Raw genomic sequence first — 172,507 nt, forward strand, 5'->3', positions numbered from 1 at the left:
TGGCTCCCACAGGGGCCTCACAAGCCATGAAGGCTGTGATGATCCTGTGGCTCCCACAGGGGCCTCACAAGCCATGAAGGCTGTGATGATCCTGTGGGAGCGGGTTTACCCGCGAAGAGGCCTTCCCTGGTCTGCCAGATGGCAGCAGCTTGTCGCCTGCGGCCCCCAGCTTGGTTATACTTCCCGGCTTTCCCGAATAAATGCACAGGGTCCCGCCGCGCATGGATAAGACCTACCAGCCGCACGCCATCGAAACTTCCTGGTACAACACCTGGGAGTCCGAGAACTATTTCGCCCCACAAGGTGCAGGCGAGTCCTACACCATCATGATCCCGCCACCGAACGTGACGGGCAGCCTGCACATGGGCCACGGCTTCAACAACGCGATCATGGACGCCCTGATCCGTTTCCGCCGCATGCAAGGCCGCGACACCCTGTGGCAGCCAGGCACCGACCACGCCGGTATCGCCACGCAGATGCTGGTCGAGCGCCAGCTCGAGGCCAAGGGTCAGAACCGTCACGACCTGGGCCGTGACAAGTTCCTGGAGAAGGTCTGGGAGTGGAAGGATCAATCGGGTGGCAACATCAGCCGCCAGATCCGTCGCCTGGGCTCGTCGGTGGACTGGAGCCGCGAACGCTTCACCATGGACGACGGCCTGTCCGAAGCGGTCAAGGAAGCCTTCGTGCGCCTGCACGAGGACGGCCTGATCTACCGCGGCAAGCGCCTGGTCAACTGGGACACCAAGCTGCACACGGCCATCTCCGACCTCGAAGTGGAAAACCACGACGAGAAGGGCCACCTGTGGAACCTGCGCTACCCGCTGGCCGACGGCGCCAAGACCGCCGAAGGCAAGGACCACCTGGTGGTTGCCACCACCCGTCCGGAAACCCTGCTGGGTGACGCCGCCGTCGCCGTCAACCCGACCGACGAGCGCTACCAGGCACTGATCGGCAAGTTCGTCGAGCTGCCGCTGGTCGGCCGCCGCATCCCGATCATCGCCGATGACTATTGCGACCCCGAGTTCGGCACCGGCTGCGTGAAGATCACCCCGGCCCACGACTTCAACGACTACGAAGTCGGCAAGCGCCACAACCTGCCGCTGCTCAACATCTTCGACAAGAACGCCCTGGTGCTGCCTGCCGCCCAGGCCTTCAACCTCGACGGCAGCGTCAACGAACAGTTCGACACCACCCTGCCCGCCCAGTACGCCGGCCTCGACCGCTTCGTCGCGCGCAAGCAGATCGTCGCCGACCTGGACGCCCAGGGCCTGCTGGTGAGCATCGACGACCACGCCCTGAAAGTGCCGAAAGGCGACCGTTCGGGCACCGTCATCGAGCCGTGGCTGACCGACCAGTGGTATGTCTCCACCAAGCCGCTGGCAGAGCCTGCCATCGAAGCCGTGGAAGATGGCCGCATCCAGTTCGTGCCCAAGCAGTACGAGAACATGTACTTCTCCTGGATGCGTGACATCCAGGACTGGTGCATCAGCCGCCAGCTGTGGTGGGGCCACCGCATCCCGGCCTGGTACGACGAGGCCGGCCAGGTCTATGTCGGCCGCAACGAGGCGGAAGTACGCGCCAAGCACGGCCTGGGCAGCGACGTGACGCTGCGCCAGGACGACGACGTGCTCGACACCTGGTTCAGTTCGGGCCTGTGGACCTTCTCCACCCTGGGCTGGCCGGAACAGACCGAGTTCCTCAAGAAGTTCCACTCCACCGACGTGCTGGTGACCGGCTTCGACATCATCTTCTTCTGGGTTGCGCGCATGATCATGCTGACCATGCACCTGATCAAGAACGAGGATGGCACCCCGCAGGTGCCGTTCAAGACCGTGTATGTGCACGGCCTGGTCCGCGACGGCCAGGGCCAGAAGATGTCCAAGTCCAAGGGCAACGTGCTCGACCCGCTGGACATCGTCGACGGCATCACCCTCGACGCCCTGCTGGAAAAACGCACCAGCGGCATGATGCAGCCCAAGCTCGCCGAGAAGATCGCCAAGCAGACCAAGGCCGAGTTCCCGGAAGGCATCGCCAGCTACGGCACCGACGCCCTGCGCTTCACCTTCTGCTCGCTGGCCTCCACCGGCCGCGACATCAAGTTCGACATGGGCCGCGTCGAAGGCTACCGCAACTTCTGCAACAAGATCTGGAACGCCGCCCGCTACGTGCTGGACAAGGGCGAGGATTGCGGCCAGAACGGCGAAGCCTACGAGCTGTCGCTGGCCGACCGCTGGATCATCTCGCAGCTGCAGCGCACCGAAGCCGAAGTGACCCGCCAGCTCGAGCAGTTCCGCTTCGACCTGGCCAGCCAGGCGCTGTACGAGTTCATCTGGAACCAGTACTGCGACTGGTACCTGGAGCTGTCCAAGCCGGTGCTGTGGGACGAGAACGCCCCGGTCGAGCGCGCCCGCGGCACCCGTCGCACCCTGGTGCGTGTGCTCGAAGTGGCCCTGCGCCTGGCGCACCCGTTCATGCCGTTCATCACCGAAGAGATCTGGCAGCGCATCGCGCCGCTGGCCGGCATCGAAGGCAAGACCATCATGCTGCAGCCATGGCCGGTGGCCAATGACAGCCGCATCGATGCCGCCGCCGAAGGTGATATCGAGTGGCTGAAAGAGCTGATGGTCGGCCTGCGCAACATCCGCGCCGAGATGAACATCGGCCCGGGCAAGCCACTGCCGCTGTTCCTCAAGAACGCCAATGCCGACGACCAGCGTCGCCTGCAGGAAAACGAAGCGCTGCTGAAGAAGCTGGCCAAGGTCGAGTCGTTCACCGTGCTCGGTGACGCCGACGAGGCACCGCTGTCCGCCACCGCCCTGGTCGGTGACCTGCAGGTGCTGGTGCCGATGGCCGGCCTGATCGACAAGGACGCCGAGCTGGCGCGCCTGAGCAAGGAAATCCAGCGCCTGCAAGGTGAAGTCCAGCGTGTGGGCGGCAAGCTGTCCAATGCGGCCTTCGTCGACAAGGCACCGCCTGCGGTGATCGAGAAGGAACGCGCCAAGCTGGCCGAGTCCGAACAGGCTTTGGCCAACTTCACCGAGCAGCATGCGCGGATTGCAGCGCTGTAACCTTTGAGGCCGATGGGGCCGCTGCGCGGCCCTTTCGCGACACAAGGCCGCTCCTACAGGGATACGCATTCCCCTGCAGGAGCGGCCTTGTGTCGCGAAAGGGCTGCAAAGTAGCCCCAAGCCCTGCAACACCGGACCCCACCATGACCGACAGACCCACCCTGCACCCGCGCAACCGCCACCAGGGCCGCTACGACTTCCCCAGCCTGATCAAGGCCCACCCTGACCTGGCTCGCTTCACCATCACCAACCCCCACGGCAAACCCAGCATCGACTTCGCCAACCCCGAAGCCGTGCGGGTGTTCAACCGTGCCCTGCTCAAGGCCCAGTACGGCATCCAGCACTGGGACATCCCCGCCGACTACCTCTGCCCGCCAATCCCTGGCCGCGCCGACTATATCCACGTGGCCGCCGACCTGCTGGCCGAGGACAACGCCGGCGACATCCCCAAGGGCGCTCAAGTGCGCGCGCTGGATATCGGCGTTGGTGCCAACTGCATCTACCCGCTGCTGGGCCACAGCGACTACCGCTGGCACTTCGTCGGCTCGGACATCGACCCCGTGGCGCTGGCCTCGGCCAAAGCCATCGTCCAGGCCAACGGTTTGAGCAAGGGCATCAGCCTGCGCCAGCAAGCCAATCGCAAGCACATCCTCGCTGGCCTGCTGCAAGAGGGCGAACGCTTCGACCTGACCCTGTGCAACCCGCCCTTCCACGCCTCGCGCGAAGAGGCCACCCGCGGTAGCCAGCGCAAGTGGAAGAACCTCGGCAAGCAGGACCCCAAGCGCAAGCTGCCGGTGCTCAACTTCGGCGGGCAGAACAACGAGCTGTGGTGCGAGGGCGGCGAGATCCGCTTCGTCGGTCAGCTGGTCGAGGAAAGCGCGCAATACGCCCAGCAGGTGCTGTGGTTCACCAGCCTGGTATCCAAGGCCAGCAACCTGCCCGCCCTCGAGGCGGCGCTGAAGAAGGCCGGCGCCAAGGCCGTGCGGGTCATCGAGATGGGCCAGGGGCAGAAGCAGAGCCGCATGCTCGCCTGGAGCTTCCAGGCCGACGTCGAGCGCCAGGCCTGGCACGCCCGACGCAAATCGCAGGCATGAAAAAACCGCGCCCGGGCAAGCCGGGCGCGGTTCTGGTCAAACCATCGACAATTACTTGTTGATGGAATCGTTCAGCGATTTGGCAGGAACGAACTTGACGACTTTCTTGGCAGCGATTTCGATGGCGGCGCCAGTCGAAGGGTTGCGGCCGGTACGGGCAGGACGCTCGGAGACTTTCAGCTTGCCGATGCCTGGCAGGGTGATTTCAGCGCCGTTTTCCAGCTGGTCGGCAACGATTGCGCCCAGTTGCTCCAGAGCAGCGCGAGCGGTGGTCTTTGGCGCGTCGATCGATTCGGCGATGTCGGCAATCAGTTGGTCTTTGGTCAATGCCATGGTGGTGTTCCTTCCCTATCAAATTCAGTGGTTATGCAGCGTGCTAGGACGTCATCGGGCCAGCCCCTGAATGCTGGAGGGCCGCGCCAATCGCGTATGTAGATACACAAATCGGCGTTTGGTTCGACACGGCCAGAGCACGCTGCCAGCAATGCGCCACACAGGGTGCGCAAGACCGCGCAAAGCTACCACAGGAATGGATAAATATCCGCTCCCCGCATCGATTTAGTGCAGGTTTTTCGGGGCTTCTGGCCAAATTCCTACAGAATTGAACAAAAAATCAACAACCCGCATTTCCGCCAACATCCGGCCACTGCATCACCTGCGGTCTGGGGTAAACTGGACGACTTTTGCAGCGCGGCGCCACGGCACCGCCCCAGACGCACCGAGAATTCCATGCCAATCCGTCATTGCATCGTTCACCTGATCGACAAGAAGCCCGATGGCAGCCCCGCCGTGCTCCATGCGCGAGACTCCGAACTGGGCGCATCGGACGCCATCGAAAACCTCCTGGCCGACCTCAACGACAGCTACAACGCCAAGCAAGGCAAGGCCTGGGGCTTCTTCCACGGCGAATCCGGGGCCTACCCGCTCAGTGGCTGGCTGAAGCAGTACCAGGACGGCGAGCGCGATTTCACTGCCTTCAGCCGCGAAGCCGTGGAGCACCTGCAGAAGCTGATGGAGGAGTCCAACCTCTCCACCGGCGGCCACATCCTGTTCGCCCACTACCAGCAAGGCATGACCGAGTACCTGGCCATCGCCCTGCTGCATCACAGCGAAGGCGTGGCGGTGAACGCCGAGCTGGACGTGACCCCGTCGCGCCACCTCGACCTCGGCCAGCTGCACCTGGCAGCGCGCATCAACCTGTCGGAGTGGAAGAACAACCAGAACTCCAAGCAGTACATCTCGTTCATCAAGGGCAAGAACGGCAAGAAGGTCTCGGACTACTTCCGCGACTTCATCGGCTGCCAGGAAGGCGTCGACGGCCCGGGCGAGACCCGCACCCTGCTCAAGGCCTTCAGCGACTTCGTCGAAAGCGAGGACCTGTCCGAAGAGTCGGCCCGCGAGAAGACCCAGACCCTGGTCGAGTACGCCACCACCCAGACCAAGCTGGGCGAGCCGGTGACCCTGGACGAACTGTCCAGCCTGATCGACGAAGACCGCCCCAAGGCGTTCTTCGACCACATCCGCAACAAGGACTACGGCCTGTCGCCGGAAATCCCGGCGGACAAGCGCACCCTCAACCAGTTCCGCCGCTTCACCGGGCGTGCCGAAGGCCTGTCGATCAGCTTCGAAGCGCACTTGCTGGGCGACAAGGTGGAGTATGACGAGGCCGCGGGCACCCTGATCATCAAGGGCCTGCCGACCACGCTGGTGGATCAGCTCAAGCGCCGCAAGGACTGATCAACCGGCCGCGTAGGAGGCCACCAGCGCCTCCTTGGCCGCCTTGCGCAGCTTCTTCACCAGACGCTCCTGGCGCAGCGCCTGGCCCTTGTCGGGCCATTGCTCGACATACACCAGCGCCTGCGCCGGGCTGGTCTTGAAGTAGCGGGCGCCCTGCCCCTTCTGATGGGCCACGAACCGTCGCTGCGGGTCGTCGCTGATGCCGCAGTACAGCGAGCCGTTGGCGGCGCGCACCAGGTAGACATACCAGGGTTTGCCCAGCGGGATTTCGGTGAATTCGTTGGCGATGGTCATGGGCGACAGCTTAATCGCTCAGCGCGCTTGCTGGAACGTCCGCAACCCTTTGAACGCCTGCTGGCGCACCTTGTTCTGCAGCAGCGGCGACCAGCCCAGCAACAACCCCGGCGCCCCCAGTGCCTGACGTGACCAGCGCCACAGGTCGAAGGTGTCGTCATGCTGGCAGATCAGCCCGTCGTGGATGACGAAGCGCGCCTGGATATCGTTGACCACGGTACGCCCGGTCTGGCTGAACAGGTAGGTGGCGACCCAGTGGGCGGCACCACCGCGCTCATCGGCGCGAACGCTGTCGAAGGTCAGGGAGAAGTCCTTGGCGCGACTGGTGAGCATGCGCCACATGTCGCCGGCCTCCCTGCCGCGCAAGGTGCCGAACACCGGGTCGCTGAAAACGATAGCGTCGCTGTAGCAGGCCACCATGGCCTCGGCGTCCAGACGCTGGAAGGCCTGGTAGAAGCGGGTGATCAGCTCGCGGTTGGCGTCGGTCATGAAAGCGGGTCCGTGCTGGTAGTTGAAGGCTGCACGATAATCTGCCCCGCTTGCATAAGCCAGTGCCGGCCTCTTCGCGGGTAAACCCGCTCCCACAGGGATCACATAACCCTGTAGGAGCGGGTTTACCCGCGAAGAGGCCAGAAAGGCCACCGGAGTAGTCAGACCTTTTCGCTTGTCACCTGCACATGCAAGGCCCGCCCGGCGCCAAGCCCGAAGATGATGGCGCCGACGCCCAGCACGGCAAAGATCCACCCCAGCGCCGCCCAGCCCCCGGTCAGGTCATGCACCAGCCCCACCGCGAACGGCCCCATGGACGCCAACGTGTAGCCCACGCCCTGGGCCATGCTCGACAGGTTCGCCGCCACGTGGGCGTCCTTCGAACGCAACACGATCAGCGTCAACGCCAGGGCAAAGGTCCCGCCCTGCCCCAGCCCCAGCACTACCGCCCAGCCCCACAGGCCCGCGAGCGGCGCGTACAGGCAGCCAAACAACCCCGCCAGGGTCACCAGCATCACCACCACGATGGCCAGCCGCTGGTCCCTGCCCCGCGTCGCCAGCCACGGCGCAGCCAGCGAACTGGCCAACTGCACGATCACCGAACCGGACAGCACCAGGCCGGCCTCGGTCGGGCTCAGGCCGCGGCCGATGAGGATCGACGGCAACCAGCCGAAGACGATGTACGCCAGCGACGACTGCAAGCCCATGTACAAGGTCACCTGCCAGGCCAGCGGGTCACGCCACAGGCCACGTACCCTGTAGGCCACCTTGTGCAGGCCGTGCCCCTGGCGCGCCTGGGGCAACCAGACGAGCATCGCCAGCAGTGCCGGGATCGCCCAGAATCCCAGGCCCAATGCCCAACTGCCCGCGAAGTGCTGGGTCAGCGGCACGGTGGCTCCCGCCGCCATGGCCGCGCCCAGGCACAGGGCCATGGTATAGACGCCGGTCAAGGTGCCCGCGTGTTGCGGGAAATCGCGCTTGACGATACCCGGCAGCAGCACACCGATGATGCCGATGCACGCGCCGGCCATGATGCTGCCGACGAACACCCCGGCCTCGCCCAGCGCGCTGCGTACCACGATGCCCAGCGCCAGGGTCAGGAGGATGCCGAGGATCACCCGCTCGCTGCCCAGACGCCGCGCCAGGATCGGCGCCAAGGGCGCGAACAGCCCCAGGCAGAGCACCGGCAAGGTGGTCAGCAGGCCGGCTTGCGAGGCGTTCAGGCCCAGGCCTTCGGACACCAGGCCCAGCACCGGGGCCATGCTCGACAGCGCTGGGCGCAGGTTCAGCGCCACCAGCACCAGGCCCAGCAACAATAGCCAGGGCCGCTGCAAGGGTGCAGGTTGCTGCTGCACCTGGACGTCATCGCTTTCAGCGTCGATCAGCAGTGGGTCGAGCTCCCGCTCGCGGGTCATTGGCTTTGCCATGGGGTTCTCGTGTTCAGGATTCGATGAGGGTACGGCTCAGGCGCTTGGCCTGCTCCGGGTCACGCTGGGCAATGGCCTCGAGGATCTGCCCGTGCAGGTCGAAGACCGCCTGGCAACGGGGCACGCTGGCCATGTTGTGCTGCAGCGCGGCGGCGACCACCCCGGAGAAATAGCGGTACAACTCGCTCAGTGCCGGGTTGTGCGCGGCATCGATCAGGCGCTGGTGAAACACCAGGTCGCAGGCCACGTAGGCGTCGACATCACCGTGAAAATGTTCGCCGCTGCCCTTGAGTGCCTCGCGCAGGCCCAGCAAATCCGCTTCGGTACGCCGCAATGCCGCCAGGCCGATGGCTTCGGTTTCGAGGATACGGCGGGTTTCCCGGGCCTGTTCCAGGGTGCAGCGCGACATGGCCTGCATCGCCTGCAACGGGTCCTGGCAGGTGCGCAGGTAGCTGCCGTCGCCCTGGCGGATTTCCACCAGGCCGCTGAAGGCCAGCACGCGCATGGCTTCGCGCACGGTATTGCGGCTGATGCCCAGTTGCAGCGCCAGCTCCGGCTCGGTGGGCAGACGCTGCCCAACCTGCCAGTCGCCTTGAAGAATGCGCTCGCGCATGCGCTCCACGGCAAGTTCCACCAGGGACCGTCGGGGCAGTTCGCTGTTCATGTCTACTCGACCAATCATCCGATGAATTGACCGGAGCTTAATGCAACTGCAGGCAGACATCAATTCAATCCCGCACCCGCAGAGGCTCCCTTAGCCGCTTGAGTGCTCACCAGATATGCCAGTTTAAAACCACTGGTAATTCTGAGAGTTACCGGCTTGCTGCCCAGGTGCCACCTTGGCGACTGCATTACAGCATCCTCAGCATGCAACGTGTGGTTAACCAATCATCAATATCCCTCTCAAAACTGGAGAGAACCATGACCCCAAAAGTACTGTTGGTAGGCATCGACGGCGTGGATTTCGATCGTTTCCAAGGCCATTTCGTCAACGCCCCTGGCTGGCATTATCACAAAGCCTACACCGGCGGCATCATTGGCACGCCGTCGCAGGCAGCAACATACAGTGGACCGGGTTGGGCGACCGTGCTCACGGGCACCTGGGCAACTAAACATGGCATTCTCATGAATGATGAGAAACAGCGAGCCAACCCGAAATATCCCTGGATCCTCCAGCGATTGAAACACCATGCACCGTCATTGAAGTTATGCAGCATTGTCACCTGGCTGCCGATCCATAAATACTTTGCCGAGCAAATGACCGGCATCGAAAGACATGAGTATCATGAAAATGACAAAGCGGCAGTGGACAAGGCCAAGGCGGTCATCGCCGGCACGGCCCCCGCGGTCACCTTTCTGCACTTGAGCGATCCGGATCTGATAGCCCATACATACGGCTTTGATGCGCGTTACGAGAAAGCCCTGAAAGATTCATACGGATACCTGCAAGCACTCAGCGATGTCGTGCGACAACGCCAGGCCCAGCACCCCTCGGAAGACTGGCTCATCCTGGTCACCACCGACCACGGTCGCAGCGCCGACGGCAAGTCCCATGGTGGGCACAGCCTGAGCGAGAAGACCGTCTTCATCGCCAGCAACAAGCGCCCGAACGCCGAACTCAGCAGATCCGCGCCCATACCCGGGCTTGACCCACTGCATGGCCATGCCGCACACGCCGGGATAGCCCCGACCATCATGCGTCACATGGGCGTAGGCCGAGACAACGATGCCTGGGGAATGGATTCGCCCCCCCTGATCGGTGCGCAAGGTGTCAGAAAGCCGCGCTTCGTGGTGCCCGACACCTTGGCATGGGTGAGTTCAGGCAGCGGCTCCATCGAAATCCTGAAAAACGGCAAGCCTGTCGCAACCCTGCCACCGACAGCCACCCAATGGAGCGACCCCGATCGCCCAGCCCCGGCAGACTGCTATGCATGGGTGAACAATGACACCGCCGCGACCCTGCGCGTTGACCAGGCGCCAAGACAGATCACCTCGGCATTCGGCTGGAACGACGAGAAGATATTCTTCTTTTTCCACAATGGACGGTACAGCCGCTTCAACCTGGCCAGGGACGAAACCGACGCCGGGTACCCTTATGAGGTGAGTCAACGAAACTGGCCCGAGCTCTGGCGATATCAAGACAAGATCATTGCCGCCTTCGACTGGACAGACAAACATGCAATGTTCTTCCTCGACGATGGAACTTACATCCGCTACGACAAAGCCAAAGAGTCGATGGATGGCTACCCGCTTTCCATCAATGACAGTACCTGGCCGGGCCTGCGCCCTTATGCCCGCGACATAAAAGCAGCGGTGCGCTGGAACAATGGCAAGCTCTTTATATTTCTGAAAAACAATACCTATCTTCGCTATGACATCGCGAGCGACAGGCTCGACCCCGACTACCCAAGGAATATGAACGACTATTTCTGGCCAGGAGTAGCCAAATACAGTGACAAAATTGTCTGCGTCGTCAGGGAGGGGGCTCGAAACAATGCTTACTTCTTCCTGAATGATGCCACGTACTTGAAATTCGACATGGATAAGGAAAGTGTTTCGCCCTTCTACCCTGCCCCGGTCATAGGCAATTGGAAGGGACTGCTTTGAAATAAGCCTGGCAACCTGCAACACCCAGCCCCTGACGTATCTTGCAATGTTTGCGACGGCACTCGGGGGTTCCGCTCCACGGTCAGTTCAAGAACCGTTGGCGGGCGGCAAATCAACTGACATTTCTACCAGTTGTCGGCCTGCCGCATTATTGCAACGCTTGAGGTGAGTCCACCCAGGCATCTTTCCATGTCGAACTCCAGAACATTGCTGCTGACCGGCCTGTCACTGTCCGCCCTGCTACTGCTGACGGGCCTGCTGCTCAAAGGCTGTGACCCCAGGGAGCCACCCCGGCAGCCGAAGACGTTGATCATCGGCATGGACGGCGTGCAGCTGGACCATTACGAAGCGTTGCCGCACAGCAACCTGCAGCGCCTGTACTACGGCAAGGCCTACGCCGGCGGCATCACCGGTCGCGCCAGCGAGCAAGGCACCATCAGCGGCCCTGGCTGGGTGACGTTGCTCACGGGCGTGTGGGCCAACAAGCATGGGGTGGTTTCCAACAACGAGTCGCTGCGGGTCGACCCTGCCTTCCCAAGCCTGTTCAAACGGCTGCGCCAGGCCATGCCCAACGCCTACATCGCCAGCGTGGTCAACTGGCCGCCCATCAATACGGCGTACCTGCTGGAGGATGCCCAACGCAACGACGTGCGCGACAGTGGCCTGACGGATCAACAGGTCACCGAACGGGCCTTGGACATCCTCGACAAGACCTCCGCCGACCTGACGTTCGTTCAACTCGACGAGCCCGACCAGGCCGGCCACGCCAGCGGTTTCGGCTCAGCCTACGACCTGGCCCTGCGCGAGGCCGATGGCAGGCTCGGGCGCCTGCTGGACAAGGTCGAGGAACGCAGCCAAGCACACCCCGACGAAGACTGGCTGGTGATCCTCAGCACCGATCATGGACGAGATCAGGACGGCCAGGGGCACGGTGGCACCTCGGAGCAGGAAAAGACCATTTTCATTGCCAGCAACAAGCGCCTGAACGCGGAACTGACCCAGCCCAGCATTCCCGATGACAATCCTGGGCCCAACAACCTGTACAGCTACGCAGCGCAGACCGCCGTCGCCCCGACGGTGTTACGGCACATGAACCTCGACCTGCTGCCGGAGTGGAAGCTCGATGGCACGCCGCTGCTGGGCGACACCGGGGTCCGCAAGGCGCGCGCCGACGAGGCCAGTGACCGGTTGCTGTGGAACAGTTCATCCCAGGGAAACGTGATCATTCACAAGAATGACCAGGTGATGGTGGAGCTGAGCGCAAGCCAACAGCAGTGGCGTGACCCGCAGGGAATGCGCCAGGGCGCGGATTATGTGCTGGAACTGGACGGGACGCCGGCAGCGGTACGGACGCATCCGATGAGCAGGCCGTTCGTGATAGAGGAAAGCAGCTACTGACAACGGACGGGTGATCGAGGAAAGCCGCCATTGCAGGGGGCTGCCATGCGGACCCGATCCATCTCGATACAGCTCACAAGAAACGTTGTGGCCCGGTATCGCCAAGCACACGGCCGAGGTGGTTTGCGCCTTCAAGTATGGAAACCGCGATTTCGCTTGTTTCTTCCTGAATGACGCGACGAACCTGAGGTTCAACATGCAGGACGAAAGTGTCTCGTCCACTGCACCGACCCCGATCAAAGGCACCGGCAACTGGCCAGGGCTGCTTTGACCAACGCCGCAGGCGTGAGCCCCCCCTGGGCCCTCTTGCAGTGTTTGCAAGAGAGCCCAGGGGCGCTAGGCGGGGCCGAACCTCAGTTCAAGGCGTCGATCAACGCCTGGTTCATCTCCGGCGTGCCGATGGTGATGCGCAGGAACTGGGCAATCCGCTCCTGCTTGAAGTGCCGCACGATCACCCCCTGCTCGCGCAGGCGCGCCGCCAGTTGCGCCGCGTCCTGCTGCGGGTGACGGGCGAAGATGAAGTTGGCTGCCGACGGCAGCACCTCGAAGCCCTTGGCAACCAGTTGCTCGACCAGCGCTTCACGGCTGTCGATTACCTTGCGGCAGGTTTCCTCGAAGTACGCCTGGTCTTCGAAGGCCACCGCCGCGCCGACGATCGCCATACGGTCCAGCGGGTAGGAGTTGAAGCTGTTCTTGATCCGCTCCAGCGCCTCGATCAGGTCCGGATGGCCGACCGCCAGGCCGACCCGCAGCCCCGCCAGCGAGCGCGACTTGGACAAGGTCTGGGTCACCAGCAGGTTGTCGTAGCGATCCACCAGGCTGATGGCGGTTTCGCCGCCGAAGTCGATATAGGCTTCGTCCACCACCACCACCGAGTCGCGGTTGGCCTGCAGCAGCTGCTCGACGGCTTCGAGCGGCAGCAGGCAACCAGTGGGCGCGTTGGGGTTGGGGAAGATGATCCCGGCGTTGGCCTTGCTGTAGTCGGCCACACGGATCTGGAACTGCTCGTCCAGCGCCACCTGCTCGAATGGGATGCCGTACAGCCCGCAGTACACCGGGTAGAAGCTGTAGCTGACATCCGGGAACAGCAGCGGGCCGCGGTCGTGCTGGAACAGGCCGTGGAAGATGTGCGCCAGTACCTCGTCCGAGCCGTTGCCGACGAACACCTGGGCCGGGGCCACGCCGTAGTACTCGGCCACCGCCTGCTTGAGCCGGTCACCGTTCGGGTCCGGGTACAGGCGCAGGTTGTCGTTGAGCTCGCCACGCATGGCTTCCAGCGCCTTGGGCGACGGGCCATAAGGGTTCTCGTTGGTATTCAGCTTGACCAGGCGGGCCAGCTTGGGCTGCTCGCCCGGGACGTAAGGCACCAGGTCCTTGACGAAGGGGCTCCAGAATCGACTCATGCTCAGTTCCCCTTGTCTTGGGTCAGGATGCGGTATTCGGCGCTGCGGGCGTGGGCGGTCAGCGACTCGCCACGGGCCAGGATCGAAGCGGTATGGCCCAGCTCCGACGCGCCCTGCTCGGAGCAGAAGATGATCGACGAACGCTTCTGGAAGTCATACACCCCCAGCGGCGACGAGAAGCGCGCGGTGCCGGAGGTCGGCAGTACGTGGTTGGGGCCTGCGCAGTAGTCGCCCAGGGCTTCGCTGGTGTGGCGGCCCATGAAGATCGCACCGGCGTGGCGGATCTGCGGCAGCCAGGCCTGCGGGTCGGCGACCGACAGCTCCAGGTGCTCTGGGGCGATGCGGTTGGCCACCTCGATGGCCTGCTGCATGTCACGCACCTGGATCAGCGCGCCACGGCCGTTGATCGACTTCTCGATGATGTCGGCACGCTCCATGGTCGGCAGCAGCTTGTCGATGCTCGCGGCCACGCGGTCGAGAAACGCGGCATCCGGGCTGACCAGGATGGCCTGGGCGTCTTCGTCGTGTTCGGCCTGGGAGAACAGGTCCATGGCGATCCAGTCCGGGTCGGTCTGGCCGTCGCAGACCACGAGGATTTCCGACGGGCCGGCGATCATGTCGATGCCGACCTGGCCGAACACGTGGCGCTTGGCGGTGGCCACGTAGATATTGCCCGGGCCGACAATCTTGTCCACCTGCGGCACGCTTTCGGTGCCATAGGCCAGCGCAGCCACGGCCTGGGCCCCACCGACGGTGAACACCCGGTCGACCCCGGCGATGCAGGCAGCGGCCAGCACCAGCTCGTTGACCTCACCGCGCGGGGTCGGCACCACCATCACCACTTCGCCGACGCCGGCGACCTTGGCCGGGATAGCATTCATCAGCACCGACGAAGGGTACGACGCCTTGCCGCCCGGCACGTACAGGCCGGCACGGTCCAGCGGCGTGACCTTCTGGCCAAGCACGGTGCCGTCGGCTTCGGTGTACTGCCAGGAATCCTGCTTCTGCCGCTCGTGGTAGATGCGCACACGGGTGGCGGCCTTTTCCAGGGCTTCGCGCTGGGCCGGGGTGATGCGGGTCAGGGCCAGCTCCAGGCGCTGGCGATCGAGGATCAGCTGATCGATCGACTGGGCCTCGACGCCATCGAAACGCTGGGTGAACTCCACCAGCGCCGCGTCACCGCGCTCGCGCACGGCCTTGATGATGTCGAGCACGCGTTGGTTGACCGCGTCATCGGACACACTTTCCCAGCTCAGCAGATGATCCAGATGTCGGGCGAAATCCGGATCAGCGGCGTTGAGACGGGCAATTGCAGTGGACACGGTCATGGCGAGGGCCTCGATTATTAGCGAATGCTCAGGCGCCCTAGGCTACCAGTCGATCCGCGCGGGCACCCGAGAAAAATGGCAATGACGCGGATAGACGGGCGCGACAGCGAAGGTCGCGCTCAGGAGTCAACCGCGGTGTCGCGATTCGACCGCTTTGCGCAGCGTGTCGATCAGGCTCTGGATGCGGGCGTGCTGCATCTTCATGGAGGCTTTGTTGACCACCAGGCGCGAGCTGATCGTGGCGATCAGGTCCTGGGGTTCCAGGCCGTTGGCGCGCAGGGTGTTGCCGGTGTCGACCACGTCGATGATCTTGTCGGCGAGGTTGATCAGCGGCGCCAGCTCCATCGAGCCGTACAGCTTGATGATGTCGACCTGACGGCCCTGTTCGGCGTAGTAACGCTTGGCCACGTTGACGAACTTGGTGGCGACGCGCAGGCGGCCCTTGGGCTCGGGGGCACCGGTGACACCCGCGGTCATCAGCTTGCACTGGGCAATCTGCAGGTCCAGCGGCTCGTACAGGCCCTGGCCGCCGTACTCCATCAGCACGTCCTTGCCGGCCACACCGAGGTCGGCGGCGCCATGCTCGACATAGGTCGGCACGTCGGTGGCACGCACGATCAGCAGGCGCACGTCGTCCTGCGTGGTAGGGATGATCAGCTTGCGGCTCTTGTCCGGGTTCTCGGTCGGCACGATACCGGCCTCGGCCAGCAACGGCAGGGTATCGTCGAGAATACGGCCTTTGGAAAGCGCGATGGTCAACATTGGAACGTCGGTCCTTAAGCGGCTACTGCCGGCCGGGCGTGTATCGCCCGACCGCATTCAATTCGAATGGCACATCCTTGTGCCAGGGGCGATCAGCCCGGTACGCGGCGGATTTTCGCGCCGAGCATCTGCAGTTTTTCTTCGATGCACTCGTAACCACGGTCGATGTGGTAGATGCGATCGATCAGCGTGTCACCTTCGGCGACCAGCGCCGACAGCACCAGGCTGGCGGACGCACGCAGGTCGGTGGCCATCACCGGAGCACCCTTGAGCGTCGGCACGCCGGTGACGATGGCGGTGTTGCCCTCGACCTGGATCTGCGCGCCCATGCGGTGCATTTCGTACACGTGCATGAAACGGTTTTCGAAGATGGTCTCGATCACCGCGCCGGTGCCTTCGGCAATGGCGTTGAGCGAGATGAACTGCGCCTGCATGTCGGTCGGGAACGCCGGGTACGGGGCGGTACGCAAGTTGACGGCTTTGGGCCGCTTGCCGTGCATGTCCAGCTCGATCCAGTCTTCGCCGGTGGTGATGTCGGCGCCCGCTTCCTTGAGCTTTTCCAGCACCGCCTCGAGGATGGTCGGGTCGGTGTCCTTGACCTTGACGCGGCCGCCGGTCACGGCAGCGGCAACCAGGTAGGTACCGGTCTCGATGCGGTCGGGCATGACGCGGTAGTGGGCGCTGTCCAGGCGCTCGACGCCATCGATGGTGATGGTGTCGGTGCCGGCACCCTGGACCTTGCCGCCCATGGCGTTGATGAAGTTGGCCAGGTCGACCACTTCAGGCTCGCGCGCGGCGTTCTGCAGCACGCTGCGGCCCTTGGCCAGGGCAGCGGCCATCATGATGTTCTCGGTACCGGTGACGCTCACGGTGTCGAAGAAGAAATGCGCGCCGCGCAGGCCGCCTTCCGGCGCTTCAGCCTTGATGTAGCCGCCTTCGACTTCGATCTTCGCACCCATCGCCTCGAGGCCGCGGATGTGCAGGTCGACCGGGCGCGAACCGATGGCGCAGCCGCCTGGCAGGGCCACTTCGGCCTTGCCGAAGCGGGCGACCATGGGGCCGAGCACCAGGATCGAGGCGCGCATGGTCTTGACCAGTTCGTACGGCGCGACCAGGGTCTTGATGGTACGCGGGTCGATCTCCACCGCCAGCTTCTCGTCGATCACAGGCTCGATGCCCATGCGCCCGAACAGCTCGATCATGGTGGTGATGTCGTGCAGGTGTGGCAGGTTGCCCACGGTGACCGGGCCATCGGCCAGCAGGGTCGCCGCCAGGATCGGCAGGGCCGCGTTCTTAGCGCCCGAAATGCGGATCTCGCCATCGAGACGAGCGCCGCCAGTAATAATCAGTTTGTCCATTGGTGTCTCGCCGCCAAGTTGGCTCAGGTGCGCTCAGCCCAGGCTGCGCTGCTGAAAAATTTCATGGTTACCGCATGGATGCTGCCATTGGCGATCCACGGATTCAGGTGAGCATAGATCGCCTGCTGACGCTTGACCGGGCTCAGGCCAGCCAACTCGTCGCTGATCACGTTCAACTGGAAGTTGCAGCCTTCGCCTTCAACTTCGACCCGGGATCCCGGCAATTTCTCTTCAAGGAAGCTCTTAACTTCTACGGCCTGCATGCTCAACCTCAATCGGCGCCCGATGCGCACGGGTCGGCCATCATACAAAAAAGCCCCTCGCCTGCGAAGCCCAACGAAGGGGCGCGCGACCGAGGGGCCTGTCATCACTGCCAAGCCATCAGCTTGCCAGCACCTCATCGAGGTCATAGACCCCGGCGATTTCCCGCATGTCATCGGGCATGCCACGCACTTCGAAGGCCTTGCCTGCAGCCTGGGCGTCGCGGATGAACGCCAGCAGCAGCGACAAGCCGACGCTGGTGGAATGCGCCACCGCCGAGCAATCCAGTACCAGTTGCGTTTCACGGCAGGCACCGATCAGCGCCTTGCCCTGCTTGCGCAGGCCCGGGCCACTGCGGTAGTCCAGCACGCCGGCCAGGCGCAGCACGCCCGGCTCGGCCATGCTCACGGCAGCCTCGGTCATTTTACGGTCTTCTCTGGCGAGCTGTCGGCGGCCTGCTTGGCCTTGGCCACTTCGCCGGCCCAACCGTCGATGGTCTTGTCCAGGTCGTTGCCATTGCGCTGCATGGCGTCGGCGAACTGGTCGCGGAACAGCTTGCCGATGTTGATGCCGTTGACGATGACGTTACGCACTTTCCACTCGCCACCCAGGTTTTCCAGGGTGTACTGGACCGGGTACACGGCGCCGTTGTTGCCGGTGACCTTCATGCCGACGCTGGCGCGCTTGCCGTCATCGGCCTTGGCCGGGTCGACACTGATGCCCTGGTTGTTGTACTCCAGCAGCGCGTTGCCATAGAACTGCATCAGGCTGCGCTTGAAGTTTTCCTGGAAGCGCTGCATCTGCGCAGGCGTGGCCTTGCGCGAATACTTGACGGTCATGATGCTCTTGGAGATGCCATCGGCGTCGACCACCGGGCCAAGGATGCGGTTGAGTGCATCGTAGAAGGCGTTCGGATTGGTCTTGTACTGCTCCTTGTTGGCCTTCAGGTCGTTCAGCAGTTCGGTGGTGGTGCCTTGAACCACGTCGTGCGGCGACTGCGCGGCCAGCGCCATCAGGGGAAAGGCCGCCAGCAGGACCAGCAGGCCACGTCGCAGGATCGAAATCATGGAAACTCCTTAATTAGCCGGTTGCGCTTCTTTCGGTTCCTTGCCAACGGAGTTGAGCAGGAACTTGCCGATCAGATCTTCCAGCACCAGGGCAGACTGGGTGTCGTGGATGGTCGCGCCATCCTTGAGCACCGCTTCCTCACCGCCCACGCTGATACCGATGTACTTCTCGCCAAGCAGCCCCGCCGTCAGGATCGAGGCGGTGGAATCGGTCGGCAGGTTGTTCACCGACTTGTCCAGCTGCATCGTCACCCGGCCGGTGAAGGAATCACGGTCCAGGTCGATGGCGGTGACCTTGCCGATCGTCACACCGGCCATGGTCACTTTAGCTCTGACCGTCAAACCGGCGATATTGTCGAAATATGCATCAACTTTATAGGTATCGCTGCTCGGGCTGGCCGACAGCCCGCTGACACGCAGGGCCAGCAGCAGCAGCGCCAGGATCCCGGCCAGGAGGAACAGGCCGACACCGATTTCCAGGGTGCGGTTTTGCATCAGAAATCTCCAAACATCAAGGCGGTCAGAATAAAGTCCAGACCCAGGACTGCCAGCGAGGCATAGACCACGGTCTTGGTGGTGGCACGGCTGATCCCTTCTGAGGTGGGTTCGCAGTCGTAGCCCTGGAATACGGCGATCCAGGTGGTGACGAAGGCGAACACCAGGCTCTTGATCAGCCCGTTGAGCACGTCACCGGTAAAGGAAACACTGTTCTGCATGTTGGCCCAGAACGAGCCTTCGTAGACGCCCAGCCAGTCGACCGCGACCCACGAGCCGCCCCAGATGCCGACCACGCTGAAGATCAGCGCCAGCAGAGGCAGCGAGATGAAGCCGGCCCACAGGCGCGGGGCAACGATGTACTTGAGCGGGTCGACGCCGATCATTTCCAGGCTCGACAGCTGCTCGGTGGATTTCATGTTGCCGATCTCGGCGGTCAGCGCGGAACCGGCGCGGCCGGCGAACAGCAGCGCGGTGACCACCGGGCCGAGCTCACGCAGCAGGGTCAGGGCGACCATCTGCCCGACCGCCTGCTCGGAGCCGTACTTGGTCAGGATGCTGTAGCCCTGCAGGGCCAGCACCATGCCGATGAACACGCCGGACACGACGATGATCGCCAGCGACAGCACGCCCACCGAATACAGCTGCCTGGTCAGCAGCTGGAAGCCGCCGCCGATGCCGCCGCGGCCGACCAGGGCATGGAACAGGAACAGGCAGGAACGCCCGAGCACCGCCAGCACGTCGATCGCCGAGCGACCGAACAGGCGGATACGTTCGAGAATGGATTTTCTGCGCATCAACGCGCCCCCAGCAGATCGGCGCGGTAGTCAGGCGCAGGAAAATGGAATGGCACCGGACCGTCCGGGTCGCCTTTCATGAACTGGCGGATACGCGGATTGTCCGAGCCCATCAGCTCGTCGGGCGTGCCCTGGCCCAGCACCTGGCCATCGCCCACCACGTAGATGTAGTCGGCGATGCTGGCGGTTTCGGCCAGGTCATGGGAAACCACGATGCTGGTAATGCCCAGGGCATCGTTGAGCAGGCGGATCAGCCGCACCAGCACACCCATGGCGATCGGGTCCTGGCCGACGAACGGTTCGTCGTACATCAGGATCTGCGGGTCCAGGGCAATCGCACGGGCCAGCGCCACGCGGCGCTTCATGCCGCCGGACAGCTCGTCCGGCATCAGGTCGATGGCGCCGCGCAGGCCCACGGCCTGGAGCTTCATCAGCACGATGTCGCGGATCATTTCGTCCGACAGCTGGGTGTGCACGCGCAACGGAAACGCGACGTTCTCGAACACATCGAGGTCGGTGAACAACGCACCGCTCTGGAACAGCACGCCCATCTGCTTGCGCGCGTCGAACAGGTCGCTGCGCGACAGGCTCGGCAGGTTCTGCCCGGCTACCCATACTTCACCGCTGGAGGGGCGCAACTGCGCGCCCATCAGGCGTAGCAACGTGGTCTTGCCGCAACCCGATGGCCCCATGATACCGGTGACCTTGCCGCGCGGGATGCGGATGTCGACATTGCTGAAAATGCTGCGCGAACCGCGCTTGAAGGTGACTCCCTTCAACTCGACCGCGTAGGCGCTATCCACACTCATCTAGACTCCTTGCTAGTGCAGCCTCGCACTCATGGACGCCGGCCCTCTTCTTCAAGGCACACAGCGACCCCGGCAGGCCGAATAGCGGCGAACTATAGCACCGCTGACAGCCCCGCCCCAAGGCCATGGCGAGAGTCGTTCAGGGCGCAGACAGACTTGCATGACAATTGATGGAGCAATCGAAAGCGTGAGGCTTTCTTCCATTGCAGCTATAATCGCCGCCTTTTAATCAGGCATTGCTTTTCGACATGAGCCAATCCAGCGAGCTGATCCTCTCCGCCCAGCGCACCCTGCGCCTGGAACTGGAGGCCGTAGAGGGCCTGGCGGCCCGCTTCGACGCCAATTTCGTCAAGGCCTGCGAACTGATCCTGGCCAGCAAGGGCCGCGTGGTGGTGGTCGGCATGGGCAAGTCCGGGCACATCGGCAACAAGATCGCCGCGACCCTGGCCAGCACCGGCACCCCGGCGTTCTTCGTGCACCCGGCCGAAGCCAGCCATGGCGACATGGGCATGATCACCCGCGACGATGTCATTCTTGCCCTGTCCAACTCCGGCAGCACGGCCGAGATCGTCACGCTGCTGCCGCTGATCAAGCGCCTGGGCATCCAGATGATCAGCCTTACCGGCAACCCCGACTCGCCCCTGGCCCAGGCCGCGGAGGTCAACCTCGACGCCAGCGTCAGCCAGGAAGCCTGCCCGCTGAACCTGGCACCGACCTCCTCGACCACCGCCGCCCTGGTACTGGGCGATGCACTGGCCATCGCCCTGCTCGAAGCGCGCGGCTTCACCGCCGAGGACTTCGCCTTCTCGCACCCCGGCGGCGCACTGGGCCGCCGCCTGCTGCTGAAGGTCGAGAACGTGATGCACGCCGGCGACGAACTGCCACAGGTACGCCGCGGCACCCTGCTCAAGGATGCCTTGCTTGAAATGTCTCGCAAAGGTTTGGGCATGACCGTGGTCGTCGAGGCCGATGGCAAACTGGCCGGGATCTTCACCGACGGCGACCTGCGCCGCAGCCTGGACCGCAACATCGACGTGCACACCACCCTGATCGACCAGGTCATGACCGTGCACGGCAAGACCGCCCGCGCCGAGATGCTCGCCGCCGAGGCCTTGAAGATCATGGAAGACCACAAGATCAGCGCCCTGGTGGTCGTCGACAAGCACGACTGCCCGACCGGCGCACTGAACATGCATGACCTGCTGCGCGCTGGCGTGATGTAAGGGAGAGACACAGATGACCCAGGACCTGATGCAACGCGGCAAGGCCATCAAGCTCGCCGTCTTCGACGTCGACGGCGTGCTCACCGACGGACGCCTGTATTTCCTCGAGGATGGCAGCGAATTCAAGACGTTCAACACCCTCGACGGCCAGGGCATCAAGATGCTCATGAATTCGGGAGTGACCACGGCAATCATCAGCGGGCGCAAGACCCCGGTGGTCGAGCGTCGGGCGAAAAACCTCGGCATCCCGCACCTTTACCAGGGTCGCGAGGACAAATTGGTCGTTCTCGACGGCCTGCTCGCCGAACTGGGCCTAAGCTATGAGCAAGTCGCCTACCTGGGCGACGACCTGCCCGACCTGCCGGTGATTCGCCGGGTGGGCCTGGGCATCGCGGTGGCCAATGCGGCGCCGTTCGTCCGCCAGCACGCCCACGGCGTGACCCAGGCGCGCGGCGGCGAAGGCGCGGCCCGCGAGTTCTGCGAACTGATCATGCAGGCCCAGGGCACCCTGGACGCTGCCAACGCCAACTACCTGTAAGGCCGCCCATGTTCAGCAAGAAAGCCCGCAACATTGCGCTGCTCGCGGTGATCGCCGCCCTGCTGGCGGCGATAGGCTACTGGAACGTCAGCCCGGAGAGCTTCCTCGACCAGCCCGTGGCGCAGGTCGACGAAAGCGCCATCGACTACTACGCGATCAACGCGCACAGCGTGCAGTTCCTGCCTGACGGCAAGCTGCAGTACGAGATGACCGCCGACAAGGTCGAGCACATGAAGGCCACCGAGGTTACCCTGGTGACCACCCCGGACCTGCACCTGTACCGCGGCACCGCCTACCCTTGGCATGTGCAGAGCGTGCGCGCCGAGGTCAATCCGGACGGCACCGAAGTCGAATTGATCGACAACGTGCGCGTGGCGCGCACCGACGAAAAGAACCGCGACACCATCATCACCAGTTCGCGCATGACCGTGTTCCCGCAGAAGCAATATGCGCAGACCGAGCAAGCCGTTAGAATCGACGGCGCCGGTGGCACAACTACGGGCAAAGGAATGAAAGCGTATTTGAAAGAAAGCAAGATCGACTTGCTCTCTAACGTAAGAGGACAGTATGAGGCTCGTTAAAACCCTCCCCCTTTTGCTCAGCCTGAGCGCGGCAGCACTGGGAAGCGCGAGCGCCTTCGCCCTGCCGAACGACCGTGACCAGCCGATTCGCATCCAGGCCGACAACGCGCACCTGGACGACAAGCAAGGCGTGGCCACCTACACCGGCGACGTGATCATCACCCAGGGCTCGATGATGATCAAAGGCAACACCGTGACCATGACCCGTGCCGCCAACGGCGACATCGACGTGGTGACCTCGGTGGGCAACCTGGCGTACTTCGAGCAACAGCAGAGCGCGGCCAAGCCCGACAAGATGAAAGGCTGGGCGGTGACCATCCAGTACCAGGCGCAGAAGGACATCGTCATTCTCACCGACCGCGCCAAGGTCGAGAACGAAGGCAACACCACCGAAGGCGAGAAGATCGTCTACAACACCAAGACCCAGGTGGCGACCGCCGGTCGTGGTGGCAACGTGACTCAGCCACGTCAGCGCATCGACATGGTGATCCAGCCGAAGAAGAAGGCCGAGTAAATGGCAACCCTCAAAGCCCAGCACCTGGCCAAGAGCTACAAGGGCCGCCAGGTCGTGCGTGACGTCAGCCTGTCGATCGACAGCGGCCAGATCGTCGGCCTGCTCGGCCCCAACGGCGCCGGCAAGACCACCTGCTTCTACATGATCGTCGGCCTGGTCCAGGCCGATCAGGGCCGCGTGCTGATCGACAACCTCGATGTCAGCCACCAGCCCATGCACGGTCGCGCCCGCGCCGGTATCGGCTACCTGCCGCAGGAAGCCTCGATCTTCCGCAAGCTGTCGGTGGCCGACAACATCATGGCCATCCTCGAGACCCGCAAGGACATCGACCGCGAAGGCCGGCGCAAGGAGCTGGAAAGCCTGCTGCAGGAGTTCCACATCAGCCACATCCGCGACAACCTCGGCATGAGCCTGTCCGGCGGCGAAAGACGCCGCGTGGAGATCGCCCGCGCCCTGGCGACCGCGCCCAAGTTCATCCTGCTGGACGAACCCTTTGCCGGTGTCGACCCGATTTCCGTGGGCGACATCAAGCAGATCATCCACCACCTCAAGGCCAAGGGCATCGGCGTGCTGATCACCGACCACAACGTCCGCGAGACCCTGGATATCTGCGAAACCGCCTACATCGTCAACGATGGCCAGCTGATCGCCGAAGGCGATTCCGAAACCATCCTGGCCAACGAACTGGTAAAAGAGGTTTACCTGGGCCACGAGTTCCGACTCTGACCCCGGGCCGCCTGGAGCACTGGCAAACGCTTCCCTTCGGGGCTTTAGTTGCTACAGTGCTCTAGGCAAACGCTACAATTTAAGGCATAAAACTTGCTTGAATTTGGCGCCCCGGCGCCCTCGTGTAGTGGATGGCGCATGCGCGCCGGCGAACAAGGTATTAAGCCCCAGCCATGAAACCATCGCTCGTCCTAAAAATGGGCCAGCAACTGACGATGACCCCGCAGTTGCAACAGGCCATCCGCCTACTTCAGCTCTCCACCCTGGACCTTCAACAGGAAATCCAGGAAGCGCTGGAGTCCAATCCGATGCTCGAACGTCAGGAAGACGGCGACGACTTCGACAACAGCGACCCGATGGCGGACAACGCCGAGAACAAGCCGGTCGCCGAAGTCCAGGACACCAGCTTCCAGGAAAGCACCGCCAGTGCCGAGAACCTGGAAGACGGTGAGTGGAACGAGCGAATCCCCAACGAGCTGCCGGTCGACACCGCCTGGGAAGACATCTACCAGACCAGCGCCAGCAGCCTGCCAAGCAACGATGACGACGAGTGGGACTTCACCACCCGTACCTCGGCCGGCGAAAGCCTGCAGAGCCACCTGCTCTGGCAGCTCAACCTGGCGCCGATGTCCGACACCGATCGCCTGATCGCCGTTACCCTGATCGACAGCATCAACGGCCAGGGCTACCTGGAAGACAGCCTCGAGGAAATCTGCGCCGGCTTCGATCCGGAGCTGGACATCGAGCTCGACGAGGTCGAGGCCGTGCTGCACCGCATCCAGCAGTTCGAGCCGGCCGGCGTCGGCGCTCGTACCCTGGGCGAATGCCTGCTGCTGCAGTTGCGCCAACTGCCTGCCGACATCCCGTGGATGAGCGAGGCGCAGCGCCTGGTCACCGACTTCATCGACCTGCTCGGCAGCCGCGACTACAGCCAGCTGATGCGCCGCATGAAGCTCAAGGAAGACGAGCTGCGCCAGGTCATCGAACTGGTGCAGAGCCTCAACCCGCGCCCAGGTTCGCAGATCGAGTCGAGCGAACCGGAATACGTGGTGCCGGACGTGATCGTGCGCAAGGACAGCGAGCGCTGGCTGGTCGAACTCAACCAGGAAGCGATCCCGCGCCTGCGGGTCAACCCGCAGTACGCCGGCTTCGTCCGCCGCGCCGACACCAGTGCCGACAACACCTTCATGCGCAACCAGCTGCAGGAAGCGCGCTGGTTCATCAAGAGCCTGCAAAGCCGCAACGAGACGCTGATGAAGGTCGCCACGCAGATCGTCGAACACCAGCGCGGCTTCCTCGACCACGGCGACGAGGCGATGAAGCCCCTGGTGCTGCACGACATCGCCGAAGCGGTGGGCATGCACGAGTCGACCATTTCGCGGGTCACCACGCAGAAATACATGCACACCCCGCGTGGCATCTACGAACTGAAATACTTTTTCTCCAGCCACGTCAGCACCGCCGAAGGCGGAGAGTGCTCGTCCACGGCGATCCGCGCGATCATCAAGAAACTGGTTGCGGCGGAAAATCAGAAAAAGCCATTGAGTGACAGCAAGATCGCTGGTTTACTGGAGGCACAAGGCATCCAGGTAGCCCGTCGCACCGTCGCCAAGTACCGCGAGTCCCTCGGCATCGCACCGTCGAGCGAGCGCAAGCGACTGATGTAGCCCCTGGATGTGCCACAGCGTTTGTGGGGCAGGTGCAACACCTGCCTCTTTATGCACGGGCAACAAAGGAGAAGCTGTATGCAAGTCAATATCAGTGGACAGCATGTAGAAGTCACCCAGCCACTGCGCGATTACGTGCTTGAAAAGCTCGCCCGCGTGGAAAGTCACTTCGACAAGATCACCAACGTGCAGGTCATCATGAAAGTCGAGAAGCTGCAGCAGAAGGTCGAAGCGACCCTGCAGATTCCAGGCGGTGAAGTGGTAGCCAATGCGGAACACGAAGACATGTATGCAGCGATCGACGCCTTGGCCGACAAGCTCGACCGCCAACTGAAAAAACACAAGGAAAAACAGCAAAGCCTGCTGCAAGGTGCAGCCGCCCGCTGACCCCTCTCATCCATGATCCGACTTGAAACCATCCTGACCCCCGGCCGTTCCCTGGTGAACGTGCCGGGCGGCAGCAAGAAGCGCGCCCTGGAAAAGGTCGCCACCCTGATTGCCGAACAAGTGCCCGAGCTTGAGATGCAAGACGTCTTCGAAAAGCTCATCGCCCGCGAAAAACTGGGTTCGACCGGTTTCGGCAATGGCATCGCCATTCCCCACTGCCGGCTCGAAGGCTGCGCCGCCCCGGTAAGCGCCCTGTTGCACCTGGATGCCCCGATCGACTACGACGCCATCGATGGCGCCCCGGTCGACCTGCTGTTCGTCCTCCTGGTGCCAGAAGCCGCCACCGATGCCCACCTTGAACTGCTGCGCCAGATCGCCAGCATGCTCGATCGCAAGGAGGTTCGTGATCGCCTGCGTGCCGCCGTAAGCAGCGAGGCCCTCTACCAGGTTGTCCTGGACGCACAGAACGAGCACTGAACATGCGCCTGATCATCGTCAGCGGCCGGTCCGGCTCCGGCAAGAGCACCGCCCTCGATGTACTGGAAGACAACGGCTATTACGTCATCGACAACCTGCCGGCCGGGCTGCTGCCGCAGCTGGCGGAAAATGCGCTGATCAATACCGAGCTTCAGCAACCGAAGGTGGCGGTCAGTATCGACGCACGCAACCTGCCAAGCCATCTGTCCCGCTTCCCCGAGCTGCTCGAGGAAGCCCGGGCACGGCACATCCAGTGTGACGTGCTGTACCTCGACGCCGACGAGGACACGCTGCTCAAGCGCTTCTCCGAAACCCGCAGGCGCCACCCGCTGACCAATGCCGAGCGCTCGCTGGCCGAGGCCATCCGCGTGGAAACCGAACTGCTGGGCCCGATCGCCGACCTCGCCGACCTCAAGGTCGACACCACCCGCCTGAACCTCTATCAACTGCGTGACACGCTCAAGCTGCGCCTGCTCAACCAACCCGAACCCGGCACGGCGTTCCTGGTCGAGTCGTTCGGTTTCAAGCGCGGCATGCCGGTCGACGCCGACCTGGTGTTCGATGTGCGTTGCCTGCCCAATCCTTACTGGAAGCCGGAGTTGCGCGAGCATTCGGGCCTGGAGCAACCGGTGATCGACTACCTGGCCGCACAGCCGGATGTCGAGGAGATGTTCAACGACATCTCCAGCTACCTGCTCAAATGGCTGCCCCGCTTCGCCGCCAGCAATCGCGCCTATGTCACCATCGCCATTGGCTGCACCGGCGGCCATCATCGCTCGGTATACATCACCGAGCGCCTGGGCCAGGTGTTGCAACAGTCGCTGAAAAACGTCCAGGTCCGCCACCGCGACCTCTAACCCACAGGATCCACCCCACGATGCCCGCCCGCGAAATCACCATCATCAACAAGCTGGGGCTGCATGCCCGGGCGGCAGCCAAGTTCGTCGGCGTGGCCGGGAAGTTCCCCTGCCAGGTCCGCGTCGGCCGCGCCCCCGACAAGATGGTGGACGGCAAGAGCATCATGGCGGTGATGATGCTGGCGGCGGGCAAAGGCACCCAGGTGCACCTGATGACCGAGGGCGAGCAGGATGACGACGCCCTGGAGGCGCTGGTGGCGCTGATCAACAACTATTTCGACGAAGGCGAGTAAGCCCAAAGACAGCGCGATTGTAGGAGCGGCCTCGTGTCGCGAAAGGGCTGCGAAGCAGCCCCAGCATTTCATTGCAGCTGCGGTCCGGGGCCGCTCTGCGGCCCTTTCGCGACACAAGGCCGCTCCTACAGAACCGCGTTACGAAGACGGGTTTTCAGGACATCGCCGTGTCCATCACCATCATCAGGCAGAAGCCGATGCACAGCCCCAGGCTGGCCAGGCGGTGATTGCCGTTGCTCCGCGACTCGGGAATGATTTCCTGCGTCACGACCAGCAACATCGCCCCCGCCGCGCAGGCCAGGCCCAGCGGCAACAGCAGTTCCGCCACATTCACCAGCCAGGCGCAGACCACCGCTGCGAGCGGCTCGACCAGCCCCGATGCGGCGCCGATCAGGAACGCCTTGAATCGCGGCATCCCCGCCCCCGCCAGGACCAGAGCGATCACCAGGCCTTCCGGTACATCCTGCAAGGCAATGCCCATCGCCAGGCTGTCCGCATCGGCCATGCCACCGCCAGCGGACACACCGATGGCCATGCCTTCAGGTATGTTGTGGGCAATGATGGCGATCACGAACAACCAGATCCGCGCAGCGATCACGGGCTGGTTCCCGGTGCCGACCAAGGCTTCCGGCGATGCGCCGGAAACCTTGAGGTCGACCAGGAACAGGCACAATGCACCGAACAGCAGCCCGAAACTGATCAGGCCACCAGCGCCCCACTGGCTGAAACCGATCGACTGGGCCGCATCCAGCCCGGGAATGATCAGGGAAAATGCCGTAGCCGCCAGCATCACCCCGGCACCGAAGCCCAGCAAGGTATCGGCCAGGGCCACCGGCATATTGCGGATCACCAGCACCGGTACCGCACCCAGCGCCGTACCCAGCGCACACAATGCACCGCCCTCCAGGGCACGCAGCATGCGCGGCTCCAGGTCCAGCCAGGCGATACCCCGTGCCAGCAGCAGCGCAGTGCCGGCCAGCAACAGCAAAGTCCCCAGCGCCAGGCGGAACAGGCGCACACTGCTGACCGACATCACCTCGGAGCGCATACCGGGCCGACTCACTTCAGGGCTTCGTGATAGCGGCGATCCACTTCCGCCCAGTCGATCACGTTGTAGAAGGCGCCGATGTATTCAGGGCGACGGTTCTGATACTTCAGGTAGTAGGCGTGTTCCCACACGTCCAGGCCAAGGATCGGTTCGTTGCCATGCATCAGCGGGCTGTCCTGGTTACCGCTGCTTTCCACCACCAGCTTGCCCTGCGGGGTAACGCTGAGCCAGGCCCAGCCACTGCCGAAGCGGGTCAGCGCGGCCTTGGTGAAGGCATCCTTGAAGGCTTCGAAACCGCCCAACTCGGCATCGATGGCCTTGGCCAGCTGGCCCTGTGGCTGGCCACCGCCGGTGGGCGACATGACGGTCCAGAACAGGCTGTGGTTGGCATGACCGCCGCCGTGGTTGGTGACCGCGCCACGCAGGTTCTCGGGCAGTTGCTTGACCGCCCCTACCAGCTTCTCCACCGGCCATTCAGCCCATTCGGTGCCCTCGATGGCCGCATTCAGGCCATTGACGTAGGTCTGGTGGTGCTTGGTGTGGTGGATTTCCATGGTCTGCGCATCGATGTGCGGCTCCAGGGCATCGTAGGCGTAGGTCAGTGCAGGCAAGGTATGCGGCATGTCAGTGAATTCCGTAGAGAGGGGTTCTGGGCGCCAGGGCCGGCTGGGCAGCGAGTTCGCTGGCCTCGCTGCCGTGGCGATCGAGCAGGCGCTCGGTGCGTGGGTACTGGCCGTACTCGGCGATGAAACTCAACAGTTCGGTGTAGGTGCGGCTGCTGTGGCGCAACGCGGCATCGCGCAGCGCCTGGGGCAGACGCGCTTCCTGGCTGGCCTGGAGCAGCCGCTGATGAGCGGCGCACAGATAGTCGGCGCTCTCGTGCGGCTGGTTCAGGCGCAGGTGCAGGTCAGCCAGGTTGTGATGGGCGATGACCAGCGCGGCCACCGCTTCATCAACGTCATGCCAGCGCTCGAACAGCACCTGGGCCAATGCCAGCGCTTGCAGGTAATGCTCCCGGGCATCGACCAGTTCGCCCTGCTCGAACAGGCGGTTGGCGATTTCGGTGGTGCGTCTCCAGTGCTGCATGACGTGTCTTCTCCTGAGCGCTGTCGCGGGTCAGATACCGCCGGCGGTGAGTTTTTCCGGGTCCAGCAGGGCTTCGAGCTGGTCACGCGAAAGGTCGGTGTGCTCCAGCGCCACATCGATGATCGGCCGGCCCTGCTGGTAGGCGGTCTTGGCGATCTCGGCGGCCTTGAGGTAACCGATGATCGGGTTCAGCGCAGTGACCAGGATCGGGTTGCGCGCCAGGGCCTCCTTGAGCTTGCCTTCGTTGACCTTGAAGCTGGCGATGGCCTTGTCGGCCAGCAGTCGGCTGGCATTGGCCATCAGCTCGATGCTTTCCAGCAGGTTGCGGGCGATCACCGGCAGCATCACGTTCAGCTCGAAATTGCCCGACTGGCCGGCGATGGCGATGGTGGCGTCGTTGCCGATCACTTGCGCAGCAACCATGGCGGTGGCTTCCGGGATCACCGGGTTGACCTTGCCCGGCATGATCGAGGAGCCCGGCTGCAGGCCTTGCAGCTCGATTTCACCCAGGCCGGCCAAGGGCCCCGAGTTCATCCAGCGCAAATCGTTGGCGATCTTCATCAGCGCCACGGCCGTGGTCTTGAGCTGGCCGGACAGCGCCACGGCGGTGTCCTGGGAGCCGATCAGGGCGAACAGGTTGCGCCCCGGGGTGAACTCGACCTGGGTCAGGCTGCTCAGCTGGCGGGCGAAGCCGGCGGCGAACTGCGGATGGGCGTTGATCCCGGTACCCACGGCGGTGCCGCCCTGGGCCAGGGCCTGCAGGCTCGGCAAGGTCGCCTCGAGGTGCGCCTTGGCGCCGTTGACCTGCGCCGCCCAGCCATCGAGCACCTGGCTCATGCGCACCGGCATGGCGTCCATCAGGTGCGTGCGGCCGGTCTTGACGTACTGATGCACCTGCGCCGACTTGGCCTCGATCACCTGCACCAGATGCCCCAGGGCCGGCAGCAGCTGTTCGTGCAGGGCCAGGGCGGCGCTGACGTGGATGGTGGTCGGGATGATGTCGTTGCTGCTCTGGCCGCAGTTGACATGGTCGTTGGCGTTGACCGGCTCGCCGAGCACGCGGCTGGCCAGGGTGGCGATGACCTCGTTGGCGTTCATGTTCGAACTGGTGCCGGAACCGGTCTGGAACACATCCACCGGGAAGTGCTGGATGAAGCCCTCGCCCAGCAGCTGCTCGACCGCCTTGACGATGGCCTCGCCCTGCCCCGCCGTCACCTGCTCCAGTTCGATGTTGGCCTTGGCCGCGGCGGCCTTGGCCAGCAGCAGGGCGCGGATGAACTGGGCCGGCATGCGCTGGCCGCTGATCGGGAAGTTGTCGACCGCGCGCTGGGTCTGGGCGCCGTACAGGGCCTGGGCCGGCACCTGCAGTTCACCCATGCTGTCACGCTCGATACGGGTATCACTCATCATCAAATCCTTGCATCAGTTCATCGGGAGAAATCGACGGCAGCAGGCGGCAATTGGCCAACTGCAGGGCATAGGGCTGCCAGCGCTGGTTCTGTTCGCGGCGGTCGAGGTTGCGCAGGTCGAGCAGCGGCCGCCACGCCTGGTCCAGGCACAGGCAGCGCCAATGCCACGGCAACATGCGGTCGCTGGCGGTGTCCAGCAGCAGGCGGAAAGAGGTCAGCGCCACGGTCCATGGCGAAGTTTCGGTGCAGCACACCAGGTAACGGCCTTCGGCCAGGTAGTGCTCGATCAGGCGCGGCTCGTCGGGTTCGAGGGCGCAGCGGATGCGCCGGCTGAGCCAGCGCCAGTTTTCCAGGTAGGGCAGTTCGCGCAGGACGGATTTCATGAACATCATCGCCGGGTGACTGGATAATGATATTCATTATTAAGTGATAAATAGAATCACTTCAAGTGCGACGTGACGAAAGAAAAACCCGGCGCGATGGCCGGGTCTGGGTTTCATGCAAGATTTTCAGCGGCTGTAGCGGCCTCTTCGCGGGTAAACCCGCTCCCACAGGTATTGCGATCCCTGTGGGAGCGGATTTACCCGCGAAAGGGCCGGCACAGGCGACAAATCAGCTACCGGCGACCGTCATACGCTCGATCAGCACCGACCCCGTGTGGATGTTGCTACGGGTTTCAAGATCGTTACCGATCGCGACAATCTGCTGGAACATGTCCTTCATATTGCCGGCAATGGTCACTTCCTGCACCGCGTGCTGGATCTCGCCGTTCTCGACCCAGAAGCCCGCCGCGCCGCGCGAATAGTCGCCGGTGACCATGTTCAGCCCATGCCCCATCAGCTCGGTCACCAGCAAGCCGCGGCCCATGCGGCGGATCAGTGCCGCCTGGTCCTCGACGCCATGGGTGACGAAAAGGTTGTGCACGCCCCCGGAATTCGCCGTGCTCGGCAAGCCCAGCTTGCGCCCGGAGTAGGTGCCCAGCAGATAGGACACCAGCTCACCCTTGTCGACGAACGGCTTGGCGTAGGTCGCCAGGCCATCCCCATCGAACGCCGCGCTGCCCAAGGCACGCGGGATGTGCGGGCGCTCGTCGAGGGTCAGCCAGGAAGGGAACAGGCGCTGGCCGATGGCGCCGTCGAGGAACGACGACTTGCGGTACAGGTTGCCGCCCGAAATGGCCGACAGGAAGCTGCCGAACAGGCCACCGGCAAGCTCCGCGGAGAACAGCACCGGCACTTCGCAGGTCGGCACCGGTCGCGCACCAAGGCGGCTGGCCGCGCGCTGGGCGGCGCGCACGCCAATGCTGCGCGGGTCGGCCAGCAGGTTGCCCTGGCGATTCACGTCATACCAGTAGTCGCGCTGCATCTGCCCTTCGCCCTCGGCGATCATCACGCAGCTCAAGCTGTGCCGGGTCGAGGCGTAGCCACCGATGAAGCCGTGGCTGTTGCCGTAGACGCGGCAGCCCTGGTGGGTGTTCAGGGTGGTGCCATCGGCGTTGAGGATGCGCTTGTCGGCCTCGAACGCCGCAGCTTCGCAGGCCAGCGCCATCTCGATGGCCGCATCCGGCTCGATGTCCCAGTCGTGGTACAGGTCCAGGTCCGGGATCTCGCGCGCCATCAGCGCAGCATCGGCCAAGCCCGAGCATTCGTCTTCGGACGTGTGTTTGGCAATCGCCAAGGCCGCAGCCACGGTTTCGCGGATGGCCTCAGGGCCGCTCGCCGAGGTGCTGGCCGAGCCCTTGCGCTGGCCGACATAAAGGGTGATGCCGAAACCCTGGTCGCGATTGAACTCGACCGTCTCGACCTCGCGCTGACGCACGGTGGTGGACAGGCCCTGCTCCAGCGACACTGCCACCTCGCAGGCACTGGCGCCTTGCTTGCGGGCCTCTGCAATGATCGCCTCGACCTGCTCCTGCAACGCCGGCAGGTCCTTGGGGCCTACGCTCTGGACTGCACTCATGGTTTTCTCCACTCAAATTCTGCGTTCGGCTGCGGGTCATTCAGCGACCGGGCCGGACAAGCGGCCCCCGACTGGTTATCATGGCGGCGATTTCTAGCGGACTGCCACCATGGTTGATTCATACGACGACGCCTTCGACGGCGAAAAAAGCAAAACCCAGATCAAGCGCGAGCTGCATGCGCTGGTCGAACTCGGCGAGCGCCTGACCACGGTCAAGGCCGACACCCTGGCACGCCTGCCGCTCACCGACGAGCTGCGCAAGGCCCTGGCCGACGCCAGCAAGCACACCGCCCATGGCGCTCGCAAACGCCACATGTCGTTCGTCGGCAAGCTGATGCGCGACCAGGACCTGGACGGCATCCACGCCGTGCTCGAACAGATCGACAGCTCCAGCCGCCAGTACAACGAGCGCTTCCACAACCTGGAACGCTGGCGCGACCGCTTGATCGATGGCAACGACGAGGACCTGGAGCGCTTCGTCAACGACTACCCCGAGACCGACCGCCAGCAACTGCGTTCGCTGATCCGTCACGCCCAGCACGAGAAGGCGCGGAACAAACCGCCGGCTGCTGCGCGCAAGGTGTTCAAGTACATCCGCGACCTCGACGAGATGCAGCGCGGCCTGCGCTGACCCCTGCCGCCGACCGCTTGCAGGAGCGGCCTTGCGTCGCGAAAGGGCCGCAGAGCGGCCCCGGGATTTCAGCGACAGCGCCGCAAAGCGGCCCCGGGATGTCAGCGACAGGGCAAAAATGGCTGGGGCTGCTGCGCAGCCCTTTCGCGACGCAAGGCCGCTCCTACGGGCAGCCCGCATCATCAAGCGCCGGTACCGCCCACGGTGATCGCGTCCAGCTTCAAGGTCGGCTGCCCGACGCCCACCGGCACCGATTGCCCATCCTTGCCACAGGTTCCCACGCCACTGTCCAGCGCCAGGTCGTTGCCGACCATCGACACCCGGCTCATGGCCTCGGGGCCGTTGCCGATCAGCGTTGCGCCCTTGACCGGCGCGGTGATCTTGCCATCTTCGATCAGGTAGGCTTCGCTGGTCGAGAACACGAACTTGCCGCTGGTGATGTCCACCTGGCCGCCGCCAAGGTTGGCGCAATAGATGCCCTTCTTGACCGAGGCGATGATTTCCTGCGGGTCGCTTTCGCCGGCACGCATGTAGGTGTTGGTCATGCGCGGCATCGGCAGGTGCGCATAGGATTCGCGGCGGCCGTTGCCGGTCACCGCCATGCCCATCAGCCGCGCGTTGAGCTTGTCCTGCATGTAGCCCTTGAGGATGCCGTTCTCGATCAGCGTGGTGCATTCGGTCGGGGTGCCTTCGTCGTCGACGCTCAGCGAGCCGCGGCGGCCTTCGAGGGTGCCGTCATCGACGATGGTGCACAGGCTCGAGGCGACCTTCTCGCCAATGCGGCCACTGAACGCCGAGCTGCCCTTGCGGTTGAAGTCGCCTTCCAGGCCGTGGCCGACCGCCTCGTGCAGCAGCACGCCCGACCAGCCCGACCCCAGTACCACCGGCAGGGTACCGGCCGGCGCCGGGATCGCTTCAAGGTTCACCAGGGCCTGGCGCAGGGCCTCCCTGGCGTAGCCCATGACCCGCTCTTCGCTGAAGAACCGGTAGTCGGTACGCCCGCCACCGCCCTGCCCGCCGCGCTCGCGGCGGCCATTGTGCTCGACGATGACGCTGACGTTGAAACGCACCAGCGGGCGCACGTCGGCGGCCAGGCTGCCGTCGGCGGCAGCGATCAGGATCCGCTCCCAGACCCCCGCCATGCTCACGCTGACCTGCTGGATACGGGGATCGAGCGCGCGGGTGGCGGCGTCGACACGCTTGAGCAGTTCGACCTTCTCGGCACGGCTGAGCACGTCCAGCGGGTTGTCCGGCGCGTACAGCGCGGTCACGTCCTGGCTGCGGAAGGCCTGTACCGTACCGTTCTGGCCGGCACGGGAAATCGAGCGGGCGGCACGGGCCGCCGAGGTCAGCGCCTCGAGGTTGATCGCATTGCTGTAGGCGAAGCCGGTCTTCTCGCCGGACTGGGCGCGCACGCCCACGCCCTGGTCGAGGTTGAAGCTGCCTTCTTTGACGATGCCGTCTTCCAGCGCCCAGGTTTCCGATATCTGGCCCTGGAAATACAGGTCGGCGGCGTCGATGCCAGGGCCGGCCAGCTCGCCCAGCACGCTCTGCAGGCTGTCGAGGGTCAGTCCGCCCGGGGCCAGGAGCTGCTCGCTGACGGTGGATAACATCTGGCTCATAGTCACTCCGAGGTGTGCGCAGGCCGCAAGGCGTCCTGCGAGAAAAAGCGCCGGTGCGAAGCGACCGGCATGCGCGCCCGGATGGACGCCTGTTCATCAATATCGCGCTCGGCAAGCAATACCGCTTCGCCGTGCGCCTGTTCGGCGACGATCCGCCCCCATGGGTCGACGATCGCCGCATGCCCGTGGGTTTCCCGCGGGCCTGGATGGGTGCCGCCCTGGGCGGCGGCCAGTACATAGCACTGGGTCTCGATGGCCCGGGCACGGATCAGCACTTCCCAGTGCGCCGCACCTGTGACCGCAGTAAAGGCAGCCGGTGCCGTGATCAGTTCCGCGCCGGCACTGCGCAGCGCGCTGTACAACTCGGGGAAGCGCAGGTCGTAGCACACGCTGAGCCCCAGGCGCCCCACCGGCGTGTCGGCCACCACCACCTGCCCGCCGTGGGCGTAGTCGTCGGACTCGCGGTAGCGGCCACGGTTGTCGGCCACGTCCACGTCGAACAGGTGCAGCTTGTCGTAACGCGCCGCTACTTCGCCGTGTTCGTCGATCAACAGCGAGCAGGCATGGGCCTTGGCCTCGGGCCGGCCGGCAGGCGGCAGCGGCAAGGTGCCGGCAACTATCCATAATCTGAGGTCACGGGCGGTGCGTTTCAACCAGGGCAGGATCGGCCCTTCTCCGCGGGCCTCCGCCCGGCCGATGGCCGCGGCGTCCTTGCGCCCCATGGCGGCGAAGTTCTCCGGCAGCACCGCCAGCCGTGCGCCACCCAGCGCGGCCTGTTCGAGCAGGGCGCCGGCACGTGCCAGGTTGCCCGATACATCGTCCTGGCTGACCATCTGGATGACCGCTGCCTTCATGGGCACTCCCGGGGGTTATTTGTCGAAAGGTTTCACAAAGGTGATTCTAGGCTCTTTCCACGGCCCTTCGACGCGATAGTGCACGCTGGCGAAGCGCGAGACCCGGTCACCGATCAGACGATCGACCAGGAACAGCGCACCGCCTACCGCTGGCGCACCGACGATCAGCGCAGCCAGCGGCAGGTTGTTGGTCACTGGCAGGCTCACCTGCAGGTCGGCATTGACCTGGTCGCGCACCAGGTCCAGGGTGCCTTCCAGCTCGAAATTGCTCGACGGCCCGGCAACGCTGATCGGTTCGCGGGTCACGTAGACACCCTCGCTGGCCACCAACAGGCCCTTGATCCGATCATAGGCCAGGCCTTTGGCGAACAGGTCGGAAAAGTCCAGGCGCAGGCGCCGGCCGATCGAGTTGAAATTGAGCAGGCCAAACACCCGCAGGGCCTGGGCGCCGCCTTCGACCTCGACGATCTGCCCGGTGCGCAGGGACGCATCCATGCTTCCCGAGAAGCGCTTGAGCGCCACCCAGGCCGGCGAACCGGGCCAGCGGCCATCGACATCCAGGCGGAAATCGCGGCTGGTCACGGTCGGCGCAAAGCCCCAGGCCTTGAGCACGTCGGCCAGGTTCTTGCCCTCCAGGCGCCCCTTGTACCAGCTGCTGGTGGCGCCGGTTTCGCCCTCCCAGGCGCCGCTGCCATCGATGCGCAGGCCCTTGAAGTCGACGTTGATGTCCTGGGCCGCCACACCGCGCGTGGCCGGGCGCAGTTTCAGCGCGGCGCTGCCATACAGGTCATCGCCGCGGTACAGCTTGTCGATGGTCAGGTCCAGCGCCGGGACTTTGCGCGGGTCGAACGAGGCCAGCGGGTCGGGGCCCTCCTCCGACTGGGTTTCGGCCGGGTCGGCGGCGGGCAGGCGCAGGGTCTGCAGGCGCACCGTCAGCGGAGCGCCCTTGGCGTCCGGCAGGCGCGCATTGCCGATGACTTCCTTGCTGTCCAGGCGCAGGTCCCAGGCCGGGCCGCCACGGGCCAGGCGGATCACGGCCTGGTTGAGGTCCATGCCGAAGGCCTTGAGCTGGCCGATGCTCAGGTCGACACCCAGCAGGTTCTGCCGCGCATTGCCGCCCGGGTCATCACCGGCGAAGCGCGCCGCCTGTGCTTGCCACGGCGCCAGGTCAAGGCTGTCCAGCCGGCCCCTGACGCGCAGGCCCTGGCTCGCGGGCAACTGCGCCTGCCCCGCGCCCAGCAGCAGTTCACCGCGGCCCTGGTTGAGCTTCTCGAGCGGGGCGGCGTAGGCGAAGCGCGCCAGGTCGACATAAGCCGCATCGAAGCGCCGCTCCGGCCCCTGCAGGCTCATGCTGAACTGGCTGTCGCGGGTGTCCGCTGCTGCCTTGCCAAAGGGCGCCGGCAGGTCGATCGCCAGGCCTTTGAGCGACGACTTCACGCTCAGGCTGTTGTCGCGCCCACCTAGGTTGACCTGCAACTGGTAGGGGATATCGCCTGACGCCGGCAGGGTCTGCTTGAACTGCAGCCAGTCGGTGAGGGCCTTGAGCGGCGCCTGGCCGCTGGCATTGATGCGGGTCTGCATCTGCCCGACCTGCCCTTCGGCGGTGATCTGCGCGGTGACCGGTTTGCCAAAGGCCTGCAGGCTGATGTTCTTGCCGTTCAGGCCCTTGTCGAAGTCGAAGCTGAAGTCGCCCTTCAAACGCGTCAGGTCGAGGCTCGGCGGCGCTACCTTGAGGCGTGCATCGCGGGTGGCGAAGTCCACCAGCACCTTCGGCCGCTCACCGTGGGCCAGGGGAATGTCCAGCTTGACCTTGCCCTGGAGCGGCCCTTCACCTTCCCAGCCGGCGAAGATCTCGCCCGTGCCGATCGGGGCCTCCTTGAGGATCTTCAGGCCATCGCCGAGGCTGCCGTCGAAATCGCCATCCAGGTACAGGTGACTGTGCTGGCCCGCCTCGACGTGGGGAATGTCGACGCTGACGTCGCTGACCTGGGTATCGAGCAGCAGGCCCTTCTGCGCCTTGATGCGCACGCCGCTGTCTTCGATCAGCACATCGCCGTCGACGTGCTGCACCTGGGGCCAGCCCGGCTGGAAGTCCAGCGCGGCGTCACGCACCTTGAAGAACAGGCTGAGGCTGTGCGATGCCGGTGGCGCACCATGGTTGATCGACCCTTGGTACTGGAAGTAACCCTGGTCGACGTTGCCTTTGACGATGGCGCTGCGCAGCCACTCGTCCAGTGCCGGGCTGAGGACTTCGGGCAGGTACTTGGCGGTGTAGCGGCCATCACCTTCGGTCAGGCCCACCCGCAGGTCCATGTAGCTTTCCGCGCCTGGTTCGAACAACAGACGGATCAGGAAGTCTCCGGCGATCTTGCCCTCGTCGCCGAGCACCTTGAGGTAGGGCGCGACCAGGGTGAAACCGTGCTTGTCGAGGGTCCAGGTCAGCCGTGCGTTGGCCTTCTGGTACTGCCAGGGTTTGCCGAAGATCGGGTACAGGTGCAGCATGAACGCATCGGTATCCAGGCGCAGCTCGCCCTGCCCCAGGTTGCCGCTGATGCTGCCGCTGACGTTTCCGGCCGCTGGCGCGCCATGGTAGGCATCGAATCCGACCTTCTCCAGGTTGGCAGCGAACTGCAGGCGCTGGTCACCCTCGGCTTTCGGCCTTATGTCCAGGCGCACATTGCGCAGCGCGCCGGTGACCTTGAGCGCATCGACCACGGTCATCAGTTTTTCCGGCAGCGGTGCCAGGCCGTCGATCAGCGGGGTCAGCGGGGTGAGGTCGAGGCGGTCGGCCTGGACCTGCCAGGTCTCGTCGGCCGCCGTCTCGCCCGGGCGCTGGCTGACTTGCAGGTGCGACTCCCAGCGGGTCTTGCCGATGCTCGCGGCCAGCGAGTCGACAGCCACATCGAACCCCTGATCGCGACGCTGGAACCAGGCATTCAGGGCCAGGTCGTCAAGGCTCACTGCCTTGCGGTCGGCGTAGGCGCCGCGCAGCTCCGGCGCATTGAGGCGGGCCACCGCCTGCTGCAACTGGCCCTCGCGCCAGTCGACCCAGAATTCGCCTCCGGCACGCAGCGCCTCGGCACGCCACTGGCCGAGCAGGCGCGGTGGCAACCAGCGCGCCCAGTCACTCTGCGGCAGGCTCAGGTAGGCCTGCACCGCCCCCTCCCGCCAGGCCTGCGCACGGGCCTGGCTACGCAGGTTGACCGCCAGTGGCTGGCCGTCGGGCAGGGTCGCGCGCAGGTCAAGGGCCTGGCGCGAGGCGCCGGCCTGCAGGCCGAGACTGACATAGGTAAGGGTCAGCGGGTCGCGCTGCCAAGGCTGCAAGGTGACCTGGCTGTCGAACACATCGATGCGCCCCAGCTGACGCAGGCGCTGCAGTACATCAGCAGGATCGAGCGGCGCGTCATCCTTTTTCGGCAGGCCCTCCAGGGCCCAGCCACCCTGCTCGTCCTCGCGCAGGATCAGTTGCAGGCCGCCCAACTGGATGCGCGCCAGGCGCACTTCGCGGGAGGTCAGGCTGGCCCATAGGTCAGGCACCAGCTTGACGTCGTCCAGGCGCAGGGCCGAGGCCCCCTCGCCCAACTGCAGGTCGCGCACGCGCAACACCGGCGCCAGGCCGCTCCAGCGCCCTTCCAGCGCCCCCACATGCACCGGCAGGCCCAACGCCTGCTCGGCCTTGGCCTCCACGTCGGCACGGTACTCGGCCACCAGCGGCACCAGTTCGCGCCCCAGGCTGACATACAGCGCCACCAGCACCGCGAGCAAGGCACAGATGCCCAAACCCCAGCGGGTCAAGGCAACCAGAACGCGGTTCAGACGTCCCATGGCCATTGCCCTCCAGGTCGTTTATCCATGATGGCTCGCGGTGCCGGTTTTACCAGCGCGACCGCCATGGGGCGGGAATCAGGAATCGTCAGAGCAGCACCACATCGTATTGCTCCTGCGAATACATCGACTCCACCTGGAAGCGGATGGTTCGACCAATGAACGCCTCCAGTTCGGCGACGTTGCCCGACTCTTCGTCAAGCAGCCGGTCGACCACCTTCTGGTTGGCCAGCACCCGGTAGCCTTCGGCCTGATAGGCGCGGGCCTCGCGGAGGATTTCGCGGAAGATTTCGTAACAGATCGTCTCGGGGGTTTTCAGCTTGCCGCGGCCCTGGCAGGCGATGCACGGCTCGCACAGCACTTGCTCGAGGCTCTCGCGGGTGCGCTTGCGGGTCATCTGCACCAGGCCCAGCTCGGTGATGCCGATGATGTTGGTCTTGGCGTGGTCGCGCTCGAGCTGCTTCTCCAGGGTACGCAGCACCTGGCGCTGGTGCTCTTCGTCTTCCATGTCGATGAAGTCGATGATGATGATGCCGCCGATGTTGCGCAGGCGCAGCTGCCGGGCAATCGCCGTGGCCGCCTCGAGGTTGGTCTTGAAGATGGTCTCTTCGAGGTTGCGGTGGCCGACGAAGGCACCGGTGTTGACGTCGATGGTGGTCATCGCCTCGGCCGGGTCGACCACCAGGTAGCCGCCGGACTTGAGCGGCACCTTGCGCTCCAGAGCACGCTGGATCTCGTCCTCGACACCGTACAGGTCGAAGATCGGCCGCTCGCCCGGGTAATGCTCCAGGCGATCGGCGATTTCCGGCATCAGCTCGGCGACGAACTGCGTGGTTTTCTGGAAGGTTTCCCGCGAGTCGATGCGGATCTTCTCGATCTTCGGGTTGACCAGGTCGCGCAGCGTGCGCAGGGCCAGGCCGAGGTCCTCGTAGATGACGGTCGGCGCACCGCAGGTCTTGATCTGGCTGCCGATCTGCTCCCACAGGCGGCGCAGGTAGCGGATGTCCTGGAGAATTTCCTCGCTGCGTGCGCCTTCGGCGGCGGTGCGCAGGATGAAGCCGCCGGCATCCTTGATGTTCTCGCTCTCCATGCAGTCGCTGACCACCTGCTTGAGGCGCTCGCGCTCGGCTTCGCCCTCGATCTTCAGGGAGATACCAACATGGCTGCTGCGCGGCATGTACACCAGGTAGCGCGACGGGATCGACAGCTGGGTGGTCAGGCGCGCGCCCTTGGTACCAATCGGGTCCTTGGTCACCTGTACCACCAGGGCCTGGCCCTCGTGCACCAGGGCGCTGATGTTCTCCACTGCCGAGCCTTCACGCTGGGAAATTTCCGACGCGTGGATGAACGCCGCGCGGTCCAGGCCGATGTCGACGAACGCCGCCTGCATGCCCGGCAATACCCTCACCACCTTGCCCTTGTAGATATTGCCGACGATGCCGCGGCGCTGGGTGCGCTCGACATGCACTTCCTGCAGCACCCCGTTTTCCACCACCGCCACGCGCGATTCCATCGGGGTGATGTTGATCAGGATCTCTTCACTCATGGCAGGCTCTCGTCAAAGGTCTTGGGTAATGATGGATCGCTATCGGATGGCTGGCTAGCGCTGTGCGGATACCTCGTGTTGCTGCCAGCAGGGGATCGAGAAGGCCTCCAGCAAGCGCGCGGTTTCGTACAAGGGCAGGCCGACCACGGCCGAGTAGCTGCCCTCCAGCTGCTGCACGAAGACTGCGCCCAACCCCTGAATCGCGTAGCCGCCGGCCTTGTCCAGGGGCTCGCCGGTGGCCCAATAGCGCAGCGCTTCTTCGGGGCTGATGGTGCGGAAATAGACATGGGTGCCGATGCAGACGTCCTCACAACGCGTGCCATCCGTCACCGCCACGGCGGTGATCACCTGGTGATGACCACCGGAAAGCTTGCCAAGCATGGCCAGGGCATCCTCGCGATCACGGGGCTTGCCGAGGATCTCGCCGTTGACCGAGACCACGGTGTCGGCCCCCAGGACCACGCCAGGCCCGTCCAGCTGCTGGAAACCGGCCTCGGCCTTGGCCCGCGCCAAGCGCACGGCGTAGGCAGAGATGCCTTCGCCGGGCAGCGGGGTCTCATCGATGGGCGCACTGATGACGGTGAACGGCACGCCGATCTGGCTGAGCAGTTCACGCCGGCGAGGCGAGCCGGAGGCGAGGTAGAGTGGTTTCATGCAGACATCTCCCTGTCAGTGATGGCGCAGCCGTCAGTTTATGTGCAGGCGCCGGCGCAGGTCGCGCAGGGCGAAGCTGATCCATGGCCAGAGCAACGCGCTGATGACCGCGGACCACACCAGGGCCAGGGTTGGCAGGCGATTGCCGGTGAGCGCGCTGAGCCACAGCTGGATCAGCTGGGCGATGCCGAAGATCACCAGGATCACCAGGCTCTGTTGCCACAACGGGAACATGCGCAGGCGCTGCTGCAACGACAGCACCAGGAAGGTGATCAGGGTAAGGATGAATGCGTTCTGCCCCAGCAGCGTGCCGTACAGCACGTCCTCGGCCAGGCCCAGCACGAAGGCGGTGGTCATGCCCACCTTGTTCGGCACGTTCAGGGTCCAGAACGACACCAGCATCGCCAGCCACATGGGCCGGAACACTTCGAGGAACTGCGGCATGGGCGAAACGCTGAGCAGCAGGCCGACGGCGAACGTCAGCCAGATGACCCAACCGTGGTTGCGGCGCGACTTGGCCATCATTGCCTCCGTGGCTGGGCAGGTGCCGCAGGGGCGGCGGGGCTGGCGGGTGCCTGAGCCGCTGGAGCGGCAGGTGCTGCCGGCGCGGTGGCAGCCGGCGCAGCAGCCGGCGCCGGGTGTTCGCCGGTCGCGGCCGGCTGGGCGGCGGCTGCCGCACCGTTGCGGTCCGCTTCTTCCTGGGCGATGGCCGCGTCGGTAGCGCGCTGCTCCGGCGTGCGCCGATCACTGAACACCAGCAGCATGTAGCGGCTGCGGTTGAGCGCGGCGGTGGGGATGGCGCGGACGATGGCGAACGGCTGGCCGGAGTCGTGGATCACCTCGTTGACCGTGGCCACCGGGTAACCGGCCGGGAAACGCTGGCCCATGCCGGAACTCACCAGCAGGTCGCCTTCCTTGATGTCGGCGGTATCGGCCACATGCCGCAGCTCCAGGCGCTCCGGGTTGCCGGTGCCGCTGGCAATGGCGCGCAGGCCGTTGCGGTTGACCTGCACCGGGATGCTGTGGGTGGTGTCGGTGAGCAACAACACCCGCGAGGTGTAGGGCATCAGCTCGACCACCTGGCCCATCAGGCCGCGGGCATCGAGCACCGGCTGGCCGAGGAACACGCCGTCGCGCTCGCCCTTGTTGATCAGGATGCGGTGGGTGAACGGGTTGGGATCGACGCCGATCAGCTCGGCGACCTCGACCTTCTCGTTGACCAGGGCCGACGAGTTGAGCAGCTCGCGCAGGCGCACGTTCTGCTCGGTCAGGGCCGCCAGCTTCTGCAGGCGCCCCTGCAGCAGCAGGGCCTCGGTCTTGAGTTTCTCGTTCTCGGCGATCAGTTCCGTGCGGCTGCCGAACTGGCCGGCCACACCTTGCCACGCACGCTGCGGCAGGTCGGTGATCCAGTAGGATTCCATGAGCACCAGGCCCATCTGGCTGCGCACCGGCTTGAGCACGTCGAAGCGCGCGTCGACAACCATCAACGCGACCGACAGCACCACCAGCACCAGCAGGCGAACGCCCAGCGAAGGGCCCTTGGAGAAAAGCGGTTTAATGGGCCGTTCCTCGTGGACGACTCAGGAGGTCATTGGACATGGGACAACGCACCAGCCTGGTTGCGGGTTGACGGAAACGACGCCCGGACGGACGCCAGCCCAGCGCATACAGGTAGCACTGCACGTGCTACCTGTAAACCGGGCACTGAAAAGCCGCAGGGATCACTCGCTCGAGAGCAGGTCCATGGCGTGCTTGTCCATCATCTCCAGGGCGCGACCGCCGCCACGGGCGACGCAGGTCAGCGGGTCTTCGGCGACGATCACCGGCAGGCCGGTTTCCTGGGCCAGCAGCTTGTCGAGGTCGCGCAGCAGCGCGCCACCACCGGTCAGCACCAGGCCGCGCTCGGCGATGTCCGAGGCCAGCTCCGGCGGCGATTGCTCCAGGGCGCTCTTGACCGCCTGGACGATGGTCGCCAGGGATTCCTGCAGGGCTTCGAGCACTTCGTTGGAGTTCAGGGTGAAGGCACGTGGCACGCCTTCAGCCAGGTTGCGACCACGCACGTCGACTTCGCGCACTTCGCCGCCCGGGTAGGCGGTGCCGATTTCCTGCTTGATGCGTTCGGCGGTGGATTCGCCGATCAGGCTGCCGTAGTTGCGGCGCACGTAGGTGACGATGGCTTCGTCGAAGCGGTCGCCGCCGACGCGGACGGATTCGGCGTAGACCACGCCGTTCAGCGAGATCAGGGCGATTTCGGTGGTACCGCCACCGATGTCGACGACCATCGAGCCACGGGCTTCTTCGACCGGCAGGCCGGCACCGATGGCGGCGGCCATTGGCTCTTCGATCAGGAACACTTCACGGGCACCGGCGCCCAGGGCCGATTCGCGGATGGCGCGGCGTTCGACCTGGGTCGACTTGCACGGCACGCAGATCAGCACGCGAGGGCTGGGCTGCAGGAAGCTGTTTTCGTGAACCTTGTTGATGAAGTACTGCAACATTTTTTCACAAACGCTGAAGTCGGCGATGACGCCGTCCTTCATCGGACGAATGGCAGCAATGTTGCCAGGCGTACGGCCCAGCATGCGTTTGGCTTCGGTACCGACGGCGACGACGCTTTTCTGGTTGCCGTGGGTACGGATGGCAACAACCGAGGGCTCATTCAGGACGATACCGCGCTCACGCACGTAAATAAGGGTGTTGGCAGTACCCAGGTCGATGGAAAGATCGCTGGAAAACATGCCACGCAGTTTCTTGAACATGGGAAAGTGACCCTGGGGAAAGCGTGGGTAAAAAAGTGCGGCAAACTCTAACAATGGCAGGGATTTTGGGCAAGGAGCCAATATGTTAAATTGGCTGTTTTTCCGAGCACGCCAGCAGATGATCGCGGCCGTTAGACCGCCAAAATGCTGACATGTTCCTCATCACGGAAGCTTTTCCGTTCTTTCGTTTCCCCTGGAGATCCCCATGGCGCTTCAACGCAGCGACGTGGAAAAGATCGCCCATCTGGCCCGACTGGGCCTGAATGAAGGCGAACTGCCACGCATTACTGACGCCCTGAACAGCATTCTCGGGCTGGTCGACCAGATGCAAGCGGTCGACACCACCGGCATCGAGCCCCTGGCCCACCCGCTGGAGGCCAGCCAGCGCCTGCGCCCCGACCAGGTCACCGAGAGCAACCAGCGCGACGCCTACCAGGCCATCGCACCTTCGACCGAAAGCGGTCTGTACCTGGTTCCGAAAGTCATCGAGTAAGGGATAGAGCCTGCCATGCATGAATTGACCCTGGCCGAGATCGCCCGCGGACTCGCCGACAAGTCGTTTTCCTCCGAAGAGCTGACCGGCGCCCTGCTGGCGCGCGTCAAGCAACTCGACCCGCAGATCAACAGCTTCATCAGCGTCACCGAAGACCTGGCCCTGGGCCAGGCGCGTGCCGCCGACGCCCGTCGCGCCGCCGGCGAGACCGGCGCGCTGCTGGGTGCGCCGATCGCCCACAAGGACCTGTTCTGCACCCTCGGCGTACGCACCAGCTGCGGCTCGAAGATGCTCGACAACTTCAAGGCGCCGTACGACGCCACCGTGGTCGCCAAGCTGGCCGAAGCCGGCATGGTCACCCTGGGCAAGACCAACATGGACGAGTTCGCCATGGGTTCGGCCAACGAATCCAGCCACTACGGCGCGGTGAAGAACCCGTGGAACCTCGAGCACGTACCGGGCGGCTCGTCCGGTGGCTCGGCCGCCGCCGTGGCCGCGCGCCTGCTGCCGGCCACCACCGGCACCGACACCGGTGGCTCGATCCGCCAGCCGGCGGCGCTGACCAACCTCACCGGCCTCAAGCCGACCTACGGCCGCGTCTCGCGCTGGGGCATGATCGCCTACGCCTCGAGCCTCGACCAGGGCGGCCCGCTGGCACGCACCGCCGAAGACTGCGCCCTGCTGCTGCAAGGCATGGCCGGCTTCGACAGCAAGGACTCCACCAGCATCGACGAACCGGTGCCGGACTACAGCGCCGGCCTTAACGGCTCGCTGCAGGGCCTGCGCATCGGCCTGCCGAAGGAGTACTTCGGTGCCGGCCTCGACCCGCGCATCGCCGACCTGGTCCAGGCCAGTGTCAAGGAGCTGGAAAAGCTCGGCGCGGTGGTCAAGGAAATCAGCCTGCCGAACATGCAGCACGCCATTCCGGCGTACTACGTGATCGCCCCGGCGGAGGCCTCCTCCAACCTGTCGCGTTTCGACGGCGTGCGCTTCGGCTACCGCTGCGAAGAGCCGAAGGACCTCACCGACCTGTACAAGCGCTCCCGTGGCGAAGGCTTCGGCACCGAAGTGCAGCGCCGCATCATGGTCGGCACCTATGCCCTGTCGGCCGGCTACTACGATGCCTACTACGTGAAGGCCCAGCAGATCCGCCGCCTGATCAAGAACGACTTCATGGCCGCCTTCAACGACGTCGACCTGATCCTCGGCCCGACCACGCCGAACCCGGCCTGGAAACTCGGCGCCAAGAGCAGCGACCCGGTCGCCGCCTACCTGGAAGACGTCTACACCATCACCGCCAACCTGGCGGGCCTGCCGGGCCTGTCGATGCCAGCCGGCTTCGTCGATGGCCTGCCGGTCGGCGTGCAGCTGCTGGCGCCGTATTTCCAGGAAGGCCGCCTGCTCAACGTCGCGCACCGCTACCAGCAAGTCACCGACTGGCACACCCGCGCCCCCAACGGCTTCTGAGGAATTCACACATGCAATGGGAAGTTGTGATCGGGCTGGAGATTCATACCCAGCTGGCCACCCAGTCGAAGATCTTCTCCGGCAGCGCCACCACCTTCGGTTCCGAGCCGAACACCCAGGCCAGCCTGGTTGACCTGGGGATGCCCGGCGTACTGCCGGTGCTGAACCAGGAAGCCGTGCGCATGGCCTGCATGTTCGGCCTGGCGATCGACGCCGAGATCGGCAAGCGCAACGTGTTCGCGCGCAAGAACTACTTCTACCCCGACCTGCCCAAGGGCTACCAGATCAGCCAGATGGACCTGCCGATCGTCGGCAAGGGCCACCTGGACATCGCCCTGGAAGACGGCACCATCAAGCGCATCGGCGTGACCCGCGCGCACCTGGAAGAAGACGCCGGCAAGAGCCTGCACGAAGACTTCAGCGGCGCCACCGGCATCGACCTGAACCGCGCCGGCACCCCGCTGCTGGAGATCGTCTCCGAGCCGGACATGCGCAGCGCCAAGGAGGCCGTGGCCTACGTCAAGGCGATCCACGCCCTGGTGCGTTACCTGGGCATCTGCGACGGCAACATGGCCGAAGGCTCGCTGCGTTGCGACTGCAACGTGTCGATCCGCCCGAAAGGCCAGGCCGAGTTCGGTACCCGCTGCGAGATCAAGAACGTCAACTCGTTCCGCTTCATCGAGCGCGCGATCAACAGCGAGATCCAGCGCCAGATCGACCTGATCGAGGACGGCGGCAAGGTGGTCCAGGAAACCCGCCTGTACGACCCGAACAAGGACGAGACCCGTTCGATGCGCAGCAAGGAGGAAGCCAACGACTACCGTTACTTCCCCGACCCGGACCTGCTGCCGGTGGTGATCGAGGACAGCTTCCTCGAAACCGTCCGCGCCGGCCTGCCGGAGCTGCCGCCACAGAAGGTCGAACGCTTCCAGAGCCAGTACGGCCTGTCGGCCTACGACGCCAACGTGCTGGCCTCCAGCCGCGAGCAGGCGGACTACTTCGAGGAAGTGGTGAAGATCGGTGGCGACGCCAAGCTGGCCGCCAACTGGGTCATGGTCGAGCTGGGCAGCCTGCTGAACAAGCTGGGCGTCGAGATCGACCAGGCGCCGGTCAGCGCCGCGCACCTGGGTGGCATGCTGCTGCGCATCCGCGACAACACCATCAGCGGCAAGATCGCCAAGACCGTGTTCGAGGCCATGGCCGCCGGTGAAGGCGATGCCGACAACATCATCGAGAGCAAGGGCCTCAAGCAGGTCACCGACACCGGTGCGATCGACAAGATGCTCGACGAGGTGCTTGCCGCCAACGCCGAACAGGTCGAACAGTACCGCGCCGCCGACGAGGCCAAGCGTGGCAAGATGTTCGGCTTCTTCGTCGGCCAGGCGATGAAGGCCTCCAAAGGCAAGGCCAACCCGGGGCAGGTGAACCAATTGCTCAAGGCCAAGCTCGAAGGGTGATTGTTTTACCCCTGTAGTCCTGCGAGGGCTTCGCCCTCGTTCGCGGGCAAGCCCGCTCCCACAGGCATGTCGCTACACCTGTGGGAGCGGGTTTACCCGCGAATGGCCGCACTAGGAGAGCACCTGACTTGCTGAAGCGATCCCTCACCACCCTAGCCCTCTTCTCGGTCCTGGCCGGTTGCGCCAGCCACGACATCGACCCGCGCGGTTACGACCAGACCGGCACCGCCTCCTATTACGGCTCACGCCACCACGGCAAACGCACCGCCAGCGGCGAAGCCTTCAACCAGCACGGCCTTACCGCCGCCCACCGCAGCCTGCCGTTCGGCAGCCGGCTGCTGGTCACCAACCTGGCCAATGACCGCAGCGTGGTGGTCCGCGTCAATGACCGCGGCCCGCACACCCGTGGCCGGCTGATCGACCTGTCACGCGCTGCCGCAGAAAAAATCGGCATGCTCCGTAGCGGAACGGCGCGCGTGCGGGTACAAGGTCTGAGCGACTGACCTGACTGGAGCCCCATCATTTTCGACCTGGCCACCCTCCCCACCTTCAGCCTGCTGCAACTGGGCGCCGCCCTGCTGCTGCTGGTCGCCGGCGCCGAACTGCTGGTGCGCGCCGCCCTGCGCCTGGCCCAGCGCCTGCACGTACGGCCGCTGATCATCGGCCTGAGCCTGGTGGCTTTCGGCAGCACCGCGCCACAACTGACCGTGAGCCTGCAGGCCGCCTACCAGGGCGCGCCCGACGTGGCCGTGGGCAGCGTGATCGGCAGCAATATCTTCAATGTACTGGTGATTCTCGGCCTCGCGGCGCTGATCATCCCGTTGCGCGTATCGCGCCAACTGGTGCGCCTGGACATTCCGCTGATGATTGCCGCCAGCGGCCTGGTCTTCGCCCTGTGCGGCAACGGCCACCTGGGCCGCGCCGAAGGGCTGCTGTTGCTGCTGGCCCTGGCCGGCTACCTGGCCATGCTCTGGCACCAGTCGCGCCACTATGCACGCACCTACCCGGCACCGGGTTCGCTGCCGAGCAGTGCCGGACGCTTCTGGTCCGGCACGCTGCTGCAAGTCTCGTTCGGCTTGCTGATGCTGAGCCTGGGCGGCCATCTGCTGCTGGAAGCCGCGGTGGAAGTGGCCACCGACCTGGGGCTGTCGGAGCGCGTCATCGGCCTGACGGTGGTGGCGATATGCACGTCCCTGCCGGAACTGGCCGCCGCCCTGATCGCTGCCCTGCGCGGCGAGCGCGAGATCGCCGTGGGCACGGTGATCGGCAGCAACCTGTTCAACCTGCTGGCGGTGCTCGGCCTGACCGCGCTGGTCGCGCCCGAGCCGCTGACCATTTCGCCCAACGCCCTGGGCTTCGACCTGCCGGTGATGCTCGGTGTCGCAGCCCTGAGCCTGCCGGTGTTCTACTCCGGCTACCGCATCACTCGCGCCGAAGGCTTGGTGTTTCTGTGCCTGTACCTGGCCTACGGGCTGCACATTGCCGCCTTCACCATGGGCATGCCGCTGGCTGGGAGGCTGGAGCGGCTGATGCTGTTCTATGTGCTGCCGGTGCTGGGTGCGGTGTTGCTGTACACCACACTGCGGGCCTGGCGCAGGCAGCACTGACAACTCTAGACAGGCCCGGCCTCTTCGCGGGTAAACCCGCTCCCACAGGGGGTAGTCGATCCCTGTGGGAGCGGGTTTACCCGCGAAGAGGCCGGGCCTGTTTCACTTATCTTGCCTGCCGGGCCTTCTTCAGCTTGAAAGCGCCCCACAGCAGCAGGATCCACGCCGGAATCAGCATCACCGAGATGCGGACCGACGGCGTCAGGTACATCACCACCAGAATCAGCACGATGAACGCCAGGCACAGGTAGTTGGTCAGCGGGTGCCCCAGGCTCTTGTAGAACGGGGTGATCCCGGCCGCGAGCTTGGCCTTGCGGAACTTAAGGTGGGTGATGCTGATGCTCGCCCAGTTGATCACCAGCGCCGACACCGCCAGCGCCATCAGCAGGCCGAACGCCTCACCGGGCATCAGGTAGTTGATCAGCACGCACAGCCCCGTGGCGAATGCCGACACGCCCAGTGCCGTCAACGGCACGCCGCTGCGGCTGACCTTGAGCAGCTGGCGCGGTGCATCGCCCTGGCTGGCCAGGCCGAACAGCATGCGGCTGTTGGCGTACACACAGCTGTTGTACACCGACAGCGCCGCGGTCAGCACCACGATGTTGAGGATGGTCGCCACCAGGTCGCTGTCCAGCTCGTGGAAGATCATCACGAACGGGCTGCCGCCCTGCACCACCTTCTGCCATGGGTACAGCGACAGCAGCACGGCCAGGGCGCCGATGTAGAAGATCAGGATGCGGTAGACCACCTGGTTGGTGGCCTTGGGAATGCTCTGGCGCGGGTTGTCGGCCTCGGCAGCGGTGATGCCGACCAGCTCCAGGCCGCCGAACGAGAACATGATCACCGCCAGCGCCATCACCAGGCCGCTCACGCCATTGGGGAAGAAGCCGCCGTACTGCCACAGGTTGGCCACGCTGGCATCCGCGCCGCCATGGCCGCTGGCGAGCATCCAGGCGCCGAAGCCGATCATGCTGACGATCGCCACCACCTTGACCAGGGCGAACCAGAACTCCATCTCGCCGTAGACCTTCACCTGGGTCAGGTTGATCAGGTTGATCACCACGAAGAAGATCGCCGCCGTAGCCCAGGTCGGGAACCCGGGCCACCAGTACTGCACGTAGATGCCCACCGCCGTGAGCTCGGCCATGCCCACCAGCACGTACACCACCCAGTAGTTCCAGCCCGAGACGAAGCCGGCGAACTCGCTCCAGTACTGGTGGGCGAAGTGGCTGAAGCTGCCGGCGACCGGTTCCTCGACCACCATCTCGCCAAGCTGGCGCATGATCAGGAAGGCCATCAGGCCGGCGATGGCATAGCCCAGCAGGACGGAGGGACCGGCCAGCTGGATGGTCTGGGCGATGCCCAGGAACAGCCCGGTGCCGACGGCGCCACCCAGCGCGATCAGCTGGATATGGCGATTCTTCAGCCCGCGCTTCAGCTGCTCGGGCGTGCTCTGGTCTTGCATGAAGTGTCCTTTGGCTCAATGAGGCGGTGTTGTTGCTGTTGTTTTGCAGTCAAGGATCTAGATCCATCCGCCCCACTGCAAGATGAAAATACCAATATTGGTGGTGATCGCCGCCATTAGCGTGGTGATCACGATGATCGAGGCCGCCAGTTCATGGTTGCCGTTGGCCGCGCGAGCCATGACATAGCTGGCTGCCGCGGTCGGGCTGCCGATGTAGAGGAACAGGATGCCCAGTTCGGCGCCGCGAAAGCCGCACAACCAGGCACCCAGGGTGCCGATCAGCGGCAGCCAGACCATCTTCACCAGGCTGGCGTCGACCGCCAGCCTGCCACTGTCGCGCAGGGCCGCCAGCGAAAGCGTGCCGCCGATGCAGATCAGCGCCAGCGGCAGGGTCATCTGCGCCAGGTAGTCGCCAGAGGTGAGCAGCCAGTTGGGCAGCGGCACCTGGCCGTAGGCCATGGGCGTGGCCACCAGCACGCTGAGGATCAGCGGGTTGCTGAAGATGTTCTTGCAGATGCTCCAGGGGTCGGACTTCAGGTCCGGGCTGTACACCGCCAGCACCACCGCCGACAGCGAGTTGTACATGAGGATCACCAGGCCGGCGAGCACCGCCCCCAGGGAAATGCCGTAGTCGCCGTAGAGGCTGGCCGCCAGGGCCAGGCCGATGACCCCGTTGTTGCCGCGAAACGCGCCCTGGGTGTAGATGCCACGCTCGGCCGGCGGGCTGCGCCAGATGGCCATGCCCCAGGCCACGGCGAAGCCGACCAGGGTGGCGGCGACGAAGTAGAGGATGACCTTGGGCTTGACTGCGGCGGCCAGGTCGGCGTGGTAGATGCCGAGGAACAGCAACGCCGGCATGCAGACGTTGAACACCAGTTGCGAGGCGACACGGTTGAAGTTGTCGTCGATCAGGTGGATGCGTTTGAGCAGCACGCCCATGAACAGCATGGCGAAGACGGGCGCCGTGATGTTCAGCGTCTGGATGAGAAGGGCAAGCATGCGCAGGCGGTCCTGAAGGGAGGGTTGCCGTTAGGCGGCCAATGATACGCCAACGCGTCAGGAAATGCGGGGATCGAGCGGGACTATAGAGAAGTTTCTGCCTGCACTGGCCCTTTCGCGGGTAAACCCGCTCCCACAGGGATTGCACAGATTCCTGATCCTGCGCAGTTCCTGTGGCTCCCTCAGGGATTGCACAGATTGCAGATCCTGCGCAGTTCCTGTGGGAGCGGGTTTACCCGCGAAGAAGCCAACGCCGACTCAGCGGCGAACCGGGCGCTTCTGCAGTTTGCGCTGCAAGGTCCGGCGGTGCATGCCCAGCGCCCGCGCGGTGGCGGAGATGTTGCCTTCGTGCTCGTTGAGCACGCGCTGGATGTGCTCCCACTGCAGGCGGTCCACCGACATCGGGTTTTCCGGCACCAGGGTATCGAGGTCGGCATGCTCGGACAGCAGCGCCGCCAGCACGTCATCGGCGTCGGCCGGCTTGCACAGGTAGTTGCAGGCGCCGCGCTTGACCGCCTCGACGGCAGTGGCGATGCTCGAGTAACCGGTCAGGATCACCACCCGCATCTCCGGGTCCAGCTCCAGCAGCTTGGGCAGCAGCACCAGGCCCGAGTCGCCCTCCATCTTCAGGTCCAGCGTGGCGTAGTCCGGCAGGTCCTGCTGGGCCAGGATCAGGCCTTCCTCGGCGGAACCGGCGGTACTCACGCGGAAACCGCGGCGGCTCATGGCGCGGGCCATGACCCGGGTGAAGGTGGCGTCATCGTCCACCAGCAGCAGGTGCGGCAGCTCTTCGCCTTCGACCTGGATTTCTTCGCTCATCATTCATCTCCTCGCTTGCCATGGGGCAGGCGCAATTCGGTCAGGGTGCCACCCTGTTCATGACTATAGAGTTTCACCGAACCGCCCGCACGGGTCACGCTGGCCTTGCTCAAGAACAGGCCCAGGCCGAAGCCTTTGCCCTTGGTGGTAATGAAGGGTTTGCCGATCGCTTCGGCGATGGCCGGCGGCACGCCGGGGCCATGGTCGCGGATGCTGATCAGGATGTCCTGGGCGTCCCAGTCGAGGGTCACCTGCAGGTCGTCGGGGCAGGCATCGGCGGCGTTGTTCAACAGGTTCAGCAGCGCCTGGGTCAGGTCCGGTGGCGGCGTCAGGCGCGGCACCTGGCCGTCGCGCAGGCGCTGGAAGCGGTAGCTGGCCTCCGGGCGCATCAGGTGCCAGCGGTTCAGCGCCTCGTCGAGCCAGGCAGTGACGTCCTGCTCCAGCACCGCCAGGCGACGGTTGGCCTCGGCGGCGCGCACCAGCTGCTGGAGGGTTTCCTTGCACAGCTTGACCTGGTCCTGAAGGATCTGCAGGTCTTCCTGCAGCAGCGGGTCGGTGTGGTCCTGGCGCATCTCGTTGAGCAGCACGCTCATGGTCGCCAGCGGTGTGCCCAGCTCGTGGGCGGCGCCGGCGGCCTGGGTGGCCACGGCCAGCAACTGCTCGTCGCGCAGGCTTTCCTCGCGGCGTTCGGCGCGCAGCTGTTCCTGGCGGCGCAGTTCCTCGGCCATGCGCGCGGCGAAGAAGGTGATCACCGCAGCGGCCAGGGCGATGCTCAGCCACATGCCGTAGACCTGCATCTTGTCCCGCGCCAGCGGCAAGCCTTCGAGCGGGTAGAACTTGACCAGCAGCAGGCTGTAGGCGGTCAGGGCGATGCCCGACAGGATCAGCGAATACAGCCACGGCAGGGTCACCGCGGCAATCGCCAGCGGCACCAGGTAATAGGACACGAACGGGTTGGTCGAGCCGCCGGTGTAGTACAGCAGGGCACTGTGGATCAGCAGGTCGCAGGCCAGTTGCAGGGCGTATTCGGTTTCGGTGACCGGCAGCGACAGGCGCAGGCGCAGCGCCGTGAAGGCGCAGAGCAGCGACGACAGGGCCAGGGTCGCGGCCAGCGACAGCCAAGGCAGCGGCAGCAGGTCGGTCCAGTAGGCGACGCCCACGGAGCCGGCCTGGGCGGCCAGGACCAGGACCCGGATGACGGTCAGGCGCCAGAGGTTCTGGCGTGTTGCGGACAGCGGTTGTACGGCGGCGAGCATGAGCTCTCCTGATGAGTGCTCCAGGAAAATCGGCTGGAGTATACCGAAGCCGGGCGCCTCGCTGCAGCGATGCGGCAAAGCGCCACACTTTGTCACACATTCATGATGGCACTTGTGAACCCACTACACTGGTCCCGGTCTGATGGGCCATGCGTGGAATGGATGTCCAGCCTCCACGCCCTTTATTGCCAAGGAGTAACACATGCAGATTCCACGTCGCGGCGCCGCCCTCGTCCTTTCCTGCGGCCTGCTCGCCAGCCTTCCCGCGCTGGCGGCGGACGAGCCGCGCTACAACCAGGTTTCGCTGCGCGCCGAAGTGAGCAAGGAAGTGGCGCGCGACCTGATGGTGGTGACCCTCTACAGCGAAGCGCAGAACACCGACCCGGGCAAGCTCGCCAAGCAGATCACCGAAACCCTGAACAAGGCCGTGCAGCAGGCGCGCCAGGTCAAGGACGTGAAGATCAGCCAGGGCAGCCGCAACAGCTACCCGGTATATGACACCAAGGGCCAGAAGATCACCGGCTGGCGCGAGCGCGCCGAGCTGCGCCTGGAAAGCGCCGACTTCCCGGCCCTGTCCCAGCTCACCGCCGACCTGTTGCAGGACCTGAAGATGGGCGGCATGGACTTCTCCATCGCCGCGGCCACGCGCAAGGCCAGCGAGGATGAACTGCTCAAGGATGCGGTAAATGCCTTCAAGGCCCGCGCGCAACTGGCCACCGAGGCACTGGGCGGCAAGGGTTACAAAGTGGTCAGCCTGAACCTCAACAGCTCCGGCTACCCACGCCCCTACCTGCGCAGCGCGCCGATGGCGATGATGGCCAAGGCCGCGGACGAGGCGGCGCCGGCGCCGGATATCGAAGCAGGCACCAGCGAGGTCAGCATGAATGCTGATGGGCTGATTGAAGTGCAGATGCCTTAAGCACTCTCATCATTACCTGTAGATAACCAAATCTGAAGGCTGGCACGCGCCCCCTGTGGGAGCGGGTTCACCCGCGAATCAGGCGATGCGGTGGATGGCACGGGCTTCGCCCGTGTTCGCGGGTAAACCCGCTCCCACAGGGTTCGTCACGGCCTTCAACATAGAAGCAAAGACGCCAATCTCGCATCTTTCGAGAAATTTCCTACGCACCATTTAGGTGCTTCCTACGCCCATCCCGCCCTCGAAACATTCCGCAAAAAGCCATCATTTTGCCCGCGCAAACGTTCAACTTCCCTGAAAGTTATATGAATGCGACATCCATGTACGCACGTACTACTTTTCTGACGCCAACTATCCTCCTGAGTGTTGCATTGGGAATATCCCCTGCATAAGTATCCGCAGGTCGGCTCACGAGGCCACCTCAAATCAAAAAGACAAGAATGAGGCCACCATGCTCAAACACGCAGTCATTCCGTTCCTGCTCGGTGCAGGCTTGCTCGCCGGCGCGCCGTTTGCCCACGCCGCGTCCAACCTGGTGTTCTGCTCCGAAGGCAGCCCGGCCGGCTTCGACCCGGGGCAATACACCACCGGAACCGACTTCGATGCGTCAGCCGAGACCGTGTTCAACCGCCTGACCCAGTTCGAACGCGGCGGCACCGCCGTGATCCCGGGCCTGGCCAGCAAGTGGGAAGTCGCCGACGACGGCAAGACTTACACCTTCCACCTGCGCGAAGGGGTGAAGTTCCACACCACCGACTACTTCAAGCCGACCCGTGAGTTCAACGCCGACGACGTGCTGTTCACCTTCAACCGCATGCTCGACAAGAACCACCCGTTCCGTAAGGCCTACCCCACCGAATTCCCCTACTTCACCGACATGGGCATGGACAAGAACATCGCCAAGGTCGAGAAGCTCGACGAGCACACGGTGAAGTTCACCCTCAACGAAGTGGACGCCGCGTTCATCCAGAACCTGGCCATGAGCTTCGCCTCGATCCAGTCCGCCGAATACGCCGACCAGCTGCTCAAGGACGGCAAGGCCGCCGACATCAACCAGAAGCCGATCGGCACCGGCCCGTTCGTGTTCAGCAAGTACCAGAAGGATGCGCAGATCCGCTTCAAGGGCAACAAGGACTACTGGAAGCCCGAGGACGTGAAGATCGACAACCTGATCTTCGCCATCACCACCGATGCCTCGGTGCGCATGCAGAAACTGAAGAAGAACGAGTGCCAGGTCACCCTGTTCCCGCGCCCGGCCGACATCGAGCCGCTCAAGGCCGACAAGAACCTGCAGATGCCGCAGCAGGCCGGCTTCAACCTCGGCTACATCGCCTACAACGTGATGGACAAGATCAAGGGCAGCAACGAGCCCAACCCGATGGCCCAGCTGAAGGTCCGCGAAGCGCTGGACATGGCCGTGGACAAGAAGAAGATCATCGAATCGGTGTACCAGGGCGCCGGCCAGCTGGCGGTCAACGCCATGCCACCGACCCAGTGGTCCTATGACGCCAGCATCAAGGATGCGCCATACGATCCGGAAAAAGCCAAGCAGCTGCTCAAGGAAGCCGGCATCAAGGAAGGCACCGAGATCACCCTGTGGGCCATGCCCGTGCAGCGCCCGTACAACCCCAACGCCAAGCTGATGGCCGAGATGCTGCAGTCCGACTGGAGCAAGATCGGCATCAAGGCCAAGATCGTCAGCTACGAGTGGGGCGAGTACATCAAGCGCTCCAAGGGTGGCGAACAGGGCGCCATGCTGATCGGCTGGAGCGGCGACAACGGTGACCCGGACAACTGGCTCGGCACCCTCTACGGCTGCGACGCCATCGACGGCAACAACTTCTCCAAGTGGTGCTACAAGCCCTACGACGACCTGATCAAGCAGGCCAAGGCCACCTCCGACCAGGCCAAGCGCACCGAGCTGTACCAGAAGGCCCAGCACATCCTCAAGGAGCAGGTGCCGATCACCCCGATCGCCCACTCCACGGTGTACCAGCCGATGAGCGCCAAGGTGAAGGACTTCAAGATCAGCCCGTTCGCGTTGAACTCGTTCTACGGCGTCAGCGTGGACAAATAGGCCAAGTCCCGGCCCCTTCCAGGCAACGGCGGGGGCCATTTCACTGCCACCAAGCACCCCCGCTCCGACGCTACCCGCGACGGAGGCGGGAAACTGTTGCCGCCATTCGTACCCCGAAGCGGCTCGCACAGCTGGAAAAGGAACCGCCATGCGCCACGTCACTCGCCTTTCGACCCTGCTCGCCCTCGGCCTGCTGAGCCAGGCCCCTGCCCTTCAGGCCAAGAATCTGGTGTTCTGCTCTGAAGGCAGCCCGGCCGGCTTCGACACCGCCCAGTACACCAGCGCCACCGACAACGACGCCGCCGAGCCACTGTACAACCGGCTGGTGGAATTCGAACGCGGCGGCACGGCGGTGCACCCGGCACTGGCGACGAAGTGGGAGGTTTCCGACGATGGCCTGCGCTACACCTTCCACCTGCGCCAAGGGGTGAAGTTCCACGCCAACAAGGCCTTCACACCGAGCCGCGAGTTCAATGCCGACGACGTGCTGTTCACCTTCAACCGCATGCTCGACAAGGCACAGCCGTTCCGCCAGGCCTACCCCACCGAATTCCCCTACTTCGTCAGCATGGGCCTGGACAAGAACATCGCCCGCGTCGAGAAGACCGACCCACTGACCGTGGTGTTCACCCTGAACAAGGTCGATGCCGCGTTCATCCAGAACCTGGCGATGAGCTTCGCCGCCATCCTTTCCGCGGAATACGCCGACCAGTTGCTGGCCAGCGGGCGCCCCAGCGACATCAACCAGCAGCCGATCGGCACCGGCCCGTTCGTGTTCCAGCGCTACCAGAAGGATTCGCAGATCCGCTACAAGGGCAACCCGCAGTACTGGGCGCCTGACCAGGTGAAGATCGACAACCTGGTGTTCTCGATCAACACCGACCCGTCGGTGCGCATCCAGAAGCTGCGCCGCAACGAATGCCAGGTCACCTTGCACCCGCGCCCGGCCGACCTGCCGGCGCTCAAGGCCGACGGCAAGCTGCAGGTGCTGCAGCAGCCGGGCTTCAACCTTGGCTACATCGCCTACAACACCCAACATCCGCCGTTCGACCGCCTGCAAGTGCGCCAGGCCATGGACATGGCGGTCAACAAGAAAGCCATCATCCAGGCGGTATACCAGGACGCCGGCCAGCTGGCAGTCAACGCCATGCCGCCGACCCAATGGTCCTACGACAACAGCCTCGAGGACGCACCGTACGACCCGCAGAAGGCCAAGCAGCTGCTGCAACAGGCCGGGGTCAAACCGGGCACCGAGATCACCCTGTGGGCCATGCCCGTGCAACGCCCGTACAACCCCAACGCCAAGCTCATGGCCGAGATGCTCCAGGCCGACTGGAACAAGCTCGGCTTCAAGGTGCGCATCGTCAGCTACGAATGGGGCGAGTACCCCAAGCGCATGAAGAGCGGCGAGCACGACATCGCCCTGATCGGCTGGACCGGCGACAACGGCGACCCGGACAACTGGCTCGGCACCCTCTACAACTGCGACGCCATCGGCAGCAACAACTACTCGCTGTGGTGCGACCCGCAGTACGACAAGCTGGTCAAACAGGCCAAGCAGGTCACCGACCGCGAACAGCGTACGGCGCTGTACCGGCAGGCCCAGCAGCGCCTCAAGCAGCAGGTGCCGATCACCCCGGTGGCGCATTCCACCGTCAACCAGCCGCTGAGCATCAAGGTGGCCGATTTCAAGGTCAGCCCGTTCGGGCGCAATGACTTTTCCGGTGTGGGTGTTGATTAGGCATTAGCCAGGTCCGGCCTCTTCGCGGCTGAACCCGCTCCCACAGGCTCACCACAGGCTCAGAGCTTGCGCTGTACCTGTGGGAGCGGGTTTACCCGCGAAAGGGCCGGCACAGCCAATAACCTCCCCCGATTTTGCCCGCAGACCCGGGCAACCCTGGCAACCCTGGCAACACCGCAGCAAGCAACCCGGCCCACAAGGCCAGGCAATAACTAAAAGAACAGAAAGGGAGCTTTAACCTTGAAATTATTCACCTTGACCGCTTTGGCCTTATCCATCGGCACATTCTCGGCGGTGACCGAAGCCGATACCCAAAGCCAGGACTACATCCCGTTCAGCCTGAAATCCAGCAGCGAACAGGACGACGCCAAAGGCTTCATCGACGGCCAGAGCCTGTCCGGCTCCACCCGCAACTGGTACGCCCGCGAACGCGCCACCCGCGCGCCGCTGTGGCAGTACACCAAGGGCGATGGCAGCCGCCACGACACCCACAGCCGTGACAACTGGCTGCAAGGCACCATCCTCAACTACAGCTCGGGCTTCACCCAGGGCACCGTCGGCTTTGCCGTCGAGGCCGCCGGCTACAACGCCATCGCCCTGGAACAGGGCCGTGCGGCGATCGCCGGGCCGAACAACCGCACCCTGACCCACAGCGACGGCGACGCGGTCGGCCAGTGGAGCAAGATGGGCCTGGCCAACGTCAAGGCGCGGGTGTCCAACACCACCCTGACCGTCGGCCGCCAGTCGGTGGACACGCCGATGATCGCCTACATCGGCAACCGTGCCTTGCCGTCGAGCTTCCAGGGCGCGTTCCTGCACAGCGCCGAATTCGACAACCTGAGCTTCGACCTGGGCACCTTCGACCGCGTCTCGCCGCGTACCGAGCAGAGCCTGAGCAAGTTCCGCAGCGAATACGGCGCCACCGGCGTCGAGACCGACCGCGCCAGCACCGCCGGCATCAACTACCAGCCGCTGAAAAGCCTGAGCACCAGCCTCTACGCGACCAAGGTCGACGACTTCTGGAACCAGTACTACTTCGGCGCCAACCACGTGCTCGGCGACAACGCCGTGCTCGCCCTGACCACCGGCCTGAACTACTACAAGACCGTGGACGCCGGCAGCAAGAAGATGGGCGAGATCGACAACGACACCTACAGCCTGTCGCTGGGCCTGACCCACCAGGCCCACACCCTCACCGCCTCCTGGCAGCAGGTCAACGGCAACGAGTACTTCGACTACCTGCACGAAACCAACGGCATCTACCTGGCCAACTCGCTGCTGTCGGACTTCAACGGCCCCAACGAAAAATCCCTGCAGCTTTCCTACGTGCTGAACATGGCGCCGTATGGCGTGCCCGGCCTCAAGTTCAACCTGTACAACGCCCGCGGCTGGGGCATCGACGGCACCCACTACACGGGCACCGCCTACAACGTGCGCGGCATGGACGGCGAAACCCACTACGAGTGGGGCATCGGCACCAGCTACGCGGTGCAGAGCGGGCCACTGAAGGACACCAGCATCCGCGCCACCTACACCGCGCACCGTGCCAGCAAGGCCCAGGCCGATGGCAGCCTCGACGAGTTGCGCATCGTCACCACCATTCCATTCAACATTCTCTGACCGCTGGCGCCACGGCCCGCTTCGTCCCGGGGCCGTGGCGGCTACGCTGGAATCAATGCAAGCAGGGAGATCACATGAAATCGCCAATGCTCCGCACCGCCTTGGCCGCGTTCACCCTGGCCGCCGCCGGCCAGGTGTTCGCCAAGCCGCTGGTGGTGTGCACCGAGGCCAGCCCGGAAGGCTTCGACATCGTTCAGTACACCACCGCGGTCACCGCCGATGCCTCGGCCGAGACGGTGTTCAACCGTCTGGTCGACTTCAAGCCCGGCACCACCGACATCCAGCCGGCCCTGGCCGAACGCTGGGACATCTCGCCCGACGGCCTGACCTACACCTTCCACCTGCGCCACGGGGTGAAGTTCCACACCACCGACTACTTCACCCCCACCCGCGAGTTCAATGCCGACGACGTGCTGTGGAGCCTGAACCGTCAGCTCGACCCGCGGCACCCGTGGCACGACAAGTCCAGTGTCGGCTACCCCTACTTCGAAAGCATGGCCTTCAAGGACCTGCTCAAATCCGTGGCCAAGACCGACGACCACACCGTGGTGATCACCCTCAACCGCCCGGAAGCGCCATTCCTGCGTGACATGGGCATGCCCTTCACCTCGATCTACTCCGCCGAGTACGGCGACCAGTTGCTCAAGGCCGGCAAGACCGGCGACCTCAACAGCAAGCCGGTGGGCACGGGGGCGTTCATCTTCCAGCGCTACAACAAGGATGCCCAGGTGCGCTTCAAGGCCAACCCGGACTACTTCCGCGGCAAGCCGCCGGCCGATGCCCTGGTGTTCGCCATCGCCACCGACAGCAACGTGCGTTTGCAGAAGCTGCGCGCCAACGAATGCCAGGTGGCGCTGTACCCCAAACCGGATGACGTGCCGTCGATCAAGCAGGACCCAAAGCTCAAGGTCGAGGAAATCGAAGCGCTGGTCACCGGCTACATCGCGATCAACACCGAACACAAGTACTTGAGCGACGTGCGTGTGCGCAAGGCGATCAACATGGCCTTCGACCGCCAGACCCACGTCGACCAGCTGTTCGGCAAAGGCAACGCGCTGGTCGGGGTGAATCCCTACCCGCCGACCATGATCGGCTACAACACCGAGAACCATAACCCGCCCCGCGACCTGGCCAAGGCCCGCGAGCTGCTGAAGGAAGCCGGCGTGCCGGAAGGCACGGTGATCACCCTGTTCACCCGCAACGGCGGCGGCCCGACCAACCCCAACCCGCGCCTTTCGGCCGAAATGCTGCAAGGCGACCTCAAGCAGATCGGCCTGAAGCTCGACATCCGCGTGATGGAATGGGCCGAGATGCTGCGCCGGGCCAAGAAAGGCGAGGCCGACCTGGTGTCCACCGGCTGGGCCGGCGACAACGGCGACCCGGACAACTTCCTCAGCCCGCTGCTCAGCTGCGACGCCGCCAGGAGCGGCGAGAACTACGCGCGCTGGTGCAACTCGAAATTCCAGGAGCTGATCACCCGCGCCCGCGAAGTGATCGACAACGACGAACGCGCCAGGCTCTATGCCGAGGCTTTGAAGGTGTACGATGACGACCAGCCCTGGATCAGCATGGCGCATCCGAAGATGTTCACCGCCATGCGTGACAACGTGGAGGGATACGTGATCAACCCTCTGACCAACAACAACTTCGCCACCACCCGGGTGAAGTAGAACAACAACGATCGCCGGCGACCCACACGGGAACCGGCGGCACCGCCGTTACGGGCTGATCGCCCCACGGCCTGATGAGGTAACCCCGACAATGTTGAGTTTTATTGCCCGGCGCCTTGGCCTGCTGATACCGACCTTCTTCGGCATCACCTTGCTGACCTTCGCGCTCATACGCCTGATCCCCGGCGACCCGGTGGAAGTGATGATGGGCGAGCGCAGGGTCGACCCCGAGATGCACGCCCAGGCCATGGAGCGCCTGGGCCTGAACAAGCCGCTGCCGGTCCAGTACCTGGACTACGTCGGCAAACTGGCCCACGGTGACCTCGGCGAATCGCTGCGCACCCGCGAAAGCGTGTGGCACGAGTTCCTCACCCTGTTCCCCGCCACCCTCGAACTGGCCCTCGCCGCCCTGTTGTTCGCCGGCGTATTCGGCCTGCTGGCCGGGGTGATCGCTGCGCTCAAGCGTGGCTCGCTGTTCGACCATGGGGTGATGGGCATCTCCCTGGCCGGCTACTCGATGCCGATCTTCTGGTGGGGCCTGATCCTGATCATGTTCTTCTCCGTGAGCCTGGGCTGGACCCCGGTGTCCGGGCGCATCGACCTGCTCTACGACATCGAGCCGAAGACCGGCTTGATGCTCATCGACACCCTGCTCAGCGACGAGGAAGGCGCGTTCAAGGATGCGCTGATGCACCTGATCCTGCCGGCCATCGTGCTCGGCACCATCCCGCTGGCGGTGATCGCCCGCATGACCCGCTCGTCGATGCTCGAAGTGCTGCGCGAGGACTACATCCGCACCGCCCGCGCCAAGGGCCTGTCGCCGGCCCGGGTGGTGTTCGTGCACGGCCTGCGCAACGCGCTGATCCCGGTGCTGACGGTGTTCGGCCTGCAGGTCGGCACGCTGCTGGCCGGCGCCGTGCTCACCGAAACCATCTTTTCCTGGCCGGGCATCGGCAAATGGCTGATCGAAGCCATCGGTGCCCGTGACTACCCCGTGGTCCAGAACGGCATCCTGTTGATCGCCTGCCTGGTGATCCTGGTCAACTTCGTCGTGGATATCCTCTACGGCCTGGCCAACCCACGCATCCGTCATCAGCGCTGAGGCCTTCGCCATGACTAGCCCGATTCCGAAATCCGTCACGCCGGCCAGCCCGGTGGACCAGAGCCTGCTCTACCCCTCGCCGTACAAAGAATTCTGGCACGCCTTCGCGCGCAACAAGGGCGCGGTGATGGGCCTGGCCTTCATGTGCCTGGTGGTGTTCTGCGCGCTGTTCGCGCCGTGGGTCGCCCCGCACGACCCGAGCGAGCAGTACCGCGACTTCCTGCTGACCCCACCGGTATGGCTGGACGGCGGCAACTGGCAGTTCATCCTCGGCACCGACGAACTGGGCCGCGACCTGCTGTCGCGACTCATCCAGGGCGCGCGGCTGTCGCTGCTGATCGGCCTGTCGTCGGTGGTGATGTCGCTGATCCCCGGCATCCTGCTGGGCCTGCTGGCCGGCTTCTTCCCGCAGGTGCTCGGCCCGTCGATCATGCGCCTGATGGACGTGATGCTGGCGCTGCCCTCGCTGCTGCTGGCCGTGGCCATCGTCGCCATCCTTGGCCCAGGCCTGATCAACACGGTGATCGCCATCGCCATCGTCTCGCTGCCGTCCTACGTGCGCCTGACCCGCGCCGCGGTAATGGGCGAACTGAACCGCGACTACGTCACCGCCGCACGCCTGGCCGGTGCCGGGCTGCCGCGGCTGATGTTCGTCACCGTGCTGCCCAACTGCATGGCGCCGCTGATCGTGCAGGCGACCCTGAGCTTCTCCTCGGCGATTCTCGACGCCGCCGCCCTGGGCTTCCTCGGCCTCGGCGTGCAGCCGCCGACCCCCGAGTGGGGCACCATGCTGGCCTCGGCCCGCGACTACATCGAGCGCGCCTGGTGGGTGGTGAGCCTGCCTGGGCTGACCATCCTGCTCAGTGTGCTGGCAATCAACCTGATGGGCGACGGCCTGCGCGATGCGCTGGACCCGAAACTCAAGAACGCCGCCTGAGGAGAACGCCATGTCACTGTTGCAGATCAACAACCTCAACGTGCGCTTCGGCGACGCCAACGCGATACCCGTGGTCGATGGCCTGGACCTGGCGGTGGACGCCGGCGAGATCCTGGCCATCGTCGGCGAGTCCGGCTCGGGCAAGTCCGTCACCATGATGGCCCTGATGGGCCTGATCGACGCCCCCGGGCGCATCACCGCCGACTCGCTCACCTTCGACTGCACCGACATGCTCAAGCTCAGCGGCCGCCAGCGGCGCAAGGTGGTGGGCAAGGACATCGCCATGGTCTTCCAGGACCCGATGACCGCGCTCAACCCCAGCTACACGGTCGGTTTCCAGATCGAAGAAGTGCTGCGCCAGCACCTGGGCCTGAAGGGCAAGGCCGCACGCCAGCGCGCCCTGGAACTGCTGAAGAAGGTCGAGATCCCGGCCGCCGAAAGCCGCCTGGACGCCTACCCGCACCAGCTCTCCGGCGGCATGAGCCAGCGCGTGGCGATCGCCATGGCGATTGCCGGCGAACCCAAGCTGCTGATCGCCGACGAGCCGACCACCGCGCTGGACGTGACCATCCAGGCGCAGATCATGGAGCTGCTGGTGAACCTGCAGAAGGAGCGCAACATGGCGCTCATCCTGATCACCCATGACCTGGCCGTGGTCGCCGAAACCGCCAGGCGCGTGTGCGTGATGTACGCCGGCCAGGCGGTGGAAGTGGGCCAGGTGCCGGAGCTGTTCGACGTGCCCGCCCACCCCTACAGCGAAGCCCTGCTGGCTGCGATCCCCGAGCACAGCATCGGCGCCGAGCGCCTGGCCACCCTGCCCGGCATCGTCCCCGGCCGCTACGACCGCCCGGTCGGCTGCCTGCTGTCGCCGCGCTGCCCGTACGTGCAGGACAACTGCCGGCGCCAGCGCCCGCCCCTCGAGCCCCAGGTCCATGGCCTGGTGCGTTGCTTCTACCCGCTGAACCAGGAGGTGGCGTGATGGCCGTCGTGCTCACTGCCCGGGAACTGACCCGGCATTACGAAGTGTCCCGCGGGCTGTTCAAAGGCCACGCCCTGGTGCGCGCGCTCAACGGCGTGTCGTTCGAACTGGAGGCCGGCAAGACCTTGGCGGTGGTCGGCGAGTCCGGCTGCGGCAAGTCGACCCTGGCCCGTGCCCTGACCCTGATCGAGGAGCCCTCCTCCGGCTCGCTGCAGATCGACGGCACCGAGGTGAAAGGCGCCAGCAAGACCGAGCGCAAGCAACTGCGCCGTGATGTGCAGATGGTGTTCCAGAGCCCCTACGCCTCGCTCAACCCGCGACAGAAGATCGGCGACCAGTTGGCCGAACCGCTGCTGATCAACACCTCGCTGAGCAAGGCCGAACGGCGCGAGAAAGTGCAGAAGATGATGGAGCAGGTGGGCCTGCGGCCCGAGCATTACCAGCGCTATCCGCACATGTTCTCCGGCGGCCAGCGACAGCGCATCGCCCTGGCCCGGGCGATGATGCTGCAACCGAAGGTGCTGGTGGCGGATGAACCGACCTCGGCGCTGGACGTGTCGATCCAGGCCCAGGTGCTGAACCTGTTCATGGACCTGCAGAAGCAGTTCAACACCGCCTACGTGTTCATTTCGCACAACCTGGCGGTGGTGCGGCATGTGGCTGACCAGGTGCTGGTGATGTACCTCGGGCGGCCGGTGGAGATGGGGCCGAAGGAGGATATCTACGAGAAGCCGCTGCATCCCTACACCCAGGCGCTGCTGTCGGCGACACCGGCGATTCACCCCGACCCGCTGAAACCGAAGATCCGCATTGCCGGGGAGCTGCCCAACCCGCTGAATCCGCCGGATGGGTGTGCGTTTCACAAGCGTTGCCCGCATGCCACCGAGCGCTGTGCCAAGGAGGTGCCGGCATTGCGGCAGGTGAGTACTCGGCAGGTGGCCTGCCACTATGCCGAGCAGTTCCTCTAGTTAGGTGTGAGCTTCTTCGCGGGTAAACCCGCTCCCACAGGTCTTGCGCAGCATTCGAAATCTGCGCGGTCCCTGTGGGAGCGGGTTTACCCGCGAAGGGCCGCAAAGCGGCCCCATCGGTCAGTGCATGAACAGTGCAATCAGGATGATCACGGGAATCGGTACCCCAAGCATCCACAGCAGTAATGAGCGCATGTCGGTTCTCCTGGCTTAACGTTGAACGGTACGGTGAGTCACGTATTCCCCTTCCAGCCACTGCACACGGTCGCGACGACGGCCACCATACAGCGCGGCAAGGCTGGCGAAGAACGCGCCGCACAGCAGCGCGACGAAGGTCCACAGTGCAGTCCAGGCCGCCACCTTGGCCGCTTTGTCAGCCGCTTGCTTGGCCTCCATTTTCAGCTGCTGAACCTGCGCCATCACCTGGTCGACACGCGCCTCTGCCTCCGGCTGCGTCAGGCGGGTACGCTGTGCCACCAGCTGTGCGAGATAGGCCCGGTCCTCTGCCGGCAGGGCACCATCACTGGCAATGCCCTTGGCCAGAATCCGCGCCGCTACACCGTTGGCCGCATCCTCGCTGACCGGTGCCGGGCCCTCTCCACGGAACAGGCTGTCGACGAAATACCCCATCGAATTGCTGTTCTTGTCAGCCGCCGCAGCGCCCCCAGCAGCGGCTGTTACGGTTGCCGCCTGCGATGCCGCACTGGCGCCTGCGCCAATCAGGTTGCCCGCAGTGCCCAGCACCAGCATCGCGGCCACCAGGGTCGCCACTGCCCAGGACAGGAAGCCATGCGCGGTATCGCGGAAATACACTTCGTCACCGTGCAGGTTGGCCCACTTCACGCGCAACCGGCCGGCGAGGTAACCGCCCAGGCCGGAGGCGATGATCTGCGTGAGCAGCAGCCAGACGATGGTGGATATGCCCAGCGCTTTGGCGCTCGCCCCCTCGTCAGCCCAAGGGGACGTGGCTGCGAAGCCCAATCCGGCCCCCAGCACCACGAGTATCAGGGACAAGGCCGCCGCAGCCGCAGCGCCAGCGAAGATCGCCGCCCAGGACACACCTGAGCGGCTTTGGGTATCGACAACGGGATAGTCGGCAGAGGGGATCATGATGGGGTCGCCTTTAGAAGGTGGTTAGCGAGAATTCCATTCGCGCAGTAACCATTGCAGCGGCTATGCCAGTTGTGACAAAAAATGTCGTCATTGAAAATCAATGGGTTAGCTTTGAGGGCAAGTTTACGACCGTGCAAAATGCGCGAATCGACGTTCTGCATCAGGTGTTCTGCATTCTTGAAGGCGGCCTGTGGCCAAGGCATGATTCAGCCATGACGCTCCCCGACAGCCCCGCCCAGACGCCCCTCACCGCCGACACCGTGCTGCGCTACCACCTGTGCTGGAAGCACCGCGACCTCGACGGCGTCATCGCGCTGTACCACCCCGAGATCCAGTACCACGACTTCTTCCAGAACCGCGTGCTCGGCTACGCCGAACTGCGCGACTACGTGCGCGCCTGCCTGCCCCACGAGGCCGGCGAGGACATCGTCCACAGCGACCGCATCCGCGTCGATGGCTGCACCGCGTTCATCCAGTACCAGGTCACGGTGCAGGGCGGCGACGGCCTGGTGGCGTTCCAGTCCAGCGAAGCGATCACCGTCAAGGACGGCCTGATCTGGCGGGTCAACGAATATGCCACGCTGGTCCGCCAGAATGTCCGGGGCATGGCCAGCAGCGGTCCGCGCCCGGCCACCAGCCGCCTGGGGCTGTCGCCACGGCAGCTGTCGACAATGGCCCAGGACCTGGAACACTACTTCCAGCGCCAGCGACCCTACCTCGACCCGGAGCTGGACCTGCAGCAGGTGGCCGATGCCAGCGGCTACAGCCGCAACCAGATCTCCTACCTGCTCAACCAGGTGCTCGGGCAAAGCTTCTACCGCTACGTCAACCAGGCGCGCCTGCAGCACCTGATGGCCAGCCTCGACGACGACAGCGTCGAGGCGCCGATCGACGACCTGGCGTTCAATGCCGGCTTCAATTCACTGTCGGCCTTCTACAAGTGCTTCCGCGAATACACCGGGCTCACCCCAAAGGCCTACCTCAAGCAAATTTCCCTGCGTGCACGCACGTAGGACAGCCACCGGCCGACACCACTAGCATCGCCCACAGACCTTGACGGATGTGGAGCAAAACCCGATGCAACCCCTGCGCACGCTCAGCCTGTGGATGGACCAGCTCGACGAGCCGCTGTGCGCGCGCCCGGCCCTGCGCCAGGATCTGGAGGTCGATGTGTGCATCATCGGCGCCGGCTACACAGGCCTGTGGACCGCCTACTACCTCAAGCGCCAGGCACCGCAACTGGACATCGCGGTGATCGAGGCCAACATCGCCGGCTTCGGCGCCTCGGGGCGCAACGGCGGCTGGCTGATGGGCAACCTGCTCGGCGAAGACCGCCTGCTCGCCACCCTGTCGCCGCAGCAGCGCCGCGCCAGCATCGACCTGCTGCATGGCATCCCCGATGAAGTGCACGGCGTGCTGCAACGCGAAGGCATCGACTGCGACTACCGCAAAGGCGGCGTGCTGTACTGCGCCGCACGCTACCCCGAACAGGAGCGCAGCCTGCGTGCCTACCTCGACGACCTCTATCGCCAGGGCATGACCGAGGACGACTACCGCTGGCTGCGCCCCGAGCAGCTGGATGCGCAACTGCGGGTCAGCAATGCCTACGGCGCCATCTACAGCCCGCACACCGCGACCATCCACCCGGCCAAGCTGGCCCGTGGCCTGGCCCGGGCGGTGGAGGCGCTGGGCGTGCCGATCTACGAGAACACCCCGGCCGTCGACTGGCAGCCCGGCGAAGTACGCTCGCCCCTGGCGCGCATCCGTTGCCAGTGGACAGTGCCCGCAGTCGAAGGTTACGCCGCCAGCCTGCCACCGCTGGGCAAGCACCAGTTGCCGGTGCAGAGCCTGCTGGTGGCCACCGAACCGTTGCCGGAATCCACCTGGGAACAGATCGGCCTGAGCCAGGGCCAGGCCTTCAGCGAAAGCAGCCGCCAGGTCACCTACGGCCAGCGCACCGCCGACAATCGCCTGGTGTTCGGTGCCCGTGGCGGCTACCGCTTCGGCGGCCGCCTACGGGAAAACTTCAACCTCGACGAGCACGAGATCGAGCTGCGCCGCTACCTGTTCGGCGAGCTGTTCCCGCAGCTCAAGCACGCCCGCATCACCCACTCCTGGGGCGGCAACCTGGGCATGGCGCGACGCTTCCGCCCGCACATGCTCTGCGACCGCCAGCGCGGCATTGCCCTGGCCGGCGGTTACGGCGGCGAAGGCGTCGGCGCCACCAACCTGGGTGGCCGCACCCTGGCGGCGCTGATGCTCAACCAGCACAACGCACTGACCGCACAACCCTGGGTACTGGACAACCGCCCGCTTGCGAGCCTGGCCAGTTGGCCGCCCGAGCCCTGCCGCTGGCTGGGCTACAACGCGATCATCCAGAGTTTCGTCCACGAGGACAGGACCCTCGCCAACCCCGCCAGCGCGCCCTGGAGGCGGCGCCTGGCCAGCTCCTTAGCGGACTTCATGGAAGGCTTCATGCACTGACTTCCCTTTCCCCGACACAGGATCCACCGGTCATGAGCATCACCCAGTTCAAACACACAGACAGTGTCGCGCTCGACAGCTCCAACCCGGTCGCGGTGCCGCTCGGCGACCCCGTCGCGGTCACCTCGGTCACCAGCGTGGAACGCAGCGACGGCGTCGAAACCGGCATCTGGGAGTGCACCCCCGGGCGCTGGCGGCGGCAGATCGTGCAACAGGAGTTCTGCCATTTCATCAAGGGCCGCTGCACCTTCACCCCCGACGGTGGCGAGCCCCTGGTCATAGAAGCCGGAGACGCCCTGATGCTACCGGCCAACAGCACCGGCACCTGGGACATCCAGGAGACCGTGCGCAAGACCTACGTACTGATTTTCTGATCCGCTGATCGCCTGCCTTCGATAACAACAGACAAAGCAAGGTAACCCGACATGCGCACGCTCCTTCTCGCTCCCCTGATGCTGGCCGCAAGCTTCGCCAGCGCGGCCGAAACGGTGAAGATCTACAACTGGTCCAGCTACGTCGCCCCCGACACGCTGAAGCACTTCCAACAGGCCAGCGGCATCGTGCCGACCTACGACGTCTATGACAGCAACGAGACCCTCGACGGCAAGCTGATGACCGGCAACTCCGGCTACGACGTGGTGTTCCCCTCCAACCACTTCATGGCCCGGCAGATCCAGGGCAAGGCCCTCAAGCGCCTGGACAAGTCGCAGTTGCCCAACTGGCACAACCTCAACCCGGTGCTGATGAAGGCGCTGGAGGTCAACGACCCGGGCAACCAGTACGGCTTCCCGTACCTGTGGGGCAGCACCGGCATCGGCTACAACATCGACAAGGTCAAGGCGGTGCTCGGCGACAATGCGCCGGTGGACTCCTGGGACCTGATCTTCAAGCCCGAGTACATGAGCAAGCTGAAAAGCTGCGGCGTGGCCGTGCTGGACAACGGCCCCGAACTGCTGCCGATCGCCCTGCATTACCTGGGCCTGCCGCACCACAGCCAGAATCCGGCCGACTACGACAAGGCCAAGGTGCTGCTGATGCAGGTGCGGCCGTACATCAGCTACTTCCACTCATCGAAGTACACCGGCGACCTGGCCAATGGCGATATCTGCGTGGTGGTGGGGTTCTCGGGGGATGTGCTGCAGGCGAAGAACCGCGCCGAGGAGGCGAAGAACGGGGTGAAGGTGGGGTATTCGATCCCCAGGGAAGGTGCGCCGATGTGGTTCGACATGGTCGCCATGCCGGCCGATGCGCCGGATGAGAAGGCCGGGTATGCCTACATGAACTACCTGTTGCAGCCTGACGTGATGGCCAACATCAGCAACCACGTGCAGTACGCCAACGGCAACCTGAAGGCGGACGGGCTGGTGGAGCCGGCGATGAAGGGCAACACGATGATCTACCCGAGCGAGGATGTGATGGGCAAGCTGTATGCGCTGGAGGCGATGCCGGCCAAGATCGACCGCATCAGGACCCGGATCTGGACCAGTATCAAGGCCGGCAATTGATTTCAGCCATAACACAGCCCCTGTGGGAGCGGGTTCACCCGCGAATGCGTCGGTAAACTCAACATCGCATTCGCGGGTAAACCCGCTCCCACAGGGGTCAGGAACAGCCCTGGAAACCAGGAGCAGGCTCTCGAGATCAGTGGTGCTCGCGGGTAGCGCGGAACTTGATGTCCGGCCAGCGCTCTTCCATCAGTGCCAGGTTGACCCGGGTCGGGGCCAGGTAGGTCAGGTGACCGCCACCGTCGATGGCCAGGTTTTCCATGGCCTTGTTCTGGAATTCCTCGAGCTTCTTCTTGTCGTCGCAGGCGATCCAGCGGGCCGACCACACGGTGATCGGCTCGTAGGCGCACTCGACCTTGTACTCTTCCTTCAGGCGGCTGGCGACCACGTCGAACTGCAGCACACCGACCGCACCGAGGATGATGTCGTTGCTGCGCTCGGGGAAGAACACCTGGGTCGCGCCCTCTTCGGCCAGCTGCTGCAGGCCCTGGCGCAGCTGCTTGGATTTCAGCGGGTCCTTCAGGCGCACGCGGCGGAACAGCTCCGGGGCGAAGTGCGGGATACCAGTGAAGCCCAGCGCCTCGCCTTCGGTGAAGGTGTCGCCGATCTGGATGGTACCGTGGTTGTGCAGGCCGATGATGTCGCCGGCAAACGCCTCTTCCAGCTGCTCGCGCTCGGAGGAGAAAAAGGTCAGCGCATCGCCGATGCGCAGGTCCTTGTTCAGGCGCACGTGGCGCATCTTCATGCCCTTCTCGTACTTGCCCGAGCAGATGCGCATGAAGGCGATGCGGTCGCGGTGTTTCGGGTCCATGTTCGCCTGGATCTTGAACACGAAGCCGGAGAACTTCTCTTCGACCGGCTCGACGGTGCGCTCGTGGGCCACCCGGCTCAGCGGGCGTGGCGCCCAGTCGACGACGGCGTCGAGCACGTGGTCGACACCGAAGTTGCCAAGCGCAGTACCGAAGAACACCGGGGTCAGCTGGCCGTTGATGAACTCGTCCTGGTCGAACTCGTGGCAGGCGCCCTGCACCAGCTCCAACTGCTCGACGAACGAATCGTACTGGTCACCCAGGTGGGCACGGGCTTCGTCCGAGTCCAGCTTCTGGATGATCTTGGCTTCGGTGCGCTCGTGGCCGTGGCCCGGGGTGTAGACGATGATGTAGTCGCCGGTGAGGTGGTACACGCCCTTGAAGTCGCGGTAGCAACCGATCGGCCAGGTGATCGGCGCGGCCTTGATCTTCAGCACCGCCTCGATCTCGTCGAGCAGTTCGATCGGGTCGCGGATGTCGCGGTCGAGTTTGTTGATGAAGCTGACGATCGGCGTGTCGCGCAGGCGGCACACGTCCATCAGGGCGATGGTCCGTGGCTCTACACCTTTACCGCCGTCGAGCACCATCAGCGCCGAGTCCACCGCGGTCAGGGTGCGGTAGGTGTCTTCCGAGAAGTCTTCGTGGCCGGGGGTGTCGAGCAGGTTGATCATGTGCTCGCGGTACGGGAACTGCATCACCGAGGTGGTGATGGAGATGCCGCGCTGCTTCTCCATTTCCATCCAGTCGGAGGTGGCGTGGCGGTCGGACTTGCGCGACTTCACGGTACCGGCGACGGCAATGGCCTTGCCCATCAGCAGGAGCTTCTCGGTGATGGTGGTCTTACCGGCGTCGGGGTGGGAAATGATTGCGAAAGTGCGGCGCTTCGCGACTTCGGCGGCCTGGTTGGTCATGGGAAATCGCCTGACTGGGGGATTCAAAAAGGGGCGATATCATACCTGAAGTTGGGCCTGGACCAAAACCTGGGGAATGAATGGTGCCTGTGCCGGCCTCTTCGCGGGTGAACCCGCTCCCACATGGATCTTCACTGCCCTGAAGCCTTGTGCAGTACCTGTGGGAGCGGGTTCACCCGCGAAGAGGCCGGCACAGGCCGAAGAAATCCACCCGACAATCGCTTTATCACGACAAAAGGCCACAGGGCAGTTATTTCAACGCCTACAGCGCTTTAACCCGCTGTTTTTTCTCGTCATGTTTCTCATCACCCAGTGATTAACGCTGGCCAAATGCCGCTTCAGATGGGAACCTTTGCGCCCACGGAGACGTCCACTCCCCTGCAACCCGCTTCGGTTGGGGACTGGTTTCATCAGCATTTTCGGGCCCGACGGGGTTCGGCTCATGGCCTGATCGCAGCCTTCGGTTGCCTCACGCTGCTACTCGCGAACACACCACCCGCCGCCAGGACTGGCCGGCTATCAAGAAGTGTGCTCGCCGACAACACAAGGAGTCCGCCTGTGGCTACACGCTACGGTAAAGGGCTGTTGGGATGCGCCACCGTGCTCGTCATCCTGGCCCTGCTGATCCACTGGATCGGCATCGACACGATCGCGCGTTATCGCGACGATCTCTGGTTCTACCTGCAAGCGCACCTGGTCCTGGTGCTGGCTTCGATGGCGGCGGCGCTGGCCGTGGGCATCCCCGCCGGCATTGCCTTGAGTCGACCGCACCGGGTCGACAAAGCCGAGCGCTTCATGCAGTTCTTCAACGTTGGCAACACCATTCCCCCCCTGGCCGTCCTGGCCATCGCCCTGAGTATCCTGGGCATCGGCGCCGGGCCCGCGATCTTCGCGCTGTTCCTCGCCTCCCTCCTGCCCATCGTGCGCAACACCTACGAGGGCCTGAAAAACGTCCCCGCCTCGCTCAAGGAAGCCGCCACCGGCATCGGCATGACCCCGCGCCAGCAGCTCTGGCAGGTGGAACTGCCCAATGCCGTGCCGATCATTGTCGGCGGCGTGCGCGTGGCCCTGGCGCTGAACGTCGGCACCGCACCGCTGGCCTTCCTGATCGGTGCCAACAGCCTGGGCAGCCTGATCTTCCCCGGCATCGCCCTGAACAACCAACCGCAACTGCTGCTCGGCGCCGCCTGCACTGCCCTGCTGGCACTGTTGCTCGACGCGGTGGTGAGTTTCTCCAGCAAGCGCTGGCTGGAACGTGGCCTGGCTGGATAACCCGAGGGATCGTATGAAGAAGAGAATCGCCTTGCTGCTGGGCGCGGCCCTGCTGTTCGCAGGATTTGCCCAGGCAGCGGAAAAACCGCTGATCCGCATCGGTGCGCGGGTGTTCACCGAACAGACCGTGCTCGCCGAAATCACCGCGCAATACCTGCGTGCCAACGGCTTCGACGTGCGTGTCACCACCGGACTTGGCAGCAGCATCGCGCGCCAGGCCCAGGAAACCGGCCAGCTCGACCTGATGTGGGAATACACCGGCGTGTCACTGGTTTCGTACAACCATATCGACGAACGCATGCCCAGTGCCGAAGCCACCTACGCCAGGGTCAAGGCGCTGGACGCGAAGAAGGACCTGGTCTGGCTGACCCCGTCGAAGTTCAGCAACACCTATGCCCTGGGCCTGCCCAAGCAGGTCGCCGAGGCCTACCCGCAGATCAACACGATCAGCGAGCTCAACCAGGTGCTGCGCGACGAACACCAGCGCAACCACCTGGTGGCACTGGACACCGAGTTCGCCAACCGCCCGGATGGCCTGGTCGGCCTGAAGGACATGTACGACCTGCAGGTGGGCCGCGCCAACATCCGCCAGATGGACGCCGGCCTGGTCTACACCGCCATGCACAACAACCAGGTGTTCGCCGGCCTGGTGTACACCACCGACGGCCGCCTGAGCGCCTTCAACCTCAAGCTGCTGGAAGACGACAAGCACTACTTCCCCGACTACACCGCCGCCCCGGTGGTACGCAAGCCGGTGCTCGACGCCAACCCGCAACTGGCTGGCCTGCTCAAGCCCCTGGCCGAGCAGCTCGACGACGAGACCATGCGCCAGCTCAACGCCAAGGTCGACGTCGAACACCAGAACCCGACGGCGGTGGCCGCCGCCTTCCTGCGTGAGCATCCCCTCAAGGAGGTGACCCCATGAGCCTGCTCGATACCTTCGCCCACCTCGACTGGGCCCAGGTGCTGCAGCTGACCTGGCAGCACATCATGCTGGTCGGCGTCGCCGTCAGCCTGGCGATCGTCGTCGGCGTGCCGCTGGGCATCCTGATGACCCGCTTCCCGGCCGTCGCCGGCCCGCTGCAGGCCAGCGCCACGGTACTGCTGACCATCCCTTCCATCGCCCTGTTCGGCCTGCTGTTGCCGTTCTATTCCAAGTTCGGCCAGGGCCTCGGGCCGTTGCCGGCGATCACCGCGGTGTTCCTCTATTCGCTGCTGCCGATCCTGCGCAACACCTACCTGGCCCTGACCAACGTCGAGCCCGGCATCCGTGAAGCCGCGCGCGGCATCGGCATGACCTTCGGCCAGCGCCTGCGCATGGTCGAGCTGCCCATTGCGGTGCCGGTGATCCTCGCCGGGGTGCGCACCGCCGTGGTCATGAACATCGGCGTCATGACCATCGCCGCGACCATCGGCGCTGGCGGCCTGGGCGTGCTCATCCTCACCTCCATCAGCCGCAGCGACATGTCGATGCTGCTGGTCGGCGCCGTGCTGGTCAGCCTGCTGGCGATCATCGCCGACCTGCTCCTGCAAACCCTGCAACGTGCCCTGACTCCAGAAGGACTGCGCTCATGATCGAACTCAAGAACCTCAGCAAGACCTTCAACGTCAACGGCAAGGACGTCAAAGCCGTCGACGCGGTAAGCCTCACCGTCAACGAAGGCGAAATCTGCGTGTTCCTCGGCCCTTCCGGCTGCGGCAAGAGCACCACGCTGAAGATGATCAACCGCCTGATCACGCCGACCTCCGGCCAAGTGTTGATCAATGGCGAAGACACCAGCGCCCTCGACGAGGTGACCCTGCGCCGGCACATCGGCTATGTGATCCAGCAGATCGGCCTGTTCCCCAACATGACCATCGAGGAGAACATCACCGTGGTCCCGCGCCTGCTCGGCTGGGACAAGCAGAAATGCCACGAGCGCGCCCGCGAGCTGATGCACATGATCAAGCTCGAACCCAAGCAGTACCTGCAGCGCTACCCGCGCGAGCTGTCCGGTGGCCAGCAGCAGCGCATCGGGGTGATCCGCGCGCTGGCGGCCGAAGCGCCGGTGCTGCTGATGGACGAGCCGTTCGGCGCGGTCGACCCGATCAACCGCGAGATGATCCAGAACGAGTTCTTCGAGATGCAGCGGGCGCTGAACAAGACCGTGATCATGGTCAGCCACGACATCGACGAGGCGATCAAGCTGGGCGACAAGATCGCCATCTTCCGTGCTGGCAAGCTGCTGCAGCTGGACCACCCGGACACCCTGCTGGCGCACCCGGTGGATGACTTCGTGAGCAACTTCGTCGGCCAGGACAGCACCCTCAAGCGCCTGCTGCTGGTGCGAGCCGAGGACGCGGCGGACAACGCGCCGTCGGTGAGCCCGGAGACGCCGGTGAGCGAGGCGCTGGAACTGCTCGACGAGCACGATCGCCGCTACGTGGTGGTGACCGATGGGCAGAACAAGGCGCTGGGTTATGTGCGCCGGCGCGACATGCATCGCCAGCAGGGGACTTGCGGCGACTTCTTGCGGCCGTTCAATGCCACGGCTTCGCATGATGAGCATTTGCGCATCCTGCTGTCGCGGATGTACGAGTTCAACCGGGCGTGGTTGCCGGTGCTGGATGCCGAGCAGGTGTTCCTGGGTGAAGTGACCCAGGAGTCGATTGCGGCTTACCTGAGCTCGGGGCGTTCGCGGGGGGGCAAGACCAGCATCGTTTCGCCGGCCGAGGCGGTCGCCTCCTGATCCGAGGCCCTATTCGCGGGTAAACCCGCTCCCACAGGGTCGGTGGAGTTTTCAAGACTTGCACCGTACCTGTGGGAGCGGGTTCACCCGCGAACAAGGCGACGCGGTATCAGAACCCTACGCTGGCCTGCACATAGAAGGTCCGCGGCTCACCCACATACAGCCCGGCATTGTTGTCGCTGGAGCGGGTGAAGTACTGCTTGTCGAACAGGTTCTTCACCCCCGCCGCGAGCTTCAGGTTGGACATCTGCGGCCCGAAGTCGTACCCGCCACGGGCATGCCAGGTCACGTAGCCGGGAATGTCGCCATACTGCCCATCGGCACTGGGCTGGGTGATGTAGTCGCCGGTGAAACTGCCATCGGCATTCATCCCGGTCCCCGGTGCATGCTGTTTGGACTGGGCGTAGGCATCCAGATTCCAGGTCCAGCGATCGACCGCATAGCGCAGCCCCGCCGTGGCCACCTGGCGCGAGTAGAACGGCAGGTCGCGGCCCTTGAAGCCTGGGATGTCACCTTCATAGGTGGCGCGGGTGTAGGTGTAGCCGCCGGTCACCGAAAGCCCTTCCAGACGCGGGTCCAGCCCGGCCAGGTCGTAGCGCACCGAGGCCTCGATGCCCTGGTGCTTGGTCGCCCCCAGGTTGGTCCAGCCGACGTCGTTGCTGATGTATTGCAGTTCGTCATCGAAGTCGATGTAGAACGCCGTCAGCTCACCGGCGAACCCGCCATTGTCATAACGTGTGCCGACCTCGTAGGTCTTGGCCTTTTCCGGCTCCAGGCCATTGGCCGTGCTGTCGCCGCTGCCGCCCTGGCCCAGCTGGAAGTACTGCAGGCTGCCGAACGAGGTCTCGTAGTTGGCGAACACTTTCCAGGCATCGGAGATGTGGTACATCACACTCAGCGCCGGCAGCGGCTCGTTGCTGGTGATGCTGCGGTTCTTCTCCGGCACCGGCTTGCCGCTGGCGCCGAGCACCGGGCGGTCGCGCCAGTCGGTGTTGATGTGCTCGAAGCGGATGCCCGGGGTGATGGTCCAGTTGCCGACGTCGATCTTGTCGTCGATGTAGTAGGCACTGGCCTCGGTGCCGCCGCTGCGGTCCTGGAACACGTGGCCGTCGGAGGTCGGCGTGGGGGTCGGCACGTTGTCGATCAGCGCCAGGCGGGTCGACTGCTCGCGCATGGCTTCCTTCAGGTAGCGGTAGCCGACGCTGACCTCCTGGGTGGTGGGGCCGGCGAAGAAGATCCGCGACAGCCGTGGCTCGATGGCGAAGGTGTGGTAGTTGCGCGGGTACGACGACAGGGTCTGCATGTCGCGCGCGGCAATGGCGCTGCCACGGAAGCTGTCGGTGTAGTAGGTCAGCACTTCGAACTGGGTGGCGTCGTCGAGCTGGCGCTGCCACTTGAACGACACGTCCTTGCGCCGGCCGGAGAAGTAGTCGTAGTCACGCAGCGACTGGTACGGGTTGTGGTCGTACTGGGCCTGGGTCAGGCCGCCGGGCATGTCGGCACGGCCATCGTAGTAATGGAAGTTGAGCCAGAACTCGTCGACGTCGGTGGGCGCCCAGTGGGTCTTGAGGATGACGTCGTCGATGTCGTTGCCGTTGTTGCTTTCCCGGTAGCCGTTGCCGTTCACCCCGGTGTACAGCAGGGCAACGCCCATGCCGTTGTCGGCGGTGCCGCCGACGAACGCCGACTCGGTGTGCTTCCAGCCGCCATGGCGGGAGGTTTCCAGGGTGGTGGCAAGCTCCGCCGAGGCCTTTTCCGGGATTGCCCGGGTGACGAAGTTGATCACCCCACCGACGTTCTGCGGGCCATAGCGCACGGAGCCGGCGCCACGCACCACGTCGATGCTGTCGAGGTTGCCAGAAGAGATCGGCGCCATCGACAGCTGCGGCTGGCCATAGGGCGCAAAGGCGGCCGGGATGCCATCGATCAGCACGGTCGAGCGCGGCGACAGGCGCGAGGTCAGGCCACGCACGCCGACGTTCAGCGACAGGTCGCTGCCACCGGTGCCGTTGGAGTCCTGCACCTGCACGCCAGGGATGCCGCGCAGCACGTCGCGCACGTTCATCGCGCCCTTCTCCACCATCGCCTCACGGCGCACCACGGTGCGCGCGCCGGGGTGGTTCTGCACCACGGCCTGGTCGGCGTCGCCCAGCCAGTCACCCACCACCTTGATGTCGGTGGGCGCCAGTTCCAGGCTGCCGCTGCCAAGCTCCACGGCCGGCAGCGGCTTGACTACCACGGTGTCCTGGGACATCTCGAACGTCAGCCCGCTGCCTTGCAGCAGCTGCTGCAGGGCCTGCACCGGTGCCAGGTTGCCCGAGACCGCAGGCGCCTGCTTGCCGGCCACCAGTTCGGGGCTGAAGAACAGCTGCAGGTTGGTCTGCTGGCCCAGTTGGCTCAGCGCCGAGGCCAAGGGTTGCGCCTGGATCTGGATCGTGCCGGCAGCCTGCTCGGCATGGCTGTCGACGGCCACGGTGCTGACGGCCAGGGCCAGCGCCAGGGCGCTGAGGCGTGGAAAAGGTTTGTTGTTGTTCACGTCGTCGAAACATCCTGAAGAAGGAATAAACGCCAACCGCATGCGAATGGAAATGCTTGGCAGTTGCAGCTGGCGAGGAAGACGAACGAGTGGAAAAAAACCTGAATCTATTTCGCGATTATTTCGCGAGAGCCGTCTTCATGGGCCTTGATCGCCACCGGCAGGATGCTCGGCAAGGCCCGCAGCAGCGCGTCGGTGTCGTCGGTGCTGAAGGTGCTGGACAGGCGCAACTGGGCGACCTTGCCAGGCGCGACGCGCAGCGGCTGGGCGCGGTAGCGGGATACTTCGGCCACCACCTCGGCGAGGGTGGCGTTGTCGAACACCAGCTTGCCCTGGCGCCAGGCGGTCAGTGCGCCGGCATCGACCGCAAAAGGCGCGGCGACCTTGCCGTGCGCATCTATGAAGGAGCCCTGGCCGGCGCTCAGTTGTGCCAGCGAGGCGTCACGGCCCTGCACGCGCACCGACCCCTGCTCCACCGCCACACGGGTGGCGGCCGGGTCCAGGCGCACGTCGAAGCGGGTGCCGGTCACGGTCACGCTGCCCTGGGCGGTGTCGACCACGAACGGCCGGCTGCTGTCGTGGGCGACGATGAACATCGCTTCGCCGGCCTGCAGCTGGATGTGCCGCCGGCCGGCACTGAAGTCCACCTGCAACTGCGTGGCGCCGTTGAGTTCGAGGTGGGAGCCGTCCGGCAGGTCGACCTGGCGGCGCTCACCGAAGGCCGTCAGCAGCGTGTCCTGATGGTTGAGCTGCCGATAGTGCCAGCCGCCCCAGGCCAGCCCCAGCGCCAGCACGGCCACGCTGGCCGCAAGGGCGTGGTGCAACAGCCGGCGCCGAGGCAGCTGCCTGACCGGCTCGGGCTCGCACAGCGCTTCGAGGCGCTGGCGCGGGATCTGGCTGGCGGCGCGCCATACCGTGGCCAAGGCGTCGTACTCGGCGCGGTGGCGCGGGTCGGCGCCCAGCCAGTCACGCAATTGCTTGTGCAGCGCGGCATCGCCGGGCGCATCCTGCACGCGGACGAACCAGGCGGCCGCCTGCTCGCGGACGGTCTCGCAACCGTGCTGTTTCATGGGAAAGGTCTCCTGACTCATCATGCCGACACATCCAGGTGCTCACGCAGATGTCGGAGCGTGCGAATCATATACTTTTCGACCATGTTCTTGCTCAAACCCATGCGCTCGGCGATCTCGGCCTGGGTCAGGCCTTCGAGCTTCTGCCAGATGAACACCCGCCGGCAGTTCAGCGGCAGTTCGGCCAGTGCGCGCTCGACACGGTCAGCCAGCTCCAGGGCATGCACGTAGGCTTCCGGGTCGTCGCTGGTGGCGGCACCTTCAGCGAGGGCGTCCAGCTCCAGCGCCTGGCGCCGGTCCTCGCGGCGAAAGCCGTCGACGGCGATGTTGCGGGCGGTCTGGTGCAGGTAGGCACGGGGCTGTTCGACCCGCTCGCGCGGGTTCTCCAGCACCCGGACGAAAGCGTCATGGGTGAGGTCCTCGGCCTGCTGACGACTGCGCAACTTGCGCGTCCAGGTGCCGATCAGCTCATGGTAATGGTCGAGGAAGCCTTTATGTCCGGACACGGTCAGGGTCGTCAGGGAGGCGGATAAGGGTGCGAATAGTAATGTTTCTCATCATTGACGGCAATTCCGCCCGGCGGTAACAAAAAATTTATCGTGTTTTTCATGTACGCCAGTGCCAGGGAAACGTGGCCATAAATATGAACACCACAGGCCCCTTCGCGGGTGAACCCGCTCCCACAGAAATTGCGAAAACCCTGTAGGAGCGGGTTCACCCGCGAAGGCGGCAACGCGGTCTATTCCACAATTATTTACGCCTGAAACATGGCGGGGAACATCAGCCGGTCATGCGAGTCGGTTATTCAACGGGTAGGGCGTCGATCCACGACGATCGCACCCGGATTGCCTGTTGATTCTGCATTCTTCACGCCCTAAAGTGCGCGCCGAACGTCCATGCTGGAAACGATCCATCCGGCTCAAGTACTGAGTAGGCGAACCAAAGTGGGGATACGGAGGACGTTCAGTTTGCAGCCACTTAATCTTTCAGTTTGCCCATGGAGTCCCTGAGCATGTCGATCCAGGTCGAAGACTATTTCGCGCGTGACACCTTCCAGAAAATGAAGGCGTTCGCCGACAAGCAGGAAACCCCGTTCGTACTCATCGACACCCAGATGATCAGCCAGGCCTATGACGACCTGCGTGCTGGTTTCGAATTCGCCAAGGTGTACTACGCGGTCAAGGCCAACCCGGCCGTCGAGATCATCGACCTGCTCAAAGAGAAAGGTTCGAGCTTCGACATCGCCTCGATCTACGAGCTGGACAAGGTCCTCAGCCGTGGTGTCGGCGCCGACCGCATCAGCTACGGCAACACCATCAAGAAGTCCAAGGACATCCGCTACTTCTACGAGAAGGGCGTGCGCCTGTACGCGACCGATTCGGAAGCCGACCTGCGCAACATCGCCAAGGCCGCGCCGGGCTCGAAAGTCTACGTGCGTATCCTCACCGAAGGCTCGACCACGGCCGACTGGCCACTGTCGCGCAAGTTCGGCTGCCAGACCGACATGGCCATGGACCTGCTGATCCTCGCCCGCGACCTGGGCCTGGTGCCCTACGGCATCTCCTTCCATGTCGGCTCCCAGCAGCGCGACATCAGTGTGTGGGACGCGGCCATCGCCAAGGTCAAGGTGATCTTCGAGCGCCTGAAGGAAGAAGACGGCATCGAGCTGAAGCTGATCAACATGGGTGGCGGCTTCCCGGCCAACTACATCACCCGCACCAACAGCCTCGAGACCTACGCCGAAGAGATCATCCGCTTCCTCAAGGAAGACTTCGGTGACGACCTGCCGGAAATCATCCTCGAGCCAGGCCGTTCGCTGATCGCCAACGCCGGCATCCTGGTCAGCGAAGTGGTGCTGGTGGCGCGCAAGTCGCGCACCGCCGTCGAGCGCTGGATCTACACCGACGTGGGCAAGTTCTCCGGCCTGATCGAAACCATGGACGAAGCCATCAAGTTCCCGATCTGGACCGAGAAGAAAGGCGAAGCCGAGGAAGTGGTGATCGCCGGCCCGACCTGCGACAGTGCCGACATCATGTACGAGAACTACAAGTACGGCCTGCCGCTGAACCTGGCCATCGGTGACCGCCTGTACTGGCTGTCGACCGGCGCCTACACCACCAGCTACAGCGCGGTGGAATTCAACGGCTTCCCGCCGCTGAAGGCCTACTACCTGTAATGCAAGACGGGGCCGCAAGGCCCCGTTTTGTTTTGTGTGCTGTCAGTGCCGGCCCTTTCGCGGGTAAACCCACTCCCACAGGGAACACTGTACCTGTGGGAGCGGGTTTACCCGCGAAGAGGCCGGCACAGCCGACATCAGGCCTCGCGCCTGGCCAACTCCTCGGCATAACGCCCGGCAAACGCCATCAACAGCGGCCCCGCCCCCTGCAAGGTCACCAGCGCACTGCGCAGGAACGGCTCATTGCCCTCGACCCGCGCCCGCTCCAGCCACTGCCCGGCCTCGGCCATCTCGCCGCGCTCGGCCAGCACCATGGCCAGGCTGAACATCCCGCGAAAATCCCCCGCCTCGGCCGAACGCCGATACCAGCGCACCGCCCTGATCGGGCTCGCCGCCGTGGCAATGCCATGTTCAAGGTAGCGCCCATACAGGTTCATCGACTTGGCATGCCCCATTTGCGCCGCCTTCTCGTAACAGGTCAGCGCCTGGGCCTGGTTGGCCGGCAGCCCACGCCCGGTGGCCAGCAGGTTGCCCAGGTTGTAAAGGCCCCAATCAAGCCCCGCATCGGCCGCTTGGGCGTAGTGGATGGCCGCCTGGGACGGGTCCACAGCGCCGCCCCAGCCATGTTCCAGGCAGCGCCCGAGCATGTTGTGGGCCATGGCGTTGCCGCCTTGGGCCGCGATAGCGAACCAGCGTCGGGCGACGACGGCATCCTGCTCGATGCCACGGCCGTCGAGCAGGATCTGCCCAAGCAGCAACTGCGCCTCGACCATCCCCTCCCCCGCTGCCGCCAGGATCGCCTGGGCCGCCTTGCCTGGGCTCTCTTCGAGCATGGCTTGCAGGCCTGCGGCATCCACCACTTCTTCACGTCGCAACTGATAGGACACGGCTCAGACCTCGGCCCAGCGGCGCAACAGGTTGTGGTAGGTGCCCGTCAGTTGCAGCAGGGACGGGTGATCCGGCACATCGGCGGTGAGCTGCTGGATGGCATTGTCCATCTCGAACAGCAACGCCCGCTGGCTGTCCTCGCGCACCAGGCTCTGGGTCCAGAAGAACGCCGCGTAGCGCACGCCGCGGGTCACCGGGTTGACCTTGTGCAGGCTGGTGCCGGGGTACAGCACCAGGTCACCTGCCGCCAGTTTGATCTGCTGCACGCCGTAGGTGTCCTGGATCACCAGCTCGCCGCCGTCGTAGCTGTCCGGGTCGCTGAGGAACAGCGTCGAGGACAGGTCGGTGCGCACCCGCTCCGCGCTGCCCTTGGGCTGGCGCAAGGCGTTGTCGATGTGGAAGCCGAAGTTGCCGCCTTCGCGGTAGCAGTTGATCAGCGGCGGGAACACCTTGTGCGGCAGGGCTGCCGACATGAAGCGCGGGGTCTGCCACAGGCGATCGATCAGCGCGCTGCCGATTTCCTTGGCCAGCGCATGCCCTTCCGGCAATTGCAGGTTGTGCTTGGCCTTGGCCGACTGGTAGCCGGCCGTGACCTTGCCGTCGGCCCAGTCGGTCTGCTCCAGGGCCTCGCGGATACGGGCCAGTTCATCGGCATCGAACAACCCTGGGATGTGAAGCAGCATGGCGGCGTACCGTTAAGGTCTGTAAAGACGTCGATGATATTGATTCCCTTTTACGCTGCACAAGCCCCGAATTGCCTTAGACGATTCAGCCTGAGCAAAACGTAAAGAGAATATGTAAAGAATGTAAATTCCTGGCGAATGGTAACGAGTCTCAATTGTGCCTTACAATTCCTTACATTAACATCCGCGGCCTTCACACCTTGGGGAAGGTCCATAACAATGCGTCAATACGTACCAACTGCAGTCAGCTCTCCGCGCCTGATCGTCACCGCCATCGGTGTCGCACTGAGCGCCTCGACCGTCTACGCCGCCGACCCGGCCGCCAGCAATGCCGTCACCCTCGACGCCACCAGCGTCAATGGCAAGGCTGAACAGGCCAGCACCGACTACAAGGTCGAGAAAGCCGCCTCGCAGAAGTACACCGCACCGTTGGTGGACACTCCGCGCTCGGTCACCGTGATCCCGCAGCAAGTGATCAAGGACACCAATGCCCTGACCCTGCAGGATGCCCTGCGCACCGTGCCCGGCATCACCTTCGGTGCCGGCGAAGGCGGCAACCCGCAAGGTGACCGGCCGTTCATTCGTGGCTTCGACTCGCAAAGCGACACGATGATCGACGGGGTGCGCGACACTGGCGCACAAAGCCGGGAAATCTTTGCAGTGGAATCCATCGAGGTCAGCAAAGGCCCGAACTCGGCCATGGGCGGACGAGGCTCGGCAGGCGGCAGTATCAACCTGGTCAGCAAGAAAGCGCATCTGGGCAATGACCTCAATGGCGCCTATACTTGGGGCTCCGACCAGACCCAGCGCTACACCTTCGATGGCAACTATCAGTTCACCGACACCGCCGCCGGTCGCTTGAACCTCATGACCCACGAGAGCAACGTCGCCGGTCGTGACAAGGTCAACTACGACCGCTGGGGCATCGCCCCGTCCCTGGCCTTTGGCTTGGGCACCGCGACTCGCGTCAACCTCGACTACTACCACATGGAAAGCGACGACCTGCCAGACTCGGGCATTCCTTATGGTTTCTCGGTTGGCAAGACCCACACCGCAGCCAGCCCGGACAAGCCCACCGACGGCGGTGACAGCAGCAACTTCTACGGCCTGACCGGCCGTGACTTCCGCAAGACCCGCACCGACATCGCTACCATCAGCATCGAGCATGACCTCAGCGACTCGCTGACCATCAAGAACACCCTGCGCCACGGCAACAGCATGCAGGACTATGTGCTCACCCAGCCTGACGACAGCGCCGGCAACGTGATCAACAATGGCGTCTGGCGCCGTGCCAACACCCGTGTGGGCAACACCGCCACCACCACCAACCAGACCGACCTGTTCGGTGAGTTCGTCCTGGGCGGTTTCAAGAACAACTTCTCCGCAGGTGTGGAATTCACCCACGAAGATGCCGACAAACAAAGCTACCTCGTTTCTCCAAACAGCAAGATCAGCAACTGCACCGGGCCTGGCAGCGGCGGCAGCTGCACCTCCCTGAGCAACCCGAACCCGGACGACGCCTGGACCGGCACCGTGGCCCGCAACTATGCCGGCACCGATACCAGCAGCACTACCCGTGCGCTCTACATGTTCGACACCATCGAACTTGACCCGCAGTGGCTGCTCAACGTCGGCCTGCGCTACGACCACTTCAACACCAAGTACCGCACCTACGACGCCGCCGGAAATACCACCGTAACCAGCGGTGTGGCCAACAAGGGCGAGGACACCAGCGAGTTCGTGACCGGCCAGATCGGCCTGGTGTGGAAACCGCAGGACAACGGCAGCATCTACGTATCCTACGCGACCTCGGCAACGCCCCCAGGCTCGATGCTGGGCGAAGGCACCGATGGCAACCCGGTAACCACTGCTGCCGTCAAGAATGACCTGCAACCGGAAGAAACCACCAACTACGAAATCGGCACCAAGTGGGATCTGCTCAACCAGCGCCTGTCGCTGACCGCAGCGATCTTCCGCACGGAAAAGGAAAACACCCGCGTCCTGACCGACCTCAACACCTATGAAAACGCCGGCAAGACCCGGGTGGACGGGGTGGAACTGTCGGCATCCGGGAAAATCACCGACAAGTGGCAGGTATTCGCAGGTTACAGCTACCTCGACAGCAAGCAGGTCGACGGTGGCAAAGTGAACATCGGCACTGCGAGCGCACCGAACTTCGTGGACGTCACCACCAATGGCAACGAACTGGGTAACACGCCGAAGAACACCTTCAGCCTGTGGAACACCTATGCGGTGACCGACAAGCTGACCTTCGGCGCCGGTGCTTTCTATGTGGACAAGGTCTGGGGCAGCGTCGCCAACTCGACCTATGTGCCGTCCTACTGGCGTTACGATGCAATGGCCAGCTACAAGCTGACCAAGAACATCGACCTGCAGCTGAACGTGCAGAACCTGACCAACGAGACCTACTACGACAAGGCCTATTCCACCCACTTCGCCAACCAGGCGGCCGGGCGGACGGCGTTGCTGACCACCAGCGTGCACTTCTGATGATGGGGCTGGGCTAGCCTGCACCGGCCTCTTCGCGGGCAAGCCCGCTCCCACAGGTACACCACAGCCATTGAATCCTGTGCCGTACCTGTGGGAGCGGGTTCACCCGCGAAGAGGCCGGTGCAGGTCACCCCTAAACGAAGCACACCCCCGCCCCGTTCATTACCCTGAACGGGGCGTTCGCGTATCAAGGCATAATGCACGCCGCGCAGGACGCGGAGGCAATACAAGGTGAGAGATGTGGTGAAGAAGACGCTGTTCCAACTGCACTGGTTCTTTGGCATCACCGCCGGCCTGGTGCTGGCCTTGATGGGCATCACCGGCGCGTTGTATTCCTTCCAGGAAGAGCTGCTGCGCGCGTTCAACGCCGATGTGCTCAAGGCCGAGGTGCGCGCCGAGGGCGTGCTGCCGCCGGCTGAGCTGGTGCGCAGGGTCGAGGCCGAGCAAGGCGAGAAGGTGTCGATGCTGTGGGTGGACGTGCGCCAAGGCAATGCCGCGCGGATCTTCTTCACCCCGCCGCCCGGTGAACGCCGCGGCACGCTGCGCTATGCCGACCCGTACACCGGCGAGCTCAAGGGCGAGGCGGCCGGGCAAGGCTTCTTCGACCTGATGCTGACCCTGCACCGCTTCCTCGCCATGGGCGGCACCGGCCGCCAGATCACCGGCGCCTGCACCCTGATGCTGGTGTTCTTCTGCCTCTCCGGCCTTTACCTGCGCTGGCCGCGCAAGGCGCTGAACTGGCGCACCTGGCTGACCCTCGACTGGGCCAGGAAGGGCCGCGCCTTCAACTGGGACCTGCACGCCGTGGCCGGTACCTGGTGCCTGCTGTTCTACCTCCTGTTCGCCCTGACCGGGCTGTTCTGGTCCTATGAGTGGTACCGCTCGGGCCTGAACAAGCTGCTGGCCGACGAACCCGCCGCCGGCCAGCAACAGAAACGCGGCGAGGGCCGTGGCCGCCATGGCCCGCCCCAGGTCGACAAGAACGCGCCGCCACTGGTGGTCGACTACGACGCCATCTGGGCCGCGCTCAAGCAAGACGCAGGCCCCGGCCTGGCCATGTACAACCTGCGTCTGCCGCCGGCGGGAGGCCAGCCGGCCAACCTGTTCTACCTGCTCGAGGACGCCGCCCACCCGCGCGCGTTCAACACCCTGGTGATCGACCCGGCCAGCGGCCAGGTGAAAAGCCACGACCGCTATACCGACAAGTCCTTCAAGGCGCAGCTGCTGCAAAGCGTCTACGCCCTGCATGTGGGCGAGTACTTCGGCCTGACGGGGCGCATCATCGTCACCCTTGCCAGCCTGACCATGCCGCTGTTCTTCGTCACCGGCTGGCTGCTGTACCTCGACCGCCGACGCAAGAAGCGCCAGGTGCGCGCCGCCCGTGGCAACGTCGACAGCAGCACGCCCGGTGCCGACAGCTGGCTGATCGGTTTCGCCAGCCAGAGCGGCTTCGCCGAGCAACTGGCCTGGCAGAGCGCCGGCCAGCTGCAGGCGGCTGGCTTGCCGGTACAGGTGCGCGCCCTCGCCGACCTGGGGGAGAACGAGCTGCGCCAGGCGCGCCGTGCGCTGTTCGTGGTCAGCACCTTCGGCGACGGTGAAGCGCCCGACAGCGCCCGCGGTTTCGAACGCAAGGTGCTGGGCCAACCCTGGGCGCTGGACCACCTGGATTACGCCCTGCTCGCCCTGGGTGACCGCCAGTACCCGCACTTCTGCGGTTTTGCCCGGCGCCTGCAGGCGTGGCTCGGCGAACGTGGCGCGAGCACCGCGTTCAGCGCGGTGGAAGTGGACAACGCCGACCCGGCGGCCCTGCAGCAATGGCAGCAGGAGCTGGCGCAACTGACCGGTGCCCAGCCAGTGGCGGCCTGGCAGCCGCCGAGCTTCGGCAACTGGAGCCTGGTGCAGCGCGAACTACTGAACCCCGGCAGCCAGGGGCAACCGGTGTACCTGCTCGGCTTGCGCCCACAGCAGCCGGCCAGCTGGGAAGCCGGAGACCTGGTGGAGATCCTGCCGCTCAACGGCCAACCTCGGGTCGACGCGTTCCTCAAAGGCATGGCGCTGGAGACCAGCGCCAGCGTGCAGGTCGATGGCTTGGCCGAAACCCTCGGCCAGGCCCTCGCCGGCCGCCAGCTGCCAGCCCGTCGCGAACACCTGATCGGCCTGCAGGCGCAGGCGCTGGTGGATGCGCTGGTGCCGATCGGCAGCCGCGAATACTCGATCGCCTCGATCGCCAGCGATGGCGTGCTGGAGCTGATCGTGCGCCAGGAGCGCCACGCCGATGGCCACCTGGGCCTGGGTTCCGGCTGGCTCACCGAATACCTGCCGCTGGGCGGCACCCTGAGCCTGCGCCTGCGCCGCAACAGCGGCTTCCACCTGCCGGACAGCGCGGCACCGATGATCCTGATCGGCAACGGCACCGGCCTGGCGGGCCTGCGCAGCCTGATCCGCGCGCGGGTGAATGGCGGCGAACAGCGCAACTGGCTGCTGTTCGGCGAGCGCAACCGTGCCCATGACCTGCTGTGTGGCCAGGAGCTGCAGGCCTGGGTCGACAGTGGTGATCTGGCGCGGCTGGACCTGGCCTTTTCGCGGGATCAGGCCGAGAAGGTGTATGTGCAGGATGTGCTGTTGCAGCACGCCGAAGAGCTCAAGCGCTGGGTGGCTGATGGGGCCTGTGTGTATGTCTGCGGCAGCCTGCAAGGGATGGCGGCGGGGGTCGATGCCGCGCTCAATGGCTTGCTCGGGGAAGAGGCAGTACAGCAGTTGATCGAGGATGGGCGGTATCGACGGGATGTGTACTGATCAGATATTGATGTAACCAACACTGGCCTCTTCGCGGGTAAACCCGCTCCCACAGGAATTCCACTGCCCTCAGGCCTGGTGAAGTCCCTGTGGGAGCGGGCTTGCCCGCGAAGAGGCCGGGCCTGCTTTAGTGCAGCTCGAAGGTATCGGCATCCAGGTTGGCCGGGAACTTGGTGCGATAGGCCGCCAGTTCCGCAGCGCTCAGCACCACGGTGAACACCCCGTCCGCCTCCCCCGCACTGAGCAGGCTCTCGCCCTGGAAGTCCAGTACCTGGCTGTCACCGGAATAGGCAAAGCCCTTGCCATCGGTCCCCACCCGATTCACCGCCGCCACATAGCACAGGTTCTCGATGCCCCGCGCCGGCAGCAGCCGGTTCCAGTGCTGACGCCGTGCCGCCGGCCAGTTCGCGGTGTACAGCAAAAGGTCGGTGTCCTGGGCATCGCGGCTCCACACCGGGAAGCGCAGGTCGTAACAGATCAGCGGGCGCACCCGCCAGCCCTTGACCTCGAACTGCACCTGGCGCTCGCCCGGGGTGTAGTGCTTGTGCTCACCGGCCATGCGGAACAGGTGGCGCTTGTCGTAATGCAGGATCTCGCCGTCTGGCCGCGCCCACAACAGGCGGTTGCGGTGGCTGCCATCGGCGGCCTGGATGATCACGCTGCCGGTGACCACCGCATCGATGCGCTTGGCCTGGGCCTTGAGCCACTTGTAGGTCGGGCCGTTCTCCGGCTCGCAGAGGGTGTCCGACTGCATGGAAAAACCGGTGGTGAACATCTCCGGGAGGATCACCAGGTCGGCACCGCGAGCCTGCTCCAGCAGCACCTCGAAATGCGCGTAGTTGGCTTCGCGGTCATGCCAGGCCAGGGTGGTCTGGACCAGGGCGATGTTCAGGTTGGGCAGTGCACTCAGATCGCGCATAGTTTCTCCGCTGCCTGGCGCAGCGTCTCCTCACGTTTGGCAAAGCACAGGCGTACCAGGCGTTGCTCGGGGATGGCTTGCTGGTAGAACACCGACACCGGAATGCTCGCCACGCCGTGCTCACGGGTGAGCCACAGGGCCATGTCGACGTCGTTCAGGTCCGGGCGGATCTGCGAATAGTCCACCAGCTGGAAGTAGGTGCCCGCAGTGCGGGTGAAGCTGAAACGCGAGCCTTCGAGCAGGTCGCAGAACAGGTCGCGCTTGGCCTGGTAGAAGCCCGGCAGCGCGTCGATGTGCTCCGGGTGCTCGGCCATGAAATCGGCCAGCGCGCACTGCAGCGGGGTGACGCCGCAGAAGTTGACGTACTGGTGCACCTTGCGCAGTTCGGCGCTCAGGGCCGGTGGGGCGATCACGTAGCCGGTTTTCCAGCCGGTGACGTGGTAGGTCTTGCCGAACGAGCTGACCACGAAGGCGCGCGGGTACAGCTGCTCGTGGGCCAGCACGCTGGCATGGCGCACGCCGTCGTAGACCAGGTGCTCGTAGACTTCGTCGCTGACCAGGTAGATGTCGCGGTCGGCGATCAGCCTGGCCAGCTGGTCGAGGTCTTCGCGGGTGACCAGCGCGCCGCTGGGGTTGTGCGGCGAGTTGAGGATCACCATGCGCGTGCGCGGGCTCAGGGCGTCGCTGAACGCCTGCCAGTCGATGCGGAAGTCGCCGTCGCTCAGTTGCACATGCACGCAGCGGCCACCGGCCAGCTCCACCGACGGCTCGTAGCTGTCGTAGCAGGGGTCGAAGACGATCACTTCGTCACCTGGGTGGATCACGGCCTGGATGGCACAGAAGATCGCTTCGGTGGCACCCGGGGTGATGGTCACCTCCTGGTCGGCGTCGACCTGCGCGCCATACAGGCGCGCGACCTTGGCCGCCACCTGCTGGCGCAGCGCCGGCAGGCCGGTCATCGGCGAATACTGGTTGTGCCCGGCGGCAACATGCCGGCCCACTGCATCGAGCAGGGCCTGGGGGCCGTTGAAGTCGGGAAAACCCTGGGACAGGTTGAGCGCGCCGGTCTGCATGGCGAGCTGGGACATGGTGGTGAAGATGGTCGTGCCGACGTTCGGCAGTTTGCTGCGGATCATGGAGCCCTCTTTCCTGGGGTGTATCCGGCACGGGGTGGAGTCCGAGCATAGCGGATCGAGCAGTCAGGAAAAAGGTTGAAACAATGAGGGTATTGCGCTGGATCAAAGGCCCTCTTCGCGGGCAAGCCCGCTCCCACAGGTCCAGCACAGCCTTCGAAAACTGTGGTGAACCTGTGGGAGCGGGCTTGCCCGCGAAGAAGCAATAGCGGGAATCAGCGCTTGTCGCGGCGCTTCTTCTCGGCCTTCTTGTGGTGCGACATCAGGCGGCGCTTCTTGTTGACCTGGCGATCGGTGAGGGTGTTCTTCTTGCCCTCGTACGGGTTCTCGCCGCCCTTGTACTCGATGCGGATCGGCGTACCGACCAGCTTCAGCACGCGGCGGTAGGTGTTCTCCAGGTAACGCGAGTACGACTTTGGAATCTTCTCGGTCTGGTTGCCGTGGATCACGATCAGCGGCGGGTTGGCGCCGCCCAGGTGGGCATAACGCAGCTTGATGCGGCGGCCGTTGACCAGCGGCGGCTGGTGCTCGCTCACGGCGTCTTCGAGGATCTGCGTCAGGCGGCTGGTCGGCCAGCGGGTCACTGCCGACTTGAACGCAGCCTGCACCGACTTGTACAGGTGGCCCACGCCGGTGCCGTGCAGGGCGGAGATGAAGTGGATGTCGGCGAAGTCGACGAAGAACAGCCGGCGCTCCAGCTCGGTCTTCACGTAGTCACGCTCGCCCGATTCCATGCCATCCCATTTGTTCAGGGCGATGACGATGGCGCGGCCGGCTTCCAGGGCAAAGCCCAGCAGGTTGAGGTCGTGGTCCACCACGCCTTCGCGGGCGTCCATGACGAAGATCACCACGTTGGCGTCCTTGATCGCCTGCAGGGTCTTCACCACCGAGAACTTTTCGACTTCCTCGTGGATCTTGCCGCGCTTGCGCACGCCGGCGGTGTCGATGAAGGTGTACTTCTCGCCATCGCGCTCGAACGGGATATAGATACTGTCGCGGGTGGTGCCCGGCTGGTCGTAGACCACCACGCGCTCCTCGCCGAGCATGCGGTTGACCAGGGTCGACTTGCCCACGTTCGGGCGGCCGATGATGGCGATCTTGATGCCATCCTTCTCGCTCGGGCCAGGGATGCGGACCGCTTCCTCGCCTTCGGCGACTTCCTGGTCGAGGGCTTCTTCCTCGGCGTCACGCGGGATATGGCCGAGCACGCTTTCCATCAGTGCGTTGATGCCACGGCCCTGGGAACCGGCCACCGGGATGGCGTTGCCCATGCCCAGTGGCGAGAACTCGGCGCGGGCGACATCGGCGTCGATGTTGTCGATCTTGTTGGCCACCAGGATCGCCGACTTGTTGCGCTTGCGCAGGTGCTCGGCAATCATCTGGTCGGCGGCGGTCATGCCGGCGCGGGCGTCGACCAGGAACAGCACGTAGTCGGCTTCTTCGATGGCCATCAGCGACTGCTCGGCCATCTTCTCGTCCATGCCCACTTCGTCACCGGTGATACCACCGGTGTCGATGAGGATGAAGGAGCGACCCTGCCAGGAGGCATCACCGTACTGGCGGTCACGGGTCAGGCCCGACAGGTCACCGACGATGGCATCGCGGGTCTTGGTCAGGCGGTTGAACATGGTGGATTTGCCGACGTTCGGGCGGCCCACCAGGGCAATTACGGGAACCATCGGCTCTCCACTCTTGAATTCTTGAAAATGCAAAGGCCGCTGCAAGGCAGCGGCCGGAGTTCGGGCGGCGTTTCCTGCGCCGCGGCTTGAAGCCCGTCAAGGCTTCAAGCATAGCTTCAGCGGATGGTCAGTGCCTCGAGCTTGCCGCTGTTGCCGAAGACATAGATGGTGTCGCCGACCACGAGTGGGCGGGCGCGCAGGCCATCGCTGTCGATACGCTCACGGCCGACGAAGCGGCCATCGACCTGGCTCAGCAGGTGCAGGTAACCCTCGAAGTCACCCACCGCCACGTAGCTGGAGAACACCTCGGGGGCGCTCAGCTGGCGGCGAGCCATCGAATCGTTGGTCCACAGGGCACTGGAAGAGCGCTCGTCGACGCTCTCGACGGTACCCGAGGCTTCGCTGACGTAGACGTTGCCATAACCCTGGGCGACACCGACATAGCTGGAAGCATCACGCTGCCAGACCACACGGCCGCTTTCCAGGTCCAGGCCCGCGACGCGGCCCTGGTAGGTGCTGACGTACAGGGTACCACCGGACAGCAGCAGGCCGCCGTCGATGTCGACCACACGGTCCAGCTCGGAACGGCCCTGCGGGATGGCCACGCGGCTCTCCCACACCGGCACGCCGTTGTTGATGTCCACCGCCACCACCTTGCCGGTGGACAGGCCGGCGACGGCCAGGCGGTTGGTGACGATCGGCGCGCCGGTGCCACGCAGGGTCAGCACGGCCGGGGTGTTTTCGTAGATCCAGCGACGGTCGCCAGTGGCGGCGTCGAGGCCGATCAGGCGGTCGTCCTGGGTTTGCACCACGACCACGTCGCCGTTGTTGGCAGGCGGGGCCAGCACTTCGCTGGTCACGCGCGAACGCCAGCGCTCTTCACCGGTGCTGGAGTCCAGGGCGACCACTTCACCCTTGAGGGTGCCGAGCATCACCAGGCCGTAACCCACGCCTACCGCGCCGGAAACCGGCAGTTCGAGGTCCTTCTTCCACACCACGTCACCGGTGATGCGGTCGAGGGCGAACACTTCGCCGTTGACGTCGGAAGCGTAGATGCGGTCGTTCTCGATGGCCGGTACCAGGGTGTTGTAGGTCTCACCCTGGCCGTCACCGATCGAACGGCTCCACTGCTTCTTCAGCACCACTTCTTCGGTGAACTTGGTCAGCTCGGCCGGAGGCAGTTCCTTCTTGCTGTTGCTGCTGCAACCCGCGGCCAGTACGGCCAGGGTCAGCACTGCTGCATGTTTCCAACCGATCACTTACGCGTCCCCTTTGGCCAGGTCATCCAGCTTCAGTTGCAGGCCACCGACCGCTGCTTCGTCAGACAGCGCGGCCTTGGCTTTTTCGTAGGCACTGTGGGCATCGTCGGCACGGCCCAGCTGCACCAGCAGGTCGCCCTTCAATTCCTCACGGCTGGCCAGGAAGGCCTTGTCGGCGTCGCCGTCGAGCAGCTTGAGGGCATCCTCGGCCTTGTCCTGGGCGGCGAGCACGCGCGCCAGGCGCTGGCGCGAGATCTCGCCCAGGGTGACGTCGGCCGGCTTGTCCAGCACGCCCTTGAGCTCGGCAGCGGCGTCGTCGAGCTTGCCGCTCTCGACCGCGACCTTGGCCACGAACAGGCTGCCGTACTGGGCATAGGCGGTGCCGCCGAATTCGCTCTTGAGCTTGCCGGCCAGTTCGGCGACCTTGGTCGCGTCCGGCTGGCCATTGGGCGTCAAGCTGGTTTCAAGCAAGGCCTGGTACAGCTGCGAGGCACCTTGCGACTGGTTGTTCTGGTACTTGTGCCAGGTGTTCCAGCCCAGCACCACCACACCGGCCAGCAAGGCGCCGGTGAGCAGCGGCTTGCCGTTGCGGTTCCACCAGTCCTTTACGCCTGCCAGTTCATCATCATCGACACTCGACACCCCAATACTCCTTTTCGCCTATTCGTTGTTGAACCGCGTTACGCCTGGGCGATCGCGGTTTCCAGGTGCTCAGCCAGAGCATCCCAGGCAATGTTCTGTTGTTCGCCCTGGCCACGCAGGGGCTTGAGGCCAATCTCTTGCTTGGCCAGTTCGTCGTCGCCGAGGATCAGGGCGAACAGCGCGCCGCTCTTGTCGGCCTTCTTGAACTGGTTCTTGAAGCTGCCGCCGCCGGCGTTGACCGCCAGGCGCAGTTTTGGCAACCGATCACGCAGTTGCTCGCTGAGCTTCAGGCCAGCCAACTCCGCCTGCTCGCCAAAGGCGCACAGGTAGACGTCGAGGGTACGGCTGATCGACTCAGGCACCTGGCCCAGGGTTTCGATCAGCAGCAGCAGGCGCTCGATACCCATGGCAAAGCCAACGCCGGTGGTCGGCTTGCCGCCCATCTGCTCGACCAGGCCATCGTAGCGGCCACCGGCGCAGACCGTACCCTGGGCACCGAGCTTGTCGGTGACCCACTCGAATACGGTCTTGCTGTAGTAATCCAGGCCGCGTACCAGCTTGGTGTTGATGACGAACGGGATGCCGGCCGCATCAAGGCGAGCCTTCACCCCCTCGAAGTGCACACGGGACTCTTCGTCCAGGTACTCTTCGAGCTTCGGCGCGCCCACCAGGGCAGCCTGGGTGCCTTCGTTCTTGCTGTCGAGGATCCGCAGCGGATTGCTCTGCAGGCGGCGCTTGCTGTCTTCGTCCAGCTGGTCGATGCGCTGGGAGAGGAATTCGACCAGTGCGTCACGATAACGCGCTCGGGCTTCGCTGGTGCCCAGGCTGTTGAGCTCCAGGGTCACCGCGTCCTGGATGCCCAGCAACGCCCAAAGGCGCCAGGTGAGCATGATCAGTTCGGCGTCGATATCGGGGCCGGCCAGGTTGAACACCTCGACACCGATCTGATGGAACTGGCGATAGCGCCCAAGCTGCGGGCGCTCGTGGCGGAACATCGGGCCCACGTACCAGAGTTTCTGCACCTGGCCATTACCGATGATGCCGTGCTCGAGCACAGCGCGCACGCATGCAGCGGTGCCTTCCGGGCGCAAGGTCAGCGAGTCCTTGTTGTCCTGGAAGGTATACATCTCTTTTTCGACGATGTCGGTGACTTCGCCGATCGAGCGCTTGAACAGCTCGGTGAACTCGACGATCGGCGTGCGGATCTGGCTGTACCCGTAGGTGTCCAGCAGCCCGGCCACGGTGCCTTCGAAGTAGCGCCACAGCGGCGACTGCTCTGGCAGGATGTCGTTCATGCCACGGATGGCTTGCAGCGATTTGCTCACGAAAAGTCCTTTCGAATCTGTGTGTCAGCTGCGGGCGATCAGCGCCGCGTCAGCCTCGACCTTTTCGGCCGCTTTCTGGCGGATGAGCTTTTCCAGCTCATCGACCAGGTTGTCATTGGTCAGCTTCTGCGCCGGCTTGCCGTCGATGTAGATCAGGTTCGGCGTGCCACCGGTCAGGCCCACATGGGCTTCCTTGGCTTCGCCGGGGCCGTTGACCACGCAACCGATCACCGCCACGTCCAGCGGCACCAGCAGGTCTTCCAGGCGCCCTTCCAGCTCGTTCATGGTCTTGACCACATCGAAGTTCTGCCGCGAGCAGCTCGGGCAGGCGATGAAGTTGATGCCACGTGAACGCAGGTGCAGGGACTTGAGGATGTCGTAGCCGACCTTCACTTCCTCGACCGGGTCGGCCGCCAGCGAGATACGGATGGTATCGCCGATGCCTTCGGCCAGCAGCATACCGAGGCCGACGGCGGATTTCACCGTCCCCGAGCGCAGGCCACCGGCTTCGGTGATGCCCAGGTGCAGCGGCTGGATGATCTGCTTGGCCAGCAGACGGTAGGCTTCGACGGCCATGAACACGTCCGAGGCCTTGACGCTGACCTTGAAGTCCTGGAAATCCAGGCGGTCGAGGTGCTCGACATGGCGCAGGGCCGACTCGACCAGCGCGGCCGGGGTCGGTTCGCCGTACTTCTTCTGCAGGTCCTTTTCCAGGGAGCCGGCGTTGACCCCGATGCGGATCGGGATACCGCGGTCGCGGGCGGCGTCGACCACCGCGCGCACACGGTCTTCACGGCCGATGTTGCCCGGGTTGATCCGCAGGCAGTCGACGCCAAGCTCAGCCACGCGCAGGGCGATCTTGTAGTCGAAGTGGATGTCGGCGACCAGCGGCACGCTGACCAGCTGCTTGATCTTGCCGAACGCCTCGGCGGCGTCCATGTCCGGCACCGAGACACGGACGATGTCGACGCCGGCATCGACCAGGCGCTGGATCTGCGCCACGGTGGCCATCACGTCGTTGGTGTCGGTGTTGGTCATGCTCTGCACCGCGATGGGGGCGTCGCCACCCACCGGCACATTGCCGACCCAGATTTTGCGGGATTCGCGACGTTTGATCGGAGATTCGCCGTGCATGACTTACTGTCCCAACTTCAGGCGAGCGGTTTCGCCACTGGTGAACGGGGCAACATCGACGGCCTGGCCGTTGTAGCTGACCTGGGCGCCCCGGGCAAAGCCCAGGCGTACCGCGAACGGCGGCTTGCCAGTCAGCTCCAGGCTGTCGCCCTTGCGCTTGATGGCGCTGAACAGCACCTTGCCGCTGCCGTCGGACACCTGGGTCCAGCAATCGGCGGTGAATTGGATGGCGACCTTGGCACTGCCCGCCGGCACAGCCACGGGGGTGACAGGCTCAGCGGCGGCGACCGCCGGCACGCTGGCAGCCGGGGCCACTGGCGCGCTCGGGGCGACCGGGGCCGGGGCTGGGACTGGTGCCGGTGCCGGTGCCGGCACGGCAGCGTGCAGCGGAGCCTGCTGGGCCGGCGCAGGCGCGACTGCGGCCGGGGCGGTTTCGCTGATGGTTTCGGCAGCCGCCTCGGTAGAAGCCGGCTCCAGCGGCAGTGGTGCGCTCTCAGGCTGCTGGCCCGCGGTCACGGCCTGGTCTTCCGGCTCGTCCAGGGGGTGGATCTGGGTGGTGCCGTCGGCGCTTTCGACTTCCACGTGCTCCAGGGCGATCTTGGCCAGATCCTTGCCTTTGAGGCTGCCCGAGTCCTGCCACCAGATGAAGCTGCCGCCGACCACGGCCACCAGCAGCAACAGGGTGACGCCGCGCATGATGTTGTGCGACAGGCGCACCGGCTCTTCGATGCGGCCCAGCGAATGCACTTCGCTGCCCTTGGCATGGGTGCCGGTGTACAGGTCGAAGGCCTCGACCAGCGGTGCCTGGTCCATGTCCATCAGCTTGGCGTAGGCACGGATATAGCCACGGGCGAAGGTATGCCCTGGCAGTTTGTCGAAGGCGCCGGTTTCCACGTGGTTCAGCGAACTTACGGTGAGGTTGAGCTTGCGGGCCACCTCGGCTTGCGACCACTCCCGTTTCTCGCGGGCCTGGCGCAACAGCTCACCGGGGTTCTGGCCAGTCGCTGCTGCTACTTCGGGATGCGCGGCTTTCATCGTTGCTCCGACAGGTATTGCTGATATTCCGGCGTACCGGGATAAAGTCGTTGTAATTGCTGGCCGCTGTCGGCCAGTGTGCCCTGCTCGTCGAACACCCGGGCAAGACGGCTGCCCAGCAGCAGGCTGCGGGCATTGTGATCGCTCAACTGGCTGAAACGATCGTAATAGTCCCGGGCCGGCACATAATGCCTGTTTTCGAAGGACAACTCAGCCATTTCCAGCAACGCCCTGGGTTGCCGCTGGTTGAGTTGCAGGGCCTTGCCCAGATAAGCCTGTGCCTGGTCGCGATTGTCCAGCTTCAGGGCCGTCAGGCCAAGGTTCTCGTACACGCGCGAGCGTTCAGGATACAGGGTATCGGCACTGGCCAGGCGAAACATATGCTCGGCTTCGGCAAAACGCTGCTGAGCATATAGGAAACTGCCAAAGTTGTTGCGAATTCGCGTATCGCCCGGGCGGGCGGCCAGTGCTTTTTGAAAGTGCGCTTCGGCCAGTGCCGGCTCGCCCTCGGCCTGGAACACCAGGGCCAGGGCCGCATGGGCACCGGCATCGTCAGCGTTCAACGCCAGGGCCTTGCCCAACGGTGCCTTGGCCTGTTCGGTCAAACCTTGTTGCAAATACCCCAGGCCAAGTTGCGTGAAGGCGCGCCCCGCCTCTGCCCGCCCCTGGCGATTGGCCAAAGGGTCACCCGCGCCGCCGGACACGCAGCCGGCCAGCAGCGAAAGCGCAAGGATCGACAGCGCAGCGCGCAGGCTCACGGGGCCGGGTCTCAGTGGCTCGCGGCGCTGTCTTGCAGCTCAGCGTCGGCGGACAGCTGGCGCACGGCGATGTAGCGCTCGCTGCGGCGGGTGCGGTCGTTGACCTGGCCGACCAGCTGGCCACAGGCGGCGTCGATGTCGTCGCCACGGGTGGTGCGGGTGGTGACGTTGAAGCCACCGTGGTGCAGCAGGTCCTGGAAGCGGCGGATCGCGTTGTTGCTCGGCCGCTCGTAGCCCGAGTGCGGGAACGGGTTGAACGGGATCAGGTTGATCTTGCACGGCACGTCGCGCAGCAGCTCGATCATCTGCGCCGCATGTTCGGGCTGGTCGTTGACGTCCTTGAGCAGGGTGTACTCGATGGTCAGCACGCGCTTGCCACCCAGGGTCGACATGTAGCCCATGCACGACTCGAGCAGCATCTTCAGCGGGTACTTCTTGTTGATCGGCACCAGCTTGTTGCGCAGTTCGTCGTTCGGCGCGTGCAGCGACAACGCCAGGGACACGTCGATGTGCTTGGCCAGTTCGTCGATCATCGGCACCACGCCCGAGGTGGACAGGGTGACGCGACGCTTGGAGATGCCATAGCCCAGGTCATCCATCATGATGTGCATGGCGGCGATGACGTTGTCGAAGTTCAGCAGGGGCTCGCCCATGCCCATCATCACCACGTTGGTAATCGCGCGGTCGATCTTGGCAGGGACGGTCCCGAAGGATTTGTTCGCAAGCCACACCTGGCCGATCACTTCGGCGGCGGTGAGGTTGCTGTTGAAGCCTTGCTTGCCGGTGGAGCAGAAACTGCAGTCCAGGGCGCAGCCGGCTTGCGACGAGACGCAGAGGGTGCCGCGGTCGTCGGTGGGGATGTAGACGGTCTCGACGCAGCTGCCGGAGGCAACGCGGATCACCCATTTGCGGGTGCCGTCGGCGGAAATGTCTTCACTGACCACTTCCGGGGGGCGAATCTCGGCAACGGCCTCGAGCTTTTCGCGCAAGACCTTGCCAACGTTGGTCATGGCCGCAAAGTCGGACACGCCAAAATGGTGAATCCATTTCATCACCTGACCGGCACGGAAGCGCTTCTCCCCTATCGAGTCGAAGAACTTTTCCATTTCCGGCTGGGTCAGCCCCAACAGGTTGATTTTGCCAGTAGATGTCGTCATGGATTCACCCTCACCCGTAAGCTTTCGCTTAGCGAGTGGTTACCTCGGTAGCAGCGAAGAAGTAAGCGATTTCGCGAGCAGCGGCAGCTTCGGAGTCCGAACCGTGAACGGCGTTGGCGTCGATCGACTCGGCGAAGTCAGCACGGATGGTGCCGGCAGCAGCTTCTTTAGGGTTGGTGGCGCCCATCAGCTCACGGTTCAGAGCGATGGCGTTCTCGCCTTCCAGAACCTGTACGACAACCGGGCCGGAAGTCATGAAGGCAACCAGGTCACCGAAGAAGCCGCGAGCGCTGTGCTCGGCGTAGAAGCCTTCGGCTTCGGCTTTGGACAGTTGCTTGATTTTCGAGGCAACGATTTTCAGACCGGCTTCTTCGAAGCGGGTGGTGATCTTGCCGATTACGTTCTTGGCAACGGCGTCAGGCTTGATGATCGAGAAAGTACGTTGAACAGCCATGGAAAACTCCAGAATATGAGTGTTACGAAAAATTAAACCCGCGAATTATACGCGGGTTCCAGGGGATTGCCTAACCTGCAGCGTCACGCTTAGTCGGCTTCTTCAATCCAGGCCGCCTGGATGGCCTCGAGCACTTTCTCACCGCCACGTGACGGATCGTCGCTGAATTCTGGCAGAGCCAGCACCCAGCGGTGCAGATCGACGAAATTCACATATTTAGGATCGACCTCCGGCTTGCTTTCCGCAAGCTGGATGGCGATCTCAAGTACATCAACCCATTTCAGACTCATGCCCTGATCCTCAGTGCGGCGCTTCGGCAGCGTGGTTGAGCGAATACTTGGGGATCTCGATGGTCAGGTCCTGCTCACCCACGACCACCTGGCAACCAAGGCGCGACTGGGCCTCCAGGCCCCAGGCCTTGTCCAGCATGTCCTCTTCCAGTTCGTCTGCTTCTTCGAGCGAGTCGAAACCTTTGCGAACAATACAGTGGCAGGTGGTGCAGGCCTTGACGCCACCGCAGGCGCTTTCCATCTCGATGTGATGGTCGTGGGCCAGCTCCAGGATGTTGGTCCCGGTCGGTACCTCCACGGTCAGCCCCTCGGGGCAGAACTTCTCATGCGGCAGGAATGTCACCAGCGGCATCGATTACTCCTCGATCTCATTCAGGTTGCGCCCGGCCAGTGCGGCTTTGACCGTCGAATCAAGGCGACGGGCGGCAAATGCATCGGTCACCTGCGACAGACGCTTGGTCTGTTGCTCGATGGCAGCGCCATCGGTGCCGGCCAGCAAATCACGTAGTTCTTGCATCTGGAATGCGATGGCGTCGCGCTCGTCACTGCTGAGCAGGCGCTCGCCGTCGGCGTCCAGGGCGCCCTGCACCGCTTCGAGCAGGCGTTCGCCATCGACCTGGTGCTCGCGCAGCTGGCGGGCCTGCTTGTCGGAACCGGCGTGTTCGAAGGAGTCCTTGAGCATGCGGGCGATCTCGCCATCGGTCAGGCCATAGGACGGCTTGACCTGGATGCTGGCTTCGACGCCCGACCCCAGTTCGCGGGCAGCGACGCTGAGCAGGCCGTCGGCATCGACCTGGAAGGTCACGCGGATCTTCGCGGCGCCGGCGACCATGGCCGGAATGCCACGCAGCTCGAAGCGCGCCAGCGAGCGGCAGTCGCTGATCAGCTCGCGCTCGCCCTGCAGGACGTGGATCATCATGGCCGACTGGCCATCTTTATAAGTGGTGAACTCCTGGGCGCGGGCCACCGGAATGGTGGTGTTGCGCGGGATCACCTTCTCCATCAGCCCGCCCATGGTCTCGAGGCCCAGGGACAGCGGAATGACGTCGAGCAGCAGCAGTTCGCCGCCTTCGCGACGGTTGCCGGCCAGGGTGTCGGCCTGGATGGCGGCGCCGATGGCCACCACCTGGTCAGGGTCGATGGAGGTCATCGGCGTGCGACCAAACAGCGCACCCACGGCTTCACGCACACGCGGCACGCGGGTCGAACCGCCGACCATCACCACGGCAGCGACCTCCTCCAGCTCGACGCCGCTGTCACGCACGGCGCGGCGGCAGGCTTTCAGGCTGCGGGCGATCAGCGGCTCGATCATGGCTTCGAACGCGGCGCGGCTCAGCTCGCCCTGCCAGGTGCCATGGGCGACGCTGACCGAATCGGCATCGGTGAGGGCTTCCTTGGCGGCGCAGGCAGCCTGCAAAAGCTGGCGCTGGGTGGCCGGGTCGAGGTCGGCGGACAGGCCGGCCTGCTCGATGATCCAGCCGGCGATGGCGTGGTCGAAATCATCGCCGCCCAGGGCGGTATCACCGCCGGTGGCGAGCACCTCGAACACGCCTGCGGTCAGGCGCAGGATGGAGATGTCGAAGGTACCGCCACCCAGGTCATAGATGGCCACCAGGCCTTCGGCGTTCTGGTCCAGGCCGTAGGCCACGGCGGCGGCGGTCGGCTCGTTGAGCAGGCGCAACACGTTCAGGCCGGCCAGACGCGCGGCGTCCTTGGTGGCCTGGCGCTGGGCGTCGTCGAAGTAGGCCGGCACGGTGATCACCGCGCCTACCAGCTCGCCGCCCAAGGTGGCTTCGGCGCGTTCGCGCAGCACCTTGAGGATGTCGGCGGACACTTCCACCGGGCTTTTCGGGCCCTGGACGGTGTCGATGAACGGCATGTGCGATTCACCGCCGATGAAGCGGTACGGCAACTGCTCGCCGAGCTGCTTGACGTCGGCCAGGCCGCGGCCCATCAGGCGCTTGACCGACAGCACGGTGTTCAGCGGGTCGCTGGAGGCGGCTTCGCGGGCGGCCAGGCCGACCTCGTTGTGGCCTGCCAGGTAACGCACCGCGGACGGCAGAATGACGTTACCCTGCGCATCGGGCAGGGGCTCGCTGCGACCGCTGCGCACGGCAGCGACCAGAGAGTTGGTGGTACCCAGGTCGATCCCCACCGCCAGGCGGCGCTGGTGCGGCTGAGGGCTTTGACCGGGTTCGGCGATCTGCAGTAGGGCCATGCTTATCTGAATACCTTAGGCGTCATCACGGGCGACACCGGGTTAATCGTCGAGGCGCTCTTCCAGTTGGCGCACTTCTTGGGCGAGCTTGTCGAGGAACTGCATGCGGCGCATCAGGCGCTCGGCCTGTTCACGCTCGGCAGGCACATCCCAGCAGGCGGCGAAATCCTCGTTGAGCTTGTCCTGAGCGGCCTTCAGGCGCTTCTTGAAAACAGCCACGCCATCGAGGTCGGCTTCGTCCTGCAGCTCTTCGAGCTCTTCGCGCCACTGCATCTGCTGCAGCAGGAAGTCGGGGTCGTGGACCGTGACTTCCTGGGGCACTTCGTGGCCACCGATGGCCAGCAGGTAGCGGGCACGGCGCGGCGCACTGCGCAGGGTCTGGTAGGCGTCGTTGAGGGCCGCGGACTTTTCAAGGGCAACCCGCTGCTCGCGCTCGGAAGCGTCGGCGAAGCGGTCCGGATGGACCTCGCGGGCCAGTTCGCGGTAGCGAACGGCCAGCTTGTCGAGGTCCAGGCGGAAGCCGGGCTGGAGGTCGAACAGGGCGAAATGACAAGGAGTACCCACAGCCAGCCTCAGACGTTGAAGCTTTCGCCGCAGCCACACTCACCGCGCACGTTGGGGTTGTTGAACTTGAAGCCTTCGTTCAACCCTTCCTTGACGAAGTCCAGCTCGGTGCCATCGAGGTACACCAGGCTCTTGGGATCGATGATCACCTTGACGCCATGGTTCTCGAACACCTGGTCCTCGTCGGCCAGCTCGTCGACGAACTCCAGCACATAGGCCAGGCCCGAGCAGCCGGTGGTGCGCACGCCCAGGCGAATGCCCTCACCCTTGCCGCGCCCGTCGAGGGAACGGCGAATGTGGTTGGCGGCGGCTTCTGTCATGCTGATAGCCATCGGAACTCCTTGACTCTTACCTTGCAACGGACGGCTCAGATCAAGCCTTTCTTCTGCTTGTAGTCACGCACGGCTGCCTTGATGGCATCCTCGGCGAGTACCGAGCAGTGGATCTTCACTGGCGGCAGGGCCAGTTCTTCCGCCAGCTGGGTGTTCTTGATGGTTTCGGCTTCGTCCAGGGTCTTGCCCTTCATCCACTCGGTGGCGAGGGAGCTGGAAGCGATGGCCGAGCCGCAGCCGTAGGTCTTGAACTTGGCGTCTTCGATGACGCCCTGCTCGTTGACCTTGATCTGCAGGCGCATCACGTCACCGCACGCCGGGGCGCCGACCATGCCGGTACCGACATCCGGGTCCTCGGCATTCATCTTGCCGACGTTGCGTGGGTTTTCGTAGTGGTCGATGACCTTTTCACTGTATGCCATGGTGCAATTCCTTCCTCATCAGGTAGCCGCTCTTGCCGGCGACTGCTTAGTGGGCGGCCCACTCGATCTTGGAGATGTCAACGCCGTCTTTGTACATGTCCCACAGCGGCGACAGCTCACGCAGTTTGTTGACGGCCATGCAGACTTGCTGCGCGGCGTAGTCGACTTCTTCTTCAGTGGTGAAGCGGCCGAAGGAGAAGCGGATCGAGCTGTGCGCCAGCTCGTCGTTGCGGCCCAGCGCGCGCAGCACGTAGGACGGCTCGAGCGAGGCGGAGGTACAGGCCGAACCGGACGACACGGCGATGTCCTTGAGGGACATCAGCAGCGACTCGCCTTCGACGTAGTTGAAGCTCAGGTTCAGGTTGTGCGGCACGCGAGCGGTCTTGCTGCCGTTGACGTACAGCTCCTCGAGGTCCGAGACCTGCTTGAAGAAGCGGTCGCTCAGGGCCTGGATGCGCACGTTCTCGGCGGCCATTTCCTGCTTGGCGATGGCGAAGGCTTCGCCCATGCCGACGATCTGGTGGGTCGGCAGGGTGCCCGAACGCATGCCGCGCTCATGGCCACCGCCGTGGATGATGGCTTCCAGGCGCACGCGCGGCTTGCGGCTGACGTACAGCGCGCCGATGCCTTTGGGGCCGTAGACCTTGTGCGCGGAGAACGACATCAGGTCGACTTTCAGCTTCTGCAGGTCGATCTCGACCTTGCCGGCCGACTGGGCGGCGTCGACATGGAACAGCACGCCGCGCGAACGGGTCAGTTCACCGATGGCGGCGATGTCGTTGATCGAGCCGACTTCGTTGTTCACGTGCATCAGCGAGACCAGGATGGTGTCGTCGCGCAGCACGGCTTCGACCATGGCCGGGGTGACGATGCCGTCTTCGCCCGGCTCCAGGTAGGTGACTTCGAAACCTTCACGCTCGAGCTGGCGAGCGGTGTCCAGGACCGCCTTGTGCTCGATCTTGGAGGTGATGATGTGCTTGCCCTTGGTCTGATAGAAGTGCGCCACGCCTTTCAGGGCGAGGTTGTCGGACTCGGTGGCACCGCTGGTCCAGACGATTTCGCGCGGGTCGGCGTTGATCAGCTCGGCAACCTGGCGACGGCCGTTCTCGACCGCTTCCTCGGCCTTCCAGCCGAACACGTGGGAACGCGAGGCCGGGTTGCCGAAGTTGCCGTCGACCAGCAGGCAGTCGGCCATCTTCTGGGCGACACGTGGGTCGACCGGCGTGGTAGCGGAGTAATCGAGGTAGATCGGCAACTTCATGGGTATCTCCTATCAGGCGGTGGCGTCGCTCGTCACGGTTAAGGTCAGTCGACGGCGGACGTCTCAATCTTGTCCAGCTGGGCGGTACGGCCTGCGACACGCCGCAGGTCCTGGCGCTGGGCGACTTCCTGCACCTCACGGCGCATGACGAGGTCGGCCAGGCTGATGCCGCTGAGGAATTCGTGGATCTGCTGGCTGAGGTCGCACCACAGGTGGTGGGTCAGGCAGGTGTCACCGGCATGGCAATCCCCGAGGCCCTGGCAACGGGTGGCATCGACCGATTCGTTGACCGCATCGATGACCTGGGCCACCTGGATGGTTTCCATGCCTCGCGACAGCTGGTAGCCCCCGCCCGGGCCGCGCACACTGGAAACCAGGCTGCTGCGGCGCAGCTTGGCGAACAGCTGTTCCAGATAAGAGAGGGAAATGCCCTGGCGCTCGGAAATGTCGGCCAAAGACACCGGCCCATGCTGCGCGTGCAATGCCAGGTCGAGCATGGCAGTGACGGCGTATCGGCCTTTGGTAGTCAGTCGCATGGCTAATGGGTACCACGGGAGTTACGGGATGTGTCCGAGTATGCGATTCCCGAGCATTTAAGTCAACTATAAGACCTACTGCTTTAGTCGGGTTTGCATCGGAGAGGCGGGCGCGAGTGTAGCAGCAATGGGGCGTGAGCACACGCCCCATATGTCAGCAAGGCCTCGGCCCGGCGCAATCAATGCGACTGAGTGTCGCGCTGGGCGGCCTGGGTTTCCACGGCGAAGTCGTCTTCCGGAAGCTTCGGCAGCTCCTTGGCGCAGTAGTCACTGCCCATCTTGGTCAGCGCGCCGCACATGCCCTCCAGGCGCTCGTCGACGGCTTGCAGGTGGTCGAGCATCTGGCCGATGGCACGGGCCACCGGGTCCGGCATGTCGCCGCTGACCCCATAGGCGTCGAAGCCGATCTTTTCGGCCATGGCCTTGCGCTTGGCCTCGACTTCGGTGTCCTCGCTGTTCTTGACGATGATCCGCCCGGGGATGCCGACCGCGGTGGCGCCGGCCGGCACCGCCTTGGTCACCACGGCGTTGGAACCGATCTTGGCCCCGGCACCGACGGTGAACGGGCCGAGCACCTTGGCGCCCGCCCCCACCACCACGCCGTTTTCCAGGGTCGGGTGGCGCTTGCCTTTGTTCCAGCTGGTGCCGCCCAGGGTCACGCCCTGGTACAGGGTGACATCGTCGCCGATCTCGGCGGTTTCGCCGATGACGATGCCCATGCCGTGGTCGATGAAGAAGCGCCGGCCGATGGTGGCGCCGGGGTGAATCTCGATGCCGGTCATCCAGCGGCCGAAATTCGACACCAGACGGGCCAGCCACTTGAAGTCGCGCTTCCACAGGGCGTTGCCCAGGCGGTGCAGCCAGATGGCGTGCATGCCGGGGTAGCAGGTCAGTACCTCGAAGGCGTTGCGCGCCGCCGGGTCACGATGGAATACGCTTTGAATGTCTTCACGCAGACGTTCGAACATCTGTCAGTCCTTCCTTTTATGCGGTTCGCCCCGGACCACCTTCTGGGTCTCGGTGAGGATGCCGCGCAAAATGCTCATTTCCGTACGCTCGACCGCGTTGCGCCCGTACAGCCGGCGCAGGCGCGGCATCAGGTGCTTGGGCTTCGCGGGGTCGAGGAAGCCGATGTCCACCAGGGTTTTCTCCAGGTGGTCGTAGAACAGCTCCATTTCGTCCATTGTCGCCAGCTCGCTGGCATCGACCTTCTCGACCTTGCCCGGCGCTTCTGCGGCAGCCAGCCAGGCCATGCGCACCTCGTAGGAGAGCACCTGGACGGCAGCTGCGAGGTTCAGCGAGCTGAAGTCGGGATTGGAGGGAATGTGCACGTGGAAGTGACATCGCTGCAATTCTTCGTTGGTCAGGCCGGCGTGTTCGCGGCCGAACACCAAGGCGATTTCTTCGCCGCCGCGCGCATGCTCGACCGCCTTCGCACCGCACTCGCGCGGACCGATCAGCGGCCAGGGGATGCTGCGCTCGCGGGCACTGGTGCCCATGACCAGGTTGCAGCCGACCAGCGCCTGCTCGAGGCTGTCGACCACCTGGGCACTGCTCAGCACATCGTCGGCGCCAGAGGCGCGCGCGCTGGCATCCGCGGCGGGGAAGTCTTTTGGCTGCACCAGCACCAGACGCGACAAGCCCATGTTTTTCATGGCACGCGCAGCGCCGCCGATGTTGCCGGGGTGGCTGGTATTGACCAGAACAACACGAATATTTTGCAGCAAGGTGTTGTGCTCACAGATGCAGGTTGGAGGGCTTTCGATCTTACAGAACCGACCAGCGTAACGCCATGAAAGCAAATGTGACACTTCTGCCGACAAACTTTTCTGCTAGAATGTTCGGCTTTCTTCTTTAACATCTCCAGGTGACCCGCCCATGCAGCCTATGCTGAATATCGCCCTGCGCGCCGCTCGCAGCGCCAGTGAACTGATTTTCCGCTCCATCGAACGCCTGGATAGCATCAAGGTCGACGAGAAAGAGGCCAAGGACTACGTCTCCGAAGTGGATCGCGCCGCCGAGCAGAGCATCGTCAACGCCCTGCGCAAGGCCTACCCGAACCACTCCATCCAAGGTGAAGAAACCGGCCTGCACGCCGGCACCGGCGAAGAAGGCAAGGACTACCTGTGGATCATCGATCCACTGGACGGGACCACCAACTTCCTGCGCGGCATCCCGCACTTCGCCGTCAGCATCGCCTGCAAATACCGTGGCCGCCTCGAGCACGCCGTGATCGTCGACCCGGTTCGCCAGGAAGAATTCACCGCCAGCCGCGGCCGTGGCGCCCAGCTCAATGGCCGTCGCCTGCGCGTCAGCTCGCGCACCAGCCTGGACGGCGCCCTGCTGGGCACCGGCTTCCCGTTCCGTGACAACCAGATGGCTGACATGGACAACTACCTGGGCATGTTCCGCGCCCTGACTGGCCAGACTGCCGGCATCCGCCGCGCCGGTTCCGCCAGCCTGGACCTGGCCTACGTGGCTGCCGGCCGTTTCGACGCCTTCTGGGAGTCGGGCCTGTCCGAGTGGGACATGGCGGCAGGCGTGCTGCTGATCCAGGAAGCTGGTGGCCTGGTGAGCGACTTCAACGGTGGCCACGACTTCCTCGACAAGGGCCACATCGTCGCGGGCAACATCAAGTGCTTCAAGGCCGTACTGACCGCTATCCAGCCACACCTGCCAGAGAGCATGAAGCGCTAAGCGCGGATTGCCGGCACAAAAAAAGCACCCCTCGGGGTGCTTTTTTTTGCCTGATGGCTTTGTACTGACAGTGACGGCCTCTTCGCGGGTAAACCCGCTCCCACAGGGATTGATTTCGGCCTGTGGGAGCGGGTTTACCCGCGAAGAGGCCCGCTCAGGCAACACAAGTTACTGGCCCGCCTCGCTGAGGATCAGCTTGCCATTCTTGTCCACAGGGATGGTCGAGCCCGGCTCGCGGTCCATCTTCACCTGCCCCACCTGGTCACCGAGGGTGTACTTGACGTTGTAGCCCACCACCTTCTCGCTGATGTCGTTTACCGTGTTGCAGCGGGTTTGCGTGGTGGTGTAGGTGTCACGCTGCTGCATGCCTTCCTGCACCTTGTTGCCCGCATAACCGCCGCCAACCGCACCGGCCACGGTGGCGATCTTCTTGCCGGTGCCACCGCCAATCTGGTTGCCCAGCAAGCCGCCGGCCAGGGCGCCGACCACGGTCCCGGCGATCTGGTGCTGGTCCTTGACCGGCGCCTGGCGGGTCACGGTGACATCCTTGCACACTTCACGCGGGGTCTTGACCTGCTGCTTGATCGGTTGCACGTCGGTGACCTGGGCGTACTCAGGCCCCTTGTTCACCAAGCTGTAGGTGGCAACAGCACCTCCGGCAGTCACACCGACAGCACCCAGCACAGCGCCTACGAGCATTGATTTGTTCACATGAACCTCCTGTTGTACCTGCAGGGGGCTGCCCTGCTTTCTCCCAGCCTTGGAGCAAAAAAAAAGGCGCGAGTTCAACACTCGCGCCTTCTTCAGCCGCCGAACGGCTCAGGACAAGGCCTCAAGGACGGTCGTCCACACCCTCGTTTTTCGCCGGCGGAATCAGGTCTTCGCTGTTCAGGTTCAGCCAGATCAGCACCACGTTGGCGATGTAGATCGACGAGTAGGTACCGGCCATGACGCCGATGAACAGGGCCAGGGAGAAGCCGAACAGGTTGTCGCCACCGAAGATCAGCAGCGCGGCGATCGCCAGCAAGGTCGACACCGAAGTGGCGATGGTGCGCAGCAGGGTCTGGGTGGTCGAGACGTTGATGTTCTCGATCAGCGAGGCCTTGCGCATCACCCGGAAGTTCTCGCGCACCCGGTCGAACACGACGATGGTGTCGTTCAGCGAGTAGCCGATGATCGCCAGCACCGCCGCCAGCACCGTCAGGTCGAAGGTGATCTGGAAGAACGACAGGATACCCAGGGTCACCACCACGTCGTGGATCAGCGAGATGATCGCGCCCACGGCGAACTTCCACTGGAAGCGGAAGGCCAGGTAGATGAGGATGCCGCCCAGCGCCAGGAGCATGCCGAGGCCACCCTGGTCGCGCAGCTCTTCACCCACCTGCGGGCCGACGAACTCGACGCGCTTGAGGGTGGCCGGGTTGTCGCCGCCGACCTTCTGCAAGGCCGCACCGACCTTGGCGCCCAGCTGCGGGTCATCGCCCGGCATGCGCACCAGCAGGTCGGTGGTGGCGCCGAAGCTCTGCACCACGGCCTCGTGGAAGCCGGATTCGACCAGCTCGGCACGTACCGCCTTGAGGTCGGCCGGGCGCTCGTAGGTCAGCTCGATCAGCGTACCGCCGGTGAAGTCCAGGCCGAAGTTCAGGCCCTTCTGCCACCAGCTGAACAGTGCCAGCACGGTGAGGAGCACGGTGATGGCGAACGCGACATTGCGCACGCCCATGAAGTTGATGGTTTTCATCGCAGCTCCCTCAAACCCACAGCTTCTTGATGTCACGCCCGCCGCAGGTCAGGTTGACCATTGCACGGGTCACCATGACGGCGGTGAACATCGAGGTGAAAATCCCGAGGGACATGGTGACCGCGAAGCCTTTGACCGGGCCGGTACCCATGGCGAACAGGATGCCGCCGACCAGCAGGCTGGTCAGGTTGGCGTCGATGATCGCGGTGTAGGCGCGGTTGAAGCCTTCGTGGATGGCGCGTTGCACCGACATGCCAGTGGCCAGCTCCTCGCGGATACGCGAGAAGATCAGCACGTTGGCGTCCACCGCCATACCCATGGTCAGCACGATACCGGCGATACCCGGCAGGGTCAGGGTCGCGCCCAGCAGCGACATCAGCGCCAGCAGCAGGACCATGTTGCCCGCCAGGGCGATGGTGGCGATCACGCCGAAGCCGCGGTAGATGGCGATGATGAACAGCGAGACGAACAGCATACCCCACAGCGACGCATCGATACCCTTGGTGATGTTGTCGGCACCCAGGCTCGGGCCGATGGTACGTTCTTCGGCGAAGTACATCGGTGCGGCCAGGCCACCGGCACGCAGCAGCAGGGCCAGCTCGGACGACTCGCCCTGGCCGTTGAGGCCGGTGATGCGGAACTGGCTGCCCAGCGGCGACTGGATGGTCGCCAGGCTGATGATCTTCTTCTCTTCCTGGAAGCTCTGCACGGCGACGTCTTTCTCGACGCCGTCGACGGTCTGCTTGACGTAGCGGGTGATCGGCTTCTGCTCGATGAAGATCACCGCCATGCTGCGCCCGACGTTGCTGCGGGTAGCGCGGCTCATCAGCTCGCCGCCGTGGCCATCCAGGCGGATGTTCACCTGCGGCTTGCCGTGCTCGTCGAAGCTGGCCTGGGCGTCGGTGACCTGGTCGCCGGTGATGATCAGGCCACGCTCGACCGCGGCCGAACGGGTGCCTTCACGGAACTCGAAGACCTCGGTGGTGGCCTTGGACGCGCCCGGCTCGGCACCGAAGCGGAACTCCAGGTTGGCGGTCTTGCCGAGGATACGCTTGGCTTCGGCAGTGTCCTGCACGCCCGGCAGCTCGACCACGATGCGGTTGGCGCCCTGGCGCTGCACCAGCGGCTCGGCGACGCCCAGCTCGTTGACACGGTTGCGCACGGTGGTGAGGTTCTGCTTGATCGAGTATTCGCGGATCTCGGCGACTTTCGCCTGGGTCAGCGCCAGACGCAGCACCGCCAGCTCGTTGCGCTCGGTGGTGGTCAGGTCGAAATCATTGAAATTCTTGCGGATCAGGGCACGTGCCTGTTCGCGGGTGGCATCGTCAGCGAAGCCCAGCATCACACCGCCATCCTGCTGCGGCAGGCTGCGGTAGCGGATGCGCTCTTTGCGCAGCAAGGTCTTGACCTCGCCTTCGTAGACTTTCATGCGGGCGCTCATGGCCTTGTCCATGTCCACTTCCAGCAGGAAGTGCACACCACCGGACAGGTCCAGGCCCAGCTTCATCGGGCTTGCACCCAGGTTGCGCAGCCACTGCGGGGTGGTCTGGGCGAGGTTCAGGGCCACGACGTAATCATCGCCCAGTGCCTTGCGCACCACATCCTTGGCCGGCAGCTGATCTTCCTGGTTGGTCAGGCGGATCAGGCCACTGCCCTTCTCACCCAGGCTCGCGCCCTTGACGGTGATACCGGCATCGACCAGCGCCTTGCTGACGCGATCGAGGTCGTTCTGGTTGACCTGCAGCGCCGAGCTGGCACCGCTGACCTGCACCGCCGGGTCATCCGGGTAGAGGTTGGGAGCGGAATAAATGAAACCGACCGCCAGTACCAGCACGATCAGTGCGTATTTCCACAGAGGGTATTTGTTCAGCATCACGCCGCCCGTTCAAGACGCGGGGCGCTTAGCGCGCCCCGACTGGAAAAATGAAACCGGTAACTCAGATAGCCTTGAGCGTACCTTTTGGCAGGGTCGCCGCGATGGCACCCTTCTGGAACTTCAGCTCGACGGTGTCGGACACTTCCAGCACCACGAAGTCATCGGAAACCTTGACGATCTTGCCGGCGATGCCGCCGTTGGTGACAACTTCGTCACCTTTCTGCAAGTTGCCCAGCAGGTTCTTCTGCTCTTTCGCGCGCTTGGCCTGCGGGCGCCAGATCATCAGGTAGAAGATGACCAGGAAACCGACCAGGAAAATCCACTCGAAACCGGTACCGGCTGGGCCAGCGGCGGGTGCTGCAGCGTCCGCGTATGCGGCGGGGATCAAGAAGCTCATTGGGCACTCCTAATGTAATTTTCTAATAATGGATGCGAACAGTCAGCCCAAGGGCGGCACAGGAAGCCCGCGCTTGGCGTAGAAGGCGTCGACAAAGGCGGCCAATTTACCTTGTTGAATAGCCTCGCGTAAACCGGCCATCAAGCGCTGGTAATGGCGCAAGTTGTGGATGGTATTCAGCATGCTGCTCAACATTTCGCCGCACTTGTCCAGGTGGTGGAGATAGGCGCGGGAGAAGTTGCTGCAGGTATAGCAGTCACAGGTCGGATCCAGCGGCGAATCATCATGGCGATGGAACGCGTTGCGGATCTTGATCACCCCTGTATCGACGAACAGGTGGCCGTTGCGCGCGTTGCGCGTGGGCATCACGCAGTCGAACATGTCGACGCCGCGGCGCACACCCTCAACCAGATCTTCCGGTTTGCCTACCCCCATAAGGTAACGAGGTTTGTCAGCCGGCATCTGGTCCGGCAGGTAGTCGAGCACCTTGATCATTTCGTGCTTCGGCTCGCCGACCGACAGGCCGCCGATGGCCAGGCCGTCGAAGCCGATGTTTTCCAGGCCTTCCAGCGAGCGCATGCGCAGGTCCTGGTACATGCCGCCCTGGACGATGCCGAACAGCGCCGCGGTGTTGTCGGCGTGGGCGTTCTTCGAGCGCTGGGCCCAGCGCAGCGACAGCTCCATGGAAGTGCGCGCGACGTCGTGCTCGGCCGGGTACGGCGTGCACTCGTCGAAGATCATCACCACGTCCGACCCCAGGTCACGCTGGACCTGCATGGACTCTTCCGGGCCCATGAACACCTTGGAACCGTCGACCGGCGAGGCAAAGGTCACGCCTTCTTCCTTGATCTTGCGCATGGCGCCCAGGCTGAACACCTGGAAACCACCGGAATCGGTCAGGATGGGGCCTTTCCATTGCATGAAGTCGTGCAGGCCGTTGTGCTTCTTGATCACCTCGGTACCCGGGCGCAGCCACAGGTGGAAGGTGTTGCCGAGGATCATCTCGGCGCCGATGGCCTCGATGTCGCGCGGCAGCATGCCCTTGACCGTGCCATAGGTGCCCACCGGCATGAACGCCGGGGTTTCCACGGTGCCACGCGGGAAGGTGATGCGGCCGCGACGGGCCTTGCCGTCGGTGGCCAGCAGTTCGAACGACATTCGACAGGTGCGACTCATGCTTGATCCTCTGGGCCGCGTGGCGCCGGATTGCGGGTGATGAACATGGCATCACCGTAACTGAAGAAGCGGTAACCGTTGTCGACCGCCGCCGCGTAGGCAGCCATGGTCTCGGGGTAACCGGCGAAGGCCGAGACCAGCATCAGCAGCGTGGACTCCGGCAGGTGGAAGTTGGTCACCAGGCAATCGACCACGTGGAACGGCCGGCCTGGGTAGATGAAGATGTCGGTGTCGCCGCTGAAGGCCTTGAGCACGCCGTCGCGCGCCGCACTTTCCAGCGAGCGCACGCTGGTGGTGCCGACTGCGATCACCCGGCCGCCACGGGCGCGACAGGCCTCGATGGCGTCGACCACCTCCTGGCTTACTTCGAGCCACTCTTTGTGCATGTGGTGGTCTTCGATCTTGTCGACCCGCACCGGCTGGAAGGTGCCGGCGCCCACGTGCAGGGTGACGAAGGCGCGCTCGACGCCCTTGGCGGCGATCTGCTCCAGCAGTGCCTCGTCGAAGTGCAGGCCCGCGGTCGGCGCGGCCACTGCACCGGCGCGCTCGGCGTAGACGGTCTGGTAACGCTCGCGGTCGGCGCCCTCGTCGGGGCGGTCGATGTACGGCGGCAGCGGCATGTGGCCGACGCGCTCGAGCAGCGGCAGCACCTCTTCGGTGAAACGCAGCTCGAACAGGGTGTCGTGGCGGGCGACCATCTCGGCCTCGCCGCCGCCGTCGACAAGGATCACCGCGCCTTCTTTCGGCGCCTTGCTGGCACGCACATGGGCCAGCACGCGGTGGCTGTCGAGCACGCGCTCGACCAGCACTTCCAGCTTGCCGCCGGAGGCTTTTTGGCCGAACAGGCGCGCCGGGATCACCCGGGTGTTGTTGAACACCATCAGGTCACCGGGGCGCAGGTAGTCGAGCAGATCCGGGAATTGCTTGTGCGCCAGCGCGCCGCTCGGCCCATCGAGGACCAGCAGTCGGCTGCCATGGCGCTCGGCCAGCGGGTGGCGGGCGATCAGGGAATCGGGGAGTTCGAAGGAAAAATCGGCGACGCGCATGATGATGTTCGGGTTCGACAGGGCCGGGAAGTTTAGCCCAATGCGTGAAAATTGACCATGAAAGCCGATTGACCGCCTCAAGTGACCTCTCTATACTGCGGCGCCTAAGCCCTGATGGCGGAATTGGTAGACGCGGCGGATTCAAAATCCGTTTTCGAAAGGAGTGGGAGTTCGAGTCTCCCTCGGGGCACCAAGATCCAGAAAAAACCGACCTTATGGTCGGTTTTTTTGTGCCTGGGATTTCTTTCCCCCGTACTCAGCAGGGGCGACCCGCGTCGAGCCACGCGTTCACTTGCTTCAGGGTGAGCCGATAGCGAGCACAGTTGTGCAGTGCCAGGATATCGAGCTCCCCGCGCAACAACGGTTCGAACTGCTGTTTTTCTTCCTCCGGCAACTCCAGCCCGGCCACTACCTCTCCCACCGACATCCGCTCTCGAACAACCGCATTGATCGCTTCGTTCAGCAGCTCGCGATAACGCAGACGAACCGGATCGGGAACCCCCATGGCTTCGATCATCACGCCATACTTGCTGATGGAACGGCGATAGACCCAGGCAAACAGGTCCGCGGCCATGGCCATGTCACGCTGTTCATAGACGCCCATCATCGCCAACGCATAATCCTGCGGATTCACATCCAGGAATGACAACGGCGAGCAGTTGTAGAGCATCAGCGGGATGTTCGCGGCCAAACGGCTCGTGCGTTTGTTGCCATCCTCGAAAGGCTGCAGATAAGCCAGGTTTACCCACAGGAAGAATGCTGCTTCGATCGGGTTCTTGACCTGTCGCGCCTTCTCCAGAACCTGTTCGAACATCTCCTCCAGCAGCGAAGGTACCTGGGTCGGGAAATAGGTGGTGCCACTGATGTTGACGACAGTCTGACGAATGCTGCCCAAAGCCGAGCCGTCAGCCAACAGGTCCTGCATCAACAACGCATGCAGGTTGCTGATCACTGCCGAATTGAGCCCGTACTCGGGCACTGCATCGACCATGAACTCGATGGCGGCCTTGTGGTTGAGCAGCATGACCGCATCCAGGTCCCCATCCGTGACACCACTCCTGAACAACCTTTCCGTGTCGAGCAGCGTGTATCGGTTGCCTTCCAAGCGCGAGGAAGACCAGGAAAGATCAATCAGCAAGGGCTCCAGCACCTTGCGCGCATAGGTACCCGCCGGCTGCTGCCCGCGCATCCGCCCCTCGACTTCAAGTGATGCAGCCATCGCAGAGGGCAGCCAGGCGCTTTGGTTCGGTTGGTAACCGTCGACCAGGCCACGCTGATAGGTAACCGCTTCGCGCATTGCCAATGGCCGCAGCAGCGATGCACGAAGGGCACGACTTTCCGCTGACCAAGGGATCGCGGCCGAGGCGCCCCACTCAGGTGTGCTCTCGGCCAACTGCGGTGTTGCAACCGCCTGGCGGTAGCGCGTGGTACGCCCATCCTTCTCGCGCTCAATCTTGCCTGACTCCAGCAATACCTCCAGATGGCGCTTGACGGTCGACCAACTCGCGTTGATGCGCTCGGCAATTTCGCGAGAACTGAGGGCCTTGTCGCCCTGTAGTGCGACAAGGATCTTGTTAGGCAATGTCATGGCAACTCCGGATATAGCTCAATGCAGCTCAATATAGCTCAATGCAGCTCAATGCAGCTCAATGCAGCTCAATGCAGCTCAATTGAGCTCAATCCCGACCCAACGTGTCCGCAACCCCTCTACCCCCGCTTTTTTTGGCGCCAAGCCCACGACCACAGCCCCTCCAGCCATCCACGCAATCTATTGGCCACTACCCACACGATAGCAATAACCTGTCACTCGTCGGATATATGCCGAAAGCATTGATAGCGTAATGGCATCTCGCCATAGTTGCGCTCCCTTTCCACCCAACCGCCGCGTGCCCCATGAACAAGATCGTGCCCTGTCTGGCAGCAACGATGCTGCTGAGCGGGTGCAATGGAATGCCAACCGCTTACGTGTCGGACCCAGCCTACGACCAGGCTTTCGTGGTCACCTCCGGCGCCCCCCTGCCCCTGCTGTTGATGGCCACTGCCATCCAGTGGAACGAAGACTACGCCGTCACCGCCAAGCACACCCCGTTCCTGCGCAACGTGGTGCACGAAGGCCTGGGCGACGTGGTGTTCTTCAAGCACAAGGCCAGCAAGGTGCCGCAGTGGCGCCAGCCCGTGCCGGGCGAGTCGGTGACCGCGGTCGGCTTCAACAGCCTGATGATGCCGGTGCAGGGCAAGGGCCATACCCTGTCCTCGCTGGTACGCCTCGATGGCACGCCGGGCAGCGTCTTCTACTCGGTGCACGATGGCCCGATCACCAAGGGCATGTCCGGCGGGCCGCTGTTCGGTGACGACGGCAAGGTGCTGGGGATCAACGTGGCCTACATCGCCAAGGATGGCATCGATGCCGGCAGCCGCCCGGACCTGGCCGACCAGCAGCGGGTCAGCGTGTTCATGTCGTACAGCGAGATCGACAAGGAATGGCGCCGCTTCCAGTACCTGGCGCACAAGGGCAAGCCGCACGGCGCACCTGCCGCGATCAAGGGCTATGTGGCGGTGGCCGGCAAGCCTTGATTCACACCTGGGCACCAGGTGTCGCGTGGTGCCCGCCCTGCTCCACCGGCCAGCATGATGCAGTGCGGCATCAACCGCAGCAGCGCCGAGGGGACGCTTTGTTATCCGGCAGCGGGCTTGGCGCTGCAGTGCTGATCGAAGCGACGGGCAGCGGATAGGGCGGGGCAGGTGCCGGCGTGGCGATCACCGCGTTGGCCCGGGCACTTGTACGCGCCTGGGCTTTTTCGATCTGAAGCCGCGCCCGGGCAACCTTGGCCGCGCCTCCCTCTTCCATCAGCTGCCTCAGGTAATGTTCGATGGCTTCCTCGCTGTTCGGCACATTCGCCAGATCGAACGGCATCAGATTTCGCTTCATGAAAACTCCCGCAGCACACGGCGATTGGTAGAGCTGCGACATTGGCAGATCGACCTGTGCCACCGTAGGGGGCTGCATCCCAAAGCCCTGTAGTCCCATTCTTACCCAAGCAATAGGAAGAGGCCGTAGGTCGCGCTCGACGCCTCCGACCGAACCCTGCTCACTCCATGACGTCCGATGCTGCATCCCCGGCTTACGAGGCACACCGCGTGAAAGACGTCATCGTCCGCAAATACCGCCTGGTCGTGAAGACTTTCGGCTACATCGGTTGGTCACTGTTCTGGCTGCTGCTCTGGGACGTGCTGGTCACCATCGACTTCATGCTGTTCTTCAACAGCCAGTTCACCCTGCCACTGATCCCGCTGACCTTGCTGGGTTCGGCGCTGGTGGTGCTGGTGAGCTTTCGCAACAGCAGCGCCTACAACCGCTGGTGGGAGGCACGAACCTTGTGGGGCGCGTTGGTGAACGGTTCACGCAGCTTTGCCCGGCAGACTCTGACGCTGATCGACGACCCGCAGGCGGGCTTGAACCCGGTCAAGGCAACCCTGTTGCGCCGCCATATCGCCTACGTGAACTGCCTGGCGGCGCACTTGAAGGGCGAGGCATGCCCTGATGAACTGATGGCGTTCATCCCGCCTGGGGAGTTCGAGCGGCGCAACCGTTCGAACAACTTCGCCAACGATATCCTCGGTGGTTCGGCAGCGTTGCTGGCGCGGGAATACCAGGCCGGGCGGCTGGACAGCATCCGCCTGGCGCGGCTGGAGTCGACACTGGTGGACCTGTCCAATGCCCAGGGCGGCATGGAACGGATCGCCAACACGCCACTGCCCTACCCCTACGTGTACTTTCCACGGCTGTTCATCACGCTGTTCTGCCTGATCGTGCCGGTGGGCCTCGTGGAGTCGCTGGGCTGGTTCACGCCGCTGGCGTCGACGGTGGTGGGCTTCATGCTGCTGGCGATCGAGCGGATCGGCACGGACTTGCAGAGCCCGTTTCGCTTCAGTGAGCACCAGATCCAGATGGATACCATCTGCGAGACGATCGAACGCAATCTCGAATCGATGCAACGCGAAGCACAGTGTGGGGAGCGGGTCGAGGCATGACCCCGCTCAAGCCCGTACGTAGCGCTGGCGCAGTACATCGCTCGAGGCATCCACCAGCAGCACCAGCACCAGCATGGCCATGATCACCGTGCTGGCCTGGGCCTCCTGGAACAGGCTGAGGGTGGTGTAGAGCATCTGCCCCAGACCGCCTGCGCCGACAAACCCCAGCACGCTGGCCATCCGAATGTTGTTTTCCCAGCGGTACAAGCTGTACGCCAGCAACTGCGGCCACAGGTTCGGCAAGGTGCCGAAGCAGAACGCCAGCACTTGCCCGCCACCTTGCCAACGAATGGCTGCAGCCGGCTCGGCCGGCGCGTTCTCCAGCGCCTCGGCGAACAACCGCCCCAGAACCCCGGCCGTGTGCAGGGCCAGGGCCAGGGTACCGGCATTCGGCCCCAGGCCCGCCGCCAGCACCGTCAACGCCGCCCATACCAGCTCGGGAATGGCCCGCAGGGCATTGAGCAGCAGGCGTGCCGCCGACTGCAGCGGCCAGCCGAAGCGCCCCGCCGCAGGCAGTGCCAGCAGCATCCCCAGCACCATCGCCAGCAATGTGCCCAGCCCCGACATGGCCAGGGTTTCAAGCGCCCCACGCGCCACGGCCTGCAAGTGTTCGAGCGACAGGTCCGGGTGCAGGAAGCGCCCGGCATACTCAGCCATCTGCTGCACCCCGCCATTCCCCACCAGCGCGTGCAGGTCCAGCTGCAGATAGCTGAACGATGCCACTACCGCCGCCATGATGGCGACCACCACCAGCCCATCGAGCAACCGGTTCATGCCAGCCTCCCGCGCAGGAAGCGGCTGAGCAGGTCGGCCAGCAACACCAGGCCGAGGAACGCCAACAGCATGCTCGCCACCTCGCCCCCGGCGAACATGCGCATGGACAGGTCGATCTGCTGCCCCAGCCCGCCGGCACCGACGAAGCCCATCACCACCGACGCGCGCACCGCGCATTCCCAGCGATACACCGTGTACGACACCACCTCTGCCGACGCGCCGGGCAGGATGCCGTAGAAGAACGCCACCAGCCGCCCGCTGCCTGCCTGCAACAAGGCATGCGCCGGGCGTTGGTCGACCGATTCGAAGATCTCGGCGTAGACCTTGCCGAGCATGCCGCTGTAAGTGATGGCGATGGCCAGCACCCCGGCGGTCGGCCCCAGGCCCACGGCGCGCACGAACAACAGTGCCCAGACGATTTCGGGGACGCTGCGCAGGAAGATCAGCAGGCCCCGCACCGGCAGGCGCAACAGCCGCGACCAGGGGCCTGCCCGGCCACCCCGCGATGCGGCGCGCAACGACAGGGCCCGGCTGGCCAGCAAGCTGGCGGGGACCGCCAGCAGCAGCGCCAGTGCCATGCCAGCGGTGGCGACGGCCAGCGTCTGCAACGTCGACTGGTACAGCAGCACAAGGAACTCGGCATCATGCGCCGGTGGCCAGAAGGCGCGGGTGAAGCTGGCGATCTGCTGCCGATTTTCCGCTTGCAGCAACACCAGAGGGTTCAGTTCGCTGAGGCGCAGCCCAGGCCATAGCAGGGCCAGGGCCAGCAACGTCAGCAACAGGCGCGGTAACGCGGCCGGGTCGCGGGCATCGGCCGTCAGCATCGCGGAATCTGCACGGTCAGGGTCGGCCCCTGGGCGGGTGCTGGCGAGCCCAGTTGTTCATTGGCATACAGGGCATCCAGCAGATGCTCGGTCACTGCCTTGGCCCTGCAATCGAAGGCCACCTGGCCCTCACGAATGCCGATCACCCGCGGGAAGTGCGCTAGCGCCAACTCCACGGCATGCAGGCTGGCCACCAGGGTCACGCCGTTGGCCTGGGCATGCCGGTTGAGCAGCGCCAGGCTGTGATCGGCCAGGACCGGGTCCATGGCCGATACCGGCTCGTCGGTCAGCAGCAGGTCCGGGCGCTGGTACAGCGCACGGGCAATACCCACCCGCTGCAACTGGCCGCCGGACAGCTGCCCGCACTGGACGAACAGCTTGTCGGCCAGCCCCAGCTCCGCCAGTACCTGGCGCACGCCGGGCAAGTCGGTCGGATACACCAGGTTGAGCAAGCCACGCAGCAGGCCCCACTGCCCCAGGCGCCCAGCCAGCACCGCCGTGACCACGCGCTGGCGTGGCGGCAGTGGCGGCGCCTGGTGCACCAGGCCGATGCGCGCACGCAAGCGCTGGCGTGCCCCGGCGGACATCGCCCAAGGCTGCGCGCCGAACAGTTCAAGATGCCCGCTGCTGGGCTGCACGGCCGTGGCCATCAGGTGCAGCAGGCTGGACTTGCCGGCCCCGGACGGGCCGATGATCGCCACGCGTTCACCCTTGTCGATGTGCAGGCTGACCGATTCGAGCGCGCGGACCTGGCCATGGCGCAGGCCCGCGCCGTGCAAATCAATGGTCACTTGAGCAGGCCGGCCTCGCGCGCGGCTTGCTCGGTGCCCTGGTAGTTCTCGGGCTTGGTCTCGATGAAGCGGCTGGCCGCCTGCAGGTCGAGGATCGCCTTCTGTTCCGGGTTGGCCGGGTCGAGCTTGAGGAACGCCTGCTTGATCTTCTCTTTGAGCGCCGGGTCCATGTTGCCGCGCACGGTCCAGTTGTAGTCGTAATAGGCTGGCGTGGTGGCGAACACCCTCACTTTGCCGGTATCGACCTTGCCGGCGTCGACCAGCTTCTGCCAGACGCTGGCGTTGAGCACGCCGCCGTCGACCTTGCCGCCCTGGACCCAGGCCACGGTGGCGTCGTGGGCGCCGGAATAGGCCACGCGGCTGAAATACTCCTCCGGCTTGATGTTGTCTTGCTTGAGCATGAAGTAGCGCGGCATCAGGCTGCCGGAGGTCGAGGAGATCGAACCGAAGGCGAACGACTTGCCCTTGAGGTCGGCCAGGCTCTTCACGTTCGGGTTGGCGGTGATGAACTTGGAAGTGAACTGGGCGTCCTGCTCACGTTGCACCAGCGGTGTGGCGGTCGGGTCCTTCAGGTGCACCTGGACGAAGGTGAAGCCGCCCAGCCAGGCCAGGTCGAGGCGGTTGCTGGCCAGCGACTCGACCACTGCCGGGTAGTCGGCCACCGGAACGAACTTCACCTCCATGCCCAGCGCTTTGGACAGGTACTTGCCCAGCGGCTCGAACTTGCGCAGCAGTTCGGTCGGTGCTTCATCGGGGATGGCACTGACCCGCAGGGTATCGGCAGCCTGGGCGACAACCGCACAGCACGACAGCACGAGGCCGGCGACAAGCGACAAAGGGCGTTTGAACATGGCAATTCTCCGGGCCGATTGCAGGCAAAGGCCGGCCTTCACGCCGACCGTGGGAAGTATAGGCGCAGGCGCAATGGCCAGCTTTGCTACAATCGCCGCAACACATCGACCCTGTTTTCGAGGTGCACATGAGCGAGCCGATCCGCCTGACCCAGTACAGCCATGGCGCCGGCTGTGGTTGCAAGATCTCCCCCAAGGTGCTGGACCTGATCCTCGCCGAAAGCGGCGCCCAGGCCCTCGACCCGAAGCTGTGGGTGGGTAACGCCTCGCGCGACGACGCCGCCGTGTATGCCCTGGACGACGAGCGCGGGGTGGTCTCGACCACCGATTTCTTCATGCCGATCGTCGACGACCCCTACGACTTCGGCCGCATCGCCGCCACCAACGCCATCAGCGACATCTACGCCATGGGTGGCGACCCGCTGCTGGCCATCGCCATCCTCGGCTGGCCGATCAACGTACTGCCTCCGGAAGTCGCCCGCGAAGTGATCCGTGGCGGCCGCTCGGTGTGCGCCGAAGCCGGCATCCCACTGGCCGGCGGCCACTCCATCGATGCCCCCGAGCCGATCTTCGGCCTGGCCGTCACCGGCGTGGTCGGCAAGCGCCACCTCAAGCGCAACGACACCGCCACCGTCGGCTGCCGCCTGTACCTGACCAAGCCGCTGGGCATCGGCATCCTCACCACCGCCGAAAAGAAAGCCAAGCTGCGCGCGCAGGACCAGGGCCTGGCGCGCGACTGGATGTGCACCCTCAACACCCCGGGCAGCCGCTTCGGCAAGCTCGACGGGGTCAAGGCAATGACCGACGTCACCGGTTTCGGCCTGCTCGGCCACCTGGTGGAACTGGCCGAGGGCAGCGGCGTGACCGCGCACCTGGACTACGCCGCCGTGCCACGCCTGCCAGGCATCGAGCATTACCTGGCAGAGGGCTGCATCCCCGGCGGCACCCTGCGCAACTTCGACAGCTACGGGCACAAGCTCGGTACGCTGAGCGACGAGCAGAAGCACCTGTTGTGCGATCCGCAAACCAGTGGTGGCCTGCTGGTGGCCGTCGCCCCGGAAGGCGAAGCCGAGTTCCTCTCGGTGGCCGGCGAACTGGGCCTGGACCTGTCGCCGATCGGCCAGTTGGTCGAGCGACAGCGCCACACGGTCGAGGTACGCTGCGGCCTCACTGCCCCGGGCTGAGCACGCGCTCCAGCTCCGCTGCCCGCTCACGGGTCATGTCCAGCATGCACATGCCGCCTTCAAGCTGTGCCAGGGTGCCGCCGCTGGCCTGGACATGGAACTTGCAGTTGGCATCGCGAAAGCCGATCCACTGCCGCTGGGCATCACGCAAGCCTTTCTGCGGCCCGGCCTCGAGCTTGGCCATCAGTTGCTTGTACACGCGGTTCAGGCGGGCATCCTGCAGTTGGCTTTCGGCCTGGATGCACGCGCTCATGGCCACCGTGCTGGAGGCGGTGTCCATGCACCGGCTGTAAGCGGGCGAATTGTCTTCGGCCAGTGCCAGCGGCGCGAAGCAGGCCAGGAACATCAGGTAAAGCTTGTTCATCGCACATTCCTCTAGAGCGTCTGCACCGGTTCCGGTGGCATCAGTACCTTGCCCGGTTCGAACTGCAATGCCGGCATCTGCGTGGCAGCATAGGCAGTCACGGCCAATGCCGCGATCAGTGCGACATCCAGCCAGTTCCAGGCTGGCACGTCGGCGCTGCTGCGGGCGCGCCAGCACTGCCAGGCCTGGCCTGCTGAAAAGACCGCAATCGCCGCCAGCCACAGGTAGAAGCCCGCGCCGAAACCGATGCGCTCGCTGAATTCATAGCTGATGTTGTCTGGCAGCCGTTCGATGCCGAAGCTGCTGGCGGCCAGGTACAGGGCGCCCAGGCCCAGCAGCAATGCCAGGCGCCGCAGGCGTCGATGGCAGAGGATCGCCACCGCCAGCAGCGGGTTGGCGAACCACTGGAACATGCCGAACGGCACACCCCACGGGCCGTACAGGAACATCTGCAACGCCGGCATGTGCCGCCCGGCGCTCATCAGGGCACCGTCGAAGGCCAGGCTGAGCAGGTACAGCGCCAGGCTCAGAGTCAGGTAGAAAGCGGGTAGGCGGGCGCCCAGGCTCATGCGACTGGCGGCTCCAGCAACAGGCCGTAAAGGCCAGAGTCGGTCAGCTCGCCGGCCACGCACCAGCGGGCACGCAAGGTGCCTTCGAGGACGAAGCCCTGGCGTTCGAGGGTGCGCGCCGAGCCCTGGTTGCGCGGGTCGATTTCGCCTTCCAGGCGGCGCATGTGCAAGGTGTGGGCGAGGTAGTCGATGAAACAGGTCAGTGCCTCATCCATATAGCCCCTGCCCTGCACGGCACTGGCCAGGCAGTAGCCGATCTCACCACGGCGGGACAGGTCGTCGATGTTGAACAGCTGGACCATGCCGATGAGCTCGCCGTTGTCACGGCGGTACATGCCAAGCTTGAGCTGGTCGCCATTGGCGTAGGCTTCGCGGTCGGCGGCCAGGGCGCTTTCGGCTTCGGCCAGGCCTTGCCAGGGCGCGTGGTGCCAGTAACGCATGACCTCGGGGTCGGCCATGATCGCCAGCCATTGCGCGGCGTCGGCGTGGCGCATCGGCCGCAGTTGCAGGCGCGGGCTGTCGAGGCAGAGGTCAGTGGGGAAACTGCGGGGTGGGGTCACGCCGGATCTCCTGTCCATTGCTGGGGAGATGACAGTTTAACGTCATGTGCCGGCTTCAAGCACCCCGCGGCAGGCCAGCGCAACGATCAGGCCACCTCGGCCCCATCATCCGGCCAATGCGGCTCATTTGCCCCAGGCGGAGTCAGCGGCGGCAGCCCATAGGCCGCGCGTGCGTCGTCACAGCTGGGGTTGTGCACACCGCCCTCCCACGACGCCTCGAACTCGCGGCAGGGGCTGGAGCGGTTGGCGTAGATGGTGCACGCCACCTCGCTGCCGATCTCGCCTTTCAGGCTCACGCAGCGGCATGGCTTGGCATCGGTGCCAATCATCGCGACCCGGGTCGGGTTTATCTGCACCACCAGGTCATCCGGCACTACACCACCGGCAGACTGGCATTCACCCCAGAAGAAGGACACACGGAAAAACCCGCAGCAGGCGCCGCAGTCAAGGCAAGGGTTGTATTCGGACATGATGGCACGGAGGGAAGGTTGTTGTTATCGGGGCTGGGCCCGCGGCGCTATTTGTAATCCAAGCCGAGGCAGCTGAGAAGAGGGGGGATGCAAAAAAGATCGCCGCCGATCCGCCGGTTTGTCACCCTCGCGAAAAACTGCGGTTCAGCTTGTATGGCATCGCGAGCGGCAGGCGCTGATCAAGCATATGGCTGAACTCGATCTTGCCAAGGCCATGGCGCAAGAGGCGCTCGGTGCTGCTTCCTTCCGTGATCAGCGTGTAGGACAGGCGACGCATGGCGAGGTACTTGTGATCATCGCTGTTGATCGCGAACAGGTAGTCTGCCAGCTCGCGGTCACTGAGGTTCAAGCGTTTTGCCAGCTTCACGCCCCACTTGTCGAGGAATACCTCGGCAGTGTGGCGGACGATCAAACCCGGCTCGACGAGTGCCCCGGCACCGCACTTGCCATTGAGCGCCGCAACGCCCACCAGCGTGGCGTGCCGCCCTGGCAGTGGGTACAGGTACGTTTGCGTGCCGGAGGTCATGGTCGGAATCACGCCGGCAAAACCGAACGAGCGTTCATCGCGGGCATAGAAGCCCACATAGTTTCTGACATTGGCCCCCAGGCTCACCCGCTTTTCCTGCACATTGAACAGCCCTGGAACAGGTTCGACGGCGAAGATGTTGACAGGGATGGACATGAGCTGCGGGTCGGCGAGCATCTCGTTGGCCAGCATGTGGCAACTGATGCCTCCCCGGCTCCAGCCCACCAGGTTGACTTGGGTGGGAAAGCGGGACGGCCGCAACTGTTTGATGATCTGTTGTTGCAGGGCCTGGGGTGACACCTTGCGGGCAGCGAAATCCTTGGCGAAGAAATGTCTTTTCTTTGCATCTGGGATCGCGATCCCTTCAGCCTTCAACCGATCGTGATCGGCTGCGCTGAGCTTGGCGCGTTGCCAAAGGCTCTGGCCCTTGATGACCTGCAATGCATGGGCCACGTTTTCTTTCCAGCCCCGCCCCAGCAATTTGCCCAAGCGCCTGGAGTGGTTACCGGGCCTGACGAACAGCTCATCGGCCTGAAGGTTGCCACTGCCCGGGCCGTCGATCACGATCCAGTCGACAAACTCTCGACCTGGGTCGTGGCCGGCCAAGGTCGAGATCAACTCACCATTCCAGTACTTGCGGTTGAATTGATCGAATCGATTGGAACACGTGCCGCAGAAGTAGATCGTCAATACACTCATTTTCGCTGCTCTCGTTGAAGTAGAGCGCAACGTATCCAGGGCAGCCGCTCACTGGCATCTGGAATTCTTTTAGACCGAGATCTGAAATACACCCGCCACACGCAGACAGCCGCAGAGCATGCCCTGCGGCTTGGCTTTGCAACCTGGCGCTTACTTGCGCGCCAGGCCGTCGGCCCGGAACATCTGACGGATACCCCGGATCGCCTGACGAATACGGTCCGGGTTTTCGATCAGGGCGAAGCGCACATGGTCGTCGCCGTAGTCACCGAAGCCGATACCCGGAGACACGCAGACCTTGGCCTCGGCCAGCAGCTTCTTGGCGAACTCCAGCGAACCCAGATGGGCGTACTGCTCGGGAATTTTCGCCCACACGTACATCGATGCCTTGGGGTTCTCGACCATCCAGCCCAGTTCGTGCAGGCCCTTGACCAGCAGGTTGCGACGCTGGCGGTACTGCTCGGCGATGTCGCGCACGCACTGCTGGTCGCCTTCCAGCGCAGCGATCGCGGCCACCTGCAGCGGGGTGAAGGTACCGTAGTCGTGGTAGCTCTTGATCCGCGCCAGGGCGCTGACCAGCTCGGGGTTGCCGACCATGAAACCGATCCGCCATCCGGCCATGTTGTAACTCTTGGACAGGGTGAAGAACTCCACCGCGATGTCCTTGGCACCCGGCACCTGCATGATCGACGGGGCCTTCCAGCCGTCGTAGACGATGTCGGCGTAGGCCAGGTCATGCACCACCAGCACATCGTACTGCTTGGCCAGGGCCACCACGCGCTCGAAGAAGTCCAGCTCCACGCACTGGGCGGTGGGGTTGGAGGGGAAGCCAAGGATCATCATCTTCGGCTTGGGGATCGATTCGCGGATCGCCCGCTCCAGTTCGTTGAAGAAGTCCACGCCCGGGATCAGCGGCACCGAACGCACCTGGGCACCGGCGATGACCGCGCCGTAGATGTGGATCGGGTAGCTGGGGTTGGGCACCAGCACCGTGTCGCCCTGGTCGAGGGTGGCCAGCATCAGGTGCGCCAGGCCCTCTTTCGAGCCGATGGTGACGATGGCTTCGCTTTCCGGGTCGATGTCGACCTCGTAGCGTTCCTTGTACCAGTTGGAAATCGCCCGGCGCAGGCGCGGGATGCCGCGGGAGGTGGAGTAGCCATGGGTGTCTTCGCGCTGGGCGACCTGTACCAGCTTCTCGACGATGTGCGGCGGGGTGGCGCCATCGGGGTTGCCCATGCTCAGGTCGATGATGTCCTCGCCACGGCGGCGGGCGGCCATCTTGAGCTCGGCGGTGATGTTGAAGACGTAGGGCGGGAGACGATCGATGCGCGCGAAGCGGCGCGGCGAACCTGGATTGGCCATGGTTTCCTCTGGAGACGTAAGCGCCCGGAACCGTCCGAGCGACGCTGGCCGCTGCGGCGACCTGGATCAGAAGATAGTGCCGAAACAGGATTCCTGTAAAGGACAATTTCCTGTTTTAGTAAAACTTTTCAGATGTATTTTTTGAAAATCAGAGATTTACGTTTTCAGGCCAGGCCTATTCGCGGGTAAACCCGCTCCCACAGGTACCTCGCTACCCCACAGCATGTGCATAACCCTGTGGGAGCGGGTTTACCCGCGAATAGGCCGGCACAGGAAAACACCCATAAAAAAACCCCGGCACAAGGCCGGGGTTTTGGTGAAGCACTCGCCTCGATCAGCGCGCGTAGGTCATCAGCACGTCCGCAGCGGTCTGGCTGTCCACACCCATCATCACGCTCAGGGCAGTGACGGTGAGGATGGAGAAGCCGAACACCTTGCGCGCCCATTTGCTGTCGTCCTCGGCCTTGTAGCCACCCCAGGCCATGTACAGCCAGTACAGGCCCATGGCAGCTGCCACGGCCAGGTAGCCGAGGCCGGCGTAACCGCCGAGGGTGAGCATCAGGGTGGCGAGCACGAAGGCCAGCACGTACAGCACGATCTGCTTCTTCGCCGCGAGGACACCACGCGCCACCGGCAGCACCGGAATGTTGGCAGCGCTGTAATCCTTGAAGCGGAAGATGGCGATGGCGAAGCTGTGCGGCATCTGCCACAGGCTGAACATCACCAGCAAGGTCACTGCAGCCAGGTCGAAGCTGTTGCTCACGGCGCAGTAGCCGATCACCGGAGGCATGGCACCGGACAGGCTGCCGACCAAGGTGCCGTGCACCGATTTGCGCTTCAGCCAGAGGCTGTAGAAACCGACGTAGACGACGAAGCCGATCAGTGCGCAGAACGCCGACAGCGGGTTGCACTGCACGTACAGCAGGCTGAAGCCCGCCACCCCGAGAAGGGTGGCGTAGACCAGCGCGAGGGTCAGCGACATGCCGCCCTGGACCATGACGCGGTTCTTGGTGCGCTCCATCTTGTGGTCGATGTCACGGTCGATGCAGTTGTTGAACACGCATCCGGACGCTACCACCAGCGAAGTACCGATCACCGCCGCCAGGAACAGGGCGAAATCCACATGGCCCTTCGAGGCAAGGAAGAAACCGCCTGCCACGGAAAGCACGTTACCGAAAATGATCCCCGGTTTGGTGATTTGGATAAAGTGCTTAACGGACATGCAGTCTTACCTCACTTGGCCATCATTTCGAAGTGGATGCTGAACATGATCCACAGCGACAGGCCGACCAGCAGAGCGATCACCATGGCGGTGAACAGGAACGTCGACACGTTGGAACGCTGCTCTTTCGAGCGGTCCATGTGCAGGAAGTACACCAGGTGTACCACGACCTGAATCACAGCCATGGCCACGATGATCAGAACGGTCAGGTTCTTCGGCAAGCTGCCAGTCATGGCCAGGCCGAACGGGATCGCGGTCAGGATGATCGACAGGACGAAGCCGATCATGTACGACTTGACGCTGCCGTGGTTACCTTCGTGATGAGTGTCGTGTGCGTTAGCCATTACAGAACTCCCAGCAGGTAGACGACGGTGAATACGCAGATCCAGACCACGTCGAGGAAGTGCCAGAACAGGCTCAGGCAGCTCATGCGGGTCTTGGCGGTCGGCGTGATGCCGTGCTTGCTGATCTGGTACATCATGATTGCCATCCAGATCAGGCCGGCGGTCACGTGCAGACCGTGGGTGCCTACCAGGGCGAAGAAGCCCGACAGGAAGCCACTGCGGGTCGGGCCGAAGCCTTCGCCGATCAGGTGATGGAATTCATAGATTTCCATCGCGATGAAGCCTGCACCGAACAGGAAGGTCACGGCCAACCAGCCCAGCACGCCTGCTTTCTTGCCGGCGAACATCTTCAGCATGGCGAAGCCGAAGGTGATCGAGGACAGCAGCAGGAACAGCGTTTCCACAGCTACGAAGTCGAGCTGGAAGATGTCGTGACCCGACGGGCCGCCGGCAAAACTGCCGGACAGCACCGCGTAGGTGGCGAAGAGCGACGCAAACAGGATGCAGTCGGTCATCAGGTACAGCCAGAAACCGAGGACGGTCATCTGGCCCGAGTCGTGGTGGTGGTCATCGTGAGCATGGTCATGACCATGCGCGCCACCGTGGATTACTTGACTGGACATTGATTACACCCGTTCAAACGATTCGACACGTGCGCCGGCAGGCAGAGCACCTGCTTTGGCCAGCGCTTTGAGACGCTCGCCTTCGATGCGCGCCACTTCTTCGGCCGGAACCATGTAGCCCTGGTCGTCACGCGCGGCGTGGCGAACGAAGACTGCGATGGTTGCCAGCAGGCTCGCGCCGACCAGCCACCAGATGTGCCAGATGAACGCGAAGCCGAAGACAGTCAGGAACATACCCATGAACAGACCGGTAGCGGTGTTGTTCGGCATGTGGATCGCTTCGTACTTGCCCGGCACCTTGTAGGCAACACCGGCTTCTTTAGCTTCGTTCCAGCAGTCCAGGCCAACTTTCTCTGGCATGTGGGCGAAGTTGTAGAACGGAGGTGGCGAGGAAGTCGACCATTCCAGGGTACGGCCGCCCCATGGGTCGCCGGTCACGTCCAGGTTCTGCTCGCGGTCGCGGATCGAAACGACGATCTGGATCAGCTGGCAGGCGATACCGAACAGGATCAGCACGGCGCCGGCAACGGCCACGTACAGGTAGGGTTCCCACAGTGGGTTGTCGGAGTGGTTCAGACGACGGGTCATGCCCATGAAGCCCAGGGCGTACAGCGGCATGAACGCAACGTAGAAGCCGGAGATCCAGAACCAGAAGGCAGCTTTGCCCCACTTCTCGTTCAGCTTGAAGCCGAACGCTTTTGGCCACCAGTAGGCGAAGCCGGCGATGTAGCCGAATACCGCACCACCAATGATCACGTTGTGGAAGTGAGCGATCACGAACAGGCTGTTGTGCAGGACGAAGTCAGCACCAGGAACAGCCAGCAGAACGCCGGTCATGCCACCGATCGAGAAGGTGATCATGAAGCCCAGGGTCCACAGCATCGGTGCGGTGAAACGCACACGGCCCTGGTACATGGTGAACAGCCAGTTGAACAGCTTCACACCGGTCGGAATGGAGATCAGCATCGTCGCCAGGCCGAAGAAGGTGTTGACGCTGGCGCCGGCACCCATGGTGAAGAAGTGGTGCAGCCATACCGCGAAGCCCAGAACGGCGATTGCGCCCGATGCGTAGATCATCGAGTGGTGGCCGAACAGACGCTTGCCGGAGAAGGTCGAAGTCACTTCCGAGAACACGCCGAAGGCCGGCAGGATCAGGATGTATACCTCAGGGTGACCCCACGCCCAGAACAGGTTGACGTACATCATCGGGTTCCCACCAAGCTCGTTGGTGAAAATGTGGAAGTCCAGATAACGGTCAACAGTCAGCAGTGCGAGTGCAGCGGTCAGGATCGGGAACGAAGCCACGATCAGCACGTTGGCCCAGGTGCAGGTCCAGGTGAAGATCGGCATGTCCATCAGCTTCATGCCAGGTGCGCGCATCTTCATCACGGTGACGAGGAAGTTCACGCCGGTCAGTGTCGTACCCAGGCCCGAGAGCTGTAGCGCCCAGATGTAGTAGTCGACACCCACCCCAGGGCTGTACTGGATGCCCGCCAGCGGCGGATAGGCAACCCAGCCGGTCTTGGCGAATTCACCGACGCCCAGCGAGATGTTGACCAGCAGCACGCCTGCCAGCAGCAGGTAGAAGCTCAGGGAGTTGAGGAACGGGAAGGCAACGTCACGTGCACCGATCTGCAGCGGAACCGCGAGGTTCATCAGGCCGGTGAAGAACGGCATCGCCATGAAGATGATCATGATCACACCGTGAGCGGTGAAGATCTGGTCATAGTGTTCAGGCGGCAGGTAGCCTTCGGAGCCACCGGTGGCGGCAGCCAGCTGGGTACGCATCATGATGGCGTCGGCAAAACCGCGCAGCAGCATGACCATCGCGACGACGATATACATCACCCCGATTTTCTTGTGGTCGACAGTCGTCAGCCACTCGGTCCACAAGTAGGTCCACTTGCGGAAATAGGTGATAAGACCGACGACAGCGAGACCCCCGAGCGCGATCATGGCAATGGTCACCATGACTATCGGCTCGTGGAAGGGTATCGCCTCCAGGGTTAATTTACCGAACATCTCTTACTCCTCTGCACCGGCAGCTGGTTGCGCACTCGACTCGGTGGTGGCCAGATCTTTGCTGCCTGCTTCTTCGTGGCTCGGACGACCGCGGTTCATGCCTTCGTACTTGTCGACGATCAGCTGGAACTGGTCAGGCGAGGCCTCGCCATACAGCGCGACTGGGTTGTTTTCGCTTGGTTTGGTCAAGGCGTCGTATTCGGCCTTGTCCAGCTTCTTCGGCGACTGCTTGACCTCGGCGACCCACTTGTCGAAGTCATCCTGGGAGGTGGCAGTGGCCTTGAATTTCATGCCAGTGAAGCCGGCGCCGCTGTAGTTGGCGCTGATACCGTCGAACTCGCCGTTTTCGTTGGCGATCAGGTGCAGCTTGGTGGTCATGCCGGCCATGGCGTAGATCTGGCCGCCCAGGCCCGGGATGAAGAACGAGTTCATCACGGCGTCGGAGGTCACGCGGAAGTTGACCGGGACGTTAGCCGGGAAGTTGATCTTGTTGACCGTGGCGATGCCCTGCTCCGGGTAGATGAACAGCCACTTCCAGTCCAGCGCGACCACGTCGATCTGGATCGGCTTCACGTCGGAATCCAGCGGACGGTATGGGTCCAGCTTGTGGGTCGACTTGTAGGTGACGTAGCCCAGGGCGATGATGATGATGATCGGGATGATCCACACCGCGAGCTCGATCTTGGTCGAGTGCGACCAGTCGGGGGTGTAGGTGGCGGCCTTGTTGGAAGCGCGATACTTCCAGGCGAACGCCACGGTCATGATGATGACCGGGATGACCACCAGCAGCATCAGGCCGGTGGCGATCAGGATCAGGTTCTTTTGCTCAATGCCCACCTGGCCCTTCGGGTCGAGCAGGGTCCAGTTGCACCCACTGAGTAAAAGCATGCCTAAAAAGGGCAATATGCCAAACAGTCTGGGGTAACGCTTTTTACTCATCTCACGACCTCTAGATCAGCTTGCTTCAATGCAATTTGTGTTTTGGTAGCCAACACTTCGTCCTGCCAAGTGAGGCATTTCGCGCCCGTACTCGCTCCTGCCCGGGGTCCGACTGCAGGACCTTGGCGCAAAGCGTGTTAGCGGTGCTTATGGTTTCGTAGGCAACAGGCCTGTACTTCAGACCAAGTCCATTTGGTGCGGGAAAACGCGGAGGGGGGTCCGCCCGGTATCGCCGTTGGGCGAAACTTGACGAAGTCAGCAAAAAGGAGCGCTGGGGCTTCCTTCAATCCTGCGACTCGCAAGCAGTGCCGAACGGAAATTGGGGGCGATTGTAGATAGGTCGCCAACCCTTGACTATGACTTATTGAGCAACAGTCCTTTACAGAATGCGTAACAATACCGCACCGGAAATCAACTTCGCGACAGTTTGTCGCACCCCGCTTGCCAGCCCTGCAACCCTTGTTCTGCAAGGCGTTGAGGTTGATTCATGTCAAGCGGGCGAGGACTTTTTGCTCTTCTCATCCCGTGTAAAAGACCCTACGGGATTCGGGACTTATGTCTAAGGCCGGCGTCGATTGCGAATGATGCCCAACGGAACGAGGACCGCCGTCATCACGAACGCGACCAACGCCCACTGCGCCAGCGACAGGCCGAGAATCGGCGGGTACGGCGTGCTGCAGAAGCCATCGACCTGGAACGCCAGCGGCCACAGCTTGGCCAGGGGCAGGTCGTCGACGATCGGCTGCAGGGTATCGATGCCGCAACTGACCATGGGGTTGGCGAGTATATACACATGGTTGCCGGCCGCAACGATTCCACCAACCGCACTGAGCACCACCAGCCCTTCGAAGAACGTCAGGCTGCGCTTGCCGGGCATGGCCGCGGCGATGAAGGCGAACACTGCAATGAACAGCAGGGCGTAGCGTTGCAGGATGCACAGCGGGCACGGTGCCTCGCCCAGCACCACTTGCATGTAAAGTGCGCCGCCGATCAGGGCCAGGCAGATCAGCCCCAGCAGCACCAGAAAGCGCCGTTCCCGATTCAGGCGCAAGGTCAGTTCGTTCATTGCCGATTCCTTCGATGGATGGTGGGCAGCGTGTTTCGCCTGCCTTGCGCAAGTCTACACGCAGGGCTGGCCTTGTAGCGTGTCGAGGAAGCGGCGGGACAGCACTGCGCAGGGCTGTCCGGAGATGCTCTGACCGGAAGAAGCGACGTCGGTTCAACGCCGGCCGGTAAAAAGCGGCTGCCCGGGTGCCGTGCAGGGGCCAGCCCCTCGACACCCGGGAGTGAAGGATACCGTGATTAAAGGAGGATTAAAGATGAAAAGGTGCCAGGGCGCCGTTCATTCTTCCTTATATAGCTACACCTGCGTCGGCCTCTTCGCGGGTAAACCCGCTCCCACAGGTACGGCGCCAGCTTCAGGCTGGGTGCGGTCACTTTGGGAGCGGGCTTGCCCGCGAAGAGGCCGGCACAGTCAATACATCACTCGAGGGCGGCCGCCGGCCCGAAGAACTCGTAACGGCTCTGCTGCTCAGGCACCCCCAGCCCCTTCAGCTGACGCTTTACCGCTGCCATGAAACCTTTAGGCCCCAGGAAGTAAGCATCCACATCGCGCTCGCGCGGCAGCCACTCACCCAGCAACTCCTGGCTCAGCAGGCCCTGCGCGCCCTCCCCCTCTGCATAGCAGTAATAACGCTTGAGCTGCGGATGCCGCGCAGCCAGCCCATCGACCCAGTCACGGAACGCATGCACCGCCGTGTTGCGCGCACAGTGAATGAAATGCACCGTCCGCTCGGTCTGCAACGCCGCCTCCAGCATCGCCAGGGTCGGGGTGATGCCCACGCCGCCGGTGATCAGAACCAGCGGCTTGTCACTGGCCGCCAGGGTGAAATCCCCTGAAGGCGGGAACAGTTGCAAGGTATCGCCCACCATCAGTTCGTCGTGCAGGTAATTGGACACCTTGCCACCCGCCTCGCGCTTGACGCTGATACGGTAATGCTTGCCGTCGCACAGCGCCGACAGCGAATAGTTGCGACGCTGCTCGGCCCCGTCGATGAACAATTGCAGGCCGATGTACTGGCCCGGCTCGGCCTTCAGGACCGACTTGCCGTCCACCGGAGCGAAGTAAAACGAAACGATCTCGCTGCTCTCCTGCTCGCGACGCACCAGGCGGAACTCGCGCGTACCGCGCCAGCCACCGGCAGCTACTTCCTTCTGCTTGTAGAGATCTTCCTCGGCACCGATGAGGATATCGGCCAGCTGCCCATAAGCCGCGGCCCAGGCCGCGATCACCTCTGGGGTGGCGATGTCCTTGCCCAGCACTTCCTCGATGGCGCGCAGCAGGCAACTGCCGACGATCGGGTAATGCTCGGGCAGGATCTGCAAGGCGACGTGCTTGTTGATGATCTGCCCCACCAGGCCGCCGAGCTGTTCCAGCTGGTCGATGTGGCGGGCATACATCAGCACGCCGTTGGCCAGGGCACGTGGCTGGTCGCCACTGGCCTGGTGGGCCTGGTTGAACAGCGGGCGCACTTCGGGGTATTCGCTGAGCATCAGCTTGTAGAAGTGGGTGGTGAGGGCTTCGCCGCCGGTCTCCAGCAGCGGGACGGTGGCTTTGATGATTGCACGTTGTTCGGTGGTGAGCATTGCAAGGACTCCTGAGCCTGAAGGCTTCAAATGGTTGCCTTGCTTGTTCCAATAAACATGCCAGATATAAAAACCAACAAAATCAATAATTTAAGAAAACAGAGTCATAATGACACAAACAAAAAAGAGTCCTTATGACTCTTAAAGAGTCATAAGGACACAGTTCTTGAATCACGCAGCGTTGCGCTCGACGGAATACGTTACCGACATATCGAGGTCTTCAAAGCGACTGATGTCGGCGTTGGTGACTGTGAAGGTGAACGGGAACTGATCAAACGTTTTGGTCTCTGTATGAGGCTCCGGGATAGTCCCGGACGCCGTTGCCCATCGAAGGGTTACCACATCACCGATGCGCAGTGGCGCTGAAGCAGGCACTTCTACAACGGCGGTGGGCGTATCGGATGGCAGGAATGCATCGCTACCGCTGCCTTGCACCTGAACACAGGTGGGTGCCGGAAGCTCCAGGGCACCACTGTCAATGATCTGGTAGGTCGGATCCTGCGTCGATCGGCGGGTGATGTTCAGCTCAGGTGTGAACACCGTGTAACTCAGGGTAAGCGAGCCATCGATCAACACTTGCAGATATTCCGCAGCAATCTCGAAAATCAATTCACCATTGCCAGACACTGTCAGTTCAACACTGACCACCAGCGGCAAGCCGTCGGTGGGTTGCCCGGTCAAGGTCAGGGTCACCACGTCGCCCACCATCTGCCCCGGATAAGCCGGAACGCGCACATGGAAGAGGTCTCCCGTCACGTTGACAAGATCGATAGTGTCACCCACTGCTTCAATGGCATCGGGTGGCAGCAGTTCGGCCACTGTGCCGATAACACTGATACGCCGAACTTTGGAGGGTCTGGCCGTCCCGCCTGAAGCGGGTTTCGACTCATAGAACACGCGCGCCGTGCCTTTGACCACGAAGGCAGCGTAGGCATAGGGCATTTGGAAGATAAGGTCGCCCGGCGTGGCCACTGTCCTGGCATCCCAATGATAGGGCACCTCGACCCCATCGGCAGTCAGTCCAACGAAATGCAGGGTAATCTCGTCCCCAATTGCAAAGCCTGTGTAGAACGGGACTTCCACCGTCACATCGCCGCCGGCGAGCGGATCCAGATCCAGCTCATAAGGCGGATTTTCTGCGCCTTTGACCTTCGGATGCTCAAGGGCGTTGGGGTCAATTTCGACCCTCACGTACGCGATGGGGGAAGGGCGTGAATAGTTCTGTACCAGGTCACGGACCTCGAACTGCACCTCGAGCCTTTCACCGCTGCCTGCTTCTTCTAGTACCTCCCTGGGCAGCTGGAAAACATAATCCTTGTCTACATCTCCGGCCGTGAGTCGGGTCAGCGTATGTCGAACCCCCCCCCAGAACAGGGTTGGCAGGTCATCCTCTTGCTGGAAGCGCCACTTGGGAAGAGTGATCGTTACCACGGTTGCTGGATCTTCTATCACTGCCGGCTCGACAATGGGTGCAGTCAAGAACTCATTGATCGGCGTGTCCTGATCAGGGTCCAGGCCACCGGGAACACGCAGGTCGATCAGTACCTTGCGGTATTCCGAATAGCGAGTGTCATCGGCCTGCTGATCATAGAGCGAGTAATAGAGGTAGCCGTAATACGGATAGGGAATATCAGGATCGGCTGGAAGGTTCAGATCTCCCTTCTTCACGGCGAAACTCAGCCACCCCCGTTCCACAGTACCCGAGTCAAGTTCGTACTGTTGCACGGGAGGCTCCAATGGGTCGGCCTTCGGCGGCTGATCCACAGGATCTGTAAGCGTCCAGAACAGTTTGACAACGTCCCCCTCACGAACGACCTTAGGCAATCGCGACATCATCGGCGCGGGGCGGGTAGGGTCTGAAAGTTCGTTCCAACCAAAGCCGCTGCTTTCGCGTCCTTCTGTGTCCATGTCGGCAATAACCAAGGGGTTCAGCGGATCGTCGGCGCTGGAAGAAGTCGCATCGGGACTCTTGATTGCGTTTTCGTACTTGATCAGGTATTTCAGGAAGTCATCTGCTTTCATGGCGAATTTTCTTCATTAGAGGAAAAATGGCCGCACTGACCGTTTGCGCGACCTTCAGCGCCTGAAAACAGAAGTCACTTCGTTCAGGGCACAGCCACACAGTACTCAAGGCCAACAACCTCGTAACCTGGCATTTTTACTAGGTGTTCACTCCCTGCAGTGCCCTCTTGTCCCTTGATCAAGTCGGTGGACTTCTGATGGCAAATGAACCGCGCCCTTGACGGCAACAAGGCAACTCGCGACCGTATCGTGAAAGTACCGCTGCGGAACCGTCATGTTTGCCAAGCCCCTACTCAACGCCCTGCTCCCACTGGTCAGTGATCTGTCTCGCGACCTGCCCGATCAGGAGCGCTACCGCCGCCTTCTGCTGGCCATGCGTGGCCTGCTGCCCTGCGATGCTGCTGCTCTGCTGCGCCTGGAGGGTGAGTATCTGGTACCACTGGCGGTCGACGGGCTGTCGCCAGACACATTGGGCCGGCGCTTCAAAGTCAGCGAACACCCGCGCTTCCAGGCCTTGCTCAGTCGCCCGGAACCCACCCGCTTCGCCAGCGACTCCGAACTGCCCGACCCCTACGACGGCCTGGTCGACGCCCCCGACGCCGACCTCGAAGTCCACGATTGCATGGGCTGCCCGCTGATGGTCGACGAACGCCCCTGGGGCCTGGTGACCCTCGACGCCCTCAACCCCGGCCAGTTTCAGAGCCTGGAGCTCGACGCCCTGCAGGCCTTCGCCAGCCTCGCCGCCGCCACCGTGACCGTGGCCGAGCGCATCGAACACCTGGCCCTGCGTGCCGAGGACGAGCACCAGCGCGCCGAGGTGTACCGCCAGGCCAGCGGCCAGGACAAGCCATTGATTGGCCAGAGCCGGGAGCACAAGCGCCTGCTGGACGAAATCCGCCTGGTCGGCGGCAGCGACCTGACCGTGCTCATCACCGGCGAGACCGGGGTCGGCAAGGAGCTGGTGGCCATGGCCCTGCACCAGGCCAGCCCGCGCGCCGACAAGCCGCTGATCAGCCTCAACTGCGCCGCCCTGCCCGATACCCTGGTGGAAAGCGAACTGTTCGGCCACGTGCGCGGCGCCTTCACCGGCGCCCACGGCGAGCGCCGTGGCAAGTTCGAGCTGGCCAATGGCGGCACGCTGTTTCTCGACGAAGTCGGTGAATTGTCGCTGACCGTGCAGGCCAAGCTGTTGCGGGTGCTGCAGAGCGGCCAGTTGCAGCGCCTGGGCTCGGACCGCGAACACCGGGTGGACGTGCGCCTGATCGCCGCCACCAACCGCGACCTGGCCGCCGAAGTGCGCAACGGCAACTACCGCGCCGACTTCTACCACCGCCTCAGCGTGTATCCCCTGCCGGTCCCGCCCTTGCGCGAACGTGGGCGCGATGTGCTGCTACTGGCCGGCTACTTCCTCGAACAGAACCGATCGCGCCTTGGCTTGAACAGCCTGCGCCTGAGCGGCGAAGCCCAGGCCGCGCTGCTGGCCTACGACTGGCCAGGCAACGTGCGCGAACTGGAGCACCTGATCGGCCGCTCGGCCCTCAAGGCCATGGGCCGACACCCGCAACGCCCGCGCATCCTCACCCTGGAGGCCGGCGACCTCGACCTGCGCGCCGCCGTTGCGACCCCTGGCGTCCCCCTTTCCCCGGTCACGGCGCCCACGCCGGCGTTGCCCGCAGGCGGGCTGCGCGAAGCGACCGACGGCTACCAGCGCCAACTGATCGATGCCTGCCTGCAACGCCACCAGGGCAACTGGGCCGCCGCCGCCCGCGAACTGGGCCTGGACCGTGCCAACCTGAGCCGTCTGGCACGCCGGTTGGGGCTGCGTTGAGCCATCAGAACTAAAGGACTACCCGTAAAGGCCTCTGGTGGCATTTTGCTGGGCTGCTATATCTCCTTAGTAAGTATCGGTAGCAGTGTCGTCCCACGACGAGGCCGAGTGCAACGCGTACCGTTCATCGGCCACGTTGCGCGCTGTCTGTATCGCGACAGTCGACCCTGTGAACCGCCATATTGCAGGGAGCACAAATGGACAACATCGTCGTCGCCGACAAAGCAACCTCCGTCGCCAGCCAGAGTGCATGGGGCAACGTTACGCTGAACAACCCGGGGGTCGTGCAGATCCCGGTATCGCCAGACAAGGTGGCAACCGTCACCCAGCGTGGCCAGGACCTGATGATCACCCTCAAGTCCGGCGAAAAGATCACCGTCAGCAACTTCTTCGCCGTCGACCAGGCCGGTGTCGGCAGCGACATGGTCTTCGTGGGCGAGGACGGCACGCTCTGGCATGCCAGCTACGATGCCCAGGCCTTCACTGGCTTCACCTTCGACGAAGTCGCCTCCCTCGACGACCTGGTCGCCGGCCTCGGTGCCGCCGGCAGCGCGACGTCCACCTTTGCCATCGCCGGGCTGAGCCTGCTTGGCGTTGGAGGCGTTGCGGCGGCGGCCAGCAGCAACGACAGAAGTGATGGCTCCGACCGCGGAGACAGTACGCCACCGAACACTCCCATCGACCTGCTGGTATCGCCTGACGGCCTGCGTCTGAGTGGCCGGGGCGAAGCGGGCAGCACGGTGAAGGTGTTCGATGCGGCCGGCAACCTGGTCGGCAGCGGCACTGTCAATGCCGACGGCAGCTTCGAGATCACCTTCAACACGCCCCAGGTCAGCGGTGAGACCCTCAACGTCACCCTGACCGATGCGGCCGGCAACACCTCGCCGTCCGGCAGCGTGGCCACACCGGATCTGGTAGCCCCCGCAGCGCCCAGCGACCTCGCCGTCAACGAGCAAGGCACGGTCCTGAGCGGCCGCGGCGAAGCGGGCAGTACCGTGAAGGCGTTCGATGCAGCCGGCAACCTGGTCGGCAGCGGCACTGTCAATGCCGACGGCAGCTTCGAGATCACCTTCAATACGCCCCATACCAGCGGTGAGACCCTGAACGTCACCCTGACCGATGCGGCCGGCAACACCTCGCAGCCCGGCAGCGTGGCCACACCGGACCTGACGGTCCCCGCTGCGCCCAGCGGTCTCGCCTTCAACGCAGAAGGCTCGGCGCTGACCGGCCTCGGCGAACCGGGTACCACGGTAAAAGTCCACGACACCGACGGCACCGTGATCACCACCAGCACGGTCAACGCCGATGGCACCTTCGAACTGCAGCTCGACCCACCGATCATCGATGGCCGAACCGTGCATGTGCGCATCTTCAGCAGGGCCGGCGTCGGCTCGGAGCCCGTCGACATCACTGCAGTCGACCTGCTGCCGCCCGATCAACCCTCCGACCTGGCGCTGGCCAACGGCAGCCTGTTGACCGGCCATGCCGAGCCAGGCAGCACGGTGGAAGTACGCGATGCCAGTGGCAACCTGCTCGGCAGCGTGCTGGCAGATGACGACGGTAACTTCAGCCTCACCCTGGACCCACCGCTGCTCAATGGCGAACAACTGCTGGTCACCGCCACCGACGCTGCCGGCAATGTCTCCACGCCCGCCACCATCAACGCCCCTGGCGCTACCGACACCACGCCGCCGGAGCCGGCCAGCGAGCTGGCAATCAGTGGTGATGGCCGCACGGTCTCGGGCCGCGGCGAGCCCGGCGCCACCGTCAAGGTGCTGGACGACCAGGGCCAGGTGCTCGGCACCGGCACCGTGCAACCCGATGGCACCTTCAACTTCCAGTTGACCACCCCGGTCACCGACGGCTCGTCACTGCAGGTAACCCTCACCGATGCCGCGGGCAATGTCTCCACCTCCAGCCCGTTGACCGCCCCGGACCTCCAGGCGCCGCCGCCACCCACCGACCTGGCCCTGAGCAACGGCGTCACCCTGACCGGCCGTGCCGAGCCCGGCACGCGGGTGGAAGTGCGCGACGTCGATGGCACCCTGATCGGCAGCGGCATCGTCGGGCCGGACGGCACCTTCAGCATCACCCTCGACCCGGCGCTGAACGATGGCGAGCAGCTGGCGATCACCGTGACCGATGCCGCCGGCAACAGCTCCGCCCCGCTGGACTACCCGGCGCCGGATACCACGCCGCCGGCGATCATCAGCAACGTCATCGTCGGCGCCGGCAGCCTGGTCATCGCCGGTCGCGGCGAGCCTGGCGCCACGGTGGAAGTACGCGACGCCAGCGGCAACGTGATCGGCACCGGCGTGGTCTCGGCCAACGGCACCTTCCTGGTCGACCTCGATGGCCCGGTGATTGCCGGCGAAACCCTGGTCCTGGTGCAGACCGACCCCGCCGGCAACCCTTCGCTCGCGCTCACCGTCATCGTTCCCGCCACCGCCGTGCCGGAAGGGCCTGCCGGGCTGGTGCTGGCCGCCGACGGTTCGTCCCTCAGCGGCACCGCCCCGGTCGGCAGCCTGGTGGAAGTGCACGACGCCAACGGCAACGTGATCGGCAGCGTACAGGTGGGCAACGACGGCACCTTCACCATCGCCCTCAACCCGGCCCAGGCCAATGGCGAACTGCTCGACGTGGTGGCGATCGACGCCGACGGCAACAGTTCGTTGCCGACCCAGATCAACGCCCCGGACATCACCCCACCGAACCAGGCCGCCGACCTGCACCTGGCCGCCGACGGCGTTACCCTCACCGGGCGCGGCGAAGTCGGTGCCACCGTGCAGGTCACCAACGCCCAGGGCACCGTGCTGGGCACCGCCACGGTCGGCGCCAACGGCTACTTCACCGTCATCCTGTCGCAGCCCCAGGTCGACGGCCAGGAGCTCGACGTGGAGCTGCGCGATGCCGCCGGCAACAGTTCCACCGCAACGCTGACCGCGCCGGACCTGGACGGCCCGCTGCAACCGTCGGCCCTGGCCGTCGATGCCAGCGGCCTGCACCTCACCGGGCAAGGCCAGGCCGGTGCCATCGTCACCGTGCGCGCAGCCGATGGCAGCGTGCTGGGCACGGCCATCGTCGCCGCCGACGGGCGCTTCGACGTCACCCTCAACGCGCCACAACGCAACGGTGAAAACCTCAGCGTCGAAGCGACCGACTTCCAAGGCAACAGTGCCGGCCCGGTCAGCTTCACCGCCCCCGACACCACCCCGCCGCAAAGTGTCACCAGCCCGAGCATCGACGGCACCGGCAACACCGTCAGCGGCACCGGCGAACCGGGCGCCACGGTCACCGTGCGCGGGCCGGATGGCAGTGTGCTGGGCACCGCGATGGTCAACGGCGACGGCAGCTTCCAGGTCAACCTGAACACCACCCAGAACAACGGCCAGGCGCTGACCGTCGAGCAGCGCGACCCGGCCGGCAACGTCTCGCCCGCCGTCGGCCTGCCGGCCCCGGACACCCAGGCCCCGGCCATCACCTCCGGCCTGGCGCTGTCCGCCGACGGCACGGTGCTCACCGGCCGCGGCGAGCCCGGCGCCCAGGTGCAGGTCACCGGCGCCGGCGGCGCGGTACTGGGCACTGCCACGGTCGAAGCCGACGGCAGCTTCCGGGTGACCGTCGCCCCAGCGCAACTCAATGGCCAGGTGCTGACGGTGATCCAGAGCGACGGCGCTGGCAACCCCTCGCCTGCCAATACCGTGACCGCCAATGATCTCCAGGCACCCGAGGCGGCGCAGGGCCTCGGGCTGAGCGCCGATGGCATTACCCTGACCGGCCAGGGTGAACCCGGTGCCACCGTGGAAGTGCGCGATACCGCCGGGCAATTGCTCGGCAGCGGTGTGGTCGAAGACGACGGCACCTTCAGCATCACCCTGACACCCGCGCAGACCAGCGGCGAGACCGTCTCGGTGGTGCTCACCGACACCGCCGGCAACGCCTCGCCGTCGGCGCCGTACACCGCCGACGACAGCAGCGCCCCGGCCACCCCGGGCGGGCTGCGGGTCAGCGCCGACGGCACCTACCTGCAAGGCACCGGCGAGCCCGGTGCGACCGTGGAAGTGCGCAACGCCGCCGGCGACCTGGTGGGCTCCGTGGTGATACCCGCCAGTGGCAATTTCAGCGTGTCGCTGAACCCGCCGCAACTCGACGGCCAGATCCTCGACGTCACCCAGACCGACCCCGAAGGCCATGCTTCCAGCGCCGGCCAGGCCACCGCACCGGACCTCACCCCGCCCGCGCTGCCCACCGACCTTGCCATCAGCGGCGATGGCCTGGCGCTGACCGGCAATGCACCCGGCGCGGCATCGGTCACCGTGGTCAGCCCGTCCGGCGTCGAAACCACGGTGACGGTCAACCCCGACGGCAGCTTCAGCGTGCCGCTGTCCCCGGCCCTGATCAATGGCGAAACGGTGACCGTGGTGGTCAGCGATGCCGCCGGCAACGCCACCGAACCGACCAGCGTCACCGCCCTCGATACCTCGCCACCGGCACCGGCCACAGACATCGCGGTCAGCCCCGATGGCAGCCTCATCAGCGGCATGGCCGAGCCCGGCACCACCATCATCGTGCGCGACGGAAGCACCGAACTGGGCACCACCACGGTCAACCCGGACGGCAGCTTCACCGTCCAGGTCAACCCGCCGCTGGCCGCTGGCGACAGCGTGCAACTGGTGGTTCACGATGCCGGCAACAATGAAACCGCGATCAACGTGAGCGGCCCGGATGGCAGCGAGGTCGCCACACCGACCAACCTGTCCATCAGCGCCGACGGCTTCGTGCTGAGCGGCCAAGGCACCATCGGCACGCTGATCACCGTCACTTCCGGCAGCACCACGCTGGGCACCGGCACCGTCGGCAGCGACGGCACCTTCCGCATCTTCTTCAGCACGGCCCAGCTCAACGCACAAGTCCTGCAAGTCACCGCCCATGCGGCCAGCGGCAACCAGCACTCGGTCGCGGCGACCATCGTCGCCGCCGACAGCACCCCACCCGACGCACCGACCCAGGTAGCGATCAACCCCAGCGGCAGCACCCTGACCGGCCACGGCGAGGTCGGCGCGACGGTGCGCGTGACCGATGCCAGCGGCACCCTGGTGGGCAGCGCCACGGTTGGCAGCAACGGCCTGTTCTACGTCAGCCTGGTGCCGCCGCAGGTCAACGCGCAACAACTCACCATCACCCAGGCCGACCCCGCCGGCAACACATCGCTGGCCGCCTCGGTTCAGGCACCCGACCTGCTGGCCCCCGATGCGGCCACCGGCCTGAGCCTGAACAGCGCCGCCACCGTGGTCAGCGGCCAGGGCGAGGCCGGCGCGCTGGTCACCGTGCGCGATGCCAGCGGCGCCGTGCTGGCCACCGGCACGGTGAACCAGAGCGGCCAGTTCCAGATCACCCTGCCCAGCGCGCAGACCACCGGCAGCCCGCTGCAGGTCACCCTCAGCGACGCCGCCGGCAACGTCTCCGGCCCCGCCAGCCTGGCGACCCCGGATCGCACGCCGCCAGCGGCGATCAGCAATCCGTCACTGAGCGCCGATGGCCGGCAACTGTCGGGCAACGGCGAAGTGGGCGCCACGGTGCAGGTACGCGATGCCAGTGGCGCCGTGCTCGGCACCGCCATCGTGGGGGCCGATGGGCGCTTCACGGTCATCTTCGCCACCGCGCAGGCCAGCGGCCAGGCGGTCGGCGTGACCCAACTGGATGCTGCCGGCAACGTGTCCCCCGCCGTCAGCGTCACCACCCCGGACCTCACCCCACCCGCGGCCTTGACCAACGTGGTCCTCAACAACAACGGCCTGACCCTCACCGGCCTCGGCGAGGCCGGCGCCACCGTCACCGTGCGCGGGCCGGACGGCAGCATCATCGGCACCGGGCTGGTGGCCGCCAACGGCAGCTTTACCCTCACCCTCACCAGTGCCCAGCTCAATGCCCAGCACCTGAGCGTGACCCAGACCGACACCAGCAACAACACCTCGGCCGCCATCCAGGTCATCGCCCCCGACCACACCTCGCCCGCCGCCCCGACCGCCCTGGCCCTGGCCGCCGGCGGCCTGCAACTGAGCGGCAACGCCGAAGCCGGCAGCACGGTCACCGTGCGCGATGCCGCAGGCAATGTGCTGGGGAGCGCAGTCGCCGGCAGCAACGGCACCTTCCAGGTCACCCTGAGCAGCCCGCAGACCAACGGCCAGGCGCTGCAGGTAACGGCTACCGACGGCGCCGGCAACGTCTCGCCCGTGACCCCCTACACCGCAGCCGACACCACCCCGCCCGCCGCCGTCGCCCACCTTGCCGTGTCCGCCAACGGCGCCACCCTGACCGGGACCGGCGAGGCCGGTGCGACGGTGACCGTGCGCGCCCCGGACGGCACCGCACTGGGTACCGCCGTGGTGGCTGCCGACGGTCGCTTCTCGGTCACCCTTTCGCCCGCCGCGACGGTTGGCGAAAGCCTGGCCGTGGTGCAGACCGACGCCGCCAACAATGCCTCGCCGGTGCAGAACGTCACTGCGCCGGGCAACACCGCCCCCGACATACCCGGCAACCTGGTGCTGTCCGCCGATGGCCTGGTGGTCACCGGCACCGCCACGCCAGGCAGTACGGTCACCGTGCTGGGCGCCAATGGCGTCGTGCTGGGCAGTGCGCCGGTCGGCAACGGCGGCACCTTCAGCATCACCCTCAGCAGTGCCCAGGCCAATGGCGAAATCCTCCAGGTCAGCGCCACCGGCAGCGACGGCAGCACCTCGCTGCCGGCCGAGCTGCAGGCGCCGGACACCACCGCGCCGCAAGCGCTGACCCAGTTGGTGCTGTCCAACGACGGGCTGCTGCTCAGCGGCCATGGCGAGCCGGGCGCCAGCGTGACGGTGCTGGGCAGCGGCGGCGCCGAACTGGGCACGGCCGTGGTCAACGCCGACGGCACCTTCAGCGTCACCCTCGCCAGCGCGCAGATCAATGGCCAGCAACTGAGCGCCGCGCAAATCGATGCCGCCGGCAACGAGTCCAACAGCGTCAGCCTCACCGCGCCCGACCGCGTGGCCCCGGATGCCCCCGCCAACCTGGCATTCGCCGGCGGCGGCAGCCTGCTCAACGGCACCGGCGAGGCCAACACCACGGTGAAGGTGATCGCCGCCGATGGCAGCGTGCTGGGCACTGGGGTGGTGATGAGCAACGGCACCTTCCAGGTGACCTTCGCCACGCCTCTGGCCAACGGCCAGCCGGTCCAGGTGGTGCTCACCGACGCCGCCGGCAACCAGTCCTCCCCCGGCGCCATCACCGCGCCCGACACCACGCCACCGGCCGCGCCCACGGAGCTTGCCATCGCCAGCGACGGCGCGACCATCACCGGGCGTGGCGAAGCCGGCGCCCTGGTCACGGTGACCAACCCGGCCGGCCAGCCGATCGGCACAGCCACCGTCGATGCCAGCGGCCACTTCACCCTGACCCTCAACCCGGCCCTGGGCAACGCCGAGCTGCTCAGCGTCACCCAGACCGATGGCGCCGGCAACGTCTCGCCGGTCGCCACCTTGCAGACCCCGGACTTCACCCCGCCGGACATCCTCACCAACGTGCTGATCAACGCCGATGGCAGCGTGGTCAGCGGCTCGGGTGAACCTGGCGCGACCGTCACCGTGACCAACGCCGCGGGCGTGGTGCTGGGCACCACCGTGGTGCTTGCCGATGGTAGCTTCCGCGTCGAGCTGAGCCCGGCGCAGATCAACCAGCAGGTGCTGTCGGTGCAGCAGGCCGACCCACCCGGCAACATCAGCGAACCGGTCACGGTCAACGCACCTGATCTCACCCCACCGGCCGCGGCCGCCAACCTGCACCTCAATGCGGCGGGCGACCAGCTTGGCGGCACCGGCGAGGTCGGCAGCACCGTGCGGGTGTTCGTCGGCACCACCGAAATCGGCACCGCCACGGTCGGCCCCAACGGCACCTTCGTGGTCAACCTGAACGCGGCGCAACTCAATGGCCAGCTGCTGCAGGTGACCCTGTCCGACGCCAGCGGCAACGTCTCGCCGATCAGTTCCGTCACCGCCGTCGACAGCACGCCGCCGGCCACTGTGGTCGCCAGCCTCAACGGCAGCGGCACGCAGCTCAGCGGTACCGGTGAGGCCGGTGCGCGGGTCACGGTGATGGACAGCCAGGGCAACCTGCTCGGCCAGGGCACCATCGACCCCGACGGCAGCTTCGTGCTCAACCTCACGTCCGCGCAAATCAATGGGCAGGTTCTCAGCGTCATCGCCCAGGACGCCACCGGCAACCCGTCCGCGCCGCTGCAACTGACCGCGCCCGACCTCACGCCACCGGCACAGCCCGGCAGCCTGACCCTGACCGGCAACGGCACGCTGCTCAGCGGCACCGGTGAAGTGGGCAGTGTGATCAGTGTGCGCAACCCGTCCGGCGACGTGGTCGGCACCGTCACGGTGCCGGCGGGCGGCAACTTCACCGTCACCCTCAGCCCGGCGCAGAACAACGGCCAGCTGCTGACCGTGATCGCCACCGACGGCGCCGGCAACACCTCGACGCCGGCCGAGTACCAGACTACCGATACCGCACCGCCGGCCGTGGTCACCAACCTCGCCATCAGCAACACCTACGACATCCTCACCGGGCGCGGCGAGCCTGGGGCAACGGTGACCGTCAGCTTCAACAGCACGGTCATTGGCGTTGGCCAGGTCGACAGCGGCGGCAACTTCTCGATTGCACTGCAACCGGCACCCGGTTCCGGGGCCTCCCTGGCCATCACCCAGACCGATGCCGCCAACAACACCTCGGCGGTGGTAACCTACGGCACGCCAGTGGTGCCGCCACCGGAGCCTCCGGTGAATGTGACATTGGCCGCCAACGGCCTGACCCTCACCGGCACTGCCGCCACCGGCGCATCGATCCGCGTCTACGACGCCGCCGGCAACCTGATCGGCAGCGGCTCGGCCAACATCGGCAACGGTGGCTTCTCCATCACCTTGAGCTCCGCCCAGCTCAATGGCCAGCATCTGTCCGTGACCGCCGTATCGCTGCTGGGCGGCGAATCGCAGCCGGTATTCGTCACCGCCGCCGACACCACCCCGCCGGCCAATCCGGTGGTATCCGGGCTGTCGGCCAACGGCCTGGTGCTGACCGGGACCGGTGAAGCCGGGGCCACGGTGACCGTGCGCGATGCCGGCGGCAACGTGCTCGGCACCGGCCTGGTCAACGGCGCCGGGGGCTTCAGCATCAACCTCAGCAGTGCCCAGCTCAACGGCCAGGTGCTCAGCCTGACCCAGGCCGACGCTGCGCAGAACGTTTCCGGCGCCACCAGCTACACCGCACCGGACACCCAGGCACCGCTGGCACCGACCAACCTGGCGATCAATGGCGCGGGCACCGTGCTCACCGGTAACGGTGAGCCTGGCGCGACGGTCACGGTGACGTCAGGCAACACCACGCTCGGCACCGCCGTGGTGCAGGGCGACGGCACCTTCAGCGTCACCCTGACCAGCGCGCAGAACAACGGCCAGGCCCTGGTCGTGCGCCAGAGCGATGGCACCAACCTGTCCAGCAGCACCGGCATCACCGCGCCGGACACCACCCCGCCGACCGCACCTGTGGCGGCGATCAACAGCAACGGCACCACGGTCAGCGGCACCGGCGAGGCAGGCAGCACGGTGACCGTGCGCAACAGCGCCGGCACCGTGCTAGGCACCGCTACGGTGGGCAGCAACGGCCAGTATTCGGTCAGCCTGAGCGCAGCCCAGGTCAACTTCCAGGCGCTGAGCGTCACCCTCACCGATACCGCCGGCAACACCTCCACCGCCACCACGCTGAACGCCCCGGACCTGACCCCACCGGCCAACGCCGCCAACCTGGTGATCAGCGCCGACGGCACCACCCTCACCGGTACCGGCGAGGTGGGCGCCACGGTCACCGTGCGCAGCGCCGGCGGTACCGTGCTGCAGACCGCGACCGTGCAAGCCAACGGCACCTTCAGCCTGACCCTGAGCCCCGCCCAGGACAACGGCCAGGTGCTCTCGGTGACCCTCACCGACCCACGCAACAACAGCTCCGGCAACGTCACCATCACCGCCCCGGACGTCGACGCCAACGCCCCGGTGATCGCCACCGACAACCTGGCCACCGCCACCGTCAACCTGGCGCCGGTCACCGCCACCGCGACCTACACCGACAACTTCACCACCCTGCTGTCGGGCTTCAGCAAGACCTACACCTGGACGGTGGCCGCCGGCACCACGGTCGACCCGACCCTGACGCTGACCACCAACAGCGTGCTGGCGCTGCTCAACAATTCCACGTTCACCCTGCAGGTGAAGGACGCCAGCGGCGCCTGGGTGACCATTGCCACCGGCAATACCCAGGGCCTGCTCGACCTGATCGTGCTGCCGCTGGGCCTGCAGGTCGACATCGGCAAGCTGCAGGCCGGCGACTACCGCCTGACCGTGTCCAGCGGCGGCATCGGCCTGGTGACCCAGGTCACCACCACCCTGGACATCGAAGCCACCAGCCTGACCCAGTTCACCGGCAGCGGCACCGCCACCTCGGGCAACGTGATCACCGACCCCGGCACCACGGGCACGGTCGACGCCCTCGGCCCGGACAGCGGCGCCGTACTGAAGATACTGGTCAACGGCAGCTACGTGACCGCGGCCAGTGGCGCAGGCACCACGGTGCAGGGCCAGTACGGCACCCTGGTGATCCATGCCGACGGCAGCTACACCTACACGCCCAACGGCAGCCCGTCGAGCGTCGGCAAGGTGGACGTGTTCAGCTACCAGCTGGTGCATGCCAACGGCCTGTCCTCCACCGCCAGCCTCTACGTGCGCATCGACAGCCCGCAGGCCAACGAGGTCTGGAACAACGGCAACCTCGGTGCGCCGGCCACGGTGGTGGATGCGGTCAACGACGTCGACAGCAGCCACATCACCCTGGTCAACCGGGTCGACAGCAGCAGCGCCACCCTCGGTTCGCTGACCCTGCCGCTGATCGGCTCGCGCTCGGCCACCTACACCACCACGGTGGCCGCCGACACCACCGCCAACCTGCAGGTGGTGGTCAACTCCGCCAACCTGCTGGGCCTGCTCAACGGCACCACCATCCAGCTGCTCAAGCTCAACACCAGCACCGGCCAGTACGTGGTGGTGCAGACGGTCGGCGGCAGCTCGCTGATCAGCCTGCTGGGCGGCGGCGCCGGCTACACCTTCACCAACCAGGGCGCGGGCACCTACCACATCGTGGTCACCGCCGGCGGCATCGGCCTGGCCAGCTCGATCACCACCAGCCTCAACACCACCACCACGCACCTCACCGAGTACGTGGTCGGCAGCGCCACGGTGGCCAGCGGCAACCTGATCACCGACCCATCCGGCACCGATACGCTGGGTTCGCCATTGACCGTGCTCAGCGTGCTGACGGCAGCCAACACCTGGACCATCCCCGGCTACAACGGCGTCAGCGTGACCGGTACCTACGGCACCTTGCTGGTGCACGCCGACGGCAGCTACACCTACACCCTCAAAAGCGGGCTGACCTCGGCGGTGCTCGGCCAGCACGACACCTTCACCTACGAGCTGACCCACCCCAACGGCACCACCGACACCGCCACCCTGACCGTCAACATCGACAACGCCGCCAACCTCACCAGCTTCTCGGCACTGGTGGCCGACAGCAGCGACGACAGCCTGGCCGTGGCCAGCGTCGCGGCCGCCTCCGGCGAGGTACTGGCCGGCACCGACGGCAACGACCACCTGGTCGGCAGCCAGGGTGGCCACATCACCCTGGAGGGCGGCGCCGGCAACGACATCCTCGAAGTGGTCGACCAGAACTTCGCCAGCGTCGACGGTGGCAGCGGCACCGACACCCTGCTGTGGGGCGGCGGCGATGCCAGCATCGACCTCGGCACCCTGGCCGAGCGTATCCACAACATCGAGGTCATCGACCTCAACGACACCAGCGCGGTGGCGTTGACGCTCAACCTCGCGGATGTGGTGAAGATCACCGAAACCGGCAACGACACCCTGATCATCAAGGGCGACGACAAGGATTCGGTACACATGACCGATAGCTGGACACTGGTCGGCAACCAGGTCGCCGACGGCATCGACTATAACCAATACACGGCCCAGGAGGATCCGAGCCACCACTTGTGGGTGCAGAACGGCATCCATGTCGTCTGAGGCCGTAGCATTCCGCCGGGCACACCACCCGGCGGCAAGGACGAACAGCAGTAAGGGAATTTCGTGAAGCCAAGCAGTCCGCGGTCACCGCTGTGGCTGGGCGCCCTGGGGCTCCTGGCAGTGCACTTCAACCCGGCAGCCCTGGCTGCCGATGACATCGACCCCGCCCTGCGCACCCTCAGCCCGTCGCAGATGCGCAACGCCCCCCACGCCACCCCCGCCCGCCCGCCGTCCGTGCAGGCAGCGGGCGAGCGTGATCGCCTGGGGCTGAGCGAAGCGGTACTGGCCGCCGCCCAGTGGCACCCGAGCATCGCCGAGGCGGTCGGCAACCTGTACAAGCAGGGCGAAGGCATCAACGTCGCCCGCGCCGGCTACTACCCGCAGATTTCCGGCGGTATCCGCACCGGCTACGACACCGGTTACGGCGGTGACCGCAACAGCCAGGCGCTGAACCTGTCGCTGAAGCAGATGCTCTACGACTTCGGCAAGGTCGACTATGCCGTCAATGCGGCGCAGGCCGCCGCCAACCGGGCCCAGGCCAACATTTTGCTGGTGGTCGACGACCTGGCCCGCGACACCGCCTACGCCTGGATCGAGACCCGCCGCTACGAGCAACTGATGGTCATCGCCCGCGACCAGATCCGCGGCGTCGGCGACATCGCCGGCATGGCCCGCCAGCGCAGCGACATGGGCGCCAGCACCCGCTCCGACGTGGTCCAGGCCGAGTCCCGGGTCGAAGGCGCCCGCGCCACCCTGGAGGAATACCAGTCGCAGTACGAACGCTGGCGCTCGACCCTGGCGGAACTGCTCGGGCGCATGGCCCCGCCGGCCCTCGCCGAGGAAGCACCGCCAGAGCTGAACCAGGCCTGCAAGAAGCCCGGCCGCAGCGACGACCGCCTGCCCGCAGTGCTGATGGCCCTGGCCCTGCGCACCCAGTCCCAGGCCGAACTGGCCCAGGCCAAGGCCGAAGCCTACCCGACCATCTCCTTGCAGCCCCAGGTCAACCACTACCTGGACAACGACTACAACCGCGACAACGCGCGGATGGACCGCACCCAGGCCGGCATCTACCTCAACGTCGAGGTGCCGATCTACCAGGGCGGCGCCATCAGCGCGCGCACCCGCGCCGCTGGCCACGCCCTGAGCGCCGCCGACTCGGCCGAAGATGCCGCCCGCCTGCAGGCGCGCCGTGGCCTGGCCGAAGCGGTGGCGCAGACCTCCGGGCTGGGCCGCCGCCTGAGCTCGCTGGAAGCCCGCCAGAACAGCATCCAGGAGGCTCGCGAACTCTATGGCCGGCAGTACCTGGACCTGGGCACCCGGCCGCTGCTCGACCTGCTCAACGCCGAGCAGGAAATCTACCAGTCGCGCTTCGAACTGGCCGGCACCCGCTCCGACCTGCTGCGCCTGGATGTCGACTGCCTGTACAACACCGGCGCCCTGCGCACCGCCTTCGGGTTGGAAGGGCGCAACCTGCAAGGGGTGGAGATCGAGCCATGAACGATACCGTCAACCTGGCCAGCGCCGGGCATGAACAGAACAGCCAGCACACCGTGGTGCCGCGCCCGGACCTCGGCCCGTGGCTGGAGGTGATGCTGCAGGTGGCCCACCATTACCGCCTCGACGTCTCGCCCCAGCGCATCCGCCTGGCGGCGGTGGAAGACGCGCGGCCACTGGACGAGATCCTCCGCCACATGGCGCGCCAGGCCGGGCTGACCCTGCGCTTCGTGCGCTACGACGCCAAGGCCTTGCGCCAGTGGCGCACGCCGCTGGTGCTGGAACTCGACGACGGCCAACTGGCGACGGTCGAGGCGGTGACCGAGGAAAACCAACTGGCGGTGGTGTTCGCCGGCGACCAGGGCCTGACCTCGCGCCTGCCCCGCGACGCCCTCGAAGGCCGCATCAACCGCGTGGCGCTGATGCGCCCGGCGCGCCCCCTGCGCGACGTGCGCACCGACGACTACACCGCGCCCTACGACCGCCACTGGTTCGCCCGCATCGTACTGCGCGACCTGCGGCCCTACGGCCAGGTGATGGTCGCATCCTTGGTGGCCAACGTCCTGGCCCTGGCCGGGGTGCTGTTCTCGATGCAGGTCTACGACCGGGTGATCCCGGCCGAATCCCTGCCGACCCTGTACGTGCTGTTCGGCGGCGTGGTGCTGGCGCTGGTGTTCGATTTCAGCATGCGCCTGCTGCGCCTGAAGGTGACCGACCTGCTCGGCAAGCGCGCCGACCTGCGGGTGTCCGACCTGGTCTACGGCCATGCCCTGCGCCTGCGCAACTCGGCGCGGCCGAAGTCCACCGGCTCGTTCATCTCGCAGTTGCGCGAGCTGGAGTCGATCCGCGACCTGATCACTTCCAGCACCGCCACGGCGCTGGCCGACCTGCCGTTCTTCCTGTTGTTCCTGTTGGTGTTCTGGCTGATCGGCGGGGTGCTGGTGTTCATCCCGCTGGTGGCGCTGCTGGCCATGGTCATCCCCGGCCTGCTCGCGCAACGGCGCCTGGCCGCCCTGGCCAACGCCTCGATGCGCGAGTCGTCGCTGCGCAACGCCATGCTGGTGGAAAGCATCCAGGGCCTGGACGAGATCAAGGCGCTGCAGGCCGAGGCACGCTTCGAGCGCCAGTGGAACCAGTACAACGCCGCCTGCGCCCACACCAGCCTGCGCCTGCGCACCCTGACCAACGGCCTGGTGACCTGGACCCAGAACGTGCAGGGCGCGGTGTTCGCCGTGGTGATCGTGATCGGAGCGCCGATGGTGATCGCCGGCGACCTCACCACCGGCAGCCTGGTGGCGGCGTCGATGCTGTCGTCGCGGATGATGGCGCCGCTGGCGCAGCTGACCCACGTGCTGACCCGCTGGCAACAGGCCAAGGTCGCCCTCGAGGGCCTGGACAAGCTGATGCAGGCACCGGTCGACCACCCCGAAGGCGAGGCCCGCGTGCACCTGCCGGCGATCCGCGGCGAATACCGGCTGCGCCAGGCCAACTTCCGCTACAGCCCCGAGGCGCCACCGGTGCTGACCATCGCCCAGCTGACCATCCAGCCCGGCGAGCGCATCGCCGTGCTCGGGCGCAACGGCGCCGGCAAGTCGACCCTGCTGCAAGCCCTGGGCGGGGCCATGGACCTGAGCCAGGGCGAGGTGACCCTGGACGGCATCGCCATGGACCACCTCGACCCCGCCGACCTGCGCCGCGACGTCGGCCTGCTGGCCCAGTACGCTCGGCTGTTCCACGGCACCCTGCGGGAAAACCTCACCCTCGGCGCCGGCCAAGCCAGCGACCAGGAACTGGTGGCCGCGCTGGCCGCCACCGGCGCCCTGGAGTTCGTCCGCCACCTGCCCAAGGGCCTTGACCACCTGATCCTCGAAGGCGGCCTGGGCCTGTCCGGCGGACAGCGCCAGGCGCTGGTGCTGACCCGCCTGCTGGTGCGCCAGCCGCAGGTGCTGCTGCTCGACGAGCCCACCGCCTCTCTCGACGACGTCACCGAGCGCAAGCTGCTGGATAACCTCGAACGCTTCTGCCAGGGCCGCACCCTGGTGATCGCCACCCACCGCCTCAGCGTGCTGCAACGGGTCGAGCGCATCATCGTGCTGGAAGGCGGGCGCATCGTCATCGACGACCCGCGCGACGCCGCCCTGGCCAAGTTGCAAGGAGCCAAGGCATGAGCCAGCACCCACTCCCCGCCTCCTACCTCGACGGCCAGGACGACCAGGCGGTGCTGCGCGCCGGCCGCATCATCACGATTTGCGCACTGATGCTCGCCGCATTCCTGGCCTGGGCGTTCTGGTTCGAGGTGACCGAGGTGTCGACCGGCACCGGCAAGGTCATCCCCAGCTCCCGCGAGCAGGTGATCCAGTCGTTCGAGGGCGGCATCGTCGCCGAGATGAACGTGGCCGAGGGCGACCTGGTGGAACGTGGCCAGGTGCTGGCCCAGCTCGACCCGACCAAGACCGCCTCCAGCGTCGGCGAAAGCGAGGCCAAGTACCGCGCCGCCAAGGCCAGCGTGGCGCGCTTGCGCGCCGAGGTCACCGGCAAGCCGCTGAGCTTCCCCGACAGCCTCAACGACTCCCCCGAACTGATCGACACCGAAACCGCGCTGTACACCACGCGCCGCCGCGGCCTGGAACAGACCCTGGCTGGCATCGAGGACTCGCTGAGGCTGGTGCGCAGCGAACTCAAGATCACCGAGAACCTGGCGAAGATGGGCGCCTCCAGCCGGGTCGAGGTGATCCGCCTGAACCGCCAGCGCTCGGAGCTGGAGCTCAAGGCCAACGAAGCCCGCTCCGACTACATGGTGCGCGCGCGGGAAGAGCTGGCCAAGGCCAGCGCCGAGGCCGACAGCCTGGCGGAAGTGATCCGTGGACGCAGCGATTCGCTGACCCGCCTGACCCTGCGCTCGCCGGTGCGCGGCATCGTCAAGGACATCGAGGTCAACACCCTGGGCGGCGTGGTGCAGCCTGGTGGGCAGGTGATGAAGATCGTGCCGTTGGACGAACGGCTGTTGGTGGAGACCCGCATCGCCCCGCGCGACATCGCCTTCATCCACCCCGACCAGGCGGCCAAGGTGAAGATCAGTGCCTATGACTATTCGGTGTATGGCGGGCTGGAGGGCAAGGTGGTGGGGATTTCGCCGGATACCCTGCAGGATGAGGTAAAGCCGGAAATCTACTACTACCGGGTGTTCATCCGTACCGAGCAGGACAGCTTGCAGAACAAGGCCGGCAAGCACTTCGCGATCGTGCCGGGGATGGTCGCCACGGTGGATATCCGCACGGGGGAGAAGACGATTCTCGACTACCTGATCAAGCCGCTGAACCGGGCCAGGGAGGCGCTGCGGGAAAGATAGTGCAACCGTCCAGGGTGACCTGCCTGGCCGATGCAACGCAGCGGCCAGGCAGGCAGTCCAACTTATTTCACCAAGCGTCTTGCCGACAGGTCGATATCAATATCAACCAGCTGCGACAGTTCATTACCGTTCACCCGGTAGCCAAAGAACGCCTTCGTGCCACTGAACTCCCTCAATTTACTGGCGGTGAAGTACACCTCGTTCATGGCCGCAGGATCAGTGACGGTAAAGCTCGGAACCAGATAATCACCCGAATTCTCTGCGCGTGTCGTGCCTAGCCAGAGTTCGATGCTGTCATCCTCCGCGCCACCAAAGTAAGGGGCAATCTGTACGATGAGTTTGTCATCAACCAGGTCTTCTTTTGTAATGCCCTCTCTCTGTTCAGGCGTAAACTCGATCGGGGCCGGTGGAAAGTATTTAATATTGCTCATTCTCTGTCACCTCAGGTGATTGTTTATCCATACTGAAGAACACGGACCGTCTATTCATGCCGGTTGCATCCGTCAAGGCAATGAACACGTCTGGCCGCCCAGGTTAAGGGCAACGTAGACATACCGTTGCGTCGCACTGGTCTCGCCTAGATTGTTCTTCAGGGTGTAATCAAGCGTCGCGCCGTTTCGGCAAACGGGGTAGAGCTGAGCGTAGGTCAGCGTCACTTCGTAGTAACCCCGATCCAGATCATCCTGGGTCAACGGGATGTCATCCACTTTGATGCGGCTCGCCTCGATCGGCGTGTAAGGCTGCGGTGGTGGGGCAATCGGGTAAACCGGGCGAGCGGGGAGTTGGTGTTCGATGCCCACGAAGTTGTAGCTCAGCTTGGGCTCTTTACCGAGTTCGATGTTGGATACACCCGACAGGTTGATGCGGAAGGTTGTGCCATCGATGCCCATCGGACGGGTGAGGATGTTCCTGAAGGGGGTCGCTGCCTCCACCTCAGGGAAGCCTGCTTCATCCAGCGGGTTCCCACCGCCCGGCAAGTCGCCACCCGCCGACACGGTAACCGGCTGAATGGGCGAGCGCACCGTTACCGGCACGGAGTTGGGGGTAGCAGGCAACATTCGGGTCAGCGTGAAGAACATGTCGACCACGCCCGACGGCAGGTTTTCGATCACTCCGGTGAACGGCACGGCGACAGTGATATCACCTGGTTCATTTGCGACAGTCACCGTCAACGGCGGGAGCGCAGGTGTATCGTCCGTGGTTTCATTCAGGTATACCTGAATGACATCGTCGACCAGCCAGATGGGATTGTTATCGACACCGCCACGATGGATTGTGATCTGGCCGGGCCGCGAGTTGGTAAAATCATCAGGCGTGATCGTGTTGTCAGGGCTGATACCCACTTTGAGCGTTGGCACTTTGATATTGCCATGCTCAGGCAAGTCCGGGTTCGGATCGGGGTCGGGGCCGCCAGGCGTAGTCAGGTTCACTTGTACAGTCGTGGGCCCCGAGGGCACATCGGGCTGGCCGGCCCGCTTCATGACGTAGCTGACATCGACCGCCCCGCCGCCTACCAGCGCAACCGTGGCGTAAGGCGCCAGGATGGTCACCAGCGGGTCATTACCGATATCTGAAGCCTGCAGCGGATAAGCCGGTAATTCAGTCCCCCCCCAACTGACGACGATCTGATCGGCGACGGCCGCCCCTGGATAATCCGGGATATCCACGCCTACATCAGGATTGGCATCGTTGTAGGTAACAAGCCCATCATCCGCCTCCGGCACCAAGGGCGGCAGCAAGGTGGGCACATCGAGGAACACAGTGATGGGTGTGCGGCTGGAGATCACGCTGACGTTGCCTGCCCAGTCCGTCACACGATAGGCAAACCATCGCTGCCCGTCCCCGATGGCCCTCAGGTCATCGCGATGGAAGCTTACCGGAATAGGGAGACCCGGATCGGTTACGGGGAACGGGGGAGTCAGGTAACTACCCGACGCTTCATTGTCGGCAGTACCGAGCCACACTTCGATGGTGTCCTCGGGCGCACCGTCGAAGTAGGGGCCTATCACCACGGGCAACACATCGCCGGCCAGGTCGCTCTCGGTGATACCGGAAAGTTGATCCGGCGTGAAGGCAATTGGCCCGGGCCTGATGCCCGCAGGCGCACGGCGGTCAAAGCGGATTGCCACCAACAGACCAGTGGGCGTGCCATTGTCGGAGATGGGGTCGTAGATACCGTAATCCAGATTGACGACGGTATCCGTGCCGTCTGCGGGAAACTCGGCTTGCGGATAATAAAGTGTATATTCGGTCACCGCCGGGTCACTGAAGTCAGGTTCGGTCAACTCCAATTCGTCACCGAAAAAAAGGCCCTCCCGGAAGAGCCGGATAAAGTCACCCAGTTTGAGATCCGGACTTTTCGGTACTTTTACTTCAAGGTCCGTAACCAAATAACGAACCGGCACAATCCTACGCGTATCGTCCCGCGCCGGCACCGTCAACTCAGGCAAATCCAACACGTTTCCGCCATGAATGACGTTCGCGACTTTCCTTACTCTTAATGGAGCATTCATTAGTGTCTCCTCGACATTGAAGAACATGACGAAAATCAGTGACGGCCGGCACGAAACTTCAATGTGTTCGCCGACTTGAAGTTCGATAACACCTGACAAGGCGCCCGCTGAATCTACGTCAGCGCCCAGGCGCTGTAACCTAGCATTTTTGCCAGTTGCGCCTAACTTGCACCGGCGTACATTCAAAGCCTATGACATGCGCAGATGGCCTATTCGAAATAGCGACGCTGCAACTGAAACGGGAGAAACACCGAATGATTGCCTGGCAGAAAACAACGCTGTTATCACGCTATGCAACTTCATTACCTTTCATGCTCACACTGGCCTGCCCAGCTTGGGCGGCCAACCTGCCTCCGGGGGGCTCAGCCACCGTCTTGCCGGGCAGCGCACCTGAAACCTGGGTGCTCAATGGCGCACAACTGACCGTCGAACCTGGCGGTGAAACGCTCGGCATCAGCGCGCTACCTGGCTCTACCGTCCTGTTGAACGGGGCCTCGGTCGCCGGAGACAATCAAAGGGCCCTGGCACTGACCGAGTCCCAGGCCACGATCAACAATTCGACCCTCACCTCGACCGGCAACTTCGGCCTTTCTGTCATCAAAGGCGTGGGTGCCGTGGCTCCAGGCTCCACCGCGCTGGTGACCAACAGCACGATTTCTGGCATTGGCCGTGGTCTGAACGTCTCCGGCGGCAGCAGCGCGACGCTGGTCGGCTCCACCGTGAACGGCTCGGGTGCGGTAGGTGGCACGGTAGCCGGCAACGGGCTGGGCATCTCCCTAGTGGGTGGCGAAGCCATCCTGCGCGACAGCAGTGCCACCGGCAGCAACCGGGCCGCCGGCCTGTTCGGTAGCGGCACCGACAATGCCGCCCCTCGCCTGGAGCTGGACAACGCCAAGCTGACGTCCCTCAGCGGCAGCGCCATCGTGGTCAGCAACCTGGGGACCGCGCCCATGGATGCGGATATCCTCATCGGCAACGGCTCCACGCTGACAGCAGCCAACCAGACACTGGTCGAGGTCGGCCTGCCCGGCGAAGCTGCCGGCGCCGTGACAGAGGCAACCATCACCGTCGACGCCAGCCAACTGACTGGCGATATCCTGGTCTCTGATACGGCAGTGGCCGACGTGTTCATGAACAACGGTGCCACCCTGACAGGCACGCTGAACAACGTGACCAGCCTGACCATGGATGCCAGCCACGTCACGGGCATCGTCAACGAACCTGCAGGTTCCAGCGCCAGCGTCACGCTGAGCAATGGCGCATCGTTTCAGGGCAATCTCAATAACCTGGGCAGCCTGAGCCTCGACGCCAGCAGCGTGACTGGCAACGTGGTGTCGGCGTCGGGCAGCCAGACCCAGATCAGCCTGGGCAATGGCTCGTCCCTTGAAGGCTCTGTGATCAATGCCTCCCGCCTGTCACTGGACCGCAGCACCCTCACCGGCGAGGTCAACCAGGATGCACAGACCCCGGGCGCGCTGAGCCTGAACAATCAGGCCCGCCTGTTCGGTACCGTGCGTAATGCCAGCAGCATGACCATCGACGCCACTTCGACATTCGCCATGGTCAACGACTCCAGTGTCGGTGCGCTGACGCTCAACGGCGGAACCGTCGACCTGCGGGCAGGCCAGGGCGCATTTCGGACCCTGACCGCAACCAGCCTGGCTGGGGCCGGCACCTTCGCCCTCGGCACCGACCTGGCCGGGCACCTGAGCGACCTGGTGAACATCGAGGGCCAGGCACAAGGGCAGCATGCGCTGCGCATCCAGAACACCGGCGTGGACCCGGTGCAAGGCGACCTGCCTCAGCGCGTGGTGCATACCGAAGGCGGCGCCGCGCAGTTTGCAGTGCAAGGCGAAGTGGTGGATCAGGGCACTTACTCCTACCAACTGGAACAGCGCGACACCGACTGGTACCTGGTGCAGGACACCTCGACAGGGCCGATCGTTTCGCCTTCCGCACAGGCGGCGATCGGTCTGTTCAGCGCCGCCCCCACCGTCTGGTACGGCGAGTTGAGCACCCTGCGCAGCCGCATGGGCGAATTGCGCGATGGCCGCGACCAGGGCGGTGCGTGGCTGCGCACCTATGGCAACCGGTACCAGATCTCCACGGCTGACCAGGTCAACTACAAGCAAACCCAGCAAGGTATCTCGTTCGGCGTCGACATGCCCCTGCCCAGCGCGGACGGCCAGTGGCTGGTGGGTGTCATGGGTGGCTACAGCGACTCCACGCTGAACATGGAGCTGGGCAGCGATGGCCGGGTCGACAGCTATTACCTCGGCCTCTACAGCACCTGGTTGGCCAGCAGTGGCTTCTACGTCGATGCGGTGATCAAGGCCAACCGCTTCGCCAACAAGGCCGATGTGCGCATGAGCGATGGGGAGAAAGCCCAAGGTGACTATGACACCTACGGTGTCGGTGGTTCGGTGGAGCTCGGCAAGCACATCAAGCTCGACGATGGCTGGTTTGTCGAACCCTATACCCAGGTCGCGGCGTTGTGGGTAGACGGCGAACATTACCGGATGGACAACGGCCTGCGCGCTAGCAGCAGCAAGGCCGACTCGCTGCTGGGCAAACTGGGGACCCATGTCGGCCGCACCTTCCCATTGAGCAATGGCGGGTTCGTGCAGCCTTACGTGAAAGTGGCCGCCGTACATGAGTTTGCCCGCAACAACGAGATCAAGGTCAACAACGCGACCTTCCACGATGACCTGTCTGGCGGGCGTGGCGAACTGGGGGCCGGCATTGCGGCTCAGGTCACTGATACCTTGCAACTGCATGCCGACTTCGACTACAGCAACGGTGAAAACATTGAACAGCCTTGGGGAGCCAATCTCGGTATTCGCTACGCATGGTAAAGCGCCGAACAATATTTGCAGTATTTTCCTACGCGGTCTTAAGGTTTTTCCTATCTACGCTCCGCATCCCCCTACAGGAATTTGAGGCTATATCCGATCAAATCTCGCCATCTTTCTTAGGGAGATTTGATCGTGAAACCTGTACAGAAAATCCTCGGCCTGGTGATAGCCGGAATAATCACCCCATCGATGCCCGCCTACGCTTCGCACGTCGTTATCGACCCGGGACAAACATTCACGGTCACCGACAGGCATCCTGTGCATTCCTTCGAATTGCGCCGCGAATCTACCTTGAATGTCCAGCCCGGCGCTGTCACTGCGCGGATCGCAGCCTTGTTCGGGTCACAGGTCAATATCAGCGGCGCCAGCGTGAACACAGTCGGCACCCCTGGCATTGCGTTGTACAGCAGCCATGCCGACATCGACGGCAGCACCATCATTGCCGCTGCCGACCCTGACCGCCCTGACGTCCCGTCCTACGGCATTCGCCTGTCCGGCATGGATGAGGCGGCCAGCGCGCGTATCAGCAACAGCTTCGTCTCGGGTACCGCGCGTGGCATCAACGTCACTGACAGCGCCGTGCTCGATCTGACCAACACCTACGTCGAAGGGTTGGCCGGCGCACCCGGGGCCGGCGTCATCACCGGCGGGGTCGGCGTGGTGGTAGCCGGCGCGACAGCACGGGTTCGCGAAGGCAGCCAGGTCGTAGGCGACAACAACGGCGTGGTGATCTTCTCGGACTCCACCGGGGCTACCGAGAAAGAAGCCTACCTGGTGCTCGACCGATCAACGGTCACCGGCCGCGAGGGCAGCGCGATCAAAGTGATCAGGACCCATGCGTCGGACAAGCCGGTCAACATCGAGATCAACAACGGCTCGGCACTGATCGGTGGCGATGGCGTGATCCTGGAAGTCGTGGACGAAGCCACGGCCAATGTCTCGGTGAATGCGAGCCAGTTGACCGGCGACGTCACCGTGGAACAAGGCTCTACCCTTGATCTGGCGCTGGCCAATTCGGCCAGCCTGACGGGAACAGTGACCAACGCCAGCTCCCTGGCGGTAGACGGCAGCTCCCTGTGGATAATGACCGGCGACTCGAGCGTCGGCAGCCTGGCCCTGGACGGAGGTACGGTTGACCTGCGTGGCACGGATGGCAATACCACCTTCAGCCGCCTGCAACTGGGCGAGCTGAGCGGCAACGGTACCTTCATGCTCGCCACCGACCTGGCCAACCAGCAAGGCGACTTCCTCGACGTCAGCGGCAAGGCCAGTGGTGACCACCAGCTGCTGGTGGAGAACACCGGTACCGATCCCAGCGCCGAGGTCACTGCTCACCAGGTGGTGCACACCGGTGAAGGCAGCACCTCGCAGTTCGGCCTGATCGGCGGCCAAGTGGACTTCGGTACCTTCGCCTATGAGCTGGAGCAGCGCGGCGACGATTGGTTCCTGGTGCGCAAGGGCGACACCACCACCCCAGGCACGCGCTCGGTCACCGGGCTGTTCAGCGCCGCGCCCACCGTGTGGTACGGCGAAAGCTCCACCCTGCGCGGGCGCATGGGCGAACTGCGCAACGGCAACACCCAGGGTGGCGGCTGGCTGCGCAGCTATGGCAACAAGTACAAGGTGTCTGCGGGCGCCGGAGCCGCCTACGACCAGGTGCAACAAGGCATCGCCTTTGGTGCCGACGTCCCTCTGCCATCGAGCAGCGGCCAATGGCTGCTGGGTGTGATGGGCGGCTACAGCCGTTCGGACCTGGACCTGTCCGGTGGCACCACCGGCAAGGTCGACAGCTTCCATGTCGGCGTGTACAGCACCTGGCTGGCCGACGATGGCCTGTACGTCGATGCACTGATCAAGGCCAACCGCTTCCAGAACAAGTCCGATGTGCGCATGAGCGACGGCCGCAAGGCCAAGGGCGACTACAGCAACAACGGCATCGGTGCCTCGGTGGAAGTGGGCAAGCACATCAAGCTGGATGATGGCTGGTTCGTCGAGCCGTATACCCAGGTGTCGACGCTGTGGGTCGATGGCGCCAGCTACAACCTGGACAACGGCATGCGCGCCAGCGCCGACAACGCCAATTCGCTGCTGGGCAAGGTCGGTAGCCACGTCGGCCGTACCTTCCCGCTGGATAAAGGCGGCTTCGTGCAGCCGTACGTGAAAGCGGCTGCGGCGCATGAGTTCGCCCGCAACAACCAGGTCAAGGTCAACGATAACAAGTTCGACAACGACCTGTCGGGCAGCCGCCTGGAGTTCGGTGCCGGTGTGGCCGCGCAGGTGACCGACCGCGTGCAGGTGAATGCCGGCTTCGACTATATGAAGGGCAAGCACATCGAACAGCCTTGGGGCGTGAGCCTGGGCGTGCGCTACAACTTCTGAAAGACCTGGGGGCCGCGCAAGGCCCCTTCTTTTTACCTAAAGCCCGGCCACACCGGGCCGATAACCTGTCATCCCCTGTTTCCCACGAAGGTCACCATGGCCACGCAAAAAGCCCGCGCGGACTCGCTGTCGCTGCTGCTGTTCACCCTGCGCAGCGGCAAGCTGATGGCAATCAACCTGCTCAAGGTCAGCGAGATCATCCCCTGCCCGCCGCTGACCAAGCTGCCCGAATCGCACCCGCACGTGAAAGGCGTGGCCACCCTGCGCGGCAACTCGCTGTCGGTGATCGACCTGTCCCGCGCCATCGGCGAACGGCCCCTGGCCGACCCGGACGGCGGCTGCCTGATCGTCACCGAGATCAGCCGCTCGCGCCAGGGCCTGCACGTGCAGGCGGTGAGCCGCATCGTCCATTGCCTGAGCACCGACATCAAGCCGCCGCCGTTCGGCTCGGGCAACCGCTCGTTCATCACCGGCGTGACCCGGGTCGACAACACCCTGGTGCAGGTTCTGGACATCGAGAAGGTCATCCACGGCATCGCCCCGCCCGAGCCCGAAGCCCATCCCGGCGAGCTCAGCGAAGAGGACGCCAGCCTGCTGGCCGCCGCCAACATCCTGGTGGTCGACGACAGCCAGGTGGCGCTGCAGCAGTCGGTGCACACCCTGCGCAACCTCGGCATCGACTGCCACACCGCGCGCAGCGCCAAGGATGCGATCAACGTGCTGCTGGAGCTGCAAGGCACCGCCCAGGAGATCAACATCATCGTCTCCGACATCGAGATGTCCGAGATGGACGGCTACGCCTTCACCCGCACCCTGCGCGAGACGCCGGACTTCCAGCACCTGTATATCCTCCTGCACACCTCGCTGGACAGTGCCATGAGCAGCGAGAAGGCGAAAACCGCCGGCGCCAACGCCATCCTCACCAAGTTCTCCTCGCCGGACCTCACCGACTGCCTGGTGACCGCCGCTCGTACCGTGGTGTTTGCCGAACGCTGATTACCGTGTTGTCATATCCCGCGACAAACTCCCTGGCTTGCCGCCAGGGATGACTCGGGCATAATTCGCGCCCCTCGGATCGTTTCCCGGAACCGCGTATGAAGTTTCTCAGCTCCCTCCTGATCGCCTGCGCGCTCTTCAGCGGCGCCGTCCAGGCGTCCAGCAGCCAGGCCTGGAACCAGCAGCGCCAGCAGATGCTCAAGGCCTGCCTGGCCGCCAGCCAGTTCAAGAACGCCCACGCCCGCGGCAAGCCTGCCGAGTTCGATGACCAGCTTGGCATCAGCGCCCTGCTGATCGAAGGCGTCTACCCGCAGAAACACATGCAGCAACGCACCGGCACCGAACTGTGCCTGTACGACCGCAAGCAGCAGCATGCCTACGTCAGCGAATGGACCCCGGGCGCCCAGTGAACGACAGCTTGCGATTTGCCTGCACCGGTTGTGGGAAGTGCTGTACCGGCCACCATGTGCCGCTGACCCTGGACGAGGCGCGCCGTTGGGCGGCCTCTGGCGGCCAGGTGGTGGTGTTGATCGAAGGCTTCGTCAGCGATGGCCCGGGCATGCCTGCCGACCAGCGCGAGCATGTGCTGCGCCGCTCGCACCCGGTGCCGTGCGGCGCTGGCGAAGTGCGCGTGTCGGTGACCTTCGCCGCGTTCAACCCGGGGCGTTGCCGCAACCTCGACGCCAACGACCTGTGCACGATCTATGAAAGCCGGCCACTGGTGTGCCGTATCTACCCGGTGGAGATCAACCCGCATATTCCGTTGCGGCCGGAGAACAAGGATTGCCCGCCCGAAGCCTGGGAGCAGGGGCCTGAACTGATCCACGGCAGCTTGCCGGTGGACCCGCAGCTGGCCGCGCTGGTGCAGGCCTCGCGACAGGCCGACCGGGATGACATCGGGGCCAAGGTTGCCGTGTGCCAGGCGCTGGGCATGACCACCAGTGCGCTCAAGGGCAATGGGTTTACCGCATACCTGCCGGATATGATGGCGTTCGCTACAGCGCTGGCTCAGGTTTCATCAGCGGCGGACGACGGGTGGACGCTGCATGTGGAGCAGCCTGAGCTGGTCAACGACTTGCAGGGGCTGGGGTTGCGTACCACCGCAGAAGCGCCCGTCTACTATGCCTTCATCGGGTTCTAGGTAATCAGGCCCGGCCTCTCGCTCAAGCGACCCAGTCAATGACAGTTGGAACCGCTCATGGATGCGTTCATACCCAATAGCCTCTACCCGCTGGAAACGTTCATCCATTTGGTGAAGAACAGGCTGGAGCGCGATCACCTCTATGCGATCTACAGCCCGCAAGACTCGCAACAGCTGGCTTGCGGCCAGCCCGTATACGTTGGTGACCTCCCTGATTACGACGACGAAGACAACGAACATCTGCCGCAGGCAGTGAAAGCCATGGGATACACCTTCTGCTATATGCGCGAGCACTTCCAGGACGTGATCGACCTGGCGGTTTCGCAGCACCCAGGCGTGTCGGATGAGGCGCTGGTCTGCTGCCTGAATCACTATGACGAGTATGATGATTTCCTGGATGTCTCCCCGGCCTGATGCAAAGGCCGGGCTCACACCGCCCCGCAAAAACACCTGCAGACTCGAACCCGAATCCTGTCTTTCAGGAAAATGAATGCATGGATTTTTCAAGCGATTGCCTGGCCTACATCAGTGCGCACCAATGCCCTGAACTGGAATCGACTGTGCTCGACTTCATCAACGCATCTACCGTGCCCGAGCGGGCAAACCACCGGTTGTAGGAGAACGGATTGAAACACTGCATGGAAGGCAAGGAAGGGTTCTGCCTGATCAAGGTTTTCGTATCTGCGAACGGCCCTGTACACGAACAACTTCCCGCGCTTGAAAAAGCCCCCAATGTCTACGAGCTCTTGTCTTCGCCAGGCCTGGCGCTAAACCTGGCCAAGGGCGACCTGATCAGCATCGAGGACAACAACGCCCCCGCCTTGGTCATCGAACGGGGTGGCAACTTCTGTATCAACCTCTACGCGGAGCACCTGGCGCACGAGCAGATCATGGTGCTCGAAAGCCAGGTCAATCAGCAGTTATCCGGCACGCTGGACGGGCTGCGTAATGGCAACATGGCGTTCAGCGTACCGGCGAGCAATGGCATGGAAAAGATTCAGTCGGTGTTCAACGCGTTCAAGCAGGCCACTGGCGTGGAGTGGTACTACTCCAACATCTACAAGAACCTTGAAGACCTCGAGGACGAGACACTGCTGGACTGGTGGCTCGACAATTGAGTCCAACAGGACCCCTCTCCGCCCAGCGAGGTCGGCAATGAAGTTCTACATGATGATTCAAGAGAAACAGCCTGGGTGTGGTCTCGGGTATTTCGATGTCGTGCTGTATGACAAGCACTATGAAGACTGGTGCGCCGTCCAGCACGGCTATTTCCCATGGTACGCGAACGCCACTAAACAAGGCCCAAGGCAAAAGCTGCCCAATGGCATGGTTCTGGTTGGGAAGTCAAAAAAATACACGGTGGCCGTACGCCAGATAGCGCGTAACTTATATGCCATCAATCGCCAGTTCTTCCAGGCTTGTGAAGAGACAGGCGTAGCCTTTCTCGACCTCGAGCCCGTCGATTTCAAGGCTCAAGGCGGCGCCATAGACAATCCGCTTAGCTACCATGCGGCCTCGTTCATGAAGTACCCCACGGCCACAGTTGTCGTTGAAGGTTCCAAACTGACGATCGGTGAATACGGCAGGATTGAAGGCTTTTCGGAGCTCCAGTTGAACGACGTTGGCAATGCCGTCTTCAGAATCGAAGGCTTCAGCGCTTCGATCGACACCTTGTTCTGTACTGAGGACTTCAAGGTCAGGGCTGAAGCATTGAAAGTGCGAGGTATCGCTTTCGTCTCCCTTGAGGGCAATGACTCCGATGCGTTGCACCTTGACGTTCCGCCATCGCCCTTTCGAGTTCCTCTTTGCATTTGAAGTGTTTGCGACCAGCTGCCTCCCCTGACATCCACAGCACACCGGGCAAGGCCTCGATCCAGACTGGCGCCTGCCGACTATGTCGCGTTCATCAATGCCTATGACTCGGGTAAGCAGGACCGGCCTCTTCGCGGGCAAACCCGCTCCCACAGGCAGTGCGCAAGCCTCAGGCCTGTAGAGTTCCTGTGGGAGCGGGTTTACCCGCGAAGAGGCCGGCACTGTAACAACCAAGCACTCACTGACACCGCCGCCAGAACTCATCCGCCAAGCGCCGCAAATCCCTGGCCAGTTCCGCCACGTCGCTGGCATTTGCATGACTCCTCTGCCCCACTTCCACCGTCGCCTCGCTTGCCTGGCGGATGCTGACGATATTGCGGTTGATGCTTTCGCTTACCTGGCTCTGCTGCTCCACCGCCGCGGCGATCTGCAGGCTCATTTCGTTGATCTGGTTGACCCGCATGCTGATGCCATCCAGCGCGCTGCTGGCCTGGCGCGCCTGCTCGACGCTGTGCCCGGCGTGGGCGCTGCTCTGCTGCATGACCTGCACCGCCGCGCGGGTGCCGTCCTGCAAGGTGCCGATCATGCGCTGGATTTCATGGGTCGATTGCGCGGTGCGTTGGGCCAGGCCGCGCACCTCGTCGGCGACAACAGCAAAGCCGCGGCCCTGGTCGCCGGCGCGGGCGGCTTCGATCGCGGCGTTCAGCGCCAGCAGGTTGGTTTGCTCGGCGATGCCGCGTATCACGTCGAGCACGCCGGCGATCTGGCTGCTGTCGCTTTCCAGTTGCTGGATCACCTCGCTGGCCTCGACCAGCGAGCCGGCCAGGTCCTGGATCGCGCAGCGGTTGCGGTCGACCACCTGGTGGCCGGCCTGGGTCTCGCCTTCGGCCTGGTCGGCGGCGATGGCCGCGAGCTGCGCGCTGCTGGCGACCTGGGCGACGCTGGCGCTCATCTGGTGGATGGCGGTGGCCACCTGATCGGCCTCGTTTTGCTGCTCAAGGCTGTTGCTGTGGCTGGCGTGCAGGGCTTCGACCAGCGAGCCGGAATGCCCGGCCAGGCGTGACGAGGTATCGCCGATGCGCCCGACCACCGCGCCCAGCTGGGCCTTGAGCATGCGCATGGCGAAGGCGACCTGGCCGATGCCGTCGCGTCGGCCTGTGTACAACTGCTGGCTCAGGGGGTTGTCGGCAATCGCCAGGGCCTGGCGGCGCAGTTGTTCGAACGGGCGCAGCAGCAGCACGATCGTCAGGCTGGCAAGACCGGCGGCGACGGCGATTTCCACCAGTGTGGGCAACCAGCCGATGCCCATCCAGCCGTTGCCCGCGCCGATCACCAGCGCCAACAGCGACGTCACCCCCAGCGCCAGCCGGCTGCGCAGCCCCAGCACCGGCAGGCTCGGGCGGCGGCCTTTGCGCAGCTGTGCATAACACGCCTCCGCTGCCGCGACCTGCTCGGCCGTGGGCTTGGTGCGCACCGACTGGTACTCGATGGGCTGGCCGCCGCTGCTGATCGGCGAAACGAAGGCACTGACCCAGTAGTGGTCGCCGTTCTTGCAGCGGTTCTTCACCAGGCCCATCCACGAGCGCCCGGCCTTGAGCGCCTGCCACATCTGGGCGAAGGCCTGGGGCGGCATGTCGGGGTGGCGGACCAGGTGGTGGGGGTTGCCCAGCAGTTCCTCGCGGCTGAAGCCACTGACCTGGATGAAATCGGCGTTGGCGTAGGTGATGCGGCTGTCGAGGTCGGTGGTGGAGAGGATGTTGGCGTCGCCGGGGTAATCCACTTGGCGACCGGTAACGGGCAAATTGCGCTTCACGGGTGGCACTCTTGTTGTTCTGGAGAATCGGCAGGGCGTTCGACTTTAGGGGGAAATGGGGGGGAGATATTGATCCAGGGCAGGTTATTGGCACTTTGCCATCAAGGTGGGCAGGTCTGGCCTCTTCGCGGGTAAACCCGCTCCCACAGGGGTAGCGCAAACCTCATGCCTGTGGAGATCCTGTGGGAGCGGGTTTACCCGCGAATGGGCCGCAAAGCGGCCCCAAGAATGCTCAAGCGCCGCGGTTCAGACCCATTTCCATGTCATTGACCAACGCCTTGGCCATGGCACTGAGTATCCGCGCCGCACTGCCGGCCACCAGGTTGCCCTCCATCTCGGCCTCTTCACTCAGGTGGCGGATACAGCCCAGCAGCACCGACAGCTCATTGAACGCCTGGTCGAGCGGGATGCCCGGCTGGATCGCGTACAGGCCAAGAAAGGTCTCCTTGCCGGCCGTTGTCCGTGCCTTCAGCTCATTGGCCATGGTCGGTCTCCAGGGTCGCCATGTGGGCGAACAGGATGCGCAGCAGTTCGGTGAGGATGCCGAGGTTTTCCAGGACGATTTCCCGGTGGTCTTCGGCTTCCGTGTCGAGGTAGAGCTGGATGGTGTTGGACAGGGCCTGCATGAGCGCGGTGGCGTGGGGTTTGGCGTCTTCGAGGGTGAGGTCGGCGATGATGGTGATATAGGGGATGGGGAATGAAGCGGGGGGTGGTGGATCAGGCACTATCTTTTTCATGATTGAAACTCGATTGGCTTTTTCTGAATAGCTCCACCCGACTCTTTCTCACGGATTAGGGTGGCAGCCGTACGCGAGGTGAGAAAACCGCGTGCCAATCACCGCGGCCAGACCGAAGTCTCACGCGCACGGCTGCCATAACAGTTTGGCTTGATTGGAACTACCGCAGCTTTCTCACGGCCGCTCGCCTTTTTTTGGCGAGCCGTGAAGTTACCGCTGTAGTAGTTCCCTGAATATCAGACGCCATCCGACAGGGCTCGTAGGATAATTCGCCATATCCGTATTCTTGAAGCATTTGGTTTCAGATTCAGAATGTTCCTACAGGTGATTGCGCCAGGGCTAAAAGGTGCGAGGGTGTCAGAAATTTTGTGTTCGGGCATAACATGAGTAAGAGGTGCATGTATGCCAACAAAAAAGAAACCGCTCCGTGAGTTACCAAAGGTCC

150 protein-coding genes and 1 tRNA gene are annotated in these 172,507 nt (G+C 64.4%); 59 read left to right on the plus strand and 92 right to left on the minus strand.

Translation table 11 applies throughout. The annotated features are described in order from the left end of the window. The first annotated feature begins 221 nt into the window (after window positions 1-221). Together ACIP21_RS17430 and rlmF are read left to right on the plus strand one after the other, a co-directional pair. Window positions 222-3,068, plus strand: coding sequence for a valine--tRNA ligase (locus ACIP21_RS17430; RefSeq protein ID WP_400689881.1), 2,847 nt, complete (start codon window positions 222-224; stop codon window positions 3,066-3,068). A 143-nt stretch (window positions 3,069-3,211) separates the two neighbouring features. Further along, complete coding sequence (gene rlmF / locus ACIP21_RS17435) at window positions 3,212-4,162, plus strand: 23S rRNA (adenine(1618)-N(6))-methyltransferase RlmF (protein WP_400689884.1); 951 nt, start codon at window positions 3,212-3,214, stop codon at window positions 4,160-4,162. A gap of 51 nt (window positions 4,163-4,213) precedes the next feature. On the opposite strand, the gene ACIP21_RS17440 is transcribed toward rlmF, so the two are convergent. Continuing rightward, on the minus strand, window positions 4,214-4,495 hold the full coding sequence (locus ACIP21_RS17440; protein WP_400689887.1) for an HU family DNA-binding protein: 282 nt from the start codon (window positions 4,493-4,495) through the stop codon (window positions 4,214-4,216). Window positions 4,496-4,891: 396 nt separating this feature from the next. Between ACIP21_RS17440 and yejK the strand changes: the two genes are divergently transcribed. Continuing rightward, window positions 4,892-5,899 carry a nucleoid-associated protein YejK gene (yejK, locus tag ACIP21_RS17445; RefSeq protein WP_400689889.1) on the plus strand — a complete coding sequence of 336 codons (1,008 nt, stop codon included), beginning with the start codon at window positions 4,892-4,894 and terminating at the stop codon, window positions 5,897-5,899. Here the strand turns inward: yejK and ACIP21_RS17450 are convergent, their stop codons facing one another. From ACIP21_RS17450 to ACIP21_RS17465, 4 genes are all read right to left on the minus strand, one after another. After that, entirely contained in the window at window positions 5,900-6,193 is a 294-nt protein-coding gene (locus tag ACIP21_RS17450) for a GIY-YIG nuclease family protein (RefSeq protein ID WP_400689892.1), read from the minus strand. It abuts the gene before it with no gap. An 18-nt stretch (window positions 6,194-6,211) separates the two neighbouring features. Then, the gene (locus ACIP21_RS17455; protein WP_400689895.1) at window positions 6,212-6,682 is read right to left on the minus strand and encodes a nuclear transport factor 2 family protein; all 471 of its coding nucleotides are present in this window, start codon (window positions 6,680-6,682) and stop codon (window positions 6,212-6,214) included. Between the two features lie 161 nt (window positions 6,683-6,843). Next, entirely contained in the window at window positions 6,844-8,109 is a 1,266-nt protein-coding gene (locus ACIP21_RS17460) for a CynX/NimT family MFS transporter (protein ID WP_400689898.1), read from the minus strand. A gap of 13 nt (window positions 8,110-8,122) precedes the next feature. Continuing rightward, window positions 8,123-8,773, minus strand: coding sequence for a FadR/GntR family transcriptional regulator (locus ACIP21_RS17465; RefSeq protein WP_400689901.1), 651 nt, complete (start codon window positions 8,771-8,773; stop codon window positions 8,123-8,125). Window positions 8,774-9,030: 257 nt separating this feature from the next. Between ACIP21_RS17465 and ACIP21_RS17470 the strand changes: the two genes are divergently transcribed. After that, complete coding sequence (locus ACIP21_RS17470; RefSeq protein WP_400689904.1) at window positions 9,031-10,716, plus strand: hemopexin repeat-containing protein; 1,686 nt, start codon at window positions 9,031-9,033, stop codon at window positions 10,714-10,716. Window positions 10,717-10,938: 222 nt separating this feature from the next. After that, window positions 10,939-12,114 carry an alkaline phosphatase family protein gene (locus tag ACIP21_RS17475; RefSeq protein ID WP_400690233.1) on the plus strand — a complete coding sequence of 392 codons (1,176 nt, stop codon included), beginning with the start codon at window positions 10,939-10,941 and terminating at the stop codon, window positions 12,112-12,114. Between the two features lie 353 nt (window positions 12,115-12,467). Here the strand turns inward: ACIP21_RS17475 and hisC are convergent, their stop codons facing one another. The 10 genes from hisC to ACIP21_RS17525 all read right to left on the minus strand — a co-directional run bounded on the left by hisC (window position 12,468) and on the right by ACIP21_RS17525 (window position 20,394). Then, complete coding sequence (hisC, locus tag ACIP21_RS17480) at window positions 12,468-13,517, minus strand: histidinol-phosphate transaminase (protein WP_400689907.1); 1,050 nt, start codon at window positions 13,515-13,517, stop codon at window positions 12,468-12,470. 2 nt (window positions 13,518-13,519) lie between these two features. Further along, entirely contained in the window at window positions 13,520-14,845 is a 1,326-nt protein-coding gene (gene hisD / locus ACIP21_RS17485; RefSeq protein WP_400689910.1) for a histidinol dehydrogenase, read from the minus strand. Between the two features lie 126 nt (window positions 14,846-14,971). Further along, window positions 14,972-15,607 carry an ATP phosphoribosyltransferase gene (gene hisG, locus ACIP21_RS17490; protein WP_400689913.1) on the minus strand — a complete coding sequence of 212 codons (636 nt, stop codon included), beginning with the start codon at window positions 15,605-15,607 and terminating at the stop codon, window positions 14,972-14,974. 92 nt (window positions 15,608-15,699) lie between these two features. Then, entirely contained in the window at window positions 15,700-16,965 is a 1,266-nt protein-coding gene (gene murA, locus ACIP21_RS17495) for a UDP-N-acetylglucosamine 1-carboxyvinyltransferase (protein WP_400689916.1), read from the minus strand. Between the two features lie 23 nt (window positions 16,966-16,988). Beyond that, on the minus strand, window positions 16,989-17,228 hold the full coding sequence (locus ACIP21_RS17500; RefSeq protein ID WP_003255121.1) for a BolA family protein: 240 nt from the start codon (window positions 17,226-17,228) through the stop codon (window positions 16,989-16,991). A gap of 118 nt (window positions 17,229-17,346) precedes the next feature. After that, window positions 17,347-17,649, minus strand: coding sequence for a lipid asymmetry maintenance protein MlaB (locus ACIP21_RS17505; protein ID WP_400689919.1), 303 nt, complete (start codon window positions 17,647-17,649; stop codon window positions 17,347-17,349). Beyond that, entirely contained in the window at window positions 17,646-18,293 is a 648-nt protein-coding gene (locus ACIP21_RS17510) for a phospholipid-binding protein MlaC (RefSeq protein ID WP_400689921.1), read from the minus strand. The genes ACIP21_RS17505 and ACIP21_RS17510 overlap by 4 nt, the downstream gene beginning before the upstream one ends. Before the next feature lie 9 nt (window positions 18,294-18,302). Further along, window positions 18,303-18,788, minus strand: a complete 486-nt coding sequence (gene mlaD / locus ACIP21_RS17515) for an outer membrane lipid asymmetry maintenance protein MlaD (protein WP_400689924.1) — start codon at window positions 18,786-18,788, stop codon at window positions 18,303-18,305. Next, entirely contained in the window at window positions 18,788-19,585 is a 798-nt protein-coding gene (gene mlaE, locus ACIP21_RS17520; protein WP_400689927.1) for a lipid asymmetry maintenance ABC transporter permease subunit MlaE, read from the minus strand. The genes mlaD and mlaE overlap by 1 nt, the downstream gene beginning before the upstream one ends. Then, the gene (locus ACIP21_RS17525; RefSeq protein WP_043213285.1) at window positions 19,585-20,394 is read right to left on the minus strand and encodes an ATP-binding cassette domain-containing protein; all 810 of its coding nucleotides are present in this window, start codon (window positions 20,392-20,394) and stop codon (window positions 19,585-19,587) included. Before ACIP21_RS17525 ends, mlaE begins: the two co-directional genes overlap by 1 nt. A 248-nt stretch (window positions 20,395-20,642) precedes the next feature. Here ACIP21_RS17525 and ACIP21_RS17530 point away from each other — a divergent pair, with 248 nt between their 5' ends. From ACIP21_RS17530 to ACIP21_RS17575, 10 genes are all read left to right on the plus strand, one after another. Then, a complete protein-coding gene (locus tag ACIP21_RS17530; protein ID WP_400689930.1) occupies window positions 20,643-21,617 on the plus strand; it encodes an SIS domain-containing protein in 975 nt (324 codons plus the stop codon). A gap of 13 nt (window positions 21,618-21,630) precedes the next feature. Further along, window positions 21,631-22,155 carry a KdsC family phosphatase gene (locus ACIP21_RS17535; protein ID WP_400689933.1) on the plus strand — a complete coding sequence of 175 codons (525 nt, stop codon included), beginning with the start codon at window positions 21,631-21,633 and terminating at the stop codon, window positions 22,153-22,155. Window positions 22,156-22,163: 8 nt separating this feature from the next. Then, a complete protein-coding gene (gene lptC, locus ACIP21_RS17540) occupies window positions 22,164-22,736 on the plus strand; it encodes an LPS export ABC transporter periplasmic protein LptC (RefSeq protein ID WP_400689936.1) in 573 nt (190 codons plus the stop codon). Next, window positions 22,723-23,250: a lipopolysaccharide transport periplasmic protein LptA gene (lptA, locus tag ACIP21_RS17545; protein WP_400689939.1), complete on the plus strand. Its 528-nt coding sequence runs from the start codon at window positions 22,723-22,725 to the stop codon at window positions 23,248-23,250. Before lptC ends, lptA begins: the two co-directional genes overlap by 14 nt. Further along, complete coding sequence (gene lptB, locus ACIP21_RS17550; RefSeq protein ID WP_400689941.1) at window positions 23,251-23,976, plus strand: LPS export ABC transporter ATP-binding protein; 726 nt, start codon at window positions 23,251-23,253, stop codon at window positions 23,974-23,976. Window positions 23,977-24,149: 173 nt separating this feature from the next. Then, window positions 24,150-25,643 (plus strand): RNA polymerase factor sigma-54, encoded by a 1,494-nt coding sequence (locus ACIP21_RS17555; protein ID WP_400689944.1) that lies wholly within the window; start codon window positions 24,150-24,152, stop codon window positions 25,641-25,643. Window positions 25,644-25,721: 78 nt separating this feature from the next. Beyond that, window positions 25,722-26,030 (plus strand): ribosome hibernation-promoting factor, HPF/YfiA family, encoded by a 309-nt coding sequence (gene hpf / locus ACIP21_RS17560; protein WP_003255135.1) that lies wholly within the window; start codon window positions 25,722-25,724, stop codon window positions 26,028-26,030. A 12-nt stretch (window positions 26,031-26,042) separates the two neighbouring features. Continuing rightward, the gene (gene ptsN / locus ACIP21_RS17565; protein WP_400689946.1) at window positions 26,043-26,507 is read left to right on the plus strand and encodes a PTS IIA-like nitrogen regulatory protein PtsN; all 465 of its coding nucleotides are present in this window, start codon (window positions 26,043-26,045) and stop codon (window positions 26,505-26,507) included. Window positions 26,508-26,509: 2 nt separating this feature from the next. Beyond that, on the plus strand, window positions 26,510-27,364 hold the full coding sequence (gene rapZ, locus ACIP21_RS17570; RefSeq protein ID WP_400689948.1) for an RNase adapter RapZ: 855 nt from the start codon (window positions 26,510-26,512) through the stop codon (window positions 27,362-27,364). A gap of 20 nt (window positions 27,365-27,384) precedes the next feature. Next, window positions 27,385-27,657 carry an HPr family phosphocarrier protein gene (locus tag ACIP21_RS17575; protein ID WP_400689949.1) on the plus strand — a complete coding sequence of 91 codons (273 nt, stop codon included), beginning with the start codon at window positions 27,385-27,387 and terminating at the stop codon, window positions 27,655-27,657. A 154-nt stretch (window positions 27,658-27,811) separates the two neighbouring features. Here ACIP21_RS17575 and ACIP21_RS17580 read toward each other — a convergent pair whose 3' ends face one another. The 6 genes from ACIP21_RS17580 to pmbA form a co-directional block, all read right to left on the minus strand. Then, window positions 27,812-28,705: a ZIP family metal transporter gene (locus ACIP21_RS17580; RefSeq protein WP_400690235.1), complete on the minus strand. Its 894-nt coding sequence runs from the start codon at window positions 28,703-28,705 to the stop codon at window positions 27,812-27,814. 11 nt (window positions 28,706-28,716) lie between these two features. Continuing rightward, window positions 28,717-29,328 (minus strand): superoxide dismutase, encoded by a 612-nt coding sequence (locus tag ACIP21_RS17585; RefSeq protein WP_400689952.1) that lies wholly within the window; start codon window positions 29,326-29,328, stop codon window positions 28,717-28,719. Between the two features lies 1 nt (window position 29,329). After that, window positions 29,330-29,791 (minus strand): hypothetical protein, encoded by a 462-nt coding sequence (locus ACIP21_RS17590; protein WP_400689955.1) that lies wholly within the window; start codon window positions 29,789-29,791, stop codon window positions 29,330-29,332. Between the two features lie 30 nt (window positions 29,792-29,821). Beyond that, window positions 29,822-31,198 (minus strand): class II fumarate hydratase, encoded by a 1,377-nt coding sequence (locus ACIP21_RS17595; RefSeq protein ID WP_400689957.1) that lies wholly within the window; start codon window positions 31,196-31,198, stop codon window positions 29,822-29,824. Then, window positions 31,191-31,592, minus strand: a complete 402-nt coding sequence (locus ACIP21_RS17600; RefSeq protein ID WP_400689958.1) for a FagA protein — start codon at window positions 31,590-31,592, stop codon at window positions 31,191-31,193. Before ACIP21_RS17600 ends, ACIP21_RS17595 begins: the two co-directional genes overlap by 8 nt. 220 nt (window positions 31,593-31,812) lie before the next feature. Further along, window positions 31,813-33,159 carry a metalloprotease PmbA gene (gene pmbA / locus ACIP21_RS17605; protein ID WP_400689961.1) on the minus strand — a complete coding sequence of 449 codons (1,347 nt, stop codon included), beginning with the start codon at window positions 33,157-33,159 and terminating at the stop codon, window positions 31,813-31,815. 109 nt (window positions 33,160-33,268) lie between these two features. Between pmbA and yjgA the strand changes: the two genes are divergently transcribed. Then, a complete protein-coding gene (gene yjgA, locus ACIP21_RS17610) occupies window positions 33,269-33,790 on the plus strand; it encodes a ribosome biogenesis factor YjgA (RefSeq protein ID WP_400689964.1) in 522 nt (173 codons plus the stop codon). Window positions 33,791-33,972: 182 nt separating this feature from the next. Here yjgA and tldD read toward each other — a convergent pair whose 3' ends face one another. From tldD to mreB, 8 genes are all read right to left on the minus strand, one after another. Next, window positions 33,973-35,412 carry a metalloprotease TldD gene (gene tldD / locus ACIP21_RS17615; RefSeq protein ID WP_400689966.1) on the minus strand — a complete coding sequence of 480 codons (1,440 nt, stop codon included), beginning with the start codon at window positions 35,410-35,412 and terminating at the stop codon, window positions 33,973-33,975. A gap of 2 nt (window positions 35,413-35,414) precedes the next feature. After that, window positions 35,415-36,266 carry a carbon-nitrogen hydrolase family protein gene (locus tag ACIP21_RS17620; RefSeq protein ID WP_400689968.1) on the minus strand — a complete coding sequence of 284 codons (852 nt, stop codon included), beginning with the start codon at window positions 36,264-36,266 and terminating at the stop codon, window positions 35,415-35,417. Window positions 36,267-36,281: 15 nt separating this feature from the next. Beyond that, a complete protein-coding gene (locus ACIP21_RS17625) occupies window positions 36,282-40,097 on the minus strand; it encodes a YhdP family protein (RefSeq protein WP_400689971.1) in 3,816 nt (1,271 codons plus the stop codon). Window positions 40,098-40,179: 82 nt separating this feature from the next. After that, on the minus strand, window positions 40,180-41,637 hold the full coding sequence (rng, locus tag ACIP21_RS17630) for a ribonuclease G (RefSeq protein ID WP_400689974.1): 1,458 nt from the start codon (window positions 41,635-41,637) through the stop codon (window positions 40,180-40,182). A gap of 54 nt (window positions 41,638-41,691) precedes the next feature. Continuing rightward, on the minus strand, window positions 41,692-42,291 hold the full coding sequence (locus tag ACIP21_RS17635; protein ID WP_400689977.1) for a Maf family protein: 600 nt from the start codon (window positions 42,289-42,291) through the stop codon (window positions 41,692-41,694). 33 nt (window positions 42,292-42,324) lie between these two features. Further along, a complete protein-coding gene (gene mreD, locus ACIP21_RS17640) occupies window positions 42,325-42,813 on the minus strand; it encodes a rod shape-determining protein MreD (protein WP_400689980.1) in 489 nt (162 codons plus the stop codon). Next, window positions 42,813-43,850 (minus strand): rod shape-determining protein MreC, encoded by a 1,038-nt coding sequence (mreC, locus tag ACIP21_RS17645; protein ID WP_400690236.1) that lies wholly within the window; start codon window positions 43,848-43,850, stop codon window positions 42,813-42,815. The genes mreD and mreC overlap by 1 nt, the downstream gene beginning before the upstream one ends. Window positions 43,851-44,012: 162 nt before the next feature. After that, a complete protein-coding gene (gene mreB / locus ACIP21_RS17650; protein ID WP_003255163.1) occupies window positions 44,013-45,050 on the minus strand; it encodes a rod shape-determining protein MreB in 1,038 nt (345 codons plus the stop codon). Between the two features lie 205 nt (window positions 45,051-45,255). Here mreB and gatC point away from each other — a divergent pair, with 205 nt between their 5' ends. From gatC to ACIP21_RS17675, 5 genes are all read left to right on the plus strand, one after another. Beyond that, window positions 45,256-45,543 carry an Asp-tRNA(Asn)/Glu-tRNA(Gln) amidotransferase subunit GatC gene (gene gatC, locus ACIP21_RS17655; protein WP_400689982.1) on the plus strand — a complete coding sequence of 96 codons (288 nt, stop codon included), beginning with the start codon at window positions 45,256-45,258 and terminating at the stop codon, window positions 45,541-45,543. Between the two features lie 15 nt (window positions 45,544-45,558). Beyond that, window positions 45,559-47,010: an Asp-tRNA(Asn)/Glu-tRNA(Gln) amidotransferase subunit GatA gene (gatA, locus tag ACIP21_RS17660; protein ID WP_400689985.1), complete on the plus strand. Its 1,452-nt coding sequence runs from the start codon at window positions 45,559-45,561 to the stop codon at window positions 47,008-47,010. A gap of 11 nt (window positions 47,011-47,021) precedes the next feature. Continuing rightward, window positions 47,022-48,467, plus strand: a complete 1,446-nt coding sequence (gene gatB, locus ACIP21_RS17665; RefSeq protein ID WP_400689988.1) for an Asp-tRNA(Asn)/Glu-tRNA(Gln) amidotransferase subunit GatB — start codon at window positions 47,022-47,024, stop codon at window positions 48,465-48,467. Between the two features lie 128 nt (window positions 48,468-48,595). Continuing rightward, the gene (locus tag ACIP21_RS17670; RefSeq protein ID WP_400689991.1) at window positions 48,596-48,970 is read left to right on the plus strand and encodes a septal ring lytic transglycosylase RlpA family protein; all 375 of its coding nucleotides are present in this window, start codon (window positions 48,596-48,598) and stop codon (window positions 48,968-48,970) included. 60 nt (window positions 48,971-49,030) lie between these two features. Then, window positions 49,031-50,074: a calcium/sodium antiporter gene (locus ACIP21_RS17675; RefSeq protein ID WP_400690239.1), complete on the plus strand. Its 1,044-nt coding sequence runs from the start codon at window positions 49,031-49,033 to the stop codon at window positions 50,072-50,074. A 106-nt stretch (window positions 50,075-50,180) separates the two neighbouring features. Here the strand turns inward: ACIP21_RS17675 and ACIP21_RS17680 are convergent, their stop codons facing one another. The 4 genes from ACIP21_RS17680 to ACIP21_RS17695 form a co-directional block, all read right to left on the minus strand. After that, window positions 50,181-51,539 carry an amino acid permease gene (locus tag ACIP21_RS17680; RefSeq protein WP_400689993.1) on the minus strand — a complete coding sequence of 453 codons (1,359 nt, stop codon included), beginning with the start codon at window positions 51,537-51,539 and terminating at the stop codon, window positions 50,181-50,183. A 57-nt stretch (window positions 51,540-51,596) separates the two neighbouring features. Beyond that, window positions 51,597-52,538 (minus strand): AEC family transporter, encoded by a 942-nt coding sequence (locus ACIP21_RS17685; protein WP_400689996.1) that lies wholly within the window; start codon window positions 52,536-52,538, stop codon window positions 51,597-51,599. Window positions 52,539-52,796: 258 nt separating this feature from the next. Next, a complete protein-coding gene (locus ACIP21_RS17690) occupies window positions 52,797-53,357 on the minus strand; it encodes a response regulator transcription factor (protein WP_400689998.1) in 561 nt (186 codons plus the stop codon). Then, entirely contained in the window at window positions 53,357-54,613 is a 1,257-nt protein-coding gene (locus ACIP21_RS17695; protein WP_400690000.1) for an ATP-binding protein, read from the minus strand. Before ACIP21_RS17695 ends, ACIP21_RS17690 begins: the two co-directional genes overlap by 1 nt. A gap of 202 nt (window positions 54,614-54,815) precedes the next feature. On the opposite strand from ACIP21_RS17695, the gene ACIP21_RS17700 reads away from it, so the two are divergent. The 9 genes from ACIP21_RS17700 to ACIP21_RS17740 all read left to right on the plus strand — a co-directional run bounded on the left by ACIP21_RS17700 (window position 54,816) and on the right by ACIP21_RS17740 (window position 66,626). Further along, window positions 54,816-55,532, plus strand: coding sequence for an SIMPL domain-containing protein (locus tag ACIP21_RS17700; protein ID WP_400690002.1), 717 nt, complete (start codon window positions 54,816-54,818; stop codon window positions 55,530-55,532). Window positions 55,533-55,983: 451 nt separating this feature from the next. Next, complete coding sequence (locus ACIP21_RS17705; RefSeq protein ID WP_400690005.1) at window positions 55,984-57,609, plus strand: ABC transporter substrate-binding protein; 1,626 nt, start codon at window positions 55,984-55,986, stop codon at window positions 57,607-57,609. Between the two features lie 148 nt (window positions 57,610-57,757). After that, window positions 57,758-59,350 (plus strand): ABC transporter substrate-binding protein, encoded by a 1,593-nt coding sequence (locus ACIP21_RS17710; protein WP_400690008.1) that lies wholly within the window; start codon window positions 57,758-57,760, stop codon window positions 59,348-59,350. 240 nt (window positions 59,351-59,590) lie between these two features. Continuing rightward, window positions 59,591-60,970, plus strand: a complete 1,380-nt coding sequence (locus ACIP21_RS17715; RefSeq protein WP_400690011.1) for an OprD family porin — start codon at window positions 59,591-59,593, stop codon at window positions 60,968-60,970. A gap of 74 nt (window positions 60,971-61,044) precedes the next feature. After that, the gene (locus ACIP21_RS17720; RefSeq protein ID WP_400690013.1) at window positions 61,045-62,640 is read left to right on the plus strand and encodes an ABC transporter substrate-binding protein; all 1,596 of its coding nucleotides are present in this window, start codon (window positions 61,045-61,047) and stop codon (window positions 62,638-62,640) included. Between the two features lie 91 nt (window positions 62,641-62,731). Next, window positions 62,732-63,742, plus strand: coding sequence for an ABC transporter permease subunit (locus ACIP21_RS17725; protein WP_400690016.1), 1,011 nt, complete (start codon window positions 62,732-62,734; stop codon window positions 63,740-63,742). 10 nt (window positions 63,743-63,752) lie between these two features. Next, complete coding sequence (locus ACIP21_RS17730) at window positions 63,753-64,679, plus strand: ABC transporter permease subunit (protein WP_400690019.1); 927 nt, start codon at window positions 63,753-63,755, stop codon at window positions 64,677-64,679. 10 nt (window positions 64,680-64,689) lie between these two features. Next, complete coding sequence (locus tag ACIP21_RS17735) at window positions 64,690-65,658, plus strand: ABC transporter ATP-binding protein (protein WP_400690021.1); 969 nt, start codon at window positions 64,690-64,692, stop codon at window positions 65,656-65,658. Next, complete coding sequence (locus ACIP21_RS17740; protein WP_400690024.1) at window positions 65,658-66,626, plus strand: peptide ABC transporter ATP-binding protein; 969 nt, start codon at window positions 65,658-65,660, stop codon at window positions 66,624-66,626. The genes ACIP21_RS17735 and ACIP21_RS17740 overlap by 1 nt, the downstream gene beginning before the upstream one ends. Before the next feature lie 210 nt (window positions 66,627-66,836). On the opposite strand, the gene ACIP21_RS17745 is transcribed toward ACIP21_RS17740, so the two are convergent. Further along, window positions 66,837-67,736, minus strand: coding sequence for a hypothetical protein (locus tag ACIP21_RS17745; RefSeq protein ID WP_400690026.1), 900 nt, complete (start codon window positions 67,734-67,736; stop codon window positions 66,837-66,839). Window positions 67,737-67,951: 215 nt separating this feature from the next. Between ACIP21_RS17745 and ACIP21_RS17750 the strand changes: the two genes are divergently transcribed. From ACIP21_RS17750 to ACIP21_RS17765, 4 genes are all read left to right on the plus strand, one after another. Next, entirely contained in the window at window positions 67,952-68,752 is an 801-nt protein-coding gene (locus ACIP21_RS17750) for a helix-turn-helix domain-containing protein (RefSeq protein ID WP_400690029.1), read from the plus strand. Between the two features lie 64 nt (window positions 68,753-68,816). Then, window positions 68,817-70,223, plus strand: coding sequence for an NAD(P)/FAD-dependent oxidoreductase (locus ACIP21_RS17755; RefSeq protein ID WP_400690032.1), 1,407 nt, complete (start codon window positions 68,817-68,819; stop codon window positions 70,221-70,223). A 32-nt stretch (window positions 70,224-70,255) separates the two neighbouring features. Continuing rightward, window positions 70,256-70,597, plus strand: a complete 342-nt coding sequence (locus ACIP21_RS17760) for a cupin domain-containing protein (RefSeq protein WP_400690035.1) — start codon at window positions 70,256-70,258, stop codon at window positions 70,595-70,597. Window positions 70,598-70,648: 51 nt separating this feature from the next. Continuing rightward, window positions 70,649-71,728, plus strand: a complete 1,080-nt coding sequence (locus ACIP21_RS17765) for a polyamine ABC transporter substrate-binding protein (protein ID WP_400690038.1) — start codon at window positions 70,649-70,651, stop codon at window positions 71,726-71,728. A 136-nt stretch (window positions 71,729-71,864) separates the two neighbouring features. Here ACIP21_RS17765 and ACIP21_RS17770 read toward each other — a convergent pair whose 3' ends face one another. Beyond that, window positions 71,865-73,448: a peptide chain release factor 3 gene (locus ACIP21_RS17770; protein ID WP_400690041.1), complete on the minus strand. Its 1,584-nt coding sequence runs from the start codon at window positions 73,446-73,448 to the stop codon at window positions 71,865-71,867. Window positions 73,449-74,006: 558 nt separating this feature from the next. On the opposite strand from ACIP21_RS17770, the gene ACIP21_RS17775 reads away from it, so the two are divergent. The 4 genes from ACIP21_RS17775 to ACIP21_RS17790 are packed head-to-tail and all read left to right on the plus strand — an operon-like array spanning window position 74,007 to window position 77,449. Further along, the gene (locus tag ACIP21_RS17775) at window positions 74,007-74,720 is read left to right on the plus strand and encodes an ABC transporter permease (protein WP_400690044.1); all 714 of its coding nucleotides are present in this window, start codon (window positions 74,007-74,009) and stop codon (window positions 74,718-74,720) included. 13 nt (window positions 74,721-74,733) lie between these two features. Next, window positions 74,734-75,645, plus strand: coding sequence for a glycine betaine ABC transporter substrate-binding protein (locus tag ACIP21_RS17780; protein ID WP_400690046.1), 912 nt, complete (start codon window positions 74,734-74,736; stop codon window positions 75,643-75,645). Further along, a complete protein-coding gene (locus ACIP21_RS17785) occupies window positions 75,642-76,295 on the plus strand; it encodes an ABC transporter permease (protein ID WP_400690048.1) in 654 nt (217 codons plus the stop codon). The genes ACIP21_RS17780 and ACIP21_RS17785 overlap by 4 nt, the downstream gene beginning before the upstream one ends. Continuing rightward, complete coding sequence (locus ACIP21_RS17790; protein ID WP_400690051.1) at window positions 76,292-77,449, plus strand: betaine/proline/choline family ABC transporter ATP-binding protein; 1,158 nt, start codon at window positions 76,292-76,294, stop codon at window positions 77,447-77,449. Before ACIP21_RS17785 ends, ACIP21_RS17790 begins: the two co-directional genes overlap by 4 nt. A 109-nt stretch (window positions 77,450-77,558) precedes the next feature. On the opposite strand, the gene ACIP21_RS17795 is transcribed toward ACIP21_RS17790, so the two are convergent. The 3 genes from ACIP21_RS17795 to ACIP21_RS17805 form a co-directional block, all read right to left on the minus strand. Continuing rightward, a complete protein-coding gene (locus ACIP21_RS17795) occupies window positions 77,559-79,985 on the minus strand; it encodes a TonB-dependent siderophore receptor (protein ID WP_400690052.1) in 2,427 nt (808 codons plus the stop codon). Between the two features lie 107 nt (window positions 79,986-80,092). Further along, a complete protein-coding gene (locus ACIP21_RS17800; protein ID WP_400690054.1) occupies window positions 80,093-81,055 on the minus strand; it encodes a FecR family protein in 963 nt (320 codons plus the stop codon). Window positions 81,056-81,075: 20 nt separating this feature from the next. After that, window positions 81,076-81,561, minus strand: a complete 486-nt coding sequence (locus ACIP21_RS17805) for a sigma-70 family RNA polymerase sigma factor (protein WP_400690057.1) — start codon at window positions 81,559-81,561, stop codon at window positions 81,076-81,078. A 506-nt stretch (window positions 81,562-82,067) separates the two neighbouring features. On the opposite strand from ACIP21_RS17805, the gene ACIP21_RS17810 reads away from it, so the two are divergent. Then, window positions 82,068-83,231, plus strand: a complete 1,164-nt coding sequence (locus ACIP21_RS17810) for a type III PLP-dependent enzyme (protein ID WP_400690060.1) — start codon at window positions 82,068-82,070, stop codon at window positions 83,229-83,231. Between the two features lie 137 nt (window positions 83,232-83,368). On the opposite strand, the gene ACIP21_RS17815 is transcribed toward ACIP21_RS17810, so the two are convergent. Then, window positions 83,369-84,118: a tetratricopeptide repeat protein gene (locus tag ACIP21_RS17815; RefSeq protein WP_400690063.1), complete on the minus strand. Its 750-nt coding sequence runs from the start codon at window positions 84,116-84,118 to the stop codon at window positions 83,369-83,371. A 3-nt stretch (window positions 84,119-84,121) separates the two neighbouring features. Beyond that, window positions 84,122-84,802 (minus strand): Fe2+-dependent dioxygenase, encoded by a 681-nt coding sequence (locus tag ACIP21_RS17820; protein ID WP_400690066.1) that lies wholly within the window; start codon window positions 84,800-84,802, stop codon window positions 84,122-84,124. A 219-nt stretch (window positions 84,803-85,021) separates the two neighbouring features. Between ACIP21_RS17820 and ACIP21_RS17825 the strand changes: the two genes are divergently transcribed. Together ACIP21_RS17825 and ACIP21_RS17830 are read left to right on the plus strand one after the other, a co-directional pair. Further along, window positions 85,022-87,313 carry a TonB-dependent receptor gene (locus ACIP21_RS17825; RefSeq protein WP_400690069.1) on the plus strand — a complete coding sequence of 764 codons (2,292 nt, stop codon included), beginning with the start codon at window positions 85,022-85,024 and terminating at the stop codon, window positions 87,311-87,313. 240 nt (window positions 87,314-87,553) lie between these two features. Beyond that, complete coding sequence (locus ACIP21_RS17830) at window positions 87,554-90,109, plus strand: PepSY domain-containing protein (RefSeq protein ID WP_400690071.1); 2,556 nt, start codon at window positions 87,554-87,556, stop codon at window positions 90,107-90,109. A 127-nt stretch (window positions 90,110-90,236) separates the two neighbouring features. Here the strand turns inward: ACIP21_RS17830 and ACIP21_RS17835 are convergent, their stop codons facing one another. The 21 genes from ACIP21_RS17835 to trmJ form a co-directional block, all read right to left on the minus strand. Then, window positions 90,237-91,028 carry an amidohydrolase gene (locus ACIP21_RS17835; protein ID WP_400690073.1) on the minus strand — a complete coding sequence of 264 codons (792 nt, stop codon included), beginning with the start codon at window positions 91,026-91,028 and terminating at the stop codon, window positions 90,237-90,239. Then, window positions 91,016-92,164: a pyridoxal phosphate-dependent aminotransferase gene (locus ACIP21_RS17840; protein WP_400690075.1), complete on the minus strand. Its 1,149-nt coding sequence runs from the start codon at window positions 92,162-92,164 to the stop codon at window positions 91,016-91,018. The genes ACIP21_RS17835 and ACIP21_RS17840 overlap by 13 nt, the downstream gene beginning before the upstream one ends. A 212-nt stretch (window positions 92,165-92,376) precedes the next feature. Beyond that, window positions 92,377-93,840: a ribosome biogenesis GTPase Der gene (der, locus tag ACIP21_RS17845; protein WP_400690078.1), complete on the minus strand. Its 1,464-nt coding sequence runs from the start codon at window positions 93,838-93,840 to the stop codon at window positions 92,377-92,379. Between the two features lie 116 nt (window positions 93,841-93,956). Continuing rightward, on the minus strand, window positions 93,957-95,099 hold the full coding sequence (bamB, locus tag ACIP21_RS17850) for an outer membrane protein assembly factor BamB (protein WP_400690081.1): 1,143 nt from the start codon (window positions 95,097-95,099) through the stop codon (window positions 93,957-93,959). Then, window positions 95,100-95,741 carry a tetratricopeptide repeat protein gene (locus tag ACIP21_RS17855; RefSeq protein ID WP_400690084.1) on the minus strand — a complete coding sequence of 214 codons (642 nt, stop codon included), beginning with the start codon at window positions 95,739-95,741 and terminating at the stop codon, window positions 95,100-95,102. Between the two features lie 38 nt (window positions 95,742-95,779). After that, complete coding sequence (gene hisS / locus ACIP21_RS17860; RefSeq protein ID WP_400690087.1) at window positions 95,780-97,066, minus strand: histidine--tRNA ligase; 1,287 nt, start codon at window positions 97,064-97,066, stop codon at window positions 95,780-95,782. A 24-nt stretch (window positions 97,067-97,090) separates the two neighbouring features. Next, window positions 97,091-98,200: a flavodoxin-dependent (E)-4-hydroxy-3-methylbut-2-enyl-diphosphate synthase gene (gene ispG / locus ACIP21_RS17865; RefSeq protein ID WP_110637517.1), complete on the minus strand. Its 1,110-nt coding sequence runs from the start codon at window positions 98,198-98,200 to the stop codon at window positions 97,091-97,093. A 3-nt stretch (window positions 98,201-98,203) separates the two neighbouring features. Continuing rightward, the gene (locus tag ACIP21_RS17870) at window positions 98,204-99,235 is read right to left on the minus strand and encodes a RodZ domain-containing protein (RefSeq protein WP_400690090.1); all 1,032 of its coding nucleotides are present in this window, start codon (window positions 99,233-99,235) and stop codon (window positions 98,204-98,206) included. Beyond that, window positions 99,232-99,993, minus strand: coding sequence for a type IV pilus biogenesis/stability protein PilW (gene pilW, locus ACIP21_RS17875; RefSeq protein ID WP_400690093.1), 762 nt, complete (start codon window positions 99,991-99,993; stop codon window positions 99,232-99,234). Before pilW ends, ACIP21_RS17870 begins: the two co-directional genes overlap by 4 nt. A gap of 11 nt (window positions 99,994-100,004) precedes the next feature. Continuing rightward, the gene (gene rlmN / locus ACIP21_RS17880; protein WP_400690096.1) at window positions 100,005-101,150 is read right to left on the minus strand and encodes a 23S rRNA (adenine(2503)-C(2))-methyltransferase RlmN; all 1,146 of its coding nucleotides are present in this window, start codon (window positions 101,148-101,150) and stop codon (window positions 100,005-100,007) included. 28 nt (window positions 101,151-101,178) lie between these two features. After that, a complete protein-coding gene (gene ndk / locus ACIP21_RS17885; protein ID WP_008092560.1) occupies window positions 101,179-101,604 on the minus strand; it encodes a nucleoside-diphosphate kinase in 426 nt (141 codons plus the stop codon). Window positions 101,605-101,693: 89 nt separating this feature from the next. After that, window positions 101,694-101,894: a Fe-S cluster assembly protein IscX gene (gene iscX / locus ACIP21_RS17890; protein WP_133326497.1), complete on the minus strand. Its 201-nt coding sequence runs from the start codon at window positions 101,892-101,894 to the stop codon at window positions 101,694-101,696. Window positions 101,895-101,904: 10 nt separating this feature from the next. Further along, a complete protein-coding gene (fdx, locus tag ACIP21_RS17895; protein ID WP_400690099.1) occupies window positions 101,905-102,246 on the minus strand; it encodes an ISC system 2Fe-2S type ferredoxin in 342 nt (113 codons plus the stop codon). A gap of 3 nt (window positions 102,247-102,249) precedes the next feature. Further along, complete coding sequence (gene hscA / locus ACIP21_RS17900) at window positions 102,250-104,112, minus strand: Fe-S protein assembly chaperone HscA (protein WP_400690102.1); 1,863 nt, start codon at window positions 104,110-104,112, stop codon at window positions 102,250-102,252. 42 nt (window positions 104,113-104,154) lie between these two features. Continuing rightward, window positions 104,155-104,676 carry a co-chaperone HscB gene (gene hscB, locus ACIP21_RS17905; protein WP_400690104.1) on the minus strand — a complete coding sequence of 174 codons (522 nt, stop codon included), beginning with the start codon at window positions 104,674-104,676 and terminating at the stop codon, window positions 104,155-104,157. 8 nt (window positions 104,677-104,684) lie between these two features. Further along, window positions 104,685-105,008 carry an iron-sulfur cluster assembly protein IscA gene (gene iscA / locus ACIP21_RS17910; RefSeq protein WP_003248536.1) on the minus strand — a complete coding sequence of 108 codons (324 nt, stop codon included), beginning with the start codon at window positions 105,006-105,008 and terminating at the stop codon, window positions 104,685-104,687. A 35-nt stretch (window positions 105,009-105,043) separates the two neighbouring features. Beyond that, window positions 105,044-105,430, minus strand: a complete 387-nt coding sequence (gene iscU / locus ACIP21_RS17915) for a Fe-S cluster assembly scaffold IscU (protein ID WP_003248539.1) — start codon at window positions 105,428-105,430, stop codon at window positions 105,044-105,046. Window positions 105,431-105,476: 46 nt separating this feature from the next. After that, a complete protein-coding gene (locus ACIP21_RS17920) occupies window positions 105,477-106,691 on the minus strand; it encodes an IscS subfamily cysteine desulfurase (protein ID WP_400690107.1) in 1,215 nt (404 codons plus the stop codon). Window positions 106,692-106,735: 44 nt separating this feature from the next. Beyond that, a complete protein-coding gene (gene iscR / locus ACIP21_RS17925; RefSeq protein ID WP_008092572.1) occupies window positions 106,736-107,227 on the minus strand; it encodes a Fe-S cluster assembly transcriptional regulator IscR in 492 nt (163 codons plus the stop codon). A 179-nt stretch (window positions 107,228-107,406) separates the two neighbouring features. Then, window positions 107,407-108,195 (minus strand): serine O-acetyltransferase, encoded by a 789-nt coding sequence (cysE, locus tag ACIP21_RS17930; RefSeq protein WP_400690110.1) that lies wholly within the window; start codon window positions 108,193-108,195, stop codon window positions 107,407-107,409. Between the two features lie 3 nt (window positions 108,196-108,198). After that, a complete protein-coding gene (gene trmJ / locus ACIP21_RS17935; protein ID WP_400690113.1) occupies window positions 108,199-108,954 on the minus strand; it encodes a tRNA (cytosine(32)/uridine(32)-2'-O)-methyltransferase TrmJ in 756 nt (251 codons plus the stop codon). Window positions 108,955-109,105: 151 nt separating this feature from the next. Here trmJ and suhB point away from each other — a divergent pair, with 151 nt between their 5' ends. Then, the gene (gene suhB, locus ACIP21_RS17940; protein ID WP_054887559.1) at window positions 109,106-109,924 is read left to right on the plus strand and encodes an inositol-phosphate phosphatase; all 819 of its coding nucleotides are present in this window, start codon (window positions 109,106-109,108) and stop codon (window positions 109,922-109,924) included. Window positions 109,925-110,092: 168 nt separating this feature from the next. Here suhB and ACIP21_RS17945 read toward each other — a convergent pair whose 3' ends face one another. From ACIP21_RS17945 to queA, 6 genes are all read right to left on the minus strand, one after another. Further along, complete coding sequence (locus ACIP21_RS17945; RefSeq protein ID WP_400690116.1) at window positions 110,093-110,635, minus strand: glycine zipper 2TM domain-containing protein; 543 nt, start codon at window positions 110,633-110,635, stop codon at window positions 110,093-110,095. A 121-nt stretch (window positions 110,636-110,756) separates the two neighbouring features. After that, window positions 110,757-111,665 carry a protein translocase subunit SecF gene (gene secF, locus ACIP21_RS17950; RefSeq protein ID WP_400690119.1) on the minus strand — a complete coding sequence of 303 codons (909 nt, stop codon included), beginning with the start codon at window positions 111,663-111,665 and terminating at the stop codon, window positions 110,757-110,759. A gap of 10 nt (window positions 111,666-111,675) precedes the next feature. Next, a complete protein-coding gene (gene secD / locus ACIP21_RS17955) occupies window positions 111,676-113,538 on the minus strand; it encodes a protein translocase subunit SecD (protein WP_400690122.1) in 1,863 nt (620 codons plus the stop codon). Between the two features lie 64 nt (window positions 113,539-113,602). Then, the gene (yajC, locus tag ACIP21_RS17960; RefSeq protein WP_056795769.1) at window positions 113,603-113,938 is read right to left on the minus strand and encodes a preprotein translocase subunit YajC; all 336 of its coding nucleotides are present in this window, start codon (window positions 113,936-113,938) and stop codon (window positions 113,603-113,605) included. A gap of 42 nt (window positions 113,939-113,980) precedes the next feature. After that, entirely contained in the window at window positions 113,981-115,096 is a 1,116-nt protein-coding gene (gene tgt, locus ACIP21_RS17965; protein ID WP_400690241.1) for a tRNA guanosine(34) transglycosylase Tgt, read from the minus strand. Between the two features lie 14 nt (window positions 115,097-115,110). Beyond that, window positions 115,111-116,160, minus strand: coding sequence for a tRNA preQ1(34) S-adenosylmethionine ribosyltransferase-isomerase QueA (gene queA, locus ACIP21_RS17970; protein WP_400690126.1), 1,050 nt, complete (start codon window positions 116,158-116,160; stop codon window positions 115,111-115,113). Between the two features lie 108 nt (window positions 116,161-116,268). Between queA and ACIP21_RS17975 the strand changes: the two genes are divergently transcribed. After that, window positions 116,269-116,353, plus strand: a tRNA-Leu gene (locus ACIP21_RS17975). Window positions 116,354-116,416: 63 nt separating this feature from the next. Here the strand turns inward: ACIP21_RS17975 and ACIP21_RS17980 are convergent. Continuing rightward, window positions 116,417-117,748, minus strand: coding sequence for a Fic family protein (locus ACIP21_RS17980; protein WP_400690129.1), 1,332 nt, complete (start codon window positions 117,746-117,748; stop codon window positions 116,417-116,419). 338 nt (window positions 117,749-118,086) lie between these two features. On the opposite strand from ACIP21_RS17980, the gene ACIP21_RS17985 reads away from it, so the two are divergent. Beyond that, window positions 118,087-118,734, plus strand: a complete 648-nt coding sequence (locus ACIP21_RS17985; protein WP_400690244.1) for a trypsin-like peptidase domain-containing protein — start codon at window positions 118,087-118,089, stop codon at window positions 118,732-118,734. Window positions 118,735-118,804: 70 nt separating this feature from the next. Here the strand turns inward: ACIP21_RS17985 and ACIP21_RS17990 are convergent, their stop codons facing one another. Then, window positions 118,805-119,089, minus strand: coding sequence for a hypothetical protein (locus ACIP21_RS17990; RefSeq protein ID WP_400690132.1), 285 nt, complete (start codon window positions 119,087-119,089; stop codon window positions 118,805-118,807). A 209-nt stretch (window positions 119,090-119,298) separates the two neighbouring features. On the opposite strand from ACIP21_RS17990, the gene ACIP21_RS17995 reads away from it, so the two are divergent. Next, entirely contained in the window at window positions 119,299-120,192 is an 894-nt protein-coding gene (locus ACIP21_RS17995) for a bestrophin family protein (RefSeq protein WP_400690135.1), read from the plus strand. Window positions 120,193-120,198: 6 nt separating this feature from the next. Here the strand turns inward: ACIP21_RS17995 and phnE are convergent, their stop codons facing one another. The 4 genes from phnE to ACIP21_RS18015 are packed head-to-tail and all read right to left on the minus strand — an operon-like array spanning window position 120,199 to window position 123,432. Continuing rightward, a complete protein-coding gene (phnE, locus tag ACIP21_RS18000) occupies window positions 120,199-120,966 on the minus strand; it encodes a phosphonate ABC transporter, permease protein PhnE (protein WP_400690138.1) in 768 nt (255 codons plus the stop codon). After that, a complete protein-coding gene (locus ACIP21_RS18005) occupies window positions 120,963-121,790 on the minus strand; it encodes a PhnE/PtxC family ABC transporter permease (RefSeq protein WP_400690140.1) in 828 nt (275 codons plus the stop codon). Before ACIP21_RS18005 ends, phnE begins: the two co-directional genes overlap by 4 nt. Further along, the gene (locus ACIP21_RS18010) at window positions 121,784-122,581 is read right to left on the minus strand and encodes a phosphonate ABC transporter ATP-binding protein (RefSeq protein ID WP_400690143.1); all 798 of its coding nucleotides are present in this window, start codon (window positions 122,579-122,581) and stop codon (window positions 121,784-121,786) included. Before ACIP21_RS18010 ends, ACIP21_RS18005 begins: the two co-directional genes overlap by 7 nt. After that, complete coding sequence (locus ACIP21_RS18015; protein ID WP_400690146.1) at window positions 122,578-123,432, minus strand: putative selenate ABC transporter substrate-binding protein; 855 nt, start codon at window positions 123,430-123,432, stop codon at window positions 122,578-122,580. The genes ACIP21_RS18010 and ACIP21_RS18015 overlap by 4 nt, the downstream gene beginning before the upstream one ends. A gap of 128 nt (window positions 123,433-123,560) precedes the next feature. Here ACIP21_RS18015 and selD point away from each other — a divergent pair, with 128 nt between their 5' ends. Next, window positions 123,561-124,616 carry a selenide, water dikinase SelD gene (selD, locus tag ACIP21_RS18020; RefSeq protein WP_400690148.1) on the plus strand — a complete coding sequence of 352 codons (1,056 nt, stop codon included), beginning with the start codon at window positions 123,561-123,563 and terminating at the stop codon, window positions 124,614-124,616. Here the strand turns inward: selD and ACIP21_RS18025 are convergent. From ACIP21_RS18025 to ACIP21_RS18090, 14 genes are all read right to left on the minus strand, one after another. Further along, on the minus strand, window positions 124,600-124,980 hold the full coding sequence (locus ACIP21_RS18025; RefSeq protein WP_400690150.1) for a lysozyme inhibitor LprI family protein: 381 nt from the start codon (window positions 124,978-124,980) through the stop codon (window positions 124,600-124,602). The genes selD and ACIP21_RS18025 overlap by 17 nt on opposite strands. A gap of 11 nt (window positions 124,981-124,991) precedes the next feature. Continuing rightward, window positions 124,992-125,549, minus strand: coding sequence for a hypothetical protein (locus ACIP21_RS18030; RefSeq protein ID WP_400690151.1), 558 nt, complete (start codon window positions 125,547-125,549; stop codon window positions 124,992-124,994). Beyond that, window positions 125,546-126,109 carry a GNAT family N-acetyltransferase gene (locus tag ACIP21_RS18035; protein ID WP_400690153.1) on the minus strand — a complete coding sequence of 188 codons (564 nt, stop codon included), beginning with the start codon at window positions 126,107-126,109 and terminating at the stop codon, window positions 125,546-125,548. The genes ACIP21_RS18030 and ACIP21_RS18035 overlap by 4 nt, the downstream gene beginning before the upstream one ends. Before the next feature lie 86 nt (window positions 126,110-126,195). Then, the gene (locus ACIP21_RS18040; RefSeq protein WP_400690155.1) at window positions 126,196-126,579 is read right to left on the minus strand and encodes a YkgJ family cysteine cluster protein; all 384 of its coding nucleotides are present in this window, start codon (window positions 126,577-126,579) and stop codon (window positions 126,196-126,198) included. A 121-nt stretch (window positions 126,580-126,700) separates the two neighbouring features. Next, complete coding sequence (locus ACIP21_RS18045) at window positions 126,701-127,804, minus strand: hypothetical protein (protein WP_400690157.1); 1,104 nt, start codon at window positions 127,802-127,804, stop codon at window positions 126,701-126,703. Between the two features lie 150 nt (window positions 127,805-127,954). Next, the gene (alaC, locus tag ACIP21_RS18050) at window positions 127,955-129,163 is read right to left on the minus strand and encodes an alanine transaminase (RefSeq protein ID WP_400690159.1); all 1,209 of its coding nucleotides are present in this window, start codon (window positions 129,161-129,163) and stop codon (window positions 127,955-127,957) included. Window positions 129,164-129,497: 334 nt separating this feature from the next. Next, window positions 129,498-130,385 carry a heme o synthase gene (gene cyoE / locus ACIP21_RS18055; RefSeq protein ID WP_400690161.1) on the minus strand — a complete coding sequence of 296 codons (888 nt, stop codon included), beginning with the start codon at window positions 130,383-130,385 and terminating at the stop codon, window positions 129,498-129,500. An 11-nt stretch (window positions 130,386-130,396) separates the two neighbouring features. Beyond that, on the minus strand, window positions 130,397-130,729 hold the full coding sequence (gene cyoD / locus ACIP21_RS18060) for a cytochrome o ubiquinol oxidase subunit IV (protein WP_400690163.1): 333 nt from the start codon (window positions 130,727-130,729) through the stop codon (window positions 130,397-130,399). Next, window positions 130,729-131,352 carry a cytochrome o ubiquinol oxidase subunit III gene (cyoC, locus tag ACIP21_RS18065; protein ID WP_400690165.1) on the minus strand — a complete coding sequence of 208 codons (624 nt, stop codon included), beginning with the start codon at window positions 131,350-131,352 and terminating at the stop codon, window positions 130,729-130,731. Before cyoC ends, cyoD begins: the two co-directional genes overlap by 1 nt. A 3-nt stretch (window positions 131,353-131,355) precedes the next feature. Continuing rightward, window positions 131,356-133,374, minus strand: a complete 2,019-nt coding sequence (gene cyoB / locus ACIP21_RS18070) for a cytochrome o ubiquinol oxidase subunit I (protein WP_400690167.1) — start codon at window positions 133,372-133,374, stop codon at window positions 131,356-131,358. Window positions 133,375-133,377: 3 nt separating this feature from the next. Beyond that, window positions 133,378-134,313: a ubiquinol oxidase subunit II gene (gene cyoA / locus ACIP21_RS18075; RefSeq protein WP_400690169.1), complete on the minus strand. Its 936-nt coding sequence runs from the start codon at window positions 134,311-134,313 to the stop codon at window positions 133,378-133,380. A gap of 559 nt (window positions 134,314-134,872) precedes the next feature. Next, entirely contained in the window at window positions 134,873-135,379 is a 507-nt protein-coding gene (locus tag ACIP21_RS18080; protein ID WP_400690170.1) for a disulfide bond formation protein B, read from the minus strand. Window positions 135,380-135,795: 416 nt separating this feature from the next. Beyond that, window positions 135,796-136,959, minus strand: coding sequence for an NO-inducible flavohemoprotein (hmpA, locus tag ACIP21_RS18085; RefSeq protein WP_400690172.1), 1,164 nt, complete (start codon window positions 136,957-136,959; stop codon window positions 135,796-135,798). A 171-nt stretch (window positions 136,960-137,130) separates the two neighbouring features. Further along, a complete protein-coding gene (locus tag ACIP21_RS18090) occupies window positions 137,131-138,981 on the minus strand; it encodes a hypothetical protein (RefSeq protein ID WP_400690175.1) in 1,851 nt (616 codons plus the stop codon). Window positions 138,982-139,255: 274 nt separating this feature from the next. Here ACIP21_RS18090 and norR point away from each other — a divergent pair, with 274 nt between their 5' ends. From norR to ACIP21_RS18115, 5 genes are all read left to right on the plus strand, one after another. Further along, on the plus strand, window positions 139,256-140,809 hold the full coding sequence (norR, locus tag ACIP21_RS18095) for a nitric oxide reductase transcriptional regulator NorR (RefSeq protein WP_400690178.1): 1,554 nt from the start codon (window positions 139,256-139,258) through the stop codon (window positions 140,807-140,809). Between the two features lie 197 nt (window positions 140,810-141,006). Then, a complete protein-coding gene (locus tag ACIP21_RS18100) occupies window positions 141,007-152,973 on the plus strand; it encodes a BapA/Bap/LapF family large adhesin (protein WP_400690181.1) in 11,967 nt (3,988 codons plus the stop codon). A gap of 63 nt (window positions 152,974-153,036) precedes the next feature. Then, the gene (locus ACIP21_RS18105; protein ID WP_400690184.1) at window positions 153,037-154,470 is read left to right on the plus strand and encodes a TolC family outer membrane protein; all 1,434 of its coding nucleotides are present in this window, start codon (window positions 153,037-153,039) and stop codon (window positions 154,468-154,470) included. Beyond that, window positions 154,467-156,635, plus strand: a complete 2,169-nt coding sequence (locus ACIP21_RS18110; protein WP_400690186.1) for a type I secretion system permease/ATPase — start codon at window positions 154,467-154,469, stop codon at window positions 156,633-156,635. Before ACIP21_RS18105 ends, ACIP21_RS18110 begins: the two co-directional genes overlap by 4 nt. Then, window positions 156,632-157,816: an HlyD family type I secretion periplasmic adaptor subunit gene (locus tag ACIP21_RS18115; RefSeq protein WP_400690189.1), complete on the plus strand. Its 1,185-nt coding sequence runs from the start codon at window positions 156,632-156,634 to the stop codon at window positions 157,814-157,816. Before ACIP21_RS18110 ends, ACIP21_RS18115 begins: the two co-directional genes overlap by 4 nt. A 62-nt stretch (window positions 157,817-157,878) precedes the next feature. Here the strand turns inward: ACIP21_RS18115 and ACIP21_RS18120 are convergent, their stop codons facing one another. Next, window positions 157,879-158,247: a hypothetical protein gene (locus tag ACIP21_RS18120; RefSeq protein ID WP_400690192.1), complete on the minus strand. Its 369-nt coding sequence runs from the start codon at window positions 158,245-158,247 to the stop codon at window positions 157,879-157,881. Window positions 158,248-158,319: 72 nt separating this feature from the next. Next, on the minus strand, window positions 158,320-160,356 hold the full coding sequence (locus ACIP21_RS18125; RefSeq protein WP_400690195.1) for a hypothetical protein: 2,037 nt from the start codon (window positions 160,354-160,356) through the stop codon (window positions 158,320-158,322). Between the two features lie 374 nt (window positions 160,357-160,730). On the opposite strand from ACIP21_RS18125, the gene ACIP21_RS18130 reads away from it, so the two are divergent. From ACIP21_RS18130 to ACIP21_RS18165, 8 genes are all read left to right on the plus strand, one after another. Then, on the plus strand, window positions 160,731-163,184 hold the full coding sequence (locus ACIP21_RS18130) for an autotransporter outer membrane beta-barrel domain-containing protein (protein WP_400690196.1): 2,454 nt from the start codon (window positions 160,731-160,733) through the stop codon (window positions 163,182-163,184). A gap of 369 nt (window positions 163,185-163,553) precedes the next feature. After that, window positions 163,554-165,563 (plus strand): autotransporter outer membrane beta-barrel domain-containing protein, encoded by a 2,010-nt coding sequence (locus tag ACIP21_RS18135; protein WP_400690199.1) that lies wholly within the window; start codon window positions 163,554-163,556, stop codon window positions 165,561-165,563. Between the two features lie 96 nt (window positions 165,564-165,659). Continuing rightward, window positions 165,660-166,559, plus strand: a complete 900-nt coding sequence (locus ACIP21_RS18140) for a chemotaxis protein (RefSeq protein WP_400690201.1) — start codon at window positions 165,660-165,662, stop codon at window positions 166,557-166,559. A 98-nt stretch (window positions 166,560-166,657) separates the two neighbouring features. Continuing rightward, on the plus strand, window positions 166,658-166,969 hold the full coding sequence (locus ACIP21_RS18145; RefSeq protein ID WP_400690203.1) for a hypothetical protein: 312 nt from the start codon (window positions 166,658-166,660) through the stop codon (window positions 166,967-166,969). Next, entirely contained in the window at window positions 166,966-167,700 is a 735-nt protein-coding gene (locus ACIP21_RS18150) for a YkgJ family cysteine cluster protein (protein ID WP_400690206.1), read from the plus strand. Before ACIP21_RS18145 ends, ACIP21_RS18150 begins: the two co-directional genes overlap by 4 nt. 57 nt (window positions 167,701-167,757) lie before the next feature. Further along, on the plus strand, window positions 167,758-168,114 hold the full coding sequence (locus tag ACIP21_RS18155) for a hypothetical protein (protein WP_400690207.1): 357 nt from the start codon (window positions 167,758-167,760) through the stop codon (window positions 168,112-168,114). A gap of 224 nt (window positions 168,115-168,338) precedes the next feature. After that, entirely contained in the window at window positions 168,339-168,818 is a 480-nt protein-coding gene (locus ACIP21_RS18160; protein ID WP_400690246.1) for a DUF4265 domain-containing protein, read from the plus strand. A gap of 37 nt (window positions 168,819-168,855) precedes the next feature. Further along, on the plus strand, window positions 168,856-169,515 hold the full coding sequence (locus tag ACIP21_RS18165) for a hypothetical protein (RefSeq protein ID WP_400690209.1): 660 nt from the start codon (window positions 168,856-168,858) through the stop codon (window positions 169,513-169,515). Between the two features lie 235 nt (window positions 169,516-169,750). Here the strand turns inward: ACIP21_RS18165 and ACIP21_RS18170 are convergent, their stop codons facing one another. The 3 genes from ACIP21_RS18170 to ACIP21_RS18180 form a co-directional block, all read right to left on the minus strand. Further along, complete coding sequence (locus tag ACIP21_RS18170) at window positions 169,751-171,325, minus strand: PAS domain-containing methyl-accepting chemotaxis protein (protein ID WP_400690211.1); 1,575 nt, start codon at window positions 171,323-171,325, stop codon at window positions 169,751-169,753. A gap of 232 nt (window positions 171,326-171,557) precedes the next feature. After that, a complete protein-coding gene (locus tag ACIP21_RS18175; RefSeq protein ID WP_400690214.1) occupies window positions 171,558-171,809 on the minus strand; it encodes a DUF3077 domain-containing protein in 252 nt (83 codons plus the stop codon). Beyond that, window positions 171,799-172,062: a hypothetical protein gene (locus ACIP21_RS18180; protein ID WP_400690216.1), complete on the minus strand. Its 264-nt coding sequence runs from the start codon at window positions 172,060-172,062 to the stop codon at window positions 171,799-171,801. The genes ACIP21_RS18175 and ACIP21_RS18180 overlap by 11 nt, the downstream gene beginning before the upstream one ends. Window positions 172,063-172,507: the final 445 nt, after the last annotated feature.

The sequence above is a fragment of the Pseudomonas sp. NPDC089401 genome (assembly GCF_044749485.1).
In the GTDB taxonomy this organism is placed as follows: domain Bacteria; phylum Pseudomonadota; class Gammaproteobacteria; order Pseudomonadales; family Pseudomonadaceae; genus Aquipseudomonas.

Excerpts from the sequence above, each read along its gene's own strand:
- iscX (WP_133326497.1), bottom strand. The coding sequence starts at position 101,894 with ATGAGTCTGAAATGGGTTGATGTACTTGAGATCGCCATCCAGCTTGCG.
- ACIP21_RS17745 (WP_400690026.1), bottom strand. The coding sequence starts at position 67,736 with ATGATCCCCTCTGCCGACTATCCCGTTGTCGATACCCAAAGCCGCTCA.
- der (WP_400690078.1), bottom strand. The coding sequence starts at position 93,840 with ATGGTTCCCGTAATTGCCCTGGTGGGCCGCCCGAACGTCGGCAAATCC.
- rlmN (WP_400690096.1), bottom strand. The coding sequence starts at position 101,150 with ATGACGACATCTACTGGCAAAATCAACCTGTTGGGGCTGACCCAGCCG.
- fdx (WP_400690099.1), bottom strand. The coding sequence starts at position 102,246 with ATGCCGCTGGTGACATTCCTGCCGCATGAGAAGTTCTGCCCCGAGGGG.
- ACIP21_RS17590 (WP_400689955.1), bottom strand. The coding sequence starts at position 29,791 with ATGCAGCACTGGAGACGCACCACCGAAATCGCCAACCGCCTGTTCGAG.
- iscU (WP_003248539.1), bottom strand. The coding sequence starts at position 105,430 with ATGGCATACAGTGAAAAGGTCATCGACCACTACGAAAACCCACGCAAC.
- ACIP21_RS18005 (WP_400690140.1), bottom strand. The coding sequence starts at position 121,790 with ATGCTGACGGCCGATGCCCGCGACCCGGCCGCGTTACCGCGCCTGTTG.
- ACIP21_RS17620 (WP_400689968.1), bottom strand. The coding sequence starts at position 36,266 with ATGAAGGCAGCGGTCATCCAGATGGTCAGCCAGGACGATGTATCGGGC.
- gatA (WP_400689985.1), top strand. The coding sequence starts at position 45,559 with ATGCATGAATTGACCCTGGCCGAGATCGCCCGCGGACTCGCCGACAAG.
- ACIP21_RS17740 (WP_400690024.1), top strand. The coding sequence starts at position 65,658 with ATGGCCGTCGTGCTCACTGCCCGGGAACTGACCCGGCATTACGAAGTG.
- tgt (WP_400690241.1), bottom strand. The coding sequence starts at position 115,096 with ATGTCGTTCGAACTGCTGGCCACCGACGGCAAGGCCCGTCGCGGCCGC.
- tldD (WP_400689966.1), bottom strand. The coding sequence starts at position 35,412 with ATGAGCCAGATGTTATCCACCGTCAGCGAGCAGCTCCTGGCCCCGGGC.
- cyoB (WP_400690167.1), bottom strand. The coding sequence starts at position 133,374 with ATGTTCGGTAAATTAACCCTGGAGGCGATACCCTTCCACGAGCCGATA.
- yjgA (WP_400689964.1), top strand. The coding sequence starts at position 33,269 with ATGGTTGATTCATACGACGACGCCTTCGACGGCGAAAAAAGCAAAACC.
- gatC (WP_400689982.1), top strand. The coding sequence starts at position 45,256 with ATGGCGCTTCAACGCAGCGACGTGGAAAAGATCGCCCATCTGGCCCGA.
- ACIP21_RS17790 (WP_400690051.1), top strand. The coding sequence starts at position 76,292 with ATGATCGAACTCAAGAACCTCAGCAAGACCTTCAACGTCAACGGCAAG.
- ACIP21_RS17785 (WP_400690048.1), top strand. The coding sequence starts at position 75,642 with ATGAGCCTGCTCGATACCTTCGCCCACCTCGACTGGGCCCAGGTGCTG.
- ACIP21_RS17600 (WP_400689958.1), bottom strand. The coding sequence starts at position 31,592 with ATGATGTTCATGAAATCCGTCCTGCGCGAACTGCCCTACCTGGAAAAC.
- iscR (WP_008092572.1), bottom strand. The coding sequence starts at position 107,227 with ATGCGACTGACTACCAAAGGCCGATACGCCGTCACTGCCATGCTCGAC.
- hpf (WP_003255135.1), top strand. The coding sequence starts at position 25,722 with ATGCAAGTCAATATCAGTGGACAGCATGTAGAAGTCACCCAGCCACTG.
- cyoA (WP_400690169.1), bottom strand. The coding sequence starts at position 134,313 with ATGAGTAAAAAGCGTTACCCCAGACTGTTTGGCATATTGCCCTTTTTA.
- ACIP21_RS17755 (WP_400690032.1), top strand. The coding sequence starts at position 68,817 with ATGCAACCCCTGCGCACGCTCAGCCTGTGGATGGACCAGCTCGACGAG.
- hmpA (WP_400690172.1), bottom strand. The coding sequence starts at position 136,959 with ATGCTCACCACCGAACAACGTGCAATCATCAAAGCCACCGTCCCGCTG.
- ACIP21_RS17920 (WP_400690107.1), bottom strand. The coding sequence starts at position 106,691 with ATGAAGTTGCCGATCTACCTCGATTACTCCGCTACCACGCCGGTCGAC.
- ACIP21_RS17700 (WP_400690002.1), top strand. The coding sequence starts at position 54,816 with ATGCAGATTCCACGTCGCGGCGCCGCCCTCGTCCTTTCCTGCGGCCTG.
- secF (WP_400690119.1), bottom strand. The coding sequence starts at position 111,665 with ATGAAAACCATCAACTTCATGGGCGTGCGCAATGTCGCGTTCGCCATC.
- ACIP21_RS18045 (WP_400690157.1), bottom strand. The coding sequence starts at position 127,804 with ATGAGTGTATTGACGATCTACTTCTGCGGCACGTGTTCCAATCGATTC.
- ACIP21_RS17750 (WP_400690029.1), top strand. The coding sequence starts at position 67,952 with ATGACGCTCCCCGACAGCCCCGCCCAGACGCCCCTCACCGCCGACACC.
- pmbA (WP_400689961.1), bottom strand. The coding sequence starts at position 33,159 with ATGAGTGCAGTCCAGAGCGTAGGCCCCAAGGACCTGCCGGCGTTGCAG.
- secD (WP_400690122.1), bottom strand. The coding sequence starts at position 113,538 with ATGCTGAACAAATACCCTCTGTGGAAATACGCACTGATCGTGCTGGTA.
- ACIP21_RS17990 (WP_400690132.1), bottom strand. The coding sequence starts at position 119,089 with ATGAAGCGAAATCTGATGCCGTTCGATCTGGCGAATGTGCCGAACAGC.
- alaC (WP_400690159.1), bottom strand. The coding sequence starts at position 129,163 with ATGGCCAATCCAGGTTCGCCGCGCCGCTTCGCGCGCATCGATCGTCTC.
- hisD (WP_400689910.1), bottom strand. The coding sequence starts at position 14,845 with ATGACCGTGTCCACTGCAATTGCCCGTCTCAACGCCGCTGATCCGGAT.
- lptC (WP_400689936.1), top strand. The coding sequence starts at position 22,164 with ATGTTCAGCAAGAAAGCCCGCAACATTGCGCTGCTCGCGGTGATCGCC.
- ACIP21_RS18015 (WP_400690146.1), bottom strand. The coding sequence starts at position 123,432 with ATGTTCAAACGCCCTTTGTCGCTTGTCGCCGGCCTCGTGCTGTCGTGC.
- lptA (WP_400689939.1), top strand. The coding sequence starts at position 22,723 with ATGAGGCTCGTTAAAACCCTCCCCCTTTTGCTCAGCCTGAGCGCGGCA.
- ACIP21_RS17500 (WP_003255121.1), bottom strand. The coding sequence starts at position 17,228 with ATGCAGGCCGTAGAAGTTAAGAGCTTCCTTGAAGAGAAATTGCCGGGA.
- ACIP21_RS17455 (WP_400689895.1), bottom strand. The coding sequence starts at position 6,682 with ATGACCGACGCCAACCGCGAGCTGATCACCCGCTTCTACCAGGCCTTC.
- ACIP21_RS17825 (WP_400690069.1), top strand. The coding sequence starts at position 85,022 with ATGCGTCAATACGTACCAACTGCAGTCAGCTCTCCGCGCCTGATCGTC.
- rapZ (WP_400689948.1), top strand. The coding sequence starts at position 26,510 with ATGCGCCTGATCATCGTCAGCGGCCGGTCCGGCTCCGGCAAGAGCACC.
- ACIP21_RS17710 (WP_400690008.1), top strand. The coding sequence starts at position 57,758 with ATGCGCCACGTCACTCGCCTTTCGACCCTGCTCGCCCTCGGCCTGCTG.
- ACIP21_RS17780 (WP_400690046.1), top strand. The coding sequence starts at position 74,734 with ATGAAGAAGAGAATCGCCTTGCTGCTGGGCGCGGCCCTGCTGTTCGCA.
- mreD (WP_400689980.1), bottom strand. The coding sequence starts at position 42,813 with ATGGCCAAGTCGCGCCGCAACCACGGTTGGGTCATCTGGCTGACGTTC.
- phnE (WP_400690138.1), bottom strand. The coding sequence starts at position 120,966 with ATGAACCGGTTGCTCGATGGGCTGGTGGTGGTCGCCATCATGGCGGCG.
- ACIP21_RS17985 (WP_400690244.1), top strand. The coding sequence starts at position 118,087 with ATGCTGCTGAGCGGGTGCAATGGAATGCCAACCGCTTACGTGTCGGAC.
- ACIP21_RS17510 (WP_400689921.1), bottom strand. The coding sequence starts at position 18,293 with ATGATTTCGATCCTGCGACGTGGCCTGCTGGTCCTGCTGGCGGCCTTT.
- ACIP21_RS18180 (WP_400690216.1), bottom strand. The coding sequence starts at position 172,062 with ATGAAAAAGATAGTGCCTGATCCACCACCCCCCGCTTCATTCCCCATC.
- ACIP21_RS17470 (WP_400689904.1), top strand. The coding sequence starts at position 9,031 with ATGACCCCAAAAGTACTGTTGGTAGGCATCGACGGCGTGGATTTCGAT.
- ACIP21_RS17720 (WP_400690013.1), top strand. The coding sequence starts at position 61,045 with ATGAAATCGCCAATGCTCCGCACCGCCTTGGCCGCGTTCACCCTGGCC.
- ACIP21_RS18110 (WP_400690186.1), top strand. The coding sequence starts at position 154,467 with ATGAACGATACCGTCAACCTGGCCAGCGCCGGGCATGAACAGAACAGC.
- ACIP21_RS17980 (WP_400690129.1), bottom strand. The coding sequence starts at position 117,748 with ATGACATTGCCTAACAAGATCCTTGTCGCACTACAGGGCGACAAGGCC.
- ACIP21_RS17725 (WP_400690016.1), top strand. The coding sequence starts at position 62,732 with ATGTTGAGTTTTATTGCCCGGCGCCTTGGCCTGCTGATACCGACCTTC.
- iscA (WP_003248536.1), bottom strand. The coding sequence starts at position 105,008 with ATGGCTATCAGCATGACAGAAGCCGCCGCCAACCACATTCGCCGTTCC.
- ACIP21_RS17440 (WP_400689887.1), bottom strand. The coding sequence starts at position 4,495 with ATGGCATTGACCAAAGACCAACTGATTGCCGACATCGCCGAATCGATC.
- ACIP21_RS17530 (WP_400689930.1), top strand. The coding sequence starts at position 20,643 with ATGAGCCAATCCAGCGAGCTGATCCTCTCCGCCCAGCGCACCCTGCGC.
- yejK (WP_400689889.1), top strand. The coding sequence starts at position 4,892 with ATGCCAATCCGTCATTGCATCGTTCACCTGATCGACAAGAAGCCCGAT.
- cyoC (WP_400690165.1), bottom strand. The coding sequence starts at position 131,352 with ATGTCCAGTCAAGTAATCCACGGTGGCGCGCATGGTCATGACCATGCT.
- ACIP21_RS17810 (WP_400690060.1), top strand. The coding sequence starts at position 82,068 with ATGTCGATCCAGGTCGAAGACTATTTCGCGCGTGACACCTTCCAGAAA.
- ACIP21_RS17695 (WP_400690000.1), bottom strand. The coding sequence starts at position 54,613 with ATGCTCGCCGCCGTACAACCGCTGTCCGCAACACGCCAGAACCTCTGG.
- queA (WP_400690126.1), bottom strand. The coding sequence starts at position 116,160 with ATGCGCGTCGCCGATTTTTCCTTCGAACTCCCCGATTCCCTGATCGCC.
- ACIP21_RS17505 (WP_400689919.1), bottom strand. The coding sequence starts at position 17,649 with ATGACCGAGGCTGCCGTGAGCATGGCCGAGCCGGGCGTGCTGCGCCTG.
- ACIP21_RS17580 (WP_400690235.1), bottom strand. The coding sequence starts at position 28,705 with ATGCGCTCCGAGGTGATGTCGGTCAGCAGTGTGCGCCTGTTCCGCCTG.
- ACIP21_RS17685 (WP_400689996.1), bottom strand. The coding sequence starts at position 52,538 with ATGCTTGCCCTTCTCATCCAGACGCTGAACATCACGGCGCCCGTCTTC.
- ACIP21_RS18100 (WP_400690181.1), top strand. The coding sequence starts at position 141,007 with ATGGACAACATCGTCGTCGCCGACAAAGCAACCTCCGTCGCCAGCCAG.
- ACIP21_RS17575 (WP_400689949.1), top strand. The coding sequence starts at position 27,385 with ATGCCCGCCCGCGAAATCACCATCATCAACAAGCTGGGGCTGCATGCC.
- ACIP21_RS17595 (WP_400689957.1), bottom strand. The coding sequence starts at position 31,198 with ATGAGTGATACCCGTATCGAGCGTGACAGCATGGGTGAACTGCAGGTG.
- ACIP21_RS17465 (WP_400689901.1), bottom strand. The coding sequence starts at position 8,773 with ATGAACAGCGAACTGCCCCGACGGTCCCTGGTGGAACTTGCCGTGGAG.
- ACIP21_RS17705 (WP_400690005.1), top strand. The coding sequence starts at position 55,984 with ATGCTCAAACACGCAGTCATTCCGTTCCTGCTCGGTGCAGGCTTGCTC.
- lptB (WP_400689941.1), top strand. The coding sequence starts at position 23,251 with ATGGCAACCCTCAAAGCCCAGCACCTGGCCAAGAGCTACAAGGGCCGC.
- selD (WP_400690148.1), top strand. The coding sequence starts at position 123,561 with ATGAGCGAGCCGATCCGCCTGACCCAGTACAGCCATGGCGCCGGCTGT.
- ACIP21_RS17770 (WP_400690041.1), bottom strand. The coding sequence starts at position 73,448 with ATGACCAACCAGGCCGCCGAAGTCGCGAAGCGCCGCACTTTCGCAATC.
- ACIP21_RS17680 (WP_400689993.1), bottom strand. The coding sequence starts at position 51,539 with ATGCAAGACCAGAGCACGCCCGAGCAGCTGAAGCGCGGGCTGAAGAAT.
- ACIP21_RS18165 (WP_400690209.1), top strand. The coding sequence starts at position 168,856 with ATGAAGTTCTACATGATGATTCAAGAGAAACAGCCTGGGTGTGGTCTC.
- ACIP21_RS18040 (WP_400690155.1), bottom strand. The coding sequence starts at position 126,579 with ATGTCCGAATACAACCCTTGCCTTGACTGCGGCGCCTGCTGCGGGTTT.
- gatB (WP_400689988.1), top strand. The coding sequence starts at position 47,022 with ATGCAATGGGAAGTTGTGATCGGGCTGGAGATTCATACCCAGCTGGCC.
- ACIP21_RS17840 (WP_400690075.1), bottom strand. The coding sequence starts at position 92,164 with ATGATCCGCAGCAAACTGCCGAACGTCGGCACGACCATCTTCACCACC.
- ACIP21_RS17690 (WP_400689998.1), bottom strand. The coding sequence starts at position 53,357 with ATGAGCGAAGAAATCCAGGTCGAAGGCGAAGAGCTGCCGCACCTGCTG.
- ACIP21_RS18030 (WP_400690151.1), bottom strand. The coding sequence starts at position 125,549 with ATGAGCCTGGGCGCCCGCCTACCCGCTTTCTACCTGACTCTGAGCCTG.
- ACIP21_RS17525 (WP_043213285.1), bottom strand. The coding sequence starts at position 20,394 with ATGAGTGTGGATAGCGCCTACGCGGTCGAGTTGAAGGGAGTCACCTTC.
- hscA (WP_400690102.1), bottom strand. The coding sequence starts at position 104,112 with ATGGCCCTACTGCAGATCGCCGAACCCGGTCAAAGCCCTCAGCCGCAC.
- ACIP21_RS18090 (WP_400690175.1), bottom strand. The coding sequence starts at position 138,981 with ATGAAAGCAGATGACTTCCTGAAATACCTGATCAAGTACGAAAACGCA.
- ACIP21_RS18145 (WP_400690203.1), top strand. The coding sequence starts at position 166,658 with ATGAAGTTTCTCAGCTCCCTCCTGATCGCCTGCGCGCTCTTCAGCGGC.
- ACIP21_RS18140 (WP_400690201.1), top strand. The coding sequence starts at position 165,660 with ATGGCCACGCAAAAAGCCCGCGCGGACTCGCTGTCGCTGCTGCTGTTC.
- ACIP21_RS17585 (WP_400689952.1), bottom strand. The coding sequence starts at position 29,328 with ATGCCGCATACCTTGCCTGCACTGACCTACGCCTACGATGCCCTGGAG.
- ACIP21_RS17835 (WP_400690073.1), bottom strand. The coding sequence starts at position 91,028 with ATGCGCGATCTGAGTGCACTGCCCAACCTGAACATCGCCCTGGTCCAG.
- rng (WP_400689974.1), bottom strand. The coding sequence starts at position 41,637 with ATGAGTGAAGAGATCCTGATCAACATCACCCCGATGGAATCGCGCGTG.
- cyoD (WP_400690163.1), bottom strand. The coding sequence starts at position 130,729 with ATGGCTAACGCACACGACACTCATCACGAAGGTAACCACGGCAGCGTC.
- ACIP21_RS17800 (WP_400690054.1), bottom strand. The coding sequence starts at position 81,055 with ATGAAACAGCACGGTTGCGAGACCGTCCGCGAGCAGGCGGCCGCCTGG.
- mreB (WP_003255163.1), bottom strand. The coding sequence starts at position 45,050 with ATGTTCAAGAAACTGCGTGGCATGTTTTCCAGCGATCTTTCCATCGAC.
- ACIP21_RS17535 (WP_400689933.1), top strand. The coding sequence starts at position 21,631 with ATGACCCAGGACCTGATGCAACGCGGCAAGGCCATCAAGCTCGCCGTC.
- ptsN (WP_400689946.1), top strand. The coding sequence starts at position 26,043 with ATGATCCGACTTGAAACCATCCTGACCCCCGGCCGTTCCCTGGTGAAC.
- ACIP21_RS17730 (WP_400690019.1), top strand. The coding sequence starts at position 63,753 with ATGACTAGCCCGATTCCGAAATCCGTCACGCCGGCCAGCCCGGTGGAC.
- ACIP21_RS18115 (WP_400690189.1), top strand. The coding sequence starts at position 156,632 with ATGAGCCAGCACCCACTCCCCGCCTCCTACCTCGACGGCCAGGACGAC.
- yajC (WP_056795769.1), bottom strand. The coding sequence starts at position 113,938 with ATGAGCTTCTTGATCCCCGCCGCATACGCGGACGCTGCAGCACCCGCC.
- norR (WP_400690178.1), top strand. The coding sequence starts at position 139,256 with ATGTTTGCCAAGCCCCTACTCAACGCCCTGCTCCCACTGGTCAGTGAT.
- ACIP21_RS17555 (WP_400689944.1), top strand. The coding sequence starts at position 24,150 with ATGAAACCATCGCTCGTCCTAAAAATGGGCCAGCAACTGACGATGACC.
- ACIP21_RS17870 (WP_400690090.1), bottom strand. The coding sequence starts at position 99,235 with ATGAAAGCCGCGCATCCCGAAGTAGCAGCAGCGACTGGCCAGAACCCC.
- rlmF (WP_400689884.1), top strand. The coding sequence starts at position 3,212 with ATGACCGACAGACCCACCCTGCACCCGCGCAACCGCCACCAGGGCCGC.
- ACIP21_RS17760 (WP_400690035.1), top strand. The coding sequence starts at position 70,256 with ATGAGCATCACCCAGTTCAAACACACAGACAGTGTCGCGCTCGACAGC.
- ACIP21_RS18160 (WP_400690246.1), top strand. The coding sequence starts at position 168,339 with ATGGAAGGCAAGGAAGGGTTCTGCCTGATCAAGGTTTTCGTATCTGCG.
- mlaE (WP_400689927.1), bottom strand. The coding sequence starts at position 19,585 with ATGCGCAGAAAATCCATTCTCGAACGTATCCGCCTGTTCGGTCGCTCG.
- ACIP21_RS17820 (WP_400690066.1), bottom strand. The coding sequence starts at position 84,802 with ATGCTGCTTCACATCCCAGGGTTGTTCGATGCCGATGAACTGGCCCGT.
- mlaD (WP_400689924.1), bottom strand. The coding sequence starts at position 18,788 with ATGCAAAACCGCACCCTGGAAATCGGTGTCGGCCTGTTCCTCCTGGCC.
- ACIP21_RS17625 (WP_400689971.1), bottom strand. The coding sequence starts at position 40,097 with ATGGCCATGGGACGTCTGAACCGCGTTCTGGTTGCCTTGACCCGCTGG.
- ACIP21_RS17765 (WP_400690038.1), top strand. The coding sequence starts at position 70,649 with ATGCGCACGCTCCTTCTCGCTCCCCTGATGCTGGCCGCAAGCTTCGCC.
- ACIP21_RS18080 (WP_400690170.1), bottom strand. The coding sequence starts at position 135,379 with ATGAACGAACTGACCTTGCGCCTGAATCGGGAACGGCGCTTTCTGGTG.
- hisG (WP_400689913.1), bottom strand. The coding sequence starts at position 15,607 with ATGTTGACCATCGCGCTTTCCAAAGGCCGTATTCTCGACGATACCCTG.
- ACIP21_RS18120 (WP_400690192.1), bottom strand. The coding sequence starts at position 158,247 with ATGAGCAATATTAAATACTTTCCACCGGCCCCGATCGAGTTTACGCCT.
- cysE (WP_400690110.1), bottom strand. The coding sequence starts at position 108,195 with ATGTTCGAACGTCTGCGTGAAGACATTCAAAGCGTATTCCATCGTGAC.
- ACIP21_RS17450 (WP_400689892.1), bottom strand. The coding sequence starts at position 6,193 with ATGACCATCGCCAACGAATTCACCGAAATCCCGCTGGGCAAACCCTGG.
- murA (WP_400689916.1), bottom strand. The coding sequence starts at position 16,965 with ATGGACAAACTGATTATTACTGGCGGCGCTCGTCTCGATGGCGAGATC.
- ACIP21_RS18125 (WP_400690195.1), bottom strand. The coding sequence starts at position 160,356 with ATGTTCTTCAATGTCGAGGAGACACTAATGAATGCTCCATTAAGAGTA.
- ACIP21_RS17635 (WP_400689977.1), bottom strand. The coding sequence starts at position 42,291 with ATGAAACCACTCTACCTCGCCTCCGGCTCGCCTCGCCGGCGTGAACTG.
- ispG (WP_110637517.1), bottom strand. The coding sequence starts at position 98,200 with ATGCACGGCGAATCTCCGATCAAACGTCGCGAATCCCGCAAAATCTGG.
- ACIP21_RS18155 (WP_400690207.1), top strand. The coding sequence starts at position 167,758 with ATGGATGCGTTCATACCCAATAGCCTCTACCCGCTGGAAACGTTCATC.
- ACIP21_RS17735 (WP_400690021.1), top strand. The coding sequence starts at position 64,690 with ATGTCACTGTTGCAGATCAACAACCTCAACGTGCGCTTCGGCGACGCC.
- ACIP21_RS17460 (WP_400689898.1), bottom strand. The coding sequence starts at position 8,109 with ATGGCAAAGCCAATGACCCGCGAGCGGGAGCTCGACCCACTGCTGATC.
- suhB (WP_054887559.1), top strand. The coding sequence starts at position 109,106 with ATGCAGCCTATGCTGAATATCGCCCTGCGCGCCGCTCGCAGCGCCAGT.
- cyoE (WP_400690161.1), bottom strand. The coding sequence starts at position 130,385 with ATGTCCGTTAAGCACTTTATCCAAATCACCAAACCGGGGATCATTTTC.
- ndk (WP_008092560.1), bottom strand. The coding sequence starts at position 101,604 with ATGGCTGTTCAACGTACTTTCTCGATCATCAAGCCTGACGCCGTTGCC.
- ACIP21_RS18025 (WP_400690150.1), bottom strand. The coding sequence starts at position 124,980 with ATGAACAAGCTTTACCTGATGTTCCTGGCCTGCTTCGCGCCGCTGGCA.
- ACIP21_RS17430 (WP_400689881.1), top strand. The coding sequence starts at position 222 with ATGGATAAGACCTACCAGCCGCACGCCATCGAAACTTCCTGGTACAAC.
- hisC (WP_400689907.1), bottom strand. The coding sequence starts at position 13,517 with ATGAGTCGATTCTGGAGCCCCTTCGTCAAGGACCTGGTGCCTTACGTC.
- ACIP21_RS18175 (WP_400690214.1), bottom strand. The coding sequence starts at position 171,809 with ATGGCCAATGAGCTGAAGGCACGGACAACGGCCGGCAAGGAGACCTTT.